Raw genomic sequence first — 229,140 nt, 5'->3', positions numbered from 1 at the left:
CCAGCGCGTTTTTCGCGGTGGTTAGCGCGGAAGTATCCGGCGCGCTTTCGGGGCACGGTTCGACGTTCAGCGTCAGCACGTCGAGCGGCCCTTCCTTCGTCAGTACGATCTGATAGTGCGGCGCGAGCGCGTGCTGCTTGAGCAGCAACTCTTCGATCTGCGTCGGGAACACATTGACGCCACGGACGATCATCATGTCGTCCGAGCGGCCCGTGATTTTTTCCATACGCCGCATCGCGCGGGCGCTGCCCGGCAGCAGGCGCGTGAGATCGCGCGTGCGGTAGCGGATGATCGGCAGCGCTTCTTTCGTCAGCGACGTGAACACGAGTTCGCCGAGTTCGCCATCGGGCAGCACCTCGCCCGTTTCGGGGTCGATGATCTCGGGATAGAAATGGTCTTCCCAGATCGTCGGGCCGTCTTTGGTCTCGACGCACTCCGAGGCGACGCCCGGGCCCATCACTTCGGAGAGACCGTAGATGTCGACCGCGTCGATGCCCATGCGTTTTTCGATCGCCTCGCGCATTTCGTTGGTCCACGGCTCAGCGCCGAAGATGCCGATGCGCAATGAGCAGCTAGCCGGGTCGATACCCTGGCGCTCGAGTTCGTCGGCGATCGACAGCATGTAGCTCGGTGTCACCATGATGATGTCCGGCCGGAAGTCCTGGATCAACTGCACCTGCTTTTCGGTCTGACCACCGCCGAACGGAATCACGGTGAGCCCCGCGCGCTCGGCGCCGTAATGCGCGCCGAGGCCGCCCGTGAAGAGGCCGTAGCCGTAGCTCACGTGCACCTTGTCGCCGCGCTTCGCGCCGGCGGCGCGTATCGAACGGGCGACGAGATTCGCCCACGTGTCGATGTCGCGCGCCGTATAGCCGACGACGGTCGGTTTGCCGGTCGTCCCAGACGATGCATGGATTCGCGAAATCTGCTCCTGCGGCACCGCGAACATGCCGAACGGATAGTTGTCGCGCAAATCCTTCTTCGTCGTGAACGGAAAGCGCGCGAGGTCCGCGAGCGACTTGACATCGCCCGGATGAACACCGACTTCGTCGAACTTGCGCCGGTACACCGGCGAATTTTCATACGCATGGGTGAGTGACCATTTGAGCCGTTCAAGTTGGAGCGCGGCGAGCTCGTCGCGGCTGGCGGTCTCGATCGGATCGAGCGGAAGATCGGTGCTCATCGAATGTCTCCTTGCTGCCTCAGTATCTGAGTCTGATATGTAACGCGTTGGCGTCAGAGAGCCACGCAGACAGTCGTCCGCGGGGGCGGCTCTGGCTTGCCGCCGCTCAATGTTAGTCGCCGGTGGGAATCAGCTTGCCCTTGATTTGCGCCGACTTGCCGCGAAACATCGCGACGGTCTCGCCGGCGCGATTCGTGACGCGAATATCGTAGATGCCAGTGCGCCCGCTCGATGTCTGCTCGACCGCTTCGGCGCTCAGCACGTCGCCGCCGTAGACCGGCCGGAGGTATTCGATCGAGCAGCCGGCGGCAACCGTATTGATGTTGTAGGTGTTGCAGGCGAACGCGAAGGTCGAATCGGCGAGCGTGAAGATCAGGCCACCGTGGCAGATCTGATGGCCGTTCAGGAAGTCGTCGCGCACCGCCATGCGCAGCCGCGCATAGCCGGGGCGCACTTCGAGAATCTCGAGCCCGAGCGCGCGGCTGCAGGCGTCGTTTTCGTACATCGCGGCAGCTGTCGCGCTGGCGAGTTCGTCGGCAGTCATCTGGTCGGGGCGGGTGGTTTGCGTGGGCATCTCAACGCCCCTCGAAGCGCGGCGCGCGCTTTTCGATAAATGCCTGCACGCCTTCCGCGTAATCGTGCGAGGCGCCTAGTTGGCGCTGCAGGTCACGCTCGAGATCGAGCTGCTGGTCGAGCGTTTGCGTCGTGCCGGCACGCATCGCCTGCTTGATTGCGGCGATCGCGCGCGTCGGTTGCTGGGCAAGCTGGGCCGCGAGTTTTGCCGCGGCCGGAGCCAATTCGGCGTCGTCGAGCGCTTGCCAGATCAAGCCCCAGCTTTCGGCTGTGTCGGCGCTGAGCTTGTCGCCGGTGATCGCGAGGCCGAGCGCGCGTGCCATGCCAACGCGTTGCGGCAGGAACCACGTCCCGCCCGAATCCGGCACGAGGCCGATCTTCACGAACGCTTGGATGAAACTCGCGGAGCGACCTGCGAGCACCAGGTCGCAGGCCAACGCGAGATTGGCGCCCGCGCCGGCGGCCGTGCCGTTGACCGCGGCGATCACCGGAAACGGTAGCGCTTGCAGACGGCGGATCAACGGATTGAAGTATTCATCGATCACGGCGCCGAGGTCGGTCATCGCGCCGGGCGTGAAATCGAGGTCGGCGAGATCCTGGCCGGCGCAGAAGCCGCGTCCCGCGCCGGTGAGCACGAGCGCACGGGTGCCGGACTTTTCGACCTGGTCGAGTGCCGCGCCGAGTTCCTGATGCATCGCGCGCGTGAAGCTGTTGAGCTTGTCCGGGCGGTTCAGCGTGATGGTGGCGACGTGGCTCGATGAGTCGATGTCCAGCCGGATCGCTTCATATGACATGGGGTGTCTCCTCAAACTCTCTTTGGCCGATGGGCACGGTCGCTCGACTAGCGTCGGCGCGTGATGCCGATCCGATGTCTGATGTTAGTCAGAGCGCACGACTCGGTCCATCCGCCGAACGGCATAGGACGAAGTCGTGCGTTGTGCTGAAGCCTTCTTATGCCGTTCAGCCGGCTACCGCGGGCGCCGCTTTCGGTTCAACATGAACGCGGCTTTGAACGACACGGAAGCGGTTGGCGACGAAAGCGGCATCGGCAAGCGCGGCATTCGCGGCCGGGTTGGCGCCGGTGCCGTGAAAGTCCGAAAAAGCCGCGGACTGGTTGACGAACACGCCACCGGTCAGGTTGATCGACAGTGCGACGCCGCCGCGAATCGACGCTTCGTGCGCGGCGTCGAGCACGGCGTCGTCCGTGCTGTAGACCGCCAGCGTTAGCGCGCCGTGCTCGGCAGCAATGTCGCCAGCGAGGTCGAGTGACTGCGTGGTCGAGTCCGTCGCGATGACGAACGAGATCGGCCCGAACCATTCTCTCGTGAACTGGGCGCGGTCGGTCGAGGCGTCGAGTTGCAATACGAGCGGTGTGCGCACGCGAGCGCCCGGAAAGGACGGATGGTCGAGCGTCTGGCTCGCGACGAGAACGCGGCCGAGCCCGGCGGCTTCGTCGATGCGCTGCACGACGCCTTCGTTCTGGATCGCGCCGAGCAGTTCGACGGCGCGGGCCGGTTCGGCGACGAGCTTTTGCACCGCGCCGGCAAGCGCCTGGGAGACATCGTCAAAGCTGAGCGTGCCTTCCGCGGTGCGAATGCCGTCTCGCGGTACGTAGATATTTTGCGGCGCGGTGCACATCTGGCCTGAGTACAGCGCCAGCGAGAACGCGATGTTGCGCGCGGCCGCCTTGATGTCGTCGACCGAGTCGATGACGATCTGATTGACGCCAGCTTTTTCGGTGTAGACCTGCGCGTGGTGCGCGTTGCGCTCGAGCCAGGTGCCGTTCTGGGTGCTGCCCGTGAAGTCGATCAGTTTGATCTCGGGGCGCTGGGCCAGTTGCTGGACGAGGGCGCCGTCGTTCGGGGCGGTGGCCAGCAGCGTGACGACGTTCGGATCGAAGCCTGCTTCGCGCAACACGTCACGCGCGATGCGCACGGTCAGCGCGAGCGGCAGGATCGCGCCCGGATGCGGCTTGACGATCACCGTGTTGCCGGTGGCCAGATCGGCGAACAGGCCCGGATAGCCGTTCCACGTCGGGAATGTGCAGCAGCCGAGCACGAGGCCGATGCCGCGCGGCACGACGGTGTAGCGCTTGTGCATCGCGAGCGGCGGGTTTTTGCCTTGCGGCTTTTCCCAGTGCGCGTCGGCGGGAATACGGCGCAGCTGATCCCAGGCATACGCGACCGCTTCGAGCGCGCGGTCCTGCGCGTGTGGGCCGCCTGCCTGGAAGGCCATCATGAACGCCTGACCGGTCGTGTGCATCACGCTGTAGCCGAGCTCGAAGCTGGCGCGATTCAGGCGCGCGAGGATTTCGAGGCTCACGCCGATCCATGCCTGCGGGCCGGCGGCGCGCCAATCGCGTTGCGCCGCGGCAGATGCGGCGATGAGCGTGCTCGGGTCGGCTTTCGGGTAACGCACGCCGAGTTGGAAGCCGAACGGCGAAACCTCTGCGCCGACGGTCTCGTCCGTCGACGGTTGGTCCAGGTCGAACGTTTTGTCTAGAAGCGCCTTGAACGCGGCTTCGCCGTCCGGGTTGGCTGTTTCCCCGTACACTTTCGGACTGGGCATCTCGACGAACGGGCTCCAGTAGCCGCGCGTTTCGAGCGCGGAGAGCGCTTTGTGCAGCGTGTCTTCGTGCTTGGTGAATAGCGGATGTGTCATGGCAAAGAGGCTCGGCTGTACGTTTGGGAAATACCTGTCGAATAATTGACCGACCGGTTGGTTGGTGAATGGTAGCATCACCACGGACGATGCGCGAAGCGTTTTTCGCGTGCGATTAACCCTTATGGAGGCGGCATGGCTTACGAAAACATTCTGGTTGAGACGCGGGGACGGGTCGGACTGATTACGCTCAACCGTCCGAAGGCTCTGAATGCACTGAACGACGCGCTGATGGACGAACTAGGCGCTGCGTTGCGCGAGTTCGACGGCGACGAGTCGATTGGCGCAATCGTCGTGACGGGCAGCGAGAAAGCGTTCGCGGCCGGTGCGGACATCGGGATGATGGCGTCGTACTCCTATATGGATGTCTACAAGGGCGACTACATCACGCGCAATTGGGAAACGGTTCGCTCGATCCGTAAGCCGATCATTGCCGCGGTGGCGGGCTTCGCGCTCGGCGGCGGCTGCGAACTGGCGATGATGTGCGACATCATTTTCGCCGCCGACACGGCGAAGTTCGGTCAACCGGAAATCAAGCTCGGGATCATGCCGGGCGCGGGCGGCACGCAGCGCTTGCCGCGGGCGGTGTCAAAAGCGAAGGCGATGGACCTCTGTTTGACCGCCCGTTTCATGGATGCCGCCGAAGCGGAGCGCGCCGGACTGGTTTCGCGCGTGATCCCGGCGGCATCGCTGCTTGACGAAGCGGTCGGCGCGGCCGCCACCATTGCGGAATTCCCGCTGCCGGCGGTGCTGATGGTCAAGGAGTCGGTCAACCGAGCCTTTGAAACGACGCTCGCGGAGGGCGTGCATTTCGAGCGCCGCCTGTTCCATTCGCTCTTCGCCACCGAAGACCAGAAAGAGGGCATGGCCGCGTTCGTGGAGAAGCGCAAACCGGTTTTCAAGCACCGTTAATACGCTTGTCAAAATATCGCTTGCAAGTCCCGATGTCGGCGACTAGAATTCCGCTCTTTCGCGCTCCGGACGCCGGGGTGCGGAGAAGCGGGAAGCCTTTGAGGGCGAGGGCTTCAGCGGCGTGGGCAGGTTAAGCGAGTGATAAAAACCTGTTGACGATCCGACGGAAGTTCTCCATAATTTCGCTTCTCTGCTGCAGACGCAGCGACGCAAACGAAGCAGTGCCGGGTAGTGGTGGTTCAGGCGCTGCGGGTTTGGCGGACCGATCTTTAAAAACTAACAGTCGATAAGTGTGGGCGCTTGATGCGGAATGCGGCGGCGGATTCTGTGGAATCTGCTGTCAGGCAGAAGTATCAGAAGCCTCACACAGTATTGGAGGAAGGTTTGTCTGTCGGAAGACGGATCAATCATCGTCAGTACGTTGAGTGAGCGACCGGGTTCGAGAGAGCCCGAAAACAGTAACAGGTTTGAACTGAAGAGTTTGATCCTGGCTCAGATTGAACGCTGGCGGCATGCCTTACACATGCAAGTCGAACGGCAGCACGGACTTCGGTCTGGTGGCGAGTGGCGAACGGGTGAGTAATACATCGGAACGTGTCCTGGAGTGGGGGATAGCCCGGCGAAAGCCGGATTAATACCGCATACGCTCGGGAGAGGAAAGCGGGGGATCGCAAGACCTCGCGCTCAAGGGGCGGCCGATGGCAGATTAGGTAGTTGGTGGGGTAAAGGCCTACCAAGCCGACGATCTGTAGCTGGTCTGAGAGGACGACCAGCCACACTGGGACTGAGACACGGCCCAGACTCCTACGGGAGGCAGCAGTGGGGAATTTTGGACAATGGGCGCAAGCCTGATCCAGCAATGCCGCGTGTGTGAAGAAGGCCTTCGGGTTGTAAAGCACTTTTGTCCGGAAAGAAAACCTCGTGGCTAATATCCGTGAGGGATGACGGTACCGGAAGAATAAGCACCGGCTAACTACGTGCCAGCAGCCGCGGTAATACGTAGGGTGCGAGCGTTAATCGGAATTACTGGGCGTAAAGCGTGCGCAGGCGGTGCTGTAAGACCGATGTGAAATCCCCGGGCTTAACCTGGGAACTGCATTGGTGACTGCAGCGCTGGAGTATGGCAGAGGGGGGTGGAATTCCACGTGTAGCAGTGAAATGCGTAGAGATGTGGAGGAACACCGATGGCGAAGGCAGCCCCCTGGGCCAATACTGACGCTCATGCACGAAAGCGTGGGGAGCAAACAGGATTAGATACCCTGGTAGTCCACGCCCTAAACGATGTCAACTGGTTGTCGGGCCTTCATTGGCTTGGTAACGTAGCTAACGCGTGAAGTTGACCGCCTGGGGAGTACGGTCGCAAGATTAAAACTCAAAGGAATTGACGGGGACCCGCACAAGCGGTGGATGATGTGGATTAATTCGATGCAACGCGAAAAACCTTACCTACCCTTGACATGTATGGAATCCTGCCGAGAGGCGGGAGTGCCCGAAAGGGAGCCGTAACACAGGTGCTGCATGGCTGTCGTCAGCTCGTGTCGTGAGATGTTGGGTTAAGTCCCGCAACGAGCGCAACCCTTGTCCCTAGTTGCTACGCAAGAGCACTCCAGGGAGACTGCCGGTGACAAACCGGAGGAAGGTGGGGATGACGTCAAGTCCTCATGGCCCTTATGGGTAGGGCTTCACACGTCATACAATGGTCGGAACAGAGGGTTGCCAAGCCGCGAGGTGGAGCCAATCCCGGAAAACCGATCGTAGTCCGGATCGCACTCTGCAACTCGGGTGCGTGAAGCTGGAATCGCTAGTAATCGCGGATCAGCATGCCGCGGTGAATACGTTCCCGGGTCTTGTACACACCGCCCGTCACACCATGGGAGTGGGTTTTACCAGAAGTGGCTAGTCTAACCGCAAGGAGGACGGTCACCACGGTAGGATTCATGACTGGGGTGAAGTCGTAACAAGGTAGCCGTATCGGAAGGTGCGGCTGGATCACCTCCTTTCCAGAGCTGTGCATTCACTGCACTCAAGTGCTCACGCTTATCGGCTGTGGTTAATGGAAGCAACGCAGACAGACATCAGGGGTCTGTAGCTCAGCCGGTTAGAGCACCGTCTTGATAAGGCGGGGGTCGATGGTTCGAATCCATCCAGACCCACCACGGTCTTGTCTGGTGAGCTGAAGGGCTGGGGCCGCTGGAATAGCTGTGGGACTGGGGGATTAGCTCAGCTGGGAGAGCACCTGCTTTGCAAGCAGGGGGTCGTCGGTTCGATCCCGTCATCCTCCACCAATCCTCAATGCGCAGGGTTCTGCCTGAAGGCAGAGCGTTGCGCATTGGCGATTGAGCCAGTCAGGGCGGTATGAGGCACAGGCTTCATACCGGCTGCCGTTCTTTAACAATCAGGAAGAAGTAGTAAAGAGATTCACGAAAGCATACCTGGAGATGGGTGTGTGAGTAGGTGAATCAGGGTTGTGATTGTATCGATGTATTTTAAAGGTGATCGAAAGATTGCCTTGGAATACGGCGCAACACGAATACTCAACCTGTAACGGAACGTGAATGGTCGACTCCTTTGGGAACCTGTCCCCTCCGGGGATGGGACCAGAGTAAGCGCTAAAGCGCTAACACTGGTCGACAGAGACACACCCGTTATAGGGTCAAGCGAACAAGTGCATGTGGTGGATGCCTTGGCGATCACAGGCGATGAAGGACGCGGTAGCCTGCGAAAAGCTCCGGGGAGCTGGCAAACGAGCATTGATCCGGAGATGTCCGAATGGGGAAACCCACTCCTAATGGAGTATCCGTAGCTGAATCCATAGGCTGCGTGAGGCGAACGCGGTGAACTGAAACATCTAAGTAACCGCAGGAAAAGAAATCAACCGAGATTCCCAGAGTAGTGGCGAGCGAAATGGGATCAGCCTGTACACGTTATCTGTATTGTTAGTCGAACGCTCTGGAAAGTGCGGCCATAGCAGGTGATAGCCCTGTAGACGAAAACAGCATGGAAGAACTGGGTGTACGAGAAGTAGGGCGGGACACGTGAAATCCTGTCTGAAGATGGGGGGACCATCCTCCAAGGCTAAATACTCGTGATCGACCGATAGTGAACCAGTACCGTGAGGGAAAGGCGAAAAGAACCCCGGGAGGGGAGTGAAACAGATCCTGAAACCGCATGCATACAAACAGTCGGAGCCTCTGCGAAGGGGTGACGGCGTACCTTTTGTATAATGGGTCAGCGACTTACATTCAGTGGCGAGCTTAACCGATTAGGGCAGGCGTAGCGAAAGCGAGTCCGAACAGGGCGTCCAGTCGCTGGGTGTAGACCCGAAACCAGGTGATCTATCCATGGCCAGGTTGAAGGCACGGTAACACGTGCTGGAGGACCGAACCCACTAACGTTGAAAAGTTAGGGGATGAGCTGTGGATAGGGGTGAAAGGCTAAACAAACCTGGAAATAGCTGGTTCTCTCCGAAAACTATTTAGGTAGTGCCTCGTGTATCACCTTCGGGGGTAGAGCACTGTCATGGTTGTGGGGTCCATTGCGGATTACTACGCCATAGCAAACTCCGAATACCGAAGAGTGCAATCACGGGAGACAGACATCGGGTGCTAACGTCCGGTGTCAAGAGGGAAACAACCCAGACCGCCAGCTAAGGTCCCCAAATATGGCTAAGTGGGAAACGAAGTGGGAAGGCTAAAACAGTCAGGAGGTTGGCTTAGAAGCAGCCACCCTTTAAAGAAAGCGTAATAGCTCACTGATCGAGTCGTCCTGCGCGGAAGATGTAACGGGGCTAAGCCATATACCGAAGCTGCGGATGCACAGCAATGTGCATGGTAGGAGAGCGTTCCGTAAGCCTGCGAAGGTGCACTGGAAAGTGTGCTGGAGGTATCGGAAGTGCGAATGCTGACATGAGTAGCGATAAAGGGGGTGAAAGGCCCCCTCGCCGTAAGCCCAAGGTTTCCTACGCAACGTTCATCGGCGTAGGGTGAGTCGGCCCCTAAGGCGAGGCAGAAATGCGTAGCTGATGGGAAGCAGATTAATATTTCTGCACCATTGTGAAATGCGATGGGGGGACGGATCGCGGAAGGTTGTCCGGGTGTTGGAAGTCCCGGTCCTTGCATTGGAGAAGGCGCTTTGGCAAATCCGGGCGCGGAATTCAAGGGTGCGAGGCGAGTCGCTCAGGCGACGAAGCAACTGGAAGGGGTTCCAGGAAAAGCCTCTAAGCTTCAGTTTCACAGTGACCGTACCGCAAACCGACACAGGTGGGCGAGATGAGTATTCTAAGGCGCTTGAGAGAACTCGGGAGAAGGAACTCGGCAAATTGGTACCGTAACTTCGGGATAAGGTACGCCCTCATAGCCTGACTGGCCTGCGCCAGAAGGGTGAAAGGGTTGCAATAAACTGGTGGCTGCGACTGTTTAATAAAAACACAGCACTCTGCAAACACGAAAGTGGACGTATAGGGTGTGACGCCTGCCCGGTGCCGGAAGATTAAATGATGGGGTGCAAGCTCCTGATTGAAGTCCCGGTAAACGGCGGCCGTAACTATAACGGTCCTAAGGTAGCGAAATTCCTTGTCGGGTAAGTTCCGACCTGCACGAATGGCGTAACGATGGCCACACTGTCTCCTCCCGAGACTCAGCGAAGTTGAAGTGTTTGTGATGATGCAATCTCCCCGCGGCTAGACGGAAAGACCCCATGAACCTTTACTGTAGCTTTGCATTGGACTTTGAACCGGTCTGTGTAGGATAGGTGGGAGGCTATGAAGCGTGGACGCCAGTCTGCGTGGAGCCGTCCTTGAAATACCACCCTGATCTGTTTGAGGTTCTAACCTTGGCCCGTGATCCGGGTCGGGGACAGTGCATGGTAGGCAGTTTGACTGGGGCGGTCTCCTCCCAAAGTGTAACGGAGGAGTACGAAGGTACGCTAGGTACGGTCGGAAATCGTGCTGATAGTGCAATGGCATAAGCGTGCTTGACTGTGAGACTGACAAGTCGAACAGGTGCGAAAGCAGGTCATAGTGATCCGGTGGTTCTGTATGGAAGGGCCATCGCTCAACGGATAAAAGGTACTCTGGGGATAACAGGCTGATACCGCCCAAGAGTTCATATCGACGGCGGTGTTTGGCACCTCGATGTCGGCTCATCTCATCCTGGGGCTGTAGCCGGTCCCAAGGGTATGGCTGTTCGCCATTTAAAGAGGTACGTGAGCTGGGTTTAAAACGTCGTGAGACAGTTTGGTCCCTATCTGCCGTGGGCGCTGGATATTTGAAGGGGGCTGCTCCTAGTACGAGAGGACCGGAGTGGACGAACCTCTGGTGTACCGGTTGTCACGCCAGTGGCATCGCCGGGTAGCTATGTTCGGAAGAGATAACCGCTGAAAGCATCTAAGCGGGAAACTCGCCTTAAGATGAGATATCCCCGGGGCTTCGAGCCCCTTGAAGGGTCGTTCAAGACCAGGACGTTGATAGGTCAGGTGTGCACGTACAGTAATGTACTGAGCTAACTGATACTAATTGCCCGTAAGGCTTGATCCTATAACCGGTGTGTTTTGCGGTCAGCGTGAGCGCTTCAGCTGTCGGCCGGAGTTAGTGCTTCAGCACTTACTCCGGGCCCATGCAAAGCGCTTACCCGGACCCCACCCCCGAAGGGGGCAGGAACACGCACACGGTTGAGATCGGTGTTGTGCCAGAAACAACACAACCCCCACCCGAATCCTTTACGCTTCTTCCCGATTGGCTGTGGCGCAACCGGTTGACTCCAACCCTGCGACGCAGCAACCCGTCATGCCTGATGACCATAGCGAGTCGGTCCCACCCCTTCCCATCCCGAACAGGACCGTGAAACGACTCCACGCCGATGATAGTGCGGATTGCCCGTGTGAAAGTAGGTAATCGTCAGGCTCCTCCCCAGTCAGAAACCCCACCCGCCGCGGTGGGGTTTTTGCGCTTACACGGTCAAAATTAACAAACAGCATTGAAGCAAGCGACACCTCCGCCCGCCTCAACGCTTTTCAACTCTCTACTTCCCTTGCGCCAGAAACTTCTGCGCCAGTCGGACCCAATACGTCGATCCCACCGGCAACAACTCGTCGTTAAAGTCATAACTTGCGTTGTGCAGCATACAAGGGCCCGCGCCGTGGCCCGCCTCGCGGTGGCCGCCATCGCCGTTGCCCAAAAACGCATAGCAACCCGGTTTCGCCAGCAGCATGAACGAAAAATCCTCGGCACCCATGGTCGGTTCAACCGCGTCATCGACATTTTCCGCGCCAACGATCTCTTTCATGATCGACGCCGCAAAACGCGCTTCCTCGCTGCTGTTGATCGTCGGGGGATAGTTCCGGTGGAATTGGATCTGAACGGAGCAATCGTATGCTTCGGCTGTACTGTGCGCGATCTTGCGCATGCGTGACTCGATCAGGTCGAGCGTTTCTGTAGTGAAGGTCCGAACGGTCCCCGCGATCCAAGCGTCGTCCGGTACCACATTGACCGCATCGCCCGCATGTATCTGCGTTATCGACAATACCGCAGTATCCAGCGGCTTTTTGTTTCGCGTGATGATGCTTTGCAGCCCGTTGGCAATTTGCACCGCCGCAAAGACCGGATCACGGCCATTGTGCGGTAGCGCTGCATGCGAGCCGACGCCCTTGATTTCGATGCGAAATTCATTGCTCGACGCCATGATCGGGCCTTCGGTCACGCCGAAGTGGCCCGCCGGCATGCCCGGCCAGTTGTGAATGCCAAACACGGCGTCCACGGCGAATTTGTTGAACAAGCCGTCGTCCATCATAGCCTTCGCGCCGGCGCCGCCTTCTTCAGCCGGCTGGAAAATGAACACGATCGTGCCGTCGAAAGCACCATGTCTGGCCAGGTAGTGCGCGGCACCGAGCAGCATCGCCGTATGTCCGTCGTGCCCGCACGCATGCATCTTGCCGTCGTTCGTCGAACGATGATCGAAGCTGTTGAGCTCCTGGATCGGCAGCGCGTCCATGTCGGCTCGCAGGCCAATCGCGCGCGAGCCGTTACCTCGCTTCAATACGCCGACCACGCCCGTCTTGCCGAAACCACGGTGAGTCTCGATGCCCCAGGACTCGAGCGAACGCGCGACGAGATCAGCAGTCGCCGTCTCTTCGTAGCGCAGCTCCGGGTGGGCATGGATGGTTCGTCGAAGGGTCTGGATTTCGCCGCGAGCGGCCTGAATTTCGGGGATGAGTTTCATGATGGAGTGATTATGCGTTTGTGCTTGACGAGCATGAGATCGCCGCGGACCACGTCGGCCCGGGCACTGCGGATAATTCATTCTACGCCGAAGGCATTTTTGGTGGCGCCGCCGAGTCGGCGGCCTATAGACGTAATAAAATTCCACTTTGCGCGACCGCTTACTGCTCGCCAGGACACATTGCCGATGAACGCCCCGACCGAATTCGCGCGCGCCGTGTGCCCGCACGATTGCCCCGACACCTGCGCGATGCGCGTGACAATCGACAATGGACGGGCGATCAAGGTCGCCGGCGATCCCGACCATCCGCCGACTCAGGGCGTGCTGTGCACGAAGGTCAGTCGTTACGCGGAGCGTGTATACCATCCGAACCGATTGACGACGCCCCTGAAGCGTGTCGGCCGCAAGGGCGAGGGCCGTTTCGAGCCAATCAACTGGGACGAAGCGTTCGACCTTGCCGCAAGCCGCCTCGGCGAGATTGTCCGTCGCGCGCCGGAAGCGATTCTGCCTTACAGCTACGCGGGCACGATGGGCTTGGTGCAGGGCGATAGCATCGCGCAACGCTTTTTCCACAAGCTCGGCGCCTCGCAATTGGATCGCGCGATTTGCGCGGCGGCCGGCGCTGCCGGCCTCAAATACACGTACGGCGCCGGCATCGGTATGCACACCGAGTTCTTCGCCGAGAGCGAGGTGATCCTGATCTGGGGAGCGAATCCGATCGCATCGAATCTGCATTTCTGGACGCGCGCGCAGGAAGCCAAGCGTCGCGGCGCCCGGCTGATCGCAATCGACCCGTATCGCTCGCTGACCGCGGAGAAATGCCATCAACACATCGCGCTAAAGCCAGGCACAGACGGCGCTCTCGCGCTCGGCATCATGAACGTCCTGATTACCGAGAATCTGCTCGACCACGGGTACATCGCGGCGCACACGCTGGGCTTCGCCGACTTGAAGGCGCGTGCGCTCAGCTATCCACTGTCTCGGGTTAGTGAAATCTGTAGCGTCGAAGAAGAGGAAATCGCCGATCTTGCGCGACTTTACGCCAGCACGCAGAAAGCCGCGATCCGCTTGAACTACGGTCTGCAGCGGGTGCGTGGCGGCGGCAATGCGGTGCGCGCAATCGCGTGTCTACCGTCGCTGACCGGCGCATGGCGCGAGCGCGCGGGCGGGGCGCTGCTGTCGTCGAGCGGTTGGGCACCGGTCGACTCGCACGCGTTGCAGCGTCCCGACCTGATGCCGGGTTGGCCGTCGAAGCCGAGCCGCGTGATCAATATGAATGCGATCGGCGACGCGTTGCTGCATCCGGGCGACGCGACGTTCGGCCCCAAGGTCGAGGCGATCGTGGTCTACAACTCGAATCCGGTCGCGGTCGCACCGGACTCCGAACGCGTCGCGGCGGGTTTTGCGCGCGAGGATCTGTTCACGATCGTGCTCGAGCATTTCCAGACCGACACCGCGGATTACGCCGACCTGCTGTTGCCTGCCACGACGCAGCTCGAGCATCTCGACGTGCACAAGTCGTACGGTCACACGGACGTGATGGTCAACCTGCCCGCCATCGCGCCGTTCGGCGACGCACGGCCGAATACCGAGATCTTCCGCAGCCTCGCGCGCCGCATGGGCATGACGGAACCGGCGCTCTTCGACAGCGACGAAGCCGTCGCGCAAGCCGCATTTCGCTGGGACGACAAGACGCTGGACGGTGTCGACTGGCCGATGCTGAAGCAAGCCGGTTGGGCCCGTCTCAATCTGCCTGACGCGCCATTTGCCGACGGTGGTTTTCGCACGCCATCCGGCAAGTGCGAGTTCTACAGCGAGCGCCTTGCGCAACAGGGCCTCGACCCGCTGCCGGACTACCTGCCACCCTACGAATCGGCCGACGGCGCGCCCGAACTGGCGGCCCGCTATCCGCTCGCGATGATTTCACCGCCCGCGCGCAACTTCCTGAACAGCACCTTCGTGAACATCGAGAGTCTGCGCGCGACGGAAGGCGAGCCGCATCTGGACATCCACCCTGCCGACGCGCACGCGCGCGGCATCGGCGACGGCGATCAGGTGCGCATCTTCAACGACCGCGGCTCGATGCAAGCGCGTGCCCGCGTGACCGACCGGGCGCGCGAAGGCCTGGTCGTCGGGTTGTCGATCTGGTGGAAGAAGCTCGCGCCGGACGGCCGCAACGCGAACCAGTTGACGAGCCAGGCACTCACCGATCTCGGCGGTTCGGCGACGTTTTACGACTGTCTCGTCGAAGTCGAGCGGGCCTGAAAGCCGCGCCGCACATTGAAGCTGGCGCCCAGCCTCGCAAGTTCGAGGCTGCCGTCTAACCTCATCGCTTTGCCCATTGGCCGCAATATGCCCATGCTACGATGCGTTTTTAGCACGACCATTCGAAAATAATTCAGGAGACGCTGCATGGAGAAAATCTGGCTGAAATCTTATCCGCCCGGCGTTCCAGCAGAGATCGACCCGACACGCTATTCGTCGGTGGCCGAGTTGCTCGAGGAAGCCTTTCGCGAACACCGCGCAAAGCCGGCGTTCGTGTGCATGGGCAAGCAGATCAGCTACGGTGAACTCGACGAGCTTTCGCGCAATCTGGCAGCGTGGCTGCAGTCGAAAGGGCTCACGCGCGGCTCGCGTGTCGCGATCATGATGCCGAACGTGCTGCAGTATCCAGTCGCGCTCGCCGCGATTCTGCGCGCGGGCTATGTGGTCGTGAATGTGAATCCGCTGTACACGCCGCGCGAACTCGAGCACCAACTGAAGGACAGCGGCACTGCGGCGATCATTCTGCTCGAGAATTTCGCGGGGACCTTGCAGGCAATCGTGCGCAATACGCCGGTCAAGCATGTGGTCGTCGCGGCGATGGGGGACCTGATGGGCATCAAAGGCCCGCTCGTGAACTTCGTCGTGCGCAAGGTCAAGAAGATGGTGCCGGCGTGGAGCCTGGCTGGGCACGTCAAGTTCAACGACGCGGTCTCGGAGGGCGCACGTCTGACGTTCAAGCCGGTCCACCAGGGACCCGACGATATCGCGTTCCTGCAATACACGGGCGGCACCACCGGCGTGGCCAAGGGCGCGACGCTGCTGCACCGGAACCTGATCGCGAACGTGCTGCAGTCGGAGGTCTGGCTCAATCCGGTGCGCGCGAACCGCACGGATATCGATCAGTTCATTACGGTCGTCGCGTTGCCGCTGTATCACGTGTTCGCACTGACCGTGTGCGGGCTGCTGACGATCCGCACCGGCGGTCTCGGCGTGCTGATTCCGAATCCGCGCGATATCCCCGGCATGATCAAGTCGCTCGAGGGGTATGCGATCACGACGATTCCCGCGGTCAACACACTCTACAACGCGATGTTGAACAGCCCCGACATCCACAAGCTCGACTTCTCGAAGCTGCTGACCGCGAACGGCGGCGGCATGGCGGTGCAGGAGGCGGTCGCGAAGCGCTGGTTCGAGCTGACGCGCACGCCGATCGTCGAGGGCTACGGGCTGTCGGAAACGTCGCCGTGCGTGACCTGCAATCCCGTCACCGCCACCGAATACACCGGCACGATCGGCCTGCCACTGCCGTCGACCGAAGTCTCGATCCGCGACGACGAAGGCAACGAAGTGCCGCCCGGCCAGTCCGGCGAGATCTGCATCCGCGGCCCGCAGGTGATGGCGGGCTACTGGAACAGGCCCGACGAAACCGCCAAGGTGATGACGGCGGACGGCTTCTTAAAATCGGGCGACGTCGGCATCATGGGCGCGGACGGCTTTGTGAAGATCGTCGATCGCAAGAAGGACATGATTCTGGTGTCCGGCTTCAACGTGTATCCGAATGAAGTCGAGGACGTCGTCGCAAAGCTGCCGGGTGTGTTCGAAGTCGCGGCGGTGGGTGTACCGGATCAGCATTCCGGCGAGGCAGTGAAGCTGTTCGTCGTGAAAAAGGATCCGTCGCTGACCGACGAACAGATCTTCGCGTACTGCAAAACGCAACTGACCGGCTACAAGCGGCCGAAGGTCGTCGAATTCCGCACCGAGTTGCCGAAGAGCAATGTCGGCAAGATCCTGCGCCGCGAGTTGCGCGACGGCAGGGCTTAAGCGAGCCAAGAACATAAGCCCGGCGCACGAAAGTGCGACGGGTTTTTTGTTGCCCGTACAAAATCCGCGCATAAAAAAAGGCGCCCGAAGGCGCCTTTGAGACAAACTGCGTTTTTTTACGACTTATTAGAACTTGTGACGGATACCGACGCGAGCCGTGAACTGGTTGTTGGTCGTCGAACCGGTCAGGCCGTTGATGGCTGCCGTTGCCGCGACCACCTGGCCTGTCGCATTGACCGTGTCGCCCAGAGCGTGCTGGTACACGCCGACCAGGTACACGTCGGTACGCTTGGACAGGAAGTAGTCCACGCCCAGTGCGCCCTGATGGTACTGAGCACGCGAGTTGCCTTCGACCTGCGTGCCGCGCGTGTAGTCATACGCTGCGCCGACCAGCAGTGCCGGGGTCAACTGATACTTGAAGTTGATTTCGCCGTTGTTGAACGTTGCCTTCTGGCCAGTGAACGGCGACGCGAACGTCTTGCCGAGGTTGCTGAACTGGACGTTCGAATACGTCAGGCCGATGGTTGCCGCGCCGAACGTATATGCACCGCCTGCGCCGATGACCTGGTACGTGTTAGCCGACGAGAAGCCGGCGTACACCGGGCTCGACACCGCGAAACCCGCCGGGTTCGCGGTTGAGAAACCGGCGCCTGGCGTGTTCGCTGCGATCGTGCCGCCGTTGTTGAACAGACCGCCCGACGCTGCCGGCGTCCGTGCGTTCAAATAACCCACGCCCAACTGCAGCGGACCGTTGTTATAGCCACCACCCAACGACCAGATCTGGTTGTGCGTAAAGTCACCGGCGACGCCGCCGAAGCTGTACGTACCGCCGAACGTCAGGCCGTTGTAGTTCGCGCTCGTGTACTTGACCGTGTTGTTGGTGCGATAAGCGTTGTTGAAGTTGTCGATATCGCCCGGATGAGCGGCGATGTAGCCGCCCCACTGATCACCCGCTTCGAACGGACCCACGTAGTCGACGACGGAGTCGTACTGACGACCCAGCGTGACCGTGCCGAACTGGCTCGACAGACCGACATATGCCTGACGACCGAACATCAGGCCGCCTTGACCGAGCTTGCCATTCGTCGTGTCAAAGCCGTTTTCCAACACGAACAGTGCCTTCAGACCGCCGCCCAGATCTTCCGTGCCACGCAGGCCGAAACGCGAGCCCTGCAGGACACCGCTGGACATGTTGTACAGATGCTTACCGCCCGAGTTGGTGTTCATGTTGATACCAACGTCAACGATGCCGTACAGGGTCACGCTGCTCTGAGCATGTGCGACGCCTGCGAATGCGCCCAGTGCTGCGAGAGCGAGAAGCGACTTTTTCATCGAATGATCTCCAAGGAATACGAATCTTTTGTACAAGGCGAAATATTTAGTTAGTGCTGAGGGCCTTGCTGTCCAACTTCGCGAGAAGTTGCCACGTAATGTAACAAAAGGCATACATGGAACAAAGAAAAAGGAGTCGCTCCGGAAGGCCGCTGTTTCGTTTACGCAACATGGTCTAGAATCGCAAATTAACCGCCCATTTCATGCGGATTGGTGCCTGTCGGGCCACGGGTTTCGCGTCGCGAGGCCTTGTCGCACGGACCTTCCGGAACGATGCGGCGGTTATCGAATCAGGGAGCGCCTTATGTTGCTGGACGAGTTGATTGGCGAGTTTGATCGGGGTTTACGCTCACTGACGGGGGTCTCGCGGATGAGCCGTCCGCTGCCGCTTCCGCAGGCTTCCGCGGCGACGGCCGAAGCTCCCGAACTCTCGCCCGCGGAGCGCGCGCATGCGGCGGGTTTGATGCGTGTGAACCACGTCGGCGAAGTGTGCGCGCAGGCGCTTTACCAGGCGCAGAAACTCGCCACCGACTCACCTTCATTGCGCGCTATGTTCGATCACGCCGCGTCGGAAGAAGAGGATCATCTGGCGTGGACCGCCAAACGCCTCCAGGCGCTCGACTCGCGTCCCAGTCTGCTCAATCCGCTGTGGTACACCGGCGCGCTCGCGATCGGTCTCGCCGCGGGGCGTCTCGGCGATCGCGTGAGTCTTGGCTTCATGGCCGAAACGGAGCGCCAGGTCGAGCAGCATCTCGACAGTCATCTCGATCAGCTCCCCGCCGCGGACCATGAATCGCGCGCGATCGTCGAGCAGATGCGCGTCGATGAAGCGCAGCACGGCAAGGCCGCGATGGACGCGGGCGGCATCGAGTTGCCGTCTCCTGCACGCGCGTTGATGCGTGCGGTGTCGAAGGTGATGACGCGCACCGCCTATTACATATGAGCGTTTCACCCGCTTCGCTTCGCTAACCGGAGCACCGCACGTATCGCCTCAGCCATCGCTGAACGCATTTTCGCAAGCGAGACGGCGCCGCGCGCCCCGTTCGTCGTCCGTCCGGGCGACGCCGCCTTTTCCCTTTCAGATTCCCTTAACGATCTCTTTCAATTCGCGCTGTTTCCTCGCACTTTTCACGTATCACCTTCACAAGTTGCACTAGCCCTTTCATTTATAACGGTTTTCTGTTTTATGCTGGACGTGAAGGAGTCGCGCTAAGTCCTTGTTCTAGCAAACAAAATCCGCTCGAAAAGCGCGCCGCTCCCTTGACCCGTGTTTAGCGTTCCTCTAAAGTGGGAGACAGTGTGAGAAAGTGTATTTTTGTGTGTTCTCGGCATCACTTTCGGGTAGATTTTCACGGACCGGGCGGGCGGCGGCGCAAACAGCGCCGCAATAGGGGAGAGCGAAGTGTTCCAAGGGGCGTCGGCGCTGACGCTCGATGCGAAAGGGCGGATGTCGATTCCCTCTCGTTATCGGGATGCGCTGCAAACACAGGCAGAGGGCCGGGTGACGATCACCAAGCACCCGGACGGCTGCCTGTTGCTCTTTCCGCGCCCCGAATGGGAAATCTTCCGTGACAAGGTCGACAAGCTGCCCATGAACGCCGCCTGGTGGAAACGCATTTTTCTCGGCAATGCAATGGATGTGGATATGGACGGCGCAGGCCGTGTGCTCGTGTCGCCGGAGTTGCGAGCGGCTGGCTCGCTGGAGAAAGAAGTGACCTTGCTCGGCATGGGCCGCCATTTCGAGCTGTGGGATGCACAGATCTACGCCGCGAAGGAACAGGCGGCGATCGCCGAGGGCATGCCCGACGCGTTGAAAGATTTCACGTTCTGATCGCGGCTTATTTATATGGCTTCTGCGATGGGACACGAATTGCAGCATCGCACGGTGCTGTTGAACGAAGCGGTCGATGCGCTGGTCACGCGCGCCGACGGCACGTATGTGGACGGCACGTTCGGCCGTGGCGGCCATAGCCGCCTCGTGCTGGAACGGCTCGGTGAAGCAGGGCGGCTGATCGCGTTCGATAAAGATCCGCTCGCGATCGCGACGGCGCAGAAGATCGCCGATCCGCGTTTTGCCATCGTCCACGAGAGTTTTGCTTCACTGCGCGCCGCGATGGCGGAGCGCGGGGTAGGGCGTGTGTCGGGGGTGTTGCTGGATCTGGGCGTGTCGTCGCCGCAAGTCGACGATCCGGAGCGGGGCTTCAGCTTCCGCGCCGACGGCCCGCTCGACATGCGGATGGACCCGACGCGCGGCGAGTCCGCCGCTGACTGGCTCGCGCGGGCCACGGTGCAGGAATTGACGGAGGTGATACGAGATTATGGGGAAGAACGGTTTGCTTTTCAGATTGCAAAGGCGCTTGTTGCTCGCCGGGCAGAGTCCGACCGTCTTGGGCCTCTCGTCAGCACGGGCGAGCTTGCCCAAATCGTGGCTAACGTCGTCAAAACCCGTGAGAAGGGCAAGGACCCGGCAACCCGCACCTTTCAGGCTATACGGATTCACGTCAATCAAGAGCTTGCGGAGCTGCAAGTCGTTCTAGAAGCAGCGTTGTCGTTGTTGGAGCAAGGGGGGCGGCTGGTGGTCATCAGCTTTCATTCGCTCGAGGACCGGATCGTCAAGCGATTCATGCAGGCGCACGCGAGCACGCCGGCGGTGGATCGCCGTCTGCCGATCCGCGCGGTCGACCTGCCGAGCCCTCCGCTCAAGATCATCGGCCGCGTATTCGCGAGCGACGCTGAAGTCGCCGGCAACCCGCGCGCCCGTTCTGCCGTGATGCGCGTGGCGGAGCGGATCGCGCCATGAACCGCCTCAATATTTTCCTGCTGATCATCGTGATGGGCTGTGCCTTGTCGGTCGTCAACGCGACCAATCAGCAGCGTCAGATCTTTATCCAGTTGCAGCGCGCGCAGTCGCAGGAGCGTCAGCTGCAGCAGGACTATTCGCAGCTTCAATATCAGCAGAGCGCGCTGTCCAAAACGTCGCGCATCGAGCAACTCGCCACCGCCTCGCTGAAGATGCAATCGGTCACCACGGGCCGCACCCAGTACCTGACGCTCGCCCCGGGTGCTGCGACGGCGATCGACGCACCCATTCCGACTTCCGCGCCGGCCTCGGCGCCGGTCGCGACCCGTCGCGGAGCCACGCGATGAAAAAATCGTCGGCCCACAAGAGCGTTGCGTTTTCGGCCAACCCGATTCTGTCGGTGCGCCTGCCGATGTGGCGCTCGAAGCTCGTCGTGTTCCTGCTGTTCATGGCATTCGTCGCACTCGCCGCGCGCGCGTTCTGGATTCAGGGCCCGGGCAACGCGTTCTATCTGAAGCAGGGCGAGATCCGCTATCAGCGCCGCATCGACATGCCGGCCACGCGCGGCAAGATTCTCGACCGCAACGGCCTCGTGCTCGCCACTAGTCTGCCGGTGCGTGCAATCTGGGCGATTCCCGAATCGGTGCCCGACGACCTCGGCGCGGACAAGCTCGACGCGCTCGGCAAACTGCTCGGCATGACCACTAAGGAATTGCGCTCGAAGCTGTCGGAAGACAAGACCTTCGTCTACGTGAAGCGCCAGGTGCCGGTCGACGTCGCAGAAAAAGTCGCGGCGCTCGACATCCCCGGCATTTACTCGCGCGACGAGTACAAGCGCTTCTATCCGGAAGGTGAGATCACCGCTCACCTGATCGGCTTCACGAACGTCGAGGATGAGGGCCAGGAAGGCGTCGAGCTCGGCGACCAGAAGCTGCTCGCGGGCATGTCGGGCAGCCGTCGCGTGATCAAGGACCGGATGGGCCACATCATCGAGGACGTCGACGAACAGGTCGTGCCGCACAACGGCAAGGACGTCGATCTGTCGATCGACAGCAAGATCCAGTACATCGCCTATACGAACCTGAAAGCGGCAGTCGAGAAATTCAAGGCGAAGGCCGGCGCGGCGATGGTGATCGACGTGCGCACCGGCGAAGTGCTCGCGCTCGTCAATTACCCGACCTACAACCCGAACGACCGCTCGCACCTGACCGGCGACCAGCTGCGCAACCGCATCCTGACCGACACGTTCGAGCCGGGTTCGATCATGAAGCCGTTCACCGTATCGCTCGCGCTCGATCTGCACCGCGTGACGCCGACTACACTGGTAGATACGGGCAACGGCCACTTCGTACTCGACGGCGCGCCGATTACCGACGACAGCGGCTTCGGCGTGCTGACTGTCGGCGGTGTGATCCAGAAGTCGAGCAACATCGGCGCGACCAAAATCGCGATGCAGTTGCGGCCCGAAGAGATGTGGAACATGTACACCAGCATCGGTCTCGGCCAGGCGCCGAAGGTCGGTTTCCCGGGCGCGGCGGCGGGCCGTCTGCGTCCGTGGAAGAGCTGGCGCCGCATCGAGCAGGCGACGATGTCGTACGGCTATGGCCTGTCGGTGTCGCTGTTCCAGCTCGGCCGCGCGTACACCGCGATCGCGCACGACGGCGAAATCATGCCCGTGACGATTTTCCACGCGCCGGGCGATCAGCCGGCCACCGGTCCGCAGATCTTCTCGCCGACCACCGCGCGTGAAGTGCGCGCGATGCTCGAAACCGTGGTGTCGCCGCAAGGCACGTCGCCGGATGCGGCGGTGCCCGGCTATCGCGTCGGCGGCAAGAGCGGTACCGCGTACAAGCATGGTCCGCACGGCTACGACCACTCCAAATATCGCGCATCGTTCGTCGGCATGGCGCCGATGCCGAATCCGCGCATCGTCGTTGCGGTGTCGGTCGACGAGCCGACGGCCGGTAGCCACTTCGGCGGCCAGGTGTCGGGCCCGGTGTTTTCGGGCATCGCCGGGGATACGCTGCGCGCGCTGAACGTGCCGCCCGACATGCCCGTCAAGCAGATGGTCGTGTCCGACGATTCGGCGCCGCCCGCGCCCGGCGCGCCGGCCACGCCGCCCGTGGTGAAGAAGCTGTCGACGAGCCCCGGCGTGAAGAAGATGACCATTTCCGCCAATCCGAAAAATCATCCAGGAGTCGAGCGATGAACGCGCTGCGCGAGCAACATCCAGCGCACCGGCAGATCGCCGACGCCCTCGCCTGGCTGCGCGCGCACGTGCAGCCAGGCGCGCATCTGCACGCCGACACGCGCTCGCTCGCGGCCGGCGACGCGTTCTTCGCGTACGCGGTCGATGGCGCGGACAACCGTCCGTTCATCGACGCCGCGATCGAGCGCGGCGCGGCCGCCGTGCTAGTGCAATCCGAAGGCTTCGGCGGTACGCTCGATGCGTCCGTCACGCACGCGGTGCCGGCGTTGAATGAGCTCGCCGGCACGATCGCGAGCGCGTGGTATCGCGATCCGAGCGACGCGATGCTCGCGGTCGGCATCACCGGCACGAACGGCAAGACTTCGTGCAGCCAGTGGGTCGCCGCGGCGCTGTCCGCGCGCGGCACGCGCTGTGCGATCGTCGGCACGCTCGGCACAGGGCTCGTCGGCCAACTCGTGCACACCGGCTTCACGACGCCCGACGCACCGCAATTGCAACGCAGCCTCGCGCAATTGCGCGACGCGGGCGCGCAGGCGGTGGCGATGGAAGTGTCGTCGCATGCGCTGCACCAGGGGCGCGTGAACGGCACCGCTTTCGACATCGCGGTGTTCACGAACCTGACGCAGGACCATCTCGACTATCACGGCACGTTCGAGGCCTATGAAGCCGCCAAGGCGCGTCTGTTCGCCTGGCCCGAGCTGCGCGCGGCCGTGATCAATCGCGACGATGCCGCCGGCCGGCGTTTGCTCGCGAGCACGCGTAGTCACGCGCGCACGATCGCGTATGGCATCGAGGGCGAGCATGGCGACGCCGACGCTAAGGGCACACCGCAAGCCGACGCGTGGCTCACTGCATCCAACGTGCGTGCCACCGCGACCGGCACCGCGTTTCATCTGAGCACCTCGGACTGGGGCAACGCCGAAGTCGAAGTGCAAACGCTCGGCCTCTTCAACGTCGGCAATCTGCTCGCGGTGCTCGGCGTGCTGCTCGCCGCCGACGTGCCGTTCGACGCGGCGCTCGCCGAGCTCGCGAAGCTCGAACCGGTGAACGGCCGCATGCAGCGTCTGGGCGGCCGTCTGCAGAACGACGAACCACTCGTCGTGATCGACTACGCGCACACACCCGATGCGCTCGAAAAGACGCTCGAAGCACTGCGGCCGATCGCGACCGCGCGCGGCGGCGAACTTGTCTGCATGTTCGGCTGCGGCGGCGACCGCGATGCGACCAAGCGTCCGCTGATGGGCGCGATCGCCGAGCGGCTGGCGGACAACGTCGTCGTGACGAGCGACAACCCGCGCAGCGAAGATCCGCTCGCGATCATCGAGCAAATTGCCGCGGGCATGCAGGATGCGTCGAAGGCGCGCCGCATCGAGGACCGCGCGAGCGCGATCCTGCAGGCGATCCGCGGCGCCGCGCGCGAAGACGTGATCGTGCTGGCCGGCAAGGGGCACGAAGCCACACAGGAAATCATGGGCAAGAAACGCGCTTTCTCCGATCAGGACCACGCCCGCCTCGCGCTCGCCGCGCGGGCCACACAAACACGCGGAGGTGGCGAATGAACATGTTCTCGCTACGTGCAGCCGCCGCGCAGATCCCCGGCGCGAGCGTCACCGGCGACGACAGCGTGCGCTTCGAGCGCGTGTCGACCGACAGCCGCAGCGCTGGCCCCGGCGATCTGTTCATCGCGATCAAGGGCGACCGTTTCGACGCGCACGACTTCCTGCCGCAAGTCGCCGAGCGCAACGTCGCGGCGGTGCTCGTCGCGCGCACGCCGGATAGCTGGAGCGTGCCCGCGATCCGCGTCGCCGATACGCGCGAAGCGCTCGGCGCGCTCGCGCGCGGCTGGCGTCGTCAGTTCGACCTGCCGCTCGTCGCGGTCACGGGCAGCAACGGCAAGACCACGGTCAAGGAAATGATCGCCTCGATCTTCGCGGCCGCGGTCGGCGCGGATGCGCGTCTCGCGACCGCGGGCAATTTCAACAACGACATCGGCCTTCCGCTCACGCTTTTCCGTCTGCATGCCGCGCATCGGCTCGCGGTGGTCGAACTCGGCATGAACCATCCGGGCGAAACTGAGCAGCTCGCGAAGCTTGCCGAGCCGACGGTTGCCGTCGTCAACAACGCGCAGCGCGAGCACCAGGAATTCATGGCGACCGTCGAGGCGGTCGCGCTCGAACACGCGAGCGTGATTCACGCGCTGTCGCCGGAAGGCACGGCGGTATTCCCCGCCGACGACGCATACGCGAGCATCTGGCGCGTCGCCGCGACCGGCAGTCGCATCATCGATTTCGCGTTGAACAGCGCGGAGCGCACGACCGAAGCCGCGGTGAAGGGCAGGTTCGACGGCAAGCGTTTGAGTATCGACACGCCGCAAGGCCATCTCGACGTCACGCTGCAGGTGCTTGGCAATCACAACGCGCACAACGCGCTCGCGGCGGCCTCCGCCGCGTTGGCAGCGCGTGTGTCGCTCGACGCGATCCAGCGCGGCCTCGAATCGTTCGGCGCGGTGAAGGGTCGTCTGCAGGTCAAGCAGGCCGTGCTCGGCACGCTCGCGGGCGCAACCGTGATCGACGACACCTACAACGCGAATCCCGATTCGATGCGCGCCGCGATCGACGTGCTCGCGTCACGTGAATCGCCGCGTGTGCTCGTGATGGGCGACATGGGCGAAGTCGGCGACAACGGCCCGGCGTTTCACCGCGAAATCGGCGCGTATGCGAAAGAGCGCGGTATCGACGCGCTGTATGCGATGGGCGACGCCTCGCGCGACGCCTGCACCGCATACGGCGCGGGTGCGCACCACGTCGCCGATGTCGGCGCGCTGGTCGCGCAACTGCAGCAGGCCGGCTTCGGCGCTGCCGCAACGCTTCTCGTGAAAGGCTCGCGTTTCATGCAGATGGAGCGCGTGGTGGACGCCGTTACGAGTCCACAACCCAACGCCGCGGGCACGACGCCCGCTGCACATTGAAATAGAAGGATCCAGGCATGCTACTGGCGCTGGCGCAATGGCTGCAGAATGACGCAAGCTTCTTGCGCGTGTTCAGTTATCTGACGTTTCGCGCGGTGATGGCGACCATCACCGCGTTGTTGATCGGGCTCGTCTGCGGCCCGGCGGTCATTCGCAAGCTGACCGCGATGAAGGTCGGCCAGGCCGTTCGCAAGGACGGTCCGCAAACTCACCTCGTCAAATCGGGCACGCCGACGATGGGCGGCGTGCTGATCCTGCTCGGCATCGCCGTGGCCACGCTACTGTGGGCCGATCTGACCAACCGCTTCATCTGGATCGTGATGCTCGTCACGTTCGGCTTCGGCGTGATCGGCTGGGTCGACGATTACCGCAAGGTCGTCTACAAGGACCCGCGCGGCATGTCATCGCGCGAGAAGTATTTCTGGCAATCGGTGATCGGCCTGTTCGCGGCGGTTTATCTCGCGTTCAGCGTGTCCGAGGCGAGCAACGTGCGCGTGTTCGACCTGTTCATGGCGTGGGTGCGCAGCGGTCTGTCGATGGGCCTGCCCGCGCGCGCCGACCTGTTGCTGCCGTTCTTCAAGTCGATCACTTATCCGCTCGGCGTGTGGGGCTTCATCGTGTTGACGTACCTGGTGATCGTCGGCGCGAGCAACGCGGTGAATCTGACCGACGGCCTCGACGGCCTCGTGATCATGCCGGTCGTGCTGGTCGGCGCGTCGCTCGGCGTGTTCGCGTACGTGATGGGTAGCTCGGTCTACTCGAAATACCTGCTGTTCCCGCATATTCCCGGCGCGGGCGAATTGCTGATCTTCTGTTCGGCGATGGGCGGCGCGGGTCTTGCGTTTCTTTGGTTCAACACGCACCCGGCGCAGATGTTCATGGGCGACGTCGGCGCGCTCGCGCTCGGCGGCGCGCTCGGCACGGTCGCGGTGATCGTGCGTCAGGAAATCGTGCTGTTCATCATGGGCGGCATTTTCGTCGCGGAAACGCTGTCGGTGATGCTGCAGGTCACGTGGTTCAAATACACGAAGCGCCGGTTCGGCGAAGGGCGGCGGTTCTTCAAGATGGCGCCGCTGCATCACCATTTCGAATTGTCGGGCTGGAAGGAAACGCAGGTAGTCGTGCGTTTCTGGATCATCACGTTGATGTTGTGCCTATTCGGTTTGTCCACGCTCAAATTGCGTTAAGCAGCAGTATTTAAGGAAGCAGGCGATGTTCGGCGAGAAGTTTCGGGATCGGCAAAAGCCGATGGTGCTCGTGCTGGGACTGGGTGAATCCGGTCTCGCGATGGCGCGTTGGTGCGCCAGGCACGGCTGTCGGCTGCGCGTGGCCGATACGCGCGAAGTGCCGCCGAATCTGTCCGCGCTCGAAGCGCATGGCGTCGATGCCGATTTCGTCGGCGGTCCGTTTTCGCCGGTGCTGCTCGAAGGCGTCGAGCTGGTCGCGATCAGCCCGGGACTGTCGCCGCTGGCCGCCGATCTGCTGCCGCTGGTCACGGCGGCGCGCGAGCAGGGCATCCCGGTGTGGGGCGAACTCGAACTGTTCTCGCAGGCGCTGCGCACGCTCGGCGAGTCCGGCTACGCGCCGAAGGTGATCGCGATCACCGGCACGAACGGCAAGACCACGACGACGAGCCTGACCGGCCTGCTGTGCGAGCGCGCAGGCAAGAAGGTCGCGGTGGCGGGCAACATCAGCCCGTCGCTGCTCGACAAGCTCTCTGAAGCGATCGACCAGACCGCGCTGCCCGACGTGTGGGTGCTCGAACTGTCGAGCTTCCAGCTAGAGACCTCGCATACGTTTACGCCGGACGCGGCCGCCGTGCTCAACATCACGCAGGATCATCTGGACTGGCACGGCGGACTCGATGCGTACGCGGCCGCGAAGGGCCGCATCTTCGGTACACGGACGGTGCGCGTGCTGAACCGCGACGACGCACGCGTAATGGCGCTCGCGCCTGCCAGCGGCGACGCGGAGGTCGTCACGTTCGGCGTGACCGAGCCGAAGAACGACGGTGACTATGGCCTCTTGCGCGACAACGGCATGGTGTGGCTCGTCGAAGCGCAAGAACGCGACGCGAGCGACGAGCCGACGCCGAAGCGCCGTCGCAAGAACGAAGCAGCCGCAACGCCCGACATCGCGTTGAAGCGTCTGATGCCCGCCGACGCACTGCGCATCCGTGGCATGCACAACGCCGCCAACGCGTTGGCCGCGTACGCGCTCGCACGCGCGATCGGCCTGCCCGGCGCGCCGCTTTTGCACGGCCTGCGCGAATATCACGGCGAGCCGCATCGTGTGGAGTTGATCGCGTCGATCGACGGCATCGACTACGTGGACGACAGCAAGGGCACCAACGTCGGCGCGACGGTCGCCGCGCTCGACGGTCTCGCGCAGCGCGTCGTGCTGATCGCCGGCGGCGACGGCAAGGGTCAGGAGTTCGAGCCGCTCGCCGCACCGGTGATGCGTTGGTGCCGCGCGGTGATGCTGATCGGCCGCGACGCGCCACAGATTCGCGCGGCGCTCGAACATTGCGGCGTCGCGATGACCGACCACGCGACGCTCGAAGACGCGACGCGCGCGGCTACCGCGCTCGCGCAGCCCGGCGACGCGGTGCTGCTGTCGCCCGCGTGCGCGAGCTTCGACATGTTCAAGGGTTACGCACACCGCGCGGCGGTATTCCGCAGCACGGTCGAAGATATCGCGGCCGAACGGGGGACGATGATATGAGCTGGTCGGAACGTTTCGGCTCGCGCGAAGCCGCCGGCGGCAACGGCGCCGCGGCGCGCACGTCCACCCGCACGGGCGGCAGCGGTCTCGCGAGCGCGGTCAACGGCGTGCGGCCGCTGCGCTCGCGCATGCTCGACTACGACCACTCGCTGCTGTGGGTCGTCGTCGCGCTGCTCGGGCTCGGCGTCGTGATGGTGTACTCGGCGTCGATCGCGATGCCCGATTCGCCGAAGTACGCGTCGTATCGCGATTGGGCGTTTCTCTTGCGCCAGATCATCTTCGTGCTGATGGGCGCGGCGGTCGGCGTCGCGTCGTTCCGCATTCCGATTTCGACGTGGGACAAGTACGCACCGAAGCTCTTCCTGATCTCGCTCGTCGCGCTCGTGATCGTGCTGATCCCGCACGTCGGCAAGGGCGTGAACGGCGCGCGCCGCTGGATTCCGCTCGGCATCACGAACATGCAGCCGTCGGAAATCATGAAGCTCGCGGTGACGATCTACGCAGCGAACTACACGGTGCGCAAGCAGGAATACATGCACAGCTTCGCCAAGGGCTTTCTGCCGATGGCCGTCGCGGTCGGTCTCGTCGGCATGCTGCTGCTGCTCGAGCCGGACATGGGCGCGTTCATGGTGATCGCGGCGATCGCGATGGGCGTGCTGTTCCTCGGCGGTGTGAACGGCAAGCTGTTTGGCGGCCTCGTCGCGACCGCGGTGGGCACGTTCACGTTGCTGGTGTGGGCGTCGCCGTGGCGTCGTGAGCGGATCTTCGCGTACCTCGATCCGTGGGACGATCGTTACGCGCAGGGCAAGGCGTATCAGCTGACGCACTCGCTGATCGCGTTCGGGCGCGGCGAGTGGTTCGGCGTCGGTCTCGGCGGTAGCGTCGAGAAGCTCAACTATCTGCCGGAAGCGCATACCGACTTCATTCTCGCGGTGATCGGCGAGGAGCTGGGTTTCGTCGGCGTGCTCGTCGTGATCCTGATGTTCTACTGGATCGTGCGCCGTTCGTTCGAGATCGGCCGCCAGGCGCTCGCGCTCGATCGCACGTTCGCGGGTCTGGTCGCGAAGGGCGTCGGCATATGGTTCGGCGCGCAGACCTTCATCAACATGGGCGTGAACCTCGGTCTTCTGCCGACCAAGGGCCTGACGTTGCCGCTCGTCAGTTACGGCGGTTCGGGCATCTTGCTGAACTGCGTGGCGATCGCGGTGCTGATGCGGGTCGACTATGAAAATCGTGTGCTGATGCGCGGGGGCAAGGTATGACGGCTCTGCCACAACGCACGGTGATGGTGATGGCCGGCGGCACCGGGGGACACGTGTTCCCGGGGCTCGCGGTCGCCCATCTGATGCAGGCGTGGGGCTGGAAAGTCGTATGGCTCGGCAACCCCGCGGGCATGGAAGCGACGCTGGTACCGAAGCACGGCATTCCGATGGAGTACGTGCGCTTCGGTGGCGTGCGCGGCAAGGGCCTGAAGACCAAACTGATGCTGCCGGTGAACCTGCTGCGCGCATGCACGCAGAGCTTGAGCGTGCTGCGTCGCGTGAAGCCCGACGTAGTGCTCGGCATGGGCGGGTACATCACGTTCCCGGCCGGGCTGATGACGGCGCTGAGCGGCCGGCCGCTCGTGCTGCACGAACAGAATTCGATCGCGGGCCTCGCGAACAAGGTGCTCGCAAAACTCGCGAAGCGCGTGCTGGTCGCGTTTCCGGATGCACTGCCGCACGGCGAGTGGACCGGCAATCCGATTCGTGAGGAACTTGCGCGCGCGAATGCACCCAAAGCACGCTACGCCCAGCGTAACGGTCCGCTGAACGTGCTCGTCGTGGGCGGCAGTCTCGGCGCCGCCGCGTTGAACGAAGTCGTGCCGCGCGCGCTCGCGCTGCTTGGCTCCAACGAGAGGCCGCGCATCGTGCATCAGGCGGGTGCGAAGCATATCGACGCGCTGCGCGAGAACTACGCGGCCGCAGGCTTGCAGGCAGGCACGGACGTCTCGCTCGTGCCGTTCATCGACGACATGACGAGCGCCTACGAAGCAGCCGATCTGGTGATCTGCCGCTCGGGCGCGATGACCGTGTCGGAGATCTCGGCGGTCGGCGTCGCGGCGCTGTTCGTGCCGTTCCCGTACGCGGTCGACGATCACCAGACCACTAATGCAGCGTTCCTCGCCGACAACGGCGCGGCGCTAGTCGTGCACCAACGCGATCTGTCGGCGGAAAAGCTCGCCGACTGGTTGCGCAGCCAGACGCGGGAAAGTCTCGCGGAAATGGCGGAGCGTTCGCGCTCGCTCGCGAAACCGGATGCCGCCGAACAGGTCGCGCAGATCTGCGCGACGGTGGCGGCTGCGGGTTCGATGGCGGGCGTGAGCCCAGAAGGAAAGCAATGAAACACATCGTCAAACACATTCATTTCGTCGGCATCGGCGGCGTGGGCATGAGCGGCATCGCCGAAGTGCTCGTCAATCTCGGCTATCAGGTGAGCGGCTCGGACCTGTCGGGCAACGCGGTCACCGAGCGCCTCGCCGGGCTCGGCGCGCGCATTTCGATCGGGCACGCGGCGGAGAACATCGAAGGCGCGAACGCGGTGGTGGTGTCGACCGCGGTGCGCAGCGACAACCCGGAAGTGCTGGCCGCGCGTCATCGCCGCATTCCGATCGTGCCGCGCGCGGTGATGCTCGCGGAGTTGATGCGTCTGAAGCAGGGCATCGCGATTGCCGGCACGCACGGCAAGACCACGACCACGTCGCTGGTCGCGAGCGTGCTCGCCGCGGGCGGGCTCGATCCGACCTTCGTGATCGGCGGCAGGCTGATCAGCGCGGGCGCGAATGCGCGCCTCGGCACCGGCGACTTCATCGTCGCCGAGGCGGACGAATCGGACGCGTCGTTCCTGAACCTGTTCCCGGTGATCGAGGTCATCACGAACATCGACGCCGATCATATGGACACCTATGGTCACGACTTCGCGCGTCTGAAGCAGGCCTTCATCGAATTCACGCACCGTTTGCCGTTCTACGGCATCGCGGTGCTGTGCGTCGACGATCCGAACGTGAAGGAGATCCTGCCGTTCGTGTCGAAGCCGATCATCCGCTACGGTTTCGCGGCCGATGCGCAAGTGCGCGCGGTCAACGTCGAAGCTCGCGAAGGCCGCATGCATTTCACCGTGATGCGCGAAGACGCGGCGCCGCTCGACGTCACGTTGAACCTGCCGGGCGAGCACAACGTGCAGAACGCCTTGGCCGCAATTGCAATTGCGACTGAACTTGAAGTGAAAGATGCCGATATCCAGCGAGCGCTCGCGGATTTCAACGGCGTCGGCCGACGCTTCCAACGCTATGGCGAAGTGCCGGTTCTCAGCGACGGCCAGGCCGCGGGCTCCTACACGCTGGTGGACGACTACGGTCACCACCCGGTCGAAATGGCCGCCACGGTGGCGGCGGCGCGCGGCGCATTTCCGGGCCGGCGTCTGGTGCTGGCGTTCCAGCCGCACCGCTTCACGCGCACGCGTGATTGCTTCGAGGATTTCGTGAAAGTGCTGTCGACCGTCGACGCGCTCGTGCTGACCGAAGTCTATGCGGCCGGCGAAGCGCCGATCGTCGCCGCCGACGGCCGCGCATTGGCGCGCGCGCTGCGCGTCGCGGGCAAGGTCGAGCCGGTGTTTGTCGATACGGTGGATGAAGTGCCGGACGCGCTGTCCACGGTGGTGCGCGACGGCGACGTGGTGATTACGATGGGCGCGGGTTCGATCGGCGGTGTGCCGGTTCGACTGGCTCAGGAACAGAAGGTGTGAGATGAGCAGTATCGACCCTAAACAATTCGGCAAGGTGGCAGTGCTGCTCGGCGGTAATTCCGCCGAGCGCGAGGTGTCGCTCAATTCCGGGCGCCTGGTGTTGCAAGGCCTGCATGACGCGGGCGTCGACGCGCATCCGTTCGATCCGGCCGAGCGTCCGCTGTCCGCGTTGAAGGATGAAGGCTTCGTGCGCGCGTTCAACGCGCTGCATGGCGGCTACGGCGAGAACGGCCAGATCCAGGGCGCGCTGGATTTCTATGGCATCCGTTACACCGGTAGCGGCGTGCTCGGCTCGGCGCTCGGTCTCGACAAGTTCCGCACCAAGCTCGTGTGGCAGCAGCTCGGCATTCCGACTCCGCCGTTCGAAGCGGTGCTGCGCGGTGACGACTACGAAGCGCGCGCCAAGGAGATCGTCGCGAAGCTCGGTCTGCCGCTGTTCGTGAAGCCGGCGAGCGAAGGTTCGAGTGTCGCCGTGATCAAGGTGAAGAGCGCGGACGCGCTGCCGGCCGCGTTGATCGAAGCCGTGAAGTACGACCGTATCGTCGTGGTCGAGAAGAGCATCGAAGGCGGCGGCGAATACACCGCGTGCATCGCCGGCAATCTGGACCTGCCGGTGATCCGCATCGTGCCGGCCGGCGAGTTCTACGACTACCACGCGAAGTACGTCGCCAACGACACGCAGTATCTGATTCCGTGCGGTCTCGGCGCTGAAGAGGAAGCGCGCCTGAAGGTGCTCGCGCGCCGCGCGTTCGATGTGCTCGGTTGCACCGACTGGGGCCGCGCGGACTTCATGCTCGACGGCGAAGCCAAGCCGTACTTCCTCGAAGTGAACACGGCGCCCGGCATGACCGATCACTCGCTGCCGCCGAAAGCGGCGCGCGCGGTCGGCATCAGCTATCAGGAACTGGTGGTCGGCGTGTTGGCGCTGACGCTGCAGGATTAACCAAGGCAACCGCAAGCGACACCATGTGGAACAACGTTCGCCAGCTCAATCTCGCCAGCAACGCGCTGCACGCGTTGCTGGTGCTCGTGCTGCTGGCGGCGGGCGGTTACTGGCTGATCCAGCGCCCGAATTTCGCGCTGCGCGAGATCCAGATCGACGGCGATACCGAGCACATCAATTCGCCGACGGTACGCGCCGGCGTGGTGGGGCGACTGAAGGGCAACTACTTCACGGTCGATCTCGACGCCGCACGGCAGGCGTTCGAGCAGATGCCGTGGGTGCGTCACGCGAGCGTACGGCGCGTGTGGCCGAATGCACTGGCTGTCACGCTCGAGGAGTACAAGCCGCTTGGGACGTGGGGCAGCGATCAGCTGGTGAGCGTCGACGGCGAGCTGTTCACCGCGAACCAGGCCGAGCTCGACGGAGACCTGCCGGCGTTCGACGGCCCGGACGGTACGGCGAAGGAAGTCGTCGCGCGTTATCACGACTTCCAGAAGTGGTTCGCGGCGATCCACGCGACGCCCGAGGAAGTGACGCTGTCGGCGCGCTACGCGTGGACGGTGAAGCTGTCGAACGGCACGCAGGTGGAGTTGGGCCGCGAACGCAATCAGGACACGCTGGCCGATCGCAGCAAGCGCCTGACCGCGGCATGGAGCGCGGTGACGCAACGTTGGGGAAAGGATATCGAGAATGCGGACTTGCGCTATCCGAACGGTTTCGCGATTCGTGCCACTGGCATGCGCTTCATCAGCGAACCCGACAAGGGCAAGAAGTAAACGGACATCACACGCAGTGAGCACGCTATGAGTAAAGACTATAAAGATCTGCTGGTCGCCCTCGACATCGGAACGTCGAAGGTAGTGGCCATCGTCGCCGAGTTGAAGGGCGAGGGTCACTACGAGGTGATCGGTCTCGGCCAGAGCGAATCGAAGGGGCTCAAGAAGGGCGTGGTGGTGAATATCGAAGCCACCGTGCAGTCGATCCAGCGCGCGCTCGAGGAAGCCGAACTGATGGCCGACTGCAAGATCACGAACGTGTTCACCGGGATCGCCGGCAGCCATATCCGCAGCTTCAATTCGAGCGGCATGGTCGCGATCAAGGAGAAGGAAGTCACGCAGGCCGACGTCGCGCGCGTAATTGAAACCGCGAAGGCGATCAACATTCCGACCGACCAGCAGGTGCTGCATATCCTCACGCAGGAATTCATCATCGACGGTCAGGAAGACGTGCGCGAGCCGATCGGCATGAGCGGCATCCGCCTCGAAGTGAAGGTGCATATCGTCACCGGTGCCGTGAGCGCGGCGCAGAACATCGTCAAGTGCGTGCGTCGCTGCGGCCTCGAAGTGAACGACCTGATTCTGCAGCCGCTCGCGTCGTCGCTTGCGGTGCTGACGGAAGACGAAAAGGAACTGGGCGTGGTGCTGGTCGACATCGGCGGCGGCACGACCGACATCGCGATCTTCAGCGAAGGCGCGATTCGCCACACGGCCGTGATTCCGATTGCCGGCGACCAGATCACGAGCGACATCGCGATGGCGCTGCGAACGCCGACGCCGGATGCCGAGGACATCAAGGTCGACTACGGCATCGCCAAGCAGGCACTCGCCGATCCGGACGAGATGATCGAAGTGCCGGGTCTCGGCGAGCGCGGTCCGCGCACGCTGTCGCGCCAGGCATTGGCGGCCGTGATCGAGCCGCGCGTCGAAGAACTGTTTTCGCTCGTGCAGCAGGTGGTGCGCGAGTCGGGTTACGAGGAACTGCTGAGCTCGGGCGTCGTGCTGACGGGCGGCGCGTCGATGATGATCGGCATGGTCGAGCTTGGTGAGGACATTTTCCTGAAGCCGGTGCGCATCGGCGTACCGGAGTATGCGGGCGGTCTCGCCGACGTCGTGCGCAATCCGCGCTATTCGACGGCGATGGGCCTGCTCGTCGAAGGACGCTCGCAGCGTATGCGCGGGCGCAAGGTTGCGGTGCAGTCGGGGTCGATGGGACAGGTGTTCTCGCGCATGAAGGACTGGTTCCTCGGCAACTTCTGATCACGGGTTTCGAGAAATTCGCGCTGGTGCCGGCGGCCGGCGCGCGACAGGGGGTTGCCCGATCTCCTGCCGGATAACGCCGAGTGGCGGTAACTTTTTATCTTGACGGAGGCAACATGGAATTCCAGATGCTGGAAACCGAAACGAGCGGCACCATCATCAAGGTCGTCGGAGTCGGTGGCGCTGGCGGCAATGCCGTTCAGCACATGATCAACAAAGGCGTGCAAGGCGTCGACTTCATCGTGATGAACACGGACGCGCAGGCGCTGTCGCGTTCGCGCGCCACCGCGGTGATCCAGCTCGGCAACACGGGTCTGGGCGCGGGCGCCAAGCCGGAAATGGGCCACGCCGCCGCTGAGGAAGCACGCGAGCGTATCGCCGACGCACTGCGCGGCGCGCACATGGTGTTCATCACCGCCGGTATGGGTGGTGGCACCGGCACGGGCGCGGCACCGGTCGTCGCGCAGATCGCAAAGGAAATGGGTATTCTGACCGTTGGCGTCGTCAGCAAGCCGTTCGAATTCGAAGGCGGCAAGCGTATGCGCGTGGCGGAAGCCGGTTCGCAGCAACTGGAGGATCACGTCGACTCGCTGATCGTCGTGCTGAACGACAAGCTGTTCGAGGTGATGGGCGACGACGCCGAGATGGACAAGTGCTTCCAGTGCGCTGACGACGTTCTGAACAATGCGGTCGCGGGCATTGCGGAAATCATCAACGTCGACGGTCTCGTCAACGTCGACTTCGAAGACGTGAAGACCGTGATGGGCGAACAGGGCAAGGCGATGATGGGCACGGCGACCGTTGCCGGCGTCGATCGCGCGCGACTCGCGGCCGAACAGGCCGTCGCGAGCCCGCTGCTGGAAGGCGTCGATCTGTCGGGCGCGCGTGGCGTGCTGGTCAACATCACGTCGAGCCGGTCGCTGCGTCTGTCGGAAACGCGCGAAGTGATGAACACGATCAAGAGCTATGCCGCGGAAGATGCCACGGTGATCTTCGGCGCCGTGTACGACGACGCGATGGGCGACGCGCTGCGCGTGACGGTCGTCGCGACGGGACTCGGCCGCGCGGCGAAGAAGCAGCAATCTGCACCGATGACGCTGCTGCGCACCGGCACCGACAACCAGCCGATCGGCGCGATGGCGCATGCGGCGTACGCACCGGCGGCAGGCCACGCCAGCACGGCCGACTACGGCGCGCTCGATACGCCGGCAGTGTGGCGCACGTCGCGCGACACGGCGGCCTCGCACGTGCAGGCGCTGCAGGAAAAGGGCGTCGATACGTACGACATTCCGGCATTCCTGCGCAAGCAGGCGGACTGAGCGCACGGGCAGGCTTCGTTGCCGCGTTGCGAGTAAGGTCGCAGACGCAGCGCTGGCGGACGAACGCACGAGCGTGGCGGGTGAACGGCAAGCAGGTCGCTTATCGTCTGATTCGCGGCAGGGGCAACTGTCCTCTGCGGATTCGCGAAGCGGACGAAGTGACTGCCGCCGAACGGCGTTGGCTTATAGTTGAATGGGCCGGACCGAAATTCACTGCGACACGAGGACGTGCGAGCGTGCTTCGCATCGATGCAAAGGACTGAGCATGATCAAGGAAGGTGAAAAGCTGCCCGACGCGACGCTCTTCGAGTACGTCGAAGACGACCGGGCGGGCTGCACGATCGGACCGAACAGTTTCGACGTGCACGAGCAGACAGCGGGCAAGCGCGTGGTGATCTTCGGATTGCCCGGCGCGTTCACGCCGACCTGTTCGGCCAAACATGTACCGGGCTATGTCGAGCATGCCGAGCAGTTGCGCGCTGCCGGCATCGACGAAATCTGGTGCGTGTCCGTCAACGACGCGTTCGTCATGGGCGCGTGGGGACGCGATCAGCACACCTCGGGCAAGGTGCGCATGATGGCGGACGGTAGTGCGGCTTTTACACGGGCGCTTGGTCTGGAGCAGGATCTGTCGGCGCGCGGCATGGGGATCCGTTCCCTGCGCTACGCGATGGTGATCGACGACGGCGTGGTCAAGACGCTGAACGTCGAGGCTGCCGGCAAATTCGAAGTCAGCGATGCAGCGAGTATTCTCGCCACCTTGAGCTAGTTGCTGACGTCGCACCATCGTCGCGACCCCGCGCGCGTATGCCGCGTGGCGTTACGGCAACGGTGATTACGACGCTTTTGTGACAGGCCGTTACGCGGGCCGATGACCGGAAACGCCTCCGTTCCCGGGGCATCGGCCCGTCACGCTTTCCGTCGCTGAGCCCAGCGGGTAATGCAGCGAAACAGATTGTCACGTTCCCCGCAAAGACGCTGGTCTGGGGATTGGAGTATAATTCGCGCTATGGAATAAAAAATCCTGATTAGGATTTTCAATCGAATAGAAGACCACCATGTTGAAGCAGCGCACAATCAAATCGATCGTCAAGACTGTCGGCATCGGGCTGCACTCCGGCCGTAAAGTCAATCTGACGCTCCGGCCGGCGGCGCCGGGCACTGGCATCGTGTTTTCGCGCGTGGATTTGCCCACGCCGGTGGACATTCCTGCGTCGGCGATGGCGATTGGCGATACGCGTCTGGCTTCCGTGTTGCAGAAAGACGGCGCGCGCGTGTCGACCATCGAGCATCTGATGTCCGCCTGCGCCGGTCTTGGCATCGACAACCTTTACGTCGACGTCACGGCCGAGGAAATCCCGATCATGGACGGCAGCGCGGGTTCGTTCGTGTTCCTGATCCAGTCGGCGGGTATCGAAGAGCAGAACGCGCCGAAGAAATTCATCAAGGTCACGAAGCCGGTTGAAATCCGTGACGGCGACAAGTTCGCGCGCCTCGATCCGTACTTCGGTTTCAAGCTCAAATTCACGATCGACTTCCGTCACCCGGCCGTGGACAAAACCGGTCAGGCGTTGGAAGTGGATTTCGCCAACACGTCGTATGTGCGCGAAATCGCGCGTGCCCGCACGTTCGGCTTCGCGCATGAAGTGGAAATGATGCGTGAGCTTGGCCTCGCGCGCGGCGGCAGCATGGACAACGCGATCGTGCTCGACGAGTACCGCATCCTGAACAACGACGGCTTGCGTTACGACGACGAGTTCGTCAAGCACAAAATGCTCGACGCCATCGGCGACCTGTACGTGGTCGGCCACCCGCTGCTCGCGTCGTACACCGCGTACAAGTCGGGCCACGGTCTGAACAACGCGTTGCTGCGTGAGCTGCTCGCGCACGAAGACTCGTACGAAATCGTCACTTTCGACGACACGCAGAAGGCCCCGCGCGGCTTCGCGTACGAGACGCAGACTGCGTTCGCATAAAGCCAGCGTAACAGGCAAGCAAATGAAAAACGGCCCCTCGGGGCCGTTTTTTTCGTCGAGCGTTCAGCGATTGCGCCGATGCCGCGCGGCCATGCGCGCGAGCGCCTCCTGCAACGGCGAAGGCTCAAGCGATTCGCTCAACGCCTGCAGCGCGGCGGCGCCCGCCGGCGTCATGCGCGCCTGTTTTACGGGCGGCGGTTCTTTCAGCGGCTGCGGCCGCACGCGAATCTTCAGCGCCTGCACGGGCCAGCCGCGCTGCTGCAAATCCGCCAGCAGCCGCGGCTCCAGATGCCGCAGACGCGCCGCGAGCGCGTTGTGCGCGGCGAACAGGGCCAGCACGCCCTCCTTGATGAAGCCAGGTTCGACGCTCGTCGCCAGATAATCGGGCAGCAACTCGCGCAGATCCTTCTCGAGCGCGGCGATCTGCTCGACGCCTGCGCGCAGCGCAGCGAACGCGTCCGTGCGGCCGAGTACCTCGGCAAGCGGTTGCGGACGGCGCCGATCGAACTGCTTCGGCGATCTTGAAAAGGTCGAAAAACGGCTCATGTTTGGGATTGACGACGTGAGCTCGCCCCATGCGCGCTCACGCCGCGATTGTACCGCGCGGGCAGCTTGCGAAGTCGGTCCGCGCCGCGCCGGAGGTTGCCGGGCGGGGCTGGCGGAGGCCGGCGCCGTCACGCCTGCGACACGAGCGCGGCCGGAGGCGCGTGCTAAAATGCCCGATTCGAATTCACTCTTGGACTAAGCCGCCGAGGACTTTCCGACCCAGGCGCGGTATGCGCATAGTGCATACCGCGAGCCAGCCGAAGCCGCGACGCAGACACCGATCCGATGACCACCGGTTTTCTACAGAAGATTTTTGGCAGCCGTAATCAGCGGCTAGTCAAGCAATATCAAAAGACCGTCGCGGCGATCAATGCGCTCGAGCCGCAGATCGAGCAATTGACGGATGACCAACTGCGCGCCAAAACGGGTGAATTCCGCCAGCGCGTCGCGAGCGGCGAATCGCTCGACAAGATCCTGCCGGAAGCGTTCGCGGTCTGCCGCGAGGCCAGCAAGCGGGTGTTGAAGATGCGCCACTTCGACGTGCAGCTGATCGGCGGTATGGCGCTGCACTACGGCAAGATCAGCGAAATGCGCACCGGCGAGGGCAAGACGCTCGTCGCGACGCTGCCGGTCTACCTGAACGCGCTGTCGGGCCGCGGCGTCCACGTGGTCACGGTCAACGACTACCTCGCGCAGCGCGACGCCGAATGGATGGCGCGTCTCTACAACTTCCTCGGTCTGTCGGTCGGTATCAACCTGTCGCAAATGGAGCACACGGCGAAGCAGCAAGCCTACGCCGCCGACATCACCTACGGCACCAACAACGAATTCGGCTTCGACTACCTGCGCGACAACATGGTCTACGAGACCGACGCGCGCGTGCAGCGTAGCCTGAACTTCGCGGTCGTCGACGAGGTGGACTCGATCCTGATCGACGAAGCGCGTACGCCACTGATCATCTCCGGCCAGGCCGAAGATCACACCGAACTCTACGTGCGCATGAACGCGCTGCCGCCGCTGCTCGAGCGCCAGATCGGCGAAGAGAAGGCGGACGGCACCGGCGTCGAGAAGCCGGGCGACTACACGCTGGACGAAAAAGGCCGTCAGGTCTTCCTGACCGAGTCGGGCCACGAAAAGGCCGAGCGCCTGCTCTCCGAGTGGGGCCTGATCGGCGACGGCGAAAGCCTGTACGCGCCGCAGAACATCACGCTGATGCACCACGTGTACGCGGCGTTGCGCGCGCACACGCTGTTCTTCAAGGATCAGCACTACGTCGTGCAGAACGGCGAAGTGATCATCGTCGACGAATTTACCGGCCGTCTGATGGCCGGCCGCCGTTGGTCTGACGGTCTGCACCAGGCGGTCGAGGCGAAGGAACACGTGAAGATCCAGAGCGAGAACCAGACGCTCGCATCGATCACGTTCCAGAACTACTTCCGCATGTACGCGAAGCTGGCCGGCATGACCGGCACGGCCGACACCGAAGCGTACGAATTCAATGAGATCTACGGTCTCGAAACGGTCGTGATCCCGACCAACCGTCCGCCGAAGCGGATCGACAAGCAGGATCAGATCTACAAGACCGCGAAGGAACGCTACGACGCGGTGATCCGCGACATTCGCGAGTGCTTCGAACGAGGTCAGCCGGTGCTGGTCGGCACGACATCGATCGAGAACTCGGAGCTGCTGTCGCATCTGCTGAAGCAGGTCAGCTTGCCGCACGAAGTGCTGAACGCGAAGCAGCACGCGCGCGAAGCGGAGATCGTCGCCGAAGCGGGCCGTCCGCAGCGCATCACGATCGCGACCAACATGGCCGGCCGTGGTACGGACATCGTGCTCGGCGGCAACGCGGAGAAGCAGGCGTCGTTCATCGAGCAGGACGAAACGCTCGCCGCCGACGAAAAGCAGCGCCGCATCCAGAAGCTGCACGACGAATGGCAGACGCTGCACGATCAGGTGAAGGCTGCGGGCGGTCTGCACATCATCGGCACCGAACGTCACGAGTCGCGCCGGATCGACAACCAGCTGCGCGGCCGTGCGGGCCGTCAGGGCGACCCGGGTTCGTCGCGCTTCTATCTGTCGCTGGAAGATCCGCTGCTGCGCATTTTCGCGGGCGACCGCGTGCGCGCGATCATGGACCGCCTGAAGATGCCGGAAGGCGAGGCGATCGAAGCGGGCATCGTGTCGCGCTCGATTGAATCGGCGCAACGCAAGGTCGAGGCGCGCAACTTCGATATTCGTAAGCAATTGCTCGAATACGACGACGTATCGAACGACCAGCGCAAGGTGATCTACCAGCAGCGCAACGAACTGCTCGAAGCGAACGACATCACCGAGACCATCAGCGCGATGCGTCACGGCGTGGTCGGCGACATCGTGCATCAGTTCGTGCCGGTGGGCAGCATCGAAGAGCAGTGGGACGTGCCCGAGCTCGAGGAAGTGCTGCGCAACGAATGGCAGCTCGACCTCGCGATTCAGGAAATGATCAACGAGTCGAACTCGATCAGCTCGGAAGAGATTCTCGAAGCGGTCGAGGCCGCCGCGGACGAAGGGTACGAGGCGAAGGTCCAGCTGGTCGGCCGCGAATCGTTCAGCGCGTTCGAGCGCTCGATCATGCTGCAGACGCTCGACCGCGCGTGGCGCGAGCATCTGGCCGCGCTCGATCATCTGCGTCAGGGCATCCATCTGCGCGGCTATGCGCAGAAGAACCCGAAGCAGGAATACAAGCGCGAGGCGTTCGAACTGTTCGCCGCGATGCTCGACGCCGTGAAGCTCGAAGTCACGCGCATCGTGATGAACGTGCAGATCCAGTCGCCGGAGCAGCTCGAAGCGGCCGCGGAGCAGATGGAAGAGCAGGGCGGTCATCTGGAGAACGTCGAGTTCCGTCATGCCGAGTTCGCGGAAGCCGGCGCCGCCGCGCCGGTCGCGGCCGAAGCGGCCGCCGCCGCGATGATCGGCGACGCGATGAGCCACGGCCACGGCGCAGCGCCGCAGGCGGCCGTGCACATGCATACCGACAACGTGCCGAAGGTCGGCCGCAACGACCCGTGCCCGTGCGGCAGCGGCAAGAAGTACAAGCAGTGCCACGGCAAGATCGCCTGATGGCGATGCGGCGCGCTTCCGGGCGCGCCGTGTCGTTTTTAAGCGCCGTTTGGCGGTTTTGATTTCGCGGGTGACCCGGCAACACACTCGGGTCATCAGTTCCGTTTCCCCGATGCCGGCGTCCGCCGGCATTTTCTTCGACAGGTCGCGACCATGGCTGTCAACTTTCCCTCGATCGATCCCGCTCAACTCCACCTCGTCGCCGGCGTCACGCTAGGCTGGGCGGAAGCGAATATCCGCAAACCGAACCGCAAGGACGTGCTCGTCATTTCCGTCGACGAAGGCGCGACGGTAGGCGGCGTGTTCACGCAGAACCGCTTCTGCGCGGCGCCCGTCACGGTCTGCCGCGAGAACCTGCAGCGCGTGCGCACGGGTGGCAAGCCGATTCGCGCGCTGGTGATCAACACCGGCAACGCGAACGCGGGTACCGGTGAGCCGGGCCTCGCGGCGACGCGCGAAACCTGCGCGGAACTCGCGCGTCTCGCCGACATCGCGCCCGAGCAGGTGCTGCCGTTCTCGACGGGCGTGATTCTCGAACCGCTGCCGGTCGATCGTCTGAAGGCGGGCTTGCCGGCCGCGCTCGCGAACCGCAAGGAAGCGAACTGGTACGGCGCCGCGCAGTCGATCATGACGACCGACACGCTGCCGAAGGCGAGCTCGCGTCAGGTCACGATCGACGGTCACACGGTCACGCTGACCGGCATCAGCAAGGGCGCCGGCATGATCAAGCCGAACATGGCGACCATGCTCGGCTTCCTCGCGTTCGACGCAGCCGTCGCGCAGCCGGTCCTCGACGAACTCGTGAAGCACGTCGCGGATCGCTCGTTCAACTGCATCACGATCGATGGCGATACGTCGACCAACGATTCGTTCATCCTGATCGCGTCGGGCAAATCGAGCCTGCCCGCGATCACGTCCACCGATTCGCCCGTTTATGCAGCGCTGCGCGACGCGGTGACCGAGGTTGCGCAGAACCTCGCGCAACTGATCGTGCGCGACGGCGAGGGCGCGACCAAATTCATGACCGTGCATGTCGAAGGCGGCTCGAGCGTCGACGAATGCCGCCAGATCGCCTACGCGATCGGCCACTCGCCGCTCGTCAAGACGGCCTTCTATGCATCGGACCCGAACCTCGGCCGTATTCTCGCGGCCATCGGCTATGCCGGCGTTGACGATCTCGACGTCGGCAAGATCGATCTGTATCTGGACGACGTGCTGGTCGCGACTGCCGGCGGCCGCAACCGGGCCTACCGCGAAGAAGACGGCCAGCGCGTGATGAAAAAAAGCGAGATCGGCATTCGCGTCGTGCTCGGCCGCGGCAATGCGCAAGCCACGATCTGGACCTGCGATCTGTCGCACGACTACGTGAGCATCAACGCCGACTACCGCTCGTAATCAGCTTCAAAGCGCGGCCGCGGGCCGCCTACTCACCATGGACAAACTCGAACAGTTTCTGAACCGGGCCGAAGCCGTGCTCGGCCGCCTGGAAGCGATGCTTCCGCCCGCCGCGCCGGACATCGACTGGTCGGCCGCGGTCGCTTTCCGCTGGCGCAAGCGCCAGGGTCGCGGCTACTTGCAGCCGGTGCATGCCATTTCGCCGATCACGCTCGACGACCTGCAGAACATCGATCGCCAGAAGGGGTTGATCGAACAGAACACGCGCCAGTTCGTGCGCGGTCAGCCGGCCAACAACGTGCTGCTGACGGGCGCGCGCGGTACCGGCAAGTCGTCGCTGATCAAGGCGTGCCTGAACGCGTATGCGAAAGACGGTCTGCGCCTGATCGAAGTGGACAAGGACGATCTGCACGACCTCGGCGACATCGTCGATTTGATCGCGAAGCGGCCGGAGCGCTTCGTCGTATTCTGCGACGACCTGTCGTTCGAAGAAGGCGAGTCGGGCTACAAGGCGCTGAAGGTCGCGCTCGACGGCTCGGTGGCCGCGCAGTCCGACAACGTACTGATCTATGCGACGTCGAACCGCCGCCATCTGCTGCCCGAGTACATGAGCGACAACGAGACGTACAAGCACACCTCGGACGGCGAGATTCATCCGGGTGAACTGGTCGAAGAGAAGATTTCGCTGTCCGAGCGTTTCGGGCTGTGGGTCAGCTTCTATCCGTTCAAGCAGGACGACTACCTGACGATCATCGCGCACTGGCTGCGTCATTTCGGTTGCGACGACGCCGAGATCGAATCGGCGCGCGGCGATGCGCTCGTGTGGGCGCTCGAACGTGGCTCGCGCTCGGGACGGGTCGCATGGCAGTTCGCGCGCGACTGGTCCGGCCGTAAGACGCCGGCATGAGCGACGCTAACAAAGGCGCCGGCAATAGCGCCGGCGCCAACGGCGCGGGCCGTCCGGTCACCGAAGTCGCGGTCGGCGTGCTGGTGCAGCCGGATGGGCGCTATCTGCTCGCGCAGCGTCCGACGGGCAAGCCGTACGAGGGTTACTGGGAGTTTCCGGGCGGCAAGCTCGAAGCGGGCGAATCGGTCGAGACCGCGCTCGCGCGCGAGCTGCACGAGGAGCTGGGAATCGAGGTTGAGGCGAGCCATCTGTGGCATACGCTCGAACACGATTATCCGCACGCCTATGTGCGCCTCTTCTTCTGCAAGGTGACGCAGTGGTCGGGCGAGCCGCACGGGCGTGAAGGCCAGGCCTTCGTCTGGCAGAGCTTGCCTGCGGATGTCTCGCCGTTGCTGCCGGCCACGATCCCGGTGCTGGAGTGGCTCGCGGCTGAGAAGAAGTGATTGAAGGCAGTGACTGAAAAAGCCACGCGGTAGCGGGCGCTGTATCGGCAGCGCCGGTTCGCGTGGCTTTTTTACTGACTCGCTCAGTGCGGGTTGTAGTCGCCGCGCGGCGTTTCCTCTTCGGACGAAGATCCTTCCTGTTCGTTGCCGCCAATCCTGTATTTTTCGGCGGCCCATGCGCCCAGATCGATCTGTTTGCAGCGCTCGGAGCAGAACGGACGGAAGCGGCTCTCGGAGGTCCAGCGGACATCTTTACCGCAGGTAGGACATTTGACGACGGTAGGCATACGGTCGGACGGTCAATCGCAAACGGAACAAGTAACGAATATAGGGCTATTTCGCGCCGGTTCAAAGGCGCGTTCGGTCAAATCCGGTGTGCGCTGCTCAATGCGGCGGTGATTGACAGGCGATTACAGGCTGCAGAGCGTGAGTTGGAACGGCACGTCGACGTCGACCGCGCGCGGCCGCAGATCGCCGTCCTGCACCGTAAAGCGCACCCACAGCATGTACTTGTTGGCGCTCGCTTCGGGAATCACGCGCAATTCGGGAGCGACGCGAACCTGCATCAATTGATACGAGCGGCCCGACAGCATTTGCTGATAGCTGCCTTGCATCGCCATCACCTTCGACGCCTGGCCCGACTCACGCGCGAGCCGCAGCACGATGGTGGCCGCGTCGCGCAGCGGCAAAAGCGGTGTCACCCACTTGGCGATGTCCTGGCGACGCTGATCGGGATGCAACTGTTGCCACGCGTAGTACGAGGGCAGGTCGAATTTGCAGGTACCACCGGGGATGATTGCGCGGCTGCGAATGCTCGCGAGCCACTCGTTGTCTGCAAGATGCTGGCCGGTCTTGCCTTGCATCTGCGTGAGCCCCGCAAGCGTCTGCTCGATTTCGCCGAGCACCGCTTCGAGCGCGTTCTGCTCGATGCCCGGATTGCCGCGAAATGGCGCGAGCGTTTGCCGCTGCCGCTCGAGCTCTTTCATCAGATCCGATTTCAGATCCGCGCGGCCCGCCACTTCGGAGATTTCGAACAGCGTTGTCAGTGCGACGTGATGTTCCCGCGCGTCTTCCTGAGTCAGAAAGAACGTGAAGCGCTCGAACAGATCTTCGAGCCGCAACAGCGTCCGGATTCGCTCATTGAAGGGGTACTCGTAAAGGATCAAGCGGGCTCGCCTCGGGCGTGGTCGGTGACAGGAATGCAAAACATTCTAATGCCGTGGGACTACCCAGGCAATCACGCACTTTTTCTGCGCGCTTTCGCAACTTTTTTGTGAGTTCCCGGTGTTGGGAGCGCTTCGGCTCCCGCGTGCGCGCAAAGTTCAATGTGCCGGTGACGACGCGTCTGCGCGCGCTACAACTCGGCATCGCCCTTCGCCAGCGACAGATAGGCTTGATGGTGAGCGTCCACCTGCGCCTCGAGTTCTTCGAGCGGCGCATTGTCATTGACGATCACGTCGTCGGCGGCGGCGAGCCGCGCTTCGCGCGTGGCCTGGCGCGCAATGATTGCGAGCACCTGCTCACGGCTGAAGCCGTTGCGGCTCATCACACGCGCGATCTGCGTGTCGACGCTGCAATCGACGGTGAGCACGCGATTCACGCGGTTCTTCCAGGTCCCGGACTCGACCAGCAGCGGCACCACGACGATCACATACGGTCCTTTCGCTTCGCGCTCTTCGCGCTCGGTTTCCGCGCGAATCAGCGGATGCGTGATGCCTTCGAGACGTTTGCGCGCGGTCTCGTCGCTGAACACGAGCGTGCGCATGCGCGCGCGATCGAGGGAGCCGTCGGCGGCGACGAATTGCGTGCCGAATTCGGCGGCGATGTGCGGCATTGCGAGGCCATGCGGCGCGGTGATGCGATGCGCGATCACGTCCGTGTCGACGAGCGGCACGCCGAGCGCGGCGAACAGATCGGCCACCGTCGATTTGCCGCTGCCGATGCCGCCAGTGAGTCCCACAACGAACATGGTTCAGCCCCCCAGAGCCAGATAAAGCGGCGTGCCGGCAAACAGCGTCAACACACCGCCCGCCGCGAGAAACGGCCCGAACGGCAGCGGCTCCTCGAAGCGCATTCGGCCGCGCCACGTCGCCGCGAGGCCGATCACGGCACCGGCCACCGCGGCGACCAGCACGATCTGCGGCAGCGCAGGCCAGCCGAGCCACGCGCCGAGCGCGGCGAGCAGCTTGAAGTCGCCATAGCCCATGCCTTCGATACCACGCACGAGCTTGAACACCCAATGCACGGCCCACAACGCCAGATATCCGAAGATAGCGCCGAGCACCGCATCATGCAGATTCGTGAACATGCCGTTGAAATTGACGATCAGGCCGCCCCACAACAGCGGCAGCGTCAAGGAGTCGGGCAGCAAATGCGTGTCGACGTCGATCGCGCTCATTGCGAGCAACGTCGCGCACAGGCCGAACGCGGCGAGTGCCATCAGCGTCGGGCCGAACGCTATCAGTGCGCCTGCCGCGAAAGCGGCGCTCGCGATTTCGAGCAGCGGATAGCGTGCGCTGATATGCGTGCCGCACGCGGAACAACGGCCGCGTAACAGCAGGTAGCTCAGCACCGGCAAGTTTTCCCACGCGCTCAGCACATGGCCGCAATGCGGGCACGCGCTGCGCGGCACCCACAGGTTGTAGCGCGCGGGCAGTCCGTGGTCGGGCGGCGGCTCGTCGGTGGTCTCGCTGATTTCGGCGCGCCATGCACGCTCGAGCATGATCGGCAATCGATGCACGACCACGTTCAGGAAGCTGCCAATCACGAGGCCAATCACGATCGCGAATGCGATCTGCGCGCCGGCGGGCAGGCTCGCGAGCGCGAGGCCGATATCGCTGGCAAAGCGGCCCGGCAGTAAGCCCGCGAGCAGGCTGGAGGAAGTTTGTGACACGAGTGGAAGAGGAGCCTGCATGGTGACGAAGTGGATTCGGCTGCGATGCTACACCACGTTGCCGAGTTGAATAATGGGAAGATACATCGCGATGACGAGGCCGCCGACCAGTGTGCCGAGCACGACGATCACGAGCGGTTCACACAGGCTCGATAGCGTGCCGATCCTGTCGTCGACCTGGCGATCCGCAAGCGACGCGACATCGAGCAGCATGCTGTCGAGCGCGCCGGATTCCTCCGCGACCGCAACGGGCTGCACGACTTCGGGAGGAAAGCAGCGGGCCGCGAACATAGCCGCGGCGAGCCGTTCGCCGCGCCGCAATCTGATGGCGATGCTTGCCGTCGCGCGATCGAAGAAGGCATTGCCGGTCGCCTGAGTGAGCGAATCGAATGCGTCGGCGAGCGGCGTGCCGGCGGACAGCAAGGTGCCAAGCGCGCGACTCCAGCGCGCCGCGCACAGCGTGCGCAGCAGCGGGCCGGCCACCGGCAGGTCGAGCGACAGGCGCGCGAAGCGGATGCGCGCGCTTACCGAACGACGCAGCACGAGCGTGATGGCCGAGCTCATTGCGAGCATCAGTATGAACAGCGGCACACTCCAGCGCGCGGCGGCCGCCGAGAGCGCCAGCACGAACTGCGTCGGCGCGGGCAGCTTCGCGCCGAAGCCATCGAAGATCTGCTTGAACGTCGGCACGACCCACACCAGCAATGCGGCAGTTATCGCGAGCGCGAGCAGCAGGATCGCGGCTGGATAGGTGAGAGCCGCGCGCACCTTCGCGCGCTGCGCAGCGGCGCGTTCGCGATCGTCGGCGAGGCGCGCGAGCACGGTGACGAGCGCGCCCGCCGCTTCGCCCACCTCGACGAGCTGGCAATACAGCGCATTGAACTGCGCCGGGTGCCGCTGCAAGGCCGCCGAAAACCGCAGGCCGGCGGTGATGTCGCGCGCGACAGTGCCGACGATGCGCGGCATGCCTTGCCGCTGACCCGACGTCGACGCCTGCGCGAGTAGTTCGAGCGCGGGCGCGAGCGGCAAACCGGCACGCAGCAGACTGGACAGTTGTCGCGTGAACAGTGTGACAGCGGCCGCGCTCGTCTTCGGGCGTGGCGCCGGCCCTTGCGTTGCGAGTTCGACGATAAAGAGGTTGTCGCGTTTGAGCATCGTGCGTGCGGCGCTCGCGTCGGGCGCGATCAGCGTGCCGCTTTGGCGCGTGCCGTCCGCGTCGACGCCGCGCCATCTGAAGCGTAGGTCGGCTGAGGCGGACCGGGTTGGTGACAGCGCGGTACTCATGCGACCTCCGTGGCGGCGAGCGCTTCGGCGAGACTCGTGGTGCCGTCGCGCACGCGCGCAAGCGCCGCGTCGCGTAACGTCGCGACGTGTTCCATCTGGGCGAGGCGGGCCAGCTCGTGCGCGCCCGCGCTTGCGACGATCTGCTCACGCATCGCGTCGGAGACGGGCATCACCTGATGAATGCCGACGCGCCCCCGATAGCCGATGCCATGACAAACCGCGCAGCCGGTCGCCGCATACGGTTGCCAGCCGTCGAGCTCATGTTCGCCAAAGCCCGCGGCGTGGAGTGCCGCCGGCGAATGCGGCGCGGGCGCGCGGCATGCGACGCACAGTCGCCGCACCAGCCGCTGCGCGGTCACCATGCGCAGCGCGGCGGCAAGGTTGTACGGCTCGACACCGATGTCGATGAGCCGCGCGATGGCCGCGGGCGCGTCGTTCGTATGCAGCGTGGACAGCACGAGGTGACCGGTTTGGGCGGCCTTCACGGCAACGTCGGCGGTTTCGTTGTCGCGGATTTCGCCGACCATGATCACGTCCGGGTCCTGACGCAGAAAAGCCCGCAGCGCGACCGCGAAAGTCAGTCCGGCTTTTTCGCGCACGCTGACCTGGTTGATGCCGGCCAGCTGGATCTCGGCTGGGTCTTCCACCGAGCAGAGGTTGCGTGCCTCGCCGTTCAGCAGGTTCAGGAAGCAGTACAGCGATAGTGTCTTGCCGCTGCCCGTCGGTCCGGTGACGAGCATCAGACCGTGCGGCGCGCGGATCGCGGCGTCGACGGCTTCGCGCTGCCGCGGATCGAGGCCGAGCGAATCGAGCGAAAGATCGGCGGGCAACGCGTCGAGCCGTCGTAGCACGAGCTTTTCGCCGAACAGTGTCGGCAGCGAATTGACGCGGTAATCCTCGAGCCGCCCTGGCGACGTCGCCAGGCGTAGCCGGCCGTCCTGCGGCACGCGTCGCTCGGCGATGTCCATGCGCGCGAGCACTTTCACACGCGTGACGAACGCGTCGCGCAGATGGGCGGGTGGCCGCGGGATTTCATGCAGCACGCCGTCGATACGCAGGCGCACACGCCAGCCATGCTCGGCCGGCTCGATGTGGATATCCGACGCATTGCGCCGCGTCGCTTCGTGCAACGTGTCGGTCAACAGACGCACGGCTGGGGCGTTGTCGGGATCGTTCAGACTCGTTGCGCTGGATTCGCCGTCGACAGCGAGTGGGCGCGGCAATGCCGCGGCGGTGGCAAAGGGTGTTTGCATGAGAGACCGGTGATGAACCGCCTTTAGAACATGACGGCTTCATCTTCCGGTTGCGGGCGTCCGAATGCCATTCGGCCATTCGGCTAATGGCGCGTTTCGCGAGCCTGTGCGATGCTGACCGTAAATCAGCGTGCGGCGGCGCGAAGTTCAGCCTGACCTTGCTTTACCGGCCTTCGTGCGCGACGGCGGTTTGAAAATCTTGACGGTGCGGATCGCCTGATCGTCGCTGCGCATCACTTCGAGCTTGGTGTCTCCGATGTGCACGCAGACGTCGCCGTCGGGGATGTCTTCGAGGATCTCGAGAATCAGGCCGTTCAGCGTTTTGGGGCCATCGGTGGGCAGCCCGAGTTGCAGCCAGCGGTTCAGCTCACGCAACGGCATGCTTCCCGCGACGATGCATTCGCCCGCCTCGTTCCAGCCACCGCGTGAGCTGGCGCTGCGCGGAATCGACGTGGTGAATTCGCCGATCAGTTCCTCGATGATGTCTTCCGGTGTGACGAGGCCTTGCAGTTCGCCGTATTCGTTGACGACGAGCGCGATGCGTTGCCGGCTCTCCTGAAAGTATTGCAGCTGCTGGAACACCGGCGTGCCGCTTGGCACGAAGTACGGCTCGGCGAGCAGCTCGCGCAAGGTATCGCGCTCGAGCTCCTGGTTGTGCAGCGCTGACAGCGTCTTGCGCACGTGCAGCACACCGAGCACGCGGTCGATGTCGCCCTGGTAGACGATCAGCTTGTTGTGATAGCAGGTCTCCAGTTGATGCAGGATCTGTTCGAACGGCGCATCGAAGTCGAGCGCCTCGATACGGCGGCGCGGGATCATCACGTCATCGACGGAGATGTTTTCGAGGTCGAACAGGTTCAGCAGGATGCTGCGGTGCTTGGTGGGCATGAAGCTTCCCGACTCGAGCACGATGGTGCGCAGTTCTTCGGTGGACAGCCGCTGGTCGCGCGCGCCCTTCGTGTTGATGTGCAGCACGCGCAGGATGCCGGTCGCGAACAGGTTGACAAACCAGATCAGTGGTCTCGCGACGCGCATCAACGGCGCGATCAGCAGGCTCGCGGGCAGCGCGATTTTCTCGGGAAACGTCGCGCCGACGATCTTCGGTGTGATCTCCGCGAACACGATAATGAGGAACGCGACGATACCGGTCGCGATCGACAGCACGAGGCTATTGCGGCCGAACGTATGCAGCGCGAGCGATGTCGTCAGTACCGGAATGATCGTATTGAACAGGTTGTTGCCGATGAGGATCACGCTGAGCAGCTGATCGGTTTTTGCGAGCAGGCCCTGAGTCGTCTTTGCGCCGAGCGTGTTCTTGCTGGCGAGATGTTTGAGGCGATGACGATTGAGCGCCATCATCGCTGTCTCGGAAATGGAAAAGAAGGCGGAGCAGACAAGCAGCAGAAGGACGGCGCCGATCTGCGCCCATAAGGGAAGTTGTTCCACGCGTCGTGAAAAATAAGGGAAAGGATGGAGAGAATATAGCAGAGGGGGCCGCGCGCTCCGGTGTGGACGACGGCTGACGCCGCTAGGACGACAACGTGGCAAAGTACGCGCTGGGCCTGACGAGCCGGAGGAAAGAAAGCGGCGAAGGGCAGCACGAGAGCAACGAAAAAAGCGCCGCGCAAAACAAAAAACCGCCCAGCAACGCTGCGGCGGTTTTGAACCTTGAGCTAACAAGGAGAATCTGGTCGGGGTGAGAGGATTCGAACCTCCGGCCTCTACGTCCCGAACGTAGCGCTCTACCAGGCTAAGCTACACCCCGATTTAGTACTGCTGACTCGATTCACACTAATTCGGCATTTCAGTCTTGTTCAAGACTGTCTTGCCGTTGAGTAAGAACATAATTCTAGCAGGCTCTCTTTGAAAATGGAATCGGGAAATGACGAAATTGCTGCCGCTGCTGCCTGCGCCTCCTGTTTCGCGCACTCGAGCGTGTGGTCCAGCGCGCCCGAGCGTGTGATCGCGTCGAAAATGGTATCGAAACGGTCGGTGCCACCTTGTTCGATGGCTTCGCGCGCGAGCGCCGACTGCTCGGGCGTGCCGCGTTCGATCAGATAGATGAGCGGAAGCGTCGGTTTGCCTTCGCGCAGATCGTCGCCGGCGTTCTTGCCCATCGACTCGGCCGTCCCCGTGTAGTCGAGCCAGTCGTCCATGATCTGGAACGCGGTGCCGATGCGACGGCCGTACTCGGCGGCGGCAGCTTCGGTTTTCGCGTCCGTACCGGCCAGCACCGCGCCGAGCTGGGCGGCTGCCTCGAACAACTTTGCGGTCTTGTAGCGGATCACCTGCATGTAACGGGCTTCGTCGACGTCGGCATCGTGCATGTTCAACAACTGCAGCACCTCGCCTTCAGAGATGATGTTGGTCGCCTCCGACAGAATTTCCATCACGCGCATCTTGCCCACGCCGACCATCATCTGGAACGACCGTGAGTAAAGAAAGTCACCGACCAGCACGCTCGCCGCGTTGCCGAACAGCGCATTGGCGGTCTGGCGGCCGCGCCTCAGGTCGGATTCGTCGACCACGTCGTCATGCAGCAGCGTGGCCGTGTGGATGAATTCGACGACCGCTGCCAGCTCGTGCCGGTGCCCCGTCGTATCGCCCAGCGCGCCCGCCACCAGCAACAGCAGCGCGGGCCGCAGCCGCTTGCCGCCGGCGCTGATGATGTACTCGGAAATCTGATTTATCAGCATCACGTCCGACGCAAGACGTTGCCGGATGACGCGATTGACCTGCTGCATGTCTTCGGCGATCGGAGCAAGCAGGCTGGCGACGTTGGGGGAGGTGGTGGCAGTCGACGACATGATGGCTGAATTGGGTAGTGCCGCGAATTATAAGGCGATCGGGGCGCTTCCGGGTCGTCGGCTGCGGCGTGGATGCGTTCCGCATGGCGCGCCGGGCGCCTGCCAAGGCCGTCTGCGGGGCGCCGCGCGTCGCAGGTTTGCCATCTGCGAGCGCCTGCGAGGGAGGGCGAAGCCGGACGGTAGACGGTTTGATAAGCAGGTTTTGACCGAGCAGCTAACTCTATGTATAATCGACAGTTTCCGCGCGCGGTGCGTGGGAAAAATGAATACAGAGTGAGGTTCTCAATGTACGCGGTCATAAAAACCGGTGGCAAGCAGTACAAGGTTGCCGTCGGCGAAAAACTTAAAGTAGAACAGATACCGGCAGACATTGACGCTGAAATCACGCTCGACCAGGTTCTCGCAGTGGGCGAAGGCGAATCGATTAAGTTCGGTACGCCGCTGGTCAGTGGGGCTTCCGTCAAGGCTACCGTCGTGTCGCAAGGTCGTCACGCCAAAGTGACGATCTTCAAGATGCGTCGCCGGAAGCACTACCAGAAGCATGGCGGCCACCGCCAGAACTATACCGAACTGCGCATCGACGCGATCAACGCGTAAGCGCACCGGTTAAGGAGCAAATCAAATGGCACACAAAAAGGCAGGCGGATCGTCCCGGAACGGCCGCGACTCCGAATCGAAGCGCCTCGGCGTTAAGGTTTACGGCGGCCAGGCTATCAACGCTGGTGGCATCATCGTGCGCCAGCGCGGTACGCGCATGCACGCTGGCGAGAACGTCGGCATGGGCAAGGATCACACCCTGTTCGCGCTGAAGGACGGCCACGTCCAGTTCTCGACGAAGGGCGCGGCGAAGAAGCACACCGTTTCCGTCGTCCCTGCAGCCTGAGTTTAATCAGGCACGGGCTTCAGGACCGGAAAAAGGCCCCGCGAAGTTCGCGGGGCTTTTTTTATTGCGGCGTCTCTTTAGCTGGGCGCCGAAGCCGCGCAGCCGACCGCTCCTCATCGGCGGACTATGCCGTTCGGTCGATTGATCAACGCGCGGCACGCGCGGCAAAATGGCAGCATCCAATCAGTGTCAACCCCTGCATCGAATCGGGCAGTACACCACGGGACGGAGTAACACATGAAGTTCATTGACGAAGCGAGGATTGAAGTCATCGCCGGCGACGGAGGGGATGGCAGCGCGTCGATGCGCCGCGAGAAGTTCGTCCCGTTCGGTGGCCCCGATGGCGGTGACGGCGGCCGGGGCGGCAGCGTGATCGCGGTGGCTGACCGCAACATCAACACGCTGATCGATTACCGCTACGCGAAAAAACATCTGGCGCGCAACGGCGAAAACGGCCGCGGCTCGGATTGCTACGGCAAGGGCGGTGATGACATCACGCTGCGCATGCCGGTCGGCACCACCATCACGGACATGGAAACCGGCGAGCTGATCGCCGATCTGACCGAGCACAACCAGAGCGTGCAAATCGCGCAAGGGGGAGCCGGCGGCCTCGGCAACCTCCATTTCAAGTCCAGCACGAACCGCGCGCCGCGTCAGAAGACCGACGGCAAGCCGGGCGAGCGCCGCATGGTCCGCCTCGAACTGAAAGTGCTGGCCGACGTCGGTCTGCTCGGCATGCCGAATGCAGGCAAGTCGACGTTTATCTCGTCGGTGTCGAACGCGAAGCCGAAAATCGCCGATTACCCGTTCACCACGCTCGCGCCGAACCTCGGCGTCGTGCGCGTCGGGCCGAGCCGCAGCTTCGTGATCGCCGACATTCCGGGGCTGATCGAAGGCGCGGCGGAGGGCGCCGGCCTAGGCCATCAATTCCTGCGTCACCTGCAGCGCACCGGGCTGCTGCTGCACATCGTCGACATCGCACCGTTCGATGAATCGATCGATCCGGTCGCGGAAGCGAAGGCGATCGTCAACGAACTGCGCAAGTACGACGAAGAGCTTTATCAGAAACCGCGCTGGCTTGTGCTGAACAAGCTGGACATGGTGCCTGAGGACGATCGCGAAGCGCGCGTGGCGGCGTTCCTCGAAGGCTTCGGCTGGGACGGCCCGGTGTTCGAGATCTCGGCGCTGACTGGCCAGGGCTGTGAAAATCTTTGCTACGCGGTGTTCGACTACCTCGCCGAGCACTCCGACGCGCAACGCGCGGCCGAAGCTGAAGACCTGGCCTCCGACGTGCGTTTCCGCGACGGTACGCAAGTACCGGCCGCGACCCGCGAAGCCGGCACCGATCCGCAGGAATAACAACTCGAGCGTCGGCGCCAGCGGCGGGTGCCGGTATGCATCACGCGTCATCTTGGGAGACAGCGCACAATGCGTTCCGTCATCGCAGATTCACGGCGATTGGTCGTCAAAGTCGGTTCGAGTCTCGTCACGAACGACGGGCGCGGCCTCGATCATGCGGCGATCGGCCGCTGGGCCGCGCAGATTGCCGCACTGCGCGTGCAAGGCAAGGAAGTCGTGCTGGTCAGCTCGGGCGCGATCGCTGAGGGCATGCAGCGGCTCGGCTGGACGAAGCGGCCGCGTGAAATCGATGAGCTGCAGGCGGCCGCGGCGGTCGGTCAGATGGGTCTCGCGCAAGTGTACGAAAGCCGCTTCGCCGAACATTCCATCCAGACTGCGCAGATCCTGCTTACTCACGCTGACCTTGCTGACCGCGAGCGCTATCTGAACGCTCGCTCCACGCTGCTCACGCTGCTGGGGCTCGGAGTTGTACCGATCATCAACGAGAACGATACGGTCGTCACCGACGAAATCAAGTTCGGCGACAACGACACGCTCGGCGCGCTGGTTGCCAATCTGATCGAGGGCGACGCGCTGATCATTCTGACGGACCAGCAAGGCCTCTTCACCGCAGATCCGCGCAAGGACCCGACCGCGACACTCGTCCAGCAAGCCGACGCCGGCGCGCCCGAGCTCGAGGCGATGGCGGGCGGTGCGGGCTCGAGCCTCGGCCGCGGCGGCATGCTGACCAAGATTCTCGCTGCGAAGCGTGCGGCCCATAGCGGCGCCAATACGGTGATCGCAAGTGGGCGCGAGTCGGACGTGCTGGTGAGACTGGCGGCCGGCGAGGCGATCGGCACCCAACTGATCGCGCGCACCGCGCGCATGGCGGCGCGCAAGCAATGGATGGCCGATCACCTGCAGGTGCGCGGCCACGTCGTGATCGATGACGGCGCGGTCGAAAAACTGACCGCCGGCGGCAAGAGCTTGCTGCCGATTGGCATCGTCGGTGTGCAGGGTGCATTCGCGCGCGGCGAGGTGATCGCGTGTCTGAGCGCGTCAGGCCGCGAGGTCGCACGTGGTTTGACGAACTACAGCAGCGCGGAAACCAAACTGATCCAGCGGCGTCCGAGCGGCGAAATTGAGTCAGTGCTCGGCTATATGCTCGAGCCCGAACTGATTCATCGCGACAATCTCGTGGTGCTTTGATCTGCGAGGCGGCGCGCATATCGCGCGTATGAAGAGCCAACGATAATGTATGGTGAGCCTGATTTTTGCAACCATGGCCTGAGATCCAAGATAGAAGGGCTTGCGCAAATGTATCCGGGCTCGAAATGGGCGCGGATCGCGCCCGACCCTCGATGAGAAGCCGCGCCCGGCAGTCCTGAAAAAGCCGTCAGTCTGCAGGACTAAATTTGTTGTCAGGTTTTCTGCCGGGCCGTGAGCCGGTTATCTTCATCGCGGGTCAGAGGTCGCAAAAGCAGGCAGTAGGTCGATCAGGCGATGGCCGGATGCGACCGGTACTCGCCTCCCCTGGCCAGAATCGCCCAGACGATTCTGGCCATTTTGTTGGCCAGCGCGCAGGCGACCACATTGCTGTGACGGCGCTGCATCAAGGCCTTCAACCAGGTGCCCAGGGCGTCGGTGCGGCGCTCGGCACGTTGCATCACAGCCCGCGCGCCCTGCACCAGCAGGCTTCGCAAATGCTTGTCGCCGCGCTGACATGACTCCCGGTGTCAATCGGGATCGGTTTTCAAGATCTACTCCATGGTTAGAGGGCGGCGTAGCAGTAGATCTCGACGGTGGATCAAGCTGATATTCGCGGGTTGGTTACCGCATTACAGAGGTCCGCCTCATGAGCCTGCCGCTTCCTTACTACGCAAGTCGACTGATGTCGTTGCCAAACGCGGTCGCGGGTTACTCGAATACCGGGCTGCGCCGCCTTCAGCAAACTTTCGATGGTGGCTGGCTTTCGTCAGTTACGTCCTTCGCTTATGCCGCTTGTTCGCTGTGCGGTACAGCCAGAGTCATCCCCAGCCGACCGACGTCCCAGATGAAGGCAGCGAGCTCGCGTGCGACGGCGATGATGGCGACGTGTGCGGTCTTCCCTCCGGCGACGAGCTTACGATATCGCCTGCACAGCCTCAGTTGCGCATCCGAGGCACGATCGATTATCGGTTTGGGTGGACCTTCATGACGGCGCTGAATATCGATGCTCACGCGTGCCGGATGTCGATAGCTCCAGGCGGATTCAACCAGCAGCTTACGTGCATAGCTGTTGCCGGGCTTGGTAATGCTACCTTGCCGCCGCTTTCCGCCTGATGAATGCTCCGAGGGCGTCACGCCAATCCAGGCCATCAGTTGCCGTGGATGTTCGAAACGCGTGAGGTCACCCCGTTCGGACACCAGGCCGATTACCGACGTGAAGTTGATTCCGCGCATCGCTTGCAAAGCAAGTACAGCTGGATAGAACCGCCAACTGATGACGGCTTCATGCAAAGCCAGTGCCAGCCGCTCGCATTGCGCGAGGCGGTCCTCAATCGAGCGCCGTTGTTCGTTGAACACCAGTTGCTGCCAGGCGCTGTCGAACGAGAACGTACTTAACCAGCGCCTGTGTGTCGGCCCCCAGTTGGGACGGCCGAGATAGTGGACGCCGTGGGCCAGCAGGAAAGATTTGAGCCTGCAGCGTGCTGCCTTCAGATCTTCTCTGGCAGCCGACCAGGCGCGTGCCAGATCGCGGAATGCCTCGTCTTCGACCGTCGGTAGGTGCACGGCTGACAGGTCGCCGGCGCGCAGCGAGCGCACCAGCTTGATCGCGTCACGGCGGTCCGTCTTGACGCGATCACCTGGCTTGCGTGGAATGAGCGATGGTGCGCAGACCATGCAGTCAAAACCTTTATCGACCAGTCATCGGTACAGGCCGTACCCACACGGGCCCTCTTCATAGACAAAGCAGATGTGCTGCGCCTTCGGCTGCAGCCGCTTGCACAACCGGTCGACATCAATCTGCATAGTGCCGACCTTGCCGAACAATTCCACTTCGCTCATCCCGGTCGCATAGGCGATCGGGATCGAATCCTTGTGGACATCCAGCCCCACATACAGCGTGCTATTGTGTTCCATGCTGGCCTCCGCGGCGGAAAACACCATTGAGTGGCGGTTCCGTCCCCACTCAATGCGGCTCTGGTAGCCATGCTAACCCGCGCATAATTCCTCGCGGCGGCCAGCCTTGCCGAACGGGAGTCATACTGACTTGCTGATGCCCAGCAGCGTTGAGCGCCCTCCCGTTGAGTGCTGTCGTGGTACGAGGCCGAGAGAAGCAGCGAAATCCCGCCCTCGCCGGAAGCCATGTACGTCGCCAGCCATCGCGAGCAGGCTGCTGGCCGTGATGGGGCCGATACCGGGTCGTCAGCAGCCGCTGGCCTGCCTCGTCTTCGGCGAGTTGAAGCTTGAGTTCGCCTTCGATCTGCGCGATCTCGTCGCAGAGCTGGCCATAACGCCGATGAAGACGCAGCAGAATGCAGACCAGTCGCGGCGGCAGCGCCTGGCTCACATCGTCCAGCAAGGTGGGGAGCTTCGCAATAGCCCGCGCGCCTACCGGCGGGCTCACGCCGAATTCAAGCAGGAAGCCATGGATCTGATTGGCCGTGGCCGTACGCTCGGCCACCAACGCTTCGCGTACGCGATGCAGGGCAAGCAGCGTCTGCTGCTCGGGCGTCTTCACGGCCACGAAGCGCATCGACGGACGGGACGCCGCTTTGCAGATGGCCTCGGCATCGGCAAAGTCGGTCTTGTTACCCTTTACGAAAGGCCGCACGAATTGCGGCGCGATCAGCAGAACCCGATGCCCGAACGTTTGGAGCTTGCGCGCGAGGCAGTGCGCGCCTGCGCAGGCTTCCATGGCAATCGTGCAGGCCGGGCAGTTTGCAAGCAACATGAGAAGTCGCGCTCGTGTGGCCTTCTTGCGCCATACCTCATGGCCGTGGGTCCTGCGCATGCAGGAAGAAGCAGTACTTGCCCAGATCGATCCCGATCAACGCGATGGTGCCCATGATGATCTCCCGAAAAAGGAAACGGCCCGAGCAGCGTAAGCCGATCGGGCCGTTTCGGTCAGGCTGACCATCTCATTAAGCCGTTCCAGCGCAGGCTGGAACGGCTTTTTAATCGTCACGGATAAGCAACGGCGCCTGAGTCGGGCGCGCGCCGCGCAACCGGCCTCAATGAATCTGCGACGTCTGCGTGCGCTTGTAACGAATGTTCTCGACGATGTGCTGCGCGCTGCCGGTCGGAATCTTGTTTGCGCACATATAGTCCTGATACAAGGCGGCCTGGTACGCATTCAGCGCGCCGTTTTCTATCCGCGAAAACGGGTTTGCGACCGTCGTGTCCCAGCCGTCGTGATCGGCGTTCAGGCCCGCATACTGACGCCATTCATACGTGTCGCAGCGGATGCCCTCGTAATTGACGTTGCGCGCACCGCCCGGGCTCGTGACGACCACCGTGTAACGCACCACGCCGTCATCGCCGACGCTGACGGACTTCGGGTCGATCGCAAATTGCAGCGGCGTATTGCCGGAAACCTCGAACGGCAGCAGGTTCTCGTCGGTGGGCAGCGGCGGCAACGTGTCGACCTTGTTTTCAACCCAGTTGCTCTTGCGGTCAAGCAGATAGGTGAACTCGCTGTCGTCTTTGTTGGTCGGTTTGCCGGCGCTCGAACAGCCTGCCAGCAGGGCGCCGGTGGCGACGCACGCCACGGCGAATGCAAATGCTTTCAATCTGATTCCCTCGAGAGACGGGCGCGGCTCGAAAGCCGCGCCAGAGAGAGGCGGCGTGAGCCGCCGCCTTGGAATGGTTAATCGCGCACGCCTCGTCGGACTAACGGGGCGATGGCCTCGTCAGCTTCGGCCGTTTCGCGCTCATGCTCCGATCTCATGTTCGCATCCGGTGAGCCGGGACCGCAATCCGGCGCGACCAGCACGTGCGTCGAAGTTTCGACGCTGACCGAAGCTACGGTCGTGACGGCGGTGACCACCGTGCTTACCATGGAATCCGGCGGGCTTTGCATCGACGACGCTATCCGGGGATAACGCGACCCATGATGCCCGCCAGGTTTTTCCGCACGCGGCGCAGGCCGGCGCATGAAACGGGACAGTTCCGTCAGCGCCAGCTGATACACATCCCGCTTGAACTCGATCACACAGTCGAGCGGCACCCAATACTCGTTCCAACGCCACGCATCGAACTCAGGGTGGTCGGTGGCGCGCAAACAGATGTCGCAGTCGCGTCCTACCATCCGGAGCAAAAACCAGATTTGTTTCTGGCCGCGGTAATGACCGCGTACTTCGCGCTTGATGAACTTGTCAGGCACCTCATAACGCAACCAGTCGCGCGTGCGACCGATCACCTTGACGTGCTCAGGAAGCAGCCCGGTCTCTTCGTGTAACTCCCGATACATCGCTTGCACGGGGGTCTCACCATATTTGATGCCCCCTTGCGGAAACTGCCAGGAATGTTCACGGAGCCGTTTGCCCCAAAACACCTCGTTGTGCGCGTTCAAGAGGATGATGCCGACGTTCGGGCGAAAGCCTTCACGATCCAGCATACAACCACCTTCGAATCCTTTAAAATTGCTTTGATTATAAACAGATAACGGACCCTACGCACCGAATCGCATAAGAACGGAACGATTCGCCGCAACAGGCCCGGGTTTGCGGTAGCCTGTCGGTTTTCCGTGCCTATCCCTTGTGAGAGAGGCTTTGCGCGGCGGTTTCGGCGCCGCACGGGGGCAGGGCGCCGTCAGTCGGGCGAACCCTGCCGGCTTCGCCGCGGATCTGTGTCGATTTCCCCCATTTTCCCCTTTTCTGGCGGTCCTACCGGAAGCCGCCGCTTTTGGACACCTTGAATGAAAGCTTCCCGTTTCTTTATCGGCACTCTCAAAGAAGCGCCCGCCGACGCCGAAATCATCAGCCACAAGCTCATGGTGCGCGCGGGCATGATCCGTCGCGTCGCGGGCGGTATCTATAACTACCTGCCGGTCGGCCTGCGTTCGATCCGCAAGGTGGAAGCGATCGTGCGTGAGGAAATGAACCGGGCGGGCGCCATCGAGCTGTTGATGCCGGCCGTGCAGCCGGCCGAACTGTGGCAGGAATCGGGGCGCTGGGAGAAGTACGGTCCCGAGCTGCTGCGCTTCAAAGACCGCAAGCAGGCCGATTTCGTGATGGGCCCGACGCACGAGGAAGTGGTCACCGACATCGCGCGCAACCAGATCAAGAGCTATCGCCAACTGCCGGTCAACTTCTATCAGATCCAGACGAAGTTCCGCGACGAGATCCGTCCGCGTTTCGGCGTGATGCGCGGCCGCGAGTTCATCATGAAAGACGCGTACTCGTTCGACAAGGACGCGGAGGGTCTGCGCGAGTCGTATCGCAAGATGTACGACGCGTACGTGCGCATCTTCACGCGCCTCGGTCTGGACTTCCGCGCGGTGGCGGCCGACAACGGCTCGATCGGCGGCAGCGGCTCGCATGAGTTCCATGTGATCGCCGACACCGGCGAAGACGACATCGCGTATTGCCCGACCTCCGATTTCGCCGCGAACGTCGAGGCAGCCGAAGCGCTACCGCTGATCGCAGAGCGCGCGGCGCCGGCAGAAGAGATGAAGAAGACCGCGACGCCCGGCAAGGCGAAGTGCGAGGCGGTTGCCGAACTGCTGAACATTCCGCTCGAACGCACGATCAAGTCGGTGGTGCTCGCCGCCGAGAACGAAGGCGCCGAGCCGACGATCTGGCTGCTGATGCTGCGTGGCGACCATGATCTGAACGAGATCAAGGCGGCCAAGCTCCCGGGCCTCGGTAATTTCCGCATGGCGACCGAAGCCGAGATCGTCGAGACGTTCGGCACACCGCCGGGCTATCTCGGTCCGATCGACACGAAGAAGCCGGTCAAGGTGATCGCGGACCGCACGGTCGCGAACATGAGCGACTTCGTGGTCGGCTCGAACGACGTCGACTATCACACCACCGGCGTGAACTGGGGCCGCGACCTGCCGGAGCCGGTCGTCGCCGACATCCGCAATGTGACGAAGGGCGATCCGTCGCCGGACGGCAGGGGCGTGCTCGACATCTGCCGCGGCATCGAAGTGGGCCACGTGTTCCAGCTCGGCACCAAGTATTCCGAAGCGATGAACGCGACCTGTCTCGACGAAACCGGAAAGCCTCGGCCGATGGAAATGGGCTGCTACGGCATCGGCGTCACGCGGATTCTCGGCGCCGCGATCGAACAGAATTTCGACGACAAGGGCATCATCTGGCCGGAGTCGATTGCGCCGTTCGAAGTCGTGCTGTGCCCGATGGGCTATGACCGCAGCGACGCGGTGCGTGAGCAGGCCGACAAGCTGTACGCGGAACTCGTCGCGGCCGGTATCGACGTGATCCTCGACGATCGCGGCGAGCGGCCGGGCGTGATGTTCGCCGACTGGGAACTGATCGGCGTGCCGCATCGACTGGTGATCGGCGACCGTGGTCTGAAGGACGGCAAGATCGAGTATCAGGGCCGTCGCGAGGCCGAAGCGACGCTGCTGCCGGTCGCGGACGCCGCGCAGACCGTGATCGACAAAGTGCGCGCGGCGCTGGCGAACTAAGCGGATCGGGCAGTGGAGTACACCTTCCTGTCCGCGACGGTGCTGCTGATCCTGATCACCGATCCGCTCGGCAACATCCCGATCTTCGTCAGTTGCTTGCGAGGTGTGTCGCCGGAGCGTCGCACGGTCGTGATCCTGCGCGAGGTCGCGATCGCGTTTGCGATCCTGCTGATGTTCATGGTGCTCGGGCAGAGCTTTCTGCGCATGATGAGCCTCAGCGACCAGTCGTTGCGGATCGGCGGCGGCATCGTGCTGTTTCTGATTGCGCTGCGCATGGTGTTTCCGCATCCGGACGGTCCGTTCGGCGGCGACGCGCGCGGCGGCGAGCCGCTGATCGTGCCGCTCGCGATTCCGGCGCTAGCGGGTCCGTCGGCGTTGGCGACGGTTATGCTGCTGACCTCGCAGGCGCCGGGCAAAACGTTCGAGTGGGTCGGCGCGCTGACCGTCACGATGACCATCTGTGCGATCGTGCTGATGCTCGCCGAGCGCATTCAGGCGTGGCTCGGTGAACGTGTGATGGCGGCGTTCGAGCGGCTGATGGGGCTCGTGCTCGTCGCGATTTCAGTCGAGATGATGCTCGGTGGAATCCGCTCTTTCGTGCACAAGCTGTGAAACGCGAGCCGGTGCGCGCATTGCCACCGTCGCAGCCATAAAAAAGCAGCCAGGCAGGCTGCTTTTTTTTCGCCGGTAGGGCGGATGCCCCGCTCACGGTCCCTCGGTCAACGCCCGAATGGTCGGCAGGTTGCGCCAGTAGCCCTTCGCATCCATCCCGCAGCCGAACACGTACCGGTCCGGCACTTCGAAGCCGCAGTAATCGGGGCGCAGCGGTTTCGCCTTCGGAATGATCTTCTCGCACAGCACCGCGGACAGGAAGCGCTTCGCGCCCATCGCGAGGATGCGGTCACGGATTGCGGCCATCGTCTCGCCTTCGTCGAGGATGTCGTCGAGCACGAGCACCACGCGATCCTTGACCGACTCGGCCGGCGCGACGCGCCATTGCATCTCGTTGCTGCCCTTCGTCGTATTGCGGTAGCGCGTCAGGTGGATGTAGTCGAACTCGAGCGGGAAATCGAGGTGCGGCAGCAGCATGCCGGTGAATACCGCGGCGCCGCCCATCACCGACAGCACGAGCGGGAAGTCCTCGCTCATCTCGTCGCGGATGGCAGCCGCCATGCGGGCGATCGACGCAGTAACGTCCGAAGCCGAAACTATCTCTTCGGAGTGTCGAAAAATATGGAGGGCTTCTTCGCGGTTCATGACGTCTGACGGACGGTAACTGTATACATAGTGTGAGTGGCAACGTCCCGAGGGACGTTCCCGCGAGGGACGGCGCGATGCGCTACAGAATAAACCCGCACGATGCCGAAGTCAGCCGCGCCGCACTCGGCGTGAGGGCGCGCCGGTCCCATCAAGCTTAGCGCATGCCGGGCATCATGCCTTTCATGCCGCGCATCATCTTCTGCAGGTTGCCGCCCTTGAGCTTCTTCATCATCGTGCGCATCTGTTCGTACTGGTTCAGCATGCGGTTGACTTCCTGCACCTGCACGCCCGCGCCCGCGGCGATGCGGCGCTTGCGGGTCGCCTTGATCAGTTCGGGTTTGGCGCGCTCGGCGGGCGTCATCGAGTTGATGATGCCTTCCATGCGTCGCATCTGCTTCTCGGCCTGACTCATGTCGGCGCCGGCCGCGGCTTGCTGGAACTGCGCGGGCAGCTTGTCCATCAGCGACGACAGGCCGCCCATGCCCTTCATTTGCGTGAGCTGAGCGCGGAAATCGTTGAGGTCGAAGTCGCCGCCTTTCTTGACCTTGTCGGCGAGCTTCTGCGCGGCCTGCACGTCGACGCCGCGCTGCGCTTCCTCCACCAGCGCGAGAATGTCGCCCATGCCGAGAATCCGGCTCGCCATGCGGTCCGGGTGGAACACTTCGAGGCCGTCGAGTTTTTCGGCGACACCCACGAACTTGACCGGCTTGCCCGTCACGTGACGCACCGAGAGCGCCGCGCCACCGCGCGAATCACCGTCGAGCTTGGTGAGCACGACGCCGGTGAGCGGCAGCGCGTCGCTGAACGCCTTCGCGGTGTTGACCGCGTCCTGGCCGAGCATCGCGTCGACGACGAACAGCGTTTCCGCCGGCTTCAGCTCGGCGTGCAGCGCGGTGATTTCGTTCATCATCGCCTCGTCGATACCGAGACGGCCGGCCGTGTCGACGAGCAGCACGTCGTGATAGTGGCGCTTGGCCCAGTCGAGCGCGGCGCGGGCAATGTCGACCGGCTTCTGGTTCGGATCCGACGGGAAGAAGTCCGCGCCGACCTGCTCGGTCACCGTTTTCAGCTGCGCGATGGCGGCGGGACGATAGACGTCGCACGAAACGGTCAGCACCTTCTTCTTGTACTGCTCGCGCAGCAGCTTGGCGAGCTTGCCGACCGTGGTCGTTTTGCCGGCGCCCTGCAGACCCGCCATCAGGATGATCGCGGGCGGCGCGACGGCGAGATTGAGCTCGGAGGCCTTGCCTTCGTAATCGCCGCCGATCACCGCGGTCAGTTCGCGCTGCACGACGCCGACGAGCGCCTGACCCGGCGACAGGCTGGAGATTACTTCCTCGCCGAGCGCCTTCTCCTTGACCTTCGCGATGAACTCGCGCACGACGGGCAGCGCCACGTCGGCCTCGAGCAGTGCGAGACGCACCTCGCGCAGCATTTCCTGGGTGTTCGCCTCGGTGAGCCGGGCCTCGCCGCGCAGCGTCTTGACGACGCGCGCCATCCGTTGAGTCAGATTGTCGAGCATGGGGAGCGATGAACGGTGGGGCCCGCGCTGCGCGCGAAGCGCAAGACGTCGCGGAGTAGGGCCCTAGTGTAAACTTCGAATATGGATATTGTACTGTATGCCCTCACCGCGCTTCTCTACGGCGGTCTTGCCGTGGCCGGCTGGCGCTCGCACCGGCACGCGGACGTGCGTCCGCTGCTCGAGAGCGTGCCGCCGCTGCCCGGTCATACCGCCAACGCGGGCGCTCTGGTGGCCTCCGGCATGAGCGCGCCCGGGCGCGCGCTGCTGTTCGTCGCGCTGCTCGCTCACGGCGTGCTGCTGCATACCACGATCTTCCCGCAGAACGCGATGGTGTTCGGCTTCGCGTTCGCGCTGTCGGCGATGTTCTGGCTCGGCGCCGGCATCTACTGGATCGAGAGTTTCTTTTTCCCGCTCGACGGACTGCGCCTGCTGGTGTTGCCACTCGCGTGCGTCGCGTCGCTGCTGCCGCTCGCGTTCGGCGGCGTGCGCGTGCTGCCGTATGCGGCCGCGCCGATGTTCAAGCTGCACTTCCTGATTGCGAATATCGCGTACGGTCTGTTCGCGATCGCGGCGCTGCACGCGGTGCTGATGCTGGCGGTCGAGCGGCGTCTGCATTCGATGCGCGGTGGTCTCGCGCAAAGGCACGCGGCGGCGGACAATGGCTGGTGGTCGAGTTGGCTCGACGCGCTGCCGCCGCTGCTCACGCTCGAGAAGCTGCTGTTCCGTCTGATCGGCGCCGGCTTCGTGCTGCTCACGCTGACGCTGCTGTCGGGCATCCTGTTCAGCGAGCAGCTGATCGACCGCGCGTTGCGGCTCGATCACAAGACCGTGTTCGCGATTCTTTCGTGGGTGATGTTCGGCGCGCTGCTGACCGCGCGCAAGGTGTCCGGCTGGCGCGGCCGTGCGGCATTGCGCTGGGTGCTGGCCTCGTTCGTCGCGCTGTTGCTCGCGTACGTCGGCAGCCGTTTTGTTTTCGAGGTGCTGTTGCACCGGCCCGTGGTGTGAGTGTCCCCATGCGACAAATCTTTTTGCTGATTCTGCTGTTCATCGTCGGTCAATGGCTCGTGAAGGCGCTGCGCCGCCACGACGCGCAATCCGCGCAACGCACCGGAGCCGGCGGCGCCAACGCTGCCGGCACCGCGAATGGCGGCGCGCGTTCTTCGAATGGGCAACAGCCGCAGCTTGCTGCCGAGCCGATGATCCGCTGCGTCGAGTGCGGCGTGCACGCACCGAAGAGCGACTCGGTCAGCGTCGCGGGGCAGGCGTTCTGCTGCGCCGCGCACGCGCAGCGCCACGGCGCGCGTCCGAGCGGCCGCGACGCCCGATGAGCGGCGCGTACACCGTCGATGCCGACGGTTGGGTTCCTGCCGCACGCAAGCTTGCCTCGCCAAACTTCGAAGCGCGTCCGCAAGGCGCGCTGCCGACGCTGATCGTCGTTCACAACATCAGCCTGCCGCCGAACCAGTTCGGCGGCGCCGCGATTGCCGAGCTGTTCCAGAACGCGCTCGACTGCAACACTCACCCGTACTACGACACGCGTCTGCGCGGCGTGCGCGTGTCCGCGCATTTCGTGATTCATCGCGATGGCGCGCTCGAGCAGTTCGTGTCGTGCAACGAGCGCGCGTGGCACGCGGGGCCGTCGAATTTTTTCGGCCGCGAGCGCTGCAATGATTTCTCGATCGGCATCGAGCTCGAAGGCAGCGACACCACCGCCTTCGAAGCGGCGCAATACCGCACGCTCGCCGCGCTCGTCAGAGCACTGACGGCACGCTATCCGATCGACGCGCTTGCCGGCCACTCCGACATCGCACCCGGTCGCAAGACCGATCCCGGTCCGTATTTCGAATGGCCGCGACTGCAGCGCGACACGTTGCTCGACGGTCGGTATTTCCCCTATCTCAAGTTTTCCGAAACGCGGTAACCCCCTTCGCACGATCTTGCGTGATCCACGGAGAACGAGGCGCAGCGTGCTTCTCCGGGGGGCTTCTGCGCGCTGCGTGAAGCAAAAGTCAAGACTGCGAACGCAAATAAAACCGTTTGACCTGTCTCGAAACTCCACTATACTTGGTGCCGACAACTGAGTTTCGCACTATATCTTGTGTTGTGCTGTGAATAACCATGTGCATAACCGGGTGAATAAGAGTGGATAAGTCTGCGGCGTCCCGCTCCCCGAGCATGGCGCCGCAAGCATTCCAGACAGCGAAAAAAATTCCTGGGGCGCAGCCGGTAGGGGATCTCCGGCCGCATCCAGAAGCATTTCAGGAAAGGACCAGCCAGTGATCGCGACCGACCCGATGAAGACCGTCATCAAATCGAACCAGGCTTCCTCGCAGTTGCATCCCGCCAACCGGCGTAGCCGGCCTACCTGCACCTCATCGCACGCGCACGCGGCGGCGCGGCGTTCGATTTAATCCGCGGCACTCGCCGCAATATTTCCAAGACCAGGAGCTTTGCACATGCAAACCACCGACAACGTGACGACCCGTTACGAGGGCTCACCGACTGGCCAGGCCTTCGGCCAGACCCAAGGCGCGCAGGCGCTCGCGCCGCAAGCGAATTACGCCGACTACAAGGTGATCCGCCGCAACGGCAGCGTGGTGTCGTTCGAGCCGTCGAAAATCGCGATCGCCGTGACGAAGGCGTTCCTCGCCGTCAACGGTGGTCAGGGCGCGGCGTCGGCACGGGTGCGCGAACTGGTCGAGCAACTCACGCAGAACGTGGTGCGCGCGCTGGTGCGCAGCCGTCCGAATGGCGGCACGTTCCATATCGAAGACATTCAGGATCAGGTCGAACTCGCGCTGATGCGCGGCGGCGAACACAACGTCGCGCGTGCTTACGTGCTGTATCGCGAGAAGCGCAACCAGGCGCGCGCGCATGACGCTCATGAAGGTCAGACAGCGGAAGGCGCCAGCACCCCGGGCCTGAACGTGACCGACAACGGCATCACGCGTCCGCTGGACATGGCTGCGCTGCGCGGCATCATCGAGTCCGCGTGCGCGAACCTCGGCGACGCGGTAAGCGCCGAGCCGATCGTCGCGGAAACGGTGAAGAACCTGTACGACGGCGTGCCGATGAGCCAGGTGTACGACTCGGCGATCCTCGCTGCCCGTACGATGATCGAAAAGGACCCGGCCTACAGCCAGGCCACCGCGCGCATCCTGCTGCATACGATCCGCCGCGAGATTCTCGAAGAGGAAGTCACGCAAGCCGAGATGGGCGAGCGCTACGCCGAGTACTTCCCGCAGTTCATCAAGCGCGGCGTGCAAGCCGAGCTGCTCGACGACAAGCTGCTGCAGTTCGACCTGAAGCGCCTCGGGGCCGCGCTCGACGCGAACCGCGACCTGCAGTTCGGCTACCTCGGTCTGCAGACGCTGTACGACCGCTACTTCCTGCATCACGACAACGTGCGTATCGAAATGCCCCAGGCATTCTTTATGCGTGTCGCGATGGGTCTGTCGCTGAACGAGATCGACCGCGAAGCGCGCGCGATCGAGTTCTACAACGTGCTGTCGAGCTTCGACTTCATGAGTTCGACGCCGACGTTGTTCAACTCCGGCACGCGCCGCTCGCAGCTGTCGTCTTGCTATCTGACCACGGTCGACGACGACCTCGACGGCATCTACGAAGCGCTGAAGGAAAACGCGCTGCTGTCGAAGTTCGCCGGCGGCCTCGGCAACGACTGGACGCGTGTGCGCGCGCTCGGCTCGCACATCAAGGGCACCAACGGCAAGTCGCAGGGCGTGGTGCCGTTCCTGAAGGTCGTCAACGACACGGCGGTCGCAGTGAACCAGGGCGGCAAGCGCAAGGGCGCGGTGTGCGCGTACCTCGAATCGTGGCACCTCGACATCGAGGAATTCCTCGAGCTGCGCAAGAACACCGGCGACGACCGTCGTCGCACGCACGACATGAACACCGCGAACTGGATTCCCGACCTGTTCATGAAGCGCGTGATGGAAGGCGGCGACTGGACGCTGTTCTCGCCGTCCACCTGCCCGGACCTGCACGACAAGTTCGGCGCCGAGTTCGAAACGGCTTACACGGCTTACGAAGACAAGGTCGCCCGCGGCGAGATCAAGCTGTTCAAGAAGATCCCGGCGGCGCAACTGTGGCGCAAGATGTTGGGCATGCTATTCGAAACCGGCCATCCGTGGATCACGTTCAAGGATCCGTGCAACGTGCGCTCGCCGCAGCAGCACGTCGGCGTCGTCCACTCGTCGAACCTGTGCACGGAAATCACGCTGAACACGAGCGACGCCGAAATCGCCGTCTGCAACCTCGGCTCGGTGAACCTCGTCGCGCACCTGAAGGAGCAGGCCGACGGCACGCTCGCGCTCGACCACGACAAGCTGAAGCGCACGGTCAGCGTCGCGATGCGCATGCTCGACAACGTGATCGACATCAACTACTACGCGGTCGCCAAGGCGCGTAACTCGAACCTGAAGCACCGTCCGGTCGGCCTCGGCATCATGGGCTTCCAGGACTGCCTGCACGTGCTGCGCACGCCGTACGCGTCGCAGGAAGCGGTCGAGTTCGCCGATCGCTCGATGGAAGCGGTTTGCTACTACGCGTACTACGCGTCGACCGAGCTGGCCGAAGAGCGCGGCCGCTACTCGAGCTACCGCGGTTCGCTGTGGGATCGCGGCATCCTGCCGCAGGATTCGGTGGCGCTGCTCGCCGAAGCGCGCGGCGGTTATGTCGAGGTCGATTCGAGCGAGTCGATGGACTGGCCCGCGCTGCGCTCGCGTATCTCGACCTACGGCATGCGCAACTCGAACTGCGTCGCGATCGCGCCGACCGCGACGATCTCGAACATCATCGGCGTGTCGGCGTGCATCGAACCGACCTATCAGAACCTGTACGTGAAGTCGAACCTGTCGGGCGAGTTCACGGTGGTCAACGACTACCTGGTGCGCGACCTGAAGGCGCGCGGCCTGTGGGACGAAGTGATGGTCGCCGACCTGAAGTACTTCGACGGCACGCTGTCGCGCATCGACCGCATCCCGGCCGACTTGCGCGCGATCTACGCGACCGCGTTCGAAGTCGATCCGGTTTGGCTCGTCGAGTCGGCTTCGCGTCGTCAGAAGTGGATCGACCAGGCGCAGTCGCTGAACATCTACATGGCGGGCGCATCGGGCAAGAAGCTCGACGAGATCTACAAGCTCGCATGGCTGCGCGGTCTGAAGACCACCTACTACCTGCGCACGATGGCGGCGACGCACGTCGAGAAGTCGACGGTCGCGCACGGCGCGCTGAACGCGGTGAGCTCGGGTCATGACGGCTCGGGTGGCGCAGGCGGCGCGGCAGGCGGCTTCGGCGTGGGCGGTGGCGCGGCGGGTGGTGTGGGCGGCGGCTTGCAGGCTGCTGCAGCGGTCGCAGCGACTGCCGCGGTCGCGGTCGACGCGGCACCCGAAGCGGATGGTCCGGTCTGCATGATGCGTCCGGGCGATCCTGGCTTCGACGAGTGCGAGGCTTGCCAGTAAAGATTGGCAAGCAGCGGGAGCGATGCTTGCTAACTGCACGCGAGGGTCGTAGGTGGTGATCCGCAGGCGGTGAGTGACGCGCCCCGTCGATGAAGTAGACGCAGGTCGACGAGCGGTGAGCAGTATCGAAGTCTCACCGCTCGTCGATGCAGTGAAGCAACCCAGCCGTTGGCAACAAGACGATCGCTCGACATGGCATCGCACTTCGACCGCCAACGCTGACGCAACACACTCAGCACGGCTCACCGCCGACTCTCGCGATGCGTGGCTCGTGCGGCATCGATCAGTCCATCGATCAGTCGGAGGATGCCGTGAACGCGCCGCGCAATACATATAGATAGAGCAACGAAACGTCATGTCGAAACGTTGCTCTTCGAGTTCGCGAAGGACCTCGGCAACACATGTTCAACACGCGTTCATCACGCGTCACTCGATGCGTCACTGGATGGGTCACACGCAGTATGTCGAACAAAGTGTTGTATGAACGTAGCAACGCGAATCGAAAACAGGAATTTTCGCGAGTGAACTCTTTTATCGCTCGTGAAAAGATGGTACAAACCGTTCTAAATTGATGGTGACATTTATGCTCAACTGGGATGACGAGATCACTGCCGTAACTCCCTCGAGCGCGACGCAACCGAACGTGTTGCGCAACGCTGCGGGGTCGGCTGTGGGTTCGCAAATCGGAACGCGTTCCGCTTCGCATGCTCCCTTCGCTCAAGAAGTCTTCGCGAACGACATCGCTGTCGCTCCCGTCGCTCATGTTGGCAACGCGGTTGCCAACGCGGCGGCCGCTTCCGAAGCGCGCGTCAATGTCGCCGACAAGCGCATCATCAACGGCCAGACCGACGTCAATCAGCTGGTGCCGTTCAAGTACAAGTGGGCCTGGGAAAAGTATCTGGCGGGTTGCGCCAACCACTGGATGCCGCAGGAAGTGAACATGTCGCGCGACATCGCCCTGTGGAAAGACCCGAACGGGCTGACCGAAGACGAGCGCCGCGTCGTCAAGCGCAACCTGGGCTTCTTCGTGACGGCAGATTCCCTCGCCGCCAACAACATCGTGCTGGGCACCTACCGCCACATCACGGCGCCCGAATGCCGCCAGTTCCTGCTGCGCCAGGCGTTCGAAGAGGCGATCCATACGCACGCTTACCAGTACATCGTCGAGTCGCTGGGTCTCGACGAGGGCGAAATCTTCAACGCGTATCACGAGGTCCCGTCGATCCGCGCGAAAGACGAATTCCTGATTCCGTACATCCACGTGCTGACCGACCCGGCCTTCAAGACCGGTACGCTCGAAGCAGACCAGACGCTGCTGCGCTCGCTGATCGTGTTCGCCTGTGTGATGGAAGGCCTGTTCTTCTACGTCGGCTTTACGCAAATCCTGGCGCTCGGCCGCCAGAACAAGATGACCGGCGCGGCGGAGCAGTACCAGTACATCCTGCGCGACGAGTCGATGCACTGCAACTTCGGCATCGACCTGATCAACCAGATCAAACTCGAAAACCCGCACCTGTGGACGGCTGAGTTTCGCGCCGAAATTCGCGCGATCTTCCAGCAGGCGGTCGAGCTCGAATACCGCTACGCCGAAGATACGATGCCGCGCGGCGTGCTCGGCCTCAACGCGTCGATGTTCAAGAGCTATCTGCGCTTCATCTGCAACCGCCGTTGCCAGCAGATCGGTCTCGATCCGCTCTACCCGAACGAGGAAAACCCGTTCCCGTGGATGAGCGAGATGATCGATCTGAAGAAGGAACGCAATTTCTTCGAGACGCGAGTGATCGAATATCAGACTGGCGGTGCGCTTTCCTGGGAGTAAGCCGGGATTCGTATCGCGGATGTATTCATTGATGGGGATGCCGCCGCCTGTGGCCGCGGCGCCCCGGGTTAGGAGCAGAACGGCCTGATGCAAAGCGTGCCCGGTGCCTTGACGGCCCACAAACATGACAGGCACTTTGCGGACCCTTCAGTGGGATGGGCAAACTTCCCCCCGGAAAAAGCCGCTGGCGTCGTCGCCGGCGGCCCGATCAAGCAATTGCCGGCGTCGCCTTGCGACGCCGACCAGATTTGGCGCGCGGTGCCTTCGGGCACGGCGCGCCTTACCGCATTCATTAGCGTAAGCGCGCCGCATCTGCGTACGCCGATGAATAGCCCGCTTCGTAGCGCGCGCCCTGAGAAGCGTCCGCGGGAAGCGGGTTTTGACGAAGGGTGTAGTTTGAACTGACCTCATCTGAAAACCTGAAGGAGAAAATGATGGCAACTGCAAAGAAAGCCGCGGCCAAGAAGCCCGCAGCAAAGAAGACCGCAGCCAAGAAGGCTGCTGCTCCGGCTAAGAAGGCTGCTCCGGCCAAGAAGGTCGCCGCGAAGAAGGTCGCAGTGAAGAAGGTCGCCGCGAAGAAGGTTGCAGCGAAGAAAGTCGCGGCGAAGAAGGCAGCACCGGCGAAGAAAGCCGCAGTGAAGAAGGTCGCGGCGAAGAAGGTTGCAGCCAAGAAGGTCGCGGCGAAGAAGGCAGCACCGGCGAAGAAAGCCGCGGTGAAGAAGGTCGCAGCGAAGAAGGTCGCAGCGAAGAAGGCAGCACCGGCGAAGAAGGCCGCAGCGAAGAAGGCAGCACCGGCGAAGAAGGTCGCGGCGAAGAAGGCCGCTGCCAAGAAGGCGGCGCCTGCCAAAAAGGCTGCAGCCAAGAAAGCTGCACCTGCCAAGAAGGCTGCCGCGAAGAAGGCCGCTGCGCCTGCGAAGAAGGCTGCCCCTGCGAAGAAGGCTGTCGCCAAGAAGGCCGCGCCTGCTCCCGCTGCGCCTGCTGTCTCGAGCGCACCGGCGGCGACGGTGAAGACCGCGCTGAACCCGGCAGCGGCATGGCCGTTCCCGACGGGCAGCCGTCCGTAAGCAGTAGCAGTAAGTCGACACATCGTACGATGTGTCGGATGACCGGGTCGTGCTCGATTTCTTGCGAGCGCCACCCGGTCAACGACCCGTTACCGGTGTGCCGGTGGCGGGTTTTTTTTGCCCGTCGTCCCGAAAAGAAAAAACACGCATGGACCCGTGAGGACCCATGCGTGTGAAGTCGTCGTCGCGGCGCTGAACTACGCGCCGCCGCGCGGGAGGTGCGCTTAGTGTGTGACGCGCGTGACGCCGCCGCTCGACAGCAGCCTCACGCGATCGCCGGCGCGGAAGATTTCGCCGGTAGCAGTTTGGGTGACGGCGCGCATGTCGCCGTTGTCGAGGCGCACGGTGATTTCGATACCGTCGCGCATGGCGACGCGGTTTTCGATTGCATTGCCGGCGACCGCACCGCCGATGCCGCCGACGATACCCGTCGCGACCGAGCCACGTCCGCCGCCGATCGTGCTGCCGGCGAGCGCGCCGAGCGCCGCGCCACCGAGTGCGCCGATGCCGATCGGCTGACCGTCGTTCGTGCTGATCCGCACCGCGCGCACGCTCTCCACCGTGGCCATGCGAACCGTCTGTTCACGCTGCGCCTGCGAGGCGGTGAAAACGTCGGGAGAGCTGCTGTTGACCGCACACCCCGACATGGCCAACGAACCGGCGATCAAGGTGACGATGATCAGGCGACTCGATGTTCTCATTCCCAAACTCCCATAGCACGCGATATCAGTGCAGGTCGTATCCGAAGGCCTGCTTGAACCGCTCGTTGATTTCCGCCCGGCTGGGCGCGTAGTTTTGCGGGCCTTGATGCTCGATCTTCAGTGCGCCCATCAGGCTGGCGAGACGGCCGGTCGTGGCCCACCCGAGACCCTTCTCGATACCGTAGAGCAAGCCACCGCGAAACGCGTCGCCGCAGCCGGTGGGATCGAGCAGCTGCCTGGCCGTTACCGCCGGAATCTCTTCTATACCGCCGCCGTGATGGATCTGCGCACCCTTCTCGCCGAGCGTAATGATCAGCGCGTCGACCTTGCCGGCGATCTGTTCGATCGACCAGCCGGTCTTGTTGCTCACCAGCGCGGCTTCGTAATCGTTGACCGCTACATAGGTAGCAAGTTCAATGATGCGCCGCAGCGTCTCGCCGTCGAACAGCGGCAAGCCCTGGCCCGGATCGAAGATGAATGGCACGCCTGCGGCGGCAAGCTGTTCGGAGTGCTGGACCATGCCGTCATAGCCGTCCGGCGCGACGATGCCGAGCGTCAGGCCCGCCACTTCGTCGGCGCGGTTCTGATGCGACTGCATCATCGCGCCCGGATGGAAAGCGGTGATCTGGTTGTTCTCGAGGTCGGTCGTGATCATCGCCTGCGCCGAGTAGGTGTCGGGCACGACGAGCACGTTTTCCGTCGACAGGCCGAGCTGCGCGAGCCGGTCAAGATAGAGCTGTGCGTCGACGGCGCCGATCGCGCCCATGATGCGCGCGTCGCCGCCGAGCAGATTCAGCGCATAGGCGATGTTGCCCGCGCAGCCGCCGAACTCGCGACGCATGGTCGGCACGAGAAAGCTTACGTTGAGGATGTGGACCTGCTCCGGCAGGATGTGCTCCCGAAAGCGGCCTTCGAAGGTCATGATGTTGTCGTACGCGAGCGAGCCGCAGATGAGCGTAGCCAAGGCGAGCGTTCCTGTATGAAAGCGGTGGAAAGAGACGCGCCGCGCCGCCAGCGCCGCGCGCGAGGCGCGGCGCCGTCGTTCGCGCGCGAGAGGGCTTACTTCAGCGCGGCGAGCGCTGCGTCGTAGTTCGGCTCGTTCTTGATCTCGCCGACCAACTCGGCGTGCACGACCTTGTCGTTTTCGTCGAGCACGACGACCGCGCGCGCGGTCAGGCCGGTCAGCGGACCGCTCGTCACGTCGACGCCGTACGCTTGCGCGAACTCATGGCCGCGGAACGTCGACGCGGTCACCACGTTCTCGATGCCCTCGGTCGTGCAGAAGCGCGACGCCGCGAACGGCAGGTCGCCCGACACGACGATGACGGCCGTGTTGCTGAGCTTCGCGGCGGCTTCGTTGAACTTGCGCGTCGACGTCGCGCAGGTCGGCGTGTCGAGACTCGGGACGATGTTGAGCACCTTGCGCTTGCCGGCGAAGTCGGCGAGCGTCAGCGGCTTCAGGTCTCGGCCGATCAGCGAGAATGCGGCGGCCTGCTGGCCGACCGACGGGAACGTGCCGCTTACTTCGATCGGGTTGCCACCCAGCGTGACTTGACTCATGTGTTGTGCTCCGAAAAGGGCGTCAGTGATGAGAATGATGCGCCCGCCAGGGAGCGGGCGCGCGAGGGCGCGTTACGGATAAAAAATCTGTACGCGAAAATTGGAGGCAATCGCGGTGCCGGTGTCGAGGTGCACGATCATCGTCTGCGTCGCGTGCGCGGGCAGGCCGGACGCGATCACGGTGCCGGGCGGCACGTAATCCTGCGGCCACAGCACGCGCCGCACGGCGACGTTGTTCTGATCGTCGAGCAGCGTGAGTTCGATCGCGGGGTAGGCGAGCGCGATGTTCAGGCGGTTGTGCAGCGGCATCTTCAGCTCGAGCTTGTGCGGGCCGTCGATCTGCCGCAGATCGGAGGGCTCGACGAGCAGGCCTTCGATATCGTGCGGCGGCGTCAGCTGACAGCCGAGATGCGCGCAGGCCTGCGCGTACAGGATCTGCGAGCGCGGCAGGTTGACCATCACGGTCTCGCGTTGCCACCACGCGAGTTGCGCGAGCAGCGCAATGACGAGCAGCGCGGCGAGCACCACACCGGCGACGATCCAGCCGACGCGTCCGGCGTCCACCGGGCGAGTTTCGCGCACGACCGGGAACGGATCGTCGCCATCGCTGACGGGCGGCTTGACCGAGAATGGCTCGCCGCTCGATGGGGCGAGCGACGGACCGCCCGGCGGGCGCGGGCCGCCGGTACCGCCGGCGCCCGAAGCACCTGCGGCACCCATGCCTGCGGCGGCGCCGAAGCCGGCCACGCCCCCACCGACCGGGCCGAAGTGCGGCTCGTTGTCGGGCATGCCATGCAGACTTGCTGGTTCGCGCAGCGCCGGTTCATCGAGCGTGGACGGCTCGGGGCGTTCGATCTTGTGCCAGACGCGCGGCGCTTCGTCTTCGACTCGCGGTGGGGGAGCAGGCGCGGTGGGCGGGACGACAGGCTGTTCATCGACCGCGTTGTCGGCGGGATAGGCGAAGGGTTCGAGCGGCGCGTCGGCCAGCGTCGGCTCATCGTCCGCGGGTAGCGGTGCCGTGAAAGCGCCGGCGCGCAATTCCGGTTCGGTCGCCTGGCGAGGAGTGCCCGATGTGACGGGTGCGTGCTCGTTGCCGCCAAGCGGCAGCGGCGCGAGCGGCACGCTGCTCGCGTGGTCGCGCAAACGGGCATCGAGCGTGCTGCGGGAAATGCTGGTGGAGTTTTGTTCCGAAGCCGGCGCCCACGGGTCCCACGCGTCGCCGCTGAAGTCCGGGTTGGGTTGCCGCACACCCGACAGCGCTTCGATTGCCGCTGCGGCGGCAACCGGTTTGGCCGTCGAAAAATCGCCGCCTTCGGAGACGTCGAATAGACTGCTCGACGCGTCGAAGACTTCCTGGCAATGCCCGCACCGCACGAGGCCGCGGCGCTGCGCAAGCTGCGCCGGTTGCAGAAGGAAGACAGTTTCGCAGAAGGGGCAACGCGTTGCCAGGTGCATATCGAGCCGTTGAGCCTGAGGCCGTTAGGTTGACAATACGCCTTATTCTAATTGCTTTCGCGGCGCGTTCCGGCGAGGCACACCCAACCTTCATGTTCGCGCCACACGCTGATATCGATCCAGCGCGCGTAGACCTGCGCGACTTCCTCGGCCTGGCGCGCGAGAATGCCCGACAGCGCGATGTGGCCGCCCGGCTTCACCTTCGACGACAGCATCGACGCCATCAGCTTCAGCGGATTCGACAGGATGTTCGCGACCACGACGTCGAACTCGCCGGCCGGACAGGCGTCGGGCAGGCCATAGGTGACTTCGGCGTGATTGCGTTCGCTATTGTGACGCGCCGATTCGACCGCCTGCGGATCGATATCGATGCCGATCACCGGATCGGCGCCGCACTTCTTCGCGAGAATCGCGAGGATACCCGAGCCGCAGCCGTAGTCGAGCACGGACTGGCCGGGCTTGATCGACTGCTCGATCCACTCCATGCACAGACGCGTGGTGGGGTGGCTGCCGGTGCCGAACGCGAGACCCGGATCGAGTTCGAGCACGAGCGCGCCGGGGTCCGGCGCATCGTGCCACGACGGCACGACCCAGATGCGCTCGCCGATCTGGATCGGATCGAACTGCGACTGCGTGAGCCGCACCCAGTCCTGCTCCTCGACCTCGCGCACGGTATATGCCGGCGCGGCATCGAGTCCGATCTCGTTGGCCGCGGCGGTCAGCAGCACGGCCGGATCGTGTTCCGGCGCGAGCAGCGCGATCACGCGCGAATGCTGCCATGCCGTGCGATCCGGCGTGAGGCCGGGCTCGCCGAACAGCGGCTGCTCGTCGGGCGTGTCGGCGTCGGCGTCTTCGACCGACACCGACAGCGCGCCCAGCTCGAGCAGCGCGTCGGACAACTCCTCCGCGTGCTCGCGCGCCAGTTCGGCAACCAGTTCCCGATAGCTCATGACTTACGCTTCTTCCGCGACCTGCTGACGCGCGGCCAGCCGGTTTTCGAGGTAGTGGATGCTGGTGCCGCCTTCGACGAACTTCGCGTCGAGCATCAGCTCACGGTGCAGCGGGATGTTGGTCTGAATACCTTCGACCACCATTTCCGACAGCGCGATGCGCATCCGCATGATCGCCTGTTCGCGCGTGGCGCCGTAAGCGATCAGCTTGCCGATCATCGAATCGTAGTTCGGCGGCACGAAATAACCATTGTAGGCGTGCGAATCGACGCGGATGCCGGGACCGCCCGGCATATGCCACGAGGTCAGGCGTCCCGGTGACGGCGTGAACTTGAACGGATCTTCGGCGTTGATCCGGCATTCGATCGCATGGCCGCGGAACTGGATGTCGCGCTGACGGAACGTGAGCTTCTCGCCGGCCGCGATGCGGATCTGTTCCTGCACGATGTCGACACCGGTGATCAGTTCGGTCACCGGATGCTCGACCTGTACGCGCGTGTTCATCTCGATGAAGTAGAACTCGCCGTTTTCATACAGGAACTCGAAGGTGCCCGCGCCGAGATAGCCCATCTTCTTGCACGCGTCCGCGCAACGATCGCCGATACGGTCGATCAGGCGACGCGCGATACCCGGCGCCGGCGCTTCCTCGATCACCTTCTGGTGACGGCGTTGCATCGAGCAGTCGCGCTCGCCGAGCCACACGGCGTTCTTGAACGAGTCGGCCAGCACCTGGATTTCGATGTGCCGCGGGTTCTCGAGGAATTTCTCCATGTAGACCTGCGGGTTGCCGAACGCGCGGCCGGCTTCCTCGCGGGTCATGATGACTGCGTTGACGAGCGCCGCTTCCGTGTGGACTACGCGCATGCCGCGGCCGCCGCCACCGCCAGCCGCCTTGATGATGACCGGATAGCCGATCTGGCGGGCGATCTTCACGATCTCCTTCGGATCGTCCGGCAGCGCGCCTTCCGAACCCGGCACGCAAGGCACGCCGGTCTTGATCATGGTCTGTTTCGCCGTGACCTTGTCGCCCATCATGCGGATCGTTTCCGGACGCGGACCAATGAAGGTGAAGCCGGACTGCTCGACGCGCTCGGCGAAGTCGGCGTTCTCCGACAGGAAGCCGTAGCCGGGGTGGATCGCTTCGGCGTCGGTGACTTCGGCCGCGCTGATCAGCGCGGGCATGTTCAGATAGCTCAGATTCGACGGTGCCGGGCCGATGCAGACCGCCTCGTCGGCGAGCTTCACGTACTTCGCTTCCTTGTCGGCTTCCGAATAGACGACGACCGTCTTGACGCCGAGCTCGCGGCAGGCGCGCTGGATGCGAAGCGCGATCTCGCCACGATTGGCAATGAGGATTTTTTCAAACATAGCGGGTTTTCGACTCATCAATGGGCGCCGGGGTCGGTCAGGACGCCGGCTGCCGCAGAGGATCGGTCGCGCGCCTGGGATGAGCGGCGCGCGGGCGGCGGATAGTGCGTGCCGCGTTAGCCGACCACGAACAGCGGTTGGCCGTACTCGACCGCCTGGCCGTTTTCGACGAGGATTTCCTTGACCACGCCGGACTTGTCCGACTCGATCTCGTTGAGCAGCTTCATCGCTTCGATGATGCAGATGGTCTGGCCTTCCTTGACCGTGTCGCCGACCTGCACGAACGGATCGGCGCCCGGCGACGGCGCGCGGTAGAACGTGCCGACCATCGGCGAGGTGACGACGTGACCCTGCGGCGCGGCGGCGGCCGGCGTGGCTGGAGCGCCCGCGGGGGCTGCCGGCGCTTCGACAGCGCCGAACGGTGCCGGTTGTGCGAATTGCGGTACGGCGTATGGGGCGGACGGTTGGACGTAAACCGGCGGCGCATTCTTGACGATGCGGACCTTGCCTTCGCCCTCGGTCACTTCGAGTTCGGAAATACCGGACTCCGAGACGAGGTCGATCAGAGTTTTGAGTTTACGTAGATCCATCAGGGTGCCCCTTTCAATGCGTAGTGTGCCGGCATGTGCAAGTCGCAGTAGCCGGCTCAAATTGGACGTGTTTGGATTCAGCCGCGCGACGACCCGGCCGCGAGCCGGTCGAGCGCGAATTCGAGCGCGTACAGATACCCCTTCCAGCCGAGGCCGCAAATGACGCCCTCAGCCTGGTCGGAGAAATACGAGTGATGCCGGAACGGTTCGCGGCGATGCACGTTCGACAGATGAATCTCGACGAACGGGATGCCGACCCCCGCCAGTGCGTCGCGAATGGCCACGCTTGTGTGCGTGTACGCGGCGGGATTGATCAGGATGAAATCAGTTTGCTCGGTGCGGGCCGCCTGAATACGGTCGACCAGCGCGCCTTCGTGATTGCTCTGAAACGACGCGAGTTCAACGCCTGCGTCGGCTGCCCGGTCCGCCAGCGCCTGATCGATCTGCGGCAGGGTCACGCGACCGTAGACCTCGGGTTCCCGGCTGCCGAGAAGATTGAGGTTGGGTCCGTGCAGTACCAGCAGTCGCGTCATGGTCGCTTCTTTTTCCGTGGAATTGCGCGCACTTTAGCGCTGATTAGAGAAACTTGTCTAGTTTCGCGCGCGTACGCGGCGATGGCCGGCGCGGGCCGCGGCGCAGCCTTGGGTCCAACTTCACTCAAATTCGGGAATTATCCGTGTATTTTTGCTCGTTCTGCACGGAATCGCATGCCAAAAAGCGTAGCGTGGGAAATCGGGAAATTTACAGCGCGTCGAGCGTCTGGCGCAGCGCCGTTGGGTCGATCTGGCCCAATTTTGTGGAGCGGATGTTGCCTTTTGCGTCGATCACGACGGTAAACGGCAAACCTCCCGCATTGTTGCCGAACGCGCGCGCGAGGTCGGCGCCACCGAAGCCGGTCACGTAGATGGGGTACGCGACCTTGACCTTCTGCAGGAAGGTCTGGATGTTCTTTTCCGAGTCGACGCCGAGGCCGACGAACTGGATGCCTTTCTTCGCGTACTCGCGCTGGATCTGCGACAGCGCCGGCATTTCCTCGACGCACGGAGCGCACCACGACGCCCAGAAGTTGACGACGATCGGGTGGCCCTTGAGCAGGCTCAGCGACTGCGGTTTGCCGTCGACGTTCGTGACCGGCGCGGTCCACAGTTGCTGCACGGGACTCGCAGAGGTGGCAGGCTGCGCCCCGGCCTGCGCCGCGTACGCGACGTCGGCACCGCGATCGAGCCAGTGATTGGCCAGCACGCCGCCGCCCGCGGCAATCAGCGCGACGACCGCGCCCGCCAGCATACGTCTCGTGTTCATCGTGCTCCGTTCTGTCTGATCAATTGGTGAAGGACGGCACTTCGTCGCCGTCGAGCAGCGCCTGCACCGCCGGCAAATTGGCCCGCGCCGTGCGGCCGCGCGCGTCGGCGCGTACCGCGCCACGCAGGTCGTCGGTTTCGTACAGCGCGACGTGGATGCCGACCGGCTCGGCGTTGCGCTCGCCCGCGGGGCGCCACAGAAAGCTCAGCGTCTCCACGTAGCCGCGGCCGGCGAAGTGGCGCGTTTCCGACACGTCGTACTGGATGTTTGCATTGAGCATGTAGATCGCGACTTCCTTCGGGTTGTCGCAAAACACCTGCAGATGCACATCCGAATGCTCGCCGGCCGTACCGCCGAGCACCGCGCCCGTCAGATACGGATTGAACGGCGCGAACCGCTCCATCCAGTCGACCGCGATCATGCGCAGGCGCCGCAGCAGCGCCGGCTGGCTGTCGCTCTGGAACAGCGACTGATATTCGCGGATTTCTTCTTCGATCTGATCGTTGTCCGGCAGCCATTCGCCGGCAACACGAGTCTCGCCGACGACCTGCCGGGCCGCCTTGCGCTTCGCGCTGGCGTAATCCAGGCCGTCTTCGGCAATCAGGCGTGCCGCCGCGATTGCGATTTCCTCGCGCACGCGCTGCGGATCGAAATGTGATTTGCGGACCATCCTTGCATGATACTCGATCGAGCCTGCGACGCGGTTCGGCGGCCCGCACCGGGCGGCGCCGGGCGTGGCCGGCAGGGGGCAGCGCGCGTCGCGTCGGTTACAATAGGCGTCCTTTGCAGACGGTCGTTCCGACCGTCCTGTGGCTCTCTCATCCCTCGCAAGAAACGCCCCCGCGGCACGACAGGCTTATGCATATCCACATCCTCGGCATCTGCGGCACCTTCATGGGCGGTCTCGCGGTGCTCGCGCGCAATGCGGGCCACACCGTGACCGGCTGCGACGCCGGCGTCTATCCGCCGATGAGCACGCAGCTCGAGGCGCAAGGCATCGGTCTGATCGAGGGTTATGACGCGGACCAACTGAACGGCCTGAATGCGGATCTGTTCGTGATCGGCAACGTGGTCACGCGCGGCAACCCGCTGATGGAAGCGATTCTGGACCGCGGCCTGCCGTACGTGTCCGGTCCGCAGTGGCTCGGCGAGCACGTGCTGAACGGCAAATGGGTGCTGGCCGTGGCCGGCACGCACGGCAAGACCACCACGAGCTCGATGCTGACCTGGCTGCTCGAAGACGCGGGCCTGAACCCCGGCTTCCTGATCGGCGGTGTGCCGCTCAATTTCGGCGTGTCGGCGCGGCTCACCGATTCGAGCTTCTTCGTGATCGAAGCCGACGAATACGACACCGCATTCTTCGACAAACGCTCGAAGTTCGTCCATTACCGCCCGAAAACGGCGGTGCTGAACAATCTCGAATTCGATCACGCCGACATCTTCCCTGATCTCGCCGCGATCGAAACGCAGTTCCATCATCTGATCCGCACGGTGCCGCGCTTGGGCCGCGTCGTCACGAACGGCCGCGAGGACGCGCTCGAGCGCGTACTGACGCGCGGCTGCTGGAGCGAGGTCGAGCGCTTCGGCGTCCAGGGTGGCTGGGAGATCCAGGCGGCGGAGCAGGGCGTGCCCGTCGACGAACGCTTCGCCGTCTATCACAACGGCGAGCGCGTCGGCGTGGTCGACTGGCAGGTGCAGGGCGAGCATAACCGCATGAACGCGCTCGCCGCGATCGCCGCCGCGCGCCATGTCGGCGTGCCGCCCGCGCAGGCCGCGAAGTCGCTGTCCGGCTTTCGCAACGTGAAGCGCCGCATGGAAGTGCGTGGCAGCGTCGAGGGTGTGACCGTGTACGACGACTTCGCGCATCACCCCACCGCGATCGAGACGACGGTGGCCGGCCTGCGCGCGCGGGTCGGCCGCGACAACACGCGAATCCTTGCGGTGCTGGAACCGCGCTCGAACACGATGAAGCTCGGCGTGATGAAAGCGCAACTGCCGGCGAGCCTCGCCGACGCCGATCTCGTGTTCGGTTACGGCGCGCCGGGCGGGCGCGACGCGCTCGGCTGGAACCTCGGCGAAGCGCTCGCGCCGCTCGACGGCAAGGCGCAGGCGTTCGACAACCTCGACGCGCTCGTGAAGGCGGTGGTCCACGCGGCGCGCCCCGGCGACCAGATTCTGGTGATGAGCAACGGCGGCTTCGGCGGCGTGCATCAGAAGCTGCTCGACGGTCTTTCGACGCGAGGCGCGTCGTGATTCTGTATCTGCACGGTTTCCGTTCGTCGCCGAATTCGTTCAAGGCGCGCCTGCTCGCGGCGCGTCTCGCCGAACTGGGTCGCGCCGGCGAGTGGTGCTGCCCGATGCTGCCGGTGTCGCCGTTCGAAACCGTGGCGCTCGCCGAATCGCTGGTGGCCGAGGCACGCGCGAAGGGCGATGCGCGGCAGGTGACCGTGATCGGCAGTTCGCTCGGCGGCTACTTCGCCACCCATCTGGCCGAGAAACACGGCTGGCCGGCCGTGCTGTTGAACCCGGCGGTCGTGCCGCAGCGCGACCTGAGCGCCTATCTCGGCGAGCAGCCGTTGTGGCACGGTGGCGGCAGCATCGTCGTCGAGCCGCATCATCTGGATGAATTGCGCGCGCTCGGCGTGGCGTCGATCACGCGGCCCGAACGCTATTATTTGATGGCAGCCACCGGCGACGAAGTGCTCGACTACCGCGAAATGCTCGCGCACTATCCGGGCGCGCGCACCACGCTGATCGAGGGCAGCGACCACGCGATCAGCGAGTTCGCGCAGTATCTCGACGACGTGCTGGGCTTTTGCGACGCCGAACACGTCGAGCCGCCGGCGCCGCGCGCGGCGGCCTGACGGCACGCAAAGAGCGGCGGCATCGAACCCTGCAAGGACGTCAGTCAGAAAGACACACCGACCGCCACCGCTGGTCGCAAGATTCAACCCGCTGGCACGCGCAGTGCGCGCCGCGGATTCACTATCACGAACAGGTTGCCGTGCTGCGCATGCAGTGATCGATCGCCACAGGGCGTCGGGCGCGACGGCAGATGCAAGTCAGAACGAGAGTATTGAGTGAACGTTTTCTTCGAGGAATCGGGCAGTTTCAAGGCCGGCAGCGTGCTGTCGCGCCAGGGCGACGCGTTTCAGGTCGAGTTGCCGGGCGGGCGGCGCGCGAAGGTGCGCGCGAAGGATGTGCTGATCGAGTTCGAGAAGCCCACCGCGGCCGAACTGATGCAGCAGGCCGACGCGTTGGCGCAAGAGATCGATCTGGACTTCCTGTGGGAATGCGCGCCGGACGATGAATTCCCGTTCGCGACGCTGGGCGCCGAGTACTTCGGCGCGAGCTTCGGCGCGATCGAGCGCGCGGCGCTGGTGCTGCGCATGCACGGCTCGCCGGTGTACTTCCGCCGCAAGGGCCGCGGCATGTACCAGCGCGCGCCGCAGGAGCAATTGAAGATGGCGCTCGCGGGCCTCGAGCGCAAGCGTCAGCAGGCGCTCGTGCAGGCGCAGTACGAGGAAGAGCTGAAGGCAGGCCGTCTGCCTGAAGCGTTCGCGGGCGGCAAGGGGCTCGCGCTCCTGACGAAGCCCGACAAGAACACGATCGAGTACAAGGCGCTCGAGGGCGCCGCGGCCGCGCGCGGCATCTCGCAGGCGCGGCTGATGCTCGAATGCGGCGCGATCGCGTCGCCGCGCGCGCTGCACGAAGCGAAGTTCCTGTCCGAGTTCTTCCCGCACGGCACCGGCTTCCCGTCCGTCGCGGCCGCGAACGTGCCCGACGATCTGCCGCAGGCGGACGTCGAAGCGTTCTCGATCGACGACATCACCACGACCGAAATCGACGACGCGTTCTCGGTCGAGCATCTGGCCGACGGCCGTGTGCGCATCGGCGTGCACATCGCCGCGCCGGCGCTCGGCATCCAGCGTGGCGACGAAGTCGATGCGATTGCGCGCGCGCGTCTGTCGACGGTCTACATGCCCGGCGACAAGATCACGATGCTGCCCGACAGCGTCGTCGACACCTTCACGCTTGCCGAGGGTGGGTATCGGCCGGCGCTGTCGCTGTACGTGATCGTCAATCGCGAGACGCAGGAGATCGTCGCGAGCGAAACGCGCGCCGAGCGCGTGTTCGTGAAGAACAATCTGCGCCACAACACGCTCGACGAAATCGTCAACGAGAAGGCGCTCGCCGAGGGCACCGGCGAGTATCCGCACAAGGACGATATCGCCGTGCTGTGGCCGTTCGCGCAAGCGCTGTTCGAAAAGCGCCAGACCGCGCGCGCCGGCTACGGCCTGCGCCGCGAAGTGCAGCGCAATACCGACTTCAATTTCTACGTCGACGGCGAGCACATCACGATTACGCCGCGCCGGCGCGGCTCGCCGCTCGACACGATCGTCGCCGAGCTGGCGATTCTCGCGAACTCGTCGTGGGGCGGGTTCCTGCACGATCACGGCGTGCCGGGCATCTATCGCACGCAGCGCGCGTTCGGCGTGCCGAGCGGCCCGAAGCGCACGCGCATGCAGACCAACGCCGCGCCGCACGAAGGGCTCGGCGTCACGCAGTACGCGTGGAGCACGTCGCCGCTGCGCCGCTACGTCGACCTCGTGAATCAGTGGCAGCTGATCGCGTGCGTGCAGCATGGCGTGACCGCCAAGCTCGCCGCGCCGTTCAAGCCGAAGGACGCCGATCTGTTCGCGGTCGTGCAAGGCTTCGACGACACCTACACCGCGTACGCCGACTATCAACGTCGCATGGAGTACTTCTGGTGTCTGCGCTGGCTCACGCAGGAAAACCGCAAGCAGGTGGTCGCGTCGGTCGTGAAGGGCGATCTCGTGCGTCTCGAGGAAATTCCGCTGCTGCTGCACGTGCCGGGCCTCGGCGTGCATGCGCGCGGCACGCGTTTGCAGATGGAAGTCATGTCGATCGATGAACTGACGATCGAAGCGTCGGTGCGTCTGTTGCACGTGCTCGATGCACCGACCGTGACGAGCGGCGCCGAAGCCGAAGAAGGCGAGGACGAGGGCGAGGAAGAGTTGCTCGACGCAACCGATGACAGCGCCGAAAGCGAAGCGGAGGCCGAGGCGGAAGCCGAAGCCGACGGCGGCAATCCCAACGACAACCCCAGCGCAGACGAATCGGCGGCGACCGGCGACGGCAACGACGCCGCGAATAACGCCGACAACGATCATCACATCACGGAGCCGGGACGATGAGCGGCAACCCAACGCGCGAGCGCTACGCGGTCATCGGCAACCCCGTCGGGCATAGCAAGTCGCCGTTCATCCACGGCCGCTTCGCCGCGCAAACCGGCGAGCCGGTCGAGTACGGTCATCTGCTCGCGCCGGTCGACGCGTTCGTGCCGCACGTGCGCGCGTTCATCGAAGCGGGCGGACGCGGCCTGAACGTGACGGTGCCGTTCAAGCTCGACGCGCATGCATTCGCGAACACGCTGTCGCCGCGCGCGGCGGCGGCCGGCGCGGTGAACACGCTGCGGGTCGACGCCGACGGCATCTACGGCGACAACACTGATGGCTTCGGCCTCGTGCGCGACATCGAGGTGAATCTCGGCGTGTCGCTGAAGGGCGCGCGCATCCTGCTGCTCGGCGCGGGCGGGGCCGCGCGCGGTGTCGTGCTGCCAATGCTCGAGCGCGCACCGCATACGCTGACGATCGTCAATCGCACGGCGCAGAAGGCCGAAGCGCTGGTCGACCAGTTCGCACAGGCTGCCAGCGGCGCGCACTGCCGTCTGACCGGCGGCAGCGCCCGCGCGATCGAAGCGGGCCAGTACGACGTGATCGTCAACGCGACCGCGGGCAGCCTCGATGCGTCGCTGCCCGAGTGCGACGATCGCGCGTTCGGCAACGGCACGCTCGCCTACGACATGATGTACGGCGCGCATCCGACCATCTTCATGCAGCACGCGGCGAAACTCGGCGCGCGCGGCGCCGACGGACTCGGCATGCTGGTCGAGCAGGCCGCCGAATCGTTCCATGTGTGGCGCGGCGTGCGTCCGGACAGTGCGCCGGTGCTCGCCGAATTGCGCGCGTTGCTGACGGCGCCGTCGCCCGCGTAACGTCGGCGCGCGGATAGCACGCACCATGACAGCGACGCGGCGCGCCAGCGGTTCGCGCGGCCAGTCCGGCCCGCTGCGCTGGCTCGCCTGGTTGACCGCGGTCGTGGCTATCGCCTGGCTCGCGACGCAGGCGTACTACTTCGCGCAGATCGCAATCTGGAACGTCGTCAATCCGCGCTCGACCGCGTTCATGCGCTCGGACGCATGGCGTCTGTCGCAGGACCGGCCGGATCTGTCGGTGCAGCGAACGTGGGTGCCGTACGATCAGATTTCGCGCAACCTGAAGCGCGCGATCATCGCGTCCGAAGACGCGAACTTCGTCAACAACAAAGGCTACGAAACCGACGCGATCCTGCAGGCGTGGGAGCGCAACAAGGCGCAGGGCCGGATCGTGCGCGGCGGCTCGACGATCTCGCAGCAGCTTGCGCGCAACCTGTTTCTGTCGCGCGAGAAAAGCTATATCCGCAAGGGCCAGGAGCTGATCATCACGTGGATGCTCGAAACGCTGATGGACAAGCAGCGCATCTTCGAGATCTATCTGAACTCGATCGAATGGGGCAACGGCGTGTACGGCGCCGAGGCGGCCGCGCAGTACTACTTCAAGACCTCGGCGAGCAAGCTCACGGCCGCGCAGTCGGCGCGGCTCGCGGTGATGCTGCCACGCCCCAGGTATTTCGATGAACACAGGAATTCGGCGTATCTCACGCAACGCGCGCGCGTGATTGCGCGGCGGATGGGCGCGGCTGAATTGCCGGATTGAAAGAGCCCTCGATCTCGTTGTCCTGCTTCGAAGCCCGCCTCGCGCGGGCTTTTTTGCGTCAGCAGACCGCGACCGCGACAGTTCGCTACACACACTCGATCGCCCACTAAAATCTCACTATATGGACTCAACATTCACATATTGGTGATTCTCAAAAGTCGCCCTACAATCCAAGCCAACATGCATCGCGAGTCGGCGCCCCAGCGCGCCGAAGCAGCGAACAGCGACAGAAAAAACGGAGACGAGACCGACCATGTCTGGCAGCCAACCACAGCAGCCGCGCGAGCGCGGCGCCGCACCCGTTCCCGCCCTGTTCTCCGGCCCCGCGCGCTAAGCGCAGAAACCATCCGAAGGCGAATCGCCATGAACAAAGCGATGCCCACTCCCGCCGCCAGCGCGGCCGAGGCCGCGCAGGGCTCGAACGGCGGGCCGAACAGCGCCGCGAATCCCGTGGTGAATTCCGCGCCGCGCGATGCTTCAGCCGTCACCGCCAATGTCGCCGCCAGTGCGTCCGCTACCGCGAGGGCGTCGCGCCCGGTGGCGCGCGCGGCGACCGTCGACGGTCTCGGGCTGCCGGTCACGCTGCTGGAAATCACGCCGCAGCAGGCCGGCACGCAGACACTGTTGCGCGGCCTTGCGATTCTCGAGGCCGCAGCCGCCGGCGTGCGCGACCTGCGCAGCTTCGGCGCCGCGCTCGGCACGACCCGCAGCACCACGCACCGGCTCGTCAGCAGCCTCGTGCAGGCGCGCTATCTGCGCCAGGTGCAGGGCGGCTATCTGCTCGGGCCGAAGCTGATCGAGCTCGGCACGATCGCGCTCGAACAGATGCCGCTGACGGCCGTCGCGCGTCCGCACCTCGAGTCGCTGGCCGAGCAGACGCTCGACACGATCCACCTCGGCGTGCGCGACGGCGACGACGTGCTGTACATCGACAAGATCCCCGGCACGCGCGGCCTCGAAATGCGCTCGCGCGTCGGCCATCGGATGCCGCTCGCGTCGACCGGCATCGGCAAGGCGATGATGCTCGACCTCGCGCCGGACGCATGGCAGTCGCTGTTCGACGCGTCGCGCCGCGCGCTCGCAGGCGTCAGCTTCAAGCCGGACAACCGCCCCGATGCGCCGACCTTCCTGCAGCGCATGACGAACTACGCGGCCGGCGGCTACACGTTCGATCTCGAAGAGAACGAAGCGGCGATCCGTTGCGTCGCGGCGCCGGTGCGCGATGCGTCGGGCGCGATCGTCGCGGCGTTGTCGGTGGCCAGCACGATTCCCTATATGCCGCTCGAACGGATGGACGAACTGATTCCGGTCGTGCAGCGCGAGGCGCGCGCGATTTCGGAAGAACTCGGTTGGCGCGCACCGCGACCGGCCACGCGCAGGATCAAGCGATGAAACAAGCGGGCACCGCCACGCTGGCGAACCACCGGGCGGCCGCCGCGCCCGACACGGGCGTGAGGCCGGACGCGACAGCCGCCGCCGATACCGCCGCCGTCGATTTCACGCACGCCGCGCTGATCGCGCTCGACTGGGGCACGACGTCGCTGCGCGCCTATCTGTTCGACGCGCACGGTCGCGTGCTGGCGACGCGCGCATCGACGGCCGGCATCATGAATCTGCCGCGTAGCGCAGCCGAGGGCGGCTTCGACGCCGCGTTCGACGACGCCTGCGGCGCATGGCTCGAGCATGCGCGCGGCGTGCCGGTGATCGCGGCGGGGATGGTCGGCAGCGCGCAGGGCTGGCTCGAAGCGCCGTATGTCGAGACACCCGCGAACGCCGATGCGTTGGTGGCCGGTATCGTCCGCGTGCAGACCGCGCGCGGCGCGACACTGCATATCGTGCCGGGCGTGCTGCAACGCGGTGAATTGCCGAACGTGATGCGCGGCGAGGAGACGCAAATTTTCGGCGCGCTCAGCGCGGACGCGGACGGGTCGCACGACGCGAACCCGGTCGACAGCAACGCCCGCTCGCTGATCGGCCTGCCCGGCACGCACGCGAAATGGGCGGTCGTGCAGGCGGAGCGCATCGAGCGTTTTTATACGTTCATGACCGGCGAGGTGTTCGCCGCGCTGCGCGAGCACACGATTCTCGGCCGCACGATGGTCACGCCCGATCGCCCGGATACCGAAGCATTTCTGCGCGGCGTGAACATCGCGCGCGAGAAGGGCCAGGCAGGCGTGCTCGCGACCGTGTTCAGCACGCGCACGCTCGGCTTGACCGGCGCGCTGTCGAGCGAGGCACAGCCGGACTATCTGTCGGGCCTGCTGATCGGGCACGAACTCGCCGGCCTCGAAGCGGTACTCGCGCAGCAAGGCAACTCGCTCGCGCAGCAGAGTCTGCGGCTGATCGGCAACGACGCGCTGTGCGAGCGCTACCGCCTCGCGCTCGCGCAATTCGGCTGTCTGCGCGCGGAGCCGGTCAGGCATGCAACCGAACGCGGCCTGTGGCGCGTCGCCGTCGAAGCGGGGCTCGTCCGGCCGTCCGCCCAGGCGGCGCGCGTAGGCTGACCGGCGGCAGGGCCCTTTACGACGCTCACGAAACAAGGAACCGACATGCAACCACACATCAATCTGCCCGCACCGTACATGCCGCACGCGGGTCTGATCGCCGCGTTCGAAGCCTGTCCGCTGATCGCGATCCTGCGCGGCGTCACGCCCGCCGACGCGGCCGATCACGGTCAGGCCCTGTACGAAGCCGGTTTTCGCATCGTCGAAGTACCGCTCAATTCGCCGCAGCCGTTCGACAGCATCTCGGCGATCCGCAAGGTGCTGCCGGCCGACGCGATCGTCGGCGCGGGCACGGTGCTGCATCCGCTGTTCGTGGACGACGTGAAGGCCGCGGGCGGCGAACTCATCGTGATGCCGCACAGCGATCCGGAAGTCGTGATCGCCGTGAAGGCGCGGGGCCTCGCCTGCGCGCCCGGCGTCGCGACGCCGACCGAGGCGTTCATCGCGCTGAAGAACGGCGCGGACGTGCTGAAGATGTTCCCCGCCGAGCAACTCGGCTGCCAGGTCGTCAAGGCATGGCGCGCGGTGATCGCCGCGCAGGTGCCGCTCGTGCCGGTCGGCGGCGTCACGCCCGACAACATGGGGCCGTTCCTGAGCGCCGGCGCGAACGGTTTCGGCCTCGGCTCGGCGCTGTACAAGCCGGGCCAGAGCGCGGCGGTGACCGCGTCGCATGCGAAGGCGTTCATCAACGGTTTGCGGATCGCCCGCGCGGGCGCGAAGAAATGAACCGGCTCGCCGGCAAAGCCGCTCTCGTGACGGGCGCTGGGCGCGGCATAGGCGCGGCGATCGCGCTGGCGTTCGCGCGCGAGGGCGCGGCGGTCGTGCTGGCGGAACTCGACCTCGACCTGGCGCAGCGTACGGCCGCGCAGATCGAGGCAGACGTTGGCACCGGCGCCGGCGCGCGCGTGCTCGCGGTGCAGACCGACGTGACGCAACCCGCCTCGGTGCAGCGTGCGGTCGGCGAAGGCGAACGCGCGTTCGGCGCGCTCGACATCCTCGTCAACAACGCGGGCATCAACGTTTTCTGCGATCCGCTGACGATGACCGACGCCGACTGGCGGCGCTGCTTCGCGGTCGATCTCGACGGCGTGTGGAACGGCTGTCGCGCGGTGCTGCCGGGCATGGTCGAGCGTGGCGCGGGCAGCATCGTGAACATCGCGTCGACGCACGCCTTCAAGATCATTCCGGGCTGCTTTCCGTACCCGGTCGCGAAGCACGGCGTGATTGGCCTCACGCGCGCGCTCGGCATCGAGTACGCGCCGCGCAACGTGCGCGTGAACGCGATCGCGCCGGGCTACATCGAAACGCAGCTGACGCACGACTGGTGGAACGAGCAGTCCGATCCGGCCGCCGCGCAGCAGGTGACACTCGATCTGCAGCCGATGAAGCGCATCGGCCGTCCGGAGGAGGTGGCGATGACCGCGGTGTTCCTCGCGTCGGACGAAGCGCCGTTCATCAACGCGAGCTGCATTACCGTCGATGGCGGACGCTCGGTGCTTTACCACGACTGAATTTGCGTCCGCCAAAAGACGCACAGAACACCGGACGACGCGCTGGCCGCGTGTGTCAGACCGGTACAAGAAGACGCGGCCGATTACCTTCTCGTTATCAATTAGTCAGGAGACACGCATTATGAAACGCAGAATTTTCCTCACGCTGGCAGCGGCGGCGGCGGGTGTGCTGCTCAACGCACCGGTCGTACAGGCCGCCGATTCGGTCAAGATCGGCTTCCTCGTGAAGCAGCCGGAAGAGCCGTGGTTCCAGGACGAATGGAAGTTCGCCGAGATGGCCGCCAAGCAGAAGGGCTTCACGCTCGTGAAGATCGGCGCGCCGTCGGGCGAGAAGGTGATGAGCGCAATCGATAACCTCGCCGCGCAGAAGGCACAGGGCTTCGTGATCTGCACGCCCGACGTCAAGCTCGGGCCGGGCATCGTCGCGAAGGCGAAGGCGGACGGCCTGAAGATGATGACGGTCGACGACCGCCTCGTCGACGGCGCGGGCAAGCCGATCGAAGCGGTGCCGCACATGGGCATCTCGGCGTATAACATCGGCAAGCAGGTCGGCGACGGCATCGCGGCTGAAATCAAGAAGCGCGGCTGGGACATGAAGGACGTCGGCGCGATCGACGTGACCTACGAGCAGTTGCCGACCGCGCATGACCGCACCACCGGCGCGACCGACGCGCTGGTCGCAGCGGGCTTCCCGAAAGCGAACATCATCACCGCGCCGCAGGCGAAGACCGACACGGAAAACGCCTTCAACGCCGCCAACATCGCGCTGACGAAGAACCCGCAGTTCAAGCACTGGGTCGCTTACGCGCTGAACGACGAAGGCGTGCTCGGCGCGGTGCGCGCGGCGGAAGGCCGTGGCTTCAAGGCCGACAACATGATCGGCATCGGCATCGGCGGTTCGGAGTCCGCGATGAACGAGTTCAAGAAGCCGCAGCCGACGGGCTTCTACGGCACCGTGATCATCAGCCCGAAACGCCACGGCGAAGAAACGTCGGAACTGATGTACGCGTGGATCACGCAGGGCAAGGAACCGCCGCTGCTGACGCTGACGACCGGCATGCTGGCGACGCGCGACAACGTCGGCGAAGTGCGCGAGAAGATGGGCCTCGCGTCGAAGTAATCGCAAGACTTGCGGTGGTATGAAGTAGACCGCCGGCGCATCGCTTTCCCTGCCTATCGCAGGAGACGGCGCGCCGGCGGCGAGAGAAGATCTGCGGTAGACAGACGGACCGCCCGCGATACGCGTACGGTCAACATGAAGCAAAGGAGGCGAAGTGTCAGCGACGCTACGTTTTGACAATATCGGCAAGGTTTTTCCAGGCGTGCGTGCGCTCGACGGTGTGTCCTTCGACGTCAACGTCGGCCAGGTGCACGGCCTGATGGGCGAAAACGGCGCGGGAAAATCGACGCTGCTGAAAATTCTCGGCGGCGAGTATCAGCCCGATTCGGGCCACATGATGATCGACGGCAAAGAGGTGCGCTTTCCGAGCGCGGCCGCGTCGATCAATGCCGGCATCGCGGTGATTCACCAGGAACTGCAGTACGTGCCCGACCTCACGGTCGCGGAAAATCTGCTGCTCGGCCAGCTGCCCAATGCGCTCGGCTGGGTCAACAAGCGCGAGGCGAAGCGCTTCGTGCGCGAGCGGCTCGAAGCGATGGGCGTCGCGCTCGATCCGAACGCGAAGCTGCGCAAGCTGTCGATCGCGCAGCGGCAGATGGTCGAAATCTGCAAGGCGCTGATGCGCAACGCGCGCGTGATCGCGCTCGACGAGCCGACCAGCTCGCTGTCGCACCGCGAGACCGAGGTGCTGTTCAAGCTGGTGCGCGATTTGCGCGCCGACAACCGCGCGATGATCTACATCTCGCATCGGATGGACGAGATCTACGAGCTGTGCGACGCGTGCACGATCTTCCGCGACGGCCGCAAGGTCGCGTCGCATCCCACGCTGGAAGGCGTGTCGCGCGACACGATCGTCAGCGAGATGGTCGGGCGCGAAATTTCGGACATCTATAGCTATTCGGCGCGGCCGCTCGGCGAAGTGCGTTTCGCGGCGAAGGCGATCGAAGGTCATCCGCTCGCGCAGCCGGCGAGCTTCGAGGTGCGGCGCGGCGAGATCGTCGGCTTCTTCGGACTCGTCGGCGCGGGCCGCAGCGAACTGATGCATCTGGTGTACGGCGCCGAGCATCGCAAGGGCGGCGAACTCATACTCGACGGCAAGCCGATCAAGGTGCGCAGCGCGGGCGAGGCCATTAAGCACGGCATCGTGCTGTGCCCCGAGGATCGCAAGGAAGAGGGCATCGTCGCGATGGCGAGCGTCGCGGAGAACATCAACATCAGCTGCCGCCGTCACTATCTGCGCGCGGGCGTGTTTCTCGATCGCAAGAAGGAGGCGCAGACGGCCGACCGTTTCATCAAGCTGCTGAAAATCAAGACGCCGCATCGGCGGCAGAAGATCCGCTTCCTGTCGGGCGGCAACCAGCAGAAGGCGATTCTGTCGCGCTGGCTCGCCGAGCCCGATCTGAAAGTCGTGATTCTCGACGAACCGACACGCGGCATCGACGTCGGCGCGAAACACGAGATCTATAACGTGATCTATCAGCTCGCGGAGCGCGGCTGCGCGATCGTGATGATTTCGTCGGAATTGCCAGAAGTGCTCGGCGTGTCCGACCGGATCGTCGTGATGCGCCAGGGCCGCATTTCCGGCGAGCTCGCGCGCAAGGACGCGACCGAGCAGTCGGTGCTGAGCCTCGCGCTGCCGCAAAGCTCGACCGCGCTGCCTGATAACGCAAACCCGAACGCAAATGGGAATGCCAACGCCGCCGACCAGAGCGCGTCGCGCGCGGCCTGAACCTTATCCGGACGTGAGTCCGCAACCCGTGGGGAACGGGGAGGAGTATTGAACATGCAAGCCAGAGAAAACCTCGCGCAGCAGACCGCCAAGAGCGCGGCCGACGCGCTGATTCCGCAGACCAGCGACAAGGCCAAATGGTGGCAGCAGATCACCGAATACAGCCTGATCGTGATCTTCATCCTGATGTTCGTCACGATGTCGCTGACCGTCGATCATTTCTTCTCGATCGAGAACATGCTCGGCCTCGCGCTGTCGATCTCGCAGATCGGCATGGTCGCGTGCACGATGATGTTCTGCCTCGCGTCGCGCGACTTCGACCTGTCGGTCGGCTCGACCGTCGCGTTCGCCGGCGTGCTGTGCGCGATGGTGCTCAACGCGACCAACAGCACGGTCATCGCGATCATCGCGGCGGTCGCGGCGGGCGCGGTGATCGGCTTCGTCAACGGCGCGGTGATCGCTTATCTGCGCATCAACGCGCTGATCACGACGCTCGCGACGATGGAAATCGTCCGTGGCCTCGGCTTCATCGTGTCGCATGGGCAGGCGGTCGGCGTGTCGTCGGATACGTTCATCGCGCTCGGCGGCCTGACGTTCTTCGGCGTGTCGCTGCCGATCTGGGTCACGCTTATCTGCTTCATCGTGTTCGGCGTGATGCTGAACCAGACCGTGTACGGCCGCAATACGCTGGCGATCGGCGGTAATCCGGAAGCGTCGCGGCTCGCCGGTATCAACGTGGAGCGCACGCGCGTCTACATCTTTCTGATCCAGGGCGCCGTCACCGCGCTTGCCGGCGTGATTCTCGCGTCGCGTATCACGTCGGGTCAGCCGAACGCCGCCGAAGGCTTCGAGCTGAACGTGATCTCCGCGTGCGTGCTCGGCGGCGTGTCGCTGTTGGGCGGCCGCGCGACGATCTCCGGCGTCGTGATCGGCGTGCTGATCATGGGTACGGTCGAGAACGTGATGAACCTGCTGAACATCGACGCGTTCTATCAGTACCTGGTGCGCGGCGCGATCCTGCTCGCGGCCGTGTTGCTCGACCAGTTGAAGAACCGCGGCTCGCGCGATTGAGTCGCTTTCACCTTATCCCAAGCTCATAAAGGAATCGAACGATGTCGTCTCCGGCCAATGCAAACGCCAGCCTCGCTGACACAGCGTACGCGCGCTATCCGAGCCTCGTCGACCGTACGGTGCTGATCACGGGCGGCGCGACCGGCATCGGCGCATCGTTCGTCGAGCACTTCGCGGCGCAGGGCGCGCGCGTCGCGTTCTTCGATATCGACGCGAGCGCGGGCGAACCGCTCGCCGACCAGCTCGGCGATTCGAAGCACAAGCCGCTGTTTCTGGCCTGCGATCTGACCGACGTCGACGCGCTGCAAAAAGCGATCGCCGACGTGAAGACCGCGCTGGGTCCGATCCAGGTGCTCATCAACAACGCTGCGAACGACAAGCGCCATCAGATCGGCGACGTGACGCGCGAGTCGTTCGACGCGGGCATCGCCGTGAACATCCGCCATCAGTTCTTCGCGGCGCAGGCCGTGATGGAGGACATGAAGGCCGCGCGTAGCGGCTCGATCATCAACCTCGGCTCGATCAGCTGGATGCTGAAGAACGGCGGCTATCCGGTGTACGTGATGTCGAAGTCGGCGGTGCAGGGTTTGACGCGCGGACTCGCGCGCGACCTCGGCCACTTCAATATCCGCGTCAACACGCTGGTGCCGGGCTGGGTGATGACCGACAAGCAGCTGCGCCTGTGGCTCGACGACAACGGCCGCCGCCAGATCAAGGAAGGGCAGTGCATCGACGCCGAGCTGATGCCGGCCGACCTCGCGCGCATGGCGCTGTTCCTCGCCGCCGACGACAGCCGCATGATCACCGCGCAGGACATCGTCGTCGACGGAGGCTGGGCGTGAGCGCCAGCCCGCGCGTGCAGCGGGCCACGCTGCTGCTCGACGCGCAATGCGAGCTCGGCGAAGGCGCGACCTGGTGCGCGAGGAGCGGCCGCTTCTACTGGACCGACATCGAAGGCGCGCGGCTGTGGCGCTACGATCCGGCCGACGGCCGCAGCGATTCGTTCGACATGCCGGAGCGGCTCGCCACTTTCGCGCTGTGCGAAAACCCGCGCTACGTGCTGCTCGGGCTCGCATCGCACCTCGCGTTTTTCGATCTGCAGACAGGCAGCACACAGCGCATCGTCGACGTCGAACCCGGCATGAATACACGCGTCAACGACGGCCGCTGCGATCGGCAAGGGCGCTTCGTGTTCGGCACCAAGGACGAAAGCGGGCAACGGCAGACGGTCGCCGGCTTTTACCGGTTGAATCACGATCTGTCGCTCGAACGTTTACCGTTGCCAGCGCCGGCGATTTCGAACAGCATCGCATTCAGTCCCGACGGCGCGACGATGTACTACTGCGATTCGCCGACGCGTGAAATCCGCGCGTGCGACTATCGCGCGGACGGCGGCATCGCGAACGATCGCCTGTTCACTCGCCTGACCGATGCGAACGGCATCCCCGATGGCTCGACCGTCGACAGCGACGGCGGCCTGTGGAACGCGCAATGGGGCGGCGCGCGCGTGGTGCGTTATGGTCCCGATGGCGTGGAAACCGAGCGCATCGACGTGCCGACCACGCAGCCGAGCTGCGTCGCGATCGGCGGTGCCGCGCTCGGCCAGGCCACGGGCAGCGCCCAGGGCGAGACGGCGCTCGACACGCTGTACATCACGAGCGCCTACGCCGAGCTCGATGCGACGGCGCGCGCGGCCGATACGCTCGCGGGCGACCTGTTCGTCGCGACGCTCGCGCGGCGCGGTGTTGCGGAGCCGCAGTTCCAGGGCGCGCCTATCTAGCGCAGAATGACGCAGCCCCGGCCGCACGCCGGGGCCGCGATCCTGAAGGTGAAGCAGAAATCGATGTGAAGGTGAAGCAGAAGTCGATGTGGCAGTTTCGGTCCGCGAGCAATACTCCCGCGACCGGCCGGCAACGAATCGGCAGCATGCAGTTCGGACTCGAGGCGAATTGGTAACAAAAAGTCGCCCGCAACTCCCGTCAACCCTGACGGCAACGTCCCACGCCTCTCGATGGAGCCAGATATGACTGTTGCGAATCTCGTTTCAGCCTCATCCCCAACCTCTCAAACGCGACGCTCGCGACTCGCCGCGGCGGCCAATCCCGTGCTGGCGGGCCCGAGCACGTCGGCAGTGGCCCTCGGCGAAGGCAGCGCCGGCGATGTCGCGTGCATCACGCTCGCCAACTCGCAATTGCGTCTCGATGTCGCGCCGACGCTCGGCGGCGGTGTGACCCGCTTCGACTGGCGCGACGACGGCGCGCTGACGCCGATCTTTCGGCGCTGCAGTCACGTCGGTGTCGATACGCAACCGAACCAGCTGGCCTGCTATCCGCTCTTGCCGTACTCGAACCGCATCGGCGGCGGCCATTTCAGCGTGGCCGGGCGGCGCGTCGAGGTACCGCGCAACCGCGCCGACGAGCCGCTGCCGATTCACGGCGACGGCTGGCTCGCGCAATGGCAGGTGCTCGACGCGGGCCGTGAGCACGTGCGTCTCGCGCTCGACCGCAGCGACGGCAAGCCGTACGCGTTCCGCGCGACACAAACCTACACGCTGGACGGCCCGACGCTGGTCGTCTCGCTCGACATCGAAAACGCTGGCCGCGAGACGCTGCCGTTCGGGCTCGGCGTGCATCCGTTCTTCGTGCGCGACGCGGACACCGAGCTGTCGGCGGCGGCCGGCGGCCTGTGGCTCTCGGGCGACGACTGGCTGCCGGTGCGCCACGTGCCGGCGCCCCCCGCGTGGCAGTTCGGCGTCGCGTATCCGCTGCCGGAGACGATCGTCAATCACGCGTTCACCGGCTGGAGCGGCCAGGCGGCAGTGGTGTGGCCGAAGCGCCGTCTGTCGCTGAACATCGCCGCCGACACCGACTATTACGTGCTGTACACGCCGCCCGGCGAAGACTTCTTCTGCTTCGAACCGGTCGATCATCCGATCAATGCGATGAACCTGGCGGGCGGCGCGAGCGAAAACGGCATGACGCTGCTCAAGCGCGGCGAGCGGTTGACGCGCACGTTCCGCTTCACGGTCGAGCGGACTGGACTGCGCTCGATGCCGGGCGGGCGTGGCGCGCGGCGCAGGCCGCAGCCGTAGCCGCCGGGCCGGCGAACGTCCGAACGTGCGCCTGGCGCTGCTATCGCCTATGAGGCGCGGGCCGCGCGGTGACCGCCATCGACGGACGGCGTTCGTGGGACAGGTAAAATACGCGCCTCCTCCGATTACCGGCTCGCCGCGAGACTTCACCATGTCCAATTTCATCCAGACACTCAACGACGCCTGGCAGCGCACGAACTCGCTGCTGTGCGTTGGGCTCGATCCCGAGCCCAGCAAATTCCCGGGTGCGCTCGCGGGCCGCGCCGACGCGATCTTCGAGTTCTGCCGCACGATCGTCGATGCAACCGCGCCGTACGCGTCGTCGTTCAAGCCGCAGATCGCCTACTTCGCCGCGCATCGCGCAGAAGAGCAGCTCGAGCAGCTGATCGCCCACATTCACGCGAACCATCCGGGCCTGCCGGTGATTCTCGACGCCAAGCGCGGCGATATCGGCAGCACGGCCGAGCAATACGCACGCGAGGCATTCGAGCGCTATCAGGCCGACGCGGTGACGGTCAATCCGTACATGGGTTTCGATTCGATCGAGCCGTATCTCGAGCACGCAGGCAAGGGCGTGATCGTGCTGTGTCGCACGTCGAACGCGGGCGGCTCGGATCTGCAGTTTCTCGAGACAAGCGGTCGGCCTTTGTATCAGGTCGTCGCGCAACTGGCCGCGCAGAAGTGGAATGCGAGCGGCCAGCTTGGGCTCGTGGTCGGCGCGACGTTTCCGAAGGAAATCGAAGTGGTGCGGGGGATCGTCGGCGACATGCCGCTGCTGATTCCGGGCATCGGCGCGCAAGGCGGCGACGTGCAGGCCACCGTGAGCGCCGGACGCACCGCGAACGGCACCGGCATGCTGATCAACTCTTCGCGCGCGATCATCTACGCGGGCAGGGGCGACGATTTCGCGCAAGCGGCCGCGCAGGCCGCGAAGGACACGCGCGACCGGATCAACGCGTTTCGTTGAACCGCCGGGCGATCCCGCGGCGGGCGATCCCGCGGCGGGCGATCCCGCGACGGGCGGCGCGGCGCGTCAGCGCGCCGGTGCGAGCCGCCCGATCAACCCCGCATGCCGCGGATGCCGCGCCTTCAGCGCGTCCACCTCCGCGAGTTCGAACTCGCTGAACTCGAAACCCGGCGCGACCGTGCAGCCGACCAGCGCGAACGATGCCGGATCGGCGCACTCGGCCGCGAACCACAAGCCGGCCGGCACGACGGCCTGACAGACCGTATCGGAATGCGTGAGCGGATTGCCGAGCCGGTACGTGATGAGCGCACCGCCGGCATCGCTTTCATCGAGCACGTGGACCAGCAGCGGTTCGCCGGCATAGAAATGCCAGACTTCATCGGAACGGATCCGATGCCACGCCGAATGCGCGCCGTCGCACAGCAAGTAATGGATCGCGGTCGACGCCGCACGGGCGTTCCCAACCTCGCTCGGTTCGCCGGCGCGCAGCACGCGCGCGGCCGAGCGGTAGGTTTCCGCAAAAAAGCCGCCTTCAGGATGGGGCTTCAGATCGAAGCGGCGGATCAGTTCGTCTGCGATCGCGCGCGAATCCAGCATGTCCGCCTCCTCAGTGATAGTTAGACGCCGCTCAATGCTCGCGTTCGTCGAGTAGCGCCAGCAGGCCGCGCAGCGCGTGCGCCGCGGCCTGCACGCGGATCTGCTCGCGGTCGCCCTTGAAAATCTTCGTTTCCACCGACGTGTGCAGCCGGTTGCTCCAACCGAACGACACCATGCCAACAGGCTTGGTGTCCGTGCCGCCGCCGGGGCCGGCGACGCCGGTGATCGACAGCGACACCTGCGCTCGGCTGTTGCGCAGCGCGCCTTCGGCCATCGCTCGTGCGACCGGCTCGCTGACCGCGCCGTGCTTTTCGATCAGGTCGGCCGGCACACCGATCATTTCGCTCTTCGCCTGGTTCGAATACGTGACGAAGCCGCGTTCGAACCAGCCGCTGCTGCCGGAGATGTCGGTGATCGCGGTCGCGACCATGCCGCCCGTGCAGGACTCGGCGGTCACGAGCATCAGGCGCTCGTCGCGCAGACGGTTGCTCGCGCGGATCGCAAGCTGGTGAACGACGGAATCGGTAGGCATGGCGTCAGTCAATCCCGAAAATGAAGCCGGCCGGGCGGCGCGGCGAACGGCAGGGCCGGGCGGCGAGCAAAAGAGTCGAACGGTACTCGAACGGTGAACAGGCAGCGCTCAAACCGACATCCGCCACAGCGCAATCACGAGCAACGTAAAAAAAGCGGCGATCAAGTCATCGAACAAGATGCCAAAACCACCTTTCAGCCGGCGGTCGAAGTAGCCGATCGGCGGCGGCTTCACCATGTCGAAGAAGCGGAAGATCAGGAACGCCCACACCTGGCCGGCGAGCGTGGCAGGCGTGACCATCAGCAGCACGAGCCAGAACGCGACGATTTCGTCCCACACGACCGCCGACGGATCCTCGACGCCGAGCCGCTTCGCGGTAAAGCCGCACACCGCGATGCCGCCGAGAAAGCCGACGCCGATCAGCACGCCCCATTCCATAACTGTCAGATAACGACTCAGCACCGCGAACGAGGCCCACCCGAACAGCGTGCCGATCGTGCCCGGTGCGACGGGCGACAGCCCGCTGCCGAAGCCGAGCGACAGAAGGTGGACTGGATGCGACAGCATGAAGCGCGCGGTCGCGCGACGCGGCTGAGCACGCTTCGGCGCGCGCGGTCCAGGCGCCTGGGGCGGCTCGCCGCCGAGGAACTCGTCGGCGGGGCCGAGCGGGGGGTCATTCTGCATGAAAGTGATCGAAACCTTGCAAGGTCAGAGTGAGCGGCGCGCCGCTGGCGTCGCGCCACGCGATGGCCGGGCGGTCGGTGGCCGCCTCCAGTGCGCTTATTGTACCGATGCGGGTGACCGGCACGGCGGCCTTCTGCGCGGCGGCCTCGACCGCGGCGCGCGCGGCGGCGGGCGCGGTGAAGCACAGCTCGTAGTCGTCGCCGCCGGCGAGCGTGCAACGCTGCTGGACGTCGGGCGGCAGGCGGCGTAGCGCGGCCGAGCGCGGCACCGCATCGACGTCGACGCTCGCGCCCACCGACGAGCGTTCGAGGATGTGCCGCAGATCGCCGGCGAGTCCGTCCGACAGGTCGAGCGCCGCGTGTGCGATGCCGCGCAGCGCGAGGCCGAGCGCGATGCGCGGCTCGGGGCGTTCGAGCGCCAGGCGGAACGTCGCGGCGTCATTCGGGGTGGCGGACCATTCGCCGCGCTGCGCGCCGAGGCCGGCGCGCGCGTCGCCGAGAGTGCCGGAGATCCAGATGTCGTCGCCGGGTTGCGCGGCATCGCGGCGCAAGGCTGTTCGTGGCGGCACGCTGCCGAATACCGTAATGCACAGATTGAGCGGCCCGCCCGTCGTATCGCCGCCGATCAGCTCGCAACCGTAGCGCTCGGCGAGCGCGAACAGGCCTTCGCTGAAACCGGAAAGCCAGGCTTCGTCGGCTTTCGGCAGCGAGAAGGCCAGCGTGAACGCCCGCGGCTGCGCGCCCATTGCGGCGAGGTCCGACAGATTGACGGCAAGCGCCTTGTGACCGAGCGCTTCGGGATCGATATCGGCGAAGAAATGACGGCCTTCGACCAGCATGTCCGTCGAAATCGCCAGCATTTCGCCGGCAGGCGGCGCCAGCAACGCGCAATCGTCGCCGATGCCGAGCGTGCCGCCTTCGGCATTGGCGGGCCGCACGGCGGCAGCGCGGCGGGCAAAGAAACGGTCGATCAGCGAAAACTCGGAAAGCATGAGGGCGGACGATGAGAGGAGAATGATTGGAGAAATGGCGCGGATCAGGCGATTGAGCGTGATGCCCCGTCGCAAGCGCCGGACCATCCGGACGACGGGCAACGCGCGCTTTCACGCTGTTTCAGTCGCGGCTGTTGTACCCGTATTGAAGGAATTGCGTAGGCAATTGGGGCTACAATGCCGTCGAACGTCTATTCTAATCTGCCCTCCGAAGCCCGCCTTATGTCGAATCCCGTCAATACCAAACTCCGCGAAGCAGCTCTCGATTACCACGAGTTCCCGACTCCCGGCAAAATCGCGATCACCCCAACCAAGCAGATGATCAACCAGCGCGACCTCGCGCTGGCGTATTCGCCTGGCGTCGCGTTCGCGTGCGAGGAAATCGTCGAGAGCCCGCTGAACGCCGCGCGCTTCACCGCGCGCAGCAACCTCGTTGGCGTCGTCACGAACGGGACCGCGGTGCTGGGCCTCGGCAACATCGGGCCGCTCGCGTCGAAGCCGGTCATGGAAGGCAAGGCCGTCCTGTTCAAGAAGTTCGCCGGCATCGACGTGTTCGATATCGAGATCAACGAGAACGATCCGCACAAGCTGGTCGAGGTGATCGCCGCGCTCGAACCGACCTTCGGCGGCATCAACCTCGAAGACATCAAGGCGCCGGACTGCTTCATCGTCGAACGCGAATGCCGCAAGCGCATGAAGATTCCGGTCTTCCACGACGACCAGCACGGCACCGCGATCGTCGTCGCGGCAGCGGTCACCAACGGCCTGAAGGTCGTCGGCAAGGACATCAAGGAAGTCAAGCTGGTCGCGTCGGGCGCGGGCGCGGCGGCGCTCGCGTGTCTGGACCTGCTGGTCGACATCGGCCTGTCGCTCGAAAACATCACCGTGACCGACCTCGCGGGCGTCGTGTACAAGGGCCGCACCGAACTGATGGACCCGGACAAGGAGCGTTTCGCGCGTGAAACCGGCGCGCGCTCGCTTGCCGAGGTGATCGAAGGCGCGGACGTGTTCCTCGGGTTGTCGGCTGGCGGCGTGCTCAAGCAGGACATGGTCAAGCAGATGGCCGCCAGGCCGCTGATCCTCGCGCTTGCGAACCCGACGCCGGAAATCCTGCCGGAACTCGCGCTCGAAGTGCGTCCGGACGCGGTGCTGTGCACGGGCCGCACCGACTACCCGAACCAGGTCAACAACGTGCTCGTGTTCCCGTTTCTGTTCCGCGGCGCGCTCGACGCCGGCGCGACGACGGTCACGCGCGAAATGGAAATCGCCGCCGTCAACGCGATCGCCGAGCTGGCGCGCCAGGAGCAGAGCGACATCGTCGCGACCGCGTACGGCATCCAGGATCTATCGTTCGGACCGGAATACCTGATTCCGAAACCCTTCGATCCGCGTCTGATCGTGAAGGTCGCGCCCGCGGTGGCGAAGGCCGCGATGGAATGCGGCGTCGCCGAGCGTCCGATCGAGGACATGGACGCGTACGCGCAGCATCTGCAGCAGTTCGTTTATCACAGCGGCACGACGATGAAGCCGATCTTCCAGCTCGCGCGCAGCGTCGAGCCGGAGAAGAAGCGCATCGTGTTCGCGGAAGGCGAAGAGGAGCGTGTGCTGCGCGCGATGCAGATCATCGTCGACGAAAAGCTCGCGAAGCCGATCCTGATCGGCCGGCCGGCCGTGATCGAGCAGCGGATCGCGCGTTATGGCCTGCGGCTCGTCGCAGGGCAGGACTACACGGTCGTCAATACCGATCATGACGAACGTTACCGCGAGTTCTGGCAGGAATACGCGAAGATGATGTCGCGCAAGGGCATCACCACGCAGATGGCCAAGCTCGAGATGCGCCGCCGCACCACGCTGATTGGCTCGATGATGGTCAAGAAGGGCGAGGCGGACGGCATGATCTGCGGTACGGTCAGCACCACACACCGCCACCTGCACTTCATCGATCAGGTGATCGGCAAGAAGCCCGGCGCGAAAGTCTATGCGGCGATGAACGCGCTGGTGCTGCCGAATCGGCAGATTTTCCTCGTCGATACGCACGTGAACGTCGATCCGACACCAGCCGAGCTTGCTGAGATCACGATCATGGCTGCCGAGGAAGTGCGCCGTTTCGGCATCGAGCCGAAGGTTGCACTCGTGTCGCACTCGAACTTCGGTTCGAGCAACGCGCCGACGGCGCAGAAGATGCGCGACACCCTCGAGATCCTGCGCGAACGCGTGCCGGAGCTGCAAGTCGACGGCGAAATGCATGGCGACGTCGCGCTCGACGCCAACCTGCGCCGTGAGGTATTGCCCGATTCGACGCTCGAAGGCGACGCGAACCTGCTGGTGCTGCCGAACATCGACGCGGCCAATATCTCGTACAACCTGCTGAAGACGGCGGCCGGCAACAACATTGCGATTGGCCCAATCCTGCTCGGCGCGGCCAAGCCGGTGCACGTGCTGACGCCGTCGGCGACGGTGCGCCGGATCGTCAACATGACGGCGCTGCTGGTCGCGGACGTCAGCGCAACCCGCTAACTGCGCATCGTGATCGGGCCGCGACAGGCCCGGCGCCGGTTTTCCCACCGGCGCACCTGAAAAAAAAGGCGTGCCCGCAATGGGCACGCCCTCAGGGCAAGCTGGGGATCGCCACCCCGAAAAATGGCAATGACACGGCCTTTCGGCTGAGTGGTTTCAGGCTCCAACAACCGTAATCGAGCGCCTCGGCCAGCGGCCGCTTGCACCGCCCGCTCTGCATTCGATCACGGTTGAGCTCAGTTTAGCCCGATCGAGCTAAACATTCTGTCAAATGTCGTCAAAGTCCCCGTCACCGGCTTTTCCGCGGGGTGAGGCGGGGCGCCATCGGCCGTCGAACGTTGATTCCAAAGGCTATTAGCGATACCCTTACGACTTTCATGGTCGTCAAACTCGTGATCTGACAGCTGGGGAAACCTGATACATGGCACGCAACTGGTTGCGCGTGAAAGGCGTGCTGATCGGTGCCGCCGCACTCTGCGCGTTGTCCAGTTCCGCGCCCGAAGCGCTGGCGCGAGATTACTCGGCGCCAGCTGGGGTGGAAGCGCAGGTGGGCACCATCGCGCTGGCGCAATTGCCGCGCGAGGCGGTCGATACGTTGAACCTCATTGCCGCCGGCGGGCCTTACCCGTATCAGAAGGACGGCATCGTATTCGGCAACTACGAGCGGGTCCTACCCGCCCATCGGCGCGGCTATTACCACGAATACACCGTCCCCACGCCTCACGCGCGTAATCGCGGGGCGCGCCGCATCGTCTGCGGAGGTCCGCTACAGCGGACCGACAATTGTTATTACTCGGACGACCATTACACCAGTTTTAACCATATTGTTGAATGACATTGGGATGAACGGCATGAGCGACAACATCTACGCGCACGATTCCGGAGTCGCGACGGATCTTTTCGCGGCCGGCGACGGCAATTTGTTCCAACGCGTCATGAAGATGCGCGCCGACCAGCAGGGTCGCGACAATCAAAGCGAGGCTGCCACGGTGGTTTCATCGAACGAGGAGCCCATGAGCCTTTTCAGGACGGTGCGGCCGAACATCGTGCAGTCGATCCGCGCGTTCCGCGTGCAGGATCTCGCCGACGAGGCCAACCTGCTCGGCCAGCACTTTCTGTATGCGTACTGCGCGAACGCCGCCTCGAAGCAGGAAGTGCTCGAGACGATCGCGACGTCGTTCCTGTTTCCCAAGCATTTCGGCAAGAACTACGACGCGCTCTACGACTGCCTGACCGACCTCGTGCACAAGGCCGGCGCGCAGCCCGGCTTCGTGATCGTGCTCGAACACGTGCCGATCGCGCAGAAATTCGACAAGGAAGGGCGCGAGACGCTGCTCGACGTGTTCCGTGAAGCGGCCGAATTCTGGGCCGAGCGCAAGGTCGCGTTCCGGGTGTTCTACTCGTTCGCTTGAAGTTCGCCGGATTTTCGCCTGTTCAGGCGTAGCTGCTTGAGTCTGACAGTGAACGTCGCGGTATAAACGGCAAAGGCCCGCTAATTGGCGGGCCTTTGCTTTTGTCGCGCTGCTTGGGCAAGCTCCCGCTCACCAGCCGCCCCAGCGCGCCGCGAGCCCCGCCAACACTGCGATTCCGGCGGTCTCGGTGCGCAGCACACGCGGTCCCAAGCCAATCGCGGTAAAGCCCTGTTCGCCGGCGGCGGCTTCCTCGTCGGCGGAAAGGCCGCCTTCGGGGCCGATCAGCAGCGTCACGCCACCAGGCGGCGGCGCGTCAGGCAGCGCCGCAAAGCCGATGCTCGCGCGCGGCGATAACAGCAGGCGCAGCTCATCAGGCGCCGGCTCGCGCGACAGCGTATCGAGCCACGCGCCAATCTCGCACACCGGCATCACGTCCGGCAGCCGATTACGTCCGCACTGTTCGCACGACGCCCGCACCACACCCTGCCAGTGCTGCTGCCGCCGCTGCGCGCGCTCGGCGGTAAGCCGCACGACGCTGCGCGCGGTCGCGAGCGGCACGAAGCCCGAGGCGCCGAGTTCGACCGCCTTCTCGATCAGCCAGTCCATCTTGTCGCCGCCCGCGATGCCTTGGGCGAGCGTCAGCCGATACGGCGGCTCGACCTCGATCGCGCGAAATTCGCCGATTTTCACGCGAGCCGCACGACGCTCGACCTCGACGAGTTCGGCGCCGTATTCGCCGCCCTGGCCGTTGAACAACGCCAGGGAATCGCCTGGCTGCAGACGCAGCACGGCCACGTGGCGCACGACGTCGTCGGGCAGTGCGATCACGTCGTCGGCGTAAAGCGGGATATCAACAAAAAAACGTGGCATCGACGGGAGACTCTTGAATTCAGGACAGGTGGCGGGCGAGTGCCCAGCGATAGCCGTCGATATCCTCGACCTGCGCGAAGCGGTCGCCCCAGAACTGGTCCTGTGGCTCGCTCAGCGACTTCGCGCCGGCCGCGAGCGCGCGAGCATACACGGCGTCGACGTCCTCGACATAGACATAGAACGATTGCGGCGCGATCGTGCCCGCGCTTTTCGGTGTCTTCGCGGTCGAGCCGAACGCGCCTTCAGGCGCGAACATCACGATCAGCTGGCCTTGATAGGTCATCTCGACGTGCATGACGACGCCGTCGTCCTGCACGCTGTCGCGCACGTCGAAACCGAACGCCGCCGAGAAGAATGCCGTCGACGCGCGCGCGTCGCGCACAGTCAGATAGGGGGTGAGCCAGGGCACACCGGCGGGGTGGGGGGCGGTCATGGAGTTCTCCGGATCTCGTGAGGCGGCGAGGCCACGGTTGCGGGTTTCGGTCGGGCGCGGCACGCTGGCATCACACGAACCGATTCGCGCAAGGTGTCCGCGCTTCAAAAGGACGACTTCGTCAACGGGCTCAGTTTATCGCGCGCCGCTCGCGCCGCCGAGAATAGCCCCGCGTGCAGGGCTGGTTCGTAATGACGCAGCGAATCGATGCCGCGCGCGGCGAGACGCTCGGTGAGCGTGTCGGCGGTGAGCGCGACGGGGTCGAGCGTGTCGCTGGCGATCGCCATCAGCCATAGCGAGCCGTAGAGCGGCACGAAGGTGCCCAGCGTGCGCACCTGTGCGAACGCGGCGTGCAGATCGCCGAGCAGCGCGGCGATGCGCGGCGCGTGGTAGTACGGCGAGCCGAGATGGAGCGACAGCAACGCATCAGCACGCAGCACGCGCTTCAACTGCGCGTAGAAGATCGGCGTGTACAGACCGGCCGCGGGCGAATCGGGTGGCGTCAGGTCGAATACGACGAGGTCGAACTGCGCGGCCGCGACGTTCGTTGCACCCTGCGTCGCGCGGGCCGCCGCCGCGACGTAGTCCGCCGCATCGCCGATCACCAGCTCGACGCGCGGATCGTCGAACGCACCGCCATGCACCTGCGGCAAATGTCCGCGCGTGAGCCGCACGACCTCGGGATCGAGCTCCGCGACGACGATCCGCCCGATGCCCGGATGCCTGAGCAATTGCCTCGCGGCCCCGCCATCGCCGCCGCCGAGCACCAGCGCCGCGCGCGGCGCCGGATGCGCGAGCGCGGCCGGATGCACCATGCATTCGTGGTAGATGAACTCGTCGCCTGCGGACGTCATCGGACGGCCGTCGAGCGTGAACAGCGCGCCGAGCTGCGGCGTGTCCCAGATCTCGATCGTCTGATAACGGGATTCGACACGCTCGACGAGGCGCGCGTGAGGAAAGCCGTAGACGGCGTCGGGACAAGGCTGGAACAATAGCGGGGCGTTCACGGCGGACGGACTCGATCGGTAGTGCGGGCACACAGCTGCTCGAATTGTAAATGCCGCCGCCTGGCGGTGTGCGTTGAACCACGCGGCCAGGCGGCTTTCCGGCCGGATAGGGGTTAACCTTCTGCTAGAATGTAACGCTTTCAGCCTTGTCCGCTTGCTCTGCCCGTTTCGCGTCTCCTGGCGCCGCATCGTGCGCCGTAGCGAAGTGACCGCCGAGCTTCCGGGCCTCAAGCGCGCCCCCGCTTTCTGACTCTGTCTCCGGACTCGACATGACGACCCCGTCTCCCGCACCCACCTCCCTGATGGCCAACGCGATCCGCGCGTTGGCCATGGACGCCGTTCAAAAGGCGAACTCCGGTCACCCCGGCATGCCAATGGGCATGGCCGAAATCGGCGTCGCCCTGTGGTCGCGTCATCTGCGCCATAACCCGAAGAACCCGCAATGGGCCGATCGCGACCGCTTCGTGCTGTCGAACGGTCACGGCTCGATGCTGCTGTACTCGCTGCTGCATCTGACCGGCTACGACCTGCCGATGGACGAGCTGAAGAACTTCCGCCAGCTCCATTCGAAGACGCCGGGTCACCCGGAATACGGCATCACGCCGGGCGTCGAGACGACCACCGGCCCGCTCGGCCAGGGTCTCGCGAACGCGGTCGGCATGGCGCTCGCCGAATCGCTGCTCGCCACCGAATTCAACAAGCCCGACGCCAGGATCGTCGATCACCACACGTACGTGTTCGTCGGCGACGGCTGCCTGATGGAAGGCATCTCGCACGAAGCCTGCTCGCTCGCGGGCGTGCTGAAGCTGAACAAGCTGATCGCGTTCTACGACGACAACGGCATTTCGATCGACGGCGAAGTGGTGCACTGGTTCCACGACGACACGCCGAAGCGCTTCGAAGCGTACGGCTGGAACGTGATCCCGAGCGTGGTGGGCCACGACGTCGACGCAGTCGACGCGGCGATCAAGCGGGCGAAGCTGTCGGACAAGCCGACGCTGATCTGCTGCAAGACCGTGATCGGGGAAGGCGCGCCGACCAAGGCGGGCTCGCACGATTCGCACGGCGCGCCGCTCGGCGACAAGGAAATCGCGGCGACGCGCGAAGCGATCGGCTGGAAGTGGGAGCCGTTCGTGATTCCGCAGGAAGTCTACACGGCATGGGACGCGAAGGAAGCGGGCGCGCGCTTCGAAGCGGAATGGGACGAGGCGTTCGCTGCCTACGCGGCGAAGTACCCGCAGGAAGCGGCCGAATTCAAGCGCCGCAGCGCGAAGCAACTGCCGGCCGACTGGAAAGATAAGGCGAAAGCGATCATCGCCGGCGCGAACGAGCGCGCTGAAACCGTGGCGACGCGTAAGGCATCGCAGCAGGCCATCGAAGGTCTGTCGGCCGTGTTGCCCGAACTGCTCGGCGGTTCCGCCGACCTGACCGGCTCGAACCTGACCAACTGGAAGGCTGCGAAGCCCGTGCGCGTGAACGCCGAAGGCCGTGCCGCCGGTAACTACGTGAACTACGGCGTGCGTGAATTCGGCATGAGCGCCGCGATCAACGGCCTCGCGCTGCATGGCGGCTTCAAGGCATTCGGCGGCACGTTCCTGACGTTCTCCGACTACAGCCGCAACGCGCTGCGCGTTGCCGCGCTGATGAAGTCGCCGTCGATCTTCGTGTTCACGCACGACTCGATCGGTCTCGGCGAAGACGGCCCGACCCACCAGTCGATCGAACACGTCGCGAGCCTGCGCCTGATCCCGAATCTGCAAACGTGGCGCCCGGCCGACACGGTCGAAACCGCGGTGGCCTGGACCCATGCGATCGAGCATGAAGGTCCGTCGTGCCTGATCTTCAGTCGCCAGAACCTGCAGTTCAACGAGCGCACCGACGCGCAGATCGCCAACATCGAGAAGGGCGGCTACGTGCTGCGCGACTGGGATGAAGAGATCGTCGCGCGTAAGATCATCCTGATCGCGACGGGCTCGGAAGTCGAACTCGCGATGAAAGCCGTCGAGCCGCTCGCGCGCGAAGGCATCGCCGCCCGCGTCGTGTCGATTCCGTCGACGACCGTGTTCGACAAGCAGGACGCCGAGTACCGCGAACGCGTGCTGCCGCATGGCGTGCGTCGCGTCGCGATCGAAGCGGGCGTGTCGGATTTCTGGCGCAAGTACGTGGGTCTGGAAGGCGGCGTGGTCGGCATCGACACGTTCGGCGAATCGGCCCCGGCAGGCGTGCTGTTCAAGCATTTCGGTTTCACCGTCGAGCACGTGGTGGCGACGGTCAAGGCCGCGCTCGGCTGATGGTTGCGTCGCGTTGCCGTCGTGCCCCTCGTGGCTGCGCGCGGCAACGCACCGAACCGGAAGTCCGACCAGCCGATACACGGATTTTTTAGCCATCAGGAGATAAATCATGACGATTCGCGTCGCAATCAACGGCTACGGCCGGATCGGCCGCAATACCCTGCGCGCCTTCTATGAAAACGGCAAGAAGCACGATATCGAAATCGTTGCCATCAACGATCTGGGCGATGCGAAGACCAACGCCCACCTGACGCAGTACGACACCGCGCACGGCAAGTTCCCGGGCGACGTGTCGGTGGACGGCGACTACCTCGTCGTGAACGGCGACAAGATCCGCGTGCTGGCGAACCGCAACCCGGCCGAACTGCCGTGGGGCGAGCTGGGCGTCGACGTCGTGATGGAGTGCACGGGCTTTTTCACGACCAAGGAAAAGGCGAGCGCGCACATCAAGGGCGGCGCGAAGAAGGTCATCATCTCGGCGCCGGGCGGTAAGGACGTCGACGCGACCGTCGTCTACGGCGTGAACCACAACGTGCTGAAGGCATCGGACACGGTCATCTCGAACGCATCGTGCACGACCAACTGCCTCGCGCCGCTGGTCAAGCCGCTGAACGACAAGATCGGTCTGGTGAACGGCCTGATGACGACGATCCACGCGTACACGAACGACCAGGTTCTGACCGACGTGTACCACGAAGACCTGCGCCGCGCGCGTTCGGCCACGCATAGCCAGATCCCGACCAAGACCGGCGCGGCATCGGCGGTCGGCCTCGTGCTGCCGGAACTGAACGGCAAGCTGGACGGCTACGCAATCCGCGTCCCGACGATCAACGTGTCGGTCGTTGACCTGTCGTTCATCGCCGCGCGCGACACGACGGTCGAGGAAGTCAACGCGATCATGAAGGAAGCATCGGAAGGCGCGCTGAAGGGCGTCCTCGGTTACAACGACGCACCGCTCGTGTCGATCGACTACAACCACAACCCGGCTTCGTCGACGTTCGACTCGACGCTGACCAAGGTGTCGGGCCGACTCGTGAAGGTGTCGAGCTGGTACGACAACGAGTGGGGCTTCTCGAACCGCATGCTGGACACGGCTGTGGCGCTCGCGAACGCGAAGTAAGTTTCGGGTTTCACGCTGCATGAAAAAGCCGCTCCTCGGAGCGGTTTTTTTTCGTCTGCGATTATTGCCGTCTACGGCGTGGGGAAATAGACGCCGGCGCGCTGCGCGGCGTTCGCGATGTGCGTCTCGATCGCCTTGCCCGCGGCGAGCGAATCGCGGGCCTTCAACGCGTCGAGAATCGCGCGATGTTCGGTGTACGTGGACAGCACCCGCTCGCGCCGGTAGAACGGCATGCGCTGGCTTTCCTGCATGATCTCGGCGCTGCTGCGCAGGATCGACTCGATTGCCGCATTGCCCGCGATGCTGACGATGCGCATATGGAACGCATAGTCGAGCCGAGCTGCTTCGTCGAGTTCCTCGCAGGCGAGCGCGCTTTGCATCGCGGTGATGTTTTCCTCGAGCCACGCGAGGTCGTCGTTGGTGACCGCGAGCACCGCCATGCGCGCGACGAAGCCTTCGAGCGCGTAGCGCATCTGATACGTGTCGGGCAGCGACGACTGCTCGGCGAAGCGCCACGCCTGCGCGTTTTTCGCCTGCGCGCTTTCCACGTAGACGCCCTTGCCGGGGCGGATCACCAGCAGACCAAGCGCTTCCAGCGTGGAAAGCGCTTCGCGCAGTGACGCGCGGCTGATCGACAGTTCATCGGATAGCTGGCGCTGCGCCGGCAGCAGACTGCCCACCGGATAGACGCCCCCCTCGATACGCTCGCGGATGGTCGCGATGGCCGCGTCGGTGACGGTGTGCGGGACGTTTTTCATGAGGGATCGCTCGGTAGCGTGGTCTGACCGCAATTCTAATACTTGCGCGCGAGAAGGCGCGCCGCGCGCCGTCTGAAATACCGAATCCGACCCGAAATCGCCGAAATAATAACGGGTAAACACTGCTCGATGAGTCCTTGACGCGGGTATATCGGCTCCCTACTATTCGCCATAACAGCACTGGTCGGACCAGTCTGAACAGAAGTGACCGAGACAACCATCCGCAGGAGGAAGCCGTGTTGAAATTCTTCAATTCGCTATTTGGCCGGGTCGTGATAGCGCTCGTGGTCGGCATCGTACTCGGTGCCGTGTTTCCGCATTTCGCGCAGTCCTTGCGGCCGCTTGGCGACGGCTTTCTGAAGCTGATCAAGATGGTGATCGGGCCGATCGTGTTCTGCGTGGTGGTGAGCGGCATGGCGCACGCGGGCGATCTGCGCAAGGTCGGCCGCGTGGGCTTGAAGTCGGTGATCTACTTCGAGGCGATGACGACGATTGCGCTCGTGATCGGCGCTGTGCTCGCTTACGCGACGCGTCCTGGTGCAGGTATGAACGTGAACCTGAACTCGCTCGATGCGGCATCGCTCGCGACCTATACCGAGCACGCGAAGAGCCTGAAGGACACTGCGGGCTTCCTGCTGAAGATCATCCCCGACACGGCGATCAACGCGTTCGCGACCGGCGACATTCTGCAGATCCTCGTGTTCTCGGTGCTGTTCGGCTCGGCGCTGTCGCTGCTCGGCAAGCGCGCGCAGCGCGTGAGCGGGTTGATCGATGAGCTGTCGCAGGTGTTCTTCCGCGTGATGGGCTTCATCATCAAGCTCGCGCCGCTCGGCGTGCTCGGCGCGATCGCGTTCACGACCGGCACCTACGGCGTCGAGTCGCTGAAGCAGCTCGGCATGCTCGTGCTGGTGTTCTACGCGAGCTGCGTGGTGTTCGTCGTACTCGTGCTCGGCGCGGTGATGCGGCTCGCCGGCTTCAGCATCTTCAAGCTGATCCGCTATCTGCGCGAAGAACTGTCGATCGTGCTCGGCACCGCGTCGTCCGACGCCGTGCTGCCGCAGATCATGCGCAAGCTCGAATGGATGGGCGTCAAGGATTCGACGGTCGGTCTCGTGATTCCGACCGGCTACTCGTTCAACCTCGACGGCTTCTCGATCTATCTGACGCTCGCGGTCCTGTTCATCGCGCAGGCGACCAACACGCCGCTGTCTATTCATGACCTGATCGTCGTCGTGCTGGTGTCGCTGGTGACATCGAAGGGCGCGCACGGCATTCCGGGCTCTGCGATCGTGATTCTCGCGGCGACGCTGTCCGCGATTCCCGCGATTCCTGTGCTCGGTCTCGTGCTGATTCTGCCGGTCGACTGGTTCGTCGGCATCGCCCGGGCGCTCACCAACCTGATCGGCAACTGCGTCGCGACGGTCGTGGTCGCCGTGTGGGAAAACGATATCGACAAGGCGCGCGCGCATCGCGTGCTGAATCGCGACGCGGCGCTGCGCTACGTGCCCGTCGTCGACGACACGCTCGTCGAACCCGGTGCGGCCGAACCCGCGCCGGCGGTCTGACGGCTGCGCGGGGATCTGGTCTGACCAGACGAACCGGCATCGCTTTCCAGATAGCTCCTCGACCTTTTTTCGCAAAGCCGGCGGTTGCCGTGGCGCCGCCGGCTGTTTCTGACCTCTTCGACACCGACCGACATCATGGCCAACCCTATCCTCGACCCGAACGCTCCCGCCTTCACACGCCGCTACATGAACCTCGCCGATCCGCGCCTCGGCGCGAAGGCGCTGTTCGCCAGCGACGAATTCTTCGCGCCGAAAGAGCGCATGCTCGACCCGCAGCCGGCGGTGTTCATCCCCGGCAAATACGACGACCACGGCAAGTGGATGGACGGCTGGGAGACGCGTCGCAAGCGCACGACCGGCTACGACCATTGCGTGATCCGGCTCGCGCGGCCGGGCGTCGTGCATGGGGTCGATCTCGATACGAGCCACTTCACCGGCAATTTCCCACCGGCGGCGTCGATCGATGCCTGTCATAGCGACGCTGACGTGCCGCCCGAGCACGCCGACTGGCAGCCGCTCGTGCCGGCGACAACGCTACAGGGCAACCAGCATCACTACGTCGAGGTGAAAGACGCGCGCCCGGTCACGCATCTGCGCGTGAATCTGTATCCGGACGGCGGGCTCGCGCGACTGCGCGTGTATGGCCAGCCGCAGCGCGACTGGAGCCGCGTCGAGCGCGGCGCGCTGCTCGATCTCGCCGCGATCGAAAACGGCGCGTACCTTGTCGCCGCGAACAACCAGCATTTCGGGCCGGCCTCGCAGATGCTGATGCCGGGCCGTGGCGTGAACATGGGCGACGGCTGGGAAACGCGGCGGCGTCGCGAGCCGGGCAACGACTGGGCGATCGTCGCGCTCGCGCGGCCCGGCGTGATCCGCAAGATCGAAGTGGACACCGCGCACTTCAAGGGCAACTTCCCGGATCGCTGCTCGCTGCAGGCGGCATCGGTGACGGGCGGCACAGACGATTCCCTCGTCACGCAGGCGATGTTCTGGCCGGTGCTGCTCGGCGAACAGAAACTGCAGATGGATCACGTGCACGCGTTCGCGGACGACCTCGCCGCGCTCGGGCCGGTCACGCACGTGCGCTTCAACATCTTCCCGGACGGCGGCGTGTCGCGCCTGCGTCTGTGGGGCGAGATCGCTTAACGCAAGCAACGTCATGGAGCGGCACGCATGAAGATCCTGCAGATGGAACGCCTGACGCGCGCGGCCTTCGCGCCGTTCGGCGACGTGATCGAACTCGACGGCGCGCGTCGTTTTCCGATCAACGGCGGTACCACCGAGCGCTATCACGACCTCGCTCGCGTCGACGTGGTGGAGCAGGGCGGCCGGCCGCTCGTCAGTCTGTTTCGCGCGCAGCCGCGCGCGCTGCCCGTCGAGATCACGATGATGGAGCGGCATCCGCTCGGCAGCCAGGCTTTCATTCCCTTACGCGCGGGCCGATATCTGATGGTGGTCGCGCCGGCCGGCGAGTTCGACGCCGCGCGCATGCGCGTGTTCTGGACCGATGCGTGGCAGGGCGTCAATTACGCGAAAGGGGTCTGGCATCATCCGCTGCTCGTGCTGGATCAGGTCAGCGACTTCATCGTCGTCGATCGCGGCGGCGATGCGCCGAATTGCGACGAATTGCAATTGGCCGAGCCGTGGCGCCTCGCCCTCGAGCCGAGTATCGAGTTAGTCGGATAGCGGCGATTGCCGCCGCCTGAATAGAAAAGACCCGGCCGATGCCCATCGGCCGGGTCTTTTTTCTGACTTGCCAGGTCGCGTTCGCAGGCGACCCGCGACGCATCAGTGCTTACGATGCGGACAATTTTCCTTCGTGCACGCCCCATACAGCGCCAGCGCGTGCTCCTGCAGCTTGAAGCCGCGTGCCTTGGCGATGGACTGCTGACGGCTTTCGATTTCGGGGTCGAAAAATTCCTCGACCAGCCCGCAATCGAGGCACACGAGGTGGTCGTGGTGCGACCCCTCGTTCAGTTCGAACACCGCCTTGCCCGATTCGAAATTGCTGCGCGAGAGCAGGCCGGCCTGCTCGAATTGCGTCAAAACACGATACACGGTGGCGAGACCGATATCGAGCTCCTCGTGCAGGAGGTTGCGGTACACGTCTTCGGCGGTCAGGTGACGCACCGGGCTATGCTGGAAAATCTCAAGGATTTTGAGGCGCGGAAGGGTCGCCTTGAGCCCGATATTCTTGAGATCGGTTGGATTGGTCATGACAAGGGATCCCTAGAGTACAATGCTGGGCTCTCATAGTAATGTGTTTTGCCGTTCTGGTCATTTTCGATGGAATGAGCGCGGCCCGCAAGCGGGCCCGCACAGTGAGTGAAATGATTTCTAAATCTCAATTGATCTACCGGGGGAGCCGCATGCGGGGTACCTTGATCGCTGTTGCGACTGTCGCAGTTCTTGCCGGATGTTCCACGTACGACAGCCTGACCCAGCGCGTTGCCCAACGCATTACGCCGTATCGGATTACGGTCGTGCAAGGTAACTTCGTGTCACAGGAAATGGCCGATCAGATGAAGGTCGGCATGACGCGCGCGCAAGTGCGTCAGGTGCTCGGCACGCCGCTGCTGACCGACATGTTCCACGCGAATCGCTGGGATTACGTGTTCTATTTCAAGCGCGGCAACACCTCGATCGTTCAGCAGCGCGACTTCGTCGTGTTCTTCTCGGGTGACATCGTGACCCACTGGACGGGCGGCGAGGATCTGCCGACCAATCTCGAATTGCTGGCCGAGATCGACGGCGACCGCCGTGGCCGCGGCCCGAACGCGACGCCGCCGCGCGCGACGAGCGCGGCCGCGGCCGCCAACGCCGTGGCCGCCAGCGACGCAGCCGCCGCCAGTGCGGCCGCCGGCGCGGCACCGGCTACCGTGGATACGACGCGCTCGCCGTCGGTCGAAGGCGCCCAGCAGGCCGCCACGCCGTCCATGGACGCCAACGCGGAAGCCGCCCAGGCGGCCAATCGCGCAACGAGCGCGGTGCCGACGCCGAGCCGCGCGCCGTCCGTGCGGTCGGCCGTGCCGAGAGCGGGCGCTGGCGGGATCCCGACGCAAGGCCCGACGTCCGGCGGTCAGCCGCAGTTCCAGTTCAAGCGTCCGCCCCCGCCCGCTCAGGAGAACGAGAGCAACCCGGTCGGCCCGACGGGCTCGCAAAGCAGCGGCAGCCCGACGCTGAACACTTCGCCGGCGACGCCGGGAACGAGCAACTGATTTTGCTCGTCGGTGTTCTGAGGCGGGCTGCGCGCCACATGTGCGGCGCCCGCCAGATGTGTGTTTGTCCGGCACCAGGCGAGGTCGGAAATGCGCCGCCTGGGCCGCATGAATGTGTTGCCGCGGTTGCCGCGGCAGTGGGTCGCCGCAGCGGGCCGTATCGGTCAGTCACCTGAGCGAGCCGTCCCGGTTGGCCGCCCGCATTGGCTCCAGCAGCGAGCCGGGCGATTTCGCTCCCTGCCGCCGCGTGTCCCTATATCGACCGGGCGCATTCCCCGGCACACGGGTCCGGGCATTCGCCGGGCCGCGTTTGCCGGGCTCCATACCGGTTGACTCTTTTCGAATCCTCATCGTCATGAAAATTGCCATTGCAGGCGCATCGGGCCGGATGGGCCGCATGCTCATCGAAACCGTCCTCAACGATGCCGACGCGACGCTGTCCGGCGCGCTCTGCCGCACGGGCGCTGCGCAGCTTGGCCAGGACGCCGGCGCGTTCCTCGGCAAAGAGACCGGCGTGCTGCTGTCCGACGACATCGAGCGTGTGTTCGCCGAATCCGACTACCTGATCGACTTCACGCGTCCCGACGCGACGCTCGCGCATCTCGAAGCCGCGCAGCGCCACGACGTGAAAATGGTGATCGGCACGACCGGCTTCGACAACGCGCAAAAAGCGCAGTTGCGCGCAGCGGCGCAGAAGATCGGCGTCGTGTTCGCGTCGAACATGAGCGTCGGCGTGAACGTCACGCTGAAGCTGCTCGAATACGCGGCGCGGCACTTCTCGACCGGCTACGACATCGAGATCATCGAGGCGCATCATCGTCACAAGGTCGACGCGCCGTCCGGCACCGCGCTGACGATGGGCGAAGTGATCGCCAACGCGCTCGGCCGCAACCTCGACGACTGCGCGATCTACGGCCGCGAAGGCGTGACCGGCGAGCGCGATCCGTCGACGATCGGCTTCTCGGCGATTCGCGGCGGCGATATCGTGGGCGATCATACGGTGCTGTTCGCGGGCATCGGCGAGCGCATCGAGATCACGCACAAATCGGCAAGCCGCCTGTCATATGCACAAGGCGCGCTTCGTGCTGTACGCTTCCTCGAAGGCCACGACAACGGCTTCTTCGACATGCAGGACGTGCTCGGCCTGCGTTGAGCGAAGCCCGTTGCGCATAGGCGGAGTAGCGCATCCCGAGCGCGCCCTCCCGAAGTCACTCTCCCAAGGCGAGGTCAGATGGCAGGCAGCAGCGGCATCATCCATTACCTGCAAACGAGCGACGCAATCACGCATGGCGTCGCCTATGTGCTGCTGGCCATGTCGATTGCGAGCTGGTGTTTTCTGATCGTCAAGAGCTGGATTCTGACGCGCGCGAAACGCCAGGCCAACCGGGCGATCGCGCGCTTCTGGCAGGCGCCGACGCTCGCCGAAGGCGTCGCCATCCTGCTCCGCACTGATCGTGAGCGCGTGTTCGCGCCGCTCGCCGAAGCGGCGCTGAATGCGGCCGAGGTCGACATTCCGGGCGCGCTGCTCGCGCGCGTCGAGCGCAGCGAACGGGTGCTGCGCGCGCTGCGCCAGGCGCTCAATGCGTCGCAGCGGCGGCTCGAGTTCGGTCAGGTGCTGCTTGCGTCGGTTGGCAGCACCGCGCCGTTCGTCGGTCTGCTCGGCACCGTATGGGGTATCTATCACGCGCTCGGCAGCATCGCGGCGAGCGGGCAGGCGCAGATCGAGAACGTCGCGGGACCGGTGGGCGAGGCGCTGATCATGACCGCGTTCGGTCTGGTGGTGGCGATTCCGGCGGTGCTCGCGTATAACGTGCTGGGCCGCCTCGTGCGGCAATTGTCCGAGGAGTTGGACGGCTTCGCGCACGATCTGCATGCGTACGTGTGCTCCCCAACCGAGCACGCGCCGACGCCTCCGCGCGCGCAGCAGGCGGCGCGCGAGGCGCACCGCTGACTTGTCACGCGCGGCGGGCTCGGCACATCGCGACCTTCCTCGCACGACACACCGCCCATCGCACGGGCAAGCTCAGACGCAAGGAGGCGACATGGCATTCGGCGGACTCGAGAAGAAGCAGACGGCCGCGCCGATGGCCGAGATCAACATGACGCCGCTGATCGACGTGATGCTGGTGCTGCTGGTGATTTTCATCATCACCGCGCCGCTGTTCTCGCACGCGATCCGGCTCGATCTGCCGAAGGTCGCGGCGGCGCCCGCGCGCCAGACCCCGCAAACCATCTCCCTTTCGATCGACGGCGCCGGCAAGCTCTACTGGAACGGCAAGCCGATCACGCTCGCGCAGATTCGCGCGCAGTTCGCCGAGGCCGGCAAGCGGGCGGACCAGCCGGACATCCAGTTGCGCGCGGAGCGCTCGACGCGCTACGAAGTGATTGCGCAGGTGATGGGCGCCGCGCAGCAGGCGGGGCTCGAGCGGATCGGCTTCGTGACGGACCCGCCGCCGCCCGCCGCGCAGCACTGAGCGCCACCGGGTGCGCACCGCGTTCACGAATCCGGCATACCCAGTCCCGCGCCACGCCGCGCGGCGCACCCGTCCGCGAACGGTATAATCAGCCCTTTCCCCGCCGAAGGGGAAACGACGCAACGACATTCTGCAGAGCACCGGGCCGGTGCGAAAGCACCGAACCTAGCGATCCCATCACACCATGCACGAAAAATACGTTCCCTCCGACGTCGAAGCCGCCGCGCAAGGGCAATGGCGCGCGATCGACGCCTACAAGACGACGGAAACCACCGACAAGCCCAAGTTCTACTGCGTCTCGATGCTGCCGTATCCGTCGGGCAAGCTGCACATGGGGCACGTGCGCAACTACACGATCAACGACGTGATGTACCGCTATCTGCGGATGAACGGCTACAACGTGCTGATGCCGATGGGTTGGGACGCCTTCGGCATGCCGGCGGAGAACGCCGCGATGGCCAACAACGTGCCCCCCGCGCAGTGGACCTACGACAACATCGCTTACATGAAGAAGCAGATGCAGTCGATGGGCCTCGCGATCGACTGGTCGCGCGAAGTCGCGACCTGCAGCCCTGACTATTACAAGTGGAACCAGTGGCTGTTCCTGAAGATGCTCGAAAAGGGCATCGCGTACAAGAAAACCGGCACCGTGAACTGGGACCCGGTCGACCAGACCGTGCTCGCGAACGAGCAGGTGATCGACGGGCGCGGCTGGCGCTCGGGCGCGCTCGTCGAAAAGCGCGAAATCCCGATGTACTACATGCGCATCACGCAGTACGCGAATGAACTGCTGAACGATCTCGAAGGCCTCGGCTGGCCCGAGCGCGTGAAGATCATGCAGCAGAACTGGATCGGCAAGAGCTTCGGCGTGAACTTCGGCTTCCCGTATGAAATCGACGGCGAACAGAAGCTGCTGCGCGTGTTCACTACGCGCGCCGACACGATCATGGGCGTCACGTTCTGCGCGATCGCCGCCGAGCATCCGCTCGCCACGCGTCTCGCGCAAGACAAGCCGGAACTGCAGCCGTTCATCGACGAATGCAAGCGCGGCGGCGTCGCCGAAGCCGATGTCGCGACGATGGAAAAGAAAGGCATGGCCACCGGCTTTTACGTCACGCATCCGCTGACGCAGGCGAAGGTCGAGGTGTGGATCGGCAACTACGTGCTGATGACTTACGGCGAAGGCGCGGTGATGGGCGTGCCGGCGCACGACGAGCGCGACTTCGCGTTCGTGAAGAAATACGGTCTGCCGGTCAGGCAGGTCGTCGCGGTCGAGGGCAGGGAATTCTCGACCGAAGCGTGGGCGGAGTGGTACGGCGAGAAGAACGGCACGCTGGTGAACAGCGGCAAGTACGACGGCCTCGCCTACGACGAAGCCGTAGACCGCATCGCCGCCGATCTCAAGGAACTGGGCCTCGGCGACAAGCAGATCACGTGGCGTTTGCGTGACTGGGGCGTGTCGCGCCAGCGTTACTGGGGCACGCCGATCCCGATCATCCACTGCCCGAAGTGCGGCGACGTGCCGGTGCCGGAAAAAGACCTGCCGGTCGTGCTGCCGGAAGACCTGGTGCCGGACGGCACGGGCAATCCGCTCGCGAAGTCCGAAGCGTTCCTGAACTGCACGTGCCCGAGCTGCGGCGGCGCGGCAAAGCGCGAAACCGACACGATGGACACCTTCGTCGATTCGTCGTGGTACTTCTACCGCTACGCGTCGCCGGATGCGAAGACGATGGTCGACGAGCGCACCGACTACTGGGCGCCGATGGATCAATACATCGGCGGTATCGAACACGCGATCCTGCACCTGCTGTACTCGCGTTTCTGGGCGAAGGTGATGCGCGACCTCGGTCTCGTGAAGTTCGGCGAACCGGCGAAGAACCTGCTCACGCAGGGCATGGTGCTCAACGAGACCTATTACCGCGAAAACGAAGCGGGCAAGAAGACCTGGTACAACCCGGCGGAAGTGACCGTGTCGTTCGACGACAAGGGCCGCCCGGTCGGCGCAGTGCTGAACGCTGACGGCCAGCCGGTCGTGCTCGGCGGCGTCGAGAAGATGTCGAAGTCGAAGAACAACGGCGTCGACCCGCAGATGCTGATCGATCAGCACGGCGCGGACACCGCGCGTCTGTTCGTGATGTTCGCGGCTCCGCCGGAGCAGCAGCTCGAGTGGTCGGGTTCGGGCGTCGAAGGCGCGAGCCGCTTCCTGCGTCGCGTGTGGAACTTCGGCTATTCGAACGAAGCCGCGCTGCGCGCGGGCGGCCAGTTGGACGCCGCACGATTCAACGACACCGACAAGGCGCTGCGTCGTGAGATCTATAGCGTGCTGAAGCAGGCCGATTTCGACTATCAGCGTCTTCAGTACAACACGGTGGTATCGGCCGCGATGAAGATGCTCAACGCGCTCGACGGCGCGAAGGGCGCGCAGACCGCCGTGCTGCGTGATACCTATGGTGTGATGCTGCGCGTGCTGTACCCGGTCGTGCCGCACCTGACGTTCCAGCTGTGGCAGGAACTCGGCTATGCCGACGAATTCGGCCCACTGCTCGACGCGCCGTGGCCGAAGGTCGACGAGAAGGCGCTCGAACAGGCCGAGATCGAACTCGTGCTGCAGGTGAACGGTAAGGTGCGCGGCGCGATCACGGTCGCGAAGGACGCGTTGCGCGAAGCGATCGAGCAACAAGCGGCCGCGCACGAAATGGTCGCGAAATTCAGCGAAGGCAAGGCGCCGAAGAAGATCATTGTGGTGCCGGGCCGCCTCGTGAACGTGGTCGTTTGACGTTCCAGGCCCTCATCCGGCAGACGGAGCGCCGCCCGCCCGGCGGCGTTCCTCGGCACCGCGAATCCACTGCGAACCGGGAGCGAATGTGACTCGCAGATCGTTTTTGACGCTCGCTTGCAGCGTAATGATGTTGTCGGCCTGCGGCTTTCAGTTGCGCGGCCAGCAGGACTTCGCGTTCAAGCGCCTCTATGTGGCGGGCGGCTCGCCCGCGGCCATGGCGCGCTTCACGCGCATGGTACAGGGCGGCAGCGACACCGTGGTGGTCAGCTCGCCCGCCAACGCCGATGCGCTCCTGCAGATCACGCAGAACCGCAACGTCAGCACGCTGACGCTGAATTCGCTGGGCGTCGTCGCCGAGTATCAGCTGAATCTGCAGATGATCTACACGCTGACCGGCAAGGACGGCACCGTGTTGATTCCGGGCAGCGTGATCGCGCTGAACCGCGCGATGACCTATAGCGACCAGTTCTCGCAGGCGAAGGCCGCCGAGTCCGACATCCTGTTCGCCGACATGGAAAACGACGCGGTCGATCAGCTGATCCGCCGTCTCGGCGTGGTGCGCTCGCTGCATCCGACGCCGGCCGAGGCCGTGCCGGCCATCGCGCCGCGCGCACCGCTGCCGCCGCCGCCGCTGTGAGCATCGCGCCGTTCGTGATTCGTCGAATCTCATTCATCCCGTCAACCGCCAGCCATGCAACTGCGACCTGACGCGCTCGAAGCGCATCTCGCCCGCGGCCTCGCCGGACTGTACGTCGTATACGGCGACGAGCATCTGCTCGCGCAGGAAGCGTGCGATCGCATCCGCGCGGCGGCGCGCGCGGCCGGCTTCACCGACCGCTCGGTGTTCACGGTCGAGCGCGGTTTCGACTGGAGCTCGCTGCTCGGCGCGAGCCAGTCGATGTCGCTGTTCGGCGACCGTCAGCTGGTCGAGTTGCGCATTCCGTCGGGCAAACCCGGTAAGGAAGGCGCCGATGCGCTGAAGGTGCTCGCATCCACCGTCAACGACGACGTGCTGACGATGATCACGCTGCCGCGCCTCGACGCGGCCACGCAAAAGTCGGCATGGTTCACCGCGCTCGCCGACGCCGGCGTCGCGCTGAAGATCGATCCGGTCGAGCGCGCGCAGCTGCCGAACTGGGTCGGGCAGCGGCTCGCGGCCCAGGGTCAGCGCGTCGCAGCCGGCGAGGAGGGGCGGCGTGCGCTCGCGTTCATCGCCGAGCGCGTCGAGGGCAATCTGCTCGCCGCGCATCAGGAAATCCAGAAGCTCGGGCTGCTGTATCCGAACGGCTCGCTGAGCTTCGATCAGGTTCAGGACGCGGTGCTCAACGTCGCGCGCTACGACGTGTTCAAGCTCAACGAGGCGATGCTCGCGGGCGACGTCGGCCGTCTCGCGCGCATGCTCGACGGGCTGCGCGGTGAAGGCGAGGCCGCGGTGCTCGTGCTGTGGGCGGTCGTCGAAGAAGTGCGCACGCTGCTGCGGATCAAGCGCGGCGTCGCGGCCGGCAAGCCGCTCGCGATGCTCACGCGCGAGAACCGCGTGTGGGGTCCGCGCGAACGGCTGATCGGACCTGCGCTGTCGCGCGTCAGCGAAGCGGCGCTCGAGAAGGCACTCGCGCTGGCGGCGCGGCTCGACCGGCAGGTGAAGGGGCTGTCGGGCGGCACGCCGGGTAATCATCGCAACGATCCGCCGCCCGATCCGTGGGACGGCCTGTTCGAACTCGCGATGACGGTGGCGGCGCCGAAACCGTCGGCAGCTTCGCCAGTGCCGCCGCCGCGACCTCGGGTGCCAACGGCGGCGCCAGCGCGGCGGCCAGTCTGAAGCGGCACAGCTGATTCGCGCGAGCGTCGAAGCAGTGGTTGACGCGAGCAATCGTGTACCAACTGCCAGTCGTTCCACACATACAGACCAGCGTGTTTCGCGTGCCACGCGCCGAACGAAACGCATCGGCAAACCCGTGACAGCACAGCGCACCCGCTGCCCGCGCGCGAGCAAAGCACCGGTACCCGACTTACAATCGTTTGATCTTTCGCTAATCCTGCCCGACCACCGCATGCCAACGTGCGGGGCATCACGAGAATGACCATGGATATCGACCAGTACATGACCGACCTCGGCCAACGCGCCCGTCAGGCTTCGCGCGCGATGGCGCGGGCGTCGACCGCCGCGAAGAATGCGGCGCTTGCGGCCGTTGCCGAGGCGATCGAGCGCGATGCCGATCTGCTGAAGGCCGCCAATGCGCGCGACCTCGAACGCGCCCGCGGCAAGGGCCACGATGCCGCGTTCATCGACCGGTTGACGCTGTCCGACAAGGCGCTGAAAACGATGGTCGAAGGCCTGCGCCAGGTCGCGGCGCTGGCCGACCCGATCGGCGAGATCAGCAATCTGAAGTACCGGCCGAGCGGCATCCAGGTCGGCCAGATGCGTGTGCCGCTCGGGGTGATCGGCATCATCTACGAATCGCGCCCGAACGTAACGATCGACGCGGCCGCGCTGTGCCTGAAGTCCGGCAACGCGACCATTTTGCGCGGCGGCTCGGAAGCGCTCGAATGCAATACCGCGCTCGCGAAGCTGATCGGCGAGGGCCTCGAAGCGGCCGGTCTGCCGCAGGACGCGGTGCAGGTGGTCGCGACGTCGGACCGCGCGGCGGTCGGCAAGCTGATCACGATGACCGAATACGTCGATGTGATCGTGCCGCGCGGCGGCAAGAGCCTGATCGAGCGTTTGATGAACGAAGCGCGCGTGCCGATGATCAAGCACCTCGACGGCATCTGCCACGTCTATGTCGACGATCGCGCGGACCTGCCGAAGGCGCTCAACGTCTGCGACAACGCGAAGACGGACCGCTACGGCACCTGCAACACGATGGAGACGCTGCTGGTCGCGCGCGGCATTGCGGCCGAAGTGCTACCGCCGCTGGGCAAGCTATATCGCGGCAAGGACGTCGAGCTGCGCGTCGATGCGGCGGCGCGCGCGGTGCTGGCCGATGCGGGCGTCGGTCCGCTCGTCGATGCGAGCGAGGAAGACTGGCGCACCGAATATCTCGCGCCGGTGCTCGCGATCAAGGTGGTCGACGGCATCGACGCGGCGATCGAGCACATCAACACGTATAGCTCGCACCACACCGACGCGATCGTCACCGAAGACCACGACCGCGCGATGCGCTTCCTGCGCGAAGTCGATTCGGCGAGCGTGATGGTCAACGCGTCGACGCGTTTCGCGGACGGCTTCGAGTTCGGCCTCGGCGCCGAGATCGGCATTTCGAACGACAAGCTGCACGCGCGCGGCCCGGTCGGACTCGAAGGGCTGACGTCGCTGAAATACGTCGTGCTGGGTCATGGCGAAGGCCGTCAATAAAGCACGAATCGAAGCGCCACAACCACCGGCGCCACAACAACATGGACCACAAGGACCACAAGGACCACAAGGACCCCGCCGATGCTTTGGGTAAAGACGTTTCACATCGTATTGATTGCCTCCTGGTTTGCCGGCCTGTTCTATCTGCCGCGCATCTTCGTCAATCTGGCGATGGAAACGGAACCCGCCGCGACGGCGCGTCTTCTGCTGATGGCGCGCAAGCTGTTCCGCTTCATGAGCTTCATCGCCGTGCCCGCGATCGCGTGCGGCCTGTGGTTGTGGCTCGTGATCGGCATCGGCAGCGGGCAGGGCTGGATTCACGCGAAGGTCGGCGTGGTCGTGCTCCTCGTCATCTATCACGCGTATTGCGGCGTGCTGTTGCGCAGGTTCGAGCGCGGCGAGAATCGCCGCTCGGACAAGTGGTATCGGATGTTCAACGAGCTGCCGGTGCTCGGTATGCTCGCCGCGGTCGCGCTGGTGGTGATCAAGCCGTTCTGAGCGGCTGACGGCGTTAAGCAGGGCGCTGGAAAAGATCAAAGGGCGGTATGCCGGTTGAATGGCACACCGCCCTTTTGCGTTATCCCGTCGTTTCGCGTTCCATCGCAGCGGATCACCCCTGCGAATCCACCCGCCGCCGGTGGATCACTTCCTTCGTTTGCGCGAGCTTCTCCACCAGTTCGGGCCCGCGGCTCAGCGCGACGCCGACCGCCAGAATGTCGCCGATCGCCAGATGTGACACGCGCGAGGTCATCGGGGAGAAGATGTCGGTGTCTTCGTCGACGTTCGCAAAGAGGCCCACGGTTGCGAGCCGCGCGAGCGGCGAGTTGCCGTGCGTGATCGCGATCACCTTCGCGCCCGCGTTCAGCGCGGCCTTTGCGGCATCGATGATGTCGCGCGTGCGGCCCGTATTGGAAATCGCGACGACCACGTCCCCAGGTCCGAGCAGCGCGGCCGACATCAGAAACGTATGCGGGTCCGAATACGCGACGCTCGGCATGCCGAGCCGAAAGAACTTGTGCTGCACGTCGAGCGCGGCGATGCCTGAGCCGCCCGCCCCGTAGAACTCGATGCGCTTCGCTTGCGCGAGCATGTCGATCGCCGCGGCGACGCTATCCGACGACAGATTGTTGCGCACCTGAATCAGCGCGCCGATCGTTCGGTCGAGCACCTTCGCGGCGACGCCCGGCGTCGGCTCGTCGGGCCGCACGTCGCGATAGACGGCGGGCACTTCGCTGGCGATGCCCTGCGCGAGACGGATCTTGAATTCGCGAAAGCCGGAGAAACCGAGCGCGTGGCAGAAGCGCGCGATCGTCGGCTGACTCACGCCCGCGCGCGCGGCGACCTCGGTCATCGACAGATCGAGCACCTCGCGCGGCGCCTCGATCACGTAATCGGCCAGCTTGCGCTCGGACGGGCGCAGCTGGTCGCGCATCTCTTCCACCTGGGACAGCATCATCGGAAAACTCGCACTATGCTGAAGAACGTGTGGACTATATCCGATTGGTCGTCGGCGCACAAAAGATAGGTACAAAAACTACATATCGGCAAGTAAGTGTATTCCCCAGGTTTCTGCTGTAAAGCGATGAGGCGCCGCCAATAGGGCGATCTGGCGATCCGCACCATGCGGCGCCGCAACAGAGTTCGTCATTGCGATCGTGTAGTTTTTCTACTAGGATGACGTCGTTCGATATCACAACCCCGCGATACCGCCAGGTGTCATGCGTGCGCCTGCCGCCAGCGACGAAGGAGCTCCGATGGTTTCCCCGCATTCGCAATTGTTGAAGGTCACGCAACGCGTGATCGAGCGCAGCAAGCCCACGCGCGAAGCGTATCTGGCCCGCATCCAGCATGCGCAGGGGCGCTTTCCGGCGCGCGGCGCGTTGTCGTGCGCGAACCTCGCTCACGGTTTCGCCGGCCTCGAGGGCAACGACAAGCTCGTGATCAAGCAGATTCGCGAGCCGAATATCGGCATCGTGTCGTCGTACAACGAGATGCTGTCGGCGCACGCGCCGTACAAAAACTACCCGGACATCATCAAGCAGGCCGCGCGCGAAAACGGCGGCGTCGCGCAATTCGCGGGCGGCGTACCGGCGATGTGCGACGGCATCACGCAGGGCAACGCGGGCATGGAGCTGTCGCTGTTCTCGCGCGAAGTGATCGCGATGAGCACGGCCGTCGCGCTCACCCACAATATGTTCGACGCGGCGCTGTGCCTCGGCATCTGCGACAAGATCGTGCCGGGCCTGCTGATCGGCGCGCTGCAGTTCGGCCATTTGCCGACCATCTTCGTGCCGGCCGGCCCGATGGCAAGCGGCTTGTCGAACGACGACAAAGCCAGGACGCGTCAGCAGTTCGCGACCGGCCAGTGCGGCCGCGACGCGCTGCTCGAAGCGGAAGCGGCCGCCTATCACAGCCACGGCACCTGCACGTTCTACGGCACCGCGAACAGTAACCAGATGCTGATGGAAGTGATGGGCCTGCATCTGCCGGGCTCGGCCTTCGTGCATCCGCACACGCCGCTGCGCGACGCGCTGACCGCGCAGGCCGCGCGCCGCGTGCTCGATCTGACGGTCGAGCGCGGCCACTACATGCCGATCGGCCATGTGGTCGACGAGAAGGCGATCGTCAACGGCATCGTCGCGCTGCTGGCGACCGGCGGCTCGACCAATCACACGCTGCACCTCGTCGCAATCGCGCGCGCGGCCGGCATCGTGATCGATTGGGACGACTTCGACACGCTGTCGCAGACGGTACCGCTGCTTGCGAAGATCTATCCGAACGGCAAGGCCGACGTGAACCACTTCCACGCGGCGGGCGGCGTCGCGTTTCTCGTGCGCAATCTGCTCGAAGGCGGTCTGCTGCATGAAGACGTGAACACGGTCGCGGGCAAGGGTCTGAAGCGCTACACCGAGGAGCCGAAGCTGCTCGACGGCAAGCTGCAATGGGTGGCGGGTGTCGAGGCGAGCGCGGACACAGCGGTGCTGCGCGGCATCAGGGAGCCGTTCCAGCCGGACGGCGGCCTGCGTCTGATGCAGGGCAAGCTCGGCCGCGGCGTAATCAAGATTTCGGCGGTCGCGGCGCAGCATCGCAAGGTGAAGGCGCCGGCAATCGTGTTCGATTCGCAGGAAGCGGTGCAGGAAGCGTTCGACAAGGGCGAGCTCAAGCGCGACTTCATCGCGGTGGTGCGCTTCCAGGGCGCACGCGCAAACGGCATGCCCGAGTTGCATCGTTTGACGCCGCTGCTCGGTGTGCTGCAGGATCAGGGTTTCCATGTCGCGCTGGTGACCGATGGCCGTATGTCGGGCGCGTCGGGCAAGGTGCCGGCGGTCATCCATCTGTCGCCGGAAGCGTTGCTGCAAGGCCCGATCGGCAAAGTGCGCACGGGCGACATGCTGGTGATCGACGCCGAAGCGGGCGTGCTCGACATCGAAATCGACGCAGCCGAGTGGGCCGCGCGTCCGAGCGCCGAGCCGCTGCATCAGGCGGACAACGAAGTCGGCTTCGGCCGCGAGCTGTTCGGCGTGTTCCGTGCGGCGGCGGCGCCGGCGGAGCAGGGCGCGTCGGTGTTCGGCAAGCTGGTCGGCGAGGGCGGCACGGTCGACGGCCAGCACGGCCACGACGGTGACCATCAGCACGGCCATCAACCCAGCGACCATCATCACACGAGCACCGCGCAAGCCGGCGCGGCGCTGCAGAAACAAGGAGTCTGACTATGACGTCGAAAACAGTAAGCGATATCGTGCGCCTCGGCCCGGTGATTCCGGTGCTCGCGTTCGACACGGTCGAACAGGGCGAACACGTGTCGCGCGCGTTGCACGCGGGCGGCGTGAAGGTGCTCGAAATCACGCTGCGCACGCCGGCGGGCCTCGGCGCGATCGAGCGTGCGTGCGAACTCGCGGACGACATCGTGGTCGGTGTCGGCACGATCACGAAGCCCGAGCATTGCGCCCAGGCGAAGAAGGCGGGCGCGCAGTTCGGCGTGTCGCCGGGTCTGACCAAGGACATGCACAAGGCCGCGCAGGATGTGGGTCTGCCGCTGTTGCCCGGCGTGATGACGCCGTCGGACATCATCCTCGCGCTCGAGCTCGGCTACGAGATCGTCAAGTTCTTCCCCGCACAGCAGGCGGGCGGCGTGCCGATGCTGCAGGCGTTCCACGGCCCGTTCCCGGCGCTGAAGTTCTGCCCGACCGGCGGCATCACGCCGGAAAGCGCGCCGCACTTCCTGTCGCTGCCGAACGTGGTCTGTGTCGGCGGTTCGTGGCTCACGCCGAAGGCCGCGCTCGCCGCGCAGAACTGGGACGAGGTCACGCGCCTCGCGCGCGCCGCGAGCCAGCTGGCGGCACCCGCGCACTAAGCCCCACAACCCAATAACGCATCGGTCAACTGAACCGGGCCCAGGAGTCTCGTCGATACAGCCGCATCAGGCTGTCGCGCCGAGACTCTTTTTTTACCTGATATGCGTGCTGGATTTGCGCGCGCTTTCTGGAAACAAACAGTAAAATTCAGCGTCCGCGCGGCTAGCCGGGTTTTCAGGCATCGCGCAGGTTGCCGTGAGACGAAGTGCCGGCCGCATCCGCACTCTGAAATCAATAAACCAAAGGAGGGGCTTCATGGAATCTGCCCACGGCAGCTTGCTGCTGGTCTACGCATTGATCGCGATCGCGTTGCTGATCTTGATGATCACGCGCTTCAAGGTCTATCCGTTTCTCGTTCTGATCATCGTGTCGTTGCTGCTGGGCCTCGTGGCTGGCATGCCGATGCAGACCATCGTCAAATCGTTCGAAACGGGGAACGGCAACACGCTCGGGCACATTGCCATCGTCGTCGGTCTCGGTACGATGCTCGGCAAGATGATGGCCGAATCGGGCGGCGCCGAGCGCGTCGCGACCACGCTGATCAACTGGTTCGGTGAGAAACACATTCACTGGGCGATGATGGTGGTCGCGATCATCGTCGGCTTGCCGGTATTCTTCGAAGTCGGCTTCGTGCTGCTGATTCCGATCGCGTTCAACGTCGCCAAGCGCACCAACAAATCGCTGCTGCTGGTCGGCCTGCCGATGGTCGCGGGTCTGTCCGTCGTGCACGGGCTGATTCCGCCGCACCCGGCCGCATTGCTCGCCGTGCAGGCGTATCACGCGGACATCGGCAAGACGATCGCCTACGGTCTGATCGTCGGCGTGCCGTGCGCGATCGTCGCAGGTCCGCTGTTCGCGTTGCTGGTGAGCCGTCATATCCAGTTGCCGAAGGAAAATCCGCTTGCCGCGCAATTTCTGGGCAGCGACGTGAAGGACGCCAACGGCATGCAAAGTGGTAGCGCCGCGAAGGCCGCTGCACCGAAGCGCGAACTGCCGAGCTTCGGCATCACGCTGGTCACGATCCTGTTGCCGGTGGTCCTGATGCTGGTCGGCAGCTGGGCCGACCTGGTCTTCGAACCGAAGACGCTGCCGAACGATCTGCTGCGCTTTTTCGGCAACACCGACGTCGCGCTGCTGACGGCCGTGCTGGTCAGCTTCTGGACCTTCGGCGCGAGCCGCGGCTTTAACCGCGAGCAGATCCAGAAGTTCTGCGGAGAATGTCTGGCGCCGATCGCGGGTATTACACTGATCGTCGGTGCGGGCGGCGGTTTTGGCCGCGTACTGATGGATAGCGGCATTTCGAAGGAAATCACCAACGTGGCGACCGCGGTGCATCTGTCGCCGCTGCTGTTCGGCTGGCTCGTCGCGGCGATGATCCGTCTCGCGACCGGCTCGGCCACCGTCGCAATGACGACCGCCTGCGGCATCGTCGCGCCGATCGCGGCGGCGGGCGCGGTGCAGGTCAAGCCGGAACTGATGGTGCTCGCGACCGGCTCGGGCTCGCTGATCTTCTCGCATGTGAACGACGGCGGCTTCTGGCTGATCAAGGAATATTTCGGCATGACGGTGGGGCAGACCTTCAAGACGTGGTCGCTCCTCGAAACCATCATTTCGGTGATGGGGCTGGGCCTGACCTTCGCACTCGCGGCGGTCCTGTAAGGAGTTTCAAATGATTCTGATCGCAATGGGCGTGTCGGGCGCCGGCAAGACGAGGATTGGCGAAATGCTGGCCGAGCGCCTGCATTGCGCGTTCACCGACGGCGACGCGTTCCATAGCGCGGCGAACAAGGAGAAGATGCACCACGGCATTCCGCTCACCGACGAAGACCGCTGGCCGTGGCTGAAGACGATCCGCGCGGCGATCGAGGAAAAGCAGAAAGCGGGCGAGACGGCGGTGTTCACGTGTTCGTCGCTGAAGCGCTCGTATCGCGACATTCTGCGTGCCGGCGACAGGGACGTGTGCTTCGTCTACCTGAAGGGTTCGCGCGAGGTGCTCGCGGAGCGTCTCGGGGATCGCACCGGGCATTTCTTCGATCCGTCGCTGCTGCAAAGCCAGCTCGATACGCTCGAGGAGCCCGGTGACGACGAAGCGATCACGGTCAGCATCGATCTGACGCCGGAACAGATCGTCGACGAGGTGCTCAAGCAGGTCGAAGCGCGCTGAGTCTTTGATTGCTTCGCGTTCCAGCTTCGAACGCGGGACGAAAAAAAGCCGCTCCTCGGAGCGGCTTTTTTACGCATTGAAGAAGCTGGCCCAGCCGATCAGCCGATCCGCTTCGCCAGTTCGACGGCCCGGCCGATGTACGAGCCGGGCGTCATCGCGAGCAGACGGTCCTTCGCGTCCTGCGGAATCGCCAGGCCGCCGATGAAGCTCTGCAGTGCCTCGCGCGTGATGCCCTTGCCGCGCGTGAGTTCCTTCAGCTGCTCGTACGGATTCTCGATGCCGTAACGGCGCATCACGGTCTGCACCGGCTCGGCCAGCACTTCCCAGCAGTTGTCGAGGTCTTCGTTCAGACGCTGCGCATTCACTTCGAGCTTGTCGAGGCCGCGGATCAGCGAGTCGTACGCGAGCAGCGAGTAGCCGAACGCGACGCCGATGTTGCGCAGCACCGTCGAGTCGGTCAGGTCGCGCTGCCAGCGCGACACCGGCAGCTTGTCGGCGAGGTGACGCAACGTCGCGTTCGCGAGGCCGAGGTTGCCTTCCGAGTTTTCGAAGTCGATCGGGTTGACCTTGTGCGGCATCGTCGACGAACCGATTTCGCCGGCCTTCGTGCGCTGCTTGAAGTAGCCGAGCGAGATGTAGCCCCACACGTCGCGGTCCAGATCCAGCAGGATCGTGTTCGCGCGCGAGATCGCGTCGAACAGCTCGGCCATGTAGTCGTGCGGCTCGATCTGGATCGTGTAAGGATTGAACGTGAGCTTCAGACGGTTCTCGACGACGTCCTTCGAGAACGCTTCCCAGTCGAACTCCGGATACGCGGACAGGTGCGCGTTGAAGTTGCCGACCGCGCCGTTCATCTTGCCGAGCAGTTCGACCTTCGCGATCCGCTCGATCGCACGCGCGAGCCGCGCGGCGACGTTGGCGATTTCCTTGCCGAGCGTGGTCGGGCTGGCCGGCTGGCCGTGCGTGCGCGACAGCATCGGCTGGGCGGCTTGCGCGTGCGCGAGCGCAACGAGGCGTTGATGCACCGAGCGCAGCGCCGGCAGGATCACGTGTTCGCGCGCGCCGGCGAGCATCAGGCCGTGCGACGTGTTGTTGATGTCTTCCGACGTGCACGCGAAGTGGATGAACTCGCTCGCGCGCTCCAGTTCTTCCTGGCCCTTCACCGATTCCTTCAACCAGTATTCGACGGCCTTCACGTCGTGGTTCGTCACGCGCTCGATTTCCTTGATGCGCGCGGCGTCGTGCGCGGTGAAGCGCTCGGCCAGTTGCAGCAGGAATTGCTCGGACGCCTCGGAGAAGCGCGGCACTTCAGCGAAGCCGGCGCGCGACAGCGCGATCAGCCAGTGGATTTCGACCGTCACGCGATTGCGCATGAAGGCGGCTTCCGAGAGCCAGTCGCGCAGGGCTTCGGTTTTGGCGGCATAGCGGCCGTCGAGCGGGGAAAGTGCGTTCAGCGCGAAGAGGGTGTCGGGGCGGGTGTCGGACATGATGAGGACCGGGTTGAAGCGGTTGAGCGCTCAGCGAGCGGGTCGGGAACGGAGGGAACCGTGGATTTTACCACTGTGACGCGATCGGCCCGCCCGGATGCGTCGGTCGCAATCCGCGCCGCTAGAATGCAGACTTCTTCCCTCTCGACGGCAAGCGCAATCGCATGGAACTGAAATGGCTCGAAGACTTCATTTCGCTCGCGGAAACGCGTAGCTTCAGCCGCTCGGCCGAGTTGCGCCACGTCACGCAGCCGGCTTTCTCGCGCCGCATCCAGGCGCTCGAAGCGTGGCTCGGCACGGAACTGATCGACCGTTCTGTTTATCCGACGCGGCTCACGGCGGCCGGTCAGGTGTTCAACGAGCAGGCGCTCGCGATGCTGTCGCAATTCCACGAGGCGCGCGCGCTGCTGCGCGGCCACACGGCGACGCCCCAGGCGACGATCGAATTCGCGGTCCCCCACACGCTGTCGCTCACTTACTTCCCGCGCTGGCTGCAGCGCATCGAGGCGCAGATGGGCCCGATCCACACGCGGCTGCGCGCGCTGAACGTGCACGACGCGGCGCTCTCGCTGGTGGAAGGCGGCTGCGATTTGATGATGGGCTACCACCATCCGAGCCATCCGGTCGCGCTCGATCCGGCGCGCTACGACATGCTGACGCTCGGCCACGAGCCGATCAGCCCGTTCTCGGCGCCGGCCCGCGCGGGGCGGCCGCGTCACACGCTGCCAGGCTCGGCCGATGCGCCCGCGCCGTATCTGTCGTACACGCCGAACGCGTACCTCGGGCGCATGACCGAGGTGATTCTCGCGAACGCGCCGGAGCGCCTGTACCTCGACCGGCTCTACGAAACCGACATGGCCGAGGGGCTCAAGGCGATGGCGCTCGCCGGTCACGGCATCGCGTTTCTGCCGCATAGCGCGGTCGAAGATGCGGTGGCCGAAGGCCGGCTGATCCGCCTCGATCGCGCGACGCGCGGCACGCCCGAAGGGCAGCTGACGCTCAGCATGGAGATTCGCCTGTATCGCGACAAGCTCGCCGCGAAAAGCGACGACGCGCGCCAGATTCTCGTGCGCCAGTTGTGGGACGTGGTGTCGGAGGAACTCCGGCAGAGCGCCGCCTGAGCCGCGGCATAAAACTCAAACTCGAACCTGCGTCGCGACGACGCGAATTTGCGGCTTTGCGAACGTTATGCAAAAAAAACATAACGGGATGAGGAAACGGCATTGGATTTCGATACGGCGTTTTTCCACAATGCCCGTACTCGATCAAACGCCGGAGCGTTCATGTCATCCCAGCAACAAGCCGCAGAATCGGTGCAAGCCGCCTCAACGTTGCAAGCAGTTCCCTCCTACCTCAATAAGGACGACCTCGGCCCCTGGGGCAACTATCTGCGCCAGGTCGACCGCGTCGCGCCGTATCTCGGTTCGCTGTCCCGCTGGCTCGAAACCCTGAAGCGCCCGAAGCGCATTCTCGTCGTCGACGTGCCCATCGAACTCGACAACGGCACGGTCGCGCACTTCGAGGGTTATCGCGTGCAACACAACGTGTCGCGCGGTCCGGGCAAGGGCGGCGTGCGTTATCACCAGGACGTTACGCTCTCCGAAGTGATGGCGCTGTCCGCCTGGATGTCGGTGAAGAACGCGGCGGTGAACGTGCCGTACGGCGGCGCGAAGGGCGGCATCCGCGTCGATCCGCGCACGCTGTCGCGTGGCGAGCTCGAGCGCGTGACGCGCCGCTACACGAGCGAGATCGGCATCATCATCGGACCGAATACCGACATCCCGGCGCCGGACGTGAACACGAACGAGCAGATCATGGCGTGGATGATGGACACGTACTCGATGAATCAGGGCCAGACGGCCACCGGCGTCGTGACGGGCAAGCCGATCACGCTCGGCGGCTCGCTCGGCCGTCGCGAGGCGACCGGCCGCGGCGTATTCGTGGTGGGCTGCGAAGCGGCTCGCCGCATCGGCTTCGACATCGAAGGCGCGCGTATCGCGGTGCAGGGCTTCGGCAACGTCGGCGGCATCGCCGCGCGTCTGTTCCAGGAGGCGGGCGCGAAGGTCGTCGCGGTGCAGGACCACACCGGCTCGGTGTACAAGTCCACCGGCATCGACGCGGTCGCGCTGCTCGACTACGTCACGAAGACGGGCGGCGTCGGCGGTTTCCCCGAAGCCGACGCGATCACCGGCGATGAGTTCTGGACCGTCGAGTCGGACATCCTGATTCCGGCGGCGCTGGAAAATCAGATCACCGAAAAAAACGCCGGCAAGATCAAGACCAGGATCATCGTCGAGGGCGCGAACGGCCCAACCACTACCGCGGCGGACGACATCCTGCACGATCGCGGCATCCTCGTGATTCCGGACGTGGTCGCGAATGCCGGCGGTGTGACAGTGTCATATTTCGAATGGGTCCAGGACTTCTCGAGCTTCTTCTGGACCGAAGACGAGATCAACGAGCGCCTCGAACGCGTGATGCGCGAAGCGTTCGCGGCCGTCTGGCAGGTGTCGAGCGAGCAGAACGTGTCGGTGCGCACGGCGGCGTTCATCGTCGCGTGTAAGCGGATTTTGCAGGCGCGCGAGATGCGCGGCTTGTATCCCTGATGGACCCTGTCCTATCTTGTTTGAAACGGCGGTGACGCGGCCCGGTATCCGGGCCGGGAGGCGCACACCGCCGAAACTTCGTGCATCAACGCGGTCCACAAGACGGCGTGTTTGACCGGCGGACGGCATCCTATCGATGTCGCCCGCCTTCTCATATGCGCGAAACGGCCGTGCGACGGCGCCGCGGGCCCATCGCGGCGTGCGCGCAACAGAATGGTTAATAGCGATACTTTCAGAAAAATTACTTTGTTACACTGGCGCCGGTTCTTGCCATGGAGATCAAGATGAAGATTAAAAAAGCTGCGCTGCTGCTCGCGACTCTCGGACTGTTTACGGTTGGCGCGCATGCGCAAGACTCGGGCACGCTGAAAAAGATCAAGGATACGGGCGTCATTTCGCTGGGCCATCGCGAATCGTCGATCCCGTTCTCCTTTTACGACGACAAGCAGAACGTGATCGGCTACTCGCAGGATTACGCGACGAAGATCGTCGAGGCCGTCAAGCAGAAGCTGAACATGCCGAACCTGAAGGTGAAGCTCGTGCCGGTCACGTCGCAGAACCGCATTCCGCTCGTGCAGAACGGCACGGTCGACATCGAGTGCGGCTCAACCACGAATAACCTCGAGCGTCAGCAACAGGCTGCCTTCACGAACACGATCTTCGTGATCGGCACGCGCCTGATGACCAAGAAAGATTCCGGCATCAAGGACTTCCCGGACCTCAAGGGCAAGACGGTCGTCACGACCGCCGGCACCACGTCCGAGCGCCTGCTTCGCAAGATGAACCAGGACAAGAACATGGGCATGAACATCATCAGCGCGAAGGATCACGGCGAATCGTTCCTGACGCTGTCGACGGGCCGTGCCGCCGCGTTCATGATGGACGACGCGCTGCTCGCCGGCGAGCGCGCGAAGTCGAGCAACCCGGGCGATTTCGTGATCGTCGGCACGCCGCAATCGCGGGAGGCGTACGGCTGCATGCTGCGCAAGAACGACCCCGACTTCAAGAAGGTCGCCGACGACGCCATCGCGAAGGTGCAGACGTCGGGCGAAGGCGAACAGATCTACAAGCGCTGGTTCGAATCGCCGATCCCGCCGAAGGGCCTGAACCTGAACTTCCCGATGAGCGACGATATGCGTGCGCTGTTCAAGAACCCGAACGACAAGGCAATCGACTAAACCCTAGCTGCTTTTTCGACACTTTCGAAACGCTGAACGGAACGGAAGGGGCCACGCGCTTCTTCCGTTTCTTTTTGCCGGAGTCTTGGTCATGTCATATCACTGGAACTGGGGCATTCTGCTGAGTCCCGTCTCCACGGGCGAGCCGACCACCTATTTGGGCTGGCTGTTCTCGGGGCTGTGGGTGACGGTCACCGTGTCGCTGTCGGCATGGGTGATCGCGCTGATCGTCGGTTCGCTCTTCGGTGTGCTGCGCACGGTGCCCAACAAATGGGCGTCGGGTGTCGGCACCGTCTACGTCGCGATTTTCCGTAACATTCCGCTGATCGTGCAGTTCTTCATCTGGTATCTGGTGATACCGGAGCTGCTGCCCGTGTCGATCGGCAACTGGTTCAAGCAATTGCCGCCGGGCGCGCAGTTCTTCTCGTCGTCGATCGTGTGTCTGGGCCTCTTCACCGCCGCGCGCGTGTGCGAGCAGGTGCGCTCGGGCATCAACGCGTTGCCGAGCGGCCAGCGCGCGGCCGGTCTGGCGGTGGGCTTCACGCAGTGGCAGACGTATCGCTACGTGCTGCTGCCGGTCGCGTACCGCATCATCGTGCCGCCGCTCACCTCCGAGTTTCTGAACATCTTCAAGAACTCCGCGGTTGCCTCGACGATCGGTCTGCTCGATCTGTCCGCGCAGGCGCGCCAGCTCGTCGACTACACGTCGCAAACTTACGAGTCGTTCATCGCGGTTACGGTCGCATACATGCTGATCAATCTGATCGTGATGCAACTGATGCGCTGGGTCGAAGTGAAGGCCCGGCTGCCCGGCTATATCGGAGGAAAGTGATGCATCATTTCAACTGGAGCGGTATTCCGGGCGCGCTGCCTACGCTATGGACCGGCGCCATCATCACGTTCAAGATCACGCTGATCGCGATCGTATTCGGCATCATCTGGGGCACCATTCTCGCGATGTTTCGACTGTCGCCGATCAAGCCGCTCGGATGGTTCGCGCAGGGTTACGTGACGCTCTTCCGTTCGATCCCGCTCGTGATGGTGCTGCTGTGGTTCTTCCTGATCGTGCCGCAGGTGCTGCAAAGCGTGCTCGGTCTGTCGGCCGACATCGACATCCGGCTCGCCTCGGCGATGGTCGCGTTCTCGCTATTCGAGGCCGCGTATTATTCCGAGATCATCCGCGCCGGCATTCAGGCGGTGCCGCGTGGTCAGGTCAATGCGTCGTTTGCGCTCGGCATGACCTATGGGCAGGCGATGCGCCTGATCGTGCTGCCGCAGGCGTTCCGCGCGATGGTGCCGCTGCTGCTCACGCAGGGTATCGTGCTGTTTCAGGATACGTCGCTCGTCTACGTGATCAGCCTCGCCGACTTCTTCCGCACGGCTACGAATATTGGCGATCGTGACGGCACGAACGTCGAGATGGTACTGTTCGCGGGCGCGTGTTATTTCGTGATCTGCGTGATCGCGTCGAGCCTCGTCAAAGGTCTTCAGAAAAAGGTCGCAAGATGATCTCTATCAAGAATGTTTCGAAGTGGTACGGCCATTTCCAGGTGCTGACCGACTGCACGACGGAAGTCAAAAAGGGCGAAGTGGTCGTGGTCTGCGGGCCGTCCGGTTCGGGCAAGTCCACGCTGATCAAGACCGTCAACGGACTCGAGCCGTTCCAGAAGGGCGAGATCGTCATCAACGGCCAGTCACTGACCGACAAGAAAACCAATCTGTCGAAGCTGCGCTCGAAGGTCGGCATGGTGTTCCAGCACTTCGAACTGTTTCCGCATCTGTCGATCGTGCAGAACCTGACGCTCGCGCAGGTGAAGGTGCTCGGCCGCTCGAACGACGAGGCGACCGCGAAGGGCCTGAAGCTGCTCGATCGCGTAGGTCTGCGCGCACATGCGGACAAGTATCCGGGGCAGCTGTCCGGTGGTCAGCAGCAGCGCGTTGCGATTGCGCGTGCGCTCTCCATGGACCCGATCGCGATGCTGTTCGACGAGCCGACCTCGGCGCTCGATCCGGAGATGATCAACGAAGTGCTCGACGTGATGGTCGAACTCGCGCAGGAAGGCATGACCATGATGTGCGTGACGCACGAAATGGGCTTCGCGAAGAAGGTCGCGCATCGCGTGATTTTCATGGACAAGGGTTTGATCGTCGAAGACGACCGCAAGGAAGACTTCTTCGCGAATCCGAAGTCGGATCGCGCGAAGGATTTTCTCGCGAAGATTCTGCACTGAGGGTGGGTGCGCAGGCCTCGTTTCGGGGCTCGCGCGGGACGAAAAAAAGCCGCTCCGTGGAGCGGCTTTTTGTTTCGCAGGCGTAGGGTGACGCGGCGGCTTACGACTCGAACGCTGCCGTGTCATCGGCGGCTTCGAGATCGGTTTCGCTGTCGGGTGATAGCGTGGTTGCGCTCGTGCCTACCGCGTGCGCGCCGTTCGACGCCGCGATCGCCGTGGCCGACGCCGATGCGTCGAGTGCCGGATTGCGCAACTTTTCGAGCACCGACTGCGGCACCGGGATATTGGCGCGGCCGATCACGTCGCCATGCTGGAACATCAGCAGATCGCCGGGCTTGAACGCGGTCCACACTTCGTTGTCGGTCAGCGGTTTGGTCGCGATCACCGCGACGCGGTCTTCGGGTGTCGTGTATTTGGCGAAATCGATCGACACGTCCGCGTCGACCAGATGCGCGGTCGAAAACGGCCAGCGACGCACGACGTAATGCAGATGCGTCGAGCAATGCGCGAACAGGGCCTGGCCGTTAGACATCAGGAAATTGAACACGCCGTACCGCGTGATTTCACGCGTGAGCGTCTCGAGCGCGACGAACAGCTCGTGAAGCGGCGGCTGCTGCGCGCCCGGAAAAGCCTTACGCAAACCTTCCAGCAGCGCGCAGAACGAGAGTTCGCTGTCGGTCGTGCCGACCGGCTGATACACGCCGTTCAGTTCCGGCGCGTAAGCCTGCAGGTCGCCGTTATGCGCGAAGATCCAGTGACGCCCCCACAGTTCGCGCATGAACGGGTGGCAGTTTTCGAGCAGGATGTGCCCTTGCGTCGCCTTGCGGATGTGCGCGATCGTGTTTTTCGATTTGATCGGGTAGCGCTTGACCATCTCGGCGATCGGCGACGTGGCCGACGATTGATGATCGATGAACAAGCGGCACGCCTTGTCTTCAAAGAAAGCGATGCCCCAGCCGTCGGCGTGGTGATCGGTGACGCCGCCACGCGCCGCAAAGCCGGTAAAGGAAAACGTGACGTCCGTCGGCGCGGCGCAGTTCATTCCGAGAAGTTGGCACATGTTGCAGGTGAGCCTGTGAACGGAGTGAGCCGTTACAATGATGATTTTCCAAGCATATCACCGAGCCGGAGACGCCAAAAAGCAAAATTGACATGTGTTTGGGCCGCTACAGCGCGGTTTGACCGGTCGATCAGCGAGGTGCGCGAAGTCTCGTATTCCTGCCATGACTGCTTTCAACGTTTCCCCCGATTCCGTCACACTGGTCCGCCCGGACGACTGGCATCTGCACGTGCGCGACGGCGCGATGCTCGCGGCCGTGCTGCCTGACACCGCGCGCCAGTTCGGTCGCGCGATCATCATGCCGAACCTGAAGCCGCCGGTCACGACGACCGCGATGGCGAAGGCGTATCGCGAGCGCATCATCGCCGCGATTCCCGAGGGCGCGAAATTCGAGCCGCTGATGACGCTGTACCTGACCGACAACACGCCGCCCGACGAGATCCGCCGCGCGCGCGGGAGCGGCTTCGTGCACGGCGTGAAGCTGTACCCGGCGGGCGCGACGACGAACTCGGACGCGGGCGTCACCGATCTGATGAAGTGCGCGAAGACGCTGGAAGTGATGCAGGAAGTCGGCATGCCGCTGCTCGTGCATGGCGAGGTGACGGATTCGGACATCGATCTGTTCGATCGCGAAAAGGTCTTCATCGATCGCGTGATGATGCCGCTGCGCCGCGCATTTCCCGCGCTGAAGGTCGTGTTCGAGCACATCACGACGAAGGACGCGGCCGACTACGTCCGCGAAGCGGGCGTCGCGCCGGAACTGCTTGGCGCTACGATCACCGCGCACCATCTGCTGTACAACCGCAACGCGATTTTCCAGGGCGGCATCCGTCCGCATTACTACTGCCTGCCGGTGCTCAAACGCGAGACGCATCGCGTCGCGCTGGTCGAGGCGGCGACCTCGGGCGATCCGCGCTTCTTCCTCGGCACCGACAGCGCGCCGCATCCGAAGGGGATGAAGGAACACGCGTGCGGTTGCGCGGGCTGCTACACCGCGCTGCACGCGCTCGAGCTCTATACCGAAGCATTCGACAAGGCCGGCGCGCTCGACAAGCTCGAAGGCTTCGCGAGCTTCCATGGTCCGGACTTCTACCGTCTGCCGCGCAATACGGAGAAGGTCACGCTGCGTCGCGAGGAATGGACGCTGCCGGCCGAGCTGCCGGCCGGCGATACGCCGGTCGTGCCGCTGCGAGGCGGGGAGTCGATTGGCTGGCGTCTCGTTTGAGGCTGCGGTAGATGCGGGAGCGTGAGGCGGGGCAGCGCGCTGCCAATATTGATAAGGCGGCGAAAGCGGGCTCCGCGGTAGCGCATGAAGCCGCGGCGGACAAAGCTGCGCGCGGCATGGCACCCGAGCCTCTGCCAGCGTGCTTCGCCGCAATCGACTGGTCGAAGCCGTGGTTCGCGCAATTCGCCACACGCGGTCAGCGTTGGCAGCAAGCCGCGCTGACCGGCTACGCGGACCTTCTCGCCGCGATGAACGCCGACGCCGCCCAGATGCAACAGACCACCGGCCGCGGCCAGCCTCTTGCGTTCATCGCGCAGGACGACCTGCCACCGGGTGCCGCGTACGAGGGGCATATCGCGTCGACCGGTTGCGTGCCGACGCGCCACAATCTGCACGACTTCTTCAACGGTTCGATGTGGTTCGCGTTTCCGCGCATCAAGGCGGCGCTGAACGCGCGCCAGTCGGCGGAACTCGACGTGCTCGGCGTCGGCCCGACGCGTGGTGGTGTGCGCGACATGCTGACTCTCTTCGACGAAAACGCGCTGCTGTTCGCTTGCGCCGATTCTTCGCTGAGCGCCGCGCTACGCGGCTTCGAGTGGCAGACGCTGTTTGTCGCGTGGCGCGATGCGTGGGGGCGGCGCTGCGAAGTGCGGTGCTTCGGCCATGCGCTGCTCGAAAAGCTGATCGCGCCGTTCAAGGGCTGCACCGGCCATGCATGGATCGTCGACGTTCCGGCCGAGTATTTCGAATGGGACACCCCGGCGCGCGACGCATGGCTCGATGAAGCCGTCAGCGCGGCGCTGCTCGGCCCCGACGTTTTGACGAGCCGCATGTTCGCGCCGCTGCCGGTGCTCGGCATTCCGGGCTGGTGGCCCGAGAACGAATCGCCGGCGTTCTACGACGACACGTCCGTGTTCCGCACGGGGAGGCGCAAGCGCTAGGCGCTTCCGCGTTCGGTGTTAAAATTCGCGCCAGCAAAGCAGGCCAGGCAGTCGCGGCCTCGACGGCTTCGGCCAACGAGGGCGAGGAAAGTCCGGACTCCACAGGGCAGGGTGATGGCTAACGGCCATCCGTGGCGACACGCGGAACAGGGCAACAGAAAGCAAACCGCCGATGGCCCGGCGCAAGCCGGGATCAGGTAAGGGTGAAACGGTGCGGTAAGAGCGCACCGCGGCTGTCGCAAGGCAGACCGGCACGGTAACCTCCACCCGGAGCAATTCCAAGTAGGCAGGCGCGCATCTTCGCGATGCAGGACGGGGCCCCCGTCTCGTCTGCGGGTAGGAAGCTTGAGCGCGTCAGTAATGGCGCGCCTAGAGGAATGGCTGCCACGCGGGTCGCGTCTTCGGGCGCGGCGCGTGCACAGAATCCGGCTTATCGGCCTGCTTTGCCGCTGTATAAGGAAAGCCGGCGTCCGTTGAGACGCCGGCTTTTTCATTTGGGGCGGGGTGGCGGCCGTGGCCGCCATCGCTTTCGCGCTCAGAGCGCGACGATGTCGAACGAATGCGTGAGCTCGGCGGTCTTCGCGATCATGATCGACGCCGAGCAGTATTTGTCGTGCGAGAGGTTGATCGCGCGCTCGACGGTCGCCGGGTTCAGATTCTTGCCCGTCACCGTGAAGTGGAAGTGGATCTTCGTGAACACCTTCGGATCTTCGCTCGCGCGCTCGGCCTTCAGCGTCACCGAGCAGCCGGCGATCTCCTGGCGGCTCTTCTTCAGGATCATCACGACGTCGTAGGCGGTGCAGCCGCCGGTGCCGAGCAGCACCATTTCCATCGGGCGCGGCGCGAGGTTGCGTCCGCCGCCCTCGGGTGCGCCGTCCATCGCGACCAGATGACCGCTGCCCGTCTCGGCCGCGAACGCCATCCCGTCTTGTCCCATCCAGCTTACTTTGCATTCCATGCTGTCACTCCCACCGCGCATCGCTTTATCGAGACGGCATTGTAGCCCGGTGTCTGACGATTGGCGCACGCTGAGCGCATCCCGCGTCCATGCACGGCGATTGCTTTCTTGTTGCGATGCGGAACGGGCGGGCGGTTCCAGAATTCCTCGGGCAGTTTAGGGGCCTTAGTTCCAAGGCATGTCTGATGCGATTCGAATTCTTTGGCCTTTAGTGCTTGATCCAAAAGGAGTTTTAGTCAAATGTCCTCCCTGCATCGAATCTGTCGCATTATGAAAACAAATTTCACAATGCAAATCTTCTTGCGTTGCACAAGGGTGACTCTTATAATTTATTCCATCGTTGCAGCAGTTCTGCAACCTCCGCTGTCTCCTCCACCTCCTCCTTTGGTGGATTAAACCTGAACCGCTCGTTCAGGTTTTTTTTCGCCCCGTTTGTCAGGCGTTTCGGCCCGTTTCCTGGCGCTCGCGGCGAGCGCATCGCACGTTTTGACTTGCCAGCACAAATTCCTTTATAATTCAGGGCTTTTCCGCATCCGCGCCCGCGGAAGAAGAACCAGGGAGAGCCTGCACGCGCCTCGATGCGCACACTACAAGCAGGAAAGAACACATTGGGCGCAGCAATTTTTTTGGATCGATCATGAAGACGTTTTCCGCAAAAGCCCATGAGGTGACGCGCGAATGGTACGTGATTGACGCGACGGATAAGGTTCTCGGGCGTGTCGCCAGCGAAGTGGCACACCGTCTTCGCGGCAAGCACAAGCCTGAATTCACTCCCCACGTCGACACCGGTGATTTCATCATCGTCATCAACGCCGGCAAGCTGAAGGTCACGGGCAACAAGGTTACCGACAAGAAGTACTACCGTCACTCGGGCTACCCGGGCGGTATCTATGAAACGACGTTCGGCAAGATGCAGGAACGCTTCCCGGGCCGTGCGCTCGAAAAAGCGGTCAAGGGCATGCTGCCGAAGGGTCCGCTCGGCTACGCGATGATCAAGAAGCTGAAGGTCTACGCTGACGCAACGCATCCGCATTCGGCACAACAGCCGAAGGCGCTCGAGATCTAAGGGGAGCCCACATGATCGGTAACTGGAATTACGGCACGGGCCGCCGCAAGAGCGCCGTCGCTCGCGTGTTCATCAAGGCAGGCAAGGGCGACATCGTTGTGAACGGCAAGCCCATCGCCGACTACTTCTCGCGCGAAACGTCGCTGATGATCGTGCGTCAGCCGCTGGAGCTCACGAACCACGGTGTCACGTTCGACATCAAGGTCAACGTGACCGGCGGCGGTGAAACGGGTCAAGCAGGTGCGGTTCGCCACGGCATCACCCGCGCGCTGATGGACTATGACGCAACGCTGAAGCCGGAACTGTCGAAGGCTGGCTTCGTCACGCGTGACGCTCGTGAAGTCGAACGTAAGAAGGTCGGCTTCCACAAAGCACGTCGCCGCAAGCAGTTCTCGAAGCGTTAATCGTTTCGGGCGTGAACCGGCCCTCGCGCCGGTTTGCAGCAAAAGCCGCCAACGCCACGCGCGAAGGTGGCTTTTTTTATGGTTCGCCGGGGTTCGCACGCCGGCCCCGTTCGCTCAAGTGCCAACGGATCGCCTCGCATCGACCTTGCAGCAAGAGCGCATTGATTTTGTGGACTTCAGCACGATATCCGGAACAGCCCTACAATATCGGCTAAAGCTTTTTGGAGAGTTCGAAATGAACGCAGTCACCGACACCCCCGTGACCGAGATGCCGGCCCCCTTCGTCTTCACCGACGCAGCGGCTGACAAGGTCAAGCAACTGATCGATGAGGAAGGCAACCCGGAGCTCAAGCTGCGCGTGTTCGTGCAGGGCGGCGGCTGCTCGGGCTTCCAATACGGCTTCACGTTTGATGAAGCGATCAACGAAGACGACACCGTGATGAACAAGAGCGGCGTCCAGCTGCTGATCGACTCGATGAGCTACCAGTACCTGGTCGGCGCCGAAATCGACTACAAGGACGACATCAACGGCGCGCAGTTCGTTATCAAGAACCCGAACGCGACCACGACGTGCGGTTGCGGTTCGTCGTTCTCGGTCTGAGCGCATAGGCTCGTCAAGCCAGAGCGAAGAAACGGGGCCGAGAGGCCCCGTTTTTCATTGCCTTCGTGCCGCAGAATCCGCGTGCGGCAACAAAAGGTGTTTGTTTTCAGCTCATCCCTTCTCAGCGCGGATAAATAGCCCCCAACACCCGCTCCGCGGATGCCCCGGTCACGCTTGGCAGACTGCCCGGCAGACGCGCGATGCAGCGCATTGCGAGCCACGCGAACGCGAGCGGCTCGACCTGGCTCGGCGGCACGCCGAGCGCGTCGGTCGTCATCACGGGCACACCGCTTACGCCGCTGTCTTCGAGCGCCTGCTGCAACGCCTTCATGATCTCCGGATTGCGCGCGCCGCCGCCGCACACGTACACGGCCCGCGCATCGGATGCATGCCGCTCGATCTCGCGCGCGACCGTCACCGCGGTCAGCGCGACGAGCGTCGCCTGTACGTCGGCTGGTGCGAGCGCGGAGAACGGCTCGAGCTTCGCATCGAGCCATGCGGTGTTGAATAGATCGCGGCCGGTGCTCTTGGGCGGCTGCTCTGCGAAGAATGGTTCGTCGAGCAACGCGTTCAGCAGCTTGCGATCGACCTGGCCACTCGCCGCGAAATGACCGTTTTCGTCGAATGGCTTGCCGAGCTGGCGCTCGGCCCACGCGTCGAGCAGCGCGTTCGCCGGCCCGCAGTCGAAGCCGCGCACGCCGCCGGTCGCGTTCAGGATCGTGATGTTGCTGATTCCGCCAAGATTGCAGACGACGCGCGTTTCGTCCTTCGCACCGAAGATCGTCGCGTGAAAAGCGGGCACGAGCGGCGCGCCCTGGCCACCTGCCGCGACGTCGCGGCTGCGGAAATCGGCGACCACGTCGATATGCAGCATTTCCGCGAGCAGCGCCGGGTTGTTGATCTGTCGCGTATACCCCTTTTCCGGCCGATGCCGCACGGTCTGCCCATGCACGCCGATCGCACGGACGTCATCGGCCGATACGCGGCTGTCGCGCAGCAGATCGTGGCAGCACACCGTGTAGCGCGTCGCGAGCGCGTTGGCGGCGAGCGCCTCGCGCTCGATCTCGTTGTCCCCCGGCTGTTGCAACGCGAACAGCGCTTCGCGGATGCCGGCCGAAAAGCCGACGAACGCCTCGGCCAGCACCTCGGGCGGCTTCCCTTTGGCAAACCGGACGGCCACGCCGTCCACACCGTCCATGCTGGTTCCCGACATCAGTCCGAAATAGATGCCGTCTGCGGAATCTTGCGCCACGTCGCTGCTCCTGTCGATGTTCATTCCGATTCGTTGTAGCAGATTATCGGCGCAAACGGCGAAGGTGACGCGAGCCGCAACGAATTGGCCCGTCGCGGGGCCGTGCGGGGCGCGTGAGTGGGCGCGGCGGCGCGCATCTATGGGACAATCCTGTTTTTTCGCGACTTCACGTTTCCAGCATGAGCACCGAGTCCACCCAGCCCAATCCCGCTTCCGCCTTCCCGATCACCGACGAAGTCCGTCACGCGCTCGCCGTGACCAAGCGCGGCGTCGACGAACTGCTGATCGAAGACGAATTCGCGCAAAAGCTCGCGCGCAGCGCGGCGTCGGCCAAGCCGCTGCGCATCAAGCTCGGGCTCGATCCGACTGCACCCGACATCCACATCGGCCACACGGTCGTGCTGAACAAGATGCGCCAGTTGCAGGACCTCGGCCACACGGTGATTTTCCTGATCGGCGACTTCACGTCGCTGATCGGCGATCCGTCCGGGCGCAACGCGACCCGCCCGCCGCTTACGCGCGAGCAGATCGAATCGAACGCGAAGACCTATTTCGAGCAAGCCGCGCTCGTGCTTGATCGCGACAAGACCGAGATTCGCTACAACAGCGAATGGTCGATGCCGCTAGGCGCCGACGGCATGATCAAGCTTGCGTCGCGCTACACGGTCGCACGCATTCTCGAGCGCGAGGACTTCACGAAGCGCTTCCAGGGCGGCGTGCCGATCTCGATCCACGAATTCCTGTACCCGCTGATGCAGGGCTACGACTCGGTTGCGCTGAACGCGGACCTGGAGCTCGGCGGTACGGATCAGAAGTTCAACCTGCTGGTTGGTCGCGAGTTGCAGAAGCAGTACGGCCAGGAGCAGCAGTGCATCCTGACGATGCCGCTGCTCGAAGGGCTCGACGGCGTCGAGAAGATGTCGAAGTCGAAGAACAACTACATCGGCATCAGCGAAAAGCCGACCGACATGTTCGGCAAGCTGATGAGCATCTCCGACACGCTGATGTGGCGGTACTTCGAACTGCTGTCGTTCCGTCCGATGGACGAAATCGCCCGCTTCAAGCGCGAGGCCGGCGCGGGCCGTAATCCGCGCGATTTCAAGGTGATGCTCGGCCAGGAAATCGTCGCGCGTTTCCACTCGCAGGCGGACGCCGAACGCGCGCTGGAGGACTTCAATCATCGCGCGAAGGGCGGCGTGCCCGACGATATCCCGGCCGTGACGCTCGCGGGCGCACCGCTCGCGATCGGCCAGTTGCTGAAGCAGGCGAACCTCGTACCGTCGACGAGCGAGGCGCTGCGCAATATCGAGCAAGGCGGCGTGAAGATCGACGGCACCGCGGTGTCCGACAAGGGCCTGAAGGTCGAAGCGGGCGAGTACGTCGTGCAGGTCGGCAAGCGCCGCTTCGCACGCGTGACGCTGACGGCGTGATCGCGCTGATCCAACGCGTGCGGCGCGCCGAAGTGCGCGTCGCCGATCGTGTGACCGGCGCGATCGACGCAGGCCTGCTCGCGCTCGTCTGCGCGGAGCGCGGCGACACCGAGGCCACGGCCGACAAGCTGCTCGCCAAGGTGCTCGGTTACCGCGTGTTCAGCGACGCGGCCGGCAAGATGAACCTGTCGGTGCAGAATCTCGACGGCGCCGGACGCGCGGGCGGGCTGCTGCTCGTGTCGCAGTTCACGCTCGCGGCCGATACCAACAGCGGCCTGCGCCCGAGCTTCACGCCGGCCGCGCCGCCCGACGAGGGCAAGCGCCTGTTCGACTACTTCGTCGCGGCCGCGCGCGCGAAGCATCCGATCGTCGAGACTGGCGAGTTCGGCGCGGATATGCAGGTGTCGCTCGTCAACGACGGGCCGGTCACGTTCTGGTTGCAGACCAACGCGTAAAAGAACGCAAACGTTCGAGCGCGCCGTCGCCGCACGCGAGCCGTGCCGCTGCTTTTTGCGACAATAGTCGCTCGACACAACCGCGAACGGCACCTCTCTCTCATGACGACGCAGATCCTGTTTATCCGGCACGGCGAGACCGACTGGAATCGCATCAAGCGCATTCAAGGCCACATCGACATTCCGCTCGCGACGACCGGCGTCGCGCAGGCGCGACGTCTCGCGCAGCGCCTCGCCGACGACGCGAAGCAGGGCGCGCGGCTCGACGCGATCTATTCGAGCGACTTGCAGCGCGCGCAGCAGACCGCGCAACCGATCGGCGAGGCGCTCGGCCTGCCGCTGCAGTCGCGCCAGAACTTGCGCGAGCGCTCGTACGGCGCGTTCCAGGGCCATGACAGCGACGAGATCGCGCTGCGTTTCCCCGACGAATACGCGCAGTGGCAAACCCGCGATCCCGGCTTCGCGCCGCCCGAGGGCGAGTCGCACCGCGTGTTCTACCACCGCATCGTGCATGCGATCGAGCCGCTCGTCGCCGCGCATCCGGGCGGGCGCATCGCCTGTGTCACGCATGGCGGCGTGCTCGACTGCGTGCGCCGCTTTGCAACCGGCATGCGGCTCGACGCACCGCGCGACTACCCGCTGCTGAACACCAGCCTGAACGTCGTGGATTACGGGGACGGTCGCGCAACGATCGTGTCGTGGGCGGACGTAGCGCATCTCGACGCGGGCAGCGCCGACGATGATGGTTTCAGGAAGGGACCGGGGCGGTAAGCAAAGGCGGGAAATGGCCCGAGACGCGTGGCGCAATCAATCCCGCTCCCGCACCGCCGCCGCCGCGCGCCGCCGAGCCCGCTTCGATGCTCCATTGACCAGCGCCCAGCGGATCACCGGCGCGACGACCCGCACGCCAGGCCGCGCGAAGGTTCGACGCAGCGCCGCGTGGCGATTCAAGCCGAGCATCGTCTGCGCCCAGTCGGGCAACAGATCGACCCCCGCGTTGAGCATTAGCGTGCCAGCGGGCCGCATCGCGAAGCTCGGTGCCGGCGCGTTCATCAGAATCCTCACGACTTCGCGCGTGCGCTCGCTCGCGACGAGCGCGGGCCGCATCGCGAGCAGGTACGCCTCGATCTCGGCGCGCGAGCGCGGAATATCGACGGCGCCGAGCATTTCCGCGATGCGCGCGGTTTCCGCGAAGTATTGATCCTGCGCCGCGACGGACAGCACCGGATTCACATAGCGCAGGTGCGCGGTCATGAAGCTCGACACTTCCGCGACGTGCACCCACGTCAGCAGCGCGGGCTCGCTCGCGCGATACGACTGGCCGTCCGGTGCGACGCCGGTCACGTCGAGATGAATGCGCTTCACGCGCTCGATCAGCGCGAGCGCATCGCTCTTGCTGCCGTACGTCGTGCCGGCGATGAACGTCGCCGTGCGACGCAGCCGGCCCAGGATGTCGGTGCGAAAGCTCGAGTGATCCCAGACGCCCGCAAGCGCGAGCGGATGCAGCGCCTGAAGTAGCAGCGCGCTGATGCCGCCGGTCATCATCGACGCGAAGTCGGCGTGGACCTTCCAGCAGACGGAGTCCGGCCCGAACAGACCGGGGTCGCCCGGCGGCGACGAGTAGTCGAGCACCGGTCCGCTGCCGGTCGTCAGATGCGTGACGCCGGCGGCGAGCTTCGAGCGCAGGCGGTGGGTGAGGCGCTGCGTGAAATTGCCGGACGGGTCGCCGGCGGGATTGACAGGTGAACGGTTGGAAGGGCCGGGTTGCTGGGTCTGGTCTGACATCCTGGTCGGCCTCGTCGCGTGACTCAGTTCGTGGAATCCCACAGACCCGGCCGCGCGCTCGCCGAATCCGGCGCGGCCAGTCCGAAATGCCGGTACGTGAGCAGCGTGGCGATGCGGCCGCGCGGCGTGCGCTGCAGGAAGCCCTGCTGGATCAGATACGGCTCGAGCACGTCTTCGATCGTGTCGCGCTCCTCGCCGATTGCCGCCGCGAGATTGTCGACACCAACCGGGCCGCCGTCGAACTTGTACAGGATCGCTTCGAGCAGCTTGCGGTCCATCAGGTCGAAGCCGACCGCGTCGACGTCGAGCATGCTGAGCGCGGCGTCGGCCACCTGCGCGGTGATGTTGCCGTCGGCCTTCACTTCGGCGAAGTCGCGCACGCGCCGCAGCAGGCGGTTCGCGATACGCGGCGTGCCGCGCGCGCGACGGGCGATTTCGAACGCGCCGTCCGGATGGATCTGCGCGCCGAGCAGCGCGGCCGAACGCGTGACGATGCGCGCGAGCTCCTCGGCGTTATAGAACTCGAGTCGCGCGACGATGCCGAAGCGGTCGCGCAGCGGATTGGTCAGCATACCCGCGCGCGTGGTCGCGCCGACCAGCGTGAACGGCTGCAGATCGAGCTTCACGCTGCGCGCGGCCGGCCCTTCGCCGATCATGATGTCGATCTGATAATCCTCGAGCGCTGGATACAGGATTTCCTCGACGACCGGCGAGAGCCGGTGGATTTCGTCGATGAACAGCACGTCGTTGGCTTCGAGATTGGTCAGCAGCGCGGCGAGGTCGCCGGCGCGTTCGAGCACCGGCCCCGACGTTTGCCGCAGATTGACGCCCATCTCGCGCGCGATGATGTGCGCGAGCGTGGTCTTGCCGAGGCCCGGCGGCCCGAAGAGCAGCACGTGGTCCAGCGATTCGGAACGGCGCTTCGCGGCCTCGATGAAGATTTCGAGTTGGCCGCGCACTTTCTCCTGCCCGACATATTCGTCGAGCTGACGCGGGCGCAGCGCGCGCTCGAACGCTTCTTCGTTCGGCGACACGGGCGTGGCCGCGATGATGCGCTCGGCGGCGAGTTTGTCGGTTTCGATCATGCGGTCATTGTACCGCGCGCGGCTTGGAGCTTAGCCCTTCGACAGCGCCTTCAACGCGAGCTTGATGCCCTCGGACACGCCCGTACCGGCCGGCACGTTTTTGATTGCCGCGAGCGCTTCTTTTTCCGAGTAGCCGAGCGCGAGCAGCGCATTGAGGATGTCGGACGCGTGGTCGGATGGCGACGCGGCGCCCGCCATCGCGCCGAGGTCGGCGCCGAGCTTGCCCTTCAGTTCGAGCAGCAGCCGCTCGGCGGTCTTCTTGCCGATGCCCGGTACGCGCGTGAGGCGCGCGGCGTCCTGCATCGTGACGGTCTGCGCGAGCTCTGAGACGCTCATGCCCGACAGCACCGCGAGCGCCATGCGCGCGCCGATGCCGGAAATCTTCAGCAGCTCGCGGAACGTCGAGCGTTCCTGCGCGGTGCCGAAGCCGTACAGCAGATGCGCGTCCTCGCGCACGATCATCTGCGTGAGCAGCACGATCCGTTCGCCGGTCGACGGCAGGTTGTAGAAGGTGCTCATCGGCACGTCCACTTCGTAGCCGACGCCGTTGCAGTCGACGAGCAGATGCGGCGGGTTTTTTTCCAGCAGAACGCCGGCAATGCGACCGATCATGGCGGATTAGTTTTCAGAGTCGGATGGGAAAGCGCGAGTGTAGCGCAGCGGATCGGCGGCGCGGGGCATAGTTGCGCTAGCCGACCAGACGCCCGCGCCGCACTCGCAACCCCTTCTTCGCGAGCGCCGGTGCGATGCCGCCGAGCGTGCTCAGCGTCGAGCCGCCGTGCGCGTGGCAGATGGCCATGCCGAGCGCGTCGGCGGCGTCGGTGCCGGGCACGCCTGACAGGCTCAGCAGCCGCACGACCATCTGCTGCATTTGCTCCTTGGTCGCGCGGCCATAGCCGACCACCGACTGCTTCAACTGCAGCGCGGTGTATTCGGCAACCGGCACGCCGCCCGCGACGAGCCCGCAGATCGCGGCGCCGCGCGCCTGGCCGAGCAGCAGCGTCGACTGCGGATTGACGTTGACGAAGACTTTTTCGATGGCCGCCTGATCCGGCGCGTGCTCGCGGATCAGCGTCGAGATGCCCGCGAAGATGGTGCCGAGCCGCGACGGCAGATCGGCGTCGGCGGTGCGGATCACGCCGCTCGCGACGTAGCTCAGTGTGTGGCCGTGTTGTTCGATTACGCCGAAGCCGGTCACGCGCAGGCCGGGGTCGATGCCGAGAATTCTCATGAGGTGCCGCACAAGCGATAAAAACCAGGTGCCTGCGATACTACATCGAACGCGGCGCGCGGCGGTCCGCTGGCAGAATGCCTGGCGGAATAAAAGCTGCTGAAGGCTTTGCGCAGGGAGGGCGATCGAGAATGGAGCGCTACCGCAATCTCAGCGGCGACTCGGGTGTCGACGCTTACGAAATCGGCGACGATTTCATCAAGGTGCGCTTTCGGCCGGGCGTCGTGTATTGGTACACAGAGGCGAGTGTCGGCGCCGAACATGTCGCGGTGCTGAAGCGTCTCGCGCGGCGGGGCCGGGGTTTGGGCACGTACATCAGCCAGCATGCGCAGGTGCGGGACGGTTACGCGCGCAAAGAGCCGGACGATTGAACGCGTCGCCGCGAAACAAAAGGCCCGGCGGGACAACCCGCCGGGCCTGTCTTGCGGCTACCGAACTTCAGCCGATCAATGACGGAAGTGACGCACGCCAGTCAGCACCATCGCGATGTTGTGCTCGTCGGCGGCGCTGACCACTTCCTCGTCGCGCACCGAGCCGCCCGGCTGGATCACGCAGGTCGCGCCTGCCGCGACGACCACGTCGAGACCGTCGCGGAACGGGAAGAACGCGTCCGATGCGACCGCCGAACCGGCCAGCTTCAGACCGGCGTTCTGCGCCTTGATGCTCGCGATGCGCGCCGAGTCCACGCGGCTCATCTGGCCCGCGCCGACGCCGAGCGTCATACCGTTCGCGCAGAACACGATCGCGTTCGACTTCACGTACTTCGCGACTCGCCATGCGAACAGCAGGTCGTCCATTTCCTTCGGCGTCGGATGACGCTTCGTGACGACGCGCAACTCGCGCGGCTGCACGTTCTTCGAGTCGAGCGACTGCACGAGCAGGCCGCCGCCGACGCGCTTCAGATCGAACGTGTTACGGTCTTCGCCCAGCGTGATTTCGAGCAGACGCACGTTCTGCTTCGCCGCGAACACCTGACGCGCTTCGGCGCTGAACGACGGCGCGATCAGCACTTCGACGAACTGCTTCGCCACCGCTTGCGCGGTCGCTTCGTCGACTTCACGGTTGAACGCGATGATGCCGCCGAACGCCGAGGTCGGATCGGTCTGGAATGCCTTCGAATACGCTTCGTGAGCGTCCGCGCCGACCGCGACGCCGCACGGATTCGCGTGTTTGACGATTACGCAGGCCGGCACGTCGAAGGTCTTCACGCATTCCCACGCCGCGTCGGAGTCGGCGATGTTGTTGTACGACAGTTCCTTGCCCTGCAACTGGTTGTAATTCGCGAGCGCGCCGGCCGGCACCGCCAGGTCGCGGTAGAACGCCGCGCTCTGATGCGGGTTTTCGCCGTAGCGCAGGTCCTGTACCTTGTCGAACGCTATGTTGAAGTTGGCCGGGTACTCGTTGCGCGACGAATGCTGCAACTCGTCGGTCAGGCTCGTCAGGTAGTTCGTGATCGCGCCGTCGTATTGCGCGGTGTGCGCGTACACCTTGGTCGCGAGGCGGAAGTTCGTCTTGTACGATACCGTGTTGCCGTTCGAGCGCATTTCGTCGAGCACGACCGCGTAGTCGGCCGGATCGACCACCACCGTCACGTCGCGGTGATTCTTCGCGGCCGAGCGCAGCATCGTCGGGCCGCCGATGTCGATGTTCTCGATCGCGTCCTCGAGCGAGCATTCTTCCTTCGACACGATCTGCACGAACGGGTACAGGTTCACGACCAGCAGGTCGATGGTCGGAATCTCGTGCTTCTCGAGCGCGGCCATGTGCTCGGGCAGGTCGCGGCGCGCGAGGATGCCGCCGTGCACCTTCGGATGCAGCGTTTTCACGCGCCCGTCGAGCATTTCCGGGAAACCCGTGTAGTCGGCGACTTCGGTGACGGACAGGCCCGCGTCCGCGAGCAGTTTCGCGGTGCCGCCGGTCGACAGGATCTTGATGCCGAGGTCCGACAGCGATTTGGCGAAGTCGACGATGCCGGACTTGTCGGAAACGGAGATGAGCGCTTGCTTGATCATGATGAAGACGAAAAGCCGAAGGGAAACGTGGCAGGGCGCGAGAAACTACGACGCGCTACAGCAAACCGTGTTGTTGCAGCTTCTTGCGCAGCGTATTGCGGTTGATGCCGAGATACTCGGCGGCCAGCGACTGGTTGCCGCCGGCCTGCTCGAGCACCACTTCGAGCAAGGGTTTTTCCACGCATGAAATGACCATGTCGTAGACGTCGTGCGGATTGGAGCCGTCGAGATCCTGGAAATACACGTCTAGGCTGTCGCGGACAGATTGTTCGATGTTGTTCTTGCTCATGCTGCTAGTCGGTCGGAGTTGTCCTCGCTCTCGCTGTCGAGCCCGGGGTTGCCGGGCGCTTCGTCGACGTAGACGAGGCGGTCTGAGATCGCCTTTTGCGCGTCAAAGAACTCGTTGACGGCGAGGAGTTGTTCGCGCGTGGTGTCCAGCGTATTCATGCGATGCCGGAACAGGTTGGCGCCGGAAAGGCCGCGAGTGTACCAGCCGATGTGCTTGCGCGCAGTGCGGACACCGGTAAATTCCCCGTAAAAAGCGTAGTGATCTTCGAGATGTTCGTTCATCACCTGCTGGATTTCGTCGATGCGCGGCGGCGGCAGCAACTCGCCCGTTTGCAGGAAATGCTCGATCTCGCGGAACAGCCACGGACGCCCCTGCGCGGCGCGCCCGATCATGATCGCGTCCGCGCCGGTCGCGGCGAGCACCTCGCGCGCTTTTTGCGGCGACGCGATGTCGCCGTTCGCGACGACCGGAATGCGCACCGCCGCCTTTACCGCGGCGATGGTTTCGTACTCGGCGTCGCCGTGGTACAGGTCCGCGCGCGTGCGGCCGTGCACGGTCAGCATCGAAATGCCCGCTGCTTGCGCGAGACGCGCGACGTTCAGCGCGTTTTTGTTCTCGCGATTCCAGCCGGTGCGGATTTTCAGCGTGACGGGCACCGCGTCGGGCCCGACGCCGACCGCGTTCACGACGGCCTCGACGATGCGCTGCACGAGCGGTTCGTTTTGCAGCAGCGCCGAGCCGGCCGCGACGTTGCAGACCTTCTTGGCGGGGCAGCCCATGTTGATGTCGATGATCTGCGCGCCGTTCGCGACGTTGTAGCGGGCGGCTTCGGCCATCATCTCCGGGTCCGCGCCGGCGATCTGCACCGCGATCGGCTCGACCTCGCCTTCGTGGTTCGCGCGGCGCATGGTCTTTTCGCTCTTCCACAGCTGCGCGTTCGACGCGACCATTTCCGACACCGCATAGCCCGCGCCGAGCCGTTTGCACAGCTGGCGGAACGGTCGGTCGGTCACGCCGGCCATCGGGGCGACAAACAGGTTGTTACGCAGATTGTGGGGGCCGAGAGTGGGCATGGCGTGAGCGTGCGCCGACGACGGGCCAGGATTTGACAATCGTGACAGCCGGCGCAGCGCGAAATGCGAGGGAAAACCGTTATTTTAGCGTTAACGGGTTGCCGGGACTCGCGAACCGAGTCTCGTAACCGGTTAAATCTTCTATGAAAGTCGCCCGGCTCATAGAACCGCGCAGCGATTTCTCGCGCTTAACGGCGCTGGCCGAACATCATCTGCCGGGCGAGCGCGGTTTTGATCGGCGGCACGAATTCGAGTGCGGTCAGAGCGAGGCCGCGCAGTACCGCGAGCGGCGCGAAGTCGACGGTAAAGAGGCGCGCGAGCGTGTCGGTCGAGCCGATCGTCAGGCGCCGGTCGAGCGCGCGGCGTTGCGCGAAGGTGGCGAGCGCGAGCGGGGTCGGGCCTTCGGCCGACAGCGCGTCGACGAGCGCGTGCGCATCGCGCAAGCCCAGATTGAGGCCCTGGCCGGCTACCGGATGCAACGTCTGCGCCGCATTGCCGATCGCGACGATGTGGCCGTTCACCAGCGTGTCGACCGTGTTGAGACCGAGCGGGAACGACGCGCGACCCTTGATGTGCGTAAAGCGGCCCATGCGGCCGCCGAACGCGGCGTCGAGCTCGCGCAGGAACGCTTCGTCGGAGAGCTGCGCGCGGCGCGCGGCTTCGTCGGGCGCGCAGCACCAGACGAGCGCGTAGTCGGCACCACGCACGCCACCCATCGGCAGTAGCGCGATCGGACCTTGCGACGTGAAGCGCTCCCATGCGACGTGCGGCTGCGGCGCGGACACGGTGACCGTGCCGACCAGCGCGGTCTGCCCGTAGTCGCGCGAGCCGGCGTTGTTTTTACCGATGTTGCGTGCGCCGGCGTATTCGTCCGTGGCGCGGCTCGGATTTTTCGCGTGCTTCTGGTCGCCGAACAGGCCGCCCTCGGCGTTGACCAGAATCCGCGTGCGCAACTGGCGCGCGACGCCCGCGGTTTCGATCGGCAGCGTGACGCCGTCGAGCACCTGAACCGGCGCGCCGGCCGAGGTCGAGCGGAACCAGTGGACCTGCGTCGCATGCACGGCGTCGGCGAGGCCATGCACGATCGAGCCATAGCGCAGAACGTAGCCGAGCGCGGGCAGGCCGTGCTCGCGATGATCGATCAGCGTGCGACCGAAATGACCGCGTTGCGACACGTGGATGCGCTCGATCGCGGTGGCGTCGGCGGGCCAGCGCAGCGGCTCGAGGATCATCCGGCTGCCGTGCGAGACCGCGATCGCGCGCGGATCGGCGATCGAGTCTTCCGGCTCGCGCGCGTCGACGAGCGCGATCTTCAGCTCGCGCGTCACGCTGCGGCGCGCGAGCCAGCCGGCGAGCGCGAGGCCGACCGGCCCGGCGCCGACGATCGTCACGTCGAAATCGAACCCCTGCTGGTGGGAGGCGGGCCTCAGGATCACCGCCGAGGGAGATGCGTCGTTCATCGCGGATCAGGTCCTCTGTTGATGCGACGCTTGATGGAGGGCTCGTGCTTCCTGCATCAGCGCCTCGATCTCGTCGGCGGCGACCGGCACGTCGCGCGTGATCAGCTCACAGCCGGTCGGCGTCATGATCGCGTCGTCCTCGATGCGGATGCCGATGTTCCAGTAGCGTTCGGGCACACCCTCGGCCGGGCGGACGTACAAGCCCGGCTCGATCGTCAGCGTCATCGACGCGCGCAGCGTGCGCCACGGCAGCACGCCCGCTTCGTCGCGCGGCGCGCCGCGCTCGCGGTAGTCGCCGCAGTCGTGCACGTCCATGCCGAGCCAGTGGCCGGTGCGGTGCATGTAGAACGGCACGTAGGCGCGCCCGGCGATCACGTCGTCGACCGAGGCGAACTTCGCGCGCGGCACGATGCCGGTGTCGAGCAGCCCCTGCGACAGCACGCGCAGCGCGGCCTGATGCGGATCGTCGAAGCTCGCACCGGCGCGCGTCGCGTCGACGGCGGCCTGCTGCGCTGCCAGCACGATGTCGTACAGCTCGCGCTGCGCCGGCGTGAAACGCCCGCTCGCCGGAAACGTGCGCGTGATGTCGGACGCGTAGCCGTCGAGTTCGCAGGCCGCGTCGATCAGGATCAGGTCGCCGTCGCGCGCGATCGCGTTGCCGGCCGGGTAGTGCAGCACGCACGCGTTCGCGCCAGCCGCGACGATCGACGTATAGGCCGGCGCCTGCGCGCCAAACTTGCGGAACGTGTAGAGCAGTTCGGCCTCGAGTTCGTACTCGCGGATACCGGGCCGGCACACCGCCATCGCGCGACGATGCGCGGCCGCCGAAATCTGTCCGGCGCGGCGCATGATCGCGAGTTCGTGGTCGTCCTTGACGAGCCGCATCTCGTCGAGCAACGGCAGCAGGTCGCGCGCGGCCGTGGGCGCGACGGTGCCGCTGCGGCTTTGCGCGCGCACCGCGTCGAGCCAGCCGCGCACCTGCTCGTCGAAATGCGCCGAGGTGCCGAACGCGTAGTGCAGCGCCGGCTTGTCGGCGATGATGCGCGGCAGCTGCGTGTCGAGTTCGCCGGTCGGGAACGCGGCGTCGAGCCCGAATGCTTCGCGCGCGCCGTCGGGGCCGAAGCGGAAGCCTTCCCATGTCTCGCGCTCGACGCTTTTCTCGCGGCAGAACAGCATCGACGCGGGCGCGCCGGGCGCGGCGCTGGCATCGAGCACCAGCAGCGCTTCGGGCTCGGTGAAGCCGGTCAGATAATAGAAGTAGCTGTCGTGGCGGTACGGGTAGTCAGTGTCGCGGTTGCGCAGCGCTTCCGGCGCGGTCGGGACGATGGCGACGCCGCCGCCCGCGGCGCGCAGCGCGGCGAGAACGCGCTCGCGGCGCGTGCGGTAGACGTCGATGGCGATGGTGGGTTCGGTCGGCTGGTTCATCGTGCGATTGTAGCGCCGCGATTCTCCTGGCCCCATTCTCCGCGCGCGACATTGACTCGCTTTGTGCGGCTCCGGACGGCGCGGCGGCCGCCGTCATGTTGCAATCCGTCCACAGCGGCTCGGCGGGCAGTTCGCGAAGATCGCGCCAGCACGCTCGCGGAAGCCTTAGACCACTTATACTTTCGCCGGATTCAGAAAAAGGCAGAAGGTCATGATGAAACTCATCGGTTCGTTCGGCAGCCCGTTCGTGCGCAAAGCACGCATCGTGCTCGCCGATAAGAAGATCGACTACGAACTGGTGCCCGAGAACGTCTGGGCGCCGGATACCCGAATTCACACCTTCAATCCGCTCGGCAAGGTGCCGTGCCTCGTGATGGAAGACGGCGAGGCCGTGTTCGATTCACGCGTGATCTGCGAGTACGTCGATACGCTGTCGCCGGTCGGCAAGCTGATTCCGCCGTCGGGGCGCGAGCGCGTCGCAGTGCGCTGCTGGGAAGCGCTCGCCGACGGCATGCTCGACGCGGCCGTGCTGATCCGTCTCGAAGGCACGCAGCGCGCGCCCGAGCAGCGCGTGGACGCGTGGCTCGCGCGGCAGCAGCGCAAGATCGACGAAGCGCTGATCGCGATGTCCCAAGGGCTCGGCAGCAAGCCGTGGTGCGCGAGCAATCACTACACGCTGGCCGACATCGCGGTGGGCTGCGCGCTCGGCTATCTGGACTTCCGTATGCCGGACCTGAACTGGCGCGAATCGCATCCGAATCTGGACAAGCACTTCCAGAAGCTGTCGCTGCGGCAGTCGTTCATCGATACGGTGCCGAAGGATTGATGAAGCTCGAACGAGCTTGAAAAAAATGCGCCTGCATGTCAGGCGCATTTTTTTTGCGGGTGTCGTGCCTTTGACGTCGGCGTTACCGCTTGCCGTTGCGTCGCCGCGCGAGCCCCGGTCCGAACGCGAAACCGAACGCGAGCAGCAGCGCCGACACCGCGAGCACCGTGTTGTTGCCGCTCGTCACGTAAGGCGTGTTGCCTGAGGTGCCTTGCACGCTCACGTCGAGCGAACCGACCGTGTAGGGCGTCAGGCGCCCGATCACGCGGCCGTTCGCGTCGATCGCGGCGGTCATGCCGGTGTTGGTTGCGCGCAGCATCGGCCGGCCGGTTTCGAGCGAGCGCATGCGCGCGATCTGCAGATGCTGGTCGAGCGCGATCGTGTCGCCGAACCACGCGAGATTGGTCGAGTTGATCAGCACGCCGGCGGGCGTCGCATTCTCGCGCAGCGTGCGCGCGATCTCCTCGCCGAAGATGTCCTCGTAGCAGATGTTCACCGCGACCGGCTGGTTATGCACCATGAACGGCTTTTGTACCGGCGGGCCGCGGAAGAAATCGCCGAGCGGAATGTTCATCAGGTTCACGAACCAGCGGAAGCCCCACGGCACGAATTCGCCGAACGGTACCAGATGGTGCTTGTCGTAGCGATAAATCTCGTGCGAGCCGGGCGTGACGCCGAACAGGCTGTTGGTGTAGTCGACCACCCGGCCGTCCGGCGTGATCGTGCCGCCGATCGCGCCGAACAGCAGCGCGCTGCCGGTCGAATCCGTGAACTGGCGGATCGCGGCCGCGAAGTTCGGCGGAAGCTGCTGCGCGAGCACGGGGATCGCGGTTTCCGGCGTGACGATCAGATCGGCCGGCTTCGACGTGATCATCTGCTGATACTCGTCGACCGCCGCGCGCAAGCCGGCTTCCTCGAACTTCATCTCCTGCTTCACGTTGCCTTGCAACAGCCGCACCGACAGCGCCGCGTTGGCGGGCGTGGTCCACTGCACGAGCGGCAGCAGCAGGCCGATCACGAGCAGCGCGAGCGCGACGCCAGCAGGCACGACGATGGGGGCGACGCGCGTGCCGCGGCCCCGCGCGGCGCGACCGCCGGCGTCATCAGCGGCGCTGGCGTTCGGCTCGAGCGATTCATTCGCACGCCCGGAGCGCCACGACGGCAGCAGCGCCAGCAACGCCTGCACGATCAACGCGGCCGTCAGCGCAACCATCCAACCGACGCCATATACGCCGACCACCGGCGCAAACCCCGCCAACGGGCCGTCGACTTGCGCATAACCGGTGGCGAGCCACGGAAAGCCGGTGAACACCGTGCCGCGCAGCCATTCGCCGATCGCCCACGCGCTTGCAAAGGCGAGCGCGCCGTGCCAGGTCGGCGAGAATGGCGCGCGCTCGTCGGCCGCGCCGTTGCGCGCATGGCCCGCGCAGAACGACCACACCCCCGCGGCGAGCGCCGGATAGACCGCGAGATACAGCGAGAACAGCACGAGCGCCGTGCCGGCGAGCGGCGCCGGCATGCCGCCGTAGTAGTGCATGCTCACATACAGCCACCAGACCCCGCTCACGAAGTTGCCGAAGCCGAACGCGCCGCCCGTCAGCGCGGCGCTTTTCCAGCCGGTGCTGCGCGTGAGCCACGCGAAGAAGAACACGAAGATCGCGAGTTGCAGCCAGCCGCCATGCGGCGTCGGCGCGAACGACAGCGTATTGGCCGCGCCAGCGGCCAGTGCGACGAGGTAGTGCCAGCGCGGCAGCGCGCGGCTGCGCGTGCCGTCTTCGGTGGGAGCGGGGGCGGGGGCGCTCACGCCGCGGTGCGAACGGGAAGTGATCGGGTCGGCCATTGTTGCGCGGTCGGCGTCGGTAGTTGAAAGGGCAACTCAGTAGGCAAACGAGTTGGCAAATGCGCCAGAAATGAAAGCGCGCGGGCGCTCAGGCCGTGCATCGGCCCGAGCCGCCGGCTCAGGTCTGCGCGTGCTGTGACTCGCGCTCGCGCTCGCCCGCGAGCGGGTCGCGGCGCACCAGCAGCATGTGGATCTGGCGGGCGTCGCCGCGCAGGATCTCGAAGATCAGGTCGTCGAGGCGGACTTTCTCGCCCCGATGCGGCACCCGGCCGAAGTGATGCGTGACCAGCCCGCCGATCGTGTCGACTTCGTCGTCCGAATAATGCGTGCCGAAGGTGTCGTTGAACTGCTCGATCTCGGTCAGCGCGCGCACGCGGAAGCGTCCGTCCGGCGAAGCGATGATGTTGCCGCTCTCCTCGTCGAAATCGTATTCGTCCTCGATGTCGCCGACGATCTGCTCCAGTACGTCTTCGATCGTGATCAGGCCCGCGACGCCGCCGTACTCGTCGACGACCACCGCGAGGTGGTTGCGGTTCACGCGAAAGTCGTGCAGCAGCACGTTCAGCCGCTTCGACTCGGGGATGAACACGGCAGGGCGCAGCATGCCGCGCACGTCGAACTCTTCTTCGGCGTAGTAGCGCAGCAGATCTTTCGCGAGCAGCACGCCGATGATGTTGTCGCGATTGCCCTCGTAGACCGGATAGCGCGAATGCGCCTTGTCCAGCACGTAGGGGATGAATTCAGCGGGATTGTCCGCGATGTTGATCGCGTCCATTTGCGCGCGCGGCACCATGATGTCGCGTGCGCTCAGTTCCGACACCTGGAACACGCCTTCGATCATCGACAGCGAGTCGGCGTCGATCAGGTTGCGTTCGTGCGCGTCCTGCAGAATTTCCAGAAGTTCGGCGCGCGAGTCGGGCTCGGGCGAGATGAAGTCGGTCAGGCGCTCGAGCAGCGTGCGCTTTTCCTGCGGTTTGTCGAGTTGACGTCCGGTATGGCGTCGACTGGGATACGTGTCGTTCATGGTAGTGCGCCCGGCGAGACTGGGCGCGCTGTTGCAGTGCGTTAAGGATACACCAGGCGCATGGCGGAACCGTGTCCCGCCGGGCCCGGCGATGAGCGAAGCCAGGGTGAAACGGCCCCGCCGCGACGGCGGAGTGTGGAATCATCCTAACCGATTACGCGGGCAAAAGCGCTCGCTGGCAAAAAAGTCGCGGGTGGGGTTTTCGCCGAGATGCCGCGGTCACCCGGCCGGCTTGCAGCGCGCGAGCAGCGCTTCGAGCGCGCGGTCCGGCATGCCGCTTTCGCGCAGCGCGTGCACGGTGCGGCTCACGTAATCGAAGGTCGTGCCGTAGCGGCCGCTCGCGCAGCCCAGCACGGTCTGGATGATGTCGTCGCGCAACTTGCCGGTGTAGCTCGGCACGTCGCGGCGCATCACGAATGCGAGCGCGTCGACGCGCCGGCCGTCCGCGAGCACGCACGGCAGCCACGCGGGACGGTACGAGCCCATCGGCATTTCGCGGCGCCACAGTGCTTCGAGATGCGGCCTCGAGCCATCGGCCGCGAGCCGGAAGGCCATGCCGGTGCACGAGCCGCCGCGATCGAGCGCGAGCACGAGGCCGGGCTGCTCTGGCGTGCCGCGATTGACTCGCGACCACAGATAGAGGCCGCGGTGATAGCCGTGCACCTTCGAGCGCATCGCCTCGACGGCCGGCAGGCCCGGGTTCCAGATCAGCGAGCCATAGCCGAACAGCCACAGATCGCTTTGGCGGTCCCAGCCGCGCAACGTGGATTCGAGCGACGCGCGCAGTTCATCGTCCGTCAGGAGCCGCGAGTCGCCGAGCACCGGCGGGTAGTCCGGACAGCGCACGGGGATATCGGCTTCGGGGGACGGAGTGCTCACGGTGGGTTCGGGCGGGCTGGCGTCGAGGAGGGGCGGAACGCCTATTGGTAAGGGTCCGGAAAGCCGAGCTTGCCGAGGATTTCGGTTTCGATCGCCTCCATTTCCTCGGCTTCTTCTTCGACCTCGTGGTCGTAGCCCTGTGCATGCAGCGTGCCGTGCACGAGCAGGTGCGCGTAATGCGCGGCGAGCGGCTTGCCCTGCTCGGCGGCTTCCTTCTCGACCACCGGGCAGCACAGAATCAGATCGCCCGTGACCGGATCATCTTCCGATTCGGCATAGGCGAAGGTCAGCACGTTGGTCGCGTAATCCTTGCCGCGATAGGTGCGATTCAGCGTGCGGCCTTCTTCGGCGTCGACGAACCGAACCGTCAGTTCGCCGTCCGCGAACAGCGCCGCCTTGATCCAGCCGGCCACCGTCGCGCGCGGCAGCAGCGCCTTGTGTTCCGGCCAGGCTTTGGCGGCGGGGAATTGCAGGCTCAACGTCAGTTTCGGGGTGCGGCTCATGCGGTTTCTATGCGTGGCATTCCTGGCTCAGTCGTTTTTTTTTTGCGGCGAGGCGACGCGGGCCTCGCGCTGCGAAGCGCATCGCTTTAGCGCGGATCGACCGCGGCCGGCGACTTCTGCGCATGCGCATCGTACGCCTCCACAATTCGCGCGACCAGCGGATGCCGCACCACGTCCGCGCTCGTGAAACGCGTGAGCGCGATGCCGCGCACGTTCGCGAGCACCTGCTGCGCTTCGATCAGCCCGCTCTTCTGGCCGCGCGGCAGGTCGACCTGGGTCGTGTCGCCGGTGACGACCGCCTTCGAGCCGAAGCCGATTCTCGTGAGGAACATCTTCATCTGCTCGGGCGTGGTGTTCTGCGCCTCGTCGAGGATGATGAACGCGTGATTCAGCGTGCGGCCGCGCATGTATGCGAGCGGCGCGATTTCAATCATCTGCCGCTCGAACATCTTCGCGGTTTTGTCGAAGCCGAGCAGGTCGTACAGCGCGTCGTAGAGCGGGCGCAGATACGGATCGACTTTCTGCGCGAGATCGCCCGGCAAAAAGCCGAGCCGCTCGCCCGCCTCGACGGCCGGGCGCGTCAGCACGATACGCTTGACCTGGTCGCGCTCGAGCGCGTCGACCGCGCAGGCCACCGCGAGATAGGTCTTGCCGGTGCCGGCGGGGCCGACGCCGAACGTGACGTCGTGCGACACGATCTGCTTCAGGTACTCGCGCTGCGCCGGCGTGCGGCCGCGCAGATCCGCGCGTCGCGTGTACAGCTTCGGGCCGTATTCCTCGAAGTCGTCCTCGCTCGCAGTGGCGTCGGCGGGCTGGTCGAACGGGTGGTCGGGATTGCCGGCGAAGTGCGCGTCGACGGTGTCGCCATTGCCATTGCCGTTGCCATTCGAACGATGACGCACCGGATTACGCGCTTCGACGAGCGCAAGCTGGATGTCGTCGACCGACAAAGGCTCGCGCGCGTTGTTGTAGAAGTTTTCGAGCGCGGTGAGCGCGAGTTTCGCGCCGCGCCCGCGGATCGCGATGCGGTGGCCGCGGCGCTGCAGGGTCACGTCGAGGGCCTGCTCGATCTGCCGCAGATTTTCGTCGAGCGGTCCGCAGAGGTTGGCGAGCCGCGCATTATCTTCGCGCGGTGCGGTGAATTCCAGAGGCTGCTGAGTGGTCTTCAAGGCGGTGAGTCGATCCTGTCGGTTGCGGTACTCAGAATGTCGTTCAATGCGTCGTCGCGGCGCTGTCGTCGTGAACCATCACGAGTTCACCACGCAGCGAGTGCGGATACGCGTGCACGATCTTCACGTCGACCATCCGACCGATCAGCCGTGCATGCGACGCGACCGGCGCCGGGAAATTGACGACGCGGTTGTTCTCGGTGCGGCCCGCGAGCTCGTTTGGGTCCTTGCGCGCAGGGCGCTCGACCAGAATGCGTTCGACCTTGCCGACCATCGCGTCGCTGATGCGCCGCACGTTCTCTTCGATCGTGGCCTGCAGATGTTGCAGGCGCTTGAGCTTAACCTCGCGCGGCGTGTCGTCGTGCAGGTTCGCGGCCGGTGTACCGGGACGCGGGCTGTAGATGAACGAGAAGCTCGTGTCGTACTTCATCTCTTCGACGAGCGTCATCATCTTCGCGAAGTCTTCCTCGGTCTCGCCGGGGAATCCGACGATCATGTCCGTCGACAGCGACAGGTCCGGGCGAATCGCGCGCAGCTTGCGGATCACCGACTTGTACTCGAGCACGGTGTAGCCGCGCTTCATCGCCATCAGGATGCGGTCGGAGCCGTGCTGCACCGGCAGATGCAGGTGGCTGACGAGCTTCGGCACCTTCGCGTAGGTGTCGATCAGGCGCTGCGTGAACTCCTTCGGATGCGACGTCGTGTAGCGGATCCGTTCGATGCCGGGGATGTCCGCGACGTATTCGATCAGCGTCGCGAAGTCGGCGATCTCGGTCGAACCCACGGTCAGCGCGCCGCCGAATTTTCCACGATAAGCGTTCACGTTCTGGCCGAGCAGCGTGACTTCGCGCACGCCCTGGTCGGCGAGGCCGGCGATTTCGGTCAGCACGTCGTCGAGCGGACGCGACACTTCCTCGCCGCGCGTGTACGGCACGACGCAGTAGCTGCAGTACTTGCTGCAGCCTTCCATGATCGACACGAACGCGCTCGGACCTTCGACGCGCGCCGGCGGCAGGTGATCGAATTTCTCGATTTCGGGAAACGAAATGTCGACCTGCGCGCGGCCGCTCGCGCGGCGTTCGTCGATCATCTGCGGCAGGCGGTGCAGCGTTTGCGGACCGAACACGATATCGACGTACGGCGCGCGCGCGACGATCGATGCGCCTTCCTGACTCGCGACGCAGCCACCCACGCCAATGATCAGATTCGGATTCGCGTCCTTCAGCTCGCGTACGCGGCCGAGGTCGGAGAAGACTTTTTCCTGCGCTTTTTCGCGCACCGAGCAGGTATTGAACAGGATCACGTCGGCGTCTTCCGGCGTGTCGGTCTTGACGAGCCCTTCAGCGGCACCGAGCACGTCGACCATCTTGTCGGAGTCGTACTCGTTCATCTGGCAGCCAAAGGTCTTTACATAAACTTTCTTGGTCATCGAATTTCGCCGGTCTCAGTGGTTAACCTGGGGGCGTCGTAAAAAGGTGAAGGAGGCCGCGGCGCGGGGCAGCGCGGCGCGTGATGGCCGGCTTGCGCGTGTCTTTGCAGCGTAACTGCATATTATAGCCCTTCACGCAACGGGGGTTTCGGCGCTCATTGGCCGGTCCGGCGGCAGTCCCAGCAGGCTTTCCAGTTCATCCGACACCTGCGCGAAGCGCTCGGCGAGGAAATCGAGCAGCACGCGCACGCGCGGCGCCATGAAGCGATTGCGGTGATACAGCGCGTGCAGCGGCGCATCGGGGTAGCGCCATTCCGGCAGCAGGATCTTCAGGCGGCCGGCGCGCAGGTCCGCTTCCACGTCCCACATCGATTTGATCGCGATACCGTAGCCGCGCAGCGCCCATTCGCGCGCGACCGCGCCGTCGTTGGTTTCGCGCGCCGCTTCGAACGGCACGCTGTAGTGCTGCACCTCGTCACCGCGCGTGAAGCGCCATTCGCTGGCCGGCCCCGATGCGGTGCCGAGCACGATGCAGTCGAAATTGGCGAGGTCGAGCGGGTCCTTCGGCTCGCCGCGACGCCCGACGTATTCCGGTGATGCGCACAGCACCCGCCGGTTCGGCGCGAGCCGGCGCGCGACCAGCGAGCTGTCCTGTGGCACGCCGAAGCGGATCGCCAGATCGATGTCCTCCTGCACGAGATTGGCCAGCGCATCCGACAGCGTCAACGCGAACGTCACGTCCGGGTACAGCGCGTTGAATTCGTCGAGCCAGTGCATCAGCAGGTTGCGGCCGAAGTCCGAGGTCGCCGACACCCGCACCTTGCCGCGCACGACGCCCTGGCCCGCTTGCAGCGCGGCTTCGGCGTCGTCCAGCGATTGCAGCGCCTGGCGGCAGCAGTTCAGGTAGAGGCGGCCTTCGTCGGTGAGCCGTAGCTGCCGCGTGGTGCGCTCGAACAGGCGCGCTTTGAGCCTCGCTTCCAGTTTCGCGAGCCGCGCGCTCGCCGCGGCGGGTGTCAGGCCCATCTTGCGGCCCGCCTTCGACAGGCTGCCTTGCTGCGCCGCTTCGACGAAGAGGCGGATGTCGCCGAGGTTATCCATCGCTGGCTTTCAAGCAGAATTTGAAAATGCTTCAAACGCTACGCCAATTATCAAATTTGCGTCGCGCCGCGACAATGCAGCCGTCGACACCTCCGCTGCTGTCCTTCGTCATGCAACTCGATCACGCGACCATCGTCACCGCCGACCTCGATTCCGCCCGACGTTTCTTCGTCGACATCGTCGGGCTCATCGAAGGCGCGCGCCCGCCGTTTTCCGTCGACGGCTACTGGCTGAACGCAAGCGGCCGCCCGGTAGTGCATCTGATCGCCGCGCCGGCTTCCGGCGCGGCGGGCCGCGTCATGCCGCGCATCGATCACAACGCCTTTCGGCTCGATAGCGCCGGCGAATGGCAAGCGTTGCTCGAGCGGCTCGACGCGCACGACATCGGCTATCAAACCGCGCAGGTGCCGGCGAGCGCCGTGCAACCGGAGCAGCAGCAGCTGTTCGTCGCGCTCGCGCCGGGCGTCGTCATCGAATTCGTGACGGCGGCGCGCCAGCTCTTTCAACCCAAACCCTGATCCCACCTCATTCCCGGAGCGGAAAAATGCCCATTCCATTACTCGCGCTCGCGATTAGCGCATTCGCCATCGGTACGACCGAATTCGTCATCATGGGCCTGTTGCCCGAAGTGGCGCGCGATCTGGCCGTGTCGATCCCGTCCGCGGGCCTGCTCGTCAGCGGCTATGCGCTCGGCGTCGCGGTCGGCGCGCCACTGCTCGCGGTAGTCACGAGCAGGATGTCGCGCAAGTTCGCGCTGCAGCTGCTGATGGGCGTGTTCATCGTCGGCAATGTGTTGTGCGCGGTGGCGCCGGGCTATTCGGTGCTGATGATCGCGCGCGTCGTGACCTCGTTCGCGCACGGCTCGTTCTTCGGCATCGGCGCGGTGGTCGCGGCCTCGCTCGTGCCGGCCGAAAAGCGCGCGAGCGCGATCGCGCTGATGTTCACGGGCCTAACGCTCGCGAACGTGCTCGGCGTGCCGTTCGGCACCTTCATCGGCCAGCAGTTCGGCTGGCGCGCGGCGTTCTGGATCGTCAGCGGCTTCGGCGTGCTGTCGCTCGCGGGCATCAGCGCGCTGGTGCCGAACCGCCACGACACCGGCCCCGCCGGCCTCGCCCACGAAGTGCGCGTGCTGCAAGACCCGCAAGTGTGGAGCGCCCTCGCGATGACGGTGCTCGGCTTCGGGGGCGTGTTCGTCGTGTTCACCTATATCGCGCCGATCCTCGAGCAGGTGAGCGGTTTTTCGCCGCGCGGCGTGACGCTGATCCTCGTGCTGTTCGGCGTGGGCCTGACGGTCGGCAACATGGTCGGCGGCAAGCTTGCGGACCGCGCGCTGATGCCGTCGCTGATGGGCATTCTCGCCGCGCTCGCGGTCGTGATGGCGATCTTCGCGCGCACCAGCCATTCGCAAGCGGCTGCCGCGATCACGGTGTTCGTGTGGGGCATCGCGGCGTTCGCGACGGTGCCGCCGTTGCAGATGCGCGTGGTCGAGAAGGCCGCCGCCGCGCCGAATCTCGCGTCGACACTGAACATCGGTGCGTTCAACGTCGGCAATGCGGCGGGTGCTTGGCTCGGCGGTCTCGTGATCAATCACGGTCACGCGCTCGATACCTTGCCGTGGGTCGCGACCGCGGTCAGCGTCGCCGCGCTGCTGCTGACGTGGTTCGCGGCGCGCATGGATGCGCCGGCGCGCGCGCTCGCGCAAAGCGCGTGAGTCGTCAGTTGCTTGCCTCCGCAATGCTGATAACAGTGTGAAGATAACTTCGTTGGGTGCGGCGAAAGCCGATGCTATCTTGCTTCCACTTACTGCTCTTGCGCCACCTGGCGGCGCTCTGGAGGCCAATATGCATTCCCCGCTCGCGCTGGTCCGCGATCCGTCTGCCGATGCCGACACCGACGCGGCGCCGCGCTCCGCCGAACCCTTCGATGCGCTCGAACAGCTGGTCGGCGTGAATCTGGCGCGGCTGCGCGCCGAACGGCAGCTTTCGCTCGATGCGCTGGCGCGCGCGTCAGGCGTATCGCGCGCCATGCTCGCGCAGATCGAATCGGCGCGCAGCGTGCCGTCGATCAAGGTGCTGTGCAAGGTGGCGGCGGCACTGAAGGTGTCGGTGGCGGCGTTCCTGCGGCGTCACGCGACCAATGGCTTCGAGCATCTGCCGGCCGAGCGCTCGGCCCGCGTGGTCAGCGCGAACGGTCGCTACTCTGCGCGGCCGCTGTGTCCCGACGACGAGTCGATCGCCGCCGAGTTTCACGAACTGCGGATCGCCCCGCTACATACCGAAGCGGGCGTGCGCCGCGCGCCTGGCACGACGGTGAATCTGGTGGTCAGCGACGGTACGCTCGAAGTCAGCGTGCACGACCAGCGTCAACTGCTCGCGACCGGCGACGCGATCGTGTTCGACGCCGACCAGCCGCACAGCCTGCGCAATCCCGGCGACACCGAGGCGCGCGCGTTTCGCGTGACGCTGCGGGCTGAGACGCCGCCGCGCTGGGAAGTGCCGGCCGCGGGCGGCGCACGCGACGAAGCCGCACGCGAAGGTGTGCCGGGTTGAGAATCGACGGCGTCCGAGGTTCAAGCGCGGGTCAGGGCGTCGATGCAGGTCCAATGCAGTGAGTAGGATCTTTGTTCGTCGCGCTGCAGCGCTCGCGCGACTGTTGTATGCTTCGCCCGCCGGTCGAACCGGCAATCAGTGCGTCTTCAGGGCGGGGTGAAATTCCCCACCGGCGGTGGGCCGGCAGCGCGACAGCGCGAGCCGGCAAGCCCGCGAGCGCCCGCATCGCTTGGCCTTCGGAATAGCGGAGACAGGAGCGGGGTCAGCAGATCTGGTCAGAAGCCAGAGCCGACGGTCATAGTCCGGATGGAAGAAGATGTGCAGATGGTCATGTGCGTTCCGCGACGCCGCCTGTAGCCGGGTGGCGTATCAGCGTCCGCTTTCGCGCGGCGCCTGGGCGGCGCGTGTCAGTCTGTTTGCAATGCCCTGAAACGTCTCTCGCCCAACTTTTGCGATGAGCGTTTCAACCATGTCCTTTGCTACTTTTCCCGCTCCGTCGACGATTGCAGACGATGCTTTCGCCGATCTCCCGCTGCTTGCCACCGAAGCCGTTCCGCCGCGTATCGCCGCCGCCTTGCAGGCGCTGCGCGAGGGCCGCGCCGTGGTGCTGCAGGACGACCACGACCGCGAGAACGAAGCCGATCTGATCGTCGCGGCCGAGCGCCTGTCGGTCGAAACGATGGCGCTGCTGATCCGGGAATGCAGCGGCATCGTCTGCCTGTGCCTGCCCGACGACAAGATCCGCGCGCTCGAACTGCCGCCGATGGCCGTCAACAACGAAAGCCGCCACGGCACCGCGTTCACGGTGTCGATCGAAGCGCGCGAAGGCGTCAGCACCGGCGTGTCCGCGCAGGATCGCGTGACCACGATCCGCGCCGCGATCGCCGATACGGCCAAACCCGCCGACATCGTGCGCCCCGGCCACGTGTTCCCGCTGCGCGCGATGCCGGGCGGCGTGCTGGCGCGGCGCGGCCACACCGAAGGCACCGTCGATCTGGCGATTCTCGCGGGCCTGAAGCCGGCCGGCGTGCTGTGCGAACTGATGAACGCCGACGGCACGATGACGCGCGGCGCGGACGTCGAGCGCTTCGCCGCGCAACATGATCTGCCGATGCTGACGATCGCCGAGCTGGTCGAGTTTCGCGAGTCGCTCGCGCAGGTGCGCGAGGGCGCGATGGCCGAGGCTTGACGGGCCATCCATCGAGCGGCACGCGATGCCATGACGCAAAAAGCCGGTTCTTCTTCCGAAGAACCGGCTTTTTATCGGCGTTGCGCAAAACCGCTACGACTGCACCACGCCGAATTCGCCGCGCACGCCCGCCTCGATGAGCGCCGGCAGTTCATCCATATGCTTGATGATTCGCGTGATACCCATCGCGCGCAGCGCATCCGCGTAGCCTTCCGGAATATGGCTCGCGCCGACGAACGCGATCGTCTTCATGCCGGCCGCGCGCGCCGCATTCAAACCCGCGACGCTGTCCTCGACGACGAGGCAACGCGCCGGCACGACGCCAAGCGTCGTGGCCGCAAACAGATAGACGTCCGGATACGGCTTCGGCCGCGCGACCTGCTCGGCGCTGAACACGCGCTCGCCGAAAATCTGCTGCAGACCCGCGCGCCGTACCGATGCGGCGACGCGCGACATACGGCTGTTCGACACGACCGCAGCCGGCAGCGTCACGCGTTGCAGCGCGTCGCGCACGCCGTGGATCGGACCGAGCGACGCGGCGAGCGCGAGCTCGACGTGGTGCTCGATCGTGTCGAGGAAGTTCACAGGCAGCGTGATGTCGAACCGCGTTTCGAGGCCGGCGAGAAAGCGCGAGGTTTGCTGGCCGAACGCGGTTTTGACGACGGGGGCGAAATCGATGCCGCGGAAGGTGGCCGTCAGCGTGTCGAACATCACGCGATCGGCGATGACTTCACTGTCGACGAGCACGCCGTCGCAGTCACAGATGAGGTGGTCGATCATGCCTGAAAAACGGTAAGCGCAAAGCGCGCGGGCGGCGGGTTGCGGGCCCGCGACCTTACGGCGTATCGGCCCAGGCCTTCGCCGCGCGGATCGCGCGCTGCCAGCCATCGAGGCAGGTCCTGACCTCCGCATGCGGTAGCGCCGGGGTGAAGCGGTGCTCGAGCTTCCACTGGCTTTTCAACTCGTCGATGTCCTTCCAGTAGCCCACCGCAAGACCGGCCAGATAGGCGGCGCCGAGTGCGGTGGTCTCGGACACCTGGGGGCGCACCGTGTCGACGCCGAGGATGTCGGCCTGGAACTGCATCAGCAGATTGTTCGCGCAGGCGCCGCCATCCACGCGCAACTCGCCGATGCGAATGCCCGAGTCGGCTTCCATCGCCTTCAGCACGTCGAGCGATTGATAGGCGATCGAATCGAGCGCCGCGCGCGCGATATGCGCGGAGGTCGTGCCGCGCGTGACGCCGAACAGCGTGCCGCGCGCATGCGCGTTCCAGTGCGGCGCGCCGAGGCCGGCGAACGCGGGCACGAGATACACGCCGTCGCAATGCGGCACGCCGCGCGCGAGCGTTTCGATTTCCGCCGCGTTCCTGATGATGCCGAGGCCGTCGCGCAGCCACTGCACCACGGCGCCGCCGATGAAGATGCTGCCTTCGAGCGCGTAGTCGATACGCTCGCCGATCTGCCAGGCGATCGTCGTGACGAGATTGTTGTTCGATTCGATCGGTTTGGCGCCCGTGTTCATCACGAGGAAGCAGCCGGTGCCGTAGGTGTTCTTGACCATGCCGGACTCGGTGCACATCTGGCCGAATAGCGCGGCGTGCTGATCACCGGCGATGCCCGCGAGTGGAATCTTCGACGCGAACACGGTGGTCACCGTCGGCCCGTACACCTCCGACGACGGCCGCACTTCCGGCAGCATGCTGCGGGGAATGTCGAGCGCGGCGAGCAGTTCGTCGTCCCACTTCAGGGTGTGGATGTTGAACAGCATCGTGCGCGACGCGTTGGTCACGTCGGTGACGTGCAGCGCGCCCTTCGTGAAATTCCACATCAGCCAGCTATCGACGGTGCCGAACGCGAGCCGGCCCTGACGCGCTTTTTCGCGCGCGCCTTCGACGTTGTCGAGAATCCAGCGGATTTTGGTCGCCGAGAAATACGAGTCGATCGGCAAGCCGGTCTTCGCGCGCACGCTCGCTTCGAGACCCTGCGCTTTCAGGTCGTCGCAGAAATCGGCGGTGCGGCGGTCCTGCCAGACGATCGCGTTGTAGATCGGATGGCCGGTTTCGCGATCCCACACGATCGTGGTTTCGCGCTGGTTCGTGATGCCGATCGCCGCGATCGACGTGCCGTTCATGCCGGCTCGCGTGACCGCTTCGGCGGCGACGCCGGCCTGCGTCGACCAGATTTCCTGCGGATCGTGCTCGACCCAGCCCGGGTGCGGGTAGATCTGCTGGAATTCCTTTTGTGCGGTCGACACGACGTTGCCGCGCCGGTCGAACAGCATCGCGCGCGAGCTGGTGGTGCCTTGGTCAAGCGCGAGAACGTACTGATCCAGCATTGTCTCTTCTCCATGCATGTTACGGATCGCCGGATTGCTGGCCGGCGATGCGAGCGGCGTGTTGTTGTGAGCGGGCCGCCATAGTGTGAGGGCGCGTGCCGGTGTCGTCCAGCCGAAGCTGCGGTGGGGCCGGCCCGGGACGCGCGGATGGTGTGCGCCGTTTCTACGGGCTCGCGCCGTTTGCTTCACCCGGCATTGGCGCCGCGTTGTGTTTGCCGCCGCTTTTGTCGGGGAATGCCAGTTTGCCCGGCGGGGCCGCCTACGCGCTCTGCCGGGCCGGTTCGCGCGCGAACCACGCGTCGATATCGCGCGTAACCTCATCGAGCGTGCCCGGCTCGACGTGCAGGCCGAGCTTCGAGCGCCGCCACAGCACGTCCTGCGCGGTGCGCGCCCATTCGGTATCGCGCAGATAAACCAGCTCGGCTTCGTGCAGTCCCGGCGCGAACTCGCGACCGAGCTCGGCGCGCGAGCGCGCGAGGCCGATCACGCGATTCGCGCGCGTGCCATACGCGCGCGCGAGCCGATGCGCGAGCGACGCCGGCAGCCACGCATGCTCGCGCGAGAACTCACCGAGGAAGCGATTGAAGTTCGCCTGTGCGATGTCGCCGCCCGGCAGCGGCGCGTCGACGGTCCACGCGGACCCGCAGTGGCGCAGCGCGTCGGTGAGCGTATCGACGGCCTGCTCGGCGAGCTTGCGAAACGTCGTGATCTTGCCGCCGAACACCGACAGCAGCGGCGCCTGTTCCGCGGGCGCGTCGAGTTCGAGCGAGTAGTCGCGCGTGACCGCCGACGGATTGTCCGCGTTCTCGTCCTCCAACAGCGGGCGTACGCCCGAATAGCTCCAGCGCACGTCGGCCGGCGAGATCTTCTGCCTGAAGTAGCGGTTGATCGAATCGCACAGATACTGCGTTTCGTTGGCGTCGATCGCGACTTGCGACGGGTCGCCGCGATATTCGAGGTCGGTGGTGCCGATCAGCGTGTAGTCGTGCTCGTAGGGAATCGCGAAGATGATCCGCTTATCGGCGTTCTGGAAGATGTACGCGTGGTCGTGCTCGAACAGGCGCCGCGTGACGATGTGGCTACCCTTGACGAGCCGCACGCTATGCGCCGATGGCCGGCCGAGCGCGCCCTTCAGCAGCTCGCCGACCCACGGGCCCGCCGCGTTCGCGATCGCGGCGGCGCGCACGTCGAGCGTCGTGCCGTCCGCGCGTTGCAGTTGCGCGCGCCACTCGCCGCCGGCGCGCTCTGCGTTGACCAGCTTCGTGCGCGTGAGGATCGTCGCGCCGCGCTCGTGCGCGTCGAGCGCGTTCAGGACGACGAGGCGCGCGTCGTTGACCCAGCCGTCCGAATAAACGAAGCCGCGCTTGATCGTTTCGACGAGCGGCGCGCCGGCCGGATGCCGGCTCATCACGATGCCGCGCGAGCCCGGCAGCAGCTCACGTTTGGCCAGATGGTCGTACAGGAACAGACCCGCGCGGATCAGCCAGGCGGGGCGCAGATCCGGCATATGCGGCATCACGAAGCGCAGCGGCCAGATGATGTGCGGCGCCGCGCGCAGCAGCGTCTCGCGCTCCTGCAGCGCCTTGCGCACGAGCCCGAACTCGCGGTACTCGAGGTAGCGCAGGCCGCCGTGGATCAGCTTGGTACTCGCCGACGAGGTGTGCGCGGCCAGATCGTCCTGCTCGCACAGCAGCACCGCCAGGCCGCGGCCGGCCGCGTCGCGGGCGATGCCGGCGCCGTTGATCCCGCCACCGACGACGAGCAAATCGTATTTCGTGCCTTGCGTCACCTGGTGAGCCTCTGCATCGAATCTGGGAGTAAGTTGGAAAGCCAATTGAACGAATCATGTTCGTTTTCGAACTTTAATGAACATATTCGAAAAAGTAAAGTTCGCTTCGACCCGAGCGAGCCTGGGTCGGATGGCACGGAGTGGCGCAACGCGCGACCGCGGACGATACTCTCGGTAGCAGCCATTTCGAGGTGATGTATGCGTGGACTTTTGATGATCGGCGCGGCGGCGCTGCTGGCGGGATGCGTGAGTACGCCGAGTCTGGAAGGGACGAGGGGCGCAACGTCGTTCGAGGCGTTGCAGAAGATGTGCTCGCCGCAAACCGTCGACTACGGCAGCGACGCGCAGATCGTCTATGAGACGTTCTTCGATGCCTATGTGGCGAACCGGCGCGGCCGGCTGTCGAACGACGACTTCTGCGCGTTCCAGGCATCGATCGCGCAGCGCCATGCGAGCGAGGCGACGAGCAGCGATCCGAAGGTGCGCAACCAGTGGGTCGAGTTCTTCAACGAGCAGCGCGCAAGGGCGATCAGCTGGCGTGCGAGTGCCGATCCGACCTTGCGTAGCGGGTAAGCAGCAGCGGGTTGACCGGCGCACCGGTTCACTTGTGCGGCGCCAACGCTCCGCGCCACAGCATGCGCAAAATCTGCGCGAACACGGCTTCACGTGATGGCTGCGGCGCTCCGTCGCCGGCGGAATCCGCCTGTTGCGCGGCCGACGGCGGTAGCTGGTTCGCGAGCGAGAGCATCGTGAAGCCGTGCAGGCTCGTCCAGTACGCATAGCCGATCAGGCGCGGATCGCCTTCGAGAATACCCGCCTCGACGAGCCGCTCGAAGTGCGCTTCCAGCAGACGCCACGCGCGCTGCGACGCCGCGGCCAGTTCAGGGTAAGCGCCTTGCTGTTGCGGCGTCTGATCGAACATCAAACGGTAGGCGTGCGGTTCATCGAGCGCGAAGTCGACGTAGGCCCGGCCGACGGCGCTGTGATCGATGGCGGGGGCGTTCGCGGGGATGCCGCGCGCGGCCGCTTCGAGGCGCGCGGCGAAGCGGTTGAACGCGGCGGCGCGGACCATCGCCAGAATTTCTTCCTTGTCGCGGAAATAGCGATACGGTGTCATCGCACTGCAGCCGAGCTCCTTCGCCAGCTCGCGCATCGTCACGCCTTGCGCGCCGCGGGTCGCAAATGCGTTTTCCGCGACGCGTCGCATGGCTTCGCGAAACTGCTGGATGTCGTCGGCGGAGAGCGTCTTGGGCATGCGCGAGGGCGGGGAAGTCCGTCGCGTGAATTTACTGTGTAAATGAGATGCGCACAACAAAGGGCCGCGAAGGCGGCCCGCTGTCAGGGGAATTGAACGATACGAGACCGGTAGTCGCGAGCGAAGCGCGCGGCGCATCCGCCAAGGCGGCGCGGATACGCCGCCAACGGCTCTCGGATCGAACGACAGGGAATCTCAGGAAAAACGTTTGATGGCCCGCAATGCGGTGTCGCCGGTTTCGGTCACGCGCCATTCTTCGTTGCCCGATGCGAGGCGCTCGAGTTGCACCAGTTGGCGTTCGAGCAACGCATCGAGTTCTTCTCGGCCCATTTCGACCTGGTTGGGGGCGTCCTTGACGAGCAACAACGTGGCGAATTCATGCGGACTCAGCATCGTTCTCTCCATGTCAGCAAATTGCGGACAACCTTGCAGTCGACCGGCAGGCCGGGGCGGGGTCCGCTAAAGGATCAGGGCGGGAGGTACGGCTTACACGACAGATTCATACAACCGACGCCGTGCGAAACTCGCAACGCACGTTGGGGAACTGGAGTGTAGGCGAGCACCGATGAAACGCCAACCCGGTCCTCGTAAATTTTCCATTTGACAATTGGCCGCGCGATAGGCGGTCCGGCCCCGCGGCCGAATTCTTGATTTCACGCGAGGTTTCGCGTGCACCGCAGCATGGCGGAGATCGCCTGGAATTATCCGGCGATATAGATTTGACAATTCGCGGCGCTCAGCGCCTCGGCCATGTCGGCGGCCGGCGCGGCGTCGGTGAACAATGCGTCGATCTGCTCCAGATGTCCCTGGCGAACTAGCGCCGGGCGGCCAAACTTTGAGTGATCGGCGGCGAGGAACACGGTGCGTGCGTGCTCGATGATCGCCTCGGCGACACGCACTTCGCGCGTGTCGAAATCGCGCAGCGTACCGTCCGTTTCGATGCTCGACGTGCCGATGATCGCGAAATCGACTTTGAACTGCCGGATGAAGTCGATCGCCAGTTCACCGACGATGCCCTTATCCCACGGCCGCACGATGCCCCCCGTCACCAGCACTTCGCAATCCGGGTAGCCGCTCATCATGCTAGCGACGTTCAGATTGTTCGTGATCACGCGCAGTCCACGGTGGCGGTTCAGCGCGCGTGCTACTTCCTCGGTGGTCGTGCCGAGGTTGATGAAGAGCGATGCCTGATCGGGAATGTGAGTGGCGACTAGCGCCGCGATGCGTCTTTTCTCTTCATGAAACATGCGCTGGCGCGCGGTGTAGGAGACGTTCTCGGAACTGGTCGGCAGACTGGCGCCGCCGTGATAGCGGCGCAGCAGATTCATATCGGCGAGCCAGTTGACGTCGCGGCGGATCGTCTGCGGGGTGACGTCGAAGTGGCTCGCGAGGTCGTCCACAGTCACGAAGCCGTCGCGTTGCACCCACTCCAGCAATTCCTGTTGCCGGGCGTTGAGAGTCAGGCGGGGGTCTCGTGTCATGTGTCTCGGGTGGTGGCTGTCGTGTCGGCGTGCTCCGTCGCGATCATCAAGCGGCTGGCAGGAAGCCCGCCGTCGACGAGCGCGATTGCCGCTATTGTAAGACCATCGCGCCCCATGTCCGCCAACTGGCGCAATCCGCTGGAACTCGCCGGGAACGCTCCGGACCTGCTCGAACCTTCATTCAGGCGCAATACGCATTTATTCATTTGATAAATGAATTTGTTTTTTGGCGCGCTTCGCGATGCAATCCGGGGTTCCGCGATTTACCTGCTTTACAACCTTTCCCATGATGTCCGGCGACTTTTCGTGCCGGCCCGCGCTTTCGAGAGTGTTCGACATGACTGGCTTCAGCAACTGGCACAACCCTTATCCGACGCAACGTCTGCCCGTATTCGCACGCAATATCGTTTCGACCTCGCATCCGCTTGCGGCGCAGGCCGGGCTGCGCATGTTGTGGAAGGGCGGCAATGCCGTCGACGCGGCCATCGCGGCCGCCGCAGCGATCACAGTGGTCGAACCTGTGTCGTGCGGCCTGGGCGGCGACGCGTTCGCGCTCGTGTGGGACGGCAAGAAGCTGCATGGTCTGAACGCGTCGGGCGTGTCGCCGGCTGCGTGGAACGTCGATTACTTCAAGCGCAAATACGGCGAGGAAAACGGCTTCGCGAAACAGCCAAAGCGTGGCTGGGACGCCGTCACGGTGCCGGGCGTGATCGCCGGTTGGGAAGCGCTGCACCAGAAGTTCGGCAAGCTGCCGTTCGCCGACCTGATGGAGCCGGCCATCGAGATCGCCGAGCGCGGTCACGCGGTGGCGAGCATCGTCGCGTACAAATGGGCGGCCGCGGTGCCGGAACTGAAGGATCAGCCGGGCTTCGCGCAGACCTTCATGCCGCGCGGCCGCGCGCCCGAGGTCAGCGAACTCGTGCGCTTCCCCGGTCACGCGAAGACGCTGCGCCAGCTCGCCGAGCAGGGCCCGCGCGCGTACTACGAAGGCGAGATCGCCGAGCGGATCGCCGCGTTCGCACGCGAAGGCGGCGCCGCGCTGAGCGCCGACGATCTCCGCAACTACCGCGCGGACTGGGTCGAGCCGATCGGCAAGGACTATCGCGGCTACACCGTGCATGAGATTCCGCCGAACGGCCAGGGCATCGCGGCGCTGGTTGCGCTCGGCATCCTCGAGAAGTTCGACGTGAAGTCGCTGAAGGTCGACAGCGTCGAGTCGCAGCATCTGCAGATCGAAGCGATGAAGCTCGCGTTTGCCGACCTGTATCGCTATGTGGCCGATCCGCGGTCGATGGAAGTCACGCCCGAGCAGATGCTCGACGACGCGTACCTGAGCTCGCGCGCGAAGCTGATCGATCCGAAGCGGGCGACGTACTTCGACTTCGGCATGCCGAAGGCGGGCGGCACCATCTACATGTCGGCCGCGGACGAGAGCGGCATGATGGTCAGCTTCATCCAGTCGAACTACATGGGCTTCGGCTCGGGTGTGGTGGTGCCGGACAGCGGCATCGCGCTGCAGAACCGCGGCTGCGGCTTCTCGATGGATCCGAAGTCGCCGAACGTCGTCGAGGGCGGCAAGCGGCCGTTCCACACGATCATCCCGGCGTTCCTCACGCAGCAGGTGAACGGTCAGCAGGAAGCGGTGATGAGCTTCGGCGTGATGGGCGGCGACATGCAGCCGCAAGGCCATCTGCAAACGGTGGTGCGCATGCTCGACTACGGTCAGCAACCGCAGGCCGCGTGCGACGCGCCGCGCTGGAAGGTCAACCGCGACTTCACGGTCGATATCGAGTCGACGCTCGATCCGAAGACCACCGAGGGCCTGCAGAAGCTCGGCCACACGATCAAGTCGGTCGACGATCCGTACATGGACTTCGGCTCCGGCCAGTTCATCTGGAAACTCGATCGCAACGAGCCGGAGCCCGGCTACGTGGCGGCCAGCGACAGCCGCCGCGACGGTCTCGCCGCCGGCTTCTAGGCCACAACGAGGCAACGCCCGGGGCCGAGGTCCGCACCGGGACTCAGGTCCGACACCCGGGTAACACGTAACGAACGCGCGGCATGCCTTATGCCGCGCTATTGCGCGCCCGCCAGCCGCCTCGCTGACCCAGGCGGTGCCGCACCTACCACAGCTATCACGCAGCAGACAGGCAGGAGACCATCATGAACACCCCCGCGTCGCACTCGACGACCGCTTCCCCCCACGCCGCGCCGCTTTCGAAAGCGATGGTGCGGCGGATCGTTTTCTCGTCGTCGATCGGTAACGCGCTCGAGTGGTTCGACTTCCTGGTCTACGGCTACTTCGCGACGATCATCGCGAAACAGTTCTTCCCGATGCAGGACGAGTGGCTGTCGACCCTGCTCGCGATCGCCACTTTCGGCCTCTCGTTCCTGATGCGCCCGCTCGGCGCGATCGTGCTCGGCGTGTACGGCGACCGCAAGGGCCGCAAGGCGGCGCTCACGCTCGCGATCGCGCTGATGATGGTCGGTACTTTCACGATGGCCGTGATGCCGCCGTTTTCGACGATCGGTCTCGCGGCGCCGCTGCTGGTGCTGCTGGCGCGGCTCGTGCAGGGCTTCGCGGTCGGCGGCGAGTTCGGCAGCGCGACCGCGTTCATGGTCGAGCACAGCGCGACTCGGCGCGGCTACTACGCGAGCTGGCAGTTCGCGAGCCAGGGTCTCGCGGCGATCACCGCGGCGGCCTTCGGTTCGCTGCTGACCGCGTGGCTGCCGGCCGAGCATCTGAACAGCTGGGGCTGGCGTGTGCCGTTCGTGTTCGGTCTGCTGGTCGGGCCGGTCGGCTACTACATCCGCTCGCATCTCGACGAGACGCCCGAATTCCTCGCATTGCGAGAAGAACGCGCGGCTCGCGAGGCGGCTGGCGAGCACAAGGTCGTCAGCGGAACGAAGGACGCGTCGTTCTCGAATCAGTGGGTCAACCTGCTGCTCGCGATCGGCATGGTTGCGCAGTCGACGGTCGGCGTGTACGTGCTGCAGCTCTACATGCCGCTTTACGCGGTCAAGCAGCTGCATATGGCGGCGGCCGCGTCGTTCGGCGTGGTCGTGCTGAACGGCGGCATGCAGTTCATCTTCTCGCCGATCATGGGCGCGCTGTCCGATCGCATCGGCCGAATTCGCATCATGCTGAGCACGTCGATCCTGATGGGCCTGCTGATCTATCCGATGTTCGCATGGCTGCAGACACATCCGACGATTGGCTGGCTGCTCGTGCTGCAAGGCGTCGCCGGTATTTTCAAGGCCTCGTACTCGGGGCCGATGCCCGCGCTGATGTCGGAGATCTTCCCGACCCAGGTGCGCTCGACTGGCCTTTCAATCGGTTACAGCATCGGCGTGACGATCTTCGGCGGCTTCGCGCCGACCATCGTCGAAACCTTCATTCATTTGACCGGCGACAAACTCGCGCCAAGTTATTACGTCCTGCTTGCGGCGGTGCTCTCGGGCGTATCGCTGATCATCGTCGCGCTGCGCATGCGTCGCGTGTGTCCCATCCTGGGCGACGTCCAACCTGCCTGAGGAGGAGGGGGCCCGCCCAGGGGGGCCGTCTATGGGGCCCGCCTAGGGCGCCCGCCCGTGTCCTCAACCCCGCCGGGTCTGATGTCTGTCCGAAAAGCCAGCCTTTTGGGCTGGCTTTTTTTGCCTTGCGCACATCGTTTTAACACGTTGGAAGATTTCGACTATCTTGAAATCGGAACTGCGTCGATGCGGCATGGTCTGTGCTGTGTGATCTGCATGGTCGGATATCTCCGGCTAACATGCAGAGTACAAGGGCCCAACTCTAATTCACGGCGTTGTATCCGACACGCAGAAACATCACTGCGAGCGGTGGCAGTTGCGAAGAACTCCACGGGTCGGTACAGCATGGGAGCAAGACACGATGCACACAGAGCTGAACCATGTCATGCCCTGGCGGATCGAAGACATCGATCTGACGCGCATTGACCGTCAGAAGGCCGCGGCCAACGAGGACTTGCTGCTGTTGTTGTGCGCGGCTTCGTTCATCGAAAGCGGCACCGATCTCTACACCAGCAATCTGAGTACGTTTTTCAACGACGACCCCGAGGTCTCGGCCTGGCTCAACCACGAGTGGGAGCCCGAGGAAATGCAGCACGGCCGGGCGCTGAAGACCTATATCGCGTATGTATGGCCCGAGTTCGACTGGGACACCGCGTTCCGCAATTTCATGGGCGAGTATTCGCTCACGTGCTCGGTCGAGGATTTCGAAAAGTCCCGCGCGCTGGAGATGGTCGCGCGTTGCGTAGTCGAAACGGGTACCGCGACGCTGTATCGCGCGATCAACGAGTGCTCGGACGAAGCGGTCCTCAAGCAGATCACCGACAACATCCGCACCGACGAGGTCCGTCACTACAAGCACTTTTTCAGGTACTTCAAGAAGTACAACCGGATCGAGGGCAACGGTCGGCTCGCGGTGCTCGGCGCGTTGATGCGTCGCGTGATGGAAATCAAGAACGAAGATTCGGAGATCGCGTTGCGGCACGTGTTCGCGATTCGCTATCCGGAGCGCGTGCACGACTCCGCGTATAACCGCGAGCGCGCGGCGCGCATCAACAAGCTGGTGCGCCGTAATCTGTCCGCCGACATGTGCGTGAAGATGCTGCTCAAGCCGCTCGATCTGCCGGCGCGCATTCAGCCGGGCGTGCATTATCCGCTCGCGAAGATCACGCAGCACGTATTCTTTCGCTGAGCCATCGATCGTTGCGCGAGGCATCGGCTGAATGCAGCTGCAACACCCTGACGAAGCGAACCGGAGCCCGCTCATGCGGGCTTTGGTTTTTTCGAGGCATGATGGAGCTTTACCGACTACTTCGACTGGATCGATGGCATGAGCGCTTCCTCCTCCGCATCTACGTCCGCGCGTCCGCTCGAACAGATCGTGTTCGACGAATGGCCGGCCAACGTGCGCGCGTTGTTCGACGGTTCGTCGCTTGCGGACAAGCTGGGCTTCACCGCGTCGCTACTAACCGTCGACGCGAACGGCCACGTGCGCACATCTCTGCTGAGCGTCGGCGAACTCTATGCGCCCGACTCGCGCACGCTGTGCATCGCGCTATGGCCGCAGGCGCGCGCGACGCGCGCGATCGCGCAAAGCGGGCGCGCGGCGCTGAGCTTCGTCTGCGATGCGGCGTTCTATCAGGTGCAATTGCGTGTCGCGCCGCTGCCCGGTGTTGCTGGCGACGACAGCGGCCTCGTCTATCTGCTCGGCTCGATCGACACAGCGGAAGCGCAAAGCGTCCGTTATGCGCGCCTCACGGGCGGCATCACGTTCGAATTGCAAGGAGAGGGGAGTGAGGTGCTCGAGCGATGGGAACTGCAGGTCGAGCATTTGAAGCAGGCTGCCGCCGCGAGCAGCCGTTAGTCTTCGAGCAGGGAAGCGCTAACGGCTGATGCGCGGGCAGCCTTCAGGCCGCGCGACGCTTAACGGCCACGGTCGCCGTTGCGCGACGGTTGCGCACCACGCGGCGCATCGTTGCGCTTCGCGCCGCCGCCGAGCAACGCGCCCGGATTGCCGTTGTGCGAACGATTGCCCTGCGGCTTGCGCGGCGCATGATGCGCGGGAGCGCCATCATGCGCGGCGGTACGCGGCCGATCGTCGTGACGCTGCGTATCGCGACGCGGCTGATTGCCATTGCCGGCCGGCTTCGCACCTTGTGGCCGCGGCGTGGGCTGAGCGTTCGACGCACGCTGGCCCGAACGCTGACCCGTGCCTTGTCCCGAACGCTGACCGGAGCCTTGAGCCGGCTTGGCCGGTGCGCCACCAGCAGCACCGCCGTCACGACGCCCCGCACCTTGTCCCTGGCGCGGCGAGCGCCCGCCGCCGCCCTGCCCGCGTCGCAGGATCGGCTCCGGCTTCGCGGTCGGGTCCGGCTCGAAACCGGCGATCACTTCCTGCGGGACCGGACGTTTGATCAGCTTCTCGATGTCCTTCAGCAACTGCAGTTCATCGACGCACACGAGCGACACCGCCTCGCCGGTCGCACCCGCGCGACCCGTGCGGCCGATACGATGCACGTAGTCTTCCGGCACATTCGGCAGATCGAAGTTGACCACGTGCGGCAACTGATCGATATCGATGCCGCGTGCGGCGATGTCGGTCGCCACCAGCACCTGCAGCGTACCGTCCTTGAACTCGGCGAGCGCGCGCGTGCGTGCCGACTGGCTCTTGTTGCCGTGAATCGCGAGTGCGCTGATGTCGTCCTTCGTCAGCTGCTCGGCGAGGCGATTCGCGCCGTGCTTGGTGCGCGTGAACACGAGCACCTGGAACCAGCTGTGCTGACGGATCAGATGCGTGAGCAACTCGCGCTTGCGGTCGCGATCGACCGGGTGAATCTTCTGCGCGACCGTTTCGGCCGTCGTGTTGCGGCGCGCGACTTCGATCAGCGCCGGCGAGTCCAGCAGGCCATCGGCGAGTGTCTTGATCTCGTCGGAGAAGGTCGCCGAGAACAGCAGGTTCTGGCGCTTCGGCGGCAGCTTCGCGAGCACGCGCTTGATGTCGTGGATGAAGCCCATGTCCAGCATGCGGTCCGCTTCGTCGAGCACGAGGATCTCGAGATGCGACAGGTCGATGGTCTTCTGCTGCATGTGATCGAGCAGACGGCCCGGCGTCGCGACGACGATATCGATGCCGCGCCTGAGCGCATCGATCTGCGGATTGATGCCGACGCCGCCGAACATCACGGTCGACTTCAGCTTCAGATATTTGCCGTAGGCGCGCACACTTTCTTCGACCTGCGCGGCGAGTTCGCGAGTCGGCGTGAGGATCAGCGCGCGCACCACGCGCTTGCCGCCGGCGGCCGGCGGCATCGAATTCAGGCGCTGCAGGATCGGCAGCGTGAAGCCGGCGGTCTTGCCGGTGCCGGTTTGCGCGCCGGCGAGCAGATCGCCGCCGTTGAGCACGGCCGGGATCGCCTGAGTCTGGATCGGAGTCGGGCTGGTGTAGCCGAGTTCATTGACAGCGCGGACCAGCGGTTCGGACAAGCCGAGGGAATCAAAAGACATAAAAGCTCTTTGCAATGCAGTGTCGCGAACGGCCCCGCTGGGCCCAAAGGACCCCAACGCGGAAAAACCAGCGCGGCATCGACACGCCCGCATGGCGTGTTCGAGGCCGAGGCCCGGTTCCGTTCACGGAGAAATCGGCGGCACGCTCACAGATGTGCCGAATGTTTCAACGCGCTATGCAGACACGTCGACTGGCCTTAAGTTGCAATTCGTCGCCGTGGAATGTCACGCGACATAGCGCGCGACACTGACGAATTGACACAGACTGCCCGCCAGTACGAACAGGTGCCAGATACCATGTCCGTGGCGGATGCGCTCGTCGTTGATGAAGAAATAGATGCCGACGCTATAGATGACGCCGCCGGCCACGAGCCACGCGGTCCCCGCGGCCGGCAACGCCTGCACCAGCGGGTGGACGGCTACGAGCGCGAGCCATCCCATCAACACATACAGCACCATCGACACGCTGCGGGTGCGTCGCCCGAGCGTGAGTTCCTGCACGATGCCGAGGGCAGCGAGCCCCCAGCTCACGCCGAATAACGACCAGCCCCACGGTCCACGCAACGTAACGAGCGTGAACGGCGTGTAGCTGCCGGCGATCAGCAGGTAGATCGCCGAATGATCGCATTTCTGCAGAATCGCCTTCAGACGCGGATGGCTGACGCTGTGATACAGCGTCGAGATCGCATACAGCACGAACAGCATCGCACCATATACGGCGAAGCTGACGACCTTGTACGCGTCGCCGGCGAGCGCGCCCATCGTGACGAGCGCCGCCAGCCCCACCACCGACAGCACGGCGCCGACGAGATGGGTGATGCTGTTCAAACGCTCACCGAAGGGCACAACTCTTTCCTCCTGCACGGTCCCGCGAGGGCGACCACCAACACAAACAGGCCCACATGATACCGGTCCTGAAAAAACGAAGGGCGCGGCCGCGAATTTCGCAGGCCGCGCCCGGGGTGCGTCGAACCCTGCTTAGTCGAGCGGCGCCGAACGCAGATTGGCCACCTGCTGTGGCGACACGGCCGTGCCGTGGTTGCCCCAGGACATACGGATGTACGTCACGACCGCTGCCACTTCCTGATTCGACAGAGCTTGCGCGAAGGGCGGCATGCCATACGGATGCGGGTTCCCTTCCGTGCTCGGCGGATAACCACCGTTCAGCACCATGCGGATCGGGTTGACCGCGGACGGCATCTGGATCGACTGGTTGTTCGCGAGCGGCGGGAATGCCGGCGGCCGGCCGAGACCGTTTTCCTCGTGGCACTTCGCGCAATTGTCAGCGTAGATCTTCTGACCTTGCTTCAGCAGTTCGCCGCCGAATTTTTCCGAGGTTTCGAGCTGCAGCGGTTCCGGTGCTTCGCTCTTCTGCGGAATCGTCTTCAGGTACGTCGCCATCGCGTTGATGTCTTCGGCCGACAGATACTGCAGGCTGTTGTGAACTACTTCGGCCATCGGACCGAACACCGCGCCGCGGCTCGACACGCCGGTCTTCAGCAGATCGGCGATGTCCTTGAGGTCCCAGTCGCCGAGGCCGGCTTCCCTGTTCGACGTCAGCGATGGCGCATACCAGTTCTGTAGCGGAATCAGACCGCCAGCGAACGCCGCCGAGCTGACCGGGGCGCCCATCGCGTTGATCGACGTATGGCACATGCCGCAGTGGCCGAGGCCCTCGACCAGATACGCGCCGCGGTTCCATTCGACCGACTTGGTCGGATCCGGCTTGAACTCGCCTTCACGGAAGAACAGCGTGCGCCAGCCGATCAGCATGTTGCGCTGGTTGAACGGGAATTTCAGTTCGTGCGGACGGCTCGGCACGTTGACCGGCGTGACCGAGCGCAGATATGCGTAGATCGCGTCGGAGTCCGCGCGCGTGACCTTGGTGTAGCTCGTGAACGGGAAGCCCGGATAGAGCAGGCTGCCATCTTTCGAGCGGCCGGTGTGCATCGCGCGATAGAAGTCGTCCTGGGTCCACTTGCCGATGCCGTACTGGTCGTCCGGCGTGATGTTCGGCGTGAACATCGTGCCGAACGGCGTGGCCATCGGCAGGCCGCCCGCGAACGGCAGGCCGCCGCGCACCGTGTGGCAGGCGATACAGTCGCCGGCGCGGGCGAGGTACTCGCCCTTCTTGATCAGGTCGGCCTGGTCCGCGGGCGTTGCCGCCACGGCTGCGCCGCTGCTATGCAGATTGTCGCCGCCCGACCACAGGACGGGAACGAGTGCGGCGGCCGCGACCACGACGACTGCCGAGAGGGCGAACAAAGACTTGCGTTTCATTTGAATGTCTCTCCCGGCGCCTTATTGCGGTTCGCTGCCGCAGGCAAGCGGAGTCTTCAAGGAGCGGGCCGGAGCCGGCACGGGGTTTTGCGGAGCCTGCTGCGTGGAAAGCCAGGCCGCGACGGCGTTCACGTCTTCGTCGGACAGGCGTGTGGCGATCGTGTGCATGCAGTCCGGCGCGATCGCGTGACGCGTGCCCGAGCGCCATGAACCGAGCTGCGCGCTGATGTAGTCGGCGTGCAGACCGACGAGACCCGGAATCGCCGGTTCCATACCGGTCAGTGCCTTGCCGTGGCAGGCCGCGCAAGCGGGCACCTGCTTCGATGCATCACCGTGCAGCACGATCTGCTCACCGCGCGCGAGCGTGGCGGCCGAGACCGTCGGCTTGGCCGGCGTCGGATACGGCGGGCGCTGCTGCGAGAAGAACGTGGCGATCTGATGCAGGTAGTCGTCGGAGAGATACGTGACGAGGTAGTTCATCGGCGGGTACCTGCGGCGCCCTTCACGGAAGTTCTGCAACTGATTGAACAGATATTCCGCCGGCTTGCCGGCGAGGCGCGGGAAGTAGTCGTTGTCGGTACCTTGCCCATGCGAGCCATGGCAGGCCGTGCAGCCTTGCACGCGCGCTTCCATCGTGTCGGGGGCCTTCGGTTGAGTCTGCGCTTTCGCAGCGCTATAGACACCCGCGGTGCCGATCAACAGAAGGGCAAGCAACGGGCGGAAGAGGCGTCTTGAAGACACGCGTAACTCCATCAGAATCGGGGACCTGACCGAACTTCGGGCGGCTCGGTGTGAAGGACAGCCGTCGCTGCGGCGACGCAGCATTCTATCATCGAAGGGTAATGGTGACTATTTGCCGCATTAGAGACGGTTCCAGGTGTGACTGCCATGCGACAGTGTGTCGCGTTATGCCGGTTTCGGACTTTGGTTGCGTCACGGAACGTGGTCGACGTCTTTGCCTCAAAAATAATCACGGCGTCGCCGCCGCAAACGTGATGCCGTGTGACGCATTCGATCAAGCCACGTTGAACCGATCCCCGCGCGCACCATCGAAGCGTACACTTCCGGGCTCGCCGGCCGTCGTGCAGACGATGCGCCTCGCCGGCCCCGCTATGTCCCGTTCGTTCTCATCCGCTATCGGCCTTACATGAAGCTATTCGATTTCTCCTCGTCGACGCTGCGAGCGTTGATGTCCGGCGCGGTGGCGCTGGCCATGTCGTCCACCGCGTTCGCGCATGCGCATCCGATCTCGAGCGTGCCGGCCGCGAACGCCGACGCCGTCGCGCCTACCGACCTGACGATCCATTTCACCGAGCCGCTCGAGCCCGCATTCAGCAAGATCACACTCGCCGATGCAAGCGGCAAGCCCGCGACGCCGGGCGCGTCGACGGTCGATAGCGCGGACGCCCGCGTGATGCACCTCGCGCTGCCTCAGTTGACGAGCGGCCGCTATGCGGTGCACTGGATCGCGGTGGCCACCGATGGCCATCGTACCCATGGCGACTTCGCGTTCAACGTCAAATGAACTTCGACGGACTGTGGATCGGGCAGGTCGCAATGGCCGCGCTCATGAACGTCTCGTTCGGCTTCGCCGTCGGCTCGGCGCTACTCGGCGCATGGCTCGCGAGGGACGGGCTCCAGGGCACTTCACCGGCGCGTCCCGGCTGGATGCGCGCGCAACGCTCGATGCTCGCGGCCACCATCGTGCTGGTGCTCGCGGATCTCGGCTGGCTCCTGTATCAGGCGGCGTCGATGAGCGGTGTCGCGTTGTCCGCGGCGTTCGGCGTGGTGCCGACGGTGCTGACGCAAACGCATGTCGGCTATGGCTGGAGCGTCGCGTTCGGCGGCGCGCTGGTGCTGCTCGGCACCGCGCTGAGCCATGGCACGGGCATGCTGCGCAGTACGCTGCTGTGGCTCGCGGTGCTCGCGATCGCGGCGGGTAAGGCGTCGCTCGGTCATGCGGCCGATGCCGGCGTCGTGTCGGCCGCGATCGGCATGCAGACGCTGCACGTGCTCGCAACGAGCGTATGGGGCGGACTCGCGATGGCCTCCGGCCTGGCGGTGCTGCCGGCGCTCGGGGCATCCACCGCGCGGGGCATGCTGATCCGCACGGCGACCCAGGTGTCGAACGTGTCGATCGTCGCGGTCGCGTTCGTGTTGCTGTCGGGCGTCTTCAATGCGGTGCGCGACTCGGGCAGTTCGTTCGAAGCGATTCAGGCGAGCACGTGGGGTCATGTGCTGACGTTGAAGCTCGTGCTGGTCGCGCTCGCGCTGGTGCTCGGCGCGCTGAACCGCACATCGGCGGTGCCACGCCTGCGTCGCACCGCATCGACGATGGATGCGCACACCTTCGTCAACCTGATGTATCTGGAAGCGCTCGTGATGATCGGCGTGTTCGTCGTCGCGGCCGCGTTGTCACACACCGTGCCGGCGTTCGCTGCGCTCGGTTGAACGCGCGGCGCGGCATAGGCGATTGACCAATCGGCGATGGATGCGCGACGGCCGCGCGCGTCCATCGTGCGTCAGTTCTACGACAGCACCCGCGCATAAGCGCCGCATAAAAAAGCGCCGCACTACGAAGCCCGCTTACTCGAAGCCGAGGCGATGACCGAGAATCGGCGCGCAGAACAACGCGATCGCGCAGCCCGCGGCCTTGCCTTCGAGTTCGGCGCCGGCCGCGTGTGAGCCGACCATCTGCGTGAGCAGATCGAAGACCTGCGGCAGGCAGTACAGCACCGCCGCGGCGATAAAGCATTTCCCGACTATCGAGATGTTCCATCCGCGCTCGTACGCGAGCATCGCGCCAATGATGCGCAGCACGCCGAAAGCAACCAGCGCGCCGACCGCCGCCTGTTCGCGGATCAGATAGTCAGGAAGGAATTCGCCCATGGTGCTCCTCGCTGCATGCGTTGTTGGCATGCATTTCAGCAAGGAGCAAGCCGTACGTATGTCCGATACCGAACAAACGTCGCGAAAGCCAGGCGGGATAAGGTTCTGCGGGGAGTGATGCAGGTCGGGGCGGCAGCGCTCGAACGCCGGTTCGAGCCGCCTGGTCCGGGATGTTACGTTACTGCGACGGCCCGCGCGTCACGTGGCCCGCCGGCGGCGTTCCGCCTGCTTCGCTCAGGTGTTCAGATCACCATTCGGCGACGCTGCCGTCCGCGTGACGCCACACCGGATTGCGCCAGCGGTGACCGACCTTCGCCATCTCGCGCACCTTCTCTTCGTTGACCTCGATGCCGAGTCCCGGGCCCTGCGGAATCGACACGAAGCCGTCTTCGTACTTGAAGACTTGCGGATTCTTGATGTAATCGAGCAGGTCATTGCCCTTGTTGTAGTGGATGCCGAGGCTCTGTTCCTGGATGAACGCGTTGTAGCTGACCGCGTCGATCTGCAGACAGGTTGCGAGCGCGATCGGGCCGAGCGGGCAATGCAGCGCGAGCGCGACGTCGTAGGCTTCCGCCATCGCGGCGATCTTGCGGCACTCGGTGATGCCGCCCGCGTGCGACGCGTCCGGTTGGATGATGTCGACGTAGCCGCCCGACAGGATGTGCTTGAAGTCCCAGCGCGAATAGAGACGCTCGCCGAGCGCGATCGGCGTGTTGGTCTGATTGACGATGTCGCGCAGCGCCTCGGCGTTTTCCGACAGCACCGGCTCTTCGATGAACAGCAGCTTGTACGGGTCGAGTTCCTTGGCGAGCACCTTCGCCATCGGCTTATGCACGCGGCCGTGGAAGTCCACGCCGATTCCGATGTTCGGCCCGACCGCCTCGCGCACCGCCGCGATGTTGTTGATCACGCCTTGCACCTTGTCGAAGGTGTCGATGATCTGCAACTCTTCCGAGCCGTTCATCTTGACGGCCTTGAAGCCGCGCTCGACCACCGCGCGTGCGTTGTTCGCGACATCGCTCGGACGGTCGCCGCCGATCCACGAGTACACCTTGATTTTGTCGCGCACCTGGCCGCCGAGCAGCGCATGCACCGGTACGCCGTGATGCTTGCCCTTGATGTCCCACAGCGCCTGATCGACGCCGGCGATCGCGCTCATCGTGATCGGGCCGCCGCGATAGAAGCCCGCGCGGTACATCACCTGCCAGTGATCCTCGATCAACAGCGGGTCCTTGCCGATCAGATAATCGGACAGTTCGTCGACGGCCGCGGCGACCGTATGCGCGCGGCCTTCCACCACCGGCTCGCCCCAACCGACGATGCCCTCGTCGGTCTCGATCTTGAGGAAGCACCAGCGCGGCGGGACGATGAAGGTTTCGAGCTTGGTGATTTTCATGGTGTGTGTCTCCGGTGTCGATCGAAGTTGGCGCTTTGGCGCTTACTCCGAACCCATGCAAAGCAGGTCTGCGGGCATGCAAAATTTCGGGGAATTCCATGCTACAACAAAACTGCACTAAAATACTATTAATAGTATTATTTGCCACATAGTGGTGAGATCTGGCCGACTTACCGCCGCGTTGCGCGACGGGAGCATCAACCGCGAGGAGAAAACCATTCCGCACGATCTGCACGGGCGAGTCGCCCAACTGCTGGCGACCGCGATTCTGCGCGGCGACTATGCGCCGGAGTCGATCCTGCCTCGTGAAGCCGAGTTAATGGAGATGTTCGGCGTGAGCCGCACGGTGCTGCGCGAGGCGCTGCGCACGTTGACGTCGAAAGGGCTGATCGAATCGCGGCCGCGCGTGGGTACGCGCGTGCGGGTCAAGTCCGCGTGGAATCTGCTCGATGCCGATCTGCTCGACTGGTATTCACGCGTCGCCGAGCCGATGGCGTTCGCGCTCAAGCTGCAGGAAATGCGCGAGATGGTCGAGCCTTATGCCGCCGGCCTCGCGGCCGCCGCGCACACCGACGACACGTTGGGTGCGCTTGCGGCCGCGCATACCGCGATGGTGGCGGCGCGCAACGTCGACGAATGGGTGCGCGCGGATCTGCAGTTCCACCTGTGCGTGCTCACCGCGTGCAGCAACGAGCTGCTGATCCCGCTTGGCGCGCTGATCGAGCGCACGCTCGAGGCACAATTGCGGCTCAATGCGAAACGCGCCGATGTGTTCAACGCGTCGCTCGCCGAGCACACGGCGGTGTTCGACGCGATTCGCGCGCGCGATGCCGCCGCGGCGTACGCGGCGATGGCGTCATTGCTCGGCGTGACGCGCGGGCGAATCGAAGGCTAAGACGGACGTCGGCGCATTCGGTCTCAATCCATCGCTGCATGCGCGATCGACGCATCCGGTGCCTTGTGCGACGGCCGGATCAGCACCAACAGCGGGATGACCAGCAGCGTCGCCACGAACATCAGCTTGAAGTCGTTCAGATACGCGACCATCGCCGCCTGCTGCGTGATCGACGCGTTCAGCGCCGCGATGTCATAGTTCGAGCCGCTGTTGAGCATCGACTGGAGCGCCGGATTGAACGCGGTGACGTTCGCAGCGAGGTCCGCGTGCGAGATCTGCGTGTTGCGCGTCATCAGCGTCTGCACGATCGAAATGCCGATACTGCTGCCGATGTTGCGCATCAGGCTATAAGTCGCGGTGCCGTCCGCGCGCAGCTCCGGCGACAGCGTCGAGAACGTCAGCGTGGACAGCGGCACGAACACGAGGCCGAGTCCGAAGCCCTGGATCACGCCGGGCCACACGATGTCCGATGCCGATAGCACGATCGTGTACTGCATCATCTGCCACAGCGCGAACGCCGATATCAGGAAACCGCAGAGCAGCAACAGCCGCGCGTCGACGCGCTTCAGCAGCCGGCCGGCGATCAGCATCGCGACCATCGTGCCGGCGCCGCTCGGTGCGGTGACGAGGCCCGTGGTCGCGACCGGATAGCCCATCAGGTTTTGCAGCATCGGTGGCAGCAGCGCGCGCGTCGCGTACATCACCGCGCCGATCACGAAGATGAACAACGTGCCGGTCGCGAAGTTCGGGTCTTTCAGCAACTTGTACTTGAAAAACGAGCGCTCGCCGATCGTGGCCGTGTGCACGAGAAAAAACGCGAAGCTGATTGCCGCGACGAGCGCCTCGATCACGATCTCGGTCGACGAAAACCAGTCGAGCTGCTCGCCGCGATCGAGCATCGCCTGCAATGCGCCGATCGCGAGGCCGAGCGTGATGAAGCCGAACGCGTCGAACTTCACGTCGTGTTTCGGCTCGCGCGTCGGCAGGAAGCTCGCGACGCCGAACAGCGCGATCGCGCCGATCGGCACGTTGATGAAGAACACCCAGCGCCAGTTGTAGCTATCGGTGAGCCAGCCGCCGAGCGTCGGGCCGAGGATCGGCCCGACCATCACGCCCATGCCCCACACGGCCATCGCCTGGCCCTGCTTTTCGCGCGGGTTGATGTCGAGCAGGATCGACTGCGACAGCGGCACCAGCGACGCGCCGAAGATCCCTTGCAGCAGACGCGACACGACGATCTGCGGCAGCGTCTCGGAGAGCCCGCATAGCGCGGACGACACCGTGAAGCCGCCGATCGCGATCAGCAGCAGCCGCTTGACGCTGAGGCGATCCGCCAGCCAGCCGGTGAGCGGCGTGGCAATCGCGGCGGCGACGATATAGGAGGTCAGCACCCACGTGATCTCGTCCTGCGACGCGGACAGCGTGCCTTGCATATGCGGCAGCGCCACGTTGGCGATCGTGCTGTCGAGCGTCTGGATCAGCGTCGCAAGCATGATCGAGATCGTGATCATCGGCCGGTTGAGCAGCTCAGTGGCGCTCGCCGACGTGGAGGCGGAAGACATGAATGGTGGGGAGGCTCGATATAGTAAGCATGCTTAGTATATCGTCAATACGGATTGGCGCTATCGGGACTTGTGCTGAGGATAGAACGCATACGCAGTCGCGCTGTACGCCGAAGTGCTTCCGTATAATCGGCGCATGAAAACCCAATTCGAAGAGCGCTTCGGCTTTCTGATCTACGACGTCGGCCGGCTGGCGGGCAAGCGGTTCGACGATCTCGCGAGGTCGTCGGTCGATCTGACGCGCGCGCAGTGTCGCGTGCTGGCCTATCTCGGCCACTACGGCGACATCAATCAGGCCCGGCTGGCGGATCTGCTCGAAGTCGCGCCGATCTCGGCGGGCCGGCTGCTCGACCGGATGGAGGAGGGCGGCTGGATCGAGCGGACCGCGAATCCGCAGGATCGCCGGGAGCGCCAGGTGCGCATGACGCCGAAGGCTGAGCGCACGCTCGGCAAGGCGCGCAAGGTCGGCGACGAGGTCGCGCTCGAAGCGCTCAATGGTTTCAGCGATGAAGAAGCGGCGCGGTTGATCGCGCTGCTGCAGCGGGTGCGCGGCAATCTGAGCCGGCTCGTGGATCGCTGAAGCTTCGCGGTGTTGGCGCGACGCCGAAGTCTTTCGCGCGAGCCGGGGTTACGTTGAGCTCGCGCTTCAAATCACGTTATCTGGATTCCGACGCCGGCGTGGCGCCGCTCGGCGGTACCAGCTCGTAACAGCCCGGCGCCACCGACGTTTTTGCTTTTGCATCCGGCTGCTGCGGATCGATGCATTTGAACGCGCTCTGATCGCGCTGCACGAAGATCGTCTCGGCGGGACCGTTGTTGACCACGGCGACGATCTTGTAGCCGTCCTGCAGCAGCGTCGCGAGCATGGTGGAACTGGCGCGCCATTGACTGTCGGCGGTGCTCGGCGTTTGAGCTTGTGCGATGAGGGCGGCGGTCGTGCCGGCGAGCGTGAGCGTGGTTGCGGCGAGCGCGACGGTGCGGAGCGTCATCAAGGAACCTCTCGTAGTTGCGACGGAATTGCGGAAGGAAGCCTGTCGGGTCCTGCATCGTAGGCGCGCATTAGAACCCCTAAGAGAGAACTTGCCAGGCTTGCTCGTGACGCTATTCTCTCAAGAGAGGGAGGTGCCGACCAAACCCGCGGCGCTTCACTGCCCATTCCCTGCGACGCCGCTGCTCATCGTTCGTTCCATCAGAAGCTCGCGCAACGCTCGCTGGCAAGCCATGCTCGCCATCCGCCAAACTCCGAGATATCGGTTCCCGACTGCACGCCATACGGCTCGCAGAGGAAACCGGTAACCCACGAACCGTCGACGAGTTCGACCTTCCCCAGAACCAGCGGAGACGGAACGGTCGAAATAAACGAGCCGAACTCCGCGCTGGGCATTTCCCACACTTCGACAGCAATTTTTGCGCCGCCATCGGTGACGCGCCACAGGCCTGGACGCCTCGTGCCGTCCGCCGACGCAGACAGCGCCGACAACCGGTATTGCGCGGCAGTCTGAGTGGCCTGCAAGAGCCGCGCGCGTCGGGCAAGCAGATCGCGGTTGAGGGGCAAACCTTGCATGTGTGCGCCGCAGACCGCGATCCGCATGCGATCGTGGCTCGCCGCGCATCGTTCGCCGCGCGGCTCCGGCCCGACGGTTAGACCTCCGACGCAGTGCGCGCCGCTCTTTCGTTGCAGCAGGTCGGCCACAGCCAACAGATACTGGTCGGTGAACGCGCGGCCAAAGACGGTCACGCCCCAGGGCAAACCATTCTTCATGAAACCGGTCGGCGTAGCGACGGCGGCATAGTCCAGCAGATTCATGAAGTTCGTGTAATACCCGAGCAGGGAGTTCGGACCAATGGGGTCGCGCTCCAACTCGTCGAGCGTCACGGCACGCGGATACGTCGGCGTCAGAACGAAATCGAGTGAATCGATAGACGCATCGCAGAGGGCCTTCAATTCCTGCAAGCGGTACTGCGCGCGAAACAGTTCGACCGCGCTCGCGCCGGGTGCCTTCGCCAACACATCGCAAATGACGGGCAAAACCGCAGCGGGGTTCTCCGTCATCAACTCGCCCGCCACGCTGTAACGCTCGGCCACCCACGGCCCCTGATAGAGCAGATTGGCGGCTTCGACAAACGGCGTGAAGTCGATTTCGACAGCTTCACCACCTGCTTCTTCGAGCAACGCGCGCACCTTCGCGAACAGCCCGGGGCTCTCGGAACAGCCGGCGAATTCCAGTTGCGCCGGCACGCCGAACTTGAACGCCGTGGGCTCGCCAAACGCGCGTGCCGTATTCCATTGCGGATTCGCGCGGCTGTATGCATCGCGAGGATCGGGGCGCGCGCTCAACGCAAGCAACTCGCTCGCTTCTTCCGCCGTCGCCGTGAAGAACGTCACGCAATCGAGCGTGCGGCACGCGGGCACCACACCCGCGGTGGACAGTAGGCCTTTAGTCGGCTTGAGACCGACGAGATTGTTCAGCGCGGCAGGCACGCGACCGGAACCGGCCGTGTCGGTCCCGAGCGCGAAACTGGCGACGCCGAGCGCGACCGCGAGTGACGACCCCGCGCTCGAGCCGCCCGACGGATAGTCGGGATGCACGCTATTGCGACACTTGCCATACGGCGACCGGGTGCCGTTCAGACCGGTCGCAAACTGGTCGAGATTGGCTTTGCCGAGCGGCACCGCGCCGAGCGCGATCAATTGCGCAACGACGCTCGCCGATCGCGACGGCGTGTACGCGAACGCGGGGCACCCGACGGTCGTCTGAATGCCGGCGAGATCGATGTTGTCCTTGATCACGAACGGAACGCCATAGAGCGGCAGGCTTTCGACGTCCTGCGTGTCGAGCCAGTCGAGGTAGGGTGCGACTTCATCTTCGGTCAGAAGATGGATGAACAGATTGAACGATGGATTGAGCATCGCAGCTTTTTCGAGCAGTTCAGCGACGAGCCTGCGCGGTGTGAGCGATCCATCAAGGTATGCGGAGCGAAGTGTCGGGAGGCGAAGATCGAATGACGAGAATGAAGACATGGTTTGCGTCCAGATAATTAGTGACGTTCGACGACAGCGACGCGTTGCCCCGCGCGCACGGGCGAACCCGGCGCCACGTAGATCTCGCCGACCGTTCCGGCGCACGGCGCACACACCGGGATTTCCATCTTCATCGACTCGATGATGAGCAGCACGTCGCCCGCGTCGACCGCGTCGCCGGTTTTCACCTTGACTTGCCAGAGGCTGCCGGCGATCTCGCTGTCCACGGCGACTTCGCCGTCGTGAAGCGGAGCTAACTGAGTGTCTTCGGTGACCGGCGTCTCGAACGTGACTTCCGAGGTGCCCGCTTCACGCCACCGCTCGCGCTCGGCCTGGAAGGCCGCCTGCTGCCTTGAACGGAACTGCTCGATGCTGGCGGATTCGCTAGCGAGAAACGCCTGATAGTCCGGCAACGAAAGCTCGGACTCTTCAATCCGCAACGGAAAACGCCCAAGCGGAAAGTCCGCGCGGATGCGCAACAGGTCGTCGGCCGATACTTCGTAGAAACGAATCTGGTCGAAGAAGCGCAGCAAATAATGCTGTCCGGCGAAATCCGCGACTTCGCGGTAGCGATTCCACATCTGCAACGTGCGGCCGACGAATTGATAGCCGCCAGGCCCTTCCATGCCATACACGCACAGATACGCGCCGCCGATGCCGACCGAGTTCTCCGCGGTCCACGTACGGGCCGGGTTGTATTTGGTCGTGACCAGCCGGTGACGAGGGTCGAGCGGTGTCGCGACGGGTGCGCCGAGGTACACGTCGCCGAGGCCCATTACCAGATAGCTCGCATCGAAGACGATCTGCCTGACCGCGTCGATGGAGTCGAGGTCGTTGATGCGGCGAATGAATTCGAGGTTGCTCGGGCACCACGGCGCGTTCTTGCGCACGGTGGTCATATATTTTTCGATCGCGAGCTGGCACGCGGGGTCGTCCCATGACAGCGGCAGATAAACGACCCGCGACGGCACGCGCAGATCCTTGTGCAACAAGACCTCGTCCCACGCCCGCGCGACGATGTCGAGCAACCTGGCGAGCGGCAGATCCTCGGGCCGGTAGTGGATCTGCAGCGAACGGATGCCCGGCGTGAGATCGATGACGCCAGTCAGATGCTGCGCTTCGAGGGACTGCATCAGCGCATGTCCGCGAAACCGTGCCACGAGGTCGAGTTCCGCTGGACCGATTTCGAGCAGCAGATGTGTGTCGCCGGATACACGTGCGACGAGTCTGTCGCGGTCCGCCCCGGTATCGAGCACGATCGGCGACGTCAGCGATGCTCTTCTTTCGTTCGGCGCACTCGGTGCAATCTCGAGGCTCTCCAGTTCCCGACGACGCTCACGCGCAGCCTCACGCGCTTCTTCGACTTCGACGGGCGCGAAGCGGATCTTGTCGCCTGCTTTCAACTGGCCGATCTGCCAGAGGTCCGCCTCGATGATCGTCACCGGACAGACGAAGCCGCCGAGACTCGGGCCGTCGGGTCCGAGAATCACGGGCATGTCGCCGGTGAAGTCGACGGCGCCGACCGCGTACGGATTATCGTGAATGTTCGACGGATGCAGTCCAGCCTCGCCGCCGTCCTCGCGCGCCCACTCGGGTTTCGGTCCGATCAGGCGCACGCCGGTACGGCTGGAGTTGAAGTGAACCTCCCACTCGGTGTCGAGCAACTGCGCGATATAGCGGGCGCTGAAGTATTCGGGTGCGCCGTGCGGGCCATAGATCACGCGAAGGGTGCGCACGCCGTCGAGCGTCGGCGCGTCGACGAGCGCCGCGCCGGCCTGCGCATCGTCGAGCGGATAAAGATGCAGCACGTCGCCCGCGCGGATCGCGCGGCCGCCATGTCCGCCGAACTGGCCGAGCGTAAAGGTGCTGCGGCTGCCGAGATACAGTGCGACGTCGAAGCCGCCGCGCACGCACAGATAAGCGCGCGCGCCCGCGCCGCGTATCGTGCCGAGCGCCAGCGTCGAACCCGCCGGCACATGGAGGCTCGTGTTCAGCGGCTGAGCGACATCGTCGAGCAGCACCGGAATCTGCGCGCCGGTGATGGCGACCACGGCATCTGCGTTGAAGCGCAGCGTTGGCCCGCTCATCGTGACTTCGAGAGCGGCGGCGTCGGCCGCATTGCCGAGCAGGCGATTGCCGAGCCGCATCGCCCGGTCATCCATCGGCCCCGACGGCGGGATGCCGACTGCCCAGTAGCCCAGGCGGCCGGGATAGTCCTGCACCGTCGTCTGCGTGCCGCCACTGACGACTTCGACCGTGCTGGCCCGATACCTGAGCCCTTCGAGACATCGAGTCCACGGTTCGCCCGACGCGAACGGCCGGTCGCGCAGAATCTGGCGCAGATAGTCGCGATTGGTCTCGACGCCGTAGAGGCGGGTGTTGCGCAGCGCATCGTCGAGCGCATCGCGCGCTTCATCGCGAGTCGGCGACCAGGCGATCACTTTCGCGAGCATCGGGTCGAAGTACGGCGGCACTTCGCAGCCGGCCTCGATCCATGTATCGATGCGCAATGCGCGCCCGTCAGCGTGCGGGAACGCGACATCGGTCAAGAGGCCCGGACTCGGTTTGAAATCACGCCCCGGATCTTCCGCGTAGAGTCGTGCCTGGATCGCGTGCCCTCGCGGCGTTAGACTCGCCGCCAGGTGCTTCAGCGGCGCGAGCGTGCCGGCCGCCAGTTCGATCATCCAACGCACGAGGTCGACGCCCCACACCTGTTCGGTGACGCCGTGCTCGACCTGCAGACGCGTATTGACTTCGAGGAAGTAGAACTGTTCGGCGGCGCTGTCGTACACGAATTCGACGGTGCCGGCGGAGCGATAGTCGACGGCTTTCGCGAGCTTGACCGCTGCCTCGCAGAGCGCGGCCTGAATGCCGTCCGGCAGGCAAGGGGCGGGCGTTTCCTCGAGCACTTTCTGATTGCGCCGCTGCACCGAGCAGTCACGCACGCCAAGCGCGAGCGCGTCGCCTTTGCCATCGCCGAATACCTGCACTTCCAGATGCCGCGCCCGTTCGATGTACTTCTCCAGAAATACGCCGGCATCGCTGAAATTGTTTTCGCCGAGGCGCTTCACGGCATCGAAATGGGCGCCGAGTTCGTCGGCGTTCCAGCACACCCGCATGCCGATGCCGCCGCCGCCCGCGGTGCTCTTCAGCATCACCGGATAGCCGATGCCCTGTGCCGCCGCGAGCGCCGCCGGCAAGTCCGCGAGCAGCCCGGTGCCTTTGAGCATCGGCACCCCTTCGTTGGCCGCGATTTCGCGGGCCGTGTGCTTGAGGCCGAACGCGCGAAGCTGCGCGGGTGTCGGTCCGATGAACGCGATGCCGGCCGCTTCGCAGGCTTCGCCGAACGCCGCGTTCTCCGATAAGAAGCCGTAGCCGGGATGGATCGCCTGCACGCCTTCGCGACGCGCAATCGCGAGGATTTTGTCCACGTCGAGATAGGTCAGCGCGGCTGGACCGTCGCCTAGCGCATGCGCTGCGGGCGCTTCGCTGACGTGGCGGCTCGCTCTGTCGGCTTCCGCATAGATGGCGACGCCGGTCACGTCGAGTTCGCGCAACGTCCTGAGAATGCGGCACGCGATAGCGCCGCGATTGGCGATCAGAATCTTCTCGAACATGGAAGGTGTGTTGATTCGAAGGCGGGCCGTCCCGCCGTGGGAATGGCCGGCCGTGGTCGTCCACGGCCGAAGTCGCGTCAGCGATGCGTCTGGGTCAGTTCTTCGCGCGTACGGCTGAAGTACCGGCCCGAGCGAACCAGCATGAGGAGAAAAAGCCAGTGGCGGATGCGCTTCAATTCCATATCAGCAGCTCCGCGGGCGTCGGGTTGTAGGCGTTGCACGGATTGTTCAGTTGCGGGCAGTTGGAGATCAGCACGATGACATCCATCTCGGCGCGCAATTCGACGTACTTGCCCGGCGCGGAAATGCCGTCTTCGAAGGTGAGCCCACCTTCGGCCGTCACCGGCACGTTCATGAAGAAGTTGACGTTCGCGCCGATGTCCTGCTTCGACAGGCGGCCGTCATGAGCGCAGGCACGCAGGAAGTTGTCGCGGCAGCTGTGCATGTAGCGCTTCTCCAATGCGTAGCGCACCGTGTTGCTCTCCTGCGCACAGGCGCCGCCGAGCGTATCGTGGCGGCCGCACGTGTCGGCGACGATCGTCAGCATCGGATTGCCGAGGTTCGAGTACAGCACCGAGCCCGACGTCAGGTAGAGGCTTTTTTGCCGGCGCAACGTGCGTTGAGGGTCGAAGCGCTCGCGCGGATCGGCGAGGCTGTAGAACAGCGTGTCGACCGCCTGGTTGCCTTCGAGATCGACGATGCGCAGCGTTTGCCCGGCCTTCACCTCGTGAAGCCACGGCTCGCCGGCGGCGAGTGTCTCGCGATAGACCGCGGTTTCCGGACGTTTGTCGCTGACGATAAGCGTGCTGGTCATAAGCGTGGCCTTCGCTCAAAGAAAGAAGCGTTCTGTGTTGATGAAACCGCGTGCGTTCTCTTCGCATGCGGTGCGGCAAACTTCGGCGACCTCGGGCCGCGCGTCGCTCAACTCGAGCTTGACGGGTCTCGGCGCGTACTCGGGGTTCGGGTCGAGCGGGTGCTGGATCGCGGTGAGCACGACGAGCGTGTTCATCGGTGCGTAGAGCTCGATGTAGTTGCCGGCTTTTGAGTTTCCTGGCACGAAACTGAGAACGCCGTCGTCGCTGACATCGACACGGCTGAACAGATTGAGCGTCATCAGCAGGTCAGTGATGCCGAGTCCCCACTTGCCCATTTCGACGAGCAGGTTGTCCGTGCCGTTGCGATAGAACGCGTTGCGCAGCTCCTGGTAGCGGCCTGCTCCGTATCGTTCGCGGACCTCGTCGGCGTTCGAAGCTCCGCCGATGCTGTCGTGCCAGCCACAGGTATCCGCGACGATCGCGGCAAGCACGCGGCCCATGTCGGAGTACAGGCAGTGCCCGACCGTGAGCCTGGCCGTGTGCTGGCACTTCAACGAATCCGGCAGATTGAGCCGTTCGCTCTTTTCCGTCGCGTTGACCATCATCACGCTGACGTTCGCACCGCCGCGCAGGTCGGTAACGCGCAGCGATTGACCGCGCTTGACGATCAGCGACGTATGGCCGCCGCCTGGGACGGTTTCTTCAAGCAATAAGGTCGTAGCTGAGTTCATACCTGAGTTCCCTTCAGTCGGAGACCAGTTCGATATGCGATGCGCCTCGCACGGCAGCCTCGGCGATATGCACGGCGGACATGGAATCGCGGCTACGGTCGAGCGCAATGTTGTAGGTGATGCGCGCGCCATAGGCGCCCGGCGCCTGTGGGTCGACGCGCACCTTGTCGAAAACCAGCACGCGGCTTCCCAACGTGAAGCCTTCTTTCAGGTCATGCGTGACCATGAAGATCGTGAGCTTCGCTTCGCGCCACAGGCCGGAGAGCAGCTCATGCATGTCCTTGCGGATGCCGGGGTCGAGCGCGCCGAACGGTTCGTCGAGCAGCAGCACGCGAGGCTTCATCATCAGCGCCTGCGCGATCGCGAGGCGTTGCTGCATGCCGCCCGACAGCTGCTGCGGAAACTTGTTCAAGGCCGCGCCCAGCCCGACGCGCTCGAGCATGGCCGCTGCCTCGTCTTGCGCCACGCGCCGACGGGCACCGAATAGCCGGCCGGTGAACTTCGCCTGTGGAAGCTCCAGCCCCAGCATTACGTTGCGCAACACGCTCAGATGGTCGAACACCGAGTAGCGTTGAAACACGACGCCGCGATGCCTGTCCGGTTCGCCGGGCAGCGGCTTGCCGTCCAGCAGGATCTCGCCGCGCGTCGCGCGCTCCTGACCCAGCAGCAGGCGCAGAAACGTCGACTTGCCGCAGCCGGACGCGCCGACCATCGAACAGAACTCGCCTTGCTTGACGGTCAGATTCAAACGCTCGAGCACGACCTGGTCGCCGTACTCTTTCCAGACGTTGCGGACTTCGATCATCGCGTGCCTCCGTACCACGGGAAGCACCATTGCGTGATCCGGCGCAGCAGCTCGTCGGTGAGCCATGCGAGCAGCGTGATCCACGCGACGTACGGCAGGATCAGATCCATCGACAGATAGCGGCGCACGAGAAAGATGCGGTAGCCGAGGCCATCGGTCGACGCGATCGCTTCGGCGGCGATCAGAAAGAGCCACGCCGCGCCGAGAGAAAGACGCGTTGCCGCCAGCAGACGCGGCAGCAGTTGCGGCAGCACCAGACGCAGAATCAGCGTCAAGCTGGTGGCGCCGAGCGTCTGCGCCTTGACCCACAGCTCGACCGGAATCTCGCGGGTGCGAGCATGCAGATCGCGAATGATCACCGGCGTGATGCCGACGACGATCAGCACGACCTTCGACAACTCGTCGAGCCCGAACACGATGAACAGGATCGGCAGCACCGCCAGCGGCGGCACCATTGAGATCACGGTGATGAATGGCGACAGCGTCGCGCTGACGAGCGGAAACGAACCGGTCGCGATCGCGGCCACCAGTGCGATCGCGGCACTGACGACAAGGCCGATGCCGAGCCGCCGCAAGCTCGACAGCGTGTCGGTCCACAACAGATACTCGCCGGTGCGCTTGTCCTCGGTGAAGGCGGCCGACTTCACCGCGTCGCTCATTTGCGCCGCGCTCGGCAGCAGCTTGTCATCGGGATTGAGCGAGAGTCGCATCGAGGACCCGCTGAAGTAGACCGCGAACAGCACGACGAACGGCAGCAGAAGCAGCATCAAGCCGCCGATCCGGCTCGGATGTCGATTGATGAGTCGCATGGTGAGCGCCTGGTTGGAAAGCTGGGATGCGAGCCCGCGATAGCGAGCCCCCGGCGAGTGCCTGGAAGGTCCGTGTCAGAGCTTGCCCGCGGCCGCCATCGCGACGTAGGTCGGATCGAAACGCAGCTTGACGTTGTTCTTGTTGCCGACGACGACGCCCTTGTCGAACGCCATGCCGACCGCGTCCGCGCTCTTCGCGTCCTGTCCGAGCAGGCCGTGATCGAAAGAGAACTTCGCGACGCGCGTCATGATCTTCGGCATGTCGGCGCTGGTGACGAAGTCGAGCGCGGCTTGCGGCGAATAGAAGAGCGCGGTCGTCGACAGTTGGCCCTTGAAGTTGGCGAGATCGGTGCCCGAGGCCTTCGCCATCGCGGTCAGCGCGGACGTGCTGGCCGCGGAGTCCGTGTGCATCAGCGCGACCATTTCGAACCATGCACCGGTCAGCGCCTTGCCGAGGGCGGGGTTCTGCTGCAACGTCTTCGTGTTGACGACCATCATGTCCATGATTTCGCCGGGGATCTTGCTGGAGTCGAAGACTTCGCTGACGTTCGGCTGCGACTTCAGGTCCGCGAGCATCGGATTCCAGGTCACCGCGTTGTGAACCGTGGGGGTCGCGAATGCGCCCGAGATGTCGGCATCCGAGGTGTTCACGACCTTGAGGTCGCGCTCGCTCATGTGAGCGCTTTCGAGCGCGCGTGCGAGCAGGTAGTGGGAGACAGAGAACTGCACGAGGTTGACCTGTTGGCCCTTCAGGTCGGCGATCTGCTTGCTCTTGCCCTTCATCAGCACGCCGTCGTTGCCGTTCGAATAGTCGCTGACGATCAGGGCCGTCGAATCCACGCCGCCGGAGGCGGGAATCGTGAGCGCGTCCATGTTGGTCATCGCGCAGCCGTCGAACTTGCCGGCCGTGTACTGATTGATGGACTCGACGTAGTCGTTCAACTGCACCACGTCGACATTGATGCCGTATTTCCTGGCCCATTTAGACACGATGCCTTGGGTTTTCGCCTCACCCCATGGCATCCAGCCGGCGTAGATGGTCCAGCAGACCTTGAAGTCGTTGCGGCCCGCGGCGAACGTGGGGCTCGAGGCGAAGGTGGCGAGGGAGACGGCGGCAATGCCAAGACAGCGAACGAGCTTGAACATGGGTTGACCTCGGAGGGGACGGTTAGCGACGGCAGGGAGCAGCGCAAACATCGCGTTCTCTCCCGGGCTTTTGTCCCGCCGTGTAACCTCGCCTGAGGTCGACAGCTCTCGGACCAGCACCTGCGTGAAGCAGGCCGGAACCCTAGCCGTCCATTTCCAGATTGTTTGTCGAACCGGAGGCTGCGCCGGCTCCTTGCGCGGTCTTTAAAGCGGGAAGTGTGCCAGTGGCCATACCGCGGGGTGGTCGTTAGCTTTGTGCGGCGAAGGGCAAGTTTTTGCCCTGGGGCGGGGAAGGTGTGCACTGATGTGTGTCAGGGAGTGCACTCGATTCGGGCGTGAGAGGACGGGTATCCGACTCAGCGATGCCAGATAAGATGTAACGGTCGTAGCGGGCTGCCTTGGTGCTCGCATGCGTCTGCGCCGTTCGAACGTGTTATTTGATGCCATTCCTATCAAATGCGAAACGAACCGCAAGTCAATGTCGTCCGGCAGATTCCACGCAGCGTGTGGGTTCTGGGATGTGTGAGTCTTTTCATGGACATCTCATCCGAAATCATCCACAGCCTGCTGCCGATGTTTCTGCTGGCAAGCCTTGGCGCCGGCGCCGGCACGATTGGGCTCATCGAGGGCATCGCGGAGGCCACGGCCCAGATGGTCAAGGTGTTTTCGGGAACGCTGAGTGACTACCTCGGCAACCGAAAGTGGCTCGCCGTAGCCGGGTATTCGCTCGGCGCAATGAGCAAGCCGCTTTTTGCCATTGCGTCGTCGGTTGGAGTCGTGGTGACGGCGCGCATCATTGACCGTGTCGGCAAGGGCATTCGCGGTGCGCCTCGCGATGCACTCATCGCGGATGTCACGCCGCAGCACCTGCGTGGCGCGGCCTTCGGTCTGCGCCAGTCGCTCGATACGGTCGGTGCGTTCCTCGGACCGCTGCTGGCCGTTCTCATCATGCTGATATGGGCAGATAATTTTCGGCTTGCCTTCTGGCTTGCCGTCATTCCCGGTGTGCTCGCGGTCGCGCTGTTGACGGTTGGTATCACGGAGCCTGAGCACGAGCCTCGCGCCAAAAGAAGCAATCCTGTTCGGTGGCAGAGTCTCAGGGAGCTTGGTTTGGACTACTGGTGGGTCGTAGGGATAGGCGCCGTTTTTGCGTTGGCGCGATTCAGCGAGGCTTTTCTGGTGCTGCGTGCGATGGGCAGCGGCGTACCGATTGCGCTCGTTCCGCTCGTCATGGTGGCAATGAATATCGTCTACGCGCTGTCCGCTTATCCGTTCGGGAAGCTCGCGGACACGATGCGGCATACGCGGCTGCTGATAGGTGGTCTGATCGCGTTGATTGGCGCCGACCTCGTGCTTGCACACGGCACCCACTGGAGCATAGTCGTCGTAGGCGTAGCGCTGTGGGGGCTGCACATGGGGATGACGCAAGGCCTGCTCGCTACGATGGTCGCGCACACGGCACCTGCGCATCTGCGCGGGACTGCGTTCGGTTTCTTCAATCTGCTGAGCGGCATCGTGACGCTGGTTTCGAGCGTTATCGCAGGCCAGTTGTGGGAACGTCTGGGCGCAGCCACGACCTTTTATGCGGGCGCAGCCTTCGGTCTGATGACCGTGGTGCTGCTGCTCTTTCACCCGACACCGGCTCAATCTCTTCACGACCTGAGCTAACGTGGCATAGCCGGGGTATCCGTCTGGAAAATGCGCGCATTGTTGCCGCTATTCCCCCAACCTTGAGTGGTGTGTCGCTGCGTCTGCCTGAACTCGGATGCCCATCGGTCGTCAGGCTTCGTGGCAGCGTTTCAAAACAAAAAAGCCGCTGTCCTTGTGGGACAGCGGCTTTTTCTTGAAGCTGGTGGCGAATCAGGGACTCGAACCCCGGACCTGCGGATTATGATTCCGTCGCTCTAACCGACTGAGCTAATTCGCCGAAAGAAGCGAAATTATGCTGTGGGAGCCGGAGGCTGTCAACCCCCGGCTCCCAACTTTTTCAGATAGCTCCGGCTGTTGTCGGTCCACTCAATCCTTCGCGTAGATATCCGAGTCCTTGGTTTCGCGCACGAACAGCATGCCGATCACGAAGGTGACCAACGCGATGATGATCGGATACCAGAGCCCCGAGTAGATGTTGCCCTTCGCCGCGACGATCGCGAACGCGGTGGCCGGCAGGAAGCCGCCGAACCAGCCATTGCCGATGTGGTACGGCAGCGACATCGACGTATAACGGATTCGCGTCGGGAACATCTCGACCAGCATCGCCGCGATCGGCCCGTAGACCATCGTCACGTAGATCACGAGGATCGTCAGGATCACGATGCTCATCGGCCAGTTGATCTGAGCCGGATCGGCCTTCGGCGGGTAGCCGGCGGCCTTCAGCGTCGCGGCGAGCGTCTTCTCGAACGTCTTGGCTTGCTCCTTCGCGTCGCCGGCGCGGCCGTCGAACGTGTTGACGACCGTATCGCCCACGCGGATCTGCGCGATCGTGCCGGCAGGAGCCGCGACGTTGTTGTAGTTCAGGCCGGCTCGCGACAGCGCGCCCTTCGCGATGTCGCATGAGCTCGTGAACTTCGCCGTGCCCACCGGGTTGAACTGGAACGAGCACTCGGCCGGATCGGCGATCACGACGATCGGCGACTTCGCGGTTGCCGCTTCGAGCGCCGGGTTCGTGTAGTGCGTGAGCGCCTTGAACAGCGGGAAATAGGTGAGTGCGGCGATCAGCAGGCCGGCCATGATGATCGGCTTGCGGCCGATGCGATCCGACAGCGAGCCGAAGAACAGGAAGAACGGCGTGCCGATCAGCAGCGCGAGCGCGATCATGATGTTGGCGCTCGAACCGTCGACCCTCAGCGTCTGCGTGAGGAAGAACAGCGTGTAGAACTGGCCCGTGTACCAGACGACAGCCTGGCCGGCCGTCAGGCCGAGCAGCGCGAGAATCACGACCTTCAGGTTCTTCCATTGGCCGAACGCTTCGGAAAGCGGCGCCTTCGAGGTCTTGCCCTCGGCCTTGATGCGCGCGAACACCGGCGACTCATGCAGTTGCAGGCGAATCCACACCGACACCGCGAGCAGCAGGATCGACACGACGAACGGAATGCGCCAGCCCCAGGCGCCGAACGCGTCTTCGCCCATCAACGTGCGAACGCCGAGAATCACGAGCAGCGACAGGAACAGACCGAGCGTGGCGGTAGTCTGGATCCATGCGGTGTAGAAGCCGCGGCGGTTCGCCGGCGCGTGTTCGGCCACGTAGGTCGCGGCGCCGCCATACTCGCCGCCGAGCGCGAGACCCTGCAGCAGGCGCATCGCGATGAAGAGCACCGGCGAAGCGATGCCGATCGCCGCGTAGCCCGGCAGGAAGCCGACGAGGAACGTCGACAGGCCCATGATGATGATCGTGATCAGGAACGTGTACTTGCGCCCGACCATGTCGCCGAGCCGCCCGAAGACGATCGCGCCGAACGGCCGCACCGCGAAGCCCGCCGCGAAGCTGAGCAGCGTGAAGATGAACGCCGCGGTCGGATTGACGCCGGAGAAGAAGCTCTTGCTGATGAAGGCCGCAAGCGAGCCGGCCAGATAAAAGTCATACCACTCGAAAACCGTACCCAGCGACGATGCGAAGATCACCCGCTTCTCATCGCGCGTCATCGGCACGTGCGAGAATTGCCCGCCAACGGTAGCCATATGTCGTCTCCAATATTGATATTCACGCGGATCGCCGGCACAGGCGTTCACGTGCAACCGATTATTGGAGTGGAAACTTACGGCGTTCTGACTCGGCGCCGGAACCTGGGGTAGTCCGGTAAGCTGATGAATAGGCGTTCAATTTCTGCTAAGTGCTGGTATGTTCTCGCAACCCGCGCTGAAATATCTCAAAAATACGCTGACCGTCAAGCTGACGATAGAGGCGCGTTAGGGTAAGTCCCGCCCCGTTCGAGCACGTGCAAGCTGACGCGCACCAGTGTGCCGGCGAGCCGCGGCGACTCCTGGTAGACGTTGTCGTCGATGGCGAGCTCGCCGCCGTGCATTGCCGCAATCTCGCGCACGATCGCGAGGCCGAGGCCGCTGCCGTCGCCCTCGCGGCCCAGAATCCGGTAAAAGCGCTCGACCACACGCGAGCGCTCGCTGGCCGGAATGCCGAGCCCGGTGTCCTCGACTTCCAGATGCACGAGCCGCGCGGGGGCGTCGTGCCGCACGCGCACGGTGATGCGGCCGCCCGCCGGCGTATAGCGGATCGCGTTGTCGATCAGGTTCGACAGCATTTCACGCAGCATCACCGGATTGCCGGCGACTTCGACCGGCTCGTCGGGCGCTTCGTAGCCGATGTCCATCTGCTTCGCGAGCGCGGCCTGCACCCATTCGCGCACCGCGCTGCGGGCGAGTTCGCCCAGTTCGAGCGGCGTGAAGATCTGTCCCGACCGACGGTTTTCCGCGCGCGCCAGCGCGAGCAATTGCGTGACGAGCCGCGCGGCGTGCTCGGAGCTCGTCGCGATCTGTTCGAGCGAGCGATGAACCTCGGCCGACGCGTTCAGGCGCAGCGCGAGCTCGGCCTGCGTGCGCAGGCCGGCCAGCGGCGTTTTCATCTGATGCGCGGCGTCGGCGATGAAGCGCTTCTGCAGCTCCATGTTCTGCTCGAGGCGCGTGAGCAGATCGTTGAACGACGTGACGAGCGGCTCGATTTCCGGCGGCGCGCGGCGCGCTTCGAGCGGCGACAGATCGTCCGGGCGGCGCGCGCGGATATGCGCCTGCAGCGCATGCAGCGGCTCGAGCCCGCGCGACAGGCCGAACCACACGAGCAGGATCGCGAGCGGCAGGATCACGAACTGCGGCAGGATCACGCCCTTGATGATGTCGTTGGCGAGCTGGCTGCGCTTGTCGAGCGTTTCGGCGACCTGCACGAGCACGGCCTGCGCGCCCGGCGTCTGCGGAAACTCGACGGTCGTGTAGGCGACGCGGATGTCGTTGCCGCGCAGCACGTCGTCGCGGAATTCGACGAGGCCCGGTGGCGGGCGGTCCTCCTCGTGCGGCAGCGGCATGTCACGCTCGCCGGCCACGAGCTCGCCGCGCGTGCCGAGCACCTGAAAGAACACGCTGTCGACGTTGTCGGCGCGCAGGAAATCGCGCGTCGACTCGGGCAGCGACAGCTCCGCGACGCCGTTGACCGGATGGATCTGGCGCGCGAGCACGTAGGCGTCGGTTTCGAGCGCGCGGTCGAACGGCCCGTTCGCGATCGACTTCGCGACCAGATAGGTGACCGCGAGGCTCATCGGCCAAAGCAGCAGCAGCGGCGCGAGCATCCAGTCGAGAATTTCGCCGAACAGCGAGCGCGGACGCGCTTCGGCGGCGGCTTCGGTTTCGTCGGGCGGGGCGAACGGATTGGCGTAGCGCGCGTCGCGCGCCTCGTCGAGGTCCGCAGCGTGCGCCGTGGCGCGATCAGCGCGTGCGGACATCGCGGGCCTCTATTTGTAGTGGTGGCTCGCCGGCATCGCGGCGGACGACGGCGCGGTGGACGCTTGTGCCGCTTGTGCCGCTTGTGCCGTCTGCGGCTCGGAGCCGGCCGGGGTGGCGGGCGCACTCGCATTCGCCGGCGGCGCCGCTTTTTCGAGACAGTAGCCGAGCCCGCGCACGGTGATGATGCGCACGCCGCTCGGTTCGATCTTCTTGCGCAGCCGGTGCACGTAGACTTCGATCGCGTTGTTGCTGACTTCCTCGCCCCATTCGCATAGATGGTCGACGAGCTGCTCTTTCGAGACCAGCCGGCCTATCCGTTGCAGCAGCACTTCGAGCAGCCCGAGCTCGCGCGCGGACAGATCGATCGCCTGGTCGTTGACGTAGGCGATGCGGCCTACCTGATCGAACGACAGCGAGCCATGCCGCACGACGGTCGGGCCGCCGCCCGCGCCGCGCCGTGTCAGCGCGCGCACGCGCGCTTCGAGTTCGTTCAGCGCGAAGGGCTTGGCCATGTAATCGTCGGCGCCGAGGTCGAGGCCTTTGACGCGTTCGTCGACGCTATCGGCGGCGGTCAGGATCAGCACGGGCAGGTTCGAATTGCGCGCGCGCAGGCGGCGCAGCACCTCGAGCCCGGACATGCGGGGCAGGCCCAGATCGAGGATCAATAGGTCGAACGTCTGCATTGACAACGCGGTATCGGCTTCCACGCCGCTTTTCACGTGATCGACCGCATAGGCCGATTGGCGGAGTGATCGAACCAGACCGTCCGCGAGTATGCTGTCATCTTCGGCAATCAGAATTCGCATGATGCGCCAGCCTGGCTTTGCCGGCACCGTGGGGTTGCCCCGGTGCGCAGCGGTCTCCGAACATTATTGTGGGTAGTTGGGGCGACGCGACAGTAAAAATGCGCGTTCACATCACAATCGCGCTTGCCAAAACTACTGTTTTTTTATACAGTGTCTGCGTTTCGTGTGATGTCCTGGAGACTCCGCTCAATTCGAGTGGAACCACGGGTGCACACCTGCCTCAGACGCCGTTCATCATAGCAAAGGACGATTCATGGAAGAAAGCAAGAAAGGCTCGGCTGGACTGACTGCTGAAAAGAGCAAGGCTCTCGCCGCCGCGCTCGCGCAGATCGAAAAGCAGTTCGGCAAAGGGTCGGTCATGCGGCTCGGCGCAGGTGAGGCAGTCGAAGACATCCAGGTGGTCTCCACCGGATCGCTCGGCCTCGACATCGCACTGGGCGTCGGCGGTTTGCCGCGCGGCCGCGTGGTCGAAATCTACGGTCCGGAATCGTCCGGTAAAACCACGCTGACGCTGCAGGTCGTCGCCGAAATGCAGAAGCTCGGCGGCACCGCGGCGTTCATCGACGCGGAACACGCGCTGGACATTCAATACGCGGGCAAGCTCGGCGTGAACGTCGCCGACCTGCTGGTCTCGCAGCCGGACACCGGCGAACAGGCGCTCGAAATCGCCGACGCGCTGGTGCGCTCGGGCTCGATCGACATGATCGTGATCGACTCGGTCGCGGCGCTGGTGCCGAAGGCGGAAATCGAAGGCGAAATGGGCGACTCGCTGCCGGGTCTGCAGGCGCGTCTGATGTCGCAGGCGCTGCGCAAGCTGACCGGCACGATCAAGCGCACGAACTGCCTCGTGATCTTCATCAATCAGATCCGCATGAAGATCGGCGTGATGTTCGGCAACCCGGAAACCACCACGGGCGGTAACGCGTTGAAGTTCTACGCGTCGGTGCGTCTGGACATTCGCCGCATCGGTTCGATCAAGAAGAACGACGAAGTGATCGGCAACGAAACCCGCGTGAAGGTCGTCAAGAACAAGGTGGCGCCGCCGTTCCGTGAAGCGATTTTCGACATCCTGTACGGCGAGGGCATCTCGCGTCAGGGCGAAATCATCGACCTCGGCGTGCAGGCGAAGATCGTCGACAAGGCCGGCGCATGGTACAGCTACAGCGGCGAGCGCATCGGTCAGGGCAAGGACAACGCGCGTGAATTCCTGCGCGAAAACCCGGACATCGCTCGGGAAATCGAGAACCGTATCCGCGAATCGCTGGGCGTCACCGCGATGGCGAACGCCGTGACCGGCGCGGACGCTGAAGTCGCGGGCGAAGAAGAGTAAGCATCAAGTGATACGCAAAGGCCGGCCGCTGTCCGGTTTCGACTCCGGACGCTATCCAGACGGCCCGCGCGACGCGGCGGACGGATCGCCTGAGTCCGGCGATCCGTTCGAATCGTTCGACGCACATGACCGCGCCGCGAGCCGCGGCCCGCAGCGTACGCGGTCTGCGCCCGCTGCAGCGTCGTCCAGCCGGGATTCCTCCGGACTCGATTCCCCAATCCCCTCCGAAGTCACCTACACCCGCTCGCGCCGCCAATCCGGCGAAGAGAAGCCGGGCCGGTCCGACGAAGACGACAGCAGAAAATCCCAACGCCCCGCCCGTTCGCTGAAAGCGCGCGCGCTCGGCTATCTGTTGCGCCGCGAATATAGCCGCGCCGAACTCGCCCGCAAGCTGAAGCCTTACGTCGAGGAAACCGATTCGCTCGACACGGTGCTCGACGCGCTGCAGGCCGAAAACTGGCTATCCGACTCGCGCTTCGCGGAAAGCCTGATCCATCGGCGCGCATCGCGGCTCGGTACGAGCCGCATTCTCGGCGAACTGAAGCAACACGCGCTCAATCCGGCGCTCGTCGAAGAGGCGAGCGCGCAATTGCGCGAAACCGAACTCGCGCGCGCCCAGGCGGTCTGGCGCAAGAAGTTCGGCCAGTTGCCGCAAACGCCGGCCGAGCGCGCGAAGCAGGCGCGCTTTCTCGCGTCGCGTGGCGTTCTCCGGCGCGACGATCGGCAAGATCCTGAAGGGTATCGACGACATCGGGGACGGCGACTAACACGCCAGTCTCGACGGGTAGGGCAATTGCCGCGCCGTAACCTGGCGCCAGGCCGTGCGCAATCGGGGCTGTCCCAAATACCCGTTATGCTAAAATTCAGAAGTTTTCCAATCCGGCCTTTCCTTCCCGCATGTCGCTTTCCCCGCCAGTGTCCCGTCAGTTGCGCCATCGTCGCGCAATCAGAGCGGAAGCTTACGAGCGAGCCGATGGCCTGTGGGATGTGGAAGCGTGCCTGACCGACGAAAAGCCACGCGATGTGGCGCTTGCGTCGGGTGTCCGGCCCAATGGTCAGCCGATCCATGAACTCTGGCTTCGCATCACCATCGATCGCAAGCTCAATGTCGTCAACGCCGAGGCGTCGTCCGACTGGGTGCCCTATCCAGGGTTGTGCCAGGCCAGCAATCCCGCCTACCGTGCCCTCATCGGGCTCAATCTGTTCCACAACTTCCGTCGCGATGCTGCCCGTTTGCTGGCCGGCACGGCCGGTTGCACGCATCTCACCGAGCTGTGCGCGATCCTGCCGACCGCCGCGATCCAGGCGTTCGCCGGCGACGTATGGAACACCGATGACGGCACGCCTGGCGCGAACGCGGGTCCGGGAGACGAATCGTCTAACGGCACAGGCGAGCATTCCAACGACAAACCGCCATTCCAGCTGGGACGCTGCCACGCGCTGCGTTTCGACGGCGAGGCGGTGAAACAGTTTTATCCGCGCTGGTATGGTCATGCACCGCGTCCGGCGGAACGCGCGGCCTCGTCGGACGGCGCGGCGGCCCGCGAACGATGTGGCGACGCGTCGGCCTGAACGGCGGCAACGGAATCGAAGTTCTATCCAACTCTCAGACTGAAGGGAATCACGCATGAAGATTCACGAGTACCAGGGTAAGGAAATCCTGCGGAAATTCGGCGTCGCGGTACCGCGCGGCAAGCCGGTCTTCTCGGTGGATGATGCGGTCAAGGCCGCGGAAGAGCTGGGCGGCCCGGTGTGGGTCGTGAAGGCTCAGATCCACGCGGGTGGCCGTGGCAAGGGCGGCGGCGTCAAGGTCGCCAAGTCGCTGGAACAGGTTCGCGAGTACTCGAACCAGATCCTCGGCATGCAGCTCGTCACGCACCAGACCGGTCCGGAAGGCCAGAAGGTGAACCGCCTGCTGATCGAAGAAGGCGCCGACATCAAGAAGGAACTGTATGTCGGTCTCGTGATCGATCGCGTTTCGCAGAAGATCGTCGTGATGGCGTCGAGCGAAGGCGGCATGGACGTCGAAGAAGTCGCGGAAAAGACGCCTGAGCTGATCCACAAGGTTGCCGTCGATCCGTCGACTGGCCTGAAGGACCCGGAAGCAGACGACCTCGCGAAGAAGATCGGCGTGCCCGACGCTTCGATCCCGCAAGCTCGCGCGATCCTGCAAGGCCTGTACAAGGCATTCTGGGAAACCGACGCATCGCTCGCCGAAATCAACCCGCTGATCCTGACCGGCGACGGCAAGGTCATCGCACTCGACGCGAAGTTCAACTTCGACTCGAATGCGCTGTTCCGTCACCCGGAAATCGTCGCGTACCGCGATCTGGACGAAGAAGATCCGGCTGAAATCGAAGCGTCGAAGTTCGACCTCGCGTACATCTCGCTCGACGGCAACATCGGCTGTCTGGTGAACGGCGCTGGCCTCGCAATGGCAACGATGGACACCATCAAGCTGTTCGGCGGCGAACCGGCGAACTTCCTCGACGTCGGCGGTGGCGCGACGACCGAGAAGGTCACCGAAGCGTTCAAGATCATGCTGAAGAACCCGAACCTGACCGCGATTCTGGTCAACATCTTCGGTGGCATCATGCGCTGCGACGTGATCGCGGAAGGCGTGATCGCGGCGTCGAAGGCCGTATCGCTGAAGGTGCCGCTCGTGGTCCGCATGAAGGGCACGAACGAAGACCTGGGCAAGAAGATGCTCGCCGAATCCGGCCTGCCGATCATCTCGGCGGACAGCATGGAAGAGGCGGCTCAGAAGGTCGTCGCAGCTGCTTCGGGCAAGGCGTAAGCCAGCTGTCCACGGCGCATTTACCAGCTCATTTGCCAGGTTTACGAGTGGCGGCGCGCAAGCGACACAGGCGTGAAGCATCGCGCCGAGTGGCGCTACCGCGCGACGCCAAACGAACAGAGGTCAATACATGTCGATTCTGATCAACAAAGACACCAAGGTCATCACGCAGGGCATCACCGGCAAGACCGGTCAGTTCCACACGCGTGCTTGCCGTGAATACGCAAACGGCCGCGAAGCGTACGTCGCGGGCGTGAACCCGAAGCGCGCCGGCGAAGATTTCGAAGGCATCCCCATCTACGCGAGCGTCGCTGAAGCCAAGGCTGAGACGGGCGCGACCGTGTCGGTGATTTACGTTCCGCCGGCAGGCGCTGCCGCTGCAATCTGGGAAGCAGTCGAAGCCGACCTGGATCTCGCAATCTGTATCACGGAAGGCATTCCCGTCCGCGACATGATCGAGATCAAGGACCGTATGCGTCGCGAAAACCGCAAGACGCTGCTGCTCGGACCGAACTGCCCGGGCACGATCACGCCGGACGAGTTGAAGATCGGCATCATGCCGGGTCACATCCATCGCAAGGGCCGCATCGGCGTCGTGTCGCGTTCGGGCACGCTGACGTATGAAGCAGTCGGCCAGCTGACCTCGATCGGCCTCGGCCAGTCGTCGGCAGTCGGCATCGGCGGCGACCCGATCAACGGTCTGAAGCACATCGACGTGATGAAGATGTTCAACGACGATCCGGATACGGACGCCGTCATCATGATCGGCGAAATCGGCGGTCCGGACGAGGCGAACGCCGCGCACTGGATCAAGGACAACATGAAGAAGCCGGTGGTTGGCTTCATCGCTGGCGTCACGGCGCCTCCGGGCAAGCGCATGGGCCACGCCGGCGCGCTGATCTCGGGCGGTGCGGACACCGCTGAAGCAAAGCTGGAAATCATGGACGCGTGCGGTATCAAGGTCACGAAGAACCCGTCGGAAATGGCGCGTCTTCTGAAGGCGATGCTGTAAATCGAATTCGCGTGCCGTTGGCGCGCGATTTTGATACGCTTACGAATTCCTTTCGTGAGCGGGCGGTCCCGAAAAGCGGGGGAGTGCAGACTCCCCCGCTTTTTTTTCGTCCGCGCTTGCGCCGCGGTTCTGTCCGCGCGGTCGATTTTTTCTTATGCTTTTTTCCATGCTCGAATTCTTCACGACCCTCCATTGCGGCTCGGTCTTTCAGATCATCGTCATCGACGTTCTGCTCGGCGGCGACAACGCGGTCGTGATCGCGCTCGCCTGCCGCAACCTGCCGCGGTCGCAGCGCATGCGTGGGATCGTGTGGGGGACCGCCGGCGCGATCGCGCTGCGCGTCGTGCTGATCGCGTTCGCGGTCGTGCTGCTCGACGCGCCGTTCCTGAAGTTCGCGGGCGGCTTGCTGCTGCTGTGGATCGGCGTGCGCCTGCTCGCGCCGGCGCACGACGCTCACGACAACGTGAAGCCGGCCGACAAGCTGATCTCGGCGGTGAAGACGATCATCATCGCGGATGCGGTGATGAGCGTCGACAACGTGATCGCGATCGCGGGCGCGGCCGAAGCCGCGGAGCACGAGCACCGGTTGGCTTTGGTGATCTTTGGCCTCGTCGTGAGCATTCCGCTGATCGTGTGGGGCAGCCAGCTGATTCTGAAGCTGCTCGATCGTTTTCCGGGCATCGTACTGTTCGGCGCGGGCCTGCTCGGCTGGATCGCGGGTGGTCTGATGGTCAACGACCCGGCCGGCGACCGCTGGGCGATCCTCGACACGCCAGTCGCCGAATACGGGATGAGCATCGCGGGCGCGCTGTTCGTCGTGATCGTCGGTTATCTGTTGAAGCGCCGCAACGCGAAACGCGCGGCGGTGTGAGCATGGCTCTGACGGTGCATCGCTGTCTGATTCGTGATGCCGTCCGAATGCAAGCCTGGCCATCCGGCTGACTGTGACGCGCGAGCTTCGCTCGCTACGATTAAAAAGCCTGTTCCCGATCCACGGGCCAGGCGTTTCTCGTATCAGGAGTCTGCCGATGATCGTTACCCTGCCATATTCCCCTTACTCTCAATCGACGCAATCCTCGCGTAGGTCGCGCCGCGCACGCTGGCGCGCGAGCTGGTTCGCGCGCATCTGCCGCCGCTGCGGCGTCGGCTTCACGCTGATCGAGTTGATGATCGTACTCGCGATCGTCGGCGTGATCGCGGCCTACGCGATTCCCGCGTATCAGGACTATCTGGCGCGCAGCCGGGTCGGCGAGGGCTTGTCGCTCGCGGCGTCGGCGCGGCTCGCGGTGGCCGAAAACGCCGCGAGCGGCAACGCGTTCGGCGGCGGTTATGCGTCGCCGCCCGCCACGCGCAACGTCGAGTCCATCCAGATCGACGACGACACTGGTCAGATCACGATCACGTACTCGACGCGTGTCGCGCAGGCCGGCGCAAACACCATGACGCTGGTGCCGTCGGTCCCGGACAACGTCGATGCGCCGAGCGCGCGAGTCGCGTTGAGCAAGGACGCGGTGCAGACCGGCGCGCTGACGTGGGAATGCTTTGCGAGCGGCAAGAGCGCGTCGTCGTTGCCGGCGCCGGGTTCGGGGCCGATGCCAGGCGAGGCGCCGACGCTCGCCGCGAATCTGGCGCCGCCCGAATGCCGTTCATAAGGGGCAAATGAGTGAGTGAACGAGACAGCAGCCGAGCGCTGACTGGATGAGTCGAAGCCACAACGCAAAGGGCTGATTTTCAGCCTATTTCGGCCGGACCGGCGCACAGTGCAACGAAATTTTTGTATAGTGCGCCGGTTGCTGACGCCCACCGTTGATTCGATGCCCACCCCTTTCGCGCGCTACCTGTCTCTCGTACTGCTGGCTCTTGCGTTGATCCTGCCCTACGCGGTTGCCAACCATACGTATCCGATCCCGACCTTCTACGCCGAATTCACCACGCTCGCGCTGTTTCTGCTGACCGGGGCGGCCGTCGTGCTGCTGGTCGCGACCACCCGGCCGCGCGTGAGCTTCGCGTCGCCCACGGTCGCGCTCGTACCCCTGCTGTTCGGCCTCGTGCTGGTCGTGCAGACGCTGGTGCTGCCGGTCGCGGAGCCATCGATGAACTGGCTCGGCGCGGGCTTCCTGCTCGCTGCGTGGATGGCCGTGCATGTGGGCTACGGCTTCACGCGCGTGAAGCTCGACGAGACCGCGTTGCGCTGGGCGGCGGGGGCGTTGATCGTCGGCGGTCTGTTCGCGGTGTTCAGTCAGGTGATCCAGCTGTTTCACCTCGAGACGCGCGTGGCTCCGCTCGTCGTCGCGTACAACATAACCGTCGAGCGCCGGCCGTTCGGCAACATGGCGCAGGCGAACCACCTTGCGACGTATATCGCGTTCGCGATGGCGGGCGCGCTGTACCTCGTACAGACGCGCCGCATCGCGGTGCCCATCTGGCTGCTCGTGTCGACGATTTTCTCGGTCGGCCTCGCGCTGACCGTGTCGCGGGGTCCATGGCTGCAGATGGGCGTGATCGTCGTCGCCGGCTTCTGGATGGCCTTCGCGCAGACTCGCAACGAACCGAAACTGCGCCGCAGCAACCGTGAATGGCTGGTGCCGATCGCGCTCGCAGTGCTGTTTTTCGTGGTCAATGCGCTGATCCGCTGGGCCAACGTGCGCTTTCACCTAGAACTCGGGCAGTCGGCGGCCGAGCGCTTCCAGGATGCCGGCCAGATTGCGCCGCGCCTCGCGCTGATGAAATACGGCTGGACGATGTTCAAGCAGCATCCGCTGCTCGGCGTCGGCTGGGGCGAATTTCCGAGCCATCAGTTCGAGCTCGTCAAGCAACTGGGCGGCGTCGAAATCGCCAACAACTCGCACGACATTTTCGTCGACCTGCTCGCGAAAACCGGTCTGATCGGTCTCGCGATCGTGCTCGTGGGTCTCGTCGCGTGGCTCGTGCGCGTCGTGCGTGCGCCGCAAAGCGCCGCGCGCGTGTTCGGCATCGCGCTGATCGGCGTGCTGACGATGCATGCGCTCGTCGAGTATCCGCAGCAGTACATGTTCTTCCTGTTGCCCGCGATGTTCGTGTTCGGCCTGCTCGAAACGCGGCCGTTGCGCGTGGTGCCGGCGAATCTGTCGCTCGGCGCGTTCGCGGTGGTGGTGTTCGGCGGACTCGCCGCGCTGTATCCGGTGTATCGCGACTATGCGCGTGCCGAGGTGCTCTACTACGGCGCGCGTCCGGCCGAGCAGTACGGCGCCGATCCGTCGTTCATGTTCGGCGCGTGGGGCGAATACGGTCTCGCGACGCTGCAGCCGATGAATCCGCTGAACCTGCAGCGCAAGCTCGCGATGCACAAGCAGGCGATCGCCCTGTTGCCCGGCGAGACGGTGCTGCGTCGCTACGCGGTGCTGCAGGCGCTGACCGGCGATACCGCGGCGGCGCTCGATACGGTCGAACGCTTGCGGATCTTCGCCGAGGAATTGAAAGACTGGCCGGCGCAGCTCGGCTATCTCTACCAGCTCGTCGACGAGCAGAAGTCGCTCGCGGGCTTCAAGCAGCAGTTGGTGAAGCGCTACGGCACACCGGCGGCCGATGCGACGCCGGATGACGACAGCGACGACGATTGATCGGACCGCGGAAGCTTAGGCGTGCTGGTGCCGCGGCTTCCTCCCTTCATAGTTCAAAACTCGGAATACTTCGCGGCCATGCCTTTCGCCTTGTCGACGGGGTAGCGCGCTTCGTTCAGCTTCAGTTTTTCCGCTGCCGCGTCGACGAGATCGAAGCCGGCGGTATGGGCGACCAGCAGCAGATACATGAACACGTCGGCGCACTCGTGCCTGAGGTTCGTCGATTGCGCGGGATCGCCGAGCAGCGCGTCGATCTGCGCATCGGTCTTCCATTGAATCGTCTCCAACAGCTCGCCAGCTTCGATGCCGGTGGAGACGATCAGGTTGCGCAACGTGTGAAACTGCCGCCAGTCGCGCGCGTCGCGAAACGCCAGTAGCTGCTCGAGCAGTTCGTCGATGGTCATGTTGCTATCCGGATAGTTGTCGAACCGCACGTCAAGCTTGCGCCACCCAATCCCCCGATTTCCCGCCATGCTTTTCCATCACCTTCACATCGGTGATGGTCATGCCGCGATCCACCGCCTTGCACATGTCGTACACGGTCAGCAGCCCGATCTGCACGGCGGTAAGCGCCTCCATTTCGACGCCCGTGCGTCCAAACGTCTCGACCTGGACCGTGCAATGCACGCCGGGCATCTGCTCGTCGAGTTCGAAATCGGCCTTCACGCGTGTCAGCGCGAGCGGATGACAGAGCGGAATCAGATCGGCGGTGCGCTTCGAGGCCTGGATCGCCGCGATCCGCGCGATGCCGATCACGTCGCCCTTTTTGGCGTTGCCGTCGCGGATCAGCGCGAACGTGTCGGGCAGCATGCGGATCGAGCCACGCGCGATCGCGATGCGCCTGGTCTCCTGCTTGCCGCCGACGTCCACCATATGCGCGTCACCGGCCGCATCGAAATGAGTGAGTTCAGGCATGGTTGACTCCTTCAGAGGGCGCCTATCATAGCAGTGCGGCGCGGCCTCGAATCGTCGCGGCGACTGATTACATTTGCGCTGTGTCGTGCTCTGAGTGTTGCCTCGTACGCGTCCTGCGACGCCCTTGCCCGTTATCTTAGTCCGGGCCACGGGCGGCGTTTTTCGACTTCGTCAGACCGGCTTCGCGTTGCATCCAAAACGATTCCTCGCTGCGTCGCTATTCATCGCGCTCGCGATGCCGCCGGGCGCGCTCGCGCAATCGACGGGCGGGGCAGCCACCGTGCCGGGAACGTCATCGTCCGAGGCGCCGCTCGTGAGCGGCCCGAGCGACGCGCATGGCGATCCGATCCTGCCGCCCGACGTCGCGCGCGGCGTGTTCGGCACCTACGGCGGCGCGCAAGGCCGCCATTTCCAATGGCGGCGGTAGCGGTGGCACTGGCGGCAAAACCGGCAGCAACGACTGGCGCGCGCCGATCGTCGCGCAGCAGTTGCCCGATCTCGGCAGCGGCGGCGCCGGCTCGCTGAGTCCACAGGCCGAACGCAAGCTCGGCGAGCGCGTGATGCGTGAGATACGCCGCGACCCCGACCATCTCGACGACTGGCTCGTGTGCGACTATCTTAATGCGGTTGCCGTCATGCTAGCGGCAGCGGCCAGCGCGCTGTACATCGGCGGTTATCGTCCGGATTTCGAGCTGTTCGCGGTGCGCGACGCGCAGATCAACGCCTTTTCGCTGCCGGGCGGTTTCATCGGCGTGAACACGGGGCTGATCGTGACGACGCAGACGGAGTCCGAGCTCGCGTCGGTGCTGGGTCACGAGATGGGGCACGTGCTGCAGCGGCACATCTCGCGGATGATCTCGAACGGCGAGCGCGGCGGCTACGCGGCGCTCGTCGGTGTACTTTTCGGCGTGCTGGCAGGCGTGCTCGCGCATAGCGGCGACCTCGGCAGCGCGATCGCGCTCGGCAGCGAGGCGTATGCGGTCGACAGCCAACTGCGCTTCTCGCGATCGGCCGAGCAGGAGGCGGACCGCGTCGGTTTTCTGCTGCTCGCCGGCGCCGGTTACGATCCATACGCGATGCCCACGTTCTTCCACCGGCTCGACCCCGCGGCGATGAACGAAAACGGCATTCCGGCCTATGCGCGCACGCATCCGCTGACCGTCGAGCGGATCGCGGGCATGGAGGACCGCGCGCGCCGCGCGCCGTACCGGCAACCGCATCAGGATCCCGAGTACGGCTTCGTGCGGGCGCGCTCGCGTCTGTTGCAGGACCATTCGCGCAGCGAATAGGTGGACGAGATTTCGCGATTGCGCTCGGAAATCGAGGACCGCACCGCGCTGAACGTCGCGGCGAACTGGTACGGCATCGCTTACGGGCAGATGCTGCTCGAGCGCTACGACGACGCGGCGGCCTCGCTCGCGAACGCGCGCGCGACGTTCGTCTCGGGCGCGCGTGCGCAAGGCGAGCCCGAGCGTGATTCGCCGAGCCTCGACGTGCTCGCGACCGACATCGCACGGAGTGCCGGTCACACCTACGAAGCCGCGCGTCTCGCCGAGCTCGCGCAGAAGCGCTGGCCGCAATCGAACGCGGCGATCGACATGCATATCCGCACGCTGTTGACGCTGCATCGCTTCACCGACGCGCAGGCGCTCGCGAAGCAGGAGACCCGGGCGCATCCCGATAAACCCGCGTGGTGGCTCTATCTCGCGCAGGCGAGCGCGGGCAGTGGCGATGCATTGACGCAGCATCGCGCGATGGCGGAGAAGTTCGCGCTGGAGGGCGCGTGGCCATCGGCGATCCGGCAGCTGAAGGGCGCGCGCGACCTGAATACGATCGGCTATTACGACCTCGCGACCGTCGACGCGCGCCTGCACGAGATGGAGAGCCGCTACAAGGAGGAGCGGCTCGACGAGAAAGGGTAGGGTGGACGTGAGCGCGCGTCAGACCTGCGCCGCCGGGCTCGCAACGAAGCCAAACCGCGCGGCCACCTGATCGCGTCGCACGCTTTGCAGCGGCAAGGTGCGCTGAACACTCCAGTGGAACGCACCGCTCAATGAGCCATCGTCGGCGAGCGTCGCGTGATCGGAGAAGATCTCGAGGTCGTGATCGTGCAGCACCGCGATACGTGCTGGCTGCGAGCGATCGGCAAACAGAATGCCGCCGTCTTCATCCACGAACACCGCCGCCGGCTCGAACGCGCCGCCGCCCTGGTCGTGCAGCGCGAGCGTTCCATCCGCGTGCGCGGACAATCTGACCACCCACGGCGTATAAGCCAGCTCGACATACACGCGCTGTGGTCCGTTCTGAAAAAACCACTGCCCGCGCTCATCGGCCTCGTAGTTCCGGTTGATGAAGCCAAGCAGCGCCTCATGCCGGATCGGCACGCCGGGCGCGCCGCTCGCCTGGGCCGCTTCGTCGCGCATGCGCCAGTTGCCGCGCCGGTCGAGCATCAGCCAGCCGGTGCAACTCGGCACGTTCGGCCATTTGGCGAGCGCCTGTTTGACGATGTCATCCATGATCGACGTGTCGCTCCAGATAGCCGAACACGCGCCGCGACAGCCAGTCGATGCGGCCCGGGAACGGCCCGGTCATGAAGCCCGCGTGGCCGCCGTGCTCAGGCTGAGAAAGCTCGACCGCCACCGACACCTCGTGCCGCGACGGCAGCGCTTCGGCCGGCAGGAACGGGTCGTTGCGCGCGTTGAGCACGAGCGTCGGCACCTGAATGTTCGGCAGCAGCGGGCGGGTGGTTGCGGTGCTCCAGTAGTCGTCGGTATCGCGAAAGCCGTGCAGCGGCGCGGTCACGACGTTGTCGAACTCGTACATCGTGCGGCTCGCGAGCATCGCGTCGCGATCGAACAGGCCCGGGAACTGCTCGAGCTTCTGGTTGGCCTTGTGTTTCAGCGTCTTCAGGAAGCTGCGCGTGTAGACGAGGCCGAAGCCCTGCGACAGCGCACGGCCGCCCGCATGGACGTCGATCGGTGTCGAAATCGCGGCAGCGGCGGCTACCACCCGCGCCGCATCGGCCTGCCGCTCACCGAGCCAGCGCAGCAGCACGTTGCCGCCGAGCGACACGCCCGCCGCGACCACCAGCCCGCGATGCGCGGCGCGCAGGCGGCGCAGGATCCAGTCGACCTCGTTGCTGTCGGCGAGATGGTAGAAGCGCGGCAGCCGGTTCAGCGGGCCGCTGCAACTGCGAAAGTGCGGCACCACGCCGTGCCAGCCGTATTCGCGCGCGGCGGCCATCAGCGCGACCGCGTAGTGCGACGACGAACTGCCTTCCAGGCCGTGAAACAGCACCAAGAGCGGCGCGGTGTCGGTGGGCGGAGTATCGTGCGCGACCCAGTCGAGATCGATGAAATCGCCGTCCGGGGTGTCCCAGCGCTCGCGGCGAAACGATACCGCGGGGCGGCGCGCGAACAGCGACGGGACGATCGTCTGCACATGCCGGTTCGGCAGCCAGAGCGGCGCGCGGTACAGCAGCTCGACGGTCGCCTCGACGGCGGCCGCCACCTTGACGGGGGCCGTACCGGAGGAAGCGGGTTTAAGTGGCGTCGAACTCATACCGGCGGAAAAGCGAGAAAACGTGATTCTGAATCTGTCGTGGTGCCGCGCGTCAGTGCAGCGAGCCCTGGCCATGCCGCATCTTCGTCGCGAACTGGCTGGCGGTCTCGTTCGGCATCGGGCTCGCGTGAATATGCGCAATGCGCCATTCGCCGCGTTCATGGACCATCACGTAGGTGGTGAAGACCATCGCGGGCGTGGCGGTCGGGTCGGCCGGACGATGCGCTTCGGCAATCGCATAGACGACGGTGCCGAGGCTGTCGTAGACGCGGATGTCGAGCGGCTCGATCGACACCGGCAGCGCTTCGAGCTGGACCTGCAAGCCATTGCGGATGCTCTCGAGGCCGTGCAGATGCGAGCCGTCCGCGCAGATGCAGCTGACGAACTCCTCGTCGATCCACAAGCCCATCAAGCTGTCGATATTGACCTCGGCGACGGCCTGATAGTAGGCGTTCAGGGTATCGGCGGCGGCTTCGAAGATATGGGCAAAACGTGGCATGGCTTGTCAGTCTCTTGTGCGCGGCGCGCGGTTGCGGGACGGTCCAGAGCGCCGGACCATCGCCCCGGCGTCAGCTTGCCCGTGCCGCAAGGCGCGAACATGACGCGACGCGCTCGGGGCGTGCGGTGTTGCGTGCAAGTACCAGTCGGCTCAGCGCTGCGCGAGCAGCATGCCGCGCAAATCGCCGAAAACCTGCTCGGCGCTCAGCTGCTTCAGACAGTTCAGATGACCGAGTGGGCACTCGCGCTCAAAACAGGGGCTGCATTCGAGATGAAGCCATTGTACCTTCGCGAGCTCGGACAAGGGCGGGGTGTGGCGCGGATCGGTCGAACCGTAGACGGCCACGAGCGGGCGGCGCAGCGCGGCGGCCACGTGCATCAGTCCGGAGTCGTTGGTGACGACCGCGTTGGCCCGCGAGATCAGCGCGCAAGCCTCGCCGAGTGCGGTCTGGCCGCACAGGTTGCGCACGTTCGGCGCTTTCTCGGCGATCGCCTGCGCGAGCGGCGCGTCTTTCGGCGAGCCGAGCGCGACGATTTGCGTGTAGGGGAACGACTGGCCGACCATCTGCGCGAGCGACGCGAAGTGCTCGGGCGGCCAGCGCTTCGCGGGACCGTATTCTGCGCCGGGGCAGAACACCAGCAGCGGCACGCGCGTATCGAGATTGAAGCGCGCCGACACGCGCGAGGCCTCGTTCAGGTCCGTGTCGAGGCGCGGCATCGGCAGATCTTCGGGGACCTTGGCGCCTGGCGCATAGGCGAGGGCGGCGTAGTGGCCGACCATCGGCGGGCGGGCGTCCTTGCGCGGATTCGCGTGACGCACGTTCAGCACGCCGTAGCGACTCTCGCCGGTGTACCCGATGCGCAGCGGAATGCCCGCCAGCCACGGAATCAGCGCCGACTTGAACGAATTCGGCAGCACGTAGGCCGCGTCGTAGCCGACGTCGCGCAGATCGCTCGACAGCTGCCAGCGGCGCAGCATCTGCAGCTTGCCGTGGGCGAGATCGGTCGCGTAGACGTCGCGGATTTCCGGCATGCGTTCGAGCACGGGTGCGACCCAACTGGGCGCGACCGCGTCGATGACGATGCGCGGATGCAATTTCACGAGGCGCGCAAACAGCGGCTGCGCCATCAATGCGTCACCGATCCAGTTCGGTGCGATAACCAACGCGCGACGCATCAGAGTGAGTGTCCGGTGTCGATAACAAGCGCCGCGCGCGATGCGCGCGGCACTCGGATAGGTAAATGGGGAAAGCGGAAAGCCGCACGGCGCGATGCCGTTTGCCCACATGCGCCGCTATGGCGGCGCAGCCGCACGGGTCGTGCG

At 64.5% G+C, this 229,140-nt stretch carries 202 protein-coding genes, 4 tRNA genes, 3 rRNA genes, 1 other RNA gene, 5 pseudogenes and 2 riboswitches (1 of these 217 running past the window's edge); of the genes and pseudogenes, 121 read left to right on the top strand and 94 right to left on the bottom strand.

Annotated features, from left to right (window positions below; translation table 11 throughout):
- The 4 genes from paaK to paaN all read right to left on the bottom strand — a co-directional run.
- Positions 1-1,183, bottom strand: partial view of a phenylacetate--CoA ligase PaaK gene (gene paaK / locus OKW41_RS38625; protein ID WP_429575770.1) — the 5' portion only. It extends 122 nt beyond the left edge of the window; 1,183 of the gene's 1,305 nt are visible here — the first part of the coding sequence; the start codon lies at positions 1,181-1,183; its stop codon lies beyond the left edge, outside the window.
- A gap of 112 nt (positions 1,184-1,295) precedes the next feature.
- Positions 1,296-1,757, bottom strand: a complete 462-nt coding sequence (gene paaI, locus OKW41_RS38620) for a hydroxyphenylacetyl-CoA thioesterase PaaI (protein ID WP_429575769.1) — start codon at positions 1,755-1,757, stop codon at positions 1,296-1,298.
- A gap of 1 nt (position 1,758) precedes the next feature.
- Entirely contained in the window at positions 1,759-2,550 is a 792-nt protein-coding gene (paaG, locus tag OKW41_RS38615) for a 2-(1,2-epoxy-1,2-dihydrophenyl)acetyl-CoA isomerase PaaG (RefSeq protein WP_429451846.1), read from the bottom strand.
- A gap of 166 nt (positions 2,551-2,716) precedes the next feature.
- Positions 2,717-4,417, bottom strand: a complete 1,701-nt coding sequence (gene paaN, locus OKW41_RS38610; protein ID WP_429575768.1) for a phenylacetic acid degradation protein PaaN — start codon at positions 4,415-4,417, stop codon at positions 2,717-2,719.
- Positions 4,418-4,552: 135 nt separating this feature from the next.
- Here paaN and OKW41_RS38605 point away from each other — a divergent pair, with 135 nt between their 5' ends.
- The 6 genes from OKW41_RS38605 to rrf all read left to right on the top strand — a co-directional run bounded on the left by OKW41_RS38605 (position 4,553) and on the right by rrf (position 11,228).
- On the top strand, positions 4,553-5,329 hold the full coding sequence (locus tag OKW41_RS38605; RefSeq protein ID WP_184036005.1) for an enoyl-CoA hydratase: 777 nt from the start codon (positions 4,553-4,555) through the stop codon (positions 5,327-5,329).
- 469 nt (positions 5,330-5,798) lie between these two features.
- Positions 5,799-7,329, top strand: a 16S ribosomal RNA gene (locus tag OKW41_RS38600).
- 79 nt (positions 7,330-7,408) lie between these two features.
- Positions 7,409-7,485 (top strand) — tRNA-Ile (locus OKW41_RS38595).
- Between the two features lie 53 nt (positions 7,486-7,538).
- Positions 7,539-7,614 (top strand) — tRNA-Ala (locus OKW41_RS38590).
- A gap of 366 nt (positions 7,615-7,980) precedes the next feature.
- Positions 7,981-10,862 (top strand): 23S ribosomal RNA (locus OKW41_RS38585).
- 252 nt (positions 10,863-11,114) lie between these two features.
- A 5S ribosomal RNA gene (rrf, locus tag OKW41_RS38580) occupies positions 11,115-11,228 on the top strand.
- The 16S, 23S and 5S rRNA genes sit together here with 2 tRNA genes alongside, the layout of an rRNA operon.
- 118 nt (positions 11,229-11,346) lie before the next feature.
- Here rrf and OKW41_RS38575 read toward each other — a convergent pair.
- The gene (locus tag OKW41_RS38575) at positions 11,347-12,543 is read right to left on the bottom strand and encodes a M20 aminoacylase family protein (RefSeq protein WP_429451843.1); all 1,197 of its coding nucleotides are present in this window, start codon (positions 12,541-12,543) and stop codon (positions 11,347-11,349) included.
- A 186-nt stretch (positions 12,544-12,729) separates the two neighbouring features.
- On the opposite strand from OKW41_RS38575, the gene OKW41_RS38570 reads away from it, so the two are divergent.
- Both OKW41_RS38570 and OKW41_RS38565 read left to right on the top strand, forming a co-directional pair.
- Complete coding sequence (locus tag OKW41_RS38570; protein WP_429575767.1) at positions 12,730-14,808, top strand: molybdopterin-containing oxidoreductase family protein; 2,079 nt, start codon at positions 12,730-12,732, stop codon at positions 14,806-14,808.
- 147 nt (positions 14,809-14,955) lie between these two features.
- Positions 14,956-16,629 (top strand): long-chain fatty acid--CoA ligase, encoded by a 1,674-nt coding sequence (locus OKW41_RS38565; protein WP_429575766.1) that lies wholly within the window; start codon positions 14,956-14,958, stop codon positions 16,627-16,629.
- A 126-nt stretch (positions 16,630-16,755) separates the two neighbouring features.
- Here OKW41_RS38565 and OKW41_RS38560 read toward each other — a convergent pair whose 3' ends face one another.
- Positions 16,756-17,961, bottom strand: a complete 1,206-nt coding sequence (locus OKW41_RS38560) for a porin (protein WP_429451837.1) — start codon at positions 17,959-17,961, stop codon at positions 16,756-16,758.
- Between the two features lie 304 nt (positions 17,962-18,265).
- On the opposite strand from OKW41_RS38560, the gene coq7 reads away from it, so the two are divergent.
- From coq7 to lpxC, 18 genes are all read left to right on the top strand, one after another.
- Positions 18,266-18,904, top strand: a complete 639-nt coding sequence (gene coq7, locus OKW41_RS38555) for a 2-polyprenyl-3-methyl-6-methoxy-1,4-benzoquinone monooxygenase (protein ID WP_429575765.1) — start codon at positions 18,266-18,268, stop codon at positions 18,902-18,904.
- A 459-nt stretch (positions 18,905-19,363) separates the two neighbouring features.
- Positions 19,364-19,792 (top strand): division/cell wall cluster transcriptional repressor MraZ, encoded by a 429-nt coding sequence (mraZ, locus tag OKW41_RS38550; protein ID WP_013090620.1) that lies wholly within the window; start codon positions 19,364-19,366, stop codon positions 19,790-19,792.
- Between the two features lie 15 nt (positions 19,793-19,807).
- Positions 19,808-20,761: a 16S rRNA (cytosine(1402)-N(4))-methyltransferase RsmH gene (gene rsmH / locus OKW41_RS38545; RefSeq protein WP_429575764.1), complete on the top strand. Its 954-nt coding sequence runs from the start codon at positions 19,808-19,810 to the stop codon at positions 20,759-20,761.
- The gene (gene ftsL, locus OKW41_RS38540; protein WP_090801975.1) at positions 20,758-21,108 is read left to right on the top strand and encodes a cell division protein FtsL; all 351 of its coding nucleotides are present in this window, start codon (positions 20,758-20,760) and stop codon (positions 21,106-21,108) included. The genes rsmH and ftsL overlap by 4 nt, the downstream gene beginning before the upstream one ends.
- Positions 21,105-22,970 (top strand): peptidoglycan D,D-transpeptidase FtsI family protein, encoded by a 1,866-nt coding sequence (locus OKW41_RS38535; protein WP_429575763.1) that lies wholly within the window; start codon positions 21,105-21,107, stop codon positions 22,968-22,970. Before ftsL ends, OKW41_RS38535 begins: the two co-directional genes overlap by 4 nt.
- Positions 22,967-24,529, top strand: a complete 1,563-nt coding sequence (locus OKW41_RS38530; RefSeq protein WP_429575762.1) for a UDP-N-acetylmuramoyl-L-alanyl-D-glutamate--2,6-diaminopimelate ligase — start codon at positions 22,967-22,969, stop codon at positions 24,527-24,529. Before OKW41_RS38535 ends, OKW41_RS38530 begins: the two co-directional genes overlap by 4 nt.
- Positions 24,526-25,938, top strand: a complete 1,413-nt coding sequence (locus OKW41_RS38525) for a UDP-N-acetylmuramoyl-tripeptide--D-alanyl-D-alanine ligase (protein ID WP_429575761.1) — start codon at positions 24,526-24,528, stop codon at positions 25,936-25,938. The genes OKW41_RS38530 and OKW41_RS38525 overlap by 4 nt, the downstream gene beginning before the upstream one ends.
- A 17-nt stretch (positions 25,939-25,955) precedes the next feature.
- Entirely contained in the window at positions 25,956-27,125 is a 1,170-nt protein-coding gene (gene mraY, locus OKW41_RS38520) for a phospho-N-acetylmuramoyl-pentapeptide-transferase (protein WP_429451829.1), read from the top strand.
- A gap of 25 nt (positions 27,126-27,150) precedes the next feature.
- Positions 27,151-28,662: a UDP-N-acetylmuramoyl-L-alanine--D-glutamate ligase gene (murD, locus tag OKW41_RS38515; protein ID WP_429575760.1), complete on the top strand. Its 1,512-nt coding sequence runs from the start codon at positions 27,151-27,153 to the stop codon at positions 28,660-28,662.
- Positions 28,659-29,924 carry a putative lipid II flippase FtsW gene (gene ftsW, locus OKW41_RS38510; protein ID WP_429575759.1) on the top strand — a complete coding sequence of 422 codons (1,266 nt, stop codon included), beginning with the start codon at positions 28,659-28,661 and terminating at the stop codon, positions 29,922-29,924. The genes murD and ftsW overlap by 4 nt, the downstream gene beginning before the upstream one ends.
- Positions 29,921-31,045, top strand: a complete 1,125-nt coding sequence (gene murG / locus OKW41_RS38505) for an undecaprenyldiphospho-muramoylpentapeptide beta-N-acetylglucosaminyltransferase (protein WP_429575758.1) — start codon at positions 29,921-29,923, stop codon at positions 31,043-31,045. The genes ftsW and murG overlap by 4 nt, the downstream gene beginning before the upstream one ends.
- Positions 31,042-32,445, top strand: a complete 1,404-nt coding sequence (gene murC / locus OKW41_RS38500) for a UDP-N-acetylmuramate--L-alanine ligase (protein WP_429451822.1) — start codon at positions 31,042-31,044, stop codon at positions 32,443-32,445. Before murG ends, murC begins: the two co-directional genes overlap by 4 nt.
- A gap of 1 nt (position 32,446) precedes the next feature.
- Positions 32,447-33,388: a D-alanine--D-alanine ligase gene (locus tag OKW41_RS38495; RefSeq protein WP_429575757.1), complete on the top strand. Its 942-nt coding sequence runs from the start codon at positions 32,447-32,449 to the stop codon at positions 33,386-33,388.
- A gap of 23 nt (positions 33,389-33,411) precedes the next feature.
- A complete protein-coding gene (locus tag OKW41_RS38490; RefSeq protein ID WP_429575756.1) occupies positions 33,412-34,164 on the top strand; it encodes a cell division protein FtsQ/DivIB in 753 nt (250 codons plus the stop codon).
- Between the two features lie 27 nt (positions 34,165-34,191).
- Positions 34,192-35,424, top strand: coding sequence for a cell division protein FtsA (gene ftsA / locus OKW41_RS38485; protein ID WP_008921172.1), 1,233 nt, complete (start codon positions 34,192-34,194; stop codon positions 35,422-35,424).
- Positions 35,425-35,540: 116 nt separating this feature from the next.
- The gene (gene ftsZ / locus OKW41_RS38480; protein WP_184058571.1) at positions 35,541-36,743 is read left to right on the top strand and encodes a cell division protein FtsZ; all 1,203 of its coding nucleotides are present in this window, start codon (positions 35,541-35,543) and stop codon (positions 36,741-36,743) included.
- Positions 36,744-37,008: 265 nt separating this feature from the next.
- On the top strand, positions 37,009-37,512 hold the full coding sequence (locus OKW41_RS38475) for a peroxiredoxin (RefSeq protein WP_090801956.1): 504 nt from the start codon (positions 37,009-37,011) through the stop codon (positions 37,510-37,512).
- A 289-nt stretch (positions 37,513-37,801) separates the two neighbouring features.
- A complete protein-coding gene (gene lpxC, locus OKW41_RS38470) occupies positions 37,802-38,719 on the top strand; it encodes a UDP-3-O-acyl-N-acetylglucosamine deacetylase (RefSeq protein WP_429451817.1) in 918 nt (305 codons plus the stop codon).
- Positions 38,720-38,782: 63 nt separating this feature from the next.
- Here lpxC and OKW41_RS38465 read toward each other — a convergent pair whose 3' ends face one another.
- The gene (locus OKW41_RS38465; RefSeq protein WP_429451815.1) at positions 38,783-39,265 is read right to left on the bottom strand and encodes a DciA family protein; all 483 of its coding nucleotides are present in this window, start codon (positions 39,263-39,265) and stop codon (positions 38,783-38,785) included.
- A 285-nt stretch (positions 39,266-39,550) separates the two neighbouring features.
- Here OKW41_RS38465 and secA point away from each other — a divergent pair, with 285 nt between their 5' ends.
- The 4 genes from secA to OKW41_RS38445 all read left to right on the top strand — a co-directional run bounded on the left by secA (position 39,551) and on the right by OKW41_RS38445 (position 45,112).
- On the top strand, positions 39,551-42,367 hold the full coding sequence (gene secA, locus OKW41_RS38460) for a preprotein translocase subunit SecA (protein ID WP_429575755.1): 2,817 nt from the start codon (positions 39,551-39,553) through the stop codon (positions 42,365-42,367).
- A gap of 153 nt (positions 42,368-42,520) precedes the next feature.
- Complete coding sequence (gene argJ, locus OKW41_RS38455; RefSeq protein ID WP_429575754.1) at positions 42,521-43,762, top strand: bifunctional glutamate N-acetyltransferase/amino-acid acetyltransferase ArgJ; 1,242 nt, start codon at positions 42,521-42,523, stop codon at positions 43,760-43,762.
- Positions 43,763-43,799: 37 nt separating this feature from the next.
- Positions 43,800-44,669, top strand: a complete 870-nt coding sequence (locus OKW41_RS38450) for an ATP-binding protein (RefSeq protein ID WP_090801949.1) — start codon at positions 43,800-43,802, stop codon at positions 44,667-44,669.
- The gene (locus tag OKW41_RS38445; protein ID WP_429575753.1) at positions 44,666-45,112 is read left to right on the top strand and encodes an NUDIX domain-containing protein; all 447 of its coding nucleotides are present in this window, start codon (positions 44,666-44,668) and stop codon (positions 45,110-45,112) included. The genes OKW41_RS38450 and OKW41_RS38445 overlap by 4 nt, the downstream gene beginning before the upstream one ends.
- An 83-nt stretch (positions 45,113-45,195) precedes the next feature.
- Here OKW41_RS38445 and yacG read toward each other — a convergent pair whose 3' ends face one another.
- The 7 genes from yacG to OKW41_RS38410 all read right to left on the bottom strand — a co-directional run bounded on the left by yacG (position 45,196) and on the right by OKW41_RS38410 (position 51,988).
- Positions 45,196-45,399, bottom strand: coding sequence for a DNA gyrase inhibitor YacG (gene yacG / locus OKW41_RS38440; RefSeq protein ID WP_090801947.1), 204 nt, complete (start codon positions 45,397-45,399; stop codon positions 45,196-45,198).
- Positions 45,400-45,522: 123 nt separating this feature from the next.
- Entirely contained in the window at positions 45,523-46,278 is a 756-nt protein-coding gene (gene zapD, locus OKW41_RS38435; RefSeq protein WP_008921182.1) for a cell division protein ZapD, read from the bottom strand.
- 188 nt (positions 46,279-46,466) lie between these two features.
- Positions 46,467-47,081 (bottom strand): dephospho-CoA kinase, encoded by a 615-nt coding sequence (gene coaE, locus OKW41_RS38430; protein ID WP_429575752.1) that lies wholly within the window; start codon positions 47,079-47,081, stop codon positions 46,467-46,469.
- A 3-nt stretch (positions 47,082-47,084) separates the two neighbouring features.
- Positions 47,085-48,026 carry a prepilin peptidase gene (locus OKW41_RS38425; protein WP_429575751.1) on the bottom strand — a complete coding sequence of 314 codons (942 nt, stop codon included), beginning with the start codon at positions 48,024-48,026 and terminating at the stop codon, positions 47,085-47,087.
- Between the two features lie 27 nt (positions 48,027-48,053).
- Complete coding sequence (locus OKW41_RS38420; protein WP_429451804.1) at positions 48,054-49,289, bottom strand: type II secretion system F family protein; 1,236 nt, start codon at positions 49,287-49,289, stop codon at positions 48,054-48,056.
- Positions 49,286-50,542 carry a GspE/PulE family protein gene (locus OKW41_RS38415; protein ID WP_429575750.1) on the bottom strand — a complete coding sequence of 419 codons (1,257 nt, stop codon included), beginning with the start codon at positions 50,540-50,542 and terminating at the stop codon, positions 49,286-49,288. Before OKW41_RS38415 ends, OKW41_RS38420 begins: the two co-directional genes overlap by 4 nt.
- Positions 50,543-50,689: 147 nt before the next feature.
- Complete coding sequence (locus OKW41_RS38410) at positions 50,690-51,988, bottom strand: HlyC/CorC family transporter (RefSeq protein WP_429451801.1); 1,299 nt, start codon at positions 51,986-51,988, stop codon at positions 50,690-50,692.
- Between the two features lie 95 nt (positions 51,989-52,083).
- Here OKW41_RS38410 and OKW41_RS38405 point away from each other — a divergent pair, with 95 nt between their 5' ends.
- On the top strand, positions 52,084-52,242 hold the full coding sequence (locus tag OKW41_RS38405) for a hypothetical protein (RefSeq protein ID WP_429451800.1): 159 nt from the start codon (positions 52,084-52,086) through the stop codon (positions 52,240-52,242).
- Here OKW41_RS38405 and OKW41_RS38400 read toward each other — a convergent pair.
- Positions 52,231-52,307 (bottom strand) — tRNA-Pro (locus tag OKW41_RS38400). The genes OKW41_RS38405 and OKW41_RS38400 overlap by 12 nt on opposite strands.
- Positions 52,308-52,356: 49 nt before the next feature.
- On the bottom strand, positions 52,357-53,349 hold the full coding sequence (locus tag OKW41_RS38395) for a polyprenyl synthetase family protein (protein WP_429451798.1): 993 nt from the start codon (positions 53,347-53,349) through the stop codon (positions 52,357-52,359).
- Positions 53,350-53,634: 285 nt separating this feature from the next.
- On the opposite strand from OKW41_RS38395, the gene rplU reads away from it, so the two are divergent.
- From rplU to proB, 4 genes are all read left to right on the top strand, one after another.
- Positions 53,635-53,946, top strand: coding sequence for a 50S ribosomal protein L21 (gene rplU / locus OKW41_RS38390; protein ID WP_007180329.1), 312 nt, complete (start codon positions 53,635-53,637; stop codon positions 53,944-53,946).
- Positions 53,947-53,971: 25 nt separating this feature from the next.
- Complete coding sequence (rpmA, locus tag OKW41_RS38385; protein WP_008923994.1) at positions 53,972-54,232, top strand: 50S ribosomal protein L27; 261 nt, start codon at positions 53,972-53,974, stop codon at positions 54,230-54,232.
- 237 nt (positions 54,233-54,469) lie between these two features.
- Positions 54,470-55,591 (top strand): Obg family GTPase CgtA, encoded by a 1,122-nt coding sequence (cgtA, locus tag OKW41_RS38380; protein WP_184051016.1) that lies wholly within the window; start codon positions 54,470-54,472, stop codon positions 55,589-55,591.
- A 69-nt stretch (positions 55,592-55,660) separates the two neighbouring features.
- The gene (gene proB / locus OKW41_RS38375; RefSeq protein ID WP_429575749.1) at positions 55,661-56,779 is read left to right on the top strand and encodes a glutamate 5-kinase; all 1,119 of its coding nucleotides are present in this window, start codon (positions 55,661-55,663) and stop codon (positions 56,777-56,779) included.
- Between the two features lie 287 nt (positions 56,780-57,066).
- Here the strand turns inward: proB and OKW41_RS38370 are convergent.
- The 5 genes and pseudogenes from OKW41_RS38370 to OKW41_RS38350 form a co-directional block, all read right to left on the bottom strand.
- Positions 57,067-57,291: pseudogene (locus tag OKW41_RS38370) on the bottom strand (IS110 family transposase); the annotation flags it as partial.
- Positions 57,292-57,562: 271 nt separating this feature from the next.
- Positions 57,563-58,693 (bottom strand): annotated as a pseudogene (locus OKW41_RS38365) (IS110 family transposase).
- Positions 58,694-58,822: 129 nt separating this feature from the next.
- Positions 58,823-59,622 (bottom strand): annotated as a pseudogene (locus OKW41_RS38360) (IS110 family transposase); the annotation flags it as partial.
- Positions 59,623-59,787: 165 nt separating this feature from the next.
- Positions 59,788-60,345, bottom strand: coding sequence for a CNP1-like family protein (locus OKW41_RS38355; protein WP_429451797.1), 558 nt, complete (start codon positions 60,343-60,345; stop codon positions 59,788-59,790).
- Positions 60,346-60,422: 77 nt separating this feature from the next.
- Positions 60,423-61,172 (bottom strand): RNA pyrophosphohydrolase, encoded by a 750-nt coding sequence (locus OKW41_RS38350; RefSeq protein WP_429451795.1) that lies wholly within the window; start codon positions 61,170-61,172, stop codon positions 60,423-60,425.
- Positions 61,173-61,472: 300 nt separating this feature from the next.
- Here OKW41_RS38350 and OKW41_RS38345 point away from each other — a divergent pair, with 300 nt between their 5' ends.
- The gene (locus OKW41_RS38345; protein ID WP_429575748.1) at positions 61,473-63,209 is read left to right on the top strand and encodes a proline--tRNA ligase; all 1,737 of its coding nucleotides are present in this window, start codon (positions 61,473-61,475) and stop codon (positions 63,207-63,209) included.
- Positions 63,210-63,221: 12 nt separating this feature from the next.
- Positions 63,222-63,821: a MarC family protein gene (locus OKW41_RS38340; RefSeq protein ID WP_429451791.1), complete on the top strand. Its 600-nt coding sequence runs from the start codon at positions 63,222-63,224 to the stop codon at positions 63,819-63,821.
- Between the two features lie 93 nt (positions 63,822-63,914).
- Here the strand turns inward: OKW41_RS38340 and OKW41_RS38335 are convergent, their stop codons facing one another.
- Together OKW41_RS38335 and ffh are read right to left on the bottom strand one after the other, a co-directional pair.
- Positions 63,915-64,466, bottom strand: a complete 552-nt coding sequence (locus OKW41_RS38335) for a hypoxanthine-guanine phosphoribosyltransferase (protein WP_429575747.1) — start codon at positions 64,464-64,466, stop codon at positions 63,915-63,917.
- Between the two features lie 157 nt (positions 64,467-64,623).
- Positions 64,624-65,991: a signal recognition particle protein gene (ffh, locus tag OKW41_RS38330; protein ID WP_429451787.1), complete on the bottom strand. Its 1,368-nt coding sequence runs from the start codon at positions 65,989-65,991 to the stop codon at positions 64,624-64,626.
- Between the two features lie 81 nt (positions 65,992-66,072).
- Between ffh and OKW41_RS38325 the strand changes: the two genes are divergently transcribed.
- From OKW41_RS38325 to OKW41_RS38295, 7 genes are all read left to right on the top strand, one after another.
- Positions 66,073-66,996: a cytochrome C assembly family protein gene (locus tag OKW41_RS38325; RefSeq protein WP_429575746.1), complete on the top strand. Its 924-nt coding sequence runs from the start codon at positions 66,073-66,075 to the stop codon at positions 66,994-66,996.
- Positions 66,997-67,004: 8 nt separating this feature from the next.
- Complete coding sequence (locus OKW41_RS38320) at positions 67,005-67,319, top strand: PP0621 family protein (protein WP_429451785.1); 315 nt, start codon at positions 67,005-67,007, stop codon at positions 67,317-67,319.
- Positions 67,316-67,912, top strand: a complete 597-nt coding sequence (gene ampD / locus OKW41_RS38315; protein WP_429575745.1) for a 1,6-anhydro-N-acetylmuramyl-L-alanine amidase AmpD — start codon at positions 67,316-67,318, stop codon at positions 67,910-67,912. The genes OKW41_RS38320 and ampD overlap by 4 nt, the downstream gene beginning before the upstream one ends.
- Before the next feature lie 535 nt (positions 67,913-68,447).
- On the top strand, positions 68,448-71,471 hold the full coding sequence (locus OKW41_RS38310; RefSeq protein WP_429451782.1) for a ribonucleoside-diphosphate reductase subunit alpha: 3,024 nt from the start codon (positions 68,448-68,450) through the stop codon (positions 71,469-71,471).
- Positions 71,472-72,054: 583 nt separating this feature from the next.
- Entirely contained in the window at positions 72,055-73,290 is a 1,236-nt protein-coding gene (locus tag OKW41_RS38305; RefSeq protein WP_429575744.1) for a ribonucleotide-diphosphate reductase subunit beta, read from the top strand.
- Positions 73,291-73,377: 87 nt separating this feature from the next.
- Positions 73,378-73,695 carry a hypothetical protein gene (locus OKW41_RS38300; RefSeq protein ID WP_084754174.1) on the top strand — a complete coding sequence of 106 codons (318 nt, stop codon included), beginning with the start codon at positions 73,378-73,380 and terminating at the stop codon, positions 73,693-73,695.
- A gap of 29 nt (positions 73,696-73,724) precedes the next feature.
- The gene (locus tag OKW41_RS38295) at positions 73,725-74,354 is read left to right on the top strand and encodes a histone H1-like DNA-binding protein (protein ID WP_429575743.1); all 630 of its coding nucleotides are present in this window, start codon (positions 73,725-73,727) and stop codon (positions 74,352-74,354) included.
- 224 nt (positions 74,355-74,578) lie between these two features.
- Here the strand turns inward: OKW41_RS38295 and OKW41_RS38290 are convergent, their stop codons facing one another.
- The 10 genes from OKW41_RS38290 to OKW41_RS38245 form a co-directional block, all read right to left on the bottom strand.
- Positions 74,579-75,055: a glycine zipper 2TM domain-containing protein gene (locus OKW41_RS38290; RefSeq protein WP_429451778.1), complete on the bottom strand. Its 477-nt coding sequence runs from the start codon at positions 75,053-75,055 to the stop codon at positions 74,579-74,581.
- A gap of 25 nt (positions 75,056-75,080) precedes the next feature.
- Positions 75,081-76,019, bottom strand: a complete 939-nt coding sequence (locus tag OKW41_RS38285) for a carbohydrate kinase family protein (RefSeq protein ID WP_429575742.1) — start codon at positions 76,017-76,019, stop codon at positions 75,081-75,083.
- Positions 76,020-76,114: 95 nt separating this feature from the next.
- Entirely contained in the window at positions 76,115-76,615 is a 501-nt protein-coding gene (gene tpx / locus OKW41_RS38280) for a thiol peroxidase (RefSeq protein WP_090801909.1), read from the bottom strand.
- A 72-nt stretch (positions 76,616-76,687) separates the two neighbouring features.
- Positions 76,688-78,070: a zinc-ribbon and DUF3426 domain-containing protein gene (locus OKW41_RS38275; RefSeq protein ID WP_429575741.1), complete on the bottom strand. Its 1,383-nt coding sequence runs from the start codon at positions 78,068-78,070 to the stop codon at positions 76,688-76,690.
- Between the two features lie 47 nt (positions 78,071-78,117).
- Entirely contained in the window at positions 78,118-79,020 is a 903-nt protein-coding gene (prmA, locus tag OKW41_RS38270) for a 50S ribosomal protein L11 methyltransferase (RefSeq protein WP_429451775.1), read from the bottom strand.
- Between the two features lie 3 nt (positions 79,021-79,023).
- Positions 79,024-80,388, bottom strand: coding sequence for an acetyl-CoA carboxylase biotin carboxylase subunit (gene accC / locus OKW41_RS38265; RefSeq protein WP_184006568.1), 1,365 nt, complete (start codon positions 80,386-80,388; stop codon positions 79,024-79,026).
- A 116-nt stretch (positions 80,389-80,504) separates the two neighbouring features.
- A complete protein-coding gene (gene accB / locus OKW41_RS38260; RefSeq protein ID WP_429451773.1) occupies positions 80,505-80,978 on the bottom strand; it encodes an acetyl-CoA carboxylase biotin carboxyl carrier protein in 474 nt (157 codons plus the stop codon).
- A gap of 77 nt (positions 80,979-81,055) precedes the next feature.
- Positions 81,056-81,511 carry a type II 3-dehydroquinate dehydratase gene (gene aroQ / locus OKW41_RS38255; RefSeq protein ID WP_090801901.1) on the bottom strand — a complete coding sequence of 152 codons (456 nt, stop codon included), beginning with the start codon at positions 81,509-81,511 and terminating at the stop codon, positions 81,056-81,058.
- 208 nt (positions 81,512-81,719) lie between these two features.
- Complete coding sequence (locus OKW41_RS38250) at positions 81,720-82,280, bottom strand: TlpA family protein disulfide reductase (protein ID WP_429451771.1); 561 nt, start codon at positions 82,278-82,280, stop codon at positions 81,720-81,722.
- Positions 82,281-82,299: 19 nt separating this feature from the next.
- A complete protein-coding gene (locus OKW41_RS38245; RefSeq protein WP_429575740.1) occupies positions 82,300-82,950 on the bottom strand; it encodes a UDP-N-acetylmuramate--alanine ligase in 651 nt (216 codons plus the stop codon).
- A gap of 188 nt (positions 82,951-83,138) precedes the next feature.
- Here OKW41_RS38245 and mpl point away from each other — a divergent pair, with 188 nt between their 5' ends.
- The 16 genes from mpl to pyrF all read left to right on the top strand — a co-directional run bounded on the left by mpl (position 83,139) and on the right by pyrF (position 101,112).
- Entirely contained in the window at positions 83,139-84,533 is a 1,395-nt protein-coding gene (gene mpl / locus OKW41_RS38240; protein WP_429575739.1) for a UDP-N-acetylmuramate:L-alanyl-gamma-D-glutamyl-meso-diaminopimelate ligase, read from the top strand.
- Positions 84,530-85,144, top strand: coding sequence for a YqiA/YcfP family alpha/beta fold hydrolase (locus OKW41_RS38235; protein WP_429451766.1), 615 nt, complete (start codon positions 84,530-84,532; stop codon positions 85,142-85,144). The genes mpl and OKW41_RS38235 overlap by 4 nt, the downstream gene beginning before the upstream one ends.
- 216 nt (positions 85,145-85,360) lie before the next feature.
- A complete protein-coding gene (locus tag OKW41_RS38230) occupies positions 85,361-87,499 on the top strand; it encodes a ribonuclease catalytic domain-containing protein (protein WP_429575738.1) in 2,139 nt (712 codons plus the stop codon).
- A complete protein-coding gene (aroE, locus tag OKW41_RS38225; protein WP_429451762.1) occupies positions 87,496-88,359 on the top strand; it encodes a shikimate dehydrogenase in 864 nt (287 codons plus the stop codon). Before OKW41_RS38230 ends, aroE begins: the two co-directional genes overlap by 4 nt.
- A gap of 25 nt (positions 88,360-88,384) precedes the next feature.
- A complete protein-coding gene (mtgA, locus tag OKW41_RS38220) occupies positions 88,385-89,119 on the top strand; it encodes a monofunctional biosynthetic peptidoglycan transglycosylase (protein WP_429451760.1) in 735 nt (244 codons plus the stop codon).
- A 363-nt stretch (positions 89,120-89,482) separates the two neighbouring features.
- A complete protein-coding gene (locus OKW41_RS38215; RefSeq protein ID WP_429451758.1) occupies positions 89,483-90,511 on the top strand; it encodes an IclR family transcriptional regulator in 1,029 nt (342 codons plus the stop codon).
- Positions 90,508-91,623 carry a 2-dehydro-3-deoxygalactonokinase gene (locus tag OKW41_RS38210; RefSeq protein ID WP_429575737.1) on the top strand — a complete coding sequence of 372 codons (1,116 nt, stop codon included), beginning with the start codon at positions 90,508-90,510 and terminating at the stop codon, positions 91,621-91,623. The genes OKW41_RS38215 and OKW41_RS38210 overlap by 4 nt, the downstream gene beginning before the upstream one ends.
- A gap of 45 nt (positions 91,624-91,668) precedes the next feature.
- A complete protein-coding gene (locus OKW41_RS38205; RefSeq protein WP_429575736.1) occupies positions 91,669-92,349 on the top strand; it encodes a 2-dehydro-3-deoxy-6-phosphogalactonate aldolase in 681 nt (226 codons plus the stop codon).
- Positions 92,346-93,134 carry an SDR family oxidoreductase gene (locus OKW41_RS38200; RefSeq protein WP_429575735.1) on the top strand — a complete coding sequence of 263 codons (789 nt, stop codon included), beginning with the start codon at positions 92,346-92,348 and terminating at the stop codon, positions 93,132-93,134. The genes OKW41_RS38205 and OKW41_RS38200 overlap by 4 nt, the downstream gene beginning before the upstream one ends.
- Positions 93,135-93,255: 121 nt before the next feature.
- Positions 93,256-94,254: an arabinose ABC transporter substrate-binding protein gene (locus OKW41_RS38195; RefSeq protein WP_429575734.1), complete on the top strand. Its 999-nt coding sequence runs from the start codon at positions 93,256-93,258 to the stop codon at positions 94,252-94,254.
- A 154-nt stretch (positions 94,255-94,408) separates the two neighbouring features.
- On the top strand, positions 94,409-95,983 hold the full coding sequence (gene araG / locus OKW41_RS38190) for an L-arabinose ABC transporter ATP-binding protein AraG (protein ID WP_429575733.1): 1,575 nt from the start codon (positions 94,409-94,411) through the stop codon (positions 95,981-95,983).
- A gap of 54 nt (positions 95,984-96,037) precedes the next feature.
- Positions 96,038-97,054, top strand: coding sequence for an L-arabinose ABC transporter permease AraH (gene araH, locus OKW41_RS38185; protein ID WP_429451749.1), 1,017 nt, complete (start codon positions 96,038-96,040; stop codon positions 97,052-97,054).
- A gap of 41 nt (positions 97,055-97,095) precedes the next feature.
- Positions 97,096-97,896, top strand: a complete 801-nt coding sequence (locus tag OKW41_RS38180; RefSeq protein WP_429451748.1) for an SDR family NAD(P)-dependent oxidoreductase — start codon at positions 97,096-97,098, stop codon at positions 97,894-97,896.
- Positions 97,893-98,834: an SMP-30/gluconolactonase/LRE family protein gene (locus OKW41_RS38175; RefSeq protein ID WP_429575732.1), complete on the top strand. Its 942-nt coding sequence runs from the start codon at positions 97,893-97,895 to the stop codon at positions 98,832-98,834. Before OKW41_RS38180 ends, OKW41_RS38175 begins: the two co-directional genes overlap by 4 nt.
- Before the next feature lie 243 nt (positions 98,835-99,077).
- Positions 99,078-100,145: an aldose 1-epimerase gene (locus tag OKW41_RS38170; RefSeq protein ID WP_429451744.1), complete on the top strand. Its 1,068-nt coding sequence runs from the start codon at positions 99,078-99,080 to the stop codon at positions 100,143-100,145.
- Positions 100,146-100,296: 151 nt separating this feature from the next.
- Complete coding sequence (pyrF, locus tag OKW41_RS38165; RefSeq protein WP_429575731.1) at positions 100,297-101,112, top strand: orotidine-5'-phosphate decarboxylase; 816 nt, start codon at positions 100,297-100,299, stop codon at positions 101,110-101,112.
- Between the two features lie 66 nt (positions 101,113-101,178).
- Here the strand turns inward: pyrF and OKW41_RS38160 are convergent, their stop codons facing one another.
- From OKW41_RS38160 to thiL, 4 genes are all read right to left on the bottom strand, one after another.
- On the bottom strand, positions 101,179-101,709 hold the full coding sequence (locus OKW41_RS38160; RefSeq protein ID WP_429451741.1) for a cupin domain-containing protein: 531 nt from the start codon (positions 101,707-101,709) through the stop codon (positions 101,179-101,181).
- Between the two features lie 31 nt (positions 101,710-101,740).
- Entirely contained in the window at positions 101,741-102,241 is a 501-nt protein-coding gene (locus OKW41_RS38155; protein ID WP_429451739.1) for a CinA family protein, read from the bottom strand.
- 108 nt (positions 102,242-102,349) lie between these two features.
- Positions 102,350-102,925, bottom strand: a complete 576-nt coding sequence (locus OKW41_RS38150; protein ID WP_429575730.1) for a phosphatidylglycerophosphatase A family protein — start codon at positions 102,923-102,925, stop codon at positions 102,350-102,352.
- Complete coding sequence (gene thiL / locus OKW41_RS38145) at positions 102,915-103,916, bottom strand: thiamine-phosphate kinase (protein WP_429575729.1); 1,002 nt, start codon at positions 103,914-103,916, stop codon at positions 102,915-102,917. The genes OKW41_RS38150 and thiL overlap by 11 nt, the downstream gene beginning before the upstream one ends.
- A gap of 177 nt (positions 103,917-104,093) precedes the next feature.
- Between thiL and OKW41_RS38140 the strand changes: the two genes are divergently transcribed.
- The 3 genes from OKW41_RS38140 to OKW41_RS38130 all read left to right on the top strand — a co-directional run bounded on the left by OKW41_RS38140 (position 104,094) and on the right by OKW41_RS38130 (position 107,845).
- Positions 104,094-106,433, top strand: a complete 2,340-nt coding sequence (locus OKW41_RS38140) for an NADP-dependent malic enzyme (RefSeq protein ID WP_429575728.1) — start codon at positions 104,094-104,096, stop codon at positions 106,431-106,433.
- A 421-nt stretch (positions 106,434-106,854) separates the two neighbouring features.
- The gene (locus OKW41_RS38135; RefSeq protein ID WP_429451729.1) at positions 106,855-107,268 is read left to right on the top strand and encodes a ribonuclease; all 414 of its coding nucleotides are present in this window, start codon (positions 106,855-106,857) and stop codon (positions 107,266-107,268) included.
- A 16-nt stretch (positions 107,269-107,284) separates the two neighbouring features.
- Positions 107,285-107,845 carry a barstar family protein gene (locus tag OKW41_RS38130; RefSeq protein ID WP_429575727.1) on the top strand — a complete coding sequence of 187 codons (561 nt, stop codon included), beginning with the start codon at positions 107,285-107,287 and terminating at the stop codon, positions 107,843-107,845.
- A gap of 129 nt (positions 107,846-107,974) precedes the next feature.
- On the opposite strand, the gene OKW41_RS38125 is transcribed toward OKW41_RS38130, so the two are convergent.
- The 3 genes from OKW41_RS38125 to speE all read right to left on the bottom strand — a co-directional run bounded on the left by OKW41_RS38125 (position 107,975) and on the right by speE (position 110,155).
- Positions 107,975-108,715 (bottom strand): 16S rRNA (uracil(1498)-N(3))-methyltransferase, encoded by a 741-nt coding sequence (locus OKW41_RS38125; RefSeq protein ID WP_429575726.1) that lies wholly within the window; start codon positions 108,713-108,715, stop codon positions 107,975-107,977.
- A gap of 19 nt (positions 108,716-108,734) precedes the next feature.
- Complete coding sequence (locus OKW41_RS38120) at positions 108,735-109,148, bottom strand: VOC family protein (RefSeq protein ID WP_090801864.1); 414 nt, start codon at positions 109,146-109,148, stop codon at positions 108,735-108,737.
- Between the two features lie 104 nt (positions 109,149-109,252).
- Complete coding sequence (speE, locus tag OKW41_RS38115) at positions 109,253-110,155, bottom strand: polyamine aminopropyltransferase (protein WP_429575725.1); 903 nt, start codon at positions 110,153-110,155, stop codon at positions 109,253-109,255.
- A gap of 269 nt (positions 110,156-110,424) precedes the next feature.
- On the opposite strand from speE, the gene tkt reads away from it, so the two are divergent.
- Both tkt and gap read left to right on the top strand, forming a co-directional pair.
- The gene (gene tkt / locus OKW41_RS38110) at positions 110,425-112,446 is read left to right on the top strand and encodes a transketolase (RefSeq protein ID WP_429575724.1); all 2,022 of its coding nucleotides are present in this window, start codon (positions 110,425-110,427) and stop codon (positions 112,444-112,446) included.
- Between the two features lie 109 nt (positions 112,447-112,555).
- The gene (gene gap / locus OKW41_RS38105; protein WP_184066779.1) at positions 112,556-113,566 is read left to right on the top strand and encodes a type I glyceraldehyde-3-phosphate dehydrogenase; all 1,011 of its coding nucleotides are present in this window, start codon (positions 112,556-112,558) and stop codon (positions 113,564-113,566) included.
- Between the two features lie 71 nt (positions 113,567-113,637).
- Here gap and OKW41_RS38100 read toward each other — a convergent pair whose 3' ends face one another.
- Complete coding sequence (locus tag OKW41_RS38100; protein ID WP_090801859.1) at positions 113,638-114,324, bottom strand: FadR/GntR family transcriptional regulator; 687 nt, start codon at positions 114,322-114,324, stop codon at positions 113,638-113,640.
- 236 nt (positions 114,325-114,560) lie between these two features.
- On the opposite strand from OKW41_RS38100, the gene OKW41_RS38095 reads away from it, so the two are divergent.
- The 3 genes from OKW41_RS38095 (at position 114,561) to OKW41_RS38085 (ending at position 117,575) form a co-directional block, all read left to right on the top strand.
- Positions 114,561-115,889 carry a C4-dicarboxylate transporter DctA gene (locus OKW41_RS38095; protein WP_429356149.1) on the top strand — a complete coding sequence of 443 codons (1,329 nt, stop codon included), beginning with the start codon at positions 114,561-114,563 and terminating at the stop codon, positions 115,887-115,889.
- Between the two features lie 135 nt (positions 115,890-116,024).
- A complete protein-coding gene (gene alc, locus OKW41_RS38090) occupies positions 116,025-117,035 on the top strand; it encodes an allantoicase (protein ID WP_429575723.1) in 1,011 nt (336 codons plus the stop codon).
- 27 nt (positions 117,036-117,062) lie between these two features.
- Entirely contained in the window at positions 117,063-117,575 is a 513-nt protein-coding gene (locus tag OKW41_RS38085; RefSeq protein ID WP_429575722.1) for an ureidoglycolate lyase, read from the top strand.
- Between the two features lie 102 nt (positions 117,576-117,677).
- On the opposite strand, the gene fur is transcribed toward OKW41_RS38085, so the two are convergent.
- On the bottom strand, positions 117,678-118,106 hold the full coding sequence (gene fur, locus OKW41_RS38080; protein WP_013090534.1) for a ferric iron uptake transcriptional regulator: 429 nt from the start codon (positions 118,104-118,106) through the stop codon (positions 117,678-117,680).
- 152 nt (positions 118,107-118,258) lie between these two features.
- Between fur and OKW41_RS38075 the strand changes: the two genes are divergently transcribed.
- From OKW41_RS38075 to OKW41_RS38035, 9 genes are all read left to right on the top strand, one after another.
- The gene (locus OKW41_RS38075; RefSeq protein WP_429575721.1) at positions 118,259-119,107 is read left to right on the top strand and encodes an outer membrane protein assembly factor BamE; all 849 of its coding nucleotides are present in this window, start codon (positions 118,259-118,261) and stop codon (positions 119,105-119,107) included.
- Positions 119,108-119,462: 355 nt separating this feature from the next.
- Positions 119,463-120,260, top strand: a complete 798-nt coding sequence (gene dapB / locus OKW41_RS38070) for a 4-hydroxy-tetrahydrodipicolinate reductase (RefSeq protein ID WP_184006535.1) — start codon at positions 119,463-119,465, stop codon at positions 120,258-120,260.
- A 78-nt stretch (positions 120,261-120,338) separates the two neighbouring features.
- Entirely contained in the window at positions 120,339-121,058 is a 720-nt protein-coding gene (locus OKW41_RS38065) for a MotA/TolQ/ExbB proton channel family protein (RefSeq protein WP_429575720.1), read from the top strand.
- 91 nt (positions 121,059-121,149) lie between these two features.
- Positions 121,150-121,581, top strand: coding sequence for an ExbD/TolR family protein (locus OKW41_RS38060; protein WP_429451715.1), 432 nt, complete (start codon positions 121,150-121,152; stop codon positions 121,579-121,581).
- 184 nt (positions 121,582-121,765) lie between these two features.
- Positions 121,766-124,357, top strand: coding sequence for a leucine--tRNA ligase (gene leuS / locus OKW41_RS38055; RefSeq protein ID WP_429575719.1), 2,592 nt, complete (start codon positions 121,766-121,768; stop codon positions 124,355-124,357).
- Positions 124,358-124,445: 88 nt separating this feature from the next.
- A complete protein-coding gene (gene lptE, locus OKW41_RS38050; protein WP_429451711.1) occupies positions 124,446-124,997 on the top strand; it encodes an LPS assembly lipoprotein LptE in 552 nt (183 codons plus the stop codon).
- A 54-nt stretch (positions 124,998-125,051) separates the two neighbouring features.
- The gene (gene holA / locus OKW41_RS38045; protein ID WP_429575718.1) at positions 125,052-126,179 is read left to right on the top strand and encodes a DNA polymerase III subunit delta; all 1,128 of its coding nucleotides are present in this window, start codon (positions 125,052-125,054) and stop codon (positions 126,177-126,179) included.
- Positions 126,180-126,443: 264 nt separating this feature from the next.
- Entirely contained in the window at positions 126,444-127,715 is a 1,272-nt protein-coding gene (locus OKW41_RS38040) for a glutamate-5-semialdehyde dehydrogenase (RefSeq protein WP_429575717.1), read from the top strand.
- Positions 127,716-127,796: 81 nt separating this feature from the next.
- A complete protein-coding gene (locus OKW41_RS38035) occupies positions 127,797-128,213 on the top strand; it encodes a CopD family protein (RefSeq protein ID WP_018421800.1) in 417 nt (138 codons plus the stop codon).
- A gap of 112 nt (positions 128,214-128,325) precedes the next feature.
- Here OKW41_RS38035 and OKW41_RS38030 read toward each other — a convergent pair whose 3' ends face one another.
- A complete protein-coding gene (locus tag OKW41_RS38030) occupies positions 128,326-129,171 on the bottom strand; it encodes a MurR/RpiR family transcriptional regulator (RefSeq protein WP_018421799.1) in 846 nt (281 codons plus the stop codon).
- A gap of 298 nt (positions 129,172-129,469) precedes the next feature.
- On the opposite strand from OKW41_RS38030, the gene edd reads away from it, so the two are divergent.
- The 4 genes from edd (at position 129,470) to OKW41_RS38010 (ending at position 134,234) form a co-directional block, all read left to right on the top strand.
- A complete protein-coding gene (gene edd / locus OKW41_RS38025; protein ID WP_429575716.1) occupies positions 129,470-131,425 on the top strand; it encodes a phosphogluconate dehydratase in 1,956 nt (651 codons plus the stop codon).
- Between the two features lie 2 nt (positions 131,426-131,427).
- A complete protein-coding gene (gene eda, locus OKW41_RS38020; protein WP_184022929.1) occupies positions 131,428-132,069 on the top strand; it encodes a bifunctional 4-hydroxy-2-oxoglutarate aldolase/2-dehydro-3-deoxy-phosphogluconate aldolase in 642 nt (213 codons plus the stop codon).
- 256 nt (positions 132,070-132,325) lie between these two features.
- Complete coding sequence (locus OKW41_RS38015) at positions 132,326-133,729, top strand: gluconate:H+ symporter (RefSeq protein ID WP_429575715.1); 1,404 nt, start codon at positions 132,326-132,328, stop codon at positions 133,727-133,729.
- Positions 133,730-133,739: 10 nt separating this feature from the next.
- Positions 133,740-134,234, top strand: coding sequence for a gluconokinase (locus tag OKW41_RS38010; protein ID WP_429575714.1), 495 nt, complete (start codon positions 133,740-133,742; stop codon positions 134,232-134,234).
- A gap of 98 nt (positions 134,235-134,332) precedes the next feature.
- On the opposite strand, the gene purB is transcribed toward OKW41_RS38010, so the two are convergent.
- Positions 134,333-135,721 carry an adenylosuccinate lyase gene (gene purB / locus OKW41_RS38005; RefSeq protein WP_429451700.1) on the bottom strand — a complete coding sequence of 463 codons (1,389 nt, stop codon included), beginning with the start codon at positions 135,719-135,721 and terminating at the stop codon, positions 134,333-134,335.
- 164 nt (positions 135,722-135,885) lie between these two features.
- Between purB and OKW41_RS38000 the strand changes: the two genes are divergently transcribed.
- The 6 genes from OKW41_RS38000 to OKW41_RS37975 all read left to right on the top strand — a co-directional run bounded on the left by OKW41_RS38000 (position 135,886) and on the right by OKW41_RS37975 (position 141,736).
- On the top strand, positions 135,886-136,842 hold the full coding sequence (locus OKW41_RS38000) for a LysR family transcriptional regulator (protein ID WP_018421792.1): 957 nt from the start codon (positions 135,886-135,888) through the stop codon (positions 136,840-136,842).
- A gap of 162 nt (positions 136,843-137,004) precedes the next feature.
- Entirely contained in the window at positions 137,005-138,327 is a 1,323-nt protein-coding gene (locus OKW41_RS37995; RefSeq protein ID WP_429451697.1) for a Glu/Leu/Phe/Val family dehydrogenase, read from the top strand.
- 284 nt (positions 138,328-138,611) lie between these two features.
- Positions 138,612-139,505, top strand: a complete 894-nt coding sequence (locus OKW41_RS37990) for a glutamate/aspartate ABC transporter substrate-binding protein (protein ID WP_429451695.1) — start codon at positions 138,612-138,614, stop codon at positions 139,503-139,505.
- A gap of 91 nt (positions 139,506-139,596) precedes the next feature.
- The gene (locus OKW41_RS37985; RefSeq protein ID WP_429451694.1) at positions 139,597-140,337 is read left to right on the top strand and encodes an amino acid ABC transporter permease; all 741 of its coding nucleotides are present in this window, start codon (positions 139,597-139,599) and stop codon (positions 140,335-140,337) included.
- Positions 140,337-141,014 (top strand): glutamate/aspartate ABC transporter permease GltK, encoded by a 678-nt coding sequence (gene gltK / locus OKW41_RS37980; RefSeq protein WP_429575713.1) that lies wholly within the window; start codon positions 140,337-140,339, stop codon positions 141,012-141,014. Before OKW41_RS37985 ends, gltK begins: the two co-directional genes overlap by 1 nt.
- Positions 141,011-141,736: an amino acid ABC transporter ATP-binding protein gene (locus tag OKW41_RS37975; RefSeq protein ID WP_176105077.1), complete on the top strand. Its 726-nt coding sequence runs from the start codon at positions 141,011-141,013 to the stop codon at positions 141,734-141,736. The genes gltK and OKW41_RS37975 overlap by 4 nt, the downstream gene beginning before the upstream one ends.
- Positions 141,737-141,836: 100 nt before the next feature.
- Here the strand turns inward: OKW41_RS37975 and OKW41_RS37970 are convergent, their stop codons facing one another.
- Positions 141,837-142,796: a class II glutamine amidotransferase gene (locus tag OKW41_RS37970; RefSeq protein WP_429575712.1), complete on the bottom strand. Its 960-nt coding sequence runs from the start codon at positions 142,794-142,796 to the stop codon at positions 141,837-141,839.
- 163 nt (positions 142,797-142,959) lie between these two features.
- Here OKW41_RS37970 and pyrC point away from each other — a divergent pair, with 163 nt between their 5' ends.
- The 3 genes from pyrC to rnpB all read left to right on the top strand — a co-directional run bounded on the left by pyrC (position 142,960) and on the right by rnpB (position 145,411).
- The gene (pyrC, locus tag OKW41_RS37965; RefSeq protein WP_429575711.1) at positions 142,960-144,021 is read left to right on the top strand and encodes a dihydroorotase; all 1,062 of its coding nucleotides are present in this window, start codon (positions 142,960-142,962) and stop codon (positions 144,019-144,021) included.
- 11 nt (positions 144,022-144,032) lie between these two features.
- Complete coding sequence (locus tag OKW41_RS37960) at positions 144,033-144,962, top strand: DUF3025 domain-containing protein (RefSeq protein WP_429575710.1); 930 nt, start codon at positions 144,033-144,035, stop codon at positions 144,960-144,962.
- A 35-nt stretch (positions 144,963-144,997) separates the two neighbouring features.
- Positions 144,998-145,411: RNase P RNA component class A (gene rnpB / locus OKW41_RS37955), an RNA gene on the top strand.
- A gap of 86 nt (positions 145,412-145,497) precedes the next feature.
- Here the strand turns inward: rnpB and OKW41_RS37950 are convergent.
- Positions 145,498-145,920 carry an OsmC family protein gene (locus OKW41_RS37950; protein WP_026226035.1) on the bottom strand — a complete coding sequence of 141 codons (423 nt, stop codon included), beginning with the start codon at positions 145,918-145,920 and terminating at the stop codon, positions 145,498-145,500.
- 637 nt (positions 145,921-146,557) lie between these two features.
- Between OKW41_RS37950 and rplM the strand changes: the two genes are divergently transcribed.
- The 3 genes from rplM (at position 146,558) to erpA (ending at position 147,991) form a co-directional block, all read left to right on the top strand.
- Positions 146,558-146,986, top strand: a complete 429-nt coding sequence (rplM, locus tag OKW41_RS37945; RefSeq protein ID WP_013090508.1) for a 50S ribosomal protein L13 — start codon at positions 146,558-146,560, stop codon at positions 146,984-146,986.
- 11 nt (positions 146,987-146,997) lie between these two features.
- Positions 146,998-147,390: a 30S ribosomal protein S9 gene (rpsI, locus tag OKW41_RS37940; protein ID WP_011489810.1), complete on the top strand. Its 393-nt coding sequence runs from the start codon at positions 146,998-147,000 to the stop codon at positions 147,388-147,390.
- Positions 147,391-147,625: 235 nt separating this feature from the next.
- Positions 147,626-147,991 carry an iron-sulfur cluster insertion protein ErpA gene (erpA, locus tag OKW41_RS37935; protein WP_013090506.1) on the top strand — a complete coding sequence of 122 codons (366 nt, stop codon included), beginning with the start codon at positions 147,626-147,628 and terminating at the stop codon, positions 147,989-147,991.
- A gap of 121 nt (positions 147,992-148,112) precedes the next feature.
- Here erpA and OKW41_RS37930 read toward each other — a convergent pair whose 3' ends face one another.
- Entirely contained in the window at positions 148,113-149,243 is a 1,131-nt protein-coding gene (locus OKW41_RS37930) for an anhydro-N-acetylmuramic acid kinase (RefSeq protein ID WP_429454539.1), read from the bottom strand.
- A 179-nt stretch (positions 149,244-149,422) separates the two neighbouring features.
- Here OKW41_RS37930 and tyrS point away from each other — a divergent pair, with 179 nt between their 5' ends.
- The 3 genes from tyrS to OKW41_RS37915 all read left to right on the top strand — a co-directional run bounded on the left by tyrS (position 149,423) and on the right by OKW41_RS37915 (position 151,899).
- Positions 149,423-150,673, top strand: coding sequence for a tyrosine--tRNA ligase (tyrS, locus tag OKW41_RS37925; RefSeq protein WP_429575709.1), 1,251 nt, complete (start codon positions 149,423-149,425; stop codon positions 150,671-150,673).
- Complete coding sequence (dtd, locus tag OKW41_RS37920) at positions 150,670-151,128, top strand: D-aminoacyl-tRNA deacylase (protein ID WP_184022941.1); 459 nt, start codon at positions 150,670-150,672, stop codon at positions 151,126-151,128. Before tyrS ends, dtd begins: the two co-directional genes overlap by 4 nt.
- 102 nt (positions 151,129-151,230) lie before the next feature.
- The gene (locus OKW41_RS37915) at positions 151,231-151,899 is read left to right on the top strand and encodes a histidine phosphatase family protein (RefSeq protein ID WP_429575708.1); all 669 of its coding nucleotides are present in this window, start codon (positions 151,231-151,233) and stop codon (positions 151,897-151,899) included.
- 36 nt (positions 151,900-151,935) lie between these two features.
- On the opposite strand, the gene OKW41_RS37910 is transcribed toward OKW41_RS37915, so the two are convergent.
- From OKW41_RS37910 to ruvC, 4 genes are all read right to left on the bottom strand, one after another.
- Positions 151,936-152,913, bottom strand: a complete 978-nt coding sequence (locus OKW41_RS37910; RefSeq protein WP_429575707.1) for an oxygenase MpaB family protein — start codon at positions 152,911-152,913, stop codon at positions 151,936-151,938.
- Positions 152,914-152,936: 23 nt separating this feature from the next.
- Positions 152,937-153,998: a Holliday junction branch migration DNA helicase RuvB gene (ruvB, locus tag OKW41_RS37905; RefSeq protein WP_184006516.1), complete on the bottom strand. Its 1,062-nt coding sequence runs from the start codon at positions 153,996-153,998 to the stop codon at positions 152,937-152,939.
- A 30-nt stretch (positions 153,999-154,028) separates the two neighbouring features.
- On the bottom strand, positions 154,029-154,610 hold the full coding sequence (gene ruvA / locus OKW41_RS37900) for a Holliday junction branch migration protein RuvA (RefSeq protein ID WP_429575706.1): 582 nt from the start codon (positions 154,608-154,610) through the stop codon (positions 154,029-154,031).
- A gap of 76 nt (positions 154,611-154,686) precedes the next feature.
- A complete protein-coding gene (ruvC, locus tag OKW41_RS37895) occupies positions 154,687-155,229 on the bottom strand; it encodes a crossover junction endodeoxyribonuclease RuvC (protein WP_184006515.1) in 543 nt (180 codons plus the stop codon).
- Between the two features lie 131 nt (positions 155,230-155,360).
- Between ruvC and OKW41_RS37890 the strand changes: the two genes are divergently transcribed.
- A complete protein-coding gene (locus OKW41_RS37890) occupies positions 155,361-155,600 on the top strand; it encodes a hypothetical protein (protein ID WP_018421774.1) in 240 nt (79 codons plus the stop codon).
- Between the two features lie 75 nt (positions 155,601-155,675).
- On the opposite strand, the gene purH is transcribed toward OKW41_RS37890, so the two are convergent.
- The 5 genes from purH to OKW41_RS37865 all read right to left on the bottom strand — a co-directional run bounded on the left by purH (position 155,676) and on the right by OKW41_RS37865 (position 161,488).
- Positions 155,676-157,241 (bottom strand): bifunctional phosphoribosylaminoimidazolecarboxamide formyltransferase/IMP cyclohydrolase, encoded by a 1,566-nt coding sequence (gene purH / locus OKW41_RS37885; protein WP_429575705.1) that lies wholly within the window; start codon positions 157,239-157,241, stop codon positions 155,676-155,678.
- 55 nt (positions 157,242-157,296) lie between these two features.
- Positions 157,297-157,530 carry a Fis family transcriptional regulator gene (locus tag OKW41_RS37880; protein WP_008919619.1) on the bottom strand — a complete coding sequence of 78 codons (234 nt, stop codon included), beginning with the start codon at positions 157,528-157,530 and terminating at the stop codon, positions 157,297-157,299.
- Complete coding sequence (dusB, locus tag OKW41_RS37875; RefSeq protein ID WP_429575704.1) at positions 157,527-158,603, bottom strand: tRNA dihydrouridine synthase DusB; 1,077 nt, start codon at positions 158,601-158,603, stop codon at positions 157,527-157,529. Before dusB ends, OKW41_RS37880 begins: the two co-directional genes overlap by 4 nt.
- Before the next feature lie 188 nt (positions 158,604-158,791).
- Positions 158,792-160,063, bottom strand: a complete 1,272-nt coding sequence (locus OKW41_RS37870; protein WP_429575703.1) for a UbiH/UbiF/VisC/COQ6 family ubiquinone biosynthesis hydroxylase — start codon at positions 160,061-160,063, stop codon at positions 158,792-158,794.
- Positions 160,064-160,069: 6 nt separating this feature from the next.
- Entirely contained in the window at positions 160,070-161,488 is a 1,419-nt protein-coding gene (locus tag OKW41_RS37865) for an aminopeptidase P N-terminal domain-containing protein (protein ID WP_429451671.1), read from the bottom strand.
- 211 nt (positions 161,489-161,699) lie between these two features.
- On the opposite strand from OKW41_RS37865, the gene OKW41_RS37860 reads away from it, so the two are divergent.
- Positions 161,700-162,314 carry a glutathione S-transferase C-terminal domain-containing protein gene (locus OKW41_RS37860; RefSeq protein WP_429451669.1) on the top strand — a complete coding sequence of 205 codons (615 nt, stop codon included), beginning with the start codon at positions 161,700-161,702 and terminating at the stop codon, positions 162,312-162,314.
- 82 nt (positions 162,315-162,396) lie between these two features.
- On the opposite strand, the gene lnt is transcribed toward OKW41_RS37860, so the two are convergent.
- From lnt to OKW41_RS37825, 7 genes are all read right to left on the bottom strand, one after another.
- The gene (gene lnt, locus OKW41_RS37855) at positions 162,397-164,154 is read right to left on the bottom strand and encodes an apolipoprotein N-acyltransferase (protein ID WP_429575702.1); all 1,758 of its coding nucleotides are present in this window, start codon (positions 164,152-164,154) and stop codon (positions 162,397-162,399) included.
- Positions 164,155-164,272: 118 nt separating this feature from the next.
- Entirely contained in the window at positions 164,273-165,178 is a 906-nt protein-coding gene (locus OKW41_RS37850) for an HlyC/CorC family transporter (RefSeq protein ID WP_090801803.1), read from the bottom strand.
- 219 nt (positions 165,179-165,397) lie between these two features.
- The gene (locus tag OKW41_RS37845; protein WP_429451665.1) at positions 165,398-166,057 is read right to left on the bottom strand and encodes a gamma-glutamylcyclotransferase; all 660 of its coding nucleotides are present in this window, start codon (positions 166,055-166,057) and stop codon (positions 165,398-165,400) included.
- A 41-nt stretch (positions 166,058-166,098) separates the two neighbouring features.
- Positions 166,099-166,560, bottom strand: a complete 462-nt coding sequence (gene ybeY, locus OKW41_RS37840) for an rRNA maturation RNase YbeY (RefSeq protein ID WP_018421765.1) — start codon at positions 166,558-166,560, stop codon at positions 166,099-166,101.
- An 86-nt stretch (positions 166,561-166,646) separates the two neighbouring features.
- The gene (locus OKW41_RS37835; RefSeq protein WP_429451663.1) at positions 166,647-167,729 is read right to left on the bottom strand and encodes a PhoH family protein; all 1,083 of its coding nucleotides are present in this window, start codon (positions 167,727-167,729) and stop codon (positions 166,647-166,649) included.
- 43 nt (positions 167,730-167,772) lie between these two features.
- Positions 167,773-169,158 carry a tRNA (N6-isopentenyl adenosine(37)-C2)-methylthiotransferase MiaB gene (gene miaB, locus OKW41_RS37830; RefSeq protein ID WP_429575701.1) on the bottom strand — a complete coding sequence of 462 codons (1,386 nt, stop codon included), beginning with the start codon at positions 169,156-169,158 and terminating at the stop codon, positions 167,773-167,775.
- Positions 169,159-169,290: 132 nt separating this feature from the next.
- Positions 169,291-170,256 carry a LysR family transcriptional regulator gene (locus tag OKW41_RS37825; RefSeq protein WP_429451660.1) on the bottom strand — a complete coding sequence of 322 codons (966 nt, stop codon included), beginning with the start codon at positions 170,254-170,256 and terminating at the stop codon, positions 169,291-169,293.
- A gap of 110 nt (positions 170,257-170,366) precedes the next feature.
- On the opposite strand from OKW41_RS37825, the gene OKW41_RS37820 reads away from it, so the two are divergent.
- The 4 genes from OKW41_RS37820 to ribB all read left to right on the top strand — a co-directional run bounded on the left by OKW41_RS37820 (position 170,367) and on the right by ribB (position 173,994).
- On the top strand, positions 170,367-170,774 hold the full coding sequence (locus OKW41_RS37820; protein ID WP_429451659.1) for a VOC family protein: 408 nt from the start codon (positions 170,367-170,369) through the stop codon (positions 170,772-170,774).
- A 26-nt stretch (positions 170,775-170,800) separates the two neighbouring features.
- Complete coding sequence (locus OKW41_RS37815) at positions 170,801-171,967, top strand: MFS transporter (protein ID WP_429575700.1); 1,167 nt, start codon at positions 170,801-170,803, stop codon at positions 171,965-171,967.
- Between the two features lie 130 nt (positions 171,968-172,097).
- Positions 172,098-172,805 (top strand): helix-turn-helix domain-containing protein, encoded by a 708-nt coding sequence (locus tag OKW41_RS37810; RefSeq protein WP_429575699.1) that lies wholly within the window; start codon positions 172,098-172,100, stop codon positions 172,803-172,805.
- A gap of 138 nt (positions 172,806-172,943) precedes the next feature.
- A riboswitch (FMN riboswitch) is annotated at positions 172,944-173,127 on the top strand.
- Between the two features lie 147 nt (positions 173,128-173,274).
- Entirely contained in the window at positions 173,275-173,994 is a 720-nt protein-coding gene (gene ribB / locus OKW41_RS37805; RefSeq protein ID WP_176078967.1) for a 3,4-dihydroxy-2-butanone-4-phosphate synthase, read from the top strand.
- 93 nt (positions 173,995-174,087) lie between these two features.
- Here the strand turns inward: ribB and OKW41_RS37800 are convergent, their stop codons facing one another.
- From OKW41_RS37800 to glpD, 3 genes are all read right to left on the bottom strand, one after another.
- Positions 174,088-174,774 carry an HAD family hydrolase gene (locus OKW41_RS37800; protein WP_429575698.1) on the bottom strand — a complete coding sequence of 229 codons (687 nt, stop codon included), beginning with the start codon at positions 174,772-174,774 and terminating at the stop codon, positions 174,088-174,090.
- 55 nt (positions 174,775-174,829) lie between these two features.
- Positions 174,830-176,329, bottom strand: coding sequence for a glycerol kinase GlpK (gene glpK, locus OKW41_RS37795; RefSeq protein ID WP_184022960.1), 1,500 nt, complete (start codon positions 176,327-176,329; stop codon positions 174,830-174,832).
- Positions 176,330-176,588: 259 nt separating this feature from the next.
- A complete protein-coding gene (glpD, locus tag OKW41_RS37790; protein ID WP_429451651.1) occupies positions 176,589-178,118 on the bottom strand; it encodes a glycerol-3-phosphate dehydrogenase in 1,530 nt (509 codons plus the stop codon).
- Between the two features lie 198 nt (positions 178,119-178,316).
- On the opposite strand from glpD, the gene OKW41_RS37785 reads away from it, so the two are divergent.
- The gene (locus OKW41_RS37785) at positions 178,317-178,691 is read left to right on the top strand and encodes a hypothetical protein (protein WP_429451650.1); all 375 of its coding nucleotides are present in this window, start codon (positions 178,317-178,319) and stop codon (positions 178,689-178,691) included.
- A 28-nt stretch (positions 178,692-178,719) separates the two neighbouring features.
- On the opposite strand, the gene OKW41_RS37780 is transcribed toward OKW41_RS37785, so the two are convergent.
- The 3 genes from OKW41_RS37780 to OKW41_RS37770 all read right to left on the bottom strand — a co-directional run bounded on the left by OKW41_RS37780 (position 178,720) and on the right by OKW41_RS37770 (position 180,854).
- On the bottom strand, positions 178,720-179,373 hold the full coding sequence (locus OKW41_RS37780) for a TetR/AcrR family transcriptional regulator (protein ID WP_429575697.1): 654 nt from the start codon (positions 179,371-179,373) through the stop codon (positions 178,720-178,722).
- 195 nt (positions 179,374-179,568) lie between these two features.
- The gene (locus tag OKW41_RS37775) at positions 179,569-179,766 is read right to left on the bottom strand and encodes a hypothetical protein (RefSeq protein WP_018421753.1); all 198 of its coding nucleotides are present in this window, start codon (positions 179,764-179,766) and stop codon (positions 179,569-179,571) included.
- A 308-nt stretch (positions 179,767-180,074) separates the two neighbouring features.
- On the bottom strand, positions 180,075-180,854 hold the full coding sequence (locus OKW41_RS37770) for a DeoR/GlpR family DNA-binding transcription regulator (RefSeq protein WP_429575696.1): 780 nt from the start codon (positions 180,852-180,854) through the stop codon (positions 180,075-180,077).
- Positions 180,855-181,191: 337 nt separating this feature from the next.
- Here OKW41_RS37770 and ggt point away from each other — a divergent pair, with 337 nt between their 5' ends.
- The 4 genes from ggt to OKW41_RS37750 all read left to right on the top strand — a co-directional run bounded on the left by ggt (position 181,192) and on the right by OKW41_RS37750 (position 186,249).
- Complete coding sequence (gene ggt, locus OKW41_RS37765; RefSeq protein ID WP_429575695.1) at positions 181,192-182,832, top strand: gamma-glutamyltransferase; 1,641 nt, start codon at positions 181,192-181,194, stop codon at positions 182,830-182,832.
- A 185-nt stretch (positions 182,833-183,017) separates the two neighbouring features.
- Positions 183,018-184,388: an MFS transporter gene (locus OKW41_RS37760; protein WP_429575694.1), complete on the top strand. Its 1,371-nt coding sequence runs from the start codon at positions 183,018-183,020 to the stop codon at positions 184,386-184,388.
- Positions 184,389-184,749: 361 nt separating this feature from the next.
- Positions 184,750-185,577 (top strand): ferritin-like domain-containing protein, encoded by an 828-nt coding sequence (locus OKW41_RS37755; RefSeq protein WP_429575693.1) that lies wholly within the window; start codon positions 184,750-184,752, stop codon positions 185,575-185,577.
- A gap of 138 nt (positions 185,578-185,715) precedes the next feature.
- A complete protein-coding gene (locus OKW41_RS37750) occupies positions 185,716-186,249 on the top strand; it encodes a hypothetical protein (RefSeq protein ID WP_429451641.1) in 534 nt (177 codons plus the stop codon).
- A gap of 59 nt (positions 186,250-186,308) precedes the next feature.
- Here the strand turns inward: OKW41_RS37750 and OKW41_RS37745 are convergent, their stop codons facing one another.
- The 4 genes from OKW41_RS37745 to OKW41_RS37730 all read right to left on the bottom strand — a co-directional run bounded on the left by OKW41_RS37745 (position 186,309) and on the right by OKW41_RS37730 (position 190,922).
- The gene (locus OKW41_RS37745; protein WP_429575692.1) at positions 186,309-187,889 is read right to left on the bottom strand and encodes a DEAD/DEAH box helicase; all 1,581 of its coding nucleotides are present in this window, start codon (positions 187,887-187,889) and stop codon (positions 186,309-186,311) included.
- Between the two features lie 225 nt (positions 187,890-188,114).
- Positions 188,115-188,735, bottom strand: coding sequence for a PAQR family membrane homeostasis protein TrhA (trhA, locus tag OKW41_RS37740; RefSeq protein WP_035471054.1), 621 nt, complete (start codon positions 188,733-188,735; stop codon positions 188,115-188,117).
- A 132-nt stretch (positions 188,736-188,867) separates the two neighbouring features.
- Positions 188,868-190,169, bottom strand: coding sequence for a c-type cytochrome (locus OKW41_RS37735; protein ID WP_429575691.1), 1,302 nt, complete (start codon positions 190,167-190,169; stop codon positions 188,868-188,870).
- 21 nt (positions 190,170-190,190) lie between these two features.
- The gene (locus OKW41_RS37730) at positions 190,191-190,922 is read right to left on the bottom strand and encodes a c-type cytochrome (protein WP_429356121.1); all 732 of its coding nucleotides are present in this window, start codon (positions 190,920-190,922) and stop codon (positions 190,191-190,193) included.
- 394 nt (positions 190,923-191,316) lie between these two features.
- Here OKW41_RS37730 and copC point away from each other — a divergent pair, with 394 nt between their 5' ends.
- Entirely contained in the window at positions 191,317-191,694 is a 378-nt protein-coding gene (gene copC / locus OKW41_RS37725; protein ID WP_429575690.1) for a copper homeostasis periplasmic binding protein CopC, read from the top strand.
- On the top strand, positions 191,691-192,620 hold the full coding sequence (locus OKW41_RS37720) for a CopD family protein (RefSeq protein WP_429575689.1): 930 nt from the start codon (positions 191,691-191,693) through the stop codon (positions 192,618-192,620). Before copC ends, OKW41_RS37720 begins: the two co-directional genes overlap by 4 nt.
- Positions 192,621-192,755: 135 nt before the next feature.
- On the opposite strand, the gene OKW41_RS37715 is transcribed toward OKW41_RS37720, so the two are convergent.
- Both OKW41_RS37715 and dgoD read right to left on the bottom strand, forming a co-directional pair.
- Positions 192,756-193,058, bottom strand: coding sequence for a hypothetical protein (locus OKW41_RS37715; RefSeq protein WP_429575688.1), 303 nt, complete (start codon positions 193,056-193,058; stop codon positions 192,756-192,758).
- 247 nt (positions 193,059-193,305) lie between these two features.
- Positions 193,306-194,454, bottom strand: coding sequence for a galactonate dehydratase (gene dgoD / locus OKW41_RS37710; protein ID WP_429575687.1), 1,149 nt, complete (start codon positions 194,452-194,454; stop codon positions 193,306-193,308).
- Positions 194,455-194,635: 181 nt separating this feature from the next.
- Between dgoD and OKW41_RS37705 the strand changes: the two genes are divergently transcribed.
- A complete protein-coding gene (locus OKW41_RS37705; protein WP_429451628.1) occupies positions 194,636-195,349 on the top strand; it encodes a FadR/GntR family transcriptional regulator in 714 nt (237 codons plus the stop codon).
- A gap of 23 nt (positions 195,350-195,372) precedes the next feature.
- On the opposite strand, the gene OKW41_RS37700 is transcribed toward OKW41_RS37705, so the two are convergent.
- On the bottom strand, positions 195,373-196,842 hold the full coding sequence (locus OKW41_RS37700) for a DHA2 family efflux MFS transporter permease subunit (RefSeq protein WP_429576541.1): 1,470 nt from the start codon (positions 196,840-196,842) through the stop codon (positions 195,373-195,375).
- Positions 196,843-197,047: 205 nt separating this feature from the next.
- On the opposite strand from OKW41_RS37700, the gene OKW41_RS37695 reads away from it, so the two are divergent.
- Positions 197,048-197,491 (top strand): MarR family winged helix-turn-helix transcriptional regulator, encoded by a 444-nt coding sequence (locus OKW41_RS37695; RefSeq protein WP_090801762.1) that lies wholly within the window; start codon positions 197,048-197,050, stop codon positions 197,489-197,491.
- 76 nt (positions 197,492-197,567) lie between these two features.
- Here OKW41_RS37695 and OKW41_RS37690 read toward each other — a convergent pair whose 3' ends face one another.
- From OKW41_RS37690 to OKW41_RS37655, 8 genes are all read right to left on the bottom strand, one after another.
- Positions 197,568-197,900 carry a hypothetical protein gene (locus tag OKW41_RS37690; RefSeq protein ID WP_429575686.1) on the bottom strand — a complete coding sequence of 111 codons (333 nt, stop codon included), beginning with the start codon at positions 197,898-197,900 and terminating at the stop codon, positions 197,568-197,570.
- A 200-nt stretch (positions 197,901-198,100) separates the two neighbouring features.
- Positions 198,101-199,933, bottom strand: a complete 1,833-nt coding sequence (atzF, locus tag OKW41_RS37685; RefSeq protein ID WP_429575685.1) for an allophanate hydrolase — start codon at positions 199,931-199,933, stop codon at positions 198,101-198,103.
- A gap of 17 nt (positions 199,934-199,950) precedes the next feature.
- Positions 199,951-203,550 (bottom strand): urea carboxylase, encoded by a 3,600-nt coding sequence (gene uca / locus OKW41_RS37680; RefSeq protein WP_429575684.1) that lies wholly within the window; start codon positions 203,548-203,550, stop codon positions 199,951-199,953.
- Between the two features lie 172 nt (positions 203,551-203,722).
- On the bottom strand, positions 203,723-204,364 hold the full coding sequence (locus tag OKW41_RS37675; RefSeq protein ID WP_429451623.1) for an urea amidolyase associated protein UAAP2: 642 nt from the start codon (positions 204,362-204,364) through the stop codon (positions 203,723-203,725).
- Positions 204,365-204,379: 15 nt separating this feature from the next.
- Entirely contained in the window at positions 204,380-205,096 is a 717-nt protein-coding gene (locus OKW41_RS37670) for an urea amidolyase associated protein UAAP1 (protein WP_429451622.1), read from the bottom strand.
- Positions 205,097-205,109: 13 nt separating this feature from the next.
- Positions 205,110-205,901, bottom strand: a complete 792-nt coding sequence (locus OKW41_RS37665; RefSeq protein WP_429575683.1) for an ABC transporter ATP-binding protein — start codon at positions 205,899-205,901, stop codon at positions 205,110-205,112.
- Positions 205,898-206,710, bottom strand: coding sequence for an ABC transporter permease (locus OKW41_RS37660; protein WP_429575682.1), 813 nt, complete (start codon positions 206,708-206,710; stop codon positions 205,898-205,900). Before OKW41_RS37660 ends, OKW41_RS37665 begins: the two co-directional genes overlap by 4 nt.
- A 75-nt stretch (positions 206,711-206,785) precedes the next feature.
- Complete coding sequence (locus tag OKW41_RS37655) at positions 206,786-207,856, bottom strand: putative urea ABC transporter substrate-binding protein (RefSeq protein WP_429575681.1); 1,071 nt, start codon at positions 207,854-207,856, stop codon at positions 206,786-206,788.
- A gap of 57 nt (positions 207,857-207,913) precedes the next feature.
- Positions 207,914-208,013, bottom strand: a riboswitch (guanidine-I (ykkC/yxkD leader).
- Positions 208,014-208,312: 299 nt separating this feature from the next.
- Here OKW41_RS37655 and OKW41_RS37650 point away from each other — a divergent pair.
- Entirely contained in the window at positions 208,313-209,524 is a 1,212-nt protein-coding gene (locus OKW41_RS37650; RefSeq protein ID WP_429575680.1) for an MFS transporter, read from the top strand.
- Positions 209,525-209,706: 182 nt separating this feature from the next.
- Here OKW41_RS37650 and OKW41_RS37645 read toward each other — a convergent pair.
- The 4 genes from OKW41_RS37645 to OKW41_RS37630 form a co-directional block, all read right to left on the bottom strand.
- Positions 209,707-209,783, bottom strand: a tRNA-Met gene (locus tag OKW41_RS37645).
- Between the two features lie 89 nt (positions 209,784-209,872).
- Positions 209,873-211,531, bottom strand: coding sequence for an MFS transporter (locus OKW41_RS37640; RefSeq protein ID WP_429575679.1), 1,659 nt, complete (start codon positions 211,529-211,531; stop codon positions 209,873-209,875).
- A gap of 206 nt (positions 211,532-211,737) precedes the next feature.
- A complete protein-coding gene (locus tag OKW41_RS37635) occupies positions 211,738-213,297 on the bottom strand; it encodes a sensor histidine kinase N-terminal domain-containing protein (RefSeq protein WP_429575678.1) in 1,560 nt (519 codons plus the stop codon).
- Positions 213,298-213,306: 9 nt separating this feature from the next.
- Positions 213,307-214,104, bottom strand: a complete 798-nt coding sequence (locus tag OKW41_RS37630) for a response regulator (protein WP_429575677.1) — start codon at positions 214,102-214,104, stop codon at positions 213,307-213,309.
- Positions 214,105-214,357: 253 nt separating this feature from the next.
- On the opposite strand from OKW41_RS37630, the gene recA reads away from it, so the two are divergent.
- The 8 genes and pseudogenes from recA (at position 214,358) to OKW41_RS37590 (ending at position 222,842) form a co-directional block, all read left to right on the top strand.
- Positions 214,358-215,434: a recombinase RecA gene (recA, locus tag OKW41_RS37625; protein ID WP_018421721.1), complete on the top strand. Its 1,077-nt coding sequence runs from the start codon at positions 214,358-214,360 to the stop codon at positions 215,432-215,434.
- A 7-nt stretch (positions 215,435-215,441) separates the two neighbouring features.
- Positions 215,442-216,201: pseudogene (recX, locus tag OKW41_RS37620) on the top strand (recombination regulator RecX).
- A 130-nt stretch (positions 216,202-216,331) separates the two neighbouring features.
- Complete coding sequence (locus OKW41_RS37615; RefSeq protein WP_429575676.1) at positions 216,332-217,006, top strand: DUF2889 domain-containing protein; 675 nt, start codon at positions 216,332-216,334, stop codon at positions 217,004-217,006.
- 55 nt (positions 217,007-217,061) lie between these two features.
- Entirely contained in the window at positions 217,062-218,231 is a 1,170-nt protein-coding gene (gene sucC / locus OKW41_RS37610) for an ADP-forming succinate--CoA ligase subunit beta (RefSeq protein WP_429451608.1), read from the top strand.
- Positions 218,232-218,361: 130 nt separating this feature from the next.
- On the top strand, positions 218,362-219,243 hold the full coding sequence (gene sucD / locus OKW41_RS37605; protein WP_184022990.1) for a succinate--CoA ligase subunit alpha: 882 nt from the start codon (positions 218,362-218,364) through the stop codon (positions 219,241-219,243).
- A 166-nt stretch (positions 219,244-219,409) separates the two neighbouring features.
- Positions 219,410-220,114 carry a TerC family protein gene (locus tag OKW41_RS37600; protein ID WP_429576540.1) on the top strand — a complete coding sequence of 235 codons (705 nt, stop codon included), beginning with the start codon at positions 219,410-219,412 and terminating at the stop codon, positions 220,112-220,114.
- 157 nt (positions 220,115-220,271) lie between these two features.
- Complete coding sequence (locus OKW41_RS37595) at positions 220,272-220,895, top strand: pilin (protein WP_429575675.1); 624 nt, start codon at positions 220,272-220,274, stop codon at positions 220,893-220,895.
- A gap of 162 nt (positions 220,896-221,057) precedes the next feature.
- On the top strand, positions 221,058-222,842 hold the full coding sequence (locus OKW41_RS37590) for a PglL family O-oligosaccharyltransferase (RefSeq protein WP_429575674.1): 1,785 nt from the start codon (positions 221,058-221,060) through the stop codon (positions 222,840-222,842).
- 53 nt (positions 222,843-222,895) lie between these two features.
- Here the strand turns inward: OKW41_RS37590 and OKW41_RS37585 are convergent, their stop codons facing one another.
- Both OKW41_RS37585 and moaC read right to left on the bottom strand, forming a co-directional pair.
- The gene (locus OKW41_RS37585; RefSeq protein ID WP_429575673.1) at positions 222,896-223,246 is read right to left on the bottom strand and encodes a nucleotide pyrophosphohydrolase; all 351 of its coding nucleotides are present in this window, start codon (positions 223,244-223,246) and stop codon (positions 222,896-222,898) included.
- Positions 223,247-223,277: 31 nt separating this feature from the next.
- Positions 223,278-223,757 (bottom strand): cyclic pyranopterin monophosphate synthase MoaC, encoded by a 480-nt coding sequence (gene moaC / locus OKW41_RS37580; protein WP_018421713.1) that lies wholly within the window; start codon positions 223,755-223,757, stop codon positions 223,278-223,280.
- Between the two features lie 187 nt (positions 223,758-223,944).
- Here moaC and OKW41_RS37575 point away from each other — a divergent pair.
- Positions 223,945-225,679, top strand: a pseudogene (locus OKW41_RS37575) (M48 family metalloprotease).
- Positions 225,680-225,697: 18 nt separating this feature from the next.
- Here the strand turns inward: OKW41_RS37575 and OKW41_RS37570 are convergent.
- The 4 genes from OKW41_RS37570 to waaF form a co-directional block, all read right to left on the bottom strand.
- Positions 225,698-226,273 (bottom strand): DUF2946 family protein, encoded by a 576-nt coding sequence (locus tag OKW41_RS37570; RefSeq protein ID WP_429469729.1) that lies wholly within the window; start codon positions 226,271-226,273, stop codon positions 225,698-225,700.
- On the bottom strand, positions 226,266-227,318 hold the full coding sequence (locus OKW41_RS37565; RefSeq protein ID WP_429575672.1) for a hydrolase: 1,053 nt from the start codon (positions 227,316-227,318) through the stop codon (positions 226,266-226,268). Before OKW41_RS37565 ends, OKW41_RS37570 begins: the two co-directional genes overlap by 8 nt.
- Positions 227,319-227,370: 52 nt before the next feature.
- Positions 227,371-227,817 carry a nuclear transport factor 2 family protein gene (locus tag OKW41_RS37560; protein ID WP_429451598.1) on the bottom strand — a complete coding sequence of 149 codons (447 nt, stop codon included), beginning with the start codon at positions 227,815-227,817 and terminating at the stop codon, positions 227,371-227,373.
- A gap of 150 nt (positions 227,818-227,967) precedes the next feature.
- Positions 227,968-228,993: a lipopolysaccharide heptosyltransferase II gene (waaF, locus tag OKW41_RS37555; protein ID WP_018421708.1), complete on the bottom strand. Its 1,026-nt coding sequence runs from the start codon at positions 228,991-228,993 to the stop codon at positions 227,968-227,970.
- Between the last annotated feature and the right edge of the window lie 147 nt (positions 228,994-229,140).

The sequence above is a fragment of the Paraburkholderia sp. UCT70 genome, assembly GCF_050434085.1.
Lineage (GTDB): Bacteria > Pseudomonadota > Gammaproteobacteria > Burkholderiales > Burkholderiaceae > Paraburkholderia > Paraburkholderia tuberum.
This window is presented reverse-complemented; position numbering and strand designations above follow the sequence as displayed.

Bases quoted from the DNA above. Each gene is read 5' to 3' on its own strand.
- OKW41_RS37880 (WP_008919619.1), bottom strand. From the start codon at position 157,530: ATGAGCAAGAACAACATCGAACAATCTGTCCGCGACAGCCTAGACGTG.
- pyrF (WP_429575731.1), top strand. From the start codon at position 100,297: ATGTCCAATTTCATCCAGACACTCAACGACGCCTGGCAGCGCACGAAC.
- OKW41_RS37815 (WP_429575700.1), top strand. From the start codon at position 170,801: ATGCCCATTCCATTACTCGCGCTCGCGATTAGCGCATTCGCCATCGGT.
- OKW41_RS38300 (WP_084754174.1), top strand. From the start codon at position 73,378: ATGCAAAGCGTGCCCGGTGCCTTGACGGCCCACAAACATGACAGGCAC.
- OKW41_RS37755 (WP_429575693.1), top strand. From the start codon at position 184,750: ATGCACACAGAGCTGAACCATGTCATGCCCTGGCGGATCGAAGACATC.
- OKW41_RS38425 (WP_429575751.1), bottom strand. From the start codon at position 48,026: ATGCAGGCTCCTCTTCCACTCGTGTCACAAACTTCCTCCAGCCTGCTC.
- OKW41_RS38060 (WP_429451715.1), top strand. From the start codon at position 121,150: ATGGCATTCGGCGGACTCGAGAAGAAGCAGACGGCCGCGCCGATGGCC.
- edd (WP_429575716.1), top strand. From the start codon at position 129,470: ATGGTTTCCCCGCATTCGCAATTGTTGAAGGTCACGCAACGCGTGATC.
- OKW41_RS37560 (WP_429451598.1), bottom strand. From the start codon at position 227,817: ATGCCACGTTTTGCCCATATCTTCGAAGCCGCCGCCGATACCCTGAAC.
- OKW41_RS37750 (WP_429451641.1), top strand. From the start codon at position 185,716: ATGAGCGCTTCCTCCTCCGCATCTACGTCCGCGCGTCCGCTCGAACAG.
- OKW41_RS38035 (WP_018421800.1), top strand. From the start codon at position 127,797: ATGCTTTGGGTAAAGACGTTTCACATCGTATTGATTGCCTCCTGGTTT.
- OKW41_RS38015 (WP_429575715.1), top strand. From the start codon at position 132,326: ATGGAATCTGCCCACGGCAGCTTGCTGCTGGTCTACGCATTGATCGCG.
- OKW41_RS38295 (WP_429575743.1), top strand. From the start codon at position 73,725: ATGGCAACTGCAAAGAAAGCCGCGGCCAAGAAGCCCGCAGCAAAGAAG.
- OKW41_RS37995 (WP_429451697.1), top strand. From the start codon at position 137,005: ATGTCATCCCAGCAACAAGCCGCAGAATCGGTGCAAGCCGCCTCAACG.
- OKW41_RS38420 (WP_429451804.1), bottom strand. From the start codon at position 49,289: ATGAGTACCGCGCTGTCACCAACCCGGTCCGCCTCAGCCGACCTACGC.
- OKW41_RS37825 (WP_429451660.1), bottom strand. From the start codon at position 170,256: ATGGATAACCTCGGCGACATCCGCCTCTTCGTCGAAGCGGCGCAGCAA.
- paaN (WP_429575768.1), bottom strand. From the start codon at position 4,417: ATGACACATCCGCTATTCACCAAGCACGAAGACACGCTGCACAAAGCG.
- murD (WP_429575760.1), top strand. From the start codon at position 27,151: ATGTTCGGCGAGAAGTTTCGGGATCGGCAAAAGCCGATGGTGCTCGTG.
- dapB (WP_184006535.1), top strand. From the start codon at position 119,463: ATGAAAATTGCCATTGCAGGCGCATCGGGCCGGATGGGCCGCATGCTC.
- OKW41_RS38075 (WP_429575721.1), top strand. From the start codon at position 118,259: ATGCGGGGTACCTTGATCGCTGTTGCGACTGTCGCAGTTCTTGCCGGA.
- OKW41_RS37810 (WP_429575699.1), top strand. From the start codon at position 172,098: ATGCATTCCCCGCTCGCGCTGGTCCGCGATCCGTCTGCCGATGCCGAC.
- OKW41_RS37660 (WP_429575682.1), bottom strand. From the start codon at position 206,710: ATGCGACTCATCAATCGACATCCGAGCCGGATCGGCGGCTTGATGCTG.
- rpsI (WP_011489810.1), top strand. From the start codon at position 146,998: ATGATCGGTAACTGGAATTACGGCACGGGCCGCCGCAAGAGCGCCGTC.
- OKW41_RS38530 (WP_429575762.1), top strand. From the start codon at position 22,967: ATGAACGCGCTGCGCGAGCAACATCCAGCGCACCGGCAGATCGCCGAC.
- OKW41_RS38495 (WP_429575757.1), top strand. From the start codon at position 32,447: ATGAGCAGTATCGACCCTAAACAATTCGGCAAGGTGGCAGTGCTGCTC.
- sucC (WP_429451608.1), top strand. From the start codon at position 217,062: ATGAAGATTCACGAGTACCAGGGTAAGGAAATCCTGCGGAAATTCGGC.
- gltK (WP_429575713.1), top strand. From the start codon at position 140,337: ATGCATCATTTCAACTGGAGCGGTATTCCGGGCGCGCTGCCTACGCTA.
- OKW41_RS38415 (WP_429575750.1), bottom strand. From the start codon at position 50,542: ATGCAAACACCCTTTGCCACCGCCGCGGCATTGCCGCGCCCACTCGCT.
- OKW41_RS38465 (WP_429451815.1), bottom strand. From the start codon at position 39,265: ATGAGCCGTTTTTCGACCTTTTCAAGATCGCCGAAGCAGTTCGATCGG.
- OKW41_RS37780 (WP_429575697.1), bottom strand. From the start codon at position 179,373: ATGCCCAAGACGCTCTCCGCCGACGACATCCAGCAGTTTCGCGAAGCC.
- dgoD (WP_429575687.1), bottom strand. From the start codon at position 194,454: ATGAAAATCACCAAGCTCGAAACCTTCATCGTCCCGCCGCGCTGGTGC.
- OKW41_RS38450 (WP_090801949.1), top strand. From the start codon at position 43,800: ATGGACAAACTCGAACAGTTTCTGAACCGGGCCGAAGCCGTGCTCGGC.
- OKW41_RS38275 (WP_429575741.1), bottom strand. From the start codon at position 78,070: ATGCACCTGGCAACGCGTTGCCCCTTCTGCGAAACTGTCTTCCTTCTG.
- recA (WP_018421721.1), top strand. From the start codon at position 214,358: ATGGAAGAAAGCAAGAAAGGCTCGGCTGGACTGACTGCTGAAAAGAGC.
- OKW41_RS37865 (WP_429451671.1), bottom strand. From the start codon at position 161,488: ATGAACCAGCCGACCGAACCCACCATCGCCATCGACGTCTACCGCACG.
- OKW41_RS37800 (WP_429575698.1), bottom strand. From the start codon at position 174,774: ATGATCGACCACCTCATCTGTGACTGCGACGGCGTGCTCGTCGACAGT.
- aroQ (WP_090801901.1), bottom strand. From the start codon at position 81,511: ATGACGCGACTGCTGGTACTGCACGGACCCAACCTCAATCTTCTCGGC.
- OKW41_RS38320 (WP_429451785.1), top strand. From the start codon at position 67,005: ATGCGACAAATCTTTTTGCTGATTCTGCTGTTCATCGTCGGTCAATGG.
- OKW41_RS38215 (WP_429451758.1), top strand. From the start codon at position 89,483: ATGAACAAAGCGATGCCCACTCCCGCCGCCAGCGCGGCCGAGGCCGCG.
- sucD (WP_184022990.1), top strand. From the start codon at position 218,362: ATGTCGATTCTGATCAACAAAGACACCAAGGTCATCACGCAGGGCATC.
- OKW41_RS37850 (WP_090801803.1), bottom strand. From the start codon at position 165,178: ATGAACGACACGTATCCCAGTCGACGCCATACCGGACGTCAACTCGAC.
- OKW41_RS38325 (WP_429575746.1), top strand. From the start codon at position 66,073: ATGGATATTGTACTGTATGCCCTCACCGCGCTTCTCTACGGCGGTCTT.
- ggt (WP_429575695.1), top strand. From the start codon at position 181,192: ATGACTGGCTTCAGCAACTGGCACAACCCTTATCCGACGCAACGTCTG.
- aroE (WP_429451762.1), top strand. From the start codon at position 87,496: ATGAGCGGCAACCCAACGCGCGAGCGCTACGCGGTCATCGGCAACCCC.
- OKW41_RS38605 (WP_184036005.1), top strand. From the start codon at position 4,553: ATGGCTTACGAAAACATTCTGGTTGAGACGCGGGGACGGGTCGGACTG.
- OKW41_RS38525 (WP_429575761.1), top strand. From the start codon at position 24,526: ATGAACATGTTCTCGCTACGTGCAGCCGCCGCGCAGATCCCCGGCGCG.
- OKW41_RS38160 (WP_429451741.1), bottom strand. From the start codon at position 101,709: ATGCTGGATTCGCGCGCGATCGCAGACGAACTGATCCGCCGCTTCGAT.
- OKW41_RS37640 (WP_429575679.1), bottom strand. From the start codon at position 211,531: ATGGCTACCGTTGGCGGGCAATTCTCGCACGTGCCGATGACGCGCGAT.
- leuS (WP_429575719.1), top strand. From the start codon at position 121,766: ATGCACGAAAAATACGTTCCCTCCGACGTCGAAGCCGCCGCGCAAGGG.
- tpx (WP_090801909.1), bottom strand. From the start codon at position 76,615: ATGAGTCAAGTCACGCTGGGTGGCAACCCGATCGAAGTAAGCGGCACG.
- OKW41_RS37910 (WP_429575707.1), bottom strand. From the start codon at position 152,913: ATGTCAGACCAGACCCAGCAACCCGGCCCTTCCAACCGTTCACCTGTC.
- OKW41_RS37785 (WP_429451650.1), top strand. From the start codon at position 178,317: ATGCGTGGACTTTTGATGATCGGCGCGGCGGCGCTGCTGGCGGGATGC.
- OKW41_RS38000 (WP_018421792.1), top strand. From the start codon at position 135,886: ATGGAACTGAAATGGCTCGAAGACTTCATTTCGCTCGCGGAAACGCGT.
- OKW41_RS38210 (WP_429575737.1), top strand. From the start codon at position 90,508: ATGAAACAAGCGGGCACCGCCACGCTGGCGAACCACCGGGCGGCCGCC.
- OKW41_RS38040 (WP_429575717.1), top strand. From the start codon at position 126,444: ATGGATATCGACCAGTACATGACCGACCTCGGCCAACGCGCCCGTCAG.
- ffh (WP_429451787.1), bottom strand. From the start codon at position 65,991: ATGCTCGACAATCTGACTCAACGGATGGCGCGCGTCGTCAAGACGCTG.
- OKW41_RS37650 (WP_429575680.1), top strand. From the start codon at position 208,313: ATGCGAAACGAACCGCAAGTCAATGTCGTCCGGCAGATTCCACGCAGC.
- proB (WP_429575749.1), top strand. From the start codon at position 55,661: ATGCGTTCCGTCATCGCAGATTCACGGCGATTGGTCGTCAAAGTCGGT.
- holA (WP_429575718.1), top strand. From the start codon at position 125,052: ATGCAACTGCGACCTGACGCGCTCGAAGCGCATCTCGCCCGCGGCCTC.
- paaG (WP_429451846.1), bottom strand. From the start codon at position 2,550: ATGTCATATGAAGCGATCCGGCTGGACATCGACTCATCGAGCCACGTC.
- rpmA (WP_008923994.1), top strand. From the start codon at position 53,972: ATGGCACACAAAAAGGCAGGCGGATCGTCCCGGAACGGCCGCGACTCC.
- OKW41_RS38195 (WP_429575734.1), top strand. From the start codon at position 93,256: ATGAAACGCAGAATTTTCCTCACGCTGGCAGCGGCGGCGGCGGGTGTG.
- OKW41_RS37760 (WP_429575694.1), top strand. From the start codon at position 183,018: ATGAACACCCCCGCGTCGCACTCGACGACCGCTTCCCCCCACGCCGCG.
- OKW41_RS37700 (WP_429576541.1), bottom strand. From the start codon at position 196,842: ATGCTTGCGACGCTGATCCAGACGCTCGACAGCACGATCGCCAACGTG.
- paaI (WP_429575769.1), bottom strand. From the start codon at position 1,757: ATGCCCACGCAAACCACCCGCCCCGACCAGATGACTGCCGACGAACTC.
- rplU (WP_007180329.1), top strand. From the start codon at position 53,635: ATGTACGCGGTCATAAAAACCGGTGGCAAGCAGTACAAGGTTGCCGTC.
- miaB (WP_429575701.1), bottom strand. From the start codon at position 169,158: ATGACCAAGAAAGTTTATGTAAAGACCTTTGGCTGCCAGATGAACGAG.
- OKW41_RS38565 (WP_429575766.1), top strand. From the start codon at position 14,956: ATGGAGAAAATCTGGCTGAAATCTTATCCGCCCGGCGTTCCAGCAGAG.
- OKW41_RS37775 (WP_018421753.1), bottom strand. From the start codon at position 179,766: ATGCTGAGTCCGCATGAATTCGCCACGTTGTTGCTCGTCAAGGACGCC.
- pyrC (WP_429575711.1), top strand. From the start codon at position 142,960: ATGACTGCTTTCAACGTTTCCCCCGATTCCGTCACACTGGTCCGCCCG.
- yacG (WP_090801947.1), bottom strand. From the start codon at position 45,399: ATGCCTACCGTCGTCAAATGTCCTACCTGCGGTAAAGATGTCCGCTGG.
- OKW41_RS37600 (WP_429576540.1), top strand. From the start codon at position 219,410: ATGCTCGAATTCTTCACGACCCTCCATTGCGGCTCGGTCTTTCAGATC.
- OKW41_RS38180 (WP_429451748.1), top strand. From the start codon at position 97,096: ATGTCGTCTCCGGCCAATGCAAACGCCAGCCTCGCTGACACAGCGTAC.
- OKW41_RS38085 (WP_429575722.1), top strand. From the start codon at position 117,063: ATGAAGATCCTGCAGATGGAACGCCTGACGCGCGCGGCCTTCGCGCCG.
- OKW41_RS37615 (WP_429575676.1), top strand. From the start codon at position 216,332: ATGTCGCTTTCCCCGCCAGTGTCCCGTCAGTTGCGCCATCGTCGCGCA.
- OKW41_RS38305 (WP_429575744.1), top strand. From the start codon at position 72,055: ATGCTCAACTGGGATGACGAGATCACTGCCGTAACTCCCTCGAGCGCG.
- murC (WP_429451822.1), top strand. From the start codon at position 31,042: ATGAAACACATCGTCAAACACATTCATTTCGTCGGCATCGGCGGCGTG.
- OKW41_RS38200 (WP_429575735.1), top strand. From the start codon at position 92,346: ATGAACCGGCTCGCCGGCAAAGCCGCTCTCGTGACGGGCGCTGGGCGC.
- OKW41_RS38290 (WP_429451778.1), bottom strand. From the start codon at position 75,055: ATGAGAACATCGAGTCGCCTGATCATCGTCACCTTGATCGCCGGTTCG.
- OKW41_RS37655 (WP_429575681.1), bottom strand. From the start codon at position 207,856: ATGTTCAAGCTCGTTCGCTGTCTTGGCATTGCCGCCGTCTCCCTCGCC.
- OKW41_RS37950 (WP_026226035.1), bottom strand. From the start codon at position 145,920: ATGGAATGCAAAGTAAGCTGGATGGGACAAGACGGGATGGCGTTCGCG.
- OKW41_RS37675 (WP_429451623.1), bottom strand. From the start codon at position 204,364: ATGACCAGCACGCTTATCGTCAGCGACAAACGTCCGGAAACCGCGGTC.
- OKW41_RS38120 (WP_090801864.1), bottom strand. From the start codon at position 109,148: ATGACCGCCCCCCACCCCGCCGGTGTGCCCTGGCTCACCCCCTATCTG.
- OKW41_RS37670 (WP_429451622.1), bottom strand. From the start codon at position 205,096: ATGAACTCAGCTACGACCTTATTGCTTGAAGAAACCGTCCCAGGCGGC.
- OKW41_RS38065 (WP_429575720.1), top strand. From the start codon at position 120,339: ATGGCAGGCAGCAGCGGCATCATCCATTACCTGCAAACGAGCGACGCA.
- ruvC (WP_184006515.1), bottom strand. From the start codon at position 155,229: ATGAGAATTCTCGGCATCGACCCCGGCCTGCGCGTGACCGGCTTCGGC.
- OKW41_RS38140 (WP_429575728.1), top strand. From the start codon at position 104,094: ATGCCGTCGAACGTCTATTCTAATCTGCCCTCCGAAGCCCGCCTTATG.
- OKW41_RS38345 (WP_429575748.1), top strand. From the start codon at position 61,473: ATGAAAGCTTCCCGTTTCTTTATCGGCACTCTCAAAGAAGCGCCCGCC.
- ftsL (WP_090801975.1), top strand. From the start codon at position 20,758: ATGAACCGCCTCAATATTTTCCTGCTGATCATCGTGATGGGCTGTGCC.
- OKW41_RS37745 (WP_429575692.1), bottom strand. From the start codon at position 187,889: ATGTCTTTTGATTCCCTCGGCTTGTCCGAACCGCTGGTCCGCGCTGTC.
- ruvB (WP_184006516.1), bottom strand. From the start codon at position 153,998: ATGATCGAAACCGACAAACTCGCCGCCGAGCGCATCATCGCGGCCACG.
- OKW41_RS37820 (WP_429451659.1), top strand. From the start codon at position 170,367: ATGCAACTCGATCACGCGACCATCGTCACCGCCGACCTCGATTCCGCC.
- mpl (WP_429575739.1), top strand. From the start codon at position 83,139: ATGCATATCCACATCCTCGGCATCTGCGGCACCTTCATGGGCGGTCTC.
- OKW41_RS38245 (WP_429575740.1), bottom strand. From the start codon at position 82,950: ATGGTCCGCAAATCACATTTCGATCCGCAGCGCGTGCGCGAGGAAATC.
- OKW41_RS37970 (WP_429575712.1), bottom strand. From the start codon at position 142,796: ATGTGCCAACTTCTCGGAATGAACTGCGCCGCGCCGACGGACGTCACG.
- OKW41_RS38155 (WP_429451739.1), bottom strand. From the start codon at position 102,241: ATGCCTACCGATTCCGTCGTTCACCAGCTTGCGATCCGCGCGAGCAAC.
- OKW41_RS37975 (WP_176105077.1), top strand. From the start codon at position 141,011: ATGATCTCTATCAAGAATGTTTCGAAGTGGTACGGCCATTTCCAGGTG.
- OKW41_RS37770 (WP_429575696.1), bottom strand. From the start codon at position 180,854: ATGACACGAGACCCCCGCCTGACTCTCAACGCCCGGCAACAGGAATTG.
- OKW41_RS37665 (WP_429575683.1), bottom strand. From the start codon at position 205,901: ATGATCGAAGTCCGCAACGTCTGGAAAGAGTACGGCGACCAGGTCGTG.
- accC (WP_184006568.1), bottom strand. From the start codon at position 80,388: ATGTTTGAAAAAATCCTCATTGCCAATCGTGGCGAGATCGCGCTTCGC.
- ftsZ (WP_184058571.1), top strand. From the start codon at position 35,541: ATGGAATTCCAGATGCTGGAAACCGAAACGAGCGGCACCATCATCAAG.
- OKW41_RS37860 (WP_429451669.1), top strand. From the start codon at position 161,700: ATGATGAAACTCATCGGTTCGTTCGGCAGCCCGTTCGTGCGCAAAGCA.
- OKW41_RS37570 (WP_429469729.1), bottom strand. From the start codon at position 226,273: ATGGATGACATCGTCAAACAGGCGCTCGCCAAATGGCCGAACGTGCCG.
- secA (WP_429575755.1), top strand. From the start codon at position 39,551: ATGACCACCGGTTTTCTACAGAAGATTTTTGGCAGCCGTAATCAGCGG.
- copC (WP_429575690.1), top strand. From the start codon at position 191,317: ATGAAGCTATTCGATTTCTCCTCGTCGACGCTGCGAGCGTTGATGTCC.
- erpA (WP_013090506.1), top strand. From the start codon at position 147,626: ATGAACGCAGTCACCGACACCCCCGTGACCGAGATGCCGGCCCCCTTC.
- araH (WP_429451749.1), top strand. From the start codon at position 96,038: ATGCAAGCCAGAGAAAACCTCGCGCAGCAGACCGCCAAGAGCGCGGCC.
- ampD (WP_429575745.1), top strand. From the start codon at position 67,316: ATGAGCGGCGCGTACACCGTCGATGCCGACGGTTGGGTTCCTGCCGCA.
- prmA (WP_429451775.1), bottom strand. From the start codon at position 79,020: ATGAGCTATCGGGAACTGGTTGCCGAACTGGCGCGCGAGCACGCGGAG.
- OKW41_RS38560 (WP_429451837.1), bottom strand. From the start codon at position 17,961: ATGAAAAAGTCGCTTCTCGCTCTCGCAGCACTGGGCGCATTCGCAGGC.
- mraY (WP_429451829.1), top strand. From the start codon at position 25,956: ATGCTACTGGCGCTGGCGCAATGGCTGCAGAATGACGCAAGCTTCTTG.
- ribB (WP_176078967.1), top strand. From the start codon at position 173,275: ATGTCCTTTGCTACTTTTCCCGCTCCGTCGACGATTGCAGACGATGCT.
- OKW41_RS37870 (WP_429575703.1), bottom strand. From the start codon at position 160,063: ATGAACGACGCATCTCCCTCGGCGGTGATCCTGAGGCCCGCCTCCCAC.
- fur (WP_013090534.1), bottom strand. From the start codon at position 118,106: ATGACCAATCCAACCGATCTCAAGAATATCGGGCTCAAGGCGACCCTT.
- OKW41_RS37590 (WP_429575674.1), top strand. From the start codon at position 221,058: ATGCCCACCCCTTTCGCGCGCTACCTGTCTCTCGTACTGCTGGCTCTT.
- OKW41_RS37630 (WP_429575677.1), bottom strand. From the start codon at position 214,104: ATGCGAATTCTGATTGCCGAAGATGACAGCATACTCGCGGACGGTCTG.
- dusB (WP_429575704.1), bottom strand. From the start codon at position 158,603: ATGCCCACTCTCGGCCCCCACAATCTGCGTAACAACCTGTTTGTCGCC.
- rsmH (WP_429575764.1), top strand. From the start codon at position 19,808: ATGGCTTCTGCGATGGGACACGAATTGCAGCATCGCACGGTGCTGTTG.
- murG (WP_429575758.1), top strand. From the start codon at position 29,921: ATGACGGCTCTGCCACAACGCACGGTGATGGTGATGGCCGGCGGCACC.
- lnt (WP_429575702.1), bottom strand. From the start codon at position 164,154: ATGGCCGACCCGATCACTTCCCGTTCGCACCGCGGCGTGAGCGCCCCC.
- ftsA (WP_008921172.1), top strand. From the start codon at position 34,192: ATGAGTAAAGACTATAAAGATCTGCTGGTCGCCCTCGACATCGGAACG.
- waaF (WP_018421708.1), bottom strand. From the start codon at position 228,993: ATGCGTCGCGCGTTGGTTATCGCACCGAACTGGATCGGTGACGCATTG.
- OKW41_RS37715 (WP_429575688.1), bottom strand. From the start codon at position 193,058: ATGGGCGAATTCCTTCCTGACTATCTGATCCGCGAACAGGCGGCGGTC.
- OKW41_RS37565 (WP_429575672.1), bottom strand. From the start codon at position 227,318: ATGAGTTCGACGCCACTTAAACCCGCTTCCTCCGGTACGGCCCCCGTC.
- OKW41_RS38310 (WP_429451782.1), top strand. From the start codon at position 68,448: ATGCAAACCACCGACAACGTGACGACCCGTTACGAGGGCTCACCGACT.
- OKW41_RS38350 (WP_429451795.1), bottom strand. From the start codon at position 61,172: ATGCTGGATCGTGAAGGCTTTCGCCCGAACGTCGGCATCATCCTCTTG.
- coq7 (WP_429575765.1), top strand. From the start codon at position 18,266: ATGTTGCTGGACGAGTTGATTGGCGAGTTTGATCGGGGTTTACGCTCA.
- OKW41_RS38475 (WP_090801956.1), top strand. From the start codon at position 37,009: ATGATCAAGGAAGGTGAAAAGCTGCCCGACGCGACGCTCTTCGAGTAC.
- tyrS (WP_429575709.1), top strand. From the start codon at position 149,423: ATGAGCACCGAGTCCACCCAGCCCAATCCCGCTTCCGCCTTCCCGATC.
- purH (WP_429575705.1), bottom strand. From the start codon at position 157,241: ATGATCAAGCAAGCGCTCATCTCCGTTTCCGACAAGTCCGGCATCGTC.
- OKW41_RS38575 (WP_429451843.1), bottom strand. From the start codon at position 12,543: ATGAAACTCATCCCCGAAATTCAGGCCGCTCGCGGCGAAATCCAGACC.
- accB (WP_429451773.1), bottom strand. From the start codon at position 80,978: ATGGATCTACGTAAACTCAAAACTCTGATCGACCTCGTCTCGGAGTCC.
- lpxC (WP_429451817.1), top strand. From the start codon at position 37,802: ATGTTGAAGCAGCGCACAATCAAATCGATCGTCAAGACTGTCGGCATC.
- OKW41_RS38030 (WP_018421799.1), bottom strand. From the start codon at position 129,171: ATGATGCTGTCCCAGGTGGAAGAGATGCGCGACCAGCTGCGCCCGTCC.
- OKW41_RS38100 (WP_090801859.1), bottom strand. From the start codon at position 114,324: ATGAAAAACGTCCCGCACACCGTCACCGACGCGGCCATCGCGACCATC.
- OKW41_RS37695 (WP_090801762.1), top strand. From the start codon at position 197,048: ATGAAAACCCAATTCGAAGAGCGCTTCGGCTTTCTGATCTACGACGTC.
- tkt (WP_429575724.1), top strand. From the start codon at position 110,425: ATGACGACCCCGTCTCCCGCACCCACCTCCCTGATGGCCAACGCGATC.
- OKW41_RS37585 (WP_429575673.1), bottom strand. From the start codon at position 223,246: ATGACCATCGACGAACTGCTCGAGCAGCTACTGGCGTTTCGCGACGCG.
- OKW41_RS38150 (WP_429575730.1), bottom strand. From the start codon at position 102,925: ATGCAGAATGACCCCCCGCTCGGCCCCGCCGACGAGTTCCTCGGCGGC.
- mtgA (WP_429451760.1), top strand. From the start codon at position 88,385: ATGACAGCGACGCGGCGCGCCAGCGGTTCGCGCGGCCAGTCCGGCCCG.
- OKW41_RS38130 (WP_429575727.1), top strand. From the start codon at position 107,285: ATGAGCGACAACATCTACGCGCACGATTCCGGAGTCGCGACGGATCTT.
- OKW41_RS38570 (WP_429575767.1), top strand. From the start codon at position 12,730: ATGAACGCCCCGACCGAATTCGCGCGCGCCGTGTGCCCGCACGATTGC.
- OKW41_RS37720 (WP_429575689.1), top strand. From the start codon at position 191,691: ATGAACTTCGACGGACTGTGGATCGGGCAGGTCGCAATGGCCGCGCTC.
- OKW41_RS37735 (WP_429575691.1), bottom strand. From the start codon at position 190,169: ATGAAACGCAAGTCTTTGTTCGCCCTCTCGGCAGTCGTCGTGGTCGCG.
- gap (WP_184066779.1), top strand. From the start codon at position 112,556: ATGACGATTCGCGTCGCAATCAACGGCTACGGCCGGATCGGCCGCAAT.
- OKW41_RS38335 (WP_429575747.1), bottom strand. From the start codon at position 64,466: ATGAACCGCGAAGAAGCCCTCCATATTTTTCGACACTCCGAAGAGATA.
- OKW41_RS37890 (WP_018421774.1), top strand. From the start codon at position 155,361: ATGGAGCGCTACCGCAATCTCAGCGGCGACTCGGGTGTCGACGCTTAC.
- OKW41_RS38010 (WP_429575714.1), top strand. From the start codon at position 133,740: ATGATTCTGATCGCAATGGGCGTGTCGGGCGCCGGCAAGACGAGGATT.
- eda (WP_184022929.1), top strand. From the start codon at position 131,428: ATGACGTCGAAAACAGTAAGCGATATCGTGCGCCTCGGCCCGGTGATT.
- OKW41_RS37690 (WP_429575686.1), bottom strand. From the start codon at position 197,900: ATGACGCTCCGCACCGTCGCGCTCGCCGCAACCACGCTCACGCTCGCC.
- OKW41_RS38395 (WP_429451798.1), bottom strand. From the start codon at position 53,349: ATGTCGTCGACTGCCACCACCTCCCCCAACGTCGCCAGCCTGCTTGCT.
- OKW41_RS38445 (WP_429575753.1), top strand. From the start codon at position 44,666: ATGAGCGACGCTAACAAAGGCGCCGGCAATAGCGCCGGCGCCAACGGC.
- cgtA (WP_184051016.1), top strand. From the start codon at position 54,470: ATGAAGTTCATTGACGAAGCGAGGATTGAAGTCATCGCCGGCGACGGA.
- uca (WP_429575684.1), bottom strand. From the start codon at position 203,550: ATGTTCGAGAAGATTCTGATCGCCAATCGCGGCGCTATCGCGTGCCGC.
- OKW41_RS38125 (WP_429575726.1), bottom strand. From the start codon at position 108,715: ATGCCACGTTTTTTTGTTGATATCCCGCTTTACGCCGACGACGTGATC.
- purB (WP_429451700.1), bottom strand. From the start codon at position 135,721: ATGTCCGACACCCGCCCCGACACCCTCTTCGCGCTGAACGCACTTTCC.
- OKW41_RS37985 (WP_429451694.1), top strand. From the start codon at position 139,597: ATGTCATATCACTGGAACTGGGGCATTCTGCTGAGTCCCGTCTCCACG.
- OKW41_RS38135 (WP_429451729.1), top strand. From the start codon at position 106,855: ATGGCACGCAACTGGTTGCGCGTGAAAGGCGTGCTGATCGGTGCCGCC.
- rplM (WP_013090508.1), top strand. From the start codon at position 146,558: ATGAAGACGTTTTCCGCAAAAGCCCATGAGGTGACGCGCGAATGGTAC.
- ruvA (WP_429575706.1), bottom strand. From the start codon at position 154,610: ATGATCGGTCGCATTGCCGGCGTTCTGCTGGAAAAAAACCCGCCGCAT.
- OKW41_RS37915 (WP_429575708.1), top strand. From the start codon at position 151,231: ATGACGACGCAGATCCTGTTTATCCGGCACGGCGAGACCGACTGGAAT.
- OKW41_RS37730 (WP_429356121.1), bottom strand. From the start codon at position 190,922: ATGGAGTTACGCGTGTCTTCAAGACGCCTCTTCCGCCCGTTGCTTGCC.
- OKW41_RS38170 (WP_429451744.1), top strand. From the start codon at position 99,078: ATGACTGTTGCGAATCTCGTTTCAGCCTCATCCCCAACCTCTCAAACG.
- ybeY (WP_018421765.1), bottom strand. From the start codon at position 166,560: ATGAGCCGCACCCCGAAACTGACGTTGAGCCTGCAATTCCCCGCCGCC.
- coaE (WP_429575752.1), bottom strand. From the start codon at position 47,081: ATGTTCGTTGTGGGACTCACTGGCGGCATCGGCAGCGGCAAATCGACG.
- moaC (WP_018421713.1), bottom strand. From the start codon at position 223,757: ATGCCTGAACTCACTCATTTCGATGCGGCCGGTGACGCGCATATGGTG.
- OKW41_RS38205 (WP_429575736.1), top strand. From the start codon at position 91,669: ATGCAACCACACATCAATCTGCCCGCACCGTACATGCCGCACGCGGGT.
- ftsW (WP_429575759.1), top strand. From the start codon at position 28,659: ATGAGCTGGTCGGAACGTTTCGGCTCGCGCGAAGCCGCCGGCGGCAAC.
- alc (WP_429575723.1), top strand. From the start codon at position 116,025: ATGGCCAACCCTATCCTCGACCCGAACGCTCCCGCCTTCACACGCCGC.
- glpK (WP_184022960.1), bottom strand. From the start codon at position 176,329: ATGCTGGATCAGTACGTTCTCGCGCTTGACCAAGGCACCACCAGCTCG.
- OKW41_RS37595 (WP_429575675.1), top strand. From the start codon at position 220,272: ATGATCGTTACCCTGCCATATTCCCCTTACTCTCAATCGACGCAATCC.
- thiL (WP_429575729.1), bottom strand. From the start codon at position 103,916: ATGCTTTCCGAGTTTTCGCTGATCGACCGTTTCTTTGCCCGCCGCGCT.
- OKW41_RS38535 (WP_429575763.1), top strand. From the start codon at position 21,105: ATGAAAAAATCGTCGGCCCACAAGAGCGTTGCGTTTTCGGCCAACCCG.
- atzF (WP_429575685.1), bottom strand. From the start codon at position 199,933: ATGTCTTCATTCTCGTCATTCGATCTTCGCCTCCCGACACTTCGCTCC.
- OKW41_RS37960 (WP_429575710.1), top strand. From the start codon at position 144,033: ATGCGGGAGCGTGAGGCGGGGCAGCGCGCTGCCAATATTGATAAGGCG.
- OKW41_RS37990 (WP_429451695.1), top strand. From the start codon at position 138,612: ATGAAGATTAAAAAAGCTGCGCTGCTGCTCGCGACTCTCGGACTGTTT.
- OKW41_RS38490 (WP_429575756.1), top strand. From the start codon at position 33,412: ATGTGGAACAACGTTCGCCAGCTCAATCTCGCCAGCAACGCGCTGCAC.
- OKW41_RS38250 (WP_429451771.1), bottom strand. From the start codon at position 82,280: ATGAACACGAGACGTATGCTGGCGGGCGCGGTCGTCGCGCTGATTGCC.
- argJ (WP_429575754.1), top strand. From the start codon at position 42,521: ATGGCTGTCAACTTTCCCTCGATCGATCCCGCTCAACTCCACCTCGTC.
- OKW41_RS37635 (WP_429575678.1), bottom strand. From the start codon at position 213,297: ATGTCCGCACGCGCTGATCGCGCCACGGCGCACGCTGCGGACCTCGAC.